At 52.0% G+C, this 230,686-nt stretch carries 201 protein-coding genes, 4 tRNA genes, 2 pseudogenes and 1 other annotated feature (2 of these 208 running past the window's edge); of the genes and pseudogenes, 112 read left to right on the top strand and 95 right to left on the bottom strand.

What is annotated here, in order from left to right; genetic code table 11:
* The 3 genes from treC to treR form a co-directional block, all read right to left on the bottom strand.
* On the bottom strand, positions 1 to 1,385 hold the 5' portion of the coding sequence (gene treC, locus HVZ52_RS20210; RefSeq protein WP_049043269.1) for an alpha,alpha-phosphotrehalase. The gene continues 268 nt to the left of window position 1, outside the view; the window shows 1,385 of its 1,653 coding nt (coding positions 1-1,385); its start codon is at positions 1,383 to 1,385; its stop codon lies beyond the left edge, outside the window.
* A 49-nt stretch (positions 1,386 to 1,434) separates the two neighbouring features.
* Positions 1,435 to 2,853: a PTS trehalose transporter subunit IIBC gene (gene treB / locus HVZ52_RS20205; protein WP_049283018.1), complete on the bottom strand. Its 1,419-nt coding sequence runs from the start codon at positions 2,851 to 2,853 to the stop codon at positions 1,435 to 1,437.
* A 157-nt stretch (positions 2,854 to 3,010) separates the two neighbouring features.
* The gene (treR, locus tag HVZ52_RS20200) at positions 3,011 to 3,958 is read right to left on the bottom strand and encodes a trehalose operon repressor TreR (RefSeq protein ID WP_016155565.1); all 948 of its coding nucleotides are present in this window, start codon (positions 3,956 to 3,958) and stop codon (positions 3,011 to 3,013) included.
* Positions 3,959 to 4,347: 389 nt separating this feature from the next.
* Here treR and mgtA point away from each other — a divergent pair, with 389 nt between their 5' ends.
* A complete protein-coding gene (gene mgtA, locus HVZ52_RS20195; protein WP_019078248.1) occupies positions 4,348 to 7,056 on the top strand; it encodes a magnesium-translocating P-type ATPase in 2,709 nt (902 codons plus the stop codon).
* A gap of 558 nt (positions 7,057 to 7,614) precedes the next feature.
* Positions 7,615 to 13,875: an autotransporter domain-containing protein gene (locus tag HVZ52_RS20190; protein WP_181599314.1), complete on the top strand. Its 6,261-nt coding sequence runs from the start codon at positions 7,615 to 7,617 to the stop codon at positions 13,873 to 13,875.
* A gap of 61 nt (positions 13,876 to 13,936) precedes the next feature.
* Here the strand turns inward: HVZ52_RS20190 and ridA are convergent, their stop codons facing one another.
* From ridA to pyrL, 4 genes are all read right to left on the bottom strand, one after another.
* Positions 13,937 to 14,323, bottom strand: coding sequence for a 2-iminobutanoate/2-iminopropanoate deaminase (ridA, locus tag HVZ52_RS20185; protein WP_016151491.1), 387 nt, complete (start codon positions 14,321 to 14,323; stop codon positions 13,937 to 13,939).
* A gap of 76 nt (positions 14,324 to 14,399) precedes the next feature.
* Positions 14,400 to 14,861, bottom strand: a complete 462-nt coding sequence (gene pyrI / locus HVZ52_RS20180) for an aspartate carbamoyltransferase regulatory subunit (RefSeq protein ID WP_016151492.1) — start codon at positions 14,859 to 14,861, stop codon at positions 14,400 to 14,402.
* Positions 14,862 to 14,874: 13 nt separating this feature from the next.
* Positions 14,875 to 15,810 (bottom strand): aspartate carbamoyltransferase, encoded by a 936-nt coding sequence (gene pyrB, locus HVZ52_RS20175; protein ID WP_016151493.1) that lies wholly within the window; start codon positions 15,808 to 15,810, stop codon positions 14,875 to 14,877.
* Between the two features lie 36 nt (positions 15,811 to 15,846).
* A complete protein-coding gene (gene pyrL / locus HVZ52_RS20165) occupies positions 15,847 to 15,948 on the bottom strand; it encodes a pyr operon leader peptide (protein ID WP_003025819.1) in 102 nt (33 codons plus the stop codon).
* On the opposite strand from pyrL, the gene HVZ52_RS20160 reads away from it, so the two are divergent.
* Positions 15,928 to 16,050 (top strand): hypothetical protein, encoded by a 123-nt coding sequence (locus HVZ52_RS20160; RefSeq protein ID WP_085951096.1) that lies wholly within the window; start codon positions 15,928 to 15,930, stop codon positions 16,048 to 16,050. The two genes, pyrL and HVZ52_RS20160, sit on opposite strands and share 21 nt — an antisense overlap.
* On the opposite strand, the gene HVZ52_RS20155 is transcribed toward HVZ52_RS20160, so the two are convergent.
* The 5 genes from HVZ52_RS20155 to arcA (HVZ52_RS20135) form a co-directional block, all read right to left on the bottom strand.
* Positions 16,047 to 16,526: an arginine repressor gene (locus tag HVZ52_RS20155; RefSeq protein WP_003839609.1), complete on the bottom strand. Its 480-nt coding sequence runs from the start codon at positions 16,524 to 16,526 to the stop codon at positions 16,047 to 16,049. The two genes, HVZ52_RS20160 and HVZ52_RS20155, sit on opposite strands and share 4 nt — an antisense overlap.
* Before the next feature lie 144 nt (positions 16,527 to 16,670).
* The gene (locus tag HVZ52_RS20150) at positions 16,671 to 18,074 is read right to left on the bottom strand and encodes a YfcC family protein (RefSeq protein ID WP_047499900.1); all 1,404 of its coding nucleotides are present in this window, start codon (positions 18,072 to 18,074) and stop codon (positions 16,671 to 16,673) included.
* A gap of 55 nt (positions 18,075 to 18,129) precedes the next feature.
* Positions 18,130 to 19,134: an ornithine carbamoyltransferase gene (gene argF, locus HVZ52_RS20145; RefSeq protein WP_016155572.1), complete on the bottom strand. Its 1,005-nt coding sequence runs from the start codon at positions 19,132 to 19,134 to the stop codon at positions 18,130 to 18,132.
* 55 nt (positions 19,135 to 19,189) lie between these two features.
* A complete protein-coding gene (arcC, locus tag HVZ52_RS20140) occupies positions 19,190 to 20,122 on the bottom strand; it encodes a carbamate kinase (RefSeq protein WP_019078251.1) in 933 nt (310 codons plus the stop codon).
* A gap of 9 nt (positions 20,123 to 20,131) precedes the next feature.
* Complete coding sequence (arcA, locus tag HVZ52_RS20135; RefSeq protein WP_181599308.1) at positions 20,132 to 21,352, bottom strand: arginine deiminase; 1,221 nt, start codon at positions 21,350 to 21,352, stop codon at positions 20,132 to 20,134.
* A gap of 673 nt (positions 21,353 to 22,025) precedes the next feature.
* On the opposite strand from arcA (HVZ52_RS20135), the gene HVZ52_RS20130 reads away from it, so the two are divergent.
* Positions 22,026 to 22,478 carry a YhcH/YjgK/YiaL family protein gene (locus HVZ52_RS20130; protein WP_016151499.1) on the top strand — a complete coding sequence of 151 codons (453 nt, stop codon included), beginning with the start codon at positions 22,026 to 22,028 and terminating at the stop codon, positions 22,476 to 22,478.
* A 99-nt stretch (positions 22,479 to 22,577) separates the two neighbouring features.
* Here the strand turns inward: HVZ52_RS20130 and argF (HVZ52_RS20125) are convergent, their stop codons facing one another.
* The gene (gene argF, locus HVZ52_RS20125) at positions 22,578 to 23,585 is read right to left on the bottom strand and encodes an ornithine carbamoyltransferase (RefSeq protein ID WP_181598634.1); all 1,008 of its coding nucleotides are present in this window, start codon (positions 23,583 to 23,585) and stop codon (positions 22,578 to 22,580) included.
* Positions 23,586 to 23,748: 163 nt separating this feature from the next.
* Here argF (HVZ52_RS20125) and rraB point away from each other — a divergent pair, with 163 nt between their 5' ends.
* From rraB to HVZ52_RS20110, 3 genes are all read left to right on the top strand, one after another.
* The gene (rraB, locus tag HVZ52_RS20120) at positions 23,749 to 24,174 is read left to right on the top strand and encodes a ribonuclease E inhibitor RraB (RefSeq protein ID WP_016151501.1); all 426 of its coding nucleotides are present in this window, start codon (positions 23,749 to 23,751) and stop codon (positions 24,172 to 24,174) included.
* A 51-nt stretch (positions 24,175 to 24,225) separates the two neighbouring features.
* Positions 24,226 to 24,984, top strand: coding sequence for a tRNA isopentenyl-2-thiomethyl-A-37 hydroxylase MiaE (miaE, locus tag HVZ52_RS20115; RefSeq protein WP_019078254.1), 759 nt, complete (start codon positions 24,226 to 24,228; stop codon positions 24,982 to 24,984).
* Between the two features lie 165 nt (positions 24,985 to 25,149).
* The gene (locus HVZ52_RS20110) at positions 25,150 to 25,980 is read left to right on the top strand and encodes a hypothetical protein (protein WP_053388735.1); all 831 of its coding nucleotides are present in this window, start codon (positions 25,150 to 25,152) and stop codon (positions 25,978 to 25,980) included.
* Between the two features lie 26 nt (positions 25,981 to 26,006).
* Here the strand turns inward: HVZ52_RS20110 and HVZ52_RS20105 are convergent, their stop codons facing one another.
* Entirely contained in the window at positions 26,007 to 26,510 is a 504-nt protein-coding gene (locus HVZ52_RS20105) for a GNAT family N-acetyltransferase (protein ID WP_019078256.1), read from the bottom strand.
* Positions 26,511 to 26,703: 193 nt separating this feature from the next.
* On the opposite strand from HVZ52_RS20105, the gene HVZ52_RS20100 reads away from it, so the two are divergent.
* A complete protein-coding gene (locus tag HVZ52_RS20100) occupies positions 26,704 to 27,894 on the top strand; it encodes a DUF898 family protein (protein WP_065554565.1) in 1,191 nt (396 codons plus the stop codon).
* 56 nt (positions 27,895 to 27,950) lie between these two features.
* Here the strand turns inward: HVZ52_RS20100 and HVZ52_RS20095 are convergent, their stop codons facing one another.
* The 3 genes from HVZ52_RS20095 to pepA all read right to left on the bottom strand — a co-directional run bounded on the left by HVZ52_RS20095 (position 27,951) and on the right by pepA (position 32,871).
* A complete protein-coding gene (locus HVZ52_RS20095; RefSeq protein ID WP_016151504.1) occupies positions 27,951 to 30,806 on the bottom strand; it encodes a valine--tRNA ligase in 2,856 nt (951 codons plus the stop codon).
* On the bottom strand, positions 30,806 to 31,249 hold the full coding sequence (gene holC / locus HVZ52_RS20090; RefSeq protein WP_016151505.1) for a DNA polymerase III subunit chi: 444 nt from the start codon (positions 31,247 to 31,249) through the stop codon (positions 30,806 to 30,808). The genes HVZ52_RS20095 and holC overlap by 1 nt, the downstream gene beginning before the upstream one ends.
* A gap of 110 nt (positions 31,250 to 31,359) precedes the next feature.
* Positions 31,360 to 32,871 carry a leucyl aminopeptidase gene (gene pepA, locus HVZ52_RS20085; protein WP_003025870.1) on the bottom strand — a complete coding sequence of 504 codons (1,512 nt, stop codon included), beginning with the start codon at positions 32,869 to 32,871 and terminating at the stop codon, positions 31,360 to 31,362.
* Between the two features lie 153 nt (positions 32,872 to 33,024).
* On the opposite strand from pepA, the gene HVZ52_RS22970 reads away from it, so the two are divergent.
* The 3 genes from HVZ52_RS22970 (at position 33,025) to lptG (ending at position 35,320) form a co-directional block, all read left to right on the top strand.
* Entirely contained in the window at positions 33,025 to 33,075 is a 51-nt protein-coding gene (locus HVZ52_RS22970; protein ID WP_212723231.1) for a hypothetical protein, read from the top strand.
* Positions 33,076 to 33,137: 62 nt separating this feature from the next.
* The gene (lptF, locus tag HVZ52_RS20080; protein ID WP_016151506.1) at positions 33,138 to 34,238 is read left to right on the top strand and encodes an LPS export ABC transporter permease LptF; all 1,101 of its coding nucleotides are present in this window, start codon (positions 33,138 to 33,140) and stop codon (positions 34,236 to 34,238) included.
* Positions 34,238 to 35,320 carry an LPS export ABC transporter permease LptG gene (gene lptG, locus HVZ52_RS20075; RefSeq protein WP_008786067.1) on the top strand — a complete coding sequence of 361 codons (1,083 nt, stop codon included), beginning with the start codon at positions 34,238 to 34,240 and terminating at the stop codon, positions 35,318 to 35,320. Before lptF ends, lptG begins: the two co-directional genes overlap by 1 nt.
* A gap of 39 nt (positions 35,321 to 35,359) precedes the next feature.
* On the opposite strand, the gene HVZ52_RS20070 is transcribed toward lptG, so the two are convergent.
* From HVZ52_RS20070 to idnD, 5 genes are all read right to left on the bottom strand, one after another.
* Positions 35,360 to 36,862, bottom strand: coding sequence for a helicase HerA-like C-terminal domain-containing protein (locus tag HVZ52_RS20070; protein ID WP_016151507.1), 1,503 nt, complete (start codon positions 36,860 to 36,862; stop codon positions 35,360 to 35,362).
* 79 nt (positions 36,863 to 36,941) lie between these two features.
* Entirely contained in the window at positions 36,942 to 37,940 is a 999-nt protein-coding gene (locus tag HVZ52_RS20065) for a LacI family DNA-binding transcriptional regulator (RefSeq protein ID WP_016155580.1), read from the bottom strand.
* Between the two features lie 52 nt (positions 37,941 to 37,992).
* Positions 37,993 to 39,312 (bottom strand): gnt-II system L-idonate transporter, encoded by a 1,320-nt coding sequence (idnT, locus tag HVZ52_RS20060; RefSeq protein WP_016155581.1) that lies wholly within the window; start codon positions 39,310 to 39,312, stop codon positions 37,993 to 37,995.
* Positions 39,313 to 39,499: 187 nt separating this feature from the next.
* The gene (gene idnO / locus HVZ52_RS20055; RefSeq protein WP_016151510.1) at positions 39,500 to 40,264 is read right to left on the bottom strand and encodes a gluconate 5-dehydrogenase; all 765 of its coding nucleotides are present in this window, start codon (positions 40,262 to 40,264) and stop codon (positions 39,500 to 39,502) included.
* A gap of 11 nt (positions 40,265 to 40,275) precedes the next feature.
* Positions 40,276 to 41,319, bottom strand: a complete 1,044-nt coding sequence (gene idnD, locus HVZ52_RS20050) for an L-idonate 5-dehydrogenase (RefSeq protein WP_016155582.1) — start codon at positions 41,317 to 41,319, stop codon at positions 40,276 to 40,278.
* 217 nt (positions 41,320 to 41,536) lie between these two features.
* Here idnD and idnK point away from each other — a divergent pair, with 217 nt between their 5' ends.
* A complete protein-coding gene (gene idnK / locus HVZ52_RS20045; RefSeq protein WP_103928868.1) occupies positions 41,537 to 42,058 on the top strand; it encodes a gluconokinase in 522 nt (173 codons plus the stop codon).
* A gap of 30 nt (positions 42,059 to 42,088) precedes the next feature.
* Here the strand turns inward: idnK and HVZ52_RS20040 are convergent, their stop codons facing one another.
* Positions 42,089 to 43,108 (bottom strand): NAD(P)-dependent alcohol dehydrogenase, encoded by a 1,020-nt coding sequence (locus HVZ52_RS20040; RefSeq protein ID WP_016155584.1) that lies wholly within the window; start codon positions 43,106 to 43,108, stop codon positions 42,089 to 42,091.
* A 220-nt stretch (positions 43,109 to 43,328) separates the two neighbouring features.
* Here HVZ52_RS20040 and HVZ52_RS20035 point away from each other — a divergent pair.
* Together HVZ52_RS20035 and HVZ52_RS20030 are read left to right on the top strand one after the other, a co-directional pair.
* Positions 43,329 to 43,413 (top strand) — tRNA-Leu (locus HVZ52_RS20035).
* A 163-nt stretch (positions 43,414 to 43,576) separates the two neighbouring features.
* Entirely contained in the window at positions 43,577 to 44,836 is a 1,260-nt protein-coding gene (locus HVZ52_RS20030; protein ID WP_181598633.1) for an integrase arm-type DNA-binding domain-containing protein, read from the top strand.
* Positions 44,837 to 44,890: 54 nt separating this feature from the next.
* On the opposite strand, the gene HVZ52_RS20025 is transcribed toward HVZ52_RS20030, so the two are convergent.
* The 6 genes from HVZ52_RS20025 to HVZ52_RS20000 all read right to left on the bottom strand — a co-directional run bounded on the left by HVZ52_RS20025 (position 44,891) and on the right by HVZ52_RS20000 (position 49,670).
* A complete protein-coding gene (locus tag HVZ52_RS20025) occupies positions 44,891 to 46,606 on the bottom strand; it encodes a DUF2326 domain-containing protein (RefSeq protein WP_181241659.1) in 1,716 nt (571 codons plus the stop codon).
* Positions 46,590 to 46,832, bottom strand: a complete 243-nt coding sequence (locus HVZ52_RS20020; RefSeq protein WP_181241658.1) for an ABC-three component system middle component 6 — start codon at positions 46,830 to 46,832, stop codon at positions 46,590 to 46,592. Before HVZ52_RS20020 ends, HVZ52_RS20025 begins: the two co-directional genes overlap by 17 nt.
* Positions 46,826 to 47,785 (bottom strand): SMEK domain-containing protein, encoded by a 960-nt coding sequence (locus HVZ52_RS20015; RefSeq protein ID WP_181241657.1) that lies wholly within the window; start codon positions 47,783 to 47,785, stop codon positions 46,826 to 46,828. The genes HVZ52_RS20020 and HVZ52_RS20015 overlap by 7 nt, the downstream gene beginning before the upstream one ends.
* 316 nt (positions 47,786 to 48,101) lie before the next feature.
* Positions 48,102 to 48,668, bottom strand: coding sequence for a phage polarity suppression protein (locus HVZ52_RS20010; RefSeq protein ID WP_181598632.1), 567 nt, complete (start codon positions 48,666 to 48,668; stop codon positions 48,102 to 48,104).
* A 15-nt stretch (positions 48,669 to 48,683) separates the two neighbouring features.
* A complete protein-coding gene (locus HVZ52_RS20005) occupies positions 48,684 to 48,923 on the bottom strand; it encodes an ogr/Delta-like zinc finger family protein (protein WP_000468231.1) in 240 nt (79 codons plus the stop codon).
* A 3-nt stretch (positions 48,924 to 48,926) separates the two neighbouring features.
* Positions 48,927 to 49,670, bottom strand: a complete 744-nt coding sequence (locus HVZ52_RS20000) for a capsid protein (protein ID WP_181598631.1) — start codon at positions 49,668 to 49,670, stop codon at positions 48,927 to 48,929.
* Positions 49,671 to 50,207: 537 nt separating this feature from the next.
* On the opposite strand from HVZ52_RS20000, the gene HVZ52_RS19995 reads away from it, so the two are divergent.
* Genes HVZ52_RS19995 through HVZ52_RS19975 form a run of 5 tightly spaced genes read left to right on the top strand, consistent with a single transcriptional unit; the run spans position 50,208 to position 53,911 of the window.
* Positions 50,208 to 50,474: an AlpA family transcriptional regulator gene (locus tag HVZ52_RS19995; RefSeq protein ID WP_000556587.1), complete on the top strand. Its 267-nt coding sequence runs from the start codon at positions 50,208 to 50,210 to the stop codon at positions 50,472 to 50,474.
* A complete protein-coding gene (locus HVZ52_RS19990) occupies positions 50,471 to 51,022 on the top strand; it encodes a host cell division inhibitor Icd-like protein (RefSeq protein ID WP_181598630.1) in 552 nt (183 codons plus the stop codon). The genes HVZ52_RS19995 and HVZ52_RS19990 overlap by 4 nt, the downstream gene beginning before the upstream one ends.
* Entirely contained in the window at positions 51,019 to 51,246 is a 228-nt protein-coding gene (locus tag HVZ52_RS19985) for a hypothetical protein (RefSeq protein ID WP_001216597.1), read from the top strand. Before HVZ52_RS19990 ends, HVZ52_RS19985 begins: the two co-directional genes overlap by 4 nt.
* A complete protein-coding gene (locus HVZ52_RS19980; RefSeq protein WP_000743144.1) occupies positions 51,243 to 51,563 on the top strand; it encodes a DUF5375 domain-containing protein in 321 nt (106 codons plus the stop codon). The genes HVZ52_RS19985 and HVZ52_RS19980 overlap by 4 nt, the downstream gene beginning before the upstream one ends.
* A 14-nt stretch (positions 51,564 to 51,577) precedes the next feature.
* Positions 51,578 to 53,911, top strand: coding sequence for a primase-helicase zinc-binding domain-containing protein (locus tag HVZ52_RS19975; RefSeq protein WP_181598629.1), 2,334 nt, complete (start codon positions 51,578 to 51,580; stop codon positions 53,909 to 53,911).
* Positions 53,912 to 54,462: 551 nt separating this feature from the next.
* Here the strand turns inward: HVZ52_RS19975 and HVZ52_RS19970 are convergent.
* Entirely contained in the window at positions 54,463 to 55,335 is an 873-nt protein-coding gene (locus HVZ52_RS19970) for a phosphorothioated DNA-binding restriction endonuclease (protein WP_181598628.1), read from the bottom strand.
* Between the two features lie 258 nt (positions 55,336 to 55,593).
* On the opposite strand from HVZ52_RS19970, the gene HVZ52_RS19965 reads away from it, so the two are divergent.
* From HVZ52_RS19965 to tssD, 3 genes are read left to right on the top strand one after another with little or no spacing between them, the layout of a single operon-like run.
* Complete coding sequence (locus HVZ52_RS19965) at positions 55,594 to 56,043, top strand: STM2901 family protein (RefSeq protein ID WP_003830103.1); 450 nt, start codon at positions 55,594 to 55,596, stop codon at positions 56,041 to 56,043.
* Positions 56,037 to 56,363, top strand: coding sequence for a DUF1493 family protein (locus HVZ52_RS19960; protein WP_016155588.1), 327 nt, complete (start codon positions 56,037 to 56,039; stop codon positions 56,361 to 56,363). Before HVZ52_RS19965 ends, HVZ52_RS19960 begins: the two co-directional genes overlap by 7 nt.
* Before the next feature lie 18 nt (positions 56,364 to 56,381).
* A complete protein-coding gene (gene tssD / locus HVZ52_RS19955) occupies positions 56,382 to 56,867 on the top strand; it encodes a type VI secretion system tube protein TssD (protein WP_181598627.1) in 486 nt (161 codons plus the stop codon).
* Between the two features lie 62 nt (positions 56,868 to 56,929).
* On the opposite strand, the gene symE is transcribed toward tssD, so the two are convergent.
* Positions 56,930 to 57,292, bottom strand: coding sequence for an endoribonuclease SymE (gene symE / locus HVZ52_RS19950; protein ID WP_016155589.1), 363 nt, complete (start codon positions 57,290 to 57,292; stop codon positions 56,930 to 56,932).
* A gap of 778 nt (positions 57,293 to 58,070) precedes the next feature.
* On the opposite strand from symE, the gene HVZ52_RS19945 reads away from it, so the two are divergent.
* The 3 genes from HVZ52_RS19945 (at position 58,071) to pdxY (ending at position 61,764) form a co-directional block, all read left to right on the top strand.
* Complete coding sequence (locus tag HVZ52_RS19945) at positions 58,071 to 59,441, top strand: tyrosine phenol-lyase (protein ID WP_016155590.1); 1,371 nt, start codon at positions 58,071 to 58,073, stop codon at positions 59,439 to 59,441.
* Positions 59,442 to 59,629: 188 nt separating this feature from the next.
* The gene (locus HVZ52_RS19940; RefSeq protein ID WP_016151548.1) at positions 59,630 to 60,895 is read left to right on the top strand and encodes an aromatic amino acid transporter; all 1,266 of its coding nucleotides are present in this window, start codon (positions 59,630 to 59,632) and stop codon (positions 60,893 to 60,895) included.
* A gap of 11 nt (positions 60,896 to 60,906) precedes the next feature.
* Complete coding sequence (pdxY, locus tag HVZ52_RS19935; RefSeq protein WP_094760964.1) at positions 60,907 to 61,764, top strand: pyridoxal kinase PdxY; 858 nt, start codon at positions 60,907 to 60,909, stop codon at positions 61,762 to 61,764.
* A gap of 470 nt (positions 61,765 to 62,234) precedes the next feature.
* On the opposite strand, the gene HVZ52_RS19930 is transcribed toward pdxY, so the two are convergent.
* Positions 62,235 to 63,788: an L-lactate permease gene (locus HVZ52_RS19930; RefSeq protein ID WP_046275101.1), complete on the bottom strand. Its 1,554-nt coding sequence runs from the start codon at positions 63,786 to 63,788 to the stop codon at positions 62,235 to 62,237.
* A gap of 580 nt (positions 63,789 to 64,368) precedes the next feature.
* Here HVZ52_RS19930 and HVZ52_RS19925 point away from each other — a divergent pair.
* From HVZ52_RS19925 to HVZ52_RS19915, 3 genes are read left to right on the top strand one after another with little or no spacing between them, the layout of a single operon-like run.
* On the top strand, positions 64,369 to 65,088 hold the full coding sequence (locus HVZ52_RS19925) for a (Fe-S)-binding protein (protein WP_016155592.1): 720 nt from the start codon (positions 64,369 to 64,371) through the stop codon (positions 65,086 to 65,088).
* Positions 65,089 to 65,098: 10 nt separating this feature from the next.
* Positions 65,099 to 66,526, top strand: coding sequence for a LutB/LldF family L-lactate oxidation iron-sulfur protein (locus HVZ52_RS19920; protein ID WP_181598626.1), 1,428 nt, complete (start codon positions 65,099 to 65,101; stop codon positions 66,524 to 66,526).
* Positions 66,519 to 67,211 (top strand): lactate utilization protein C, encoded by a 693-nt coding sequence (locus tag HVZ52_RS19915; protein ID WP_016151553.1) that lies wholly within the window; start codon positions 66,519 to 66,521, stop codon positions 67,209 to 67,211. The genes HVZ52_RS19920 and HVZ52_RS19915 overlap by 8 nt, the downstream gene beginning before the upstream one ends.
* 48 nt (positions 67,212 to 67,259) lie before the next feature.
* Here the strand turns inward: HVZ52_RS19915 and gntP are convergent, their stop codons facing one another.
* Complete coding sequence (gntP, locus tag HVZ52_RS19910) at positions 67,260 to 68,603, bottom strand: gluconate permease GntP (protein ID WP_131405565.1); 1,344 nt, start codon at positions 68,601 to 68,603, stop codon at positions 67,260 to 67,262.
* A gap of 260 nt (positions 68,604 to 68,863) precedes the next feature.
* Between gntP and uxuA the strand changes: the two genes are divergently transcribed.
* The 5 genes from uxuA (at position 68,864) to HVZ52_RS19885 (ending at position 74,668) form a co-directional block, all read left to right on the top strand.
* Positions 68,864 to 70,048, top strand: coding sequence for a mannonate dehydratase (gene uxuA / locus HVZ52_RS19905; protein ID WP_016151555.1), 1,185 nt, complete (start codon positions 68,864 to 68,866; stop codon positions 70,046 to 70,048).
* 78 nt (positions 70,049 to 70,126) lie between these two features.
* Positions 70,127 to 71,602, top strand: coding sequence for a fructuronate reductase (locus HVZ52_RS19900; protein WP_181598625.1), 1,476 nt, complete (start codon positions 70,127 to 70,129; stop codon positions 71,600 to 71,602).
* 221 nt (positions 71,603 to 71,823) lie between these two features.
* Positions 71,824 to 72,597 carry a Uxu operon transcriptional regulator gene (gene uxuR / locus HVZ52_RS19895; protein ID WP_029139754.1) on the top strand — a complete coding sequence of 258 codons (774 nt, stop codon included), beginning with the start codon at positions 71,824 to 71,826 and terminating at the stop codon, positions 72,595 to 72,597.
* Between the two features lie 647 nt (positions 72,598 to 73,244).
* Positions 73,245 to 73,454 (top strand): hypothetical protein, encoded by a 210-nt coding sequence (locus tag HVZ52_RS19890; protein WP_016151558.1) that lies wholly within the window; start codon positions 73,245 to 73,247, stop codon positions 73,452 to 73,454.
* 176 nt (positions 73,455 to 73,630) lie between these two features.
* Positions 73,631 to 74,668, top strand: coding sequence for a porin (locus tag HVZ52_RS19885; protein ID WP_181598624.1), 1,038 nt, complete (start codon positions 73,631 to 73,633; stop codon positions 74,666 to 74,668).
* Between the two features lie 61 nt (positions 74,669 to 74,729).
* Here HVZ52_RS19885 and HVZ52_RS19880 read toward each other — a convergent pair whose 3' ends face one another.
* The 4 genes from HVZ52_RS19880 to HVZ52_RS19865 all read right to left on the bottom strand — a co-directional run bounded on the left by HVZ52_RS19880 (position 74,730) and on the right by HVZ52_RS19865 (position 78,888).
* The gene (locus HVZ52_RS19880; protein WP_249417944.1) at positions 74,730 to 75,014 is read right to left on the bottom strand and encodes a hypothetical protein; all 285 of its coding nucleotides are present in this window, start codon (positions 75,012 to 75,014) and stop codon (positions 74,730 to 74,732) included.
* Positions 75,015 to 75,320: 306 nt separating this feature from the next.
* Complete coding sequence (locus HVZ52_RS19875) at positions 75,321 to 76,508, bottom strand: MFS transporter (RefSeq protein ID WP_181598623.1); 1,188 nt, start codon at positions 76,506 to 76,508, stop codon at positions 75,321 to 75,323.
* Positions 76,509 to 76,605: 97 nt separating this feature from the next.
* Positions 76,606 to 77,886: a DUF445 domain-containing protein gene (locus HVZ52_RS19870; RefSeq protein WP_016151562.1), complete on the bottom strand. Its 1,281-nt coding sequence runs from the start codon at positions 77,884 to 77,886 to the stop codon at positions 76,606 to 76,608.
* A gap of 75 nt (positions 77,887 to 77,961) precedes the next feature.
* Positions 77,962 to 78,888 (bottom strand): LysR family transcriptional regulator, encoded by a 927-nt coding sequence (locus tag HVZ52_RS19865; protein WP_016151563.1) that lies wholly within the window; start codon positions 78,886 to 78,888, stop codon positions 77,962 to 77,964.
* 219 nt (positions 78,889 to 79,107) lie between these two features.
* Between HVZ52_RS19865 and HVZ52_RS19860 the strand changes: the two genes are divergently transcribed.
* Together HVZ52_RS19860 and metC are read left to right on the top strand one after the other, a co-directional pair.
* On the top strand, positions 79,108 to 80,340 hold the full coding sequence (locus HVZ52_RS19860; protein WP_003019196.1) for a dicarboxylate/amino acid:cation symporter: 1,233 nt from the start codon (positions 79,108 to 79,110) through the stop codon (positions 80,338 to 80,340).
* A gap of 30 nt (positions 80,341 to 80,370) precedes the next feature.
* Entirely contained in the window at positions 80,371 to 81,561 is a 1,191-nt protein-coding gene (metC, locus tag HVZ52_RS19855; RefSeq protein WP_016155600.1) for a cystathionine beta-lyase, read from the top strand.
* A gap of 92 nt (positions 81,562 to 81,653) precedes the next feature.
* Here the strand turns inward: metC and mdtM are convergent, their stop codons facing one another.
* From mdtM to HVZ52_RS19840, 3 genes are all read right to left on the bottom strand, one after another.
* A complete protein-coding gene (gene mdtM / locus HVZ52_RS19850) occupies positions 81,654 to 82,895 on the bottom strand; it encodes a multidrug efflux MFS transporter MdtM (RefSeq protein ID WP_019078297.1) in 1,242 nt (413 codons plus the stop codon).
* Positions 82,896 to 83,218: 323 nt separating this feature from the next.
* Positions 83,219 to 83,869 carry a LysE family translocator gene (locus HVZ52_RS19845; RefSeq protein WP_094168652.1) on the bottom strand — a complete coding sequence of 217 codons (651 nt, stop codon included), beginning with the start codon at positions 83,867 to 83,869 and terminating at the stop codon, positions 83,219 to 83,221.
* A 48-nt stretch (positions 83,870 to 83,917) separates the two neighbouring features.
* Positions 83,918 to 84,733, bottom strand: coding sequence for an AraC family transcriptional regulator (locus tag HVZ52_RS19840; RefSeq protein ID WP_181598622.1), 816 nt, complete (start codon positions 84,731 to 84,733; stop codon positions 83,918 to 83,920).
* A 230-nt stretch (positions 84,734 to 84,963) separates the two neighbouring features.
* Here HVZ52_RS19840 and HVZ52_RS19835 point away from each other — a divergent pair, with 230 nt between their 5' ends.
* Positions 84,964 to 85,455 carry an Rpn family recombination-promoting nuclease/putative transposase gene (locus HVZ52_RS19835; protein WP_181598621.1) on the top strand — a complete coding sequence of 164 codons (492 nt, stop codon included), beginning with the start codon at positions 84,964 to 84,966 and terminating at the stop codon, positions 85,453 to 85,455.
* A 51-nt stretch (positions 85,456 to 85,506) separates the two neighbouring features.
* Here HVZ52_RS19835 and HVZ52_RS19830 read toward each other — a convergent pair whose 3' ends face one another.
* Complete coding sequence (locus tag HVZ52_RS19830) at positions 85,507 to 86,919, bottom strand: PLP-dependent aminotransferase family protein (RefSeq protein ID WP_181598620.1); 1,413 nt, start codon at positions 86,917 to 86,919, stop codon at positions 85,507 to 85,509.
* A 177-nt stretch (positions 86,920 to 87,096) separates the two neighbouring features.
* Between HVZ52_RS19830 and HVZ52_RS19825 the strand changes: the two genes are divergently transcribed.
* Both HVZ52_RS19825 and HVZ52_RS19820 read left to right on the top strand, forming a co-directional pair.
* On the top strand, positions 87,097 to 87,261 hold the full coding sequence (locus HVZ52_RS19825) for a DUF1127 domain-containing protein (protein ID WP_064484482.1): 165 nt from the start codon (positions 87,097 to 87,099) through the stop codon (positions 87,259 to 87,261).
* A gap of 150 nt (positions 87,262 to 87,411) precedes the next feature.
* Positions 87,412 to 89,511 carry a DUF262 domain-containing protein gene (locus tag HVZ52_RS19820; protein ID WP_149382310.1) on the top strand — a complete coding sequence of 700 codons (2,100 nt, stop codon included), beginning with the start codon at positions 87,412 to 87,414 and terminating at the stop codon, positions 89,509 to 89,511.
* 112 nt (positions 89,512 to 89,623) lie between these two features.
* Here HVZ52_RS19820 and HVZ52_RS19815 read toward each other — a convergent pair whose 3' ends face one another.
* The 6 genes from HVZ52_RS19815 to btsT all read right to left on the bottom strand — a co-directional run bounded on the left by HVZ52_RS19815 (position 89,624) and on the right by btsT (position 99,636).
* Positions 89,624 to 92,887: a DEAD/DEAH box helicase family protein gene (locus tag HVZ52_RS19815; RefSeq protein ID WP_181598619.1), complete on the bottom strand. Its 3,264-nt coding sequence runs from the start codon at positions 92,885 to 92,887 to the stop codon at positions 89,624 to 89,626.
* Positions 92,884 to 93,606, bottom strand: coding sequence for a restriction endonuclease subunit S (locus HVZ52_RS19810; protein WP_181598618.1), 723 nt, complete (start codon positions 93,604 to 93,606; stop codon positions 92,884 to 92,886). Before HVZ52_RS19810 ends, HVZ52_RS19815 begins: the two co-directional genes overlap by 4 nt.
* The gene (locus HVZ52_RS19805) at positions 93,606 to 95,951 is read right to left on the bottom strand and encodes a class I SAM-dependent DNA methyltransferase (protein ID WP_181598617.1); all 2,346 of its coding nucleotides are present in this window, start codon (positions 95,949 to 95,951) and stop codon (positions 93,606 to 93,608) included. The genes HVZ52_RS19810 and HVZ52_RS19805 overlap by 1 nt, the downstream gene beginning before the upstream one ends.
* A gap of 321 nt (positions 95,952 to 96,272) precedes the next feature.
* Positions 96,273 to 97,229, bottom strand: coding sequence for a GTPase (yjiA, locus tag HVZ52_RS19800; protein WP_181598616.1), 957 nt, complete (start codon positions 97,227 to 97,229; stop codon positions 96,273 to 96,275).
* 12 nt (positions 97,230 to 97,241) lie between these two features.
* Entirely contained in the window at positions 97,242 to 97,436 is a 195-nt protein-coding gene (locus HVZ52_RS19795) for a YbdD/YjiX family protein (protein WP_003830038.1), read from the bottom strand.
* A gap of 49 nt (positions 97,437 to 97,485) precedes the next feature.
* Positions 97,486 to 99,636 (bottom strand): pyruvate/proton symporter BtsT, encoded by a 2,151-nt coding sequence (gene btsT, locus HVZ52_RS19790; protein ID WP_003830033.1) that lies wholly within the window; start codon positions 99,634 to 99,636, stop codon positions 97,486 to 97,488.
* 365 nt (positions 99,637 to 100,001) lie between these two features.
* On the opposite strand from btsT, the gene tsr reads away from it, so the two are divergent.
* Positions 100,002 to 101,663: a methyl-accepting chemotaxis protein gene (gene tsr / locus HVZ52_RS19785; protein ID WP_016155617.1), complete on the top strand. Its 1,662-nt coding sequence runs from the start codon at positions 100,002 to 100,004 to the stop codon at positions 101,661 to 101,663.
* 39 nt (positions 101,664 to 101,702) lie between these two features.
* On the opposite strand, the gene HVZ52_RS19780 is transcribed toward tsr, so the two are convergent.
* The 3 genes from HVZ52_RS19780 to HVZ52_RS19770 form a co-directional block, all read right to left on the bottom strand.
* Positions 101,703 to 102,218: a GNAT family N-acetyltransferase gene (locus HVZ52_RS19780; RefSeq protein ID WP_047358387.1), complete on the bottom strand. Its 516-nt coding sequence runs from the start codon at positions 102,216 to 102,218 to the stop codon at positions 101,703 to 101,705.
* 52 nt (positions 102,219 to 102,270) lie between these two features.
* Positions 102,271 to 103,632 carry an MFS transporter gene (locus HVZ52_RS19775; protein WP_016155619.1) on the bottom strand — a complete coding sequence of 454 codons (1,362 nt, stop codon included), beginning with the start codon at positions 103,630 to 103,632 and terminating at the stop codon, positions 102,271 to 102,273.
* 212 nt (positions 103,633 to 103,844) lie between these two features.
* Positions 103,845 to 104,759 carry a GntR family transcriptional regulator gene (locus tag HVZ52_RS19770; RefSeq protein WP_016151582.1) on the bottom strand — a complete coding sequence of 305 codons (915 nt, stop codon included), beginning with the start codon at positions 104,757 to 104,759 and terminating at the stop codon, positions 103,845 to 103,847.
* Between the two features lie 137 nt (positions 104,760 to 104,896).
* Between HVZ52_RS19770 and HVZ52_RS19765 the strand changes: the two genes are divergently transcribed.
* Complete coding sequence (locus tag HVZ52_RS19765; protein WP_181598615.1) at positions 104,897 to 105,919, top strand: zinc-binding alcohol dehydrogenase family protein; 1,023 nt, start codon at positions 104,897 to 104,899, stop codon at positions 105,917 to 105,919.
* A gap of 13 nt (positions 105,920 to 105,932) precedes the next feature.
* Positions 105,933 to 107,378: a tagaturonate reductase gene (locus HVZ52_RS19760; RefSeq protein WP_181598614.1), complete on the top strand. Its 1,446-nt coding sequence runs from the start codon at positions 105,933 to 105,935 to the stop codon at positions 107,376 to 107,378.
* 106 nt (positions 107,379 to 107,484) lie between these two features.
* On the opposite strand, the gene opgB is transcribed toward HVZ52_RS19760, so the two are convergent.
* The 6 genes from opgB to HVZ52_RS19730 form a co-directional block, all read right to left on the bottom strand.
* Positions 107,485 to 109,776, bottom strand: a complete 2,292-nt coding sequence (opgB, locus tag HVZ52_RS19755; protein ID WP_181598613.1) for a phosphatidylglycerol--membrane-oligosaccharide glycerophosphotransferase — start codon at positions 109,774 to 109,776, stop codon at positions 107,485 to 107,487.
* Positions 109,777 to 110,005: 229 nt separating this feature from the next.
* Positions 110,006 to 110,497 (bottom strand): DUF2501 domain-containing protein, encoded by a 492-nt coding sequence (locus HVZ52_RS19750; RefSeq protein ID WP_137352594.1) that lies wholly within the window; start codon positions 110,495 to 110,497, stop codon positions 110,006 to 110,008.
* Between the two features lie 70 nt (positions 110,498 to 110,567).
* On the bottom strand, positions 110,568 to 111,305 hold the full coding sequence (gene dnaC, locus HVZ52_RS19745; protein WP_101700348.1) for a DNA replication protein DnaC: 738 nt from the start codon (positions 111,303 to 111,305) through the stop codon (positions 110,568 to 110,570).
* 2 nt (positions 111,306 to 111,307) lie between these two features.
* The gene (dnaT, locus tag HVZ52_RS19740) at positions 111,308 to 111,847 is read right to left on the bottom strand and encodes a primosomal protein DnaT (protein ID WP_016151588.1); all 540 of its coding nucleotides are present in this window, start codon (positions 111,845 to 111,847) and stop codon (positions 111,308 to 111,310) included.
* A gap of 123 nt (positions 111,848 to 111,970) precedes the next feature.
* Positions 111,971 to 112,444, bottom strand: a complete 474-nt coding sequence (locus HVZ52_RS19735) for a threonine/serine exporter (protein WP_016151589.1) — start codon at positions 112,442 to 112,444, stop codon at positions 111,971 to 111,973.
* The gene (locus tag HVZ52_RS19730) at positions 112,435 to 113,211 is read right to left on the bottom strand and encodes a threonine/serine exporter ThrE family protein (RefSeq protein WP_016155624.1); all 777 of its coding nucleotides are present in this window, start codon (positions 113,209 to 113,211) and stop codon (positions 112,435 to 112,437) included. The genes HVZ52_RS19735 and HVZ52_RS19730 overlap by 10 nt, the downstream gene beginning before the upstream one ends.
* Before the next feature lie 458 nt (positions 113,212 to 113,669).
* On the opposite strand from HVZ52_RS19730, the gene HVZ52_RS19725 reads away from it, so the two are divergent.
* Together HVZ52_RS19725 and bglJ are read left to right on the top strand one after the other, a co-directional pair.
* Complete coding sequence (locus tag HVZ52_RS19725) at positions 113,670 to 114,395, top strand: response regulator transcription factor (RefSeq protein WP_016151591.1); 726 nt, start codon at positions 113,670 to 113,672, stop codon at positions 114,393 to 114,395.
* Entirely contained in the window at positions 114,356 to 115,033 is a 678-nt protein-coding gene (gene bglJ / locus HVZ52_RS19720; RefSeq protein WP_029139757.1) for a DNA-binding transcriptional activator BglJ, read from the top strand. Before HVZ52_RS19725 ends, bglJ begins: the two co-directional genes overlap by 40 nt.
* A gap of 54 nt (positions 115,034 to 115,087) precedes the next feature.
* On the opposite strand, the gene HVZ52_RS19715 is transcribed toward bglJ, so the two are convergent.
* The gene (locus tag HVZ52_RS19715) at positions 115,088 to 115,549 is read right to left on the bottom strand and encodes a YbaK/EbsC family protein (protein ID WP_016151593.1); all 462 of its coding nucleotides are present in this window, start codon (positions 115,547 to 115,549) and stop codon (positions 115,088 to 115,090) included.
* 365 nt (positions 115,550 to 115,914) lie between these two features.
* Between HVZ52_RS19715 and HVZ52_RS19710 the strand changes: the two genes are divergently transcribed.
* Complete coding sequence (locus tag HVZ52_RS19710; RefSeq protein WP_016151595.1) at positions 115,915 to 117,258, top strand: PTS sugar transporter subunit IIC; 1,344 nt, start codon at positions 115,915 to 115,917, stop codon at positions 117,256 to 117,258.
* Between the two features lie 29 nt (positions 117,259 to 117,287).
* Here the strand turns inward: HVZ52_RS19710 and fhuF are convergent, their stop codons facing one another.
* Positions 117,288 to 118,076, bottom strand: a complete 789-nt coding sequence (gene fhuF / locus HVZ52_RS19705) for a siderophore-iron reductase FhuF (protein ID WP_181598612.1) — start codon at positions 118,074 to 118,076, stop codon at positions 117,288 to 117,290.
* A 108-nt stretch (positions 118,077 to 118,184) separates the two neighbouring features.
* Positions 118,185 to 119,261 carry a GGDEF domain-containing protein gene (locus HVZ52_RS19700; RefSeq protein WP_181598611.1) on the bottom strand — a complete coding sequence of 359 codons (1,077 nt, stop codon included), beginning with the start codon at positions 119,259 to 119,261 and terminating at the stop codon, positions 118,185 to 118,187.
* Positions 119,262 to 119,477: 216 nt separating this feature from the next.
* Between HVZ52_RS19700 and HVZ52_RS19695 the strand changes: the two genes are divergently transcribed.
* Positions 119,478 to 119,753 (top strand): DUF1435 domain-containing protein, encoded by a 276-nt coding sequence (locus HVZ52_RS19695; RefSeq protein ID WP_047502323.1) that lies wholly within the window; start codon positions 119,478 to 119,480, stop codon positions 119,751 to 119,753.
* Positions 119,754 to 119,792: 39 nt separating this feature from the next.
* On the opposite strand, the gene HVZ52_RS19690 is transcribed toward HVZ52_RS19695, so the two are convergent.
* The 4 genes from HVZ52_RS19690 to rsmC form a co-directional block, all read right to left on the bottom strand.
* Positions 119,793 to 119,878: transfer RNA gene (locus tag HVZ52_RS19690), tRNA-Leu, on the bottom strand.
* A 31-nt stretch (positions 119,879 to 119,909) separates the two neighbouring features.
* Positions 119,910 to 119,995: transfer RNA gene (locus HVZ52_RS19685), tRNA-Leu, on the bottom strand.
* Between the two features lie 28 nt (positions 119,996 to 120,023).
* Positions 120,024 to 120,110 (bottom strand) — tRNA-Leu (locus HVZ52_RS19680).
* 209 nt (positions 120,111 to 120,319) lie between these two features.
* A complete protein-coding gene (gene rsmC, locus HVZ52_RS19675) occupies positions 120,320 to 121,348 on the bottom strand; it encodes a 16S rRNA (guanine(1207)-N(2))-methyltransferase RsmC (protein ID WP_181598610.1) in 1,029 nt (342 codons plus the stop codon).
* 103 nt (positions 121,349 to 121,451) lie between these two features.
* On the opposite strand from rsmC, the gene holD reads away from it, so the two are divergent.
* The 8 genes from holD (at position 121,452) to HVZ52_RS19635 (ending at position 127,962) form a co-directional block, all read left to right on the top strand.
* Positions 121,452 to 121,865, top strand: coding sequence for a DNA polymerase III subunit psi (holD, locus tag HVZ52_RS19670; RefSeq protein ID WP_003837254.1), 414 nt, complete (start codon positions 121,452 to 121,454; stop codon positions 121,863 to 121,865).
* Positions 121,834 to 122,280 (top strand): ribosomal protein S18-alanine N-acetyltransferase, encoded by a 447-nt coding sequence (rimI, locus tag HVZ52_RS19665; protein ID WP_005123887.1) that lies wholly within the window; start codon positions 121,834 to 121,836, stop codon positions 122,278 to 122,280. Before holD ends, rimI begins: the two co-directional genes overlap by 32 nt.
* A gap of 14 nt (positions 122,281 to 122,294) precedes the next feature.
* The gene (gene yjjG / locus HVZ52_RS19660; protein ID WP_181599307.1) at positions 122,295 to 122,975 is read left to right on the top strand and encodes a pyrimidine 5'-nucleotidase; all 681 of its coding nucleotides are present in this window, start codon (positions 122,295 to 122,297) and stop codon (positions 122,973 to 122,975) included.
* A gap of 92 nt (positions 122,976 to 123,067) precedes the next feature.
* Positions 123,068 to 124,657: a peptide chain release factor 3 gene (prfC, locus tag HVZ52_RS19655; protein ID WP_016151601.1), complete on the top strand. Its 1,590-nt coding sequence runs from the start codon at positions 123,068 to 123,070 to the stop codon at positions 124,655 to 124,657.
* 306 nt (positions 124,658 to 124,963) lie between these two features.
* Positions 124,964 to 125,581, top strand: a complete 618-nt coding sequence (osmY, locus tag HVZ52_RS19650) for a molecular chaperone OsmY (RefSeq protein WP_016151602.1) — start codon at positions 124,964 to 124,966, stop codon at positions 125,579 to 125,581.
* Positions 125,582 to 125,708: 127 nt separating this feature from the next.
* Positions 125,709 to 125,870: a DUF1328 family protein gene (locus tag HVZ52_RS19645; RefSeq protein WP_003019081.1), complete on the top strand. Its 162-nt coding sequence runs from the start codon at positions 125,709 to 125,711 to the stop codon at positions 125,868 to 125,870.
* A gap of 245 nt (positions 125,871 to 126,115) precedes the next feature.
* The gene (locus tag HVZ52_RS19640) at positions 126,116 to 127,189 is read left to right on the top strand and encodes a patatin family protein (protein WP_016151604.1); all 1,074 of its coding nucleotides are present in this window, start codon (positions 126,116 to 126,118) and stop codon (positions 127,187 to 127,189) included.
* Positions 127,186 to 127,962 (top strand): metal-dependent hydrolase, encoded by a 777-nt coding sequence (locus HVZ52_RS19635; RefSeq protein ID WP_053389011.1) that lies wholly within the window; start codon positions 127,186 to 127,188, stop codon positions 127,960 to 127,962. Before HVZ52_RS19640 ends, HVZ52_RS19635 begins: the two co-directional genes overlap by 4 nt.
* A gap of 32 nt (positions 127,963 to 127,994) precedes the next feature.
* Here the strand turns inward: HVZ52_RS19635 and HVZ52_RS19630 are convergent, their stop codons facing one another.
* Both HVZ52_RS19630 and HVZ52_RS19625 read right to left on the bottom strand, forming a co-directional pair.
* Positions 127,995 to 128,858 (bottom strand): YjjW family glycine radical enzyme activase, encoded by an 864-nt coding sequence (locus tag HVZ52_RS19630; protein WP_047358375.1) that lies wholly within the window; start codon positions 128,856 to 128,858, stop codon positions 127,995 to 127,997.
* Positions 128,830 to 130,380: a YjjI family glycine radical enzyme gene (locus HVZ52_RS19625; RefSeq protein ID WP_019078317.1), complete on the bottom strand. Its 1,551-nt coding sequence runs from the start codon at positions 130,378 to 130,380 to the stop codon at positions 128,830 to 128,832. Before HVZ52_RS19625 ends, HVZ52_RS19630 begins: the two co-directional genes overlap by 29 nt.
* Before the next feature lie 261 nt (positions 130,381 to 130,641).
* Here HVZ52_RS19625 and deoC point away from each other — a divergent pair, with 261 nt between their 5' ends.
* The 4 genes from deoC (at position 130,642) to deoD (ending at position 135,115) form a co-directional block, all read left to right on the top strand.
* Positions 130,642 to 131,421, top strand: coding sequence for a deoxyribose-phosphate aldolase (deoC, locus tag HVZ52_RS19620; protein WP_016155634.1), 780 nt, complete (start codon positions 130,642 to 130,644; stop codon positions 131,419 to 131,421).
* Between the two features lie 179 nt (positions 131,422 to 131,600).
* Positions 131,601 to 132,923 (top strand): thymidine phosphorylase, encoded by a 1,323-nt coding sequence (gene deoA / locus HVZ52_RS19615; RefSeq protein ID WP_153646620.1) that lies wholly within the window; start codon positions 131,601 to 131,603, stop codon positions 132,921 to 132,923.
* A 50-nt stretch (positions 132,924 to 132,973) separates the two neighbouring features.
* On the top strand, positions 132,974 to 134,197 hold the full coding sequence (gene deoB, locus HVZ52_RS19610) for a phosphopentomutase (RefSeq protein ID WP_016151610.1): 1,224 nt from the start codon (positions 132,974 to 132,976) through the stop codon (positions 134,195 to 134,197).
* A gap of 198 nt (positions 134,198 to 134,395) precedes the next feature.
* The gene (gene deoD / locus HVZ52_RS19605; RefSeq protein ID WP_000224864.1) at positions 134,396 to 135,115 is read left to right on the top strand and encodes a purine-nucleoside phosphorylase; all 720 of its coding nucleotides are present in this window, start codon (positions 134,396 to 134,398) and stop codon (positions 135,113 to 135,115) included.
* Between the two features lie 84 nt (positions 135,116 to 135,199).
* Here deoD and lplA read toward each other — a convergent pair whose 3' ends face one another.
* Both lplA and HVZ52_RS19595 read right to left on the bottom strand, forming a co-directional pair.
* Entirely contained in the window at positions 135,200 to 136,216 is a 1,017-nt protein-coding gene (lplA, locus tag HVZ52_RS19600; protein ID WP_016155635.1) for a lipoate--protein ligase LplA, read from the bottom strand.
* Between the two features lie 20 nt (positions 136,217 to 136,236).
* Complete coding sequence (locus HVZ52_RS19595; RefSeq protein ID WP_016151612.1) at positions 136,237 to 136,878, bottom strand: YtjB family periplasmic protein; 642 nt, start codon at positions 136,876 to 136,878, stop codon at positions 136,237 to 136,239.
* A 115-nt stretch (positions 136,879 to 136,993) separates the two neighbouring features.
* Between HVZ52_RS19595 and serB the strand changes: the two genes are divergently transcribed.
* The 3 genes from serB (at position 136,994) to nadR (ending at position 140,723) form a co-directional block, all read left to right on the top strand.
* Complete coding sequence (serB, locus tag HVZ52_RS19590) at positions 136,994 to 137,962, top strand: phosphoserine phosphatase (RefSeq protein WP_003829946.1); 969 nt, start codon at positions 136,994 to 136,996, stop codon at positions 137,960 to 137,962.
* 83 nt (positions 137,963 to 138,045) lie between these two features.
* Positions 138,046 to 139,428, top strand: a complete 1,383-nt coding sequence (gene radA / locus HVZ52_RS19585; protein WP_181598609.1) for a DNA repair protein RadA — start codon at positions 138,046 to 138,048, stop codon at positions 139,426 to 139,428.
* A gap of 65 nt (positions 139,429 to 139,493) precedes the next feature.
* On the top strand, positions 139,494 to 140,723 hold the full coding sequence (gene nadR, locus HVZ52_RS19580) for a multifunctional transcriptional regulator/nicotinamide-nucleotide adenylyltransferase/ribosylnicotinamide kinase NadR (RefSeq protein WP_016151614.1): 1,230 nt from the start codon (positions 139,494 to 139,496) through the stop codon (positions 140,721 to 140,723).
* A 99-nt stretch (positions 140,724 to 140,822) separates the two neighbouring features.
* On the opposite strand, the gene ettA is transcribed toward nadR, so the two are convergent.
* Positions 140,823 to 142,490 (bottom strand): energy-dependent translational throttle protein EttA, encoded by a 1,668-nt coding sequence (ettA, locus tag HVZ52_RS19575; RefSeq protein ID WP_003019019.1) that lies wholly within the window; start codon positions 142,488 to 142,490, stop codon positions 140,823 to 140,825.
* Positions 142,491 to 142,898: 408 nt separating this feature from the next.
* On the opposite strand from ettA, the gene sltY reads away from it, so the two are divergent.
* On the top strand, positions 142,899 to 144,836 hold the full coding sequence (sltY, locus tag HVZ52_RS19570) for a murein transglycosylase (RefSeq protein WP_047358370.1): 1,938 nt from the start codon (positions 142,899 to 142,901) through the stop codon (positions 144,834 to 144,836).
* An 89-nt stretch (positions 144,837 to 144,925) separates the two neighbouring features.
* The gene (gene trpR / locus HVZ52_RS19565) at positions 144,926 to 145,252 is read left to right on the top strand and encodes a trp operon repressor (RefSeq protein ID WP_019078321.1); all 327 of its coding nucleotides are present in this window, start codon (positions 144,926 to 144,928) and stop codon (positions 145,250 to 145,252) included.
* Positions 145,253 to 145,328: 76 nt separating this feature from the next.
* Here the strand turns inward: trpR and yjjX are convergent, their stop codons facing one another.
* On the bottom strand, positions 145,329 to 145,844 hold the full coding sequence (yjjX, locus tag HVZ52_RS19560; protein ID WP_016151618.1) for an inosine/xanthosine triphosphatase: 516 nt from the start codon (positions 145,842 to 145,844) through the stop codon (positions 145,329 to 145,331).
* A gap of 52 nt (positions 145,845 to 145,896) precedes the next feature.
* On the opposite strand from yjjX, the gene gpmB reads away from it, so the two are divergent.
* Positions 145,897 to 146,544, top strand: coding sequence for a 2,3-diphosphoglycerate-dependent phosphoglycerate mutase GpmB (gene gpmB / locus HVZ52_RS19555; RefSeq protein WP_016151619.1), 648 nt, complete (start codon positions 145,897 to 145,899; stop codon positions 146,542 to 146,544).
* Here the strand turns inward: gpmB and robA are convergent.
* Complete coding sequence (gene robA / locus HVZ52_RS19550; RefSeq protein ID WP_003837295.1) at positions 146,541 to 147,410, bottom strand: MDR efflux pump AcrAB transcriptional activator RobA; 870 nt, start codon at positions 147,408 to 147,410, stop codon at positions 146,541 to 146,543. The genes gpmB and robA overlap by 4 nt on opposite strands.
* A gap of 211 nt (positions 147,411 to 147,621) precedes the next feature.
* Here robA and creA point away from each other — a divergent pair, with 211 nt between their 5' ends.
* The 4 genes from creA to creD are packed head-to-tail and all read left to right on the top strand — an operon-like array spanning position 147,622 to position 151,646.
* Complete coding sequence (gene creA, locus HVZ52_RS19545; RefSeq protein ID WP_016151621.1) at positions 147,622 to 148,095, top strand: protein CreA; 474 nt, start codon at positions 147,622 to 147,624, stop codon at positions 148,093 to 148,095.
* 12 nt (positions 148,096 to 148,107) lie between these two features.
* Positions 148,108 to 148,797 (top strand): two-component system response regulator CreB, encoded by a 690-nt coding sequence (creB, locus tag HVZ52_RS19540; RefSeq protein ID WP_016151622.1) that lies wholly within the window; start codon positions 148,108 to 148,110, stop codon positions 148,795 to 148,797.
* Complete coding sequence (creC, locus tag HVZ52_RS19535) at positions 148,797 to 150,221, top strand: two-component system sensor histidine kinase CreC (RefSeq protein ID WP_181598608.1); 1,425 nt, start codon at positions 148,797 to 148,799, stop codon at positions 150,219 to 150,221. The genes creB and creC overlap by 1 nt, the downstream gene beginning before the upstream one ends.
* A gap of 57 nt (positions 150,222 to 150,278) precedes the next feature.
* The gene (creD, locus tag HVZ52_RS19530) at positions 150,279 to 151,646 is read left to right on the top strand and encodes a cell envelope integrity protein CreD (protein WP_181598607.1); all 1,368 of its coding nucleotides are present in this window, start codon (positions 150,279 to 150,281) and stop codon (positions 151,644 to 151,646) included.
* Positions 151,647 to 151,706: 60 nt separating this feature from the next.
* Here the strand turns inward: creD and arcA (HVZ52_RS19525) are convergent, their stop codons facing one another.
* The gene (arcA, locus tag HVZ52_RS19525) at positions 151,707 to 152,423 is read right to left on the bottom strand and encodes a two-component system response regulator ArcA (protein ID WP_001194359.1); all 717 of its coding nucleotides are present in this window, start codon (positions 152,421 to 152,423) and stop codon (positions 151,707 to 151,709) included.
* 95 nt (positions 152,424 to 152,518) lie between these two features.
* Between arcA (HVZ52_RS19525) and yjjY the strand changes: the two genes are divergently transcribed.
* The 6 genes from yjjY (at position 152,519) to thrC (ending at position 158,785) form a co-directional block, all read left to right on the top strand.
* Positions 152,519 to 152,659, top strand: a complete 141-nt coding sequence (gene yjjY, locus HVZ52_RS19520) for a protein YjjY (RefSeq protein ID WP_042998021.1) — start codon at positions 152,519 to 152,521, stop codon at positions 152,657 to 152,659.
* A 399-nt stretch (positions 152,660 to 153,058) separates the two neighbouring features.
* The gene (locus HVZ52_RS19515; protein ID WP_016155643.1) at positions 153,059 to 153,745 is read left to right on the top strand and encodes a tRNA/rRNA methyltransferase; all 687 of its coding nucleotides are present in this window, start codon (positions 153,059 to 153,061) and stop codon (positions 153,743 to 153,745) included.
* Positions 153,746 to 153,951: 206 nt separating this feature from the next.
* Positions 153,952 to 154,078, top strand: a sequence feature (Thr leader region).
* On the top strand, positions 153,957 to 154,022 hold the full coding sequence (gene thrL / locus HVZ52_RS19510; RefSeq protein ID WP_032337689.1) for a thr operon leader peptide: 66 nt from the start codon (positions 153,957 to 153,959) through the stop codon (positions 154,020 to 154,022). It overlaps the preceding feature by 66 nt.
* A 23-nt stretch (positions 154,079 to 154,101) precedes the next feature.
* The gene (gene thrA / locus HVZ52_RS19505; RefSeq protein WP_181598606.1) at positions 154,102 to 156,564 is read left to right on the top strand and encodes a bifunctional aspartate kinase/homoserine dehydrogenase I; all 2,463 of its coding nucleotides are present in this window, start codon (positions 154,102 to 154,104) and stop codon (positions 156,562 to 156,564) included.
* 1 nt (position 156,565) lies between these two features.
* Entirely contained in the window at positions 156,566 to 157,495 is a 930-nt protein-coding gene (thrB, locus tag HVZ52_RS19500; RefSeq protein ID WP_016155645.1) for a homoserine kinase, read from the top strand.
* Between the two features lie 3 nt (positions 157,496 to 157,498).
* Positions 157,499 to 158,785, top strand: a complete 1,287-nt coding sequence (gene thrC / locus HVZ52_RS19495) for a threonine synthase (RefSeq protein ID WP_075847928.1) — start codon at positions 157,499 to 157,501, stop codon at positions 158,783 to 158,785.
* An 84-nt stretch (positions 158,786 to 158,869) separates the two neighbouring features.
* On the opposite strand, the gene yaaA is transcribed toward thrC, so the two are convergent.
* Both yaaA and HVZ52_RS19485 read right to left on the bottom strand, forming a co-directional pair.
* Positions 158,870 to 159,643, bottom strand: a complete 774-nt coding sequence (gene yaaA / locus HVZ52_RS19490; RefSeq protein WP_114683388.1) for a peroxide stress protein YaaA — start codon at positions 159,641 to 159,643, stop codon at positions 158,870 to 158,872.
* 77 nt (positions 159,644 to 159,720) lie between these two features.
* Positions 159,721 to 161,151 carry a sodium:alanine symporter family protein gene (locus HVZ52_RS19485; RefSeq protein WP_016155648.1) on the bottom strand — a complete coding sequence of 477 codons (1,431 nt, stop codon included), beginning with the start codon at positions 161,149 to 161,151 and terminating at the stop codon, positions 159,721 to 159,723.
* A gap of 273 nt (positions 161,152 to 161,424) precedes the next feature.
* Between HVZ52_RS19485 and tal the strand changes: the two genes are divergently transcribed.
* From tal to HVZ52_RS19470, 3 genes are all read left to right on the top strand, one after another.
* Positions 161,425 to 162,378, top strand: a complete 954-nt coding sequence (tal, locus tag HVZ52_RS19480; RefSeq protein WP_016151631.1) for a transaldolase — start codon at positions 161,425 to 161,427, stop codon at positions 162,376 to 162,378.
* A gap of 110 nt (positions 162,379 to 162,488) precedes the next feature.
* Positions 162,489 to 163,076 carry a molybdopterin adenylyltransferase gene (gene mog / locus HVZ52_RS19475; RefSeq protein ID WP_131380590.1) on the top strand — a complete coding sequence of 196 codons (588 nt, stop codon included), beginning with the start codon at positions 162,489 to 162,491 and terminating at the stop codon, positions 163,074 to 163,076.
* A gap of 124 nt (positions 163,077 to 163,200) precedes the next feature.
* A complete protein-coding gene (locus HVZ52_RS19470; protein ID WP_094760794.1) occupies positions 163,201 to 164,508 on the top strand; it encodes an MFS transporter in 1,308 nt (435 codons plus the stop codon).
* Positions 164,509 to 164,542: 34 nt separating this feature from the next.
* Here the strand turns inward: HVZ52_RS19470 and satP are convergent, their stop codons facing one another.
* Entirely contained in the window at positions 164,543 to 165,109 is a 567-nt protein-coding gene (gene satP, locus HVZ52_RS19465; protein WP_047358362.1) for an acetate uptake transporter, read from the bottom strand.
* Positions 165,110 to 165,720: 611 nt separating this feature from the next.
* Here satP and dnaK point away from each other — a divergent pair.
* From dnaK to HVZ52_RS19440, 5 genes are all read left to right on the top strand, one after another.
* Positions 165,721 to 167,643 carry a molecular chaperone DnaK gene (gene dnaK, locus HVZ52_RS19460; RefSeq protein ID WP_016151634.1) on the top strand — a complete coding sequence of 641 codons (1,923 nt, stop codon included), beginning with the start codon at positions 165,721 to 165,723 and terminating at the stop codon, positions 167,641 to 167,643.
* Positions 167,644 to 167,728: 85 nt separating this feature from the next.
* Positions 167,729 to 168,862 carry a molecular chaperone DnaJ gene (gene dnaJ, locus HVZ52_RS19455; RefSeq protein WP_008786151.1) on the top strand — a complete coding sequence of 378 codons (1,134 nt, stop codon included), beginning with the start codon at positions 167,729 to 167,731 and terminating at the stop codon, positions 168,860 to 168,862.
* A 190-nt stretch (positions 168,863 to 169,052) separates the two neighbouring features.
* Complete coding sequence (locus tag HVZ52_RS19450; protein WP_181598605.1) at positions 169,053 to 170,006, top strand: LysR family transcriptional regulator; 954 nt, start codon at positions 169,053 to 169,055, stop codon at positions 170,004 to 170,006.
* Positions 169,997 to 170,320, top strand: coding sequence for a phage holin family protein (locus HVZ52_RS19445; RefSeq protein WP_046275510.1), 324 nt, complete (start codon positions 169,997 to 169,999; stop codon positions 170,318 to 170,320). The genes HVZ52_RS19450 and HVZ52_RS19445 overlap by 10 nt, the downstream gene beginning before the upstream one ends.
* 904 nt (positions 170,321 to 171,224) lie before the next feature.
* Entirely contained in the window at positions 171,225 to 172,937 is a 1,713-nt protein-coding gene (locus HVZ52_RS19440; RefSeq protein WP_149382274.1) for an aryl-sulfate sulfotransferase, read from the top strand.
* 64 nt (positions 172,938 to 173,001) lie between these two features.
* Here HVZ52_RS19440 and HVZ52_RS19435 read toward each other — a convergent pair whose 3' ends face one another.
* Together HVZ52_RS19435 and HVZ52_RS19430 are read right to left on the bottom strand one after the other, a co-directional pair.
* Positions 173,002 to 174,573, bottom strand: coding sequence for a bifunctional UDP-sugar hydrolase/5'-nucleotidase (locus HVZ52_RS19435; RefSeq protein ID WP_103928890.1), 1,572 nt, complete (start codon positions 174,571 to 174,573; stop codon positions 173,002 to 173,004).
* 110 nt (positions 174,574 to 174,683) lie between these two features.
* On the bottom strand, positions 174,684 to 175,442 hold the full coding sequence (locus HVZ52_RS19430) for an outer membrane protein OmpK (RefSeq protein ID WP_047414475.1): 759 nt from the start codon (positions 175,440 to 175,442) through the stop codon (positions 174,684 to 174,686).
* Between the two features lie 573 nt (positions 175,443 to 176,015).
* Between HVZ52_RS19430 and HVZ52_RS19425 the strand changes: the two genes are divergently transcribed.
* The 8 genes from HVZ52_RS19425 to HVZ52_RS19390 all read left to right on the top strand — a co-directional run bounded on the left by HVZ52_RS19425 (position 176,016) and on the right by HVZ52_RS19390 (position 186,996).
* Positions 176,016 to 177,509 carry a sulfatase-like hydrolase/transferase gene (locus tag HVZ52_RS19425; RefSeq protein ID WP_080859392.1) on the top strand — a complete coding sequence of 498 codons (1,494 nt, stop codon included), beginning with the start codon at positions 176,016 to 176,018 and terminating at the stop codon, positions 177,507 to 177,509.
* A gap of 98 nt (positions 177,510 to 177,607) precedes the next feature.
* Positions 177,608 to 178,807 (top strand): anaerobic sulfatase maturase, encoded by a 1,200-nt coding sequence (locus tag HVZ52_RS19420; protein ID WP_100250040.1) that lies wholly within the window; start codon positions 177,608 to 177,610, stop codon positions 178,805 to 178,807.
* 24 nt (positions 178,808 to 178,831) lie between these two features.
* Complete coding sequence (locus tag HVZ52_RS19415; protein WP_151222964.1) at positions 178,832 to 180,082, top strand: IS1 family transposase; 1,251 nt, start codon at positions 178,832 to 178,834, stop codon at positions 180,080 to 180,082.
* Positions 180,083 to 180,200: 118 nt separating this feature from the next.
* Complete coding sequence (locus tag HVZ52_RS19410) at positions 180,201 to 181,916, top strand: aryl-sulfate sulfotransferase (protein ID WP_046274470.1); 1,716 nt, start codon at positions 180,201 to 180,203, stop codon at positions 181,914 to 181,916.
* 156 nt (positions 181,917 to 182,072) lie between these two features.
* On the top strand, positions 182,073 to 183,239 hold the full coding sequence (gene nhaA / locus HVZ52_RS19405; RefSeq protein ID WP_149381339.1) for a Na+/H+ antiporter NhaA: 1,167 nt from the start codon (positions 182,073 to 182,075) through the stop codon (positions 183,237 to 183,239).
* A gap of 38 nt (positions 183,240 to 183,277) precedes the next feature.
* Entirely contained in the window at positions 183,278 to 184,177 is a 900-nt protein-coding gene (gene nhaR, locus HVZ52_RS19400; protein ID WP_016155652.1) for a transcriptional activator NhaR, read from the top strand.
* 353 nt (positions 184,178 to 184,530) lie between these two features.
* Positions 184,531 to 186,012: a glycosyl hydrolase family 18 protein gene (locus HVZ52_RS19395; RefSeq protein ID WP_019078334.1), complete on the top strand. Its 1,482-nt coding sequence runs from the start codon at positions 184,531 to 184,533 to the stop codon at positions 186,010 to 186,012.
* A gap of 258 nt (positions 186,013 to 186,270) precedes the next feature.
* A complete protein-coding gene (locus HVZ52_RS19390) occupies positions 186,271 to 186,996 on the top strand; it encodes a winged helix-turn-helix domain-containing protein (protein ID WP_016155655.1) in 726 nt (241 codons plus the stop codon).
* A gap of 183 nt (positions 186,997 to 187,179) precedes the next feature.
* Here HVZ52_RS19390 and HVZ52_RS23095 read toward each other — a convergent pair.
* Together HVZ52_RS23095 and rpsT are read right to left on the bottom strand one after the other, a co-directional pair.
* Positions 187,180 to 187,457 (bottom strand): annotated as a pseudogene (locus HVZ52_RS23095) (transposase domain-containing protein); the annotation flags it as partial.
* A gap of 68 nt (positions 187,458 to 187,525) precedes the next feature.
* Complete coding sequence (gene rpsT, locus HVZ52_RS19385; RefSeq protein WP_003018940.1) at positions 187,526 to 187,789, bottom strand: 30S ribosomal protein S20; 264 nt, start codon at positions 187,787 to 187,789, stop codon at positions 187,526 to 187,528.
* A gap of 105 nt (positions 187,790 to 187,894) precedes the next feature.
* On the opposite strand from rpsT, the pseudogene HVZ52_RS23090 reads away from it, so the two are divergent.
* The 9 genes and pseudogenes from HVZ52_RS23090 (at position 187,895) to HVZ52_RS19345 (ending at position 196,342) form a co-directional block, all read left to right on the top strand.
* Positions 187,895 to 188,110 (top strand): annotated as a pseudogene (locus HVZ52_RS23090) (DUF2575 domain-containing protein).
* A 7-nt stretch (positions 188,111 to 188,117) separates the two neighbouring features.
* On the top strand, positions 188,118 to 189,056 hold the full coding sequence (gene ribF, locus HVZ52_RS19380; protein WP_016155656.1) for a bifunctional riboflavin kinase/FAD synthetase: 939 nt from the start codon (positions 188,118 to 188,120) through the stop codon (positions 189,054 to 189,056).
* A 37-nt stretch (positions 189,057 to 189,093) separates the two neighbouring features.
* Positions 189,094 to 191,910 carry an isoleucine--tRNA ligase gene (ileS, locus tag HVZ52_RS19375; protein WP_181598604.1) on the top strand — a complete coding sequence of 939 codons (2,817 nt, stop codon included), beginning with the start codon at positions 189,094 to 189,096 and terminating at the stop codon, positions 191,908 to 191,910.
* Positions 191,910 to 192,407 (top strand): signal peptidase II, encoded by a 498-nt coding sequence (gene lspA, locus HVZ52_RS19370; RefSeq protein WP_003018932.1) that lies wholly within the window; start codon positions 191,910 to 191,912, stop codon positions 192,405 to 192,407. The genes ileS and lspA overlap by 1 nt, the downstream gene beginning before the upstream one ends.
* Positions 192,408 to 192,523: 116 nt before the next feature.
* The gene (fkpB, locus tag HVZ52_RS19365; RefSeq protein ID WP_181598603.1) at positions 192,524 to 192,973 is read left to right on the top strand and encodes an FKBP-type peptidyl-prolyl cis-trans isomerase; all 450 of its coding nucleotides are present in this window, start codon (positions 192,524 to 192,526) and stop codon (positions 192,971 to 192,973) included.
* 1 nt (position 192,974) lies between these two features.
* Positions 192,975 to 193,925: a 4-hydroxy-3-methylbut-2-enyl diphosphate reductase gene (ispH, locus tag HVZ52_RS19360; RefSeq protein ID WP_016155658.1), complete on the top strand. Its 951-nt coding sequence runs from the start codon at positions 192,975 to 192,977 to the stop codon at positions 193,923 to 193,925.
* Between the two features lie 66 nt (positions 193,926 to 193,991).
* A complete protein-coding gene (gene rihC / locus HVZ52_RS19355; protein WP_181598602.1) occupies positions 193,992 to 194,906 on the top strand; it encodes a ribonucleoside hydrolase RihC in 915 nt (304 codons plus the stop codon).
* Between the two features lie 97 nt (positions 194,907 to 195,003).
* Positions 195,004 to 195,567: a glucose-6-phosphate isomerase family protein gene (locus HVZ52_RS19350; RefSeq protein WP_181598601.1), complete on the top strand. Its 564-nt coding sequence runs from the start codon at positions 195,004 to 195,006 to the stop codon at positions 195,565 to 195,567.
* On the top strand, positions 195,560 to 196,342 hold the full coding sequence (locus HVZ52_RS19345; RefSeq protein ID WP_047414458.1) for a glucose-6-phosphate isomerase family protein: 783 nt from the start codon (positions 195,560 to 195,562) through the stop codon (positions 196,340 to 196,342). The genes HVZ52_RS19350 and HVZ52_RS19345 overlap by 8 nt, the downstream gene beginning before the upstream one ends.
* Positions 196,343 to 196,383: 41 nt before the next feature.
* Here HVZ52_RS19345 and HVZ52_RS19340 read toward each other — a convergent pair whose 3' ends face one another.
* From HVZ52_RS19340 to HVZ52_RS19320, 5 genes are read right to left on the bottom strand one after another with little or no spacing between them, the layout of a single operon-like run.
* Positions 196,384 to 197,202 (bottom strand): PTS system mannose/fructose/sorbose family transporter subunit IID, encoded by an 819-nt coding sequence (locus tag HVZ52_RS19340; RefSeq protein WP_016151643.1) that lies wholly within the window; start codon positions 197,200 to 197,202, stop codon positions 196,384 to 196,386.
* Complete coding sequence (locus tag HVZ52_RS19335) at positions 197,202 to 198,002, bottom strand: PTS sugar transporter subunit IIC (RefSeq protein WP_016151644.1); 801 nt, start codon at positions 198,000 to 198,002, stop codon at positions 197,202 to 197,204. The genes HVZ52_RS19340 and HVZ52_RS19335 overlap by 1 nt, the downstream gene beginning before the upstream one ends.
* A gap of 10 nt (positions 198,003 to 198,012) precedes the next feature.
* Positions 198,013 to 198,507 carry a PTS sugar transporter subunit IIB gene (locus HVZ52_RS19330; protein WP_003837349.1) on the bottom strand — a complete coding sequence of 165 codons (495 nt, stop codon included), beginning with the start codon at positions 198,505 to 198,507 and terminating at the stop codon, positions 198,013 to 198,015.
* Between the two features lie 11 nt (positions 198,508 to 198,518).
* Positions 198,519 to 198,947 (bottom strand): PTS fructose transporter subunit IIA, encoded by a 429-nt coding sequence (locus tag HVZ52_RS19325; protein WP_103766845.1) that lies wholly within the window; start codon positions 198,945 to 198,947, stop codon positions 198,519 to 198,521.
* Between the two features lie 4 nt (positions 198,948 to 198,951).
* Positions 198,952 to 200,697: a class I mannose-6-phosphate isomerase gene (locus HVZ52_RS19320; protein ID WP_047358349.1), complete on the bottom strand. Its 1,746-nt coding sequence runs from the start codon at positions 200,695 to 200,697 to the stop codon at positions 198,952 to 198,954.
* Positions 200,698 to 200,884: 187 nt separating this feature from the next.
* Between HVZ52_RS19320 and HVZ52_RS19315 the strand changes: the two genes are divergently transcribed.
* The 5 genes from HVZ52_RS19315 to caiF all read left to right on the top strand — a co-directional run bounded on the left by HVZ52_RS19315 (position 200,885) and on the right by caiF (position 208,364).
* On the top strand, positions 200,885 to 201,892 hold the full coding sequence (locus HVZ52_RS19315) for a LacI family DNA-binding transcriptional regulator (RefSeq protein WP_016151647.1): 1,008 nt from the start codon (positions 200,885 to 200,887) through the stop codon (positions 201,890 to 201,892).
* Between the two features lie 133 nt (positions 201,893 to 202,025).
* Positions 202,026 to 202,847, top strand: a complete 822-nt coding sequence (gene dapB, locus HVZ52_RS19310; protein ID WP_047358348.1) for a 4-hydroxy-tetrahydrodipicolinate reductase — start codon at positions 202,026 to 202,028, stop codon at positions 202,845 to 202,847.
* Positions 202,848 to 203,302: 455 nt separating this feature from the next.
* Complete coding sequence (gene carA / locus HVZ52_RS19305; protein ID WP_003018918.1) at positions 203,303 to 204,451, top strand: glutamine-hydrolyzing carbamoyl-phosphate synthase small subunit; 1,149 nt, start codon at positions 203,303 to 203,305, stop codon at positions 204,449 to 204,451.
* Positions 204,452 to 204,468: 17 nt separating this feature from the next.
* Complete coding sequence (gene carB / locus HVZ52_RS19300) at positions 204,469 to 207,696, top strand: carbamoyl-phosphate synthase large subunit (RefSeq protein ID WP_016151650.1); 3,228 nt, start codon at positions 204,469 to 204,471, stop codon at positions 207,694 to 207,696.
* Positions 207,697 to 207,968: 272 nt separating this feature from the next.
* The gene (caiF, locus tag HVZ52_RS19295) at positions 207,969 to 208,364 is read left to right on the top strand and encodes a carnitine metabolism transcriptional regulator CaiF (RefSeq protein WP_016151651.1); all 396 of its coding nucleotides are present in this window, start codon (positions 207,969 to 207,971) and stop codon (positions 208,362 to 208,364) included.
* 42 nt (positions 208,365 to 208,406) lie between these two features.
* Here caiF and caiE read toward each other — a convergent pair whose 3' ends face one another.
* The 6 genes from caiE to caiT form a co-directional block, all read right to left on the bottom strand.
* A complete protein-coding gene (gene caiE / locus HVZ52_RS19290) occupies positions 208,407 to 209,003 on the bottom strand; it encodes a carnitine operon protein CaiE (RefSeq protein WP_181598600.1) in 597 nt (198 codons plus the stop codon).
* Positions 209,004 to 209,063: 60 nt separating this feature from the next.
* Positions 209,064 to 209,849 (bottom strand): crotonobetainyl-CoA hydratase, encoded by a 786-nt coding sequence (caiD, locus tag HVZ52_RS19285; protein WP_000004376.1) that lies wholly within the window; start codon positions 209,847 to 209,849, stop codon positions 209,064 to 209,066.
* 54 nt (positions 209,850 to 209,903) lie between these two features.
* Positions 209,904 to 211,457, bottom strand: coding sequence for a crotonobetaine/carnitine-CoA ligase (gene caiC / locus HVZ52_RS19280; protein ID WP_181598599.1), 1,554 nt, complete (start codon positions 211,455 to 211,457; stop codon positions 209,904 to 209,906).
* Positions 211,458 to 211,519: 62 nt separating this feature from the next.
* Positions 211,520 to 212,737 (bottom strand): L-carnitine CoA-transferase, encoded by a 1,218-nt coding sequence (gene caiB / locus HVZ52_RS19275; RefSeq protein ID WP_019078349.1) that lies wholly within the window; start codon positions 212,735 to 212,737, stop codon positions 211,520 to 211,522.
* 105 nt (positions 212,738 to 212,842) lie between these two features.
* On the bottom strand, positions 212,843 to 213,985 hold the full coding sequence (gene caiA, locus HVZ52_RS19270) for a crotonobetainyl-CoA dehydrogenase (protein ID WP_003018898.1): 1,143 nt from the start codon (positions 213,983 to 213,985) through the stop codon (positions 212,843 to 212,845).
* Positions 213,986 to 214,019: 34 nt separating this feature from the next.
* On the bottom strand, positions 214,020 to 215,537 hold the full coding sequence (caiT, locus tag HVZ52_RS19265) for an L-carnitine/gamma-butyrobetaine antiporter (protein WP_047498325.1): 1,518 nt from the start codon (positions 215,535 to 215,537) through the stop codon (positions 214,020 to 214,022).
* 481 nt (positions 215,538 to 216,018) lie between these two features.
* Here caiT and HVZ52_RS19260 point away from each other — a divergent pair, with 481 nt between their 5' ends.
* The 9 genes from HVZ52_RS19260 (at position 216,019) to folA (ending at position 224,310) form a co-directional block, all read left to right on the top strand.
* Positions 216,019 to 216,789 (top strand): electron transfer flavoprotein FixA, encoded by a 771-nt coding sequence (locus tag HVZ52_RS19260; protein ID WP_047498327.1) that lies wholly within the window; start codon positions 216,019 to 216,021, stop codon positions 216,787 to 216,789.
* Positions 216,790 to 216,804: 15 nt separating this feature from the next.
* The gene (locus HVZ52_RS19255; RefSeq protein ID WP_016155671.1) at positions 216,805 to 217,746 is read left to right on the top strand and encodes an electron transfer flavoprotein subunit alpha/FixB family protein; all 942 of its coding nucleotides are present in this window, start codon (positions 216,805 to 216,807) and stop codon (positions 217,744 to 217,746) included.
* A 49-nt stretch (positions 217,747 to 217,795) separates the two neighbouring features.
* On the top strand, positions 217,796 to 219,082 hold the full coding sequence (locus HVZ52_RS19250; RefSeq protein WP_016151658.1) for an FAD-dependent oxidoreductase: 1,287 nt from the start codon (positions 217,796 to 217,798) through the stop codon (positions 219,080 to 219,082).
* Positions 219,079 to 219,366 (top strand): ferredoxin-like protein FixX, encoded by a 288-nt coding sequence (gene fixX, locus HVZ52_RS19245; RefSeq protein ID WP_000203736.1) that lies wholly within the window; start codon positions 219,079 to 219,081, stop codon positions 219,364 to 219,366. The genes HVZ52_RS19250 and fixX overlap by 4 nt, the downstream gene beginning before the upstream one ends.
* A 109-nt stretch (positions 219,367 to 219,475) precedes the next feature.
* Positions 219,476 to 220,819 (top strand): MFS transporter, encoded by a 1,344-nt coding sequence (locus HVZ52_RS19240; RefSeq protein WP_104651540.1) that lies wholly within the window; start codon positions 219,476 to 219,478, stop codon positions 220,817 to 220,819.
* Positions 220,820 to 220,909: 90 nt separating this feature from the next.
* Positions 220,910 to 221,143 (top strand): YgdI/YgdR family lipoprotein, encoded by a 234-nt coding sequence (locus HVZ52_RS19235; RefSeq protein WP_003018880.1) that lies wholly within the window; start codon positions 220,910 to 220,912, stop codon positions 221,141 to 221,143.
* 103 nt (positions 221,144 to 221,246) lie between these two features.
* Complete coding sequence (gene kefF, locus HVZ52_RS19230; protein WP_016151660.1) at positions 221,247 to 221,777, top strand: glutathione-regulated potassium-efflux system oxidoreductase KefF; 531 nt, start codon at positions 221,247 to 221,249, stop codon at positions 221,775 to 221,777.
* Complete coding sequence (gene kefC / locus HVZ52_RS19225; RefSeq protein ID WP_016151661.1) at positions 221,770 to 223,632, top strand: glutathione-regulated potassium-efflux system protein KefC; 1,863 nt, start codon at positions 221,770 to 221,772, stop codon at positions 223,630 to 223,632. The genes kefF and kefC overlap by 8 nt, the downstream gene beginning before the upstream one ends.
* A gap of 198 nt (positions 223,633 to 223,830) precedes the next feature.
* Positions 223,831 to 224,310 carry a type 3 dihydrofolate reductase gene (folA, locus tag HVZ52_RS19220; protein WP_016151662.1) on the top strand — a complete coding sequence of 160 codons (480 nt, stop codon included), beginning with the start codon at positions 223,831 to 223,833 and terminating at the stop codon, positions 224,308 to 224,310.
* Positions 224,311 to 224,404: 94 nt separating this feature from the next.
* Here folA and apaH read toward each other — a convergent pair whose 3' ends face one another.
* The 6 genes in view from apaH to lptD are tightly spaced (at most 53 nt apart) and all read right to left on the bottom strand, a layout consistent with a single transcriptional unit that may run on beyond the window.
* The gene (gene apaH / locus HVZ52_RS19215; RefSeq protein ID WP_181598598.1) at positions 224,405 to 225,253 is read right to left on the bottom strand and encodes a bis(5'-nucleosyl)-tetraphosphatase (symmetrical) ApaH; all 849 of its coding nucleotides are present in this window, start codon (positions 225,251 to 225,253) and stop codon (positions 224,405 to 224,407) included.
* A 10-nt stretch (positions 225,254 to 225,263) separates the two neighbouring features.
* On the bottom strand, positions 225,264 to 225,641 hold the full coding sequence (apaG, locus tag HVZ52_RS19210) for a Co2+/Mg2+ efflux protein ApaG (RefSeq protein ID WP_003018867.1): 378 nt from the start codon (positions 225,639 to 225,641) through the stop codon (positions 225,264 to 225,266).
* Positions 225,642 to 225,643: 2 nt separating this feature from the next.
* Positions 225,644 to 226,465 (bottom strand): 16S rRNA (adenine(1518)-N(6)/adenine(1519)-N(6))-dimethyltransferase RsmA, encoded by an 822-nt coding sequence (gene rsmA / locus HVZ52_RS19205; RefSeq protein ID WP_003018865.1) that lies wholly within the window; start codon positions 226,463 to 226,465, stop codon positions 225,644 to 225,646.
* Entirely contained in the window at positions 226,458 to 227,450 is a 993-nt protein-coding gene (gene pdxA / locus HVZ52_RS19200) for a 4-hydroxythreonine-4-phosphate dehydrogenase PdxA (RefSeq protein ID WP_181598597.1), read from the bottom strand. Before pdxA ends, rsmA begins: the two co-directional genes overlap by 8 nt.
* Positions 227,450 to 228,736, bottom strand: a complete 1,287-nt coding sequence (gene surA, locus HVZ52_RS19195; RefSeq protein ID WP_131380614.1) for a peptidylprolyl isomerase SurA — start codon at positions 228,734 to 228,736, stop codon at positions 227,450 to 227,452. Before surA ends, pdxA begins: the two co-directional genes overlap by 1 nt.
* 53 nt (positions 228,737 to 228,789) lie before the next feature.
* Positions 228,790 to 230,686, bottom strand: partial view of an LPS assembly protein LptD gene (lptD, locus tag HVZ52_RS19190; RefSeq protein WP_181598596.1) — the 3' portion only. It continues 464 nt past the right edge of the window; only the last 1,897 of its 2,361 coding nucleotides appear in the window; its start codon lies beyond the right edge, outside the window; the stop codon is at positions 228,790 to 228,792.

Here is a 230,686-nt window from a genome sequence, read left to right as displayed (position 1 = left end):
ATCAGCTTCTGATAGGTATAGAACACCGAGTCGGTATCGCGCAGCGCTGCCGCCACGTTGATATCCGCAGCGTTGTCGCACAGATTGATCCACGGCTCACCCTGGGTGAAGCCCGCGTGTTTGCTGGCATCCCACTGCATCGGCGTGCGGCTGTTATCGCGCGATTTACTGGCGAGGATCGCCAGCAGCTCTTGCGCATCGCGCCCCTGGCCGTTCAGGGCGGCAAACATGTTATGGCTTTCCACATCGCGATAATCGGTAATCTGGCGGAAGTGCGGATTGGTCATGCCGATCTCTTCACCCTGGTAGATGTAGGGCGTGCCCTGCATACCGTGCAGCACCATCGCCAGCATTTTTGCGGCCGGAACGCGGTATTTACCTTCATCGCCAAAACGCGACACGATGCGTGGCTGGTCGTGGTTACACCAGAACAGCGCGTTCCAGGCCTGATTGTGCATGCCTTGTTGCCAGTGGCGAAACAGGGTTTTGAGCGCCACATAGTCGGGTTTGGCTAACGTCCACTTCTCACCGTTGGGGTAATCCACCTTCAGGTGGTGGAAGTTGAAGGTCATCGACAGTTCGCTGCCATCGAGTGCGGCGTACTGCTGGCAGTTTTCCAGCGTGGTGGAGGACATTTCTCCGACCGTCATCAGGCCGCGGGGCGTGAAGACGTCGCGATTCATTTCACGTAAAAACGCATGCGCGCGCGGGCCGTCGGTATAAAAACGCCGCCCATCGCCGTCGGGATCGCTCGGGAAGTCCTGATCTTTAGAGATAAGATTCACCACGTCGAGACGCAGCCCGTCCACGCCGCGATCGGCCCAGAACTCGCACACTTTTTTTAGCTCGGCGCGGACCGCCGGATTCTCCCAGTTCAGGTCTGCCTGCTCCGGAGCAAAGAGGTGCAGATAGTACTGCTCGCTTTCGGCGTGCCAGCCCCAGGCGCTGCCGCCAAATTTGGAGCGCCAGTTATTCGGGAGACTGTCTGGCGTGCCGTCGCGCCAGAGGTAAAACTGACGATACGGGCTGTCTTTATCCAGCGCCTCGCGAAACCAGGGGTGCTGGGTTGAAGTGTGGTTAAACACCATATCGAGAATAATACGGATACCGCGCGCTTTCGCCTGCGCCACCAGTTCGTCAAAGTCTGCAAGCGTTCCGTAGGCCGGATCGACAGACATGTAATCCGCGACGTCGTAGCCGTTATCAACCTGCGGCGAAATATAGAACGGCGTTAGCCAGATGGCATCAACCCCCAACGTTTGCAGATAGCCGAGACGCTGCGTCACGCCGCGTAAATCGCCGGTGCCGCTGCCGGTGGTGTCCTGAAAACTCTTGGGGTAAACCTGATAGATGACGCCGTTTTGCCACCAGTGGGGAATATTCATGGTTGTTTCCTGGAAATACGATGGGGCGCAACTGCGCCCCGAAGAAAAGTTAGACAATTTGTAATGTGCCCATACGGTGTTTACGCTGATAAACGAATGAGGTCAGTACCATGGGGATAACAATCGCAATGACCATTGCCATGCCAAATACCTGCCAGTAAGTCGGCTGGATGGAGAGGATGCCCGGCAAACCGCCGACGCCAATTCCGTTCGCCAACACACCGTTCAGGCCGCACAGCAGTCCGGCGAGACCGGAACCGATCATCGCGCACAGCATTGGGAAGCGGTATTTCAGGTTGATCCCGTACATGGCCGGTTCAGTGACCCCGAGATAGGCGGAAATCGCGGCAGGAACGGAGATTTCACGTTCATTGTGTTTGCGACTGGAGATGATGATCCCGACTACCGCAGAAGCCTGAGCGATATTCGACAATGCGATCAGCGGCCATACCGGCGTACCGCCCATGCTCTGAATCATCTGCATGTCGATAGCCAGCGTGGTCTGATGCACGCCGGTTATCACCAGCGGGGCATACAGGAAGCCGAACAGCGCCGCGCCAATCGGGGCAAAGCTGCCGGTCAGCAGGTGACGGACCGCAAACGCGACACCGTCGCCGATCATGCGGCCAAACGGACCGATAAAGGCGTGCGCGAGGAACACCGCGAGGATCAACGAGCACACCGGGACGATCACCAGATACAGATAATCCGGGACGATGCGTTTCATGCGTGTTTCAATAAACCCGAGCGCCAGACCGGCCAGCAGTGCCGGAATAACCTGCGCCTGATAGCCCACTTTCTCAATGCTGAACAGGCCGAAGTTCCACACTTCCGGTACCTGTTGACCGAGTAGATAGGCGTTCATTAGCTGCGGTGAAACCAGGGTCACGCCCAGCACAATACCGAGGATCGGCGTACCGCCCATTTTCTTCACTGCTGACCAGCAGATCCCGACCGGCAGATAGAAGAAGATCGCTTCGCCAATTAGCCACAGGAAGTCGTAAAGGGTTTTCAGCGAAGGGTACATCTGCGCCAGCGTCTGCCCGTTGCTCATGGGGAGATCGCCAATCACATTACGGAACCCCAAGATCAAGCCGCCGCTAATCAGCGCTGGCAGCAGCGGGAAGAAGATCTCCGCAAAATGAGAAATCAGCTGTTCGTGCCATTTCATATTCTGCCGCGCGGCTTTTTTCGCCTGCTCTTTGTCGGCGCTGGCCTGACCGGTTGTCGCCAGCAGCGCTTTGTAGTAATCGCCCACTTCGGTGCCAATCACCACCTGAAACTGCCCGGCGTTGGTGAAGCAGCCTTTGACCATCGGCAACTGTTCGATCTCTTTTGGCCTGGCATTCGCAGGCTGATTCAGCACAAAACGCAGGCGAGTAATGCAGTGACTTACCGTGGCGATATTGTCGCGCCCGCCTACCAGCTCAATCAGCCGGTCGATGTCTGCTTGTTTTATTTTGCTCATGATGATGTGTGTTCCCCGTAGGCCGGATAAGACGTTTTAGCATCGCCATCTGGCAACTCTCTCGTTGCTGTGGCCAGAGTATATCGTCGATGATTTTTTAAAAATGGGAACGTTCCCGAAACGCAGCGAAGATCACAAATTAACGCTCAGAAAGCGATCAGGAGAGGGTGGAAGGAATAACGATTTGTCGTAGTTCGCTACGGCCATTGATCTGCTCGATCAGCTGCGAGGCCGCTTGTCGTCCGGCTTCGGCATATCCTGGATCGACGGTGATAATTTCCGGATGGAGGAATTTCATCAGCGGCGTACTGCCCACGCTCGCCAGCTGTAGATTCTCAATTCGCTGCTCTTGCAGATATTTGCTGACACCAAGGGCGAGGGTATCCGTCGCGCAGACTAAGGCAGTGGTTTCCGGGGTGATGACGTTGGCGGCCTGCTCATAACCCTGCTTCATGGCAAGACCCGGTAGTGCGGCTACAGGATGCAGTTTGTGTTTCTTACAGAACGCCAGGTAGGCTTCATGGCGGCGCTTACCGGTGGTCACGTCGCTATGGGGAACGCCAAGAAAGCTGATATGGCGATGCTCGCGATCGTATAAACGCTGCATCAGGGTGCGAATGGCGCCTTCATCGTCATAGCAGACGGAGGCAAAGCCTTTGGCATCTCTTGCCAGCAGCACCAGCGAATCCTGCCAGGAGGCGAGCATGGATTCACTTATGCCGGTAAAACCAAACAGCACCACGCCGTCAATATTGCGGCGTCTGAGCATGCCGAGATGCTCTTCAACCAGCTCGGGCGAGAACTGGCTTTCCATCATGATCGGGTCGTAACCCTGCTCATAAAAGGCGGGCAGCATGGTTTGCACGGCGAGATTTTCCGAAAGCGAGTCCAGACGCGTGACGATGATCGCCACCACCTTGTCACTTTGTCCACGCATGGCGCGAGCGGAGCGGGAAGGGGAAAAACCGTGCTGATTCATCACCGCTTCAACGCGTTCGCGGGTGCGTTCGCTCACACCGCTTTCATTGTTAAGCACACGGGAAACGGTTGATTTTCCCACACCGCTTAAGCGGGCGATGTCTTTAATTGTCAGCCGGTTTTGCATCCTGTTTTCCCGTGTTGCGTGTGAAGTTATGCCAAATAGAGAATAACTTTACTCAAGCGCAGCGCAATGGGCAAAGTCTGGTATACGTTTGGTTTAGTTTCCATGGTTTATCATACTGCCATAATTGCCACAAACCTTATGGTTTTCTGCGTATAATCCGCAGCGCAAATCATTCACTTACCGGAGGCTATATGGATCCCGATCCCACCCCTCTCCCGAGATGGAGAAACCCCCCTTTCCGGTAAGCCTGTCTTTCACTGTCTTACCGGAGCAGTAAGACAGTGACGTTCTGACGTCCCTGTTGTGATTTTAATATTGCCATCAGGTAAGGCTTTGCCACGCCTGAAGGATTTACTGCGCCTGTTGAGACTGGCGCAGAGGGACTGCCTATGTTCAAAAATATTACTCGCCAGCTATTTGCCCGGCTAAACCGCCATTTACCACATCGTTTGGTGCATCGCGATCCGTTGCCTAATGCCCAGACCGTTGCCAGCACGCCGATCCCACCATCGCTGAGCGAACATTGTCTGAAAATGGCGCTGATGGACGAAGCCGCGCTGTGGAAAACGTTTGGCGCGCACCCGGAAGGATTAAACGCCGCAGAAGTGGAAAACGCTCGCGAATTACATGGTGAGAACCAACTGCCGGCGCAGAAGCCGTCGCCGTGGTGGGTGCATCTGTGGGTCTGCTACCGTAACCCGTTTAATATTTTGTTGACCATCCTCGGTGCGATTTCCTATGCCACCGAAGATCTGTTTGCCGCTGGCGTCATTGCTCTGATGGTCGTCATCTCTACGTTACTGAATTTTGTGCAGGAGGCGCGTTCCACCAAAGCGGCAGATGCGCTGAAGGCGATGGTCAGTAACACCGCTACGGTGCTACGCGTTATCAACGAGAAAGGAGAGAACGGCTGGGTTGAACTGCCGATCGACCAGTTAGTTCCCGGCGATATCATTAAGCTGGCGGCAGGGGATATGATCCCGGCCGATCTGCGTGTGGTGCAGGCTCGTGACCTGTTCGTGGCCCAGGCTTCGCTGACCGGTGAATCGCTGCCGGTGGAGAAAGTCGCAACCAGCCGCGACCCGCAGCAAAGCAACCCGCTCGAATGCGATACCCTGTGCTTTATGGGCACCAACGTGGTGAGCGGCACGGCGCAGGCCATCGTGATTGCGACCGGAGCCAATACCTGGTTCGGGCAACTGGCGGGCCGCGTCAGCGAGCAGGAAAGCGAGCAGAATGCTTTTCAGAAAGGGATCAGTCGCGTCAGCATGCTGCTGATCCGTTTTATGCTGGTGATGGCGCCGATTGTGCTCATCATCAACGGCTATACCAAAGGCGACTGGTGGGAAGCGGCGCTGTTTGCCCTGTCTGTCGCGGTGGGGCTGACCCCGGAAATGTTGCCGATGATCGTCACCTCGACGCTGGCGCGCGGGGCGGTGAAGCTGTCAAAACAAAAGGTCATCGTCAAACACCTCGACGCTATTCAGAATTTTGGCGCGATGGATATCCTGTGTACCGATAAAACGGGCACCCTGACACAAGACAAAATTGTACTTGAGAATCATACAGATATATCTGGTAAGCCCAGCGAGCACGTCCTGCATTCTGCGTGGCTGAACAGCCATTACCAGACCGGGTTGAAGAATCTGCTGGATACGGCAGTGCTGGAAGGTGTGGACGAAGAATCAGCCCGCCAGCTCTCTACCCGCTGGCAGAAAATTGATGAGATCCCGTTTGACTTCGAACGCCGCCGCATGTCAGTGGTGGTCGCTGAAGAAACCGATGTGCATCAACTGGTGTGCAAAGGCGCGCTGCAGGAGATCCTCAGCGTCTGCACCCAGGTGCGCTACAGCGGTGAGGTTGTCCCGTTAGATGACAACATGCTGCGTCGGGTGAAGCGCGTCACGGATACGCTGAATCGCCAGGGGCTGCGCGTGGTGGCAGTGGCGACGAAATACCTGCCAGCGCGTGAGGGCGATTACCAGCGTATTGATGAATCAGATCTGATCCTCGAAGGCTATATTGCGTTCCTCGATCCGCCGAAAGAGACCACCGCGCCAGCGCTCAAAGCGCTGAAAGCCAGCGGTATTACGGTGAAAATCCTGACTGGCGATAGCGAGCTGGTGGCGGCGAAAGTGTGTCACGAAGTGGGGCTGGATGCGGGCGATGTGGTTATCGGTAGCAACATTGAAGGGTTAAGCGACGATGAGCTGGCAACGCTGGCCCAGCGCACCACGCTGTTTGCTCGTCTGACGCCGATGCACAAAGAGCGCATTGTCACGCTGCTCAAGCGCGAAGGTCATGTGGTTGGCTTTATGGGGGATGGCATTAACGATGCCCCGGCGCTGCGCGCGGCGGACATTGGTATCTCCGTTGACGGCGCGGTTGATATTGCGCGTGAAGCGGCTGATATCATCCTGCTGGAAAAGAGTCTGATGGTGCTGGAAGAAGGGGTGATCGAAGGACGCCGTACTTTTTCTAACATGCTGAAGTATATCAAAATGACGGCCAGTTCTAACTTCGGTAATGTGTTTAGCGTGCTGGTGGCGAGCGCCTTCTTACCGTTCCTGCCGATGTTGCCGCTGCACTTACTGATTCAGAACCTGCTGTACGATGTATCCCAGGTGGCGATTCCGTTTGATAACGTCGACGAAGAGCAGATCAAAAAGCCGCAGCGCTGGAATCCCAGCGAGTTGGGGCGCTTTATGATCTTCTTTGGACCAATCAGCTCGATCTTCGACATTCTGACATTTTGCCTGATGTGGTTCGTCTTCCATGCGAATACGCCAGAACATCAGACGTTGTTCCAGTCTGGCTGGTTCGTGGTAGGCCTGCTGTCGCAAACGCTGATTGTGCATATGATCCGTACCCGCCGCGTGCCGTTCATCCAAAGCCGCGCCGCATGGCCGCTGATGCTGATGACGCTGGTAGTCATGGTGGTAGGCATTGCATTACCGTTCTCGCCGCTGGCCAACTATCTGCAATTGCAGGCGCTGCCGCTGAGCTACTTCCCGTGGCTGATTGCGATTCTGGCGGGCTACATGACATTAACCCAGCTCGTGAAAGGTTTTTATAGCCGCCGCTACGGCTGGCAGTAAGCACAAGATATCGGCTGCGTTGGCCCCTTAAAAAGCCAACGCAGCTGTAACCTGGCGCAGGAGGAATATCGGTATCGCCCGATGATTCGTGCCGCAGAAAATTCATGCGTATTATTATTTCTGTTAAAAGATAATTAATTCGATAAATGTGAATGATAAGTGAATAAATTCACGTAGAATATTGTTTTTTAATATTCATACATTAAAAATTATAATTTATAAGATATGCCTTAGCACTCCCCCTCCATTCATTCCGCAAAATATCGAGAATTAAAAAATTTACATAAAAATCTATGATTGCAACATGTTGTATTTTATGTTTTTTTTAATGATTCCTTTATTCTTATTTTTATCAATCCCAATAAAAACAATGCGTTGAGATATATATTCATGGCGGTGATTCGTTGTTATGAAATATGTCTTTGGATATACTTGCTTCTATATAAATTTATTTATATGGTGCCGCTGCATTACAGATTCGGAGAATCTGCGGCGGCGTGTTTCGTCGCTATGTCGTTTTATCTATATCATTTCGCTCACATCAGAGAGAGTAACATTATGCAAAGGAAAGCTATTTCATTTTGTATTGCCCTGGCATTAAGCGGTAATACATTTGCCGCCGATCTTAACAACAACGAAGACAAAAAAAAGCAGTGTCCCGAAAATATCAGCAGCCTTTCTCAGGCTGAGCTGGCCAAACTGTCGCCGGAGTGCCAGAAAGCCACGGAAAGCGTTTTAGAGCAGGGCTGGGCATGGGCGGTGGGCGGTATCGCTGCTGTGGCCGCCACGGTGGGTATCGCGGCGAGTGGCGGCGGCGGCGGCAGCCATTCGTCCTCCGGGTTGCCTGTTGATCCAGTAACGCCTGTGGACCCGGTAACACCTGTCGATCCGGTGGACCCCGTTACACCTGATACCCCCCCCTCCGTTTATGACAATGGCGTTACCCTTGACCGGGGCGCGAAAACCCTGACCTTTGCCTCGCTGGTGGTGAACGGCGTCACTTATACCAATGCCACCTTCGCCATTACCAAGCAGGGCGACGGCTACCTGCTGACCGCGCCGGACGGCAAAACCCTGACCGTGACCAGCCTGAACGTGATGGGCAATGCGCTGGTGATGCAGGGAACGTACGGCAGTAACAACCTGTTCTGGTCGTACAACCGCGCAGGAGAGCTTACCCTGGCGAGCGCAGACACCACGGTTATCGACGGCGACGGGCAGCAGAAAACCGTTGATGGCGGCTCCACCGCAGGCGGCCCGGGCGATACCGGGACGATTATCAACGGTGATGATAACGATGTTAATGTGAATGGCGATACCGGCGCTACTGGCGGCGGCACCGGCACCGACGTGAACGGCAACGACAACACTATCAACAACGGCGGCAAAAATACCGCAGACGGTGAAGGCTCCACCGGTACAGACGTGACCGGTGACGGCAACGACATCAACAACACCGGTGATAACAGTGGCACCAACGGCGGCACCGGCACTGGCGTGGACGGTAATGACAACACCATCGACAATAAGGGTAAAAATACCGCAGACGGTGAAGGCTCCACCGGTACAAAAGCTGACGGTAACGGCAACACCATCAATAACGGTGGTGAGAACAGCGGTGCCAACGGCGGTACGGGCACCGACGTGACCGGTGACAACAACGACATCAACAACAACGGTAATAACTCAGCGCAGGGTGAAGGCTCTACCGGTACCCAGGCTGACGGTAACGGTAACACCATCGACAACAAAGGTAACAACACGGCTGATGGTGCAGGCGCTACGGGTACAGACGTAAATGGTGACGGCAACAAAATCAATAACGAAGGTGATACTGGTGCCACTAATGGTGGTACGGGCACGGACGTAACCGGTGACAACAACACCATCGACAATAAGGGTAAAAATACCGCAGACGGCGAAGGCTCCACCGGTACAAAAGCTGACGGTAACGGCAATACCATCAATAACGGTGGCGAGAACAGCGGTGCCAACGGCGGCACGGGCACCGACGTGACCGGTGACAACAACGACATCAACAACAGCGGTAATAACTCAGCGCAGGGTGAAGGCTCTACCGGTACCCAGGCTGACGGTAACGGTAACACCATCGACAACAAAGGTAACAACACGGCTGATGGTGCAGGCGCTACGGGTACAGACGTAAATGGTGACGGCAACAAAATCAATAACGAAGGTGATACTGGTGCCACTAATGGTGGTAAGGGCACGGACGTAACCGGTGACAACAACACCATCGACAATAAGGGTAAAAATACCGCAGACGGCGAAGGCTCCACCGGTACAAAAGCTGACGGTAACGGCAACACCATCAATAACGAAGGTGATACTGGCGCCACCAATGGTGGTACCGGCACGGACGTTGACGGCAACAACAACACCATCGACAACAAGGGTAAAACCACTGCAGATGGCGCTGGCTCAACGGGTACCGACGTAACCGGCGACGGCAACAAAATCAACAACGAAGGCGACACCAACGCCACCAACGGCGCGACCGGTACGGATGTGGACGGCAACGGCAACACCATCGACAACAAAGGCAGCACCACCGCGGAGGGCGCAGGTTCTGCCGGTACTGATGTCGCGGGTAATAACAATACCATCAATAACAATGGTGCCAGCAAAGCCATTGACGGCGCGACGGGGGCAAAAGTCAGCGGCGACGGCAACACCCTGAACAACGCAGGGGAAATGACCGCCGGCAGTACCGATAGTACCAAACCGAGCACCGGGGTGGATGTCGCCGGTAATAACAACACCGTCAACCAGAACGGTAAAATGGTGGTGGGTGATTTCTCCACCGGTCTGAACGTGGTGGGTAAATCGAACACCATTAACCTGACGTCTGAAGAGATGAGCATCACCGGTCAGCAGGCGACCGGTGTCAACGTTTCCGGTGAAGCCAACAAGGTGACGCTGACCGGCAATATGGTGGTGGATAAAGACCAGACCTCCCCGCTGGCGGCAGATAATTTCTTTACCCCATCGACTGGGATTAATGTCAGCGGCACGAACAACACTGTGAGTCTGGACGGGCATTTGCAGGTGATTGCTGATACTGAAGTGGTTGGCAATGGATATGCGGTTTCACACGGAACCCAGGAAAAAATTCAGGGTCTGGTGGTAACCGGGGATAATAACCGGGTTGACTTGCTGGGCGGAGTTACGCTGACCGGTGAGCGTGACCAGATTGCAGACACCGCTGCCGGAGACGCCCTTGCTAATCAGCGTAAAGGTGCTAGTACAACATCCCTGATTAAAGTCGATGGGAATTCGAAGGTGTATGTAAGCGGTAACTCTAAAGTTGAAGGTGAGTTCGGGGCAGGGATCGCTCCATTATTCTCCTTATCTGGTGGTGCCTACCTGGAACTGACCGAAGGGGCGACCTTTGAGAACAAAAATGCCGTCGTAGACGACTATAAATCCACAATGGAGGCTTCATATCTGATTGACGTGAAATCAGGGGCTTCCTTCGCCAACAAAGGGACGATTTCTGTCAATGACATATCTCTGGTACAAGTAGCAGGGATGGGCTCTTCCGCCGTCAATGAAAATACGATTGAACTCAACAGAACCAGTGCCGCAAGAACAGCTCAAAGCGGCTCTCTTCACGCCATGGATGCACGTGAGGGAGCCATTGTGGTTAATAATGGCACCATTACCGGTGAAATCCTTAATCAGGACAGTATCGTTAACCTTGATGACAAAAGTTTGGGTAGTGAGTTTACGACGAACAACAGTGTCATATCACAGGAGTTAATGGTTGCTATTGGTGAAAATTCCCGCGCTACGAACAGTACCCAGGGCAATCTTGAAGTTTACGGACGCGGGACGGCTATGGTTGCAAGTAGGTCAGGAAACGCAGATAACTTCGGGAAAATAACGACAGATGGGCTGTGGAAAGATGCTGCAGACACGACTGTTATGGGAGCAACTGTTCCTTCAGCCGCCAGCCCAAGAGATTACGCCGTTGGCATGAGCGTTGGAATCAATACTTATTTTGATGTGATAGATAAAGGTGGCACCGCCACCAACCACCAAGGCGGTACTATCACTGTGTATAACGCTGGTGCCGGTATGGTGGCCAGAGGGGCGACCAACCAGGTGATCAACCAGGGCACGATCAATCTCGAGAAAAATGAGAATTACACTGGCAATGAACCGCTGGTCGGTATGGCGGTGTATAGCGGTGGTACAGCCATTAACGACACTACCGGCATAATTAATATCAATGCTGAGAATGGTAAGGCGTTTTATTCTGATGGTAATGCCAACAACCGTATTATCAACCGCGGACAGATTATTCTGGGGGCGAATGCGTCAGCCGATGCGGATAACAGTGCCACGGCAACGACACCGGAACTGGCGGACGGCTCGATTCTGACGGGCACCACCACCCTGAGCAAAGCGACGAGCGTGATGTCCGGCAGTACAGTCAGCAATACCGGCACGGTTGATGGCACCTCAACGTTGACAGTCGAGGGTATCTATAACAACCAGACTGGTGCGGTGACCAGTGCGCCGTTGACCGTTAACGCCAGCGGCGTGGTGAATAACAGCGGTACCCTTAGCGGCAAGACCACAGTCTCCGGTAAGATGGTTAACACTGGCACGATGACCCGTGGTGCGGAAATGAACGGCTCAGGCAAAGTCAGCAACAGCGGTACCGCCACCCTGGGCAGCAGCGCCGACGCCACCAACGCCAGCAAACTGGACCTGAAAAACAACAGCGTGTTTGATAACCTGTCGGGCGGAACCATTACCCTTGATAACAACAAAAACGCCGTCCATCTGAATAATGACAGTACCTTGAAGAACGAGAAGGGCGGCACCATTACGGTGACCAATAGTTCAACGGGTGCAGGTATCAACATATGGGGCGGCACCGCGGACTTTATCAACGACGGCACTGCAACGGCCACGGGTAAAACGCTGGTCGGCTCTTCCTCAGACGCTGCGGCAGGTAAAGCCTTTGCCTGGAACCAGGATGACGGGGTGATTAACTTCACCGCCACAGCATCCGGCCAGAGCGCGGTCAGCCTGACCAACAGTAACTATGTGGGTATCAACGACGGCACCATGAATCTCAGCGGCAGCGGCGCCATTGGTATGAAAGGCAGCAAGAATGCCCAACTGGTCAACAACGGCACCATCAATCTGGGGACAACCGGTACGGATGAAACCGGCATGATTGCCATGCAGATGGACGCTGGTGCCACGGCTGATGCGGTGATTGAGAACAACGGCGCGATTAATATTTACGCCAAAGACTCTTACGCCTTCAGCCGCCTGGGTGCAAACGGTCGCATCATCAACAACGGCACGGTCCTGCTGGAAGGTACCGGCAGCGGGCTGGTGAAAGAGTTTGATGTGACGGTGGAAGGTAACGGCACCGGCGGCAACGGCACGGAAACCCATGCGGCTTCTTATACCCTGCCGACCGACCCGACTGTGGCTCCTGTGCAGAGTAAAGGCCTGCGCTCCAGCGTCAGCCAGTACACCATCGGCACCAGCGCCAGCGGCACCGCCGGTACGCTGACCGCCGATTATGTTGACCTGGGCGATGTGGATGTGGATACCGGCTTCACCGCAGGTACGGCTGCCACTACTCAGACCTTCAACGACGTATTTGTCGGCGAAGATATCCAGGGTGAGCAGAACATTAAATCCGCCAGCGTGGTGTGGAGCGCGCAGGGTCAGAAGGATGCCAGCGGCAACGTTGACGTCACCATGACCAAAAACGCCTACACCGACGTGGTGACCGACAGCAGCGTCAGCGGTGTTGCCGGCGCGCTGGATGCCGCGTACACCAACAACGAGCTGTTCAGCAGCCTGAACCTGAAAACCTCTGCCGACGTGACGAAGGCGATGAAGCAAATCAGCGGCAACAAGGCTGTGAACGTCTCCCGCGACGCCCGCAGACTCAGCAACCGCTTCGATATGCTGGCGGATGCCGCGCCGGAACTGGGTAACGGTCTGTCGTTTAACCTGGTGGCGAAAGGTGACCAGCGTGCCGAACTGGGTAAAGACACTCAGTACGACATGATGGCTCTGCGTCAGAAACTGGGCTTTGGCGATAATCAGTCGCTGACCATGGAGTACGGTATTGCCCGTCTGGACGGTAAAGGCAATGTCTCTTCCGGCAGCGACGGTATCACCGGCGGTTACAGCCAGTTCCTGGGTCTGGAGCACGCCATGCCGCTCGGCGAGGAAGGTCTCTCCTGGAACAACGCCCTGCGTTACGACGTACATCAGCTCGACAGCAAACGCGGCATTAACTACGGTGATGTCAACAAACAGGCGCTGGCGGACAGCCGTCAGCAGTACCTGGAGCTGCGTACCGAGGGTCGTAAAACCTTCGCCGTCAGCGAAGGGCTGGATGTTGTGCCATATGCTGGTCTGAAACTGCGTCACACCATGGAAGACGGTTATCAGGAGCGCGGTGCTGGCGACTTTAACCTGAACATGAACAGCAGCACGGAAACGGCGGTTGATTCAGTGGTGGGTATGAAGCTGAGCTATGCCGGTAAGGATGGCTGGGCAGCAACGGCGACGCTGGAAGGCGGCCCGAACCTGAGCTACGTCAGCACTGGCAAAAAAGCGTCCCTGCAGGGGGCGGCAGGTCAGAGCTTCAACGTTGACGACGGTCAGAAAGGTGGCAGCATCAACAGCATGGCACAGGTGGGTGTGAAGTATAACGCCGGTAACACCAGCGCCGGGCTGGACGCTTTCCACTGGAAAGAGGACAACATCAGCGACAAGGGCTTTATGCTGAATATTAAACACAATTTCTGATAACAGCCTGAGTGAGTAAAAACAGAACCGCCGGAGTGATTTCCGGCGGTTTTTTTTACGCTTAGCGACGAACGGCGATCGCTTCAATCTCGATTTTCACGTCTTTCGGCAGACGGGCAACTTCCACGCAAGAACGCGCCGGGAAGGTGGCGTTGTGCTCGGTGAAGAACGCTTCGTAGGTCGCGTTTACGGTTGCGAAATCGTTCAGGTCTTTAACGAAGACGGTAGTTTTTACGATGTCGCCCACTTTCAGGCCTGCTGCTTCAACGATAGCTTGTACGTTTTCCAGCGACTGACGCGCCTGAGCGGACACGTCTTCCGATACGGCACCGGTTTTCGGATCGACCGGGATCTGACCGGAAGTGATTACCATGCTACCCAGGTCAACGCCCTGAACGTATGGGCCGATTGCTGCTGGTGCATTTTCCGTCGCGATAGTCTTGCTCATGATTTCTCCTGAATTACAGCGGTAATAGAATGTTCCCGGCCATTATAGGGAGCCGGGAAATCATTACCAACACCAATTAGTTGGCCAGCACCACATAATGCGAAAACTCTTTTTCACAGTATTTGCATTTGAGTGCGATGTCGTCAGCGCGCTTTTTCACTGAAAAACTGGACGATACTGGTTCAGCATGGCTGATGCAGTTGCTGTTCGGGCAAACCAGCACGTTATCGATACGTTCAGGCAGGCTCGGACGTGATTTACCCACCACGTCATAATCGTCAATGCGGTTTACCGTTGCCTGCGGAGCGTACAGGGAGAGCTGGTTTACCTGCTCGTCGGTCAGGAACGTATTTTCGATTTTAATCAGGTCTTTACGGCCCATCTCGCCAGACGGCAGGTTCAGGCCGATGGTGATACGCTGGTCGGTTTCAGTCAGTTTGAACAACGTCAGCAGCTTAAAACCAACCTGTGCGGGAATGTGGTCAATTACGGTGCCACGTTTGATGGCTTCAACCTGCAGTTTGTTATCGTGTGTCATCTCTTTTTCTCCCTTACAGTGCCAGTTCGCTATTCAGTACCAGTGCCAGTAACGCCTGGCGGGCGAAGATGCCGTTGCCAGCCTGCTGGAAATACCAGGCGTGCGGCGTCTTGTCGACGTCGGTGGTGATTTCATCGATGCGCGGCAGCGGATGCAGCACCTTCATGTTCGCTCTGGCACCGTTCAGATCGCTGGCACGCAGAACAAACTGTGCTTTCACATTGGCGTATTCGGACGGGTCCAGACGCTCTTTTTGTACGCGGGTCATGTAGAGGATATCGACCTCCGCCATTACCTCTTCGATAGTGCCATGCAGGCTCCAGGCGATACCTTTTTCATTCAGCATATCCAGAATGTATTGCGGCATGGCCAGCGCGTCCGGGGCGATGAAGTAGAAGCGGTTACCTTCGAACTTTGCCAGCGCCTGGGTCAGGGAGTGGACGGTGCGGCCATATTTCAGGTCACCCACCATGGCGATTTGCAGATTGTCCAGGCGGCCCTGCGTTTCCTGAATGGTAAACAGATCCAGCAGCGTTTGGGTGGGATGCTGGTTGGAACCGTCGCCGGCGTTAAGTACCGGCACGTTACCGGAGAACTCGGTTGCCAGACGCGCGGCACCTTCCTGCGGATGACGCATCACGATGGCGTCGACATAGGTGCTGATGACGGAAATGGTGTCGGCCAGAGTTTCGCCTTTTTTGCCAAGCGACGTGTTGCTGCTGTCAGAGAAACCCACCACGCTGGCGCCCAGACGGTGCATGGAGGTTTCAAAAGATAAACGGGTGCGGGTTGACGCTTCAAAGAAGCAACTGGCGATGACCTTATGTTTTAACAGCTCTGGCTGCGGGTTAGCTTTTAATTTCGCCGCCGTCGCGAGGACCAGATTAAGGTCATCGCGGCTGAGGTCGTTTATGGAAATGATGTGTTTTTGATAGAGCGGGTTAGCCATGTTTATCTCCTGACGCCTGGGCAAAAAAAAAGCCCCTCAATTGAGGGGCTCGGAATGGGTGATCAACGGAAAGAAAAACGGCAGGCCAGCGTCCTTTTTCAGACGCGGTAAGACAAAATGTCGTACACACTGAACCATACATCCTCCCGGCAAATTGTCCGCGATTATACTCAGCTCCGTTATGGGATCAAGCGAAAAATGCACTATTTATTCATCGCAAACGGTTCTTATGAATTTTAATTCATTTTGAATAGATAATTAATCTGTTTATGGACCAGGCCCGTTCGCTGTACCACCCGCGGCGCGACCCAGACAATACTGCTACCGGCAATGACGCCGAGAATTTCTGGCAACGCGTGATAATCGAGGATTCTGGCTACGGCGCGACCATAGCCAGCCGCCGTGTGGATGAGGATAAACTCGCTATTGTGTTCCACGCTGACCACCATTTCAGCAATCGATCGGGCAGCATCAGGCGCGGGTCGTGATTGCGGATTTACAGAATAAATTTTTTGCCCTTTTGTATTTCTTATTTTTATAGCACCGAGCAGTTTCAGCAGACGAGATACCGTTGACTGGCTAATCCCGGTGAAACCATGGTGTTGTAGATCGCGGCGAAGCGCTTCCTGAGACAGGTAGCTTTTTTCGCTAATCAGGCGCTGACAAATCGCCAACTGTTTCTGCTCTTTGGTCGAGTAATCATCGAATTCCTTCATAAAAACACCCTAAATTTATCATTTGTATCAATGCGATGGCGAAATTCACCACATTTGCAGTATCAATAACGGCTCAAACGGGCGGTTGTGCAGAAAAACGAGAGCGCGCTCAAAAAAGCCGTCGGGATCCGACGGCCAACAGGACTACAGCATCGCGCCGATACTCAGAACAACCATGTTCAGCACCGTCAGAATTAGCAGCAGTGGTGCGACCCATTTCAGGTAGCGCACATAAGGAACACGAGCGATGGCCAACCCACCCATCACAACCGCTGAGGTGGGGGTAATCAGATTCACAATGCCGGAAGCGGATTGATACGCGGTGACGACCAGATCCCTTTGCACATGGGCGAAGTCAGCCAGCGGGGCCATAATGGGCATCGTGAGCACCGCCAGGCCAGACGAGGAAGGGACCAGGAAGGAGAGCAAGACTTCCAGCCAGTAAGTCACATTGATGAAAATGGTGGTGGACAGACCGGAGACTAAATTTTCGGCGCTGTGCAAAATGGTGTGGGTGATCATGCCGTTGTCCATCACCACGACGATACCGCGCGCAATGCCGATAATCAGCGCCACACCGAGCAGATCCCGTGCCCCGTCAATGAAGGTACTGGTGAATGCTTCTTCACTCATGCGGGCAATCACGCCGACGATAATCGCAGATGCCAGAAAAACCCCAGATATTTCAGCCATCCACCAGCCGAGCACCGCGACGCCATAAATCATCACTGCAAAGGCGGCGGCGAATATCAGCAGGATCCACTTACGCGTAGCCGTGAATTCAAGATTGGTATTGGCGCGACTACCGAGAAAATGGGCACGGTTTTCCTCCATTTTATCGGCCACGATGGAAAGCTCAGGATGGCTGCGAACTTTCCGTGCATAGCGCATGACCCATACCACACAGATAACATAGCCGACGACCAGCAGCAGAATGCGCATCAGCATTCCCTGGGTGAAGGGGATCCCGGCGGCGTTAGCGGCGATAACCGTTGCGAAAGGGTTGATTGTTGAACCGAGGGTGCCGATGCCTGCGCCAAGCAAAACGGTTGCAGCAGCAACCAGTGGATCAAAGCGCGCAGCCATCATGACCGGAACCAATAAGGTGTAGAAAGGGAGTGATTCTTCCGCCATGCCGTAAATCGTGCCTCCGGCGGCGAAAAGTCCCATCAGGATGGGGATCATCCACTCTTCTTTGCCGTTCAGCCTGACCGTCACGCGTTCGATGCCGGCGTCGATGGCGCCCGTTTTGTTTACCACGCCGAGAAACCCGCCAATAATCAGGACAAACAACGCCACATCAATCGCGCCTGCGGTGTAGGTTTCGTGGTTATAAAGCCCGTCAATCGGAGCCAGCAGTACAGCCGTTAAACCTTGTGGATGCGCCTCTGTTGGGGCATAGGTACCGGCAACCGGCACTTCTTTGCCCAGGGTAGCATTCATCGCCATCTGGTATTTCCCGGCAGGGACAATCCAGGTCATAACGGCGACGAGCGCTATAAGAATAAACAGGATGGTATACGCGCTGGGAAATTTGAATTTGCCCATGATGTTCTCCGGATAGCTTGGGCATATGCCGCCAGGCGACACATGCCCGCTGGGGTTAGTCGCCGAGTGTCGCTACCATGACCGCTTTAATGGTATGCATCCGGTTTTCTGCTTCGTCGAAGACGATGGAATGCGCTGACTCAAATACCTCCTCCGTGACTTCAAGCCCTTTCAGGCCGTAAGCCGCTTCGATTTCACGGCCCACTTTGGTGTGCTCGTTATGGAAGGCGGGCAGGCAGTGCATGAATTTCACATTGGGATTGCCGGTCGCATCGATGACCTGCTGGTTAATTTGATAAGGCGTCATCAGGCTGACGCGTTCTGCCCACGCCTCTTTGGGTTCCCCCATCGAAACCCAGACATCGGTGTAGAGAAAGTCCACGTCGTAAACGCCTTCCTCAACATCCTCTGTGAGCGTAATGCGCGCGCCCGTCACGCTGGCGATTTCACGGCATTCGGCAACCAGCGCCTCGTCCGGCCAGAAGGATTTCGGTGCGACCAGACGAATATCCATCCCCATTTTCGCCGCGCCGACCATCAGCGAATTGCCCATGTTATTGCGGGCGTCACCGAGGTAAGCGAAGCTCAGTTCGGGTAAGGTTTTACCCGGGGCGTGTTCCAGCATGGTCATCAGATCCGCGAGGATCTGCGTAGGGTGGAATTCATTCGTCAGCCCGTTCCAGACCGGCACACCAGCGAACTGCCCCAGTTCTTCCACTATCTCCTGGCCGTAGCCGCGGTATTCAATACCGTCATACATGCGACCTAACACGCGGGCGGTATCTTTCATCGACTCTTTATGACCAATCTGCGAGCCGCTTGGGCCAAGGTAGGTCACCTGTGCGCCCTGATCGAAAGCGCCGACTTCAAAGGCGCAGCGGGTGCGAGTTGACGTTTTTTCGAAGATTAGCGCGATATTTTTACCGACCAGCGTTTGCCTTTCGCGTCCGGCTTTTTTTGCCGTTTTTAACTCGATAGCCAGATCGATCAGGTACTGGATTTCCGTTGGGGTGTAGTCCAGCAATTTGAGAAAATTGCGATTTTTCAGGTTAACAGTCATGAAAATATCCTTATGTAGGCTGGATAAGGCTTCGCTTTACCCAGCAAAAAAAGCCTTAAGCGTTAACATCAGTGGCTTCGCGCCGAATTAGCGTGCCTTTGTCACCGGCGAGAATGGCCGAACCATCAGCCAATGAGCCGATGCCAGCAATCCCGTGACAGTGAGAGACAAATTCCGCGCAGGCGGTGACTTTGGGGCCCATTGAACCGGCGTCGAATTGCATTTCGCTGAGCCTTTCCGGCGTAACCTGGGCCAGCGGGCGCTGGGTAGGTTTGCCCCAGTCGAGATACACCGCATCGGCATCGGTCAGGATCAGCAGCGCATCGGCGTGGATTTGTTTGGCGAGCAGGGCGGCGGAGAGATCTTTGTCGATCACCGCTTCAATACCGTGGTAGCCATCGGCTTTTTCCACTACCGGTACGCCGCCACCGCCGTTGCAGATAACCAGATGATCGCGGGCGATCAGTGTGCGAATGGCGTCACTTTCCACGATACGTTTGGGTTGTGGAGAGGGCACAACACGGCGGAACGCTTTACCATCGGCTTTGAAAACCCAGCCTTTTTCCGCCTGTAACGCGTGGGCCTGGGGTTCGTCATAAATCGGCCCGATATATTTGGTGGGATTGCTGAAGGCCGGATCGTGGGCATCGACTTCAACCTGAGTCAGCAGGACACTAATTTCACGCTGTGGGAGCTGGTTTTTCAGGGCCTGTTGCAGCATATAGCCAATCATTCCCTGACTTTCCGCGCCGAGAATATCGAGCGGATAGGGGGTGACGTTGGCATAAGCACTGTTTTGTAACGCCAAAAGTCCAACCTGCGGGCCATTGCCGTGTACCAGAATTACACGCCACTGCTGCGTGAGTTGAGCGAGAGTTCTTGCCGCCAGCTCAATATTCTTGCGTTGGATGTCGGCTTCCAGCGGTTCGCCGCGTTTGAGTAGCGCATTGCCGCCCAGCGCCACAACCAGGGTAGGTTTGTTTTCCATAACGTCTCCTTAAATACCGTCGCGTTCCAGCGGGCAACTCATGCAGCGCGCTCCGCCGCGCCCACGTCCCAGTTCGTCGCCAGGAATGGGTAAAACAGTGATGCCAGCTTTGTCGTATTTTTCGTTGGTCCAGATGTTGCGTTCGTAGCCCACCACAACCCCGGGGCGCAGCGTCAGAACATTGTTCGCGTCATTCCACTGTTCGCGTTCAGCTTCGAAGGCGTCGCCACCGGTGGTGATCAGATTGATCTGGTCGAGGCCAAGTGCTTTTTCGAGGGCATGTACCAGCGTACTTTCCTGGGTGCGTTTCAGGCCGCCGCGCCCGTCTGGTGTCAGGGTCCAGCACTGGACATCCGGGCGCACTACTTCCGGGTAGACGGAGAAGGTATCGATATCGATGTGGGTCATGACGGTATCGAGGTGCATACAGGAGCGATTTTTCGGCAGTTCGACTGCGATGACGCGTTCTGCCTGGCGATGCTTAAATAGCGACTGGGCAAGGAACTCAATGCCCTGCGGCGTGGTACGTTCCGACATACCGATGAGAACTGCGCCGCGACCAATGACCAGCACATCTCCACCTTCTAATGTGGCGTGGTCGTAATTAATATTTTCATCGCCGAAATATTTAATAAAATCACCATCGGCAAATTGTGGATGCCAACGGTAAATCGCCCGCAAGTTATTAGTTTCTCGTTGACGTGCAGTTTTTGCCATCGGATTAATGGATACGCCGTTATATATCCAGCATGAGGTGTCGCGGGTAAATAAGTGGTTTGGTAATGGCTTCATAATAAAGTCATTAATATCGTGAGTATCGACCACCATATTTTTGATTGAGGCAGGAATTTCTCCGTATGTCAGCCCACCGCTTAAATGTCGGGCGAGCTCCCGGTGCTGCATATCTGCAAGCCAGGCGCGAATATCCGTGGCGAAAGCGGGGCCAAGCCGATAATCAGAAATTTGTGTATCCAGTAGCCAGCTTTTGGCATCGGGGATATCCAGAGTTTGTGTCAATAAATCAGTGAGTAACAGAACCTCAATTCCCTGTTGACGTAACGTGTTGGCGAAAATGTCATGCTCTTCTCCTGCACGTTCTACCGAAAGAACATCATCAAAAAGCAGTTCCTGGCAATTTGACGGCGTCAGCCTTTTTAGGCTGAGGTTAGGGCGATGTAGCATTACGCTACGTAATTGACCGATTTCAGACCCGACATAATGCTTTTCCATCATTATTCCTTTAATACGATTTTAAAAAATAAAGAGGAGGTGCCTGCAAATAATGTTTATTGCAGTCATGATTTTTCAGCTGATTTCAGAATCTATATTTAGATCTTATCTGATATAGAAACGTGATTCATTTCACAGTCAGGTCGATGTTTGGCATTTGTTGTTTAATTTATGAGATGGCTCTGAGAATTTAAAAAATAAAAACATGAATAATTGAATTACTACGCAGGAATATGTCTTGTTATTTAACTGTGTTAATTTTATGTACATGTCTAAATATTTAATAAATTAAATAGTGCGTTGATTTTTATATGTTTTTCTATATTTAATGAATTTTTATGCGAATCTATTATTTTATTATTTGTGCTGTAAGGTTTATTTCAAAATAAATATGACGATGAAGAAAGATAACGAAGGAGACGTAAACTGTGATCGATAGCTGGTTTTTCTAATAAAGCTTTATATAACAGTGAGTTAGTGACTGAGTTGAAAAGTATGAGACGAAAGTTATGCAGAGTTTATGCATAACCTGTTGCTGGCTATTAGCAATTATTTAACATCATCAGCGATAAACATGCGTTGACGCAAAATATCGGTAAATAGCAGTGGTATGGCAGACCGTTTTTTCGTATAACAACCAAAATGAAACGATGTTTTAATTAAGGGGTTTGAAATGATTGTCGGCAATATTCACAACCTGGATGCCTGGCTGCCGGAAGAGCTGCGTCAGGCGATTGAGCACATTAAAGCGCACGTGACGGATGCGACGGAAAAGGGTAAGCACGACATCGACGGCGAACGTCTGTTCTATCTGATTGCTGAAGATATGACGGAGCCGTTTGCGCAGCGCCGCGCCGAATATCACGCTCGCTATCTGGATATTCAGATCCTGCTCAAAGGTCAGGAAGGCATGACTTTCAGCACGCAGCCTGCGGGCGCACCGGAAACTGACTGGCTGGCGGATAAAGATATCGCCTTCCTGCCGGAAGGCGAACAGGAGAAAACGGTTGTGCTGAACGAAGGTGACTTCGTCGTCTTTTATCCGGGTGAAGTGCATAAACCGCTGTGCGCGGTCGGCGCTCCGGCGCTGGTACGCAAAGCCGTGGTGAAAATGCGGGTAGCATAAACCGGTTTGCCGGGTGCGACTTACCCGGCCTAAGGAAGTACGATGGTAGGCCGGATAGGGTGCGTCAGCATCGCCATCCGGCAATTCAATCACGCAATGCTATGATTTGGAAAGCGTCGCGACCATCACCGCTTTGATGGTGTGCATCCGGTTTTCTGCCTGATCAAATACGATACTGGCGGGTGACTCAAACACCTCGTCGGTCACTTCCATGCCGCCGTGCAGACCATATTCCTGCGCCATTTGTTTGCCAAGCGTGGTTTGATCGTCATGGAACGCAGGCAGGCAGTGCAGGAATTTCACCTTCGGATTGCCGGTCAACGCCATCATCGCGCTATTAACCTGGTACTTACGCAACTGCGCAATACGTTCGGCCCATTTCTCTTTCGCTTCGCCCATCGATACCCAGACGTCGGTATAGATGAAGTCCGCGCCTTTCACGCCCGTGGCGACATCTTCGGTTAGCGTTATATTGCCGCCGTTTTTCTGTGCCAGCGCTTTACACTCCGCAACGAGGCTTTCCTCCGGCCAGCAGGCCTGGGGCGCGACCAGGCGCAGATCCAGTCCGGTTAACGCAGCGGCTTCCAGCATGGAATTGCCCATATTGTTGCGGGCATCGCCGGTGTAGACCAGCACCATCTCATTAAACGCTTTACCCGGCAGGTGTTCCTGCATCGTGAGTAAATCCGCCAGCAGTTGGGTAGGGTGAAATTCGTTGGTTAATCCGTTCCAAACCGGAACTCCGGCATATTCCGCCAGCGTCTCGACAATTTCCTGACCGTGGCCCCGATACTGAATACCGTCGTACATACGACCGAGTACGCGGGCGGTGTCTTTGATCGACTCTTTATGACCAATCTGGCTGCCGCTCGGCCCGAGATACGTCACGCGCGCGCCCTGATCGTATGCGGCAACTTCGAAAGAGCAACGGGTGCGGGTTGAGTCTTTTTCGAAGATGAGCGCGATGTTTTTACCGGTGAGTTTAGCGACCTCGGTACCGTTTTTCTTATCCGTTTTGAGCTGCGCGGCGAGCTGGAGCAGTGACGTGAGTTCAGCAGAGGTGAAATCAAGCAGTTTCAAAAAATGTTTCTGATAAAACGCAGACATAGTTCCCTCACATGGCTTAGGCCATTTATTGAATTAAAATTCAATTTATATGGATGTTTATTCATTTGCAACCTTGTTTAACAAATCTTTCCTGGAAAGGTGGAGGCAATGACAGCGGTATGTGACAATAAGAGTATCGGCAGGACATTATGAGGAATGAGCCATGGCAAACCCGGAACTACTGGAAGAACAGCGTGAAGAAACGCGCTTGATTATTGAAGAGTTACTCGAAGATGGCAGCGATCCAGACGCGCTGTACACCATCGAGCATCACCTTTCCGCGGACGACTTTGAGACCCTGGAAAAAGCGGCAGTAGAAGCCTTCAAGCTGGGTTATGAAGTGACCGAGCCGGAAGAGCTGGAGGTGGAAGAGGGCGACACGGTTATTTGCTGTGACATCCTGAGCGAATGTGCTCTGAATGCCGAGTTGATCGACGCTCAGGTTGAGCAACTGATGAACCTGGCTGAAAAATTTGATGTGGAATACGACGGTTGGGGCACCTATTTTGAAGACCCGAACGGCGAAGAAGGTGAAGACGGCGACGATGAAGACCTCGTCGACGAAGATGATGACGGCGTGCGTCACTAAGTCATCTGCTGACCTACGGTAGCGTCTGCTGCCGTAGGCCAAGGATAACGTATGGATTACCTGCAAATACTCTCCCCGATCCACAACTTCCTGCACTGTAAAACGCCCCAGGCCTGGCTTGATAAAGCTCGAGCCCCGGCGAATCTCCCTCTGTTACTGACGGATCATCTCGTCTGCGAGCTGAAAGCGGCGCAAACGGCCATGCTGCTGGTGCGTAAGTATGTTGCAGATAAACAGGGATCGCAGGCGCTACTGGACTGGCTGAAACCCTATGAAGCGTATGCTTTCAGAGAAGGGGATGAACCGGATTTTATCGCGCTGAATAAACAGATAAGTAAAAGCGTAATGCCGCAAACTGACGACCCGTGGGGGCGCAAGCTAATCGACAGCATGGTTTTGCTGATCAAAGAAGAGCTGCACCACTTCTGGCAGGTGCGTGAAGCGATGATGAGCCGCAACATTCCCTACGTCAAAATTACCGCCAGCCGTTATGCCAAAGGCATGCTCAAAGAGGTGCGAACCCACGAGCCATTAACGCTAATCGACAAACTGATTTGCGGGGCCTACATTGAGGCGCGTTCTTGTGAACGGTTTGCCGCGCTGGCGCCGTATTTGGATGACGATTTACAGGCATTTTATCTTTCGCTGCTGCGATCCGAGGCGCGGCACTATCAGGACTATCTGGCGCTGGCACAGCAGGTTTCTGCCGACGATATCAGTAGTCGGGTGCGGTTCTTTGGCGAAGTAGAAGCTGCATTGATTACTTCTCCCGACGATGAATTCCGCTTCCACAGCGGCGTGCCAGCCTGACTCTCTTCTCTGACGCGCGGCGCTAATCGTCGCGCGGTTTTACCTTTCCTGTTTCCATTAGCAAAATCTGGTGGCTGGAAATCGCTCGCTGCTGCCGTAATAATCAAAACACACGAAGGGGAAATATATCCCCGCAACAGAGACTGTTTTGCATAAGGATGGTTAATGAACTGGGCACACGTATTGTTGGCGGGTTATATCGGGGCGGTGATTGCTATCGTCGTTGGCATGTTTCGCAAAAAAGGCTGGCTGGGAAAGATCTCCGGCGCGGTGGTTTTTGTGGTAGCGATTGTCGCGTGGAATCTGTTTGATGTGCACTACCTGATCCCGCGCGAAAGCCCTGATTATGGGCTGACGGACGCGCAGAAATTTGAAAATGCGATGCTGGCAATGCCTGTTTATCAGGTACTTAAAGAGCAAGAACCCGCGTTATGGCAGAATATCCTCAACCAGGCAACGCAACTGAAAGAAGCTGGGAAAAGCGAACAACAGATTATCGACGCTATTCAGCCGCAAATCCTGCAGGTACAGATGGCGCGTTTGCAGCAGGCACCCGATGCCAATGTGATTGAGTATATGAAAATTAACCTCGAGCAGATTGCTGCGGTGGCAAAAGTGGGCGATGACGAGTGTTTTCGCTTTCTGTTCCCGGCGGTGAAAGGCGGGATTAACCCGGTGCGTATTATTCCGCGGGAGCTGATGAATCGTCGTATGGCCAGCGACATGAGTATGATGCACGCGGCTTATGGCCCGAACAAACATACGGTTACGGCGCAAGAGAAACAGCTGGCGCTTCAGGATCTGCAATCCATCGGCCCGGGATTGGTACAGCGCTTTGGACCGGATATCCAGATTATGGCTGATCCGAGTAAAGGTGTGGGCAAAGAGAAAGTCGCTTGTGAAATGGTGCAGGATTTATGGTCACAGGTGCTGAAGCTGCCAACCGCTCGCGCGGCTGGCGTCATTCGGCTGATGCTCTCCGCCGAAATGCAGTAACACAACCATTGCCCCTCCGGCTGAAGTCAGAGGGGTTTTAACATCCGCACTTCGCAATCCACGTGCCCGGTACAGCCCAGCGCTTCGCTGATATGCTCAAACCCTAAATGTTCATACAGGCGGATAGCCTCGGTCAGAAACGCCGTGGTCTCCAGATAGCACTGTTTGAAACCCTGCTCACGGGCATGTTCGAGGGCCATCAGCGCCAGCTTTTTCGCCAGCCCCTGACCGCGTGCGCTCGACAGGAAGTACATTTTTTGCAGTTCGCAAATGTCCGGTTCGCTACATCCTAACGGCGCAACGCCGCCGCCGCCCACGACTTCACCGTTTTGCTCAACCACCCAGTAGGCCGCGCCCGGCTGGCTGTAAACCTGGAATAGTTCATCCAGATTAGGGTCGGCAACGGTATAGCCTTTATCGGCAGTAAGCCCGTATTCAGCGGAAACTTTGCGGATCACCGCAGCGATAGCGGCATTATCTGCTGCGGTGATTCGGCGCAGCGTAAGCGTGGTGGGTAGCACAACATTCATAATATGGCTCAATTCTAAAAATACACTTATATATTTATTTAATACCACTCTCTTCTGTCGGGTGCAAGACGTTCCTGAATCAGAAAAAATTAAAACACATTGGCTAATTAAAAATAGTATTGTAAACGAACCAGTAAATAAACACTGGTTTTTATTTTTTATCTTAATGGAATTTATATTAGGGATATTGTTCATGAATGATTTTGTTGGTGGTCGGGAAAATCAACGACACACATTTATTTTTATCGGTAAAGGATGGCAGTACTTTATTATTTGCATTGTCAATTTTTTGCTGTGTTGTATTACTCTGGGTATTTATACACCGTGGGCGATAGTGAAATGTCGGCGTTATATTTACGAAAATATGACTCTCAATGGCCAACCCTTTACCTATAAGGCGACTGGTGGCGCGATATTCGTAAGCTTCTTGTCGATTATGGTGGTTTATGGTGCCAGCATGAGTTCTATTGCTAACGGCAGTCCTCTCGTTGGTTTTACTTTGATTGGTTTACTGGTAGCTGTCCTTCCATTAATGACCATAAAAAGCCTGCAGTATCAGGCGATGATGACGTCGCTTAACGGTGTGCGTTTTGGTTTTGACTGCTCACAATTACATGCATGGCTTTTTTTACTGGTTGTGCCAGTGGTGCTTGCTGTGGTGAACTGGGGAGTGATTTATCTTCTGATACTTGCCACCGACTGGATTGAGGGCAGTACTGGAATGCTTATCAGAATAGCATTTATTGCGTTGGTGGGAATTGTGGGCATGGGTATCACCTACGGTATTACCTATGCAAAATGGATGCAGTTAGTGGGTAATGGCGGTAATTTTGGTATTCACCGCTTTACTATTAACGTCAATATGAAAGCAAGCATAGTGGGGTGTATTAAAGCCGTGCTGGTACTGCTGCCATTTGTTGTTGTGATTGTCTGGCTAATTGCCCCTATTTTTCTGCAAATGGTGATGTTGGCTGTGTTAGGCGTGGCCGACGACGAATTTATCCGGGAGAATCAGAGCAGAATAATGGCGAGCTATTTTCTCTATTTCGCCGGAATTATTGTGGTTGGAAGCTATTTATACACCACGCTACGTAATCTGTTCATGAATAACCTGGCGCTGGCCGAGGGCAAAATCCGCTTTCATTCTTCCGTCACTGCACATGGCCTGATCTGGCGTTTTGTACTGGTGTTGTTTATTTCAGGCATCACGTTTGGGCTAGCTTATCCGTGGATGAAAATGTGGCTGGTCAGTTGGCTGGCCAGTAACTCCCATGTACAAGGGGATTTGGATGCGCTGGAACTGACTGACCATACAGAGGCATTGGAAACAGGTCCGGCGATGTGGGTATCACGTGGTGTGATGACCTACTTCCCGTTCATCTGATACAACAAGGCCGGAGCATGCTCCGGCCTTTAATACGTGTATAACGTCAACGGCAATTACAGCGCGGCGATGACCGCCTGCTGCTCAATCAGCTTCGCTTTCGCTTCCGCATAACCGTCCAGCTTCTCACGCTCTTTGGCGATAACTGCTTCCGGTGCGCGAGCAACGAAACCTTCGTTGGAAAGTTTGCCTTCGATACGGGCAATCTCACCTTCGATTTTCGCCACTTCTTTCGCCAGACGCGCCAGCTCATCTTCTTTATTGATGAGGCCAGCCATCGGGATCAGCAGCTCGGCGCCGTCGATGATTTTGGTCACGGAGACTGGACCTTTGTCATCGGCTGGCAGCACGGTGATGCTTTCCAGACGCGCCAGGTTCAGCAGGAAGCTGCGGTTATCGTTCACACGGCGCATCGCATCAGCGCTGCAACCACGCAGCAGCAGTTCGAGCGGTTTGCCTGGGGCGATGTTCATTTCCGCACGGATGTTACGTACGGCAACGATCGCCTGCTTCAGCCATTCGGTATCAGCCAGTGCGGCTTCATCAACCTGTGCGGCGTTATATTCCGGGAACGGTTGCAGCATGATGGTGTCGGCAGTAATACCGGAAATCACCTTCACGCGCTGCCAGATGGTCTCGGTGATGAACGGGATGATCGGATGCGCCAGGCGCAGCAGACCTTCCAGAACGGTGACCAGCGTATTGCGGGTGCCGCGCAGTTCAGACTCGGAACCGCCGTTCATTACCGGCTTGGTCAGCTCCAGATACCAGTCGCAGAACTGGTTCCAGGTGAATTCGTACAGAATGCCCGCGGCGATGTCGAAGCGGAAGTTGTCCAGCGCTTCGCGGTACGCTTTGATGGTCTGGTTGAATTCAGCAAGGATCCAGCGATCCGCCAGCGACAGGGTCATTTCGCCGCCGTTGAAGCCGCAATCCTGGTCTTCGGTGTTCATCAGCACGAAGCGGCTGGCGTTCCACAGCTTGTTACAGAAGTTACGGTAACCTTCCAGACGCTTCATATCCCAGTTGATGTCGCGACCGGTAGAGGCCAGCGCCGCCAGGGTGAAGCGCAGTGCGTCGGTGCCGTGCGGCTCGATGCCGTCCGGGAACTGCTTCTCGGTACGCTTGGCTATCTTCTCGGCCAGCTGCGGCTGCATCATGTTGCCGGTACGTTTCTCCAGCAGTTCTGCCAGGGAGATACCGTCGACCATATCCAACGGGTCAATGACGTTGCCCTTGGATTTGGACATCTTCTGGCCTTCGTCGTCGCGGATCAGACCGGTCATGTAGACGGTCTTAAACGGCACCTGCGGCTTGCCGTTTTCATCTTTGATGAAATGCATGGTCATCATGATCATGCGGGCAATCCAGAAGAAGATGATGTCGAAACCGGAAACCATCACGCTGGTTGGGTGGAACTGACGCAGCGCGTCGGTGTTTTCCGGCCAGCCCAGGGTAGAGAAGGTCCACAGTGCGGAGGAGAACCAGGTATCGAGAACGTCTTCGTCCTGGCGAAGCTGAACGTCGGCACCGAGGTTGTTTTCCTGACGCACTTCGTCTTCGGTACGGCCAACGTAGACGTTGCCGTCGTTGTCATACCATGCCGGGATACGGTGACCCCACCACAGCTGACGGGAAATACACCAGTCCTGAATATCGCGCATCCAGGAGAAGTACATGTTTTCGTACTGCTTCGGTACGAACTGAATGTCGCCGTTCTCAACCGCTTCAACCGCCGGTTTCGCCAGCACGTCGGCACGGACGTACCACTGGTCGGTCAGCATCGGTTCAATAACCACGCCGCCACGGTCGCCGTAAGGTACGGTCAGGTCGTGCGGTTTAATTTCTTCCAGCAGGCCCAGCGCATCAACAGCGGCAACCACCGCTTTACGCGCGGCAAAGCGTTCCAGCTTCTGGAACTCGGCCGGGATTTCATTGGAATAAACGTCGGACTCTTCGCCTTTGGTGTCGTACACTTCCGCGGTTTCACGGATGTCGCCGTCAAAGGTCAGAATATTGATCATCGGCAGGCCGTGACGTTTCCCGACTTCGTAGTCGTTAAAGTCGTGCGCCGGGGTGATCTTCACGCAGCCGGTGCCTTTTTCCATATCAGCGTGTTCATCGCCGACGATGGGAATGCGGCGGTTAACCAGCGGCAGAACAACAAATTTGCCAATCAGATCTTTATAACGCGGATCTTCCGGGTTGACGGCCACGCCGGTATCGCCCAGCACGGTTTCCGGACGGGTGGTGGCGACGACCAGGTAATCTTTACCATCAGCGGTTTTCGCGCCGTCAGCCAGCGGATAGCGGATGTGCCACATTGAGCCTTTCGACTCGCGGTTTTCCACTTCCAGGTCGGAAATCGCGGTGCGCAGTTTCGGGTCCCAGTTCACCAGGCGCTTGCCACGATAAATCAGGTCTTCTTTGTACAGGCGAACGAAGACTTCTTTCACGGCATTGGAAAGACCTTCGTCCATAGTGAAGCGCTCGCGCTCCCAGTCAACGGAGTTGCCGAGACGGCGCATCTGGCGGGTGATGGTGCCGCCGGATTCCGCTTTCCACTGCCAGATTTTGTCGATAAACGCTTCGCGACCGTAGTCGTGGCGGGTTTTACCTTCTTCAGCGGCAATCTTACGTTCAACCACCATCTGGGTTGCGATACCCGCGTGATCGGTACCGGCCTGCCACAGGGTGTTTTTACCCTGCATGCGCTGGTAGCGGATCATGGTATCCATGATGGTTTGCTGGAAAGCATGACCCATATGCAAACTGCCGGTGACGTTCGGCGGCGGGATCATGATGCAGAAGGACTCTTTGCTTTCATCGCCGTTAGGTTTGAAATAGCCCTGCTTTTCCCAGTGCTCGTAAAGCGGCTGTTCGATATCTTGTGGGTTGTATGTCTTTTCCATTATTTCCAGGTTGCCGTATTCAGGTTAAAACCGGCCACGCGGTAAGCTTTGTAGCGATCGCGTGCCGATTGTTTCAAAGAATCTTCGTAAGGAACGAAGTCTATCACTTCTGTGAAAGCGGTGGCAAAATCTGCAAAGCCAACGCGCAAACTGATAAGCAGGTCGCGCGGGCTGCTGTTGCGTTTCTCCGGCCAGGCAATTTCTACCGGTGCGCCGCCTCTGGGGCCTTCACCTGCCAGATTATGCGGAACAAAGCTTTCTGCCGGTCTTGCCCACAGGGCTTCATCCAGTCGAAGAGCCTGCTTTTCGTTTTCGCAGGCGATCAGCACGCGCTTGCCAGCACGCCAACGTTCTGCGGCAATTTCACACACCAACTGCTCGACGGCGCTTAAGCCATCGTGTTGCGTGTCATTGTCCAGAAGATAGAAAGTTGCGTTTCTCATATATGGGGCTTCTTCTGGTGAATTTAAATGCGTTGCCATGATGCACAGTCGTAGGCCGGATGGCGTTGCGCTTATCCGGCCTACGGGTCTTATTGCTTGTGCTTACCGCCTTACTCTTCGCCGTTAAAACCGGCACGATTGAGCAGGAACTGCGACAGCAGCGCCACCGGACGACCGGTTGCGCCTTTGGCTTTCCCTGAGCGCCATGCGGTACCGGCGATATCGAGGTGCGCCCAGTTGTACTTACGGGTAAAGCGTGACAGGAAGCAGCCCGCGGTAATGGCACCGCCAGGACGTCCGCCGATGTTCGCCATATCCGCAAAGTTGGACTCTAGCTGCTCCTGGTATTCATCACCCAGCGGTAAACGCCACGCGCGGTCGCCAGCCTGTTCGGACGCACCGATCAGCTCATGCGCCAGCGGGTTGTGGTTCGACATCAGGCCAGTGATGTGATGGCCCAGCGCAATCACGCACGCGCCGGTCAGGGTTGCGACGTCAATCACCGCTTCTGGCTCAAAGCGCTCGACGTAGGTTAATACGTCGCACAGGACCAGACGGCCTTCGGCATCGGTATTGAGAACTTCAACGGTCTGACCAGACATGGTGGTCAGCACGTCGCCTGGACGATACGCACGGCCACCCGGCATGTTTTCGCAGCCTGCCAGCACGCCGACGACATTGATTGGCAGCTGGAGCTCGGCCACCATGCGCATCACGCCATATACCGCTGCCGCGCCGCACATGTCGTATTTCATCTCATCCATGCCTTCGGCTGGTTTGATGGAGATACCGCCAGAGTCAAAGGTTAACCCTTTACCGACCAGCACGATCGGACGCGCGTCTTCGGATGGATTGCCTTTGTACTCGATGACCGACATCAGCGACTCATTCTGCGAGCCGTGACCGACGGCCAGATAAGAGTGCATGCCCAGCTCTTTCATCTGCTGCTCGCCGATCACGCGGGTTACAACATTTTTGCTGTAGCTGTCTGCCAACTGGCGCGCCTGAGAGGCAAGGTAGGCGGCGTTACAGATGTTCGGCGGCATGTTGCCGAGATCTTTTGCTGCTTTAATGCCGGCGGCGATCGCCAGACCGTGCTGGATCGCACGCTCACCGCTGGTCAGTTCCCGGCGGGTCGGTACGTTGAAGACCATTTTACGCAGCGGTCGACGCGGCTCGCTTTTGTTGGTCTTCAGTTGATCAAAGCTGTACAGCGTTTCCTGTGCCGTCTCAACGGCCTGACGCACTTTCCAGTAGTTATTGCGCCCTTTGACGTGCAGCTCAGTCAGGAAGCAGACGGCTTCCATTGAGCCAGTATCATTCAGCGTATTGATGGTTTTCTGAATGACCTGCTTGTACTGGCGCTCATCAAGCTCGCGCTCTTTGCCACAACCAATGAGGAGAATTCGCTCAGACAGAACGTTAGGAACATGGTGCAGCAACAGGGTTTGACCTGGTTTGCCTTCCAGTTCGCCACGACGCAGCAGTGCGCTGATGTACCCGTCGCTGATCTTGTCGAGCTGCTCTGCAATCGGAGAGAGACGGCGTGGTTCAAAGACACCCACGACGATGCACGCACTCCGCTGTTTCTCCGGGCTACCGCTTTTTACACTGAACTCCATGCACTACGCTCCTGAATCTTAAAGACAACGGCGGTGGCTACGGATAGAATTGCAAGCTTTCGTAACTCATACCCGCTGTTGCGGTGACTTCGTGTTAATCTTAACGTTATTACGGCATTGGCACGTCAGAACAATTTCTGAGAGGTGGATCCGTTGAGTATAATGATCTTAGCGACGATTTCGACGACTCAAGAGAATAAATGACGTTTAAGCCATGAAACAAGCTAAATTCCGGCAAAAGACGGGTTTTTACGGGCGTATTTAAAGTGATAATCATAAGATATCTGGTTCGGGAAACGCTCAAAAGCCAACTTGCGATCCTATTCATCCTGCTTTTGATCTTCTTTTGTCAAAAGTTAGTCAGGATCCTTGGTGCGGCGGTTGACGGTGATATCCCGGCGAATCTGGTGCTCTCGCTGCTGGGGCTGGGCGTGCCAGAAATGGCGCAACTTATCTTGCCATTAAGCCTGTTCCTCGGGCTGCTGATGACGCTGGGCAAACTGTATACCGAAAGTGAAATTACGGTCATGCACGCCTGCGGGCTGAGCAAGGCTGTCTTAGTAAAAGCGGCGATGGTGCTGGCGCTGTTTACCAGTATTATTGCGGCGGTCAACGTGATGTGGGCCGGACCGTGGTCCTCCAGACATCAGGACGAAGTCCTGGCGGAGGCGAAAGCGAATCCCGGTATGGCGGCGCTTGCTCAGGGGCAATTCCAGCAGGCGACTAACGGCGGCTCGGTGCTGTTTATCGAAAGCGTTGACGGCAGTAACTTCAATGATGTGTTCCTCGCGCAAATCCGCCCGAAAGGTAACGCCCGGCCTTCGGTGGTGGTAGCGGACTCCGGTCATCTTACCCAATTGCGCGATGGCTCTCAGGTCGTGACGCTGAACCAGGGGACGCGTTTTGAAGGGACCGCGCTGCTGCGCGATTTCCGCATTACCGACTTCCAGAATTATCAGGCGATTATCGGTCATCAGGCCGTGGCGCTGGATCCAAACGATACCGACCAGATGACCATGCGTACGCTATGGACGACCGACACCGATCGCGCCCGTGCGGAGCTGACCTGGCGTATCACGTTAGTATTCACCGTATTTATGATGGCGCTGATGGTTGTACCGCTGAGCGTGGTTAACCCGCGTCAGGGTCGCGTACTGTCCATGCTGCCAGCAATGCTGCTTTATTTGCTGTTCTTCCTGGTTCAGACATCGCTGAAGTCGAACGGCGGCAAAGGTAAGCTGGATCCGGTGTTCTGGATGTGGACGGTTAACCTGGCGTATCTGGCGCTGGCGATTGTGCTTAACCTCTGGGATACGGTGCCGATGCGCCGCTTACGTGCCCGTTTTATGCGTAAAGGAGCGGTATAATGCAGCCTTTTGGTGTACTTGACCGCTATATCGGTAAAACCATTTTCACCACCATCATGATGACGTTGTTCATGCTGGTGTCGCTCTCCGGGATCATCAAGTTTGTCGACCAGTTGAAAAAAGCCGGGCAGGGGAGCTACGATGCGATGGGCGCCGGGCTGTATACCCTGCTCAGCGCGCCGAAAGATATCCAGATCTTCTTCCCGATGGCGGCGCTGCTGGGTGCTTTGTTGGGGCTGGGTATGCTGGCGCAGCGCAGTGAACTGGTGGTCATGCAGGCTTCTGGCTTTACCCGTATGCAGGTGGCGTTGTCGGTGATGAAAACCGCGATTCCGCTGGTGCTGCTGACGATGGCCATCGGCGAATGGGTGGCGCCGCAGGGCGAACAAATGGCGCGTAACTACCGTGCGCAGCAGATGTACGGCGGCTCGCTGCTCTCTACCCAGCAAGGTTTGTGGGCGAAAGATGGCGACAGCTTTGTCTACATCGAGCGGGTGAAAGGTGACGCCGAGTTAGGCGGAATTAGCATCTACTCCTTTAACGACAAGCGCCGTTTGCAGTCCGTCCGCTATGCCGCAAGTGCGACGTTTGACCCGGAGCAGAAGGTCTGGCGTTTGTCGCAGGTGGATGAATCCAACCTGACCGATCCGAAGCAAATCACCGGCTCGCAGACGGTGAGCGGCACCTGGAAAACCAACCTTACACCCGACAAGCTCGGCGTCGTGGCGTTGGATCCTGATGCGCTCTCGATTAGTGGTCTGCATAACTACGTGAAGTACCTGAAGTCGAGCGGCCAGGACGCCGGCCGCTACCAGCTCAATATGTGGAGCAAAGTCTTCCAGCCGCTGTCTGTGGCGGTAATGATGCTGATGGCGCTGTCGTTTATCTTTGGTCCGCTGCGTAGCGTCCCGATGGGCGTGCGCGTGGTGACAGGGATTAGCTTCGGCTTTGTGTTCTATGTGCTGGACCAAATCTTTGGCCCGCTGACGCTGGTGTACGGCATTCCGCCGATTATCGGCGCGTTGCTGCCAAGCGCCAGCTTCTTCCTGATAAGCCTGTGGCTGATGCTGCGTAAGTCCTGATATTCGCCCCTCCCGCTGTGCGGGAGGGGCGCCTTCCTGCTAGCGTTTTCTCCCGCCCATCAAACTCCCCAACATGCCGCGGATTATCTGATTGGTGACCTGTCGCGCCGCGCTCTTCGCCACGCTCTGTACCACGCCATCGCGCTTGCCGCCGCGCGGTCCGGTGCTGCCAAACAGAATATCCTTCAATCCACCGAGAATACCGCCGTCCACATCGATCGCTTTACCGTTGGCGGGAGGTGTATTTTGCTGCTCGGTGCTGGCCTGCACGCCTTGCTGTAAACGCTCATAGGCGGACTCGCGGTCTATCTGTTCTTCATATTTACCGTACAGCGAGGAGTGATTAATCAGCCCGTTGCGCTCGTCATCCGTCACCGGTCCCATCCGCGAGCACGGCGCAATCACCATTGCTCGTTCAACCACAGACGGGCTGCCTTTAGCGTCCAGAAACGACACCAGCGCCTCGCCGGTTCCCAGTTCCTGAATGGCTTTTTCGGTATCAAATGCCGGGTTGGCGCGCATGGTTTGCGCGGCGGTTTTCACCGCTTTCTGATCCTTCGGTGTAAACGCGCGCAGGGCGTGCTGCACGCGGTTCCCCAACTGACCGAGCACGTTGTCCGGAATATCTGACGGGTTTTGCGAGACGAACCACACGCCGACCCCTTTCGAGCGGATCAGGCGGATCACCTGTTCGATTTTATCCAGCAGCACCTGCGGGGCGTCGTTGAACAGCAGGTGAGCTTCATCGAAGAAGAACACCAGTTTTGGCTTCTCCAGATCGCCTGCTTCCGGCAGCTGTTCGTACAGTTCGGAGAGCATCCACAGCAGGCTGGCGGCGTACAGTTTGGGCATCTGGTAGAGCTTCTCTGCGCTGAGGATGTTGATCATCCCTTTGCCGCTGGCGTCAGTTCGCATCCAGTCTTTGATGTCCAGCATCGGTTCGCCAAAGAAGTGCGCCGCCCCCTGTTGCTCCAGCGACAGCAGTCCACGCTGAATTGCCCCGACCGAGGCGCTGCTGATATTGCCATACTGATTCTGGAAGGATTTGGCGTTATCGCCGATGTACTGGGTAATGGCTCGCAGGTCTTTGAAATCGAGCAGCAGCAGGCCCTGGTCATCGGCAATGCGGAAGATAATATCCAGCACGCCGGACTGTACGTCGTTGAGGTTCAGCAAACGGGCCAGCAGCAGCGGGCCGAGGTCAGATACCGTGGCCCGCACGGGGTGACCTTTTTCGCCGAAGATATCCCACACCGTGACCGGATTAGCATGCGGTTGCCAGTCGGTAATGCCGATATTTTTCAGGCGGGCGAGCAGCTTTTCAGAGGCCTGCCCTTCCTCGGCCACGCCGGTTAAGTCGCCTTTCACATCGGCCATAAATACCGGTACGCCAATTTCAGACAGCGATTCGGCCAGCTTCTGTAGCGTGACGGTTTTACCGGTCCCGGTCGCGCCGGTAATCAGTCCGTGACGGTTGGCCATGCCTGGCAGTAAAAACAGTTCGGTGTCCGGCGTGCGGGCAATTAGCAGGGGTGCGCTCATTGAGATTTCCTCCATTTATCTTGCCTGGAGTATAGGCAATGTCCATCAAAGAGAGTATGCAATGGCCAGAGAAAATGACTTAAAGCGTATTGCCGTGATAAATCTGGTACCCCAAATCCACGGTGTTGTGGTTATGGTCGTTGTTCTTGATTTTGCTCAGCAACATCTGCGCTGCCATGCGGCCAATGTCAAAACGCGGGGTGATCACGCTGGCGAGGCTTGGGATCATCTGCCTGCCCATTTCCAGCCCGTGAAAACCGGCAATCGAGATCTGTTCCGGAACGGCCAGATCGCGCTCGCGGCACAGCAGCAGCGCGCCCATCGCAATATCGTCGTTGGTGCAAAAAACGCCGTCTAAATCCGGATGCGCGGCGAGCGCGTCCCGCATCATCTGGGTGCCGAGATGGATGGACGAAATAGAACGCGGATTGACGCGCAGCGGCACCAGATCCCGGCGCGTCATGGCATCGCAATAGCCGCGATAGCGCTGTTCATCGCGGACGTCGTCTTTCGAACCGAGATAGAGGATTTTGCTCCGCTGGCGTTTATCCAGCATGGTGCTGACCATATCAAACGCCGCCTGACGGTTATCGAACCCTACTTCCATGTCCAGACGATCGCCCTGAATATCCATCAGCTCCACCACCGGAATGTTGGCTGAACGCAGAAACTTCACCGTGCGCAGGGTGTGATATTTCTCGGACAGGATAATGCCGTCGATATTATACGACAGCAGGTTGATCACCGACTCTTCCTCGGATTCCCGGTCGTAATTGTAGTTGGCGATCAGCGTCTGATAGTTATGGTCCGAGGTGACCGACTCAATGCCGGCCAGAATGTCAGCGAACAGCTGGTTTTGAAACGAGGGGATCAGCACACCAAGCGTATAGCTTTGCGCATTCAGCAGCATCGCGGGCGCGCGGTTGGGGATGTAATTAATCTCCTCCATAATCTGCGCGATGCGTTCGCCGGTTTCTTTTGCGACCTTTTTTGGCGAGCGAATGTAGCGGCTCACCGTCATTTTGGTCACGCCCGCCAGCGTGGCGATGTCTTGCAAAGAAATTCTGTGGTTCCTCATTTTCTCTCCAGTGCCGGGGAGCGCGGATCTGTGCTCCCCGGTGATGACCGTCTTAATGCAGAATGGCGTTCAGCGCCAGAACCCCCAGCAGCCCCATAATGGAAATCAGCGTCTCCATTACCGTCCAGGTACGCAACGTTTCCCCGACGCTGAGATTAAAATAGCCTTTAAACAGCCAGAATCCCGGATCGTTAACGTGGGAGGCAATCACGCTGCCCGCGCCGGTAGCCAGCACCATCAGCGCCGGGTCGGCGTGGGTGACGTTAATAATCGGCAGTACCACGCCTGCGGTGGTGATCGCCGCCACGGTGGCTGAACCGAGCGCGATACGCAGCAAGGCGGCGACCGTCCAGCACATCAGCAACGGAGAAAGCGACGTGCCGGTCATCAGGTGCGAGATATATTGCCCGACGCCGCTGTCGACCAGAACCTGCTTAAACGCGCCGCCCCCGGCGATGATAAACACAATCATCGCAATCGCACCGATAGAGTCGCCAATGATATCCATAATTTGCTCGATCGTACGTCCGTTACGTCGACCAAGGGTAAAAATGGCGAGCACGATAGCGATAAACAACGCGACGGCAGGGTTACCGATAAACTCAAAGAACACCCGTACGCTGTTGGTTTTCGGCAGCGTGATTTCGCACACTGCGGCGACCGCCATCAGTATCACCGGGATTACTGCGGCAAAGATACTATTCCAGAATGACGGCATCTCTTCTTCGGTGAACAGATGCGGGTTGAATAACCCTTCCGGCGGCGCTTTCTCAAAGCGGGTCAGCAACTTAGAAAACAGCGGCCCGGCAACAATCACCGTCGGGATAGTAATAATAAAGCCGTACAGCAGGGTGGTGCCGAGATTAGCCTCGAAAATGGTGGCAATCGCGGTCGGCCCCGGATGCGGCGGCAGAAAACAGTGGGTCACGGACAGCGCAGCTACCATCGGGACGCCAACATATAGCAGCGGCAGGCCGGAAGAGGCCACCACCGTAAACACCAGCGGCAGCAGCAGAACAAAGCCGACTTCGAAAAACATCGCCAGACCCACCACCAGACCGGTGATCACCAGCGCCCACTGCACGCGTTTCTTACCAAACGTGCCAATCAGCGTGGTGGCGATGCGCTGAGCCGCGCCGGTATCGGAAATCAGCTTACCGAGCATTGCGCCGAAGCCAAGGATCATCGCCAGACCGCCGAGCGTCCCGCCGATCCCATTTTGTATTGAGTGCAAAACGGCCTGGGCATCCATCCCTTCGGCAAAACCGACGACCGCCGCCACCAGGACCAGAGCAATAAAGCCGTTAACTTTAAAACCAATCATCAGGACCAGGAGCAGCGCGACGCCTGCCGCAATTATTATTAATGGCATAATCGTTTCTCTTATATCCCCGTCATACTTCAAGTTGCAGGTGTGTTGGCTGCGCTCACTCACCCGAATCACTTACTCAAGTAAGCTCATCGGGTTCATTCACTTGCCGCCGTCCTGCAACTCGAATTATTTAGGGGTGGCCAAAAATGCAGCGCCTGGGCGCTGCGTGATGTTGCGTTGTGTTGTATCAGACGGCGACCAGCATGCCGCCATCGACAAACAACAGGTGCCCGTTAACAAAATCGGATGCTTTGGAAGAGAGGAAGACCGCCGCGCCAATCAGCTCCTGCGGATCGCCCCAGCGCGCGGCTGGCGTACGTTTGCACAGCCAGGCGGTGAAGGCTTCATCCTCGACCAGCGCTTTGGTCATCTCGGTTTTGAAGTAGCCCGGTGCGATACCGTTGACTTGGATATTGTGGCGCGCCAGCTCAACGCACATACCGCGGGTGAGCATTTTCACCGCGCCTTTCGAGGCGGCGTACGGCGTGATGGTGTCGCGGCCCAGCTCGCTTTGCATGGAGCAGATGTTGATGACCTTCCCGGCCTGACGTTCCACCATGCGACGCGTTACTGCCTGCGAGACCAGGAACACCGCCGTCTGGTTAACGGCAATCACATCGTTCCAGTCCTGCTCCGGGAACTCGGTAAACGGATGGCGGCGCTGAATACCGGCGTTGTTCACCAGTACATCGATTGGGCCAATGTCTTTTTCGATATGGTCGATGGCGGCATCAATGTCCTGTTTCTGCGTAACATTGAACGGTGCGGCAACGGCGCGGATCCCTTCCTGTTGCAGTTTGGCGACGGCGGCCTCCGCGCGCTCCGGCGTAATATCATTGACGATAATCTGCGCGCCATATTTACCCAGCCCGGTCGCCAGTAAATAACCAATACCCTGGGCCGAACCGGTGATCAGAATATTTTTTCCATCCAGTGAAAAAAGATCGTTCATTATGTTCTTCCTTATTTTGTTTCAGCAAAAACGAGCTGGACTTTCGCTGCCTGGGTTTTATCCCCGGCAAAGATCAGCGCCTGTTCAAGCTCGGTAAACGGATATTCGGCGCTCAGTAACGGCAGTGGATCGATAACGTTATTCGCCAGCCACGACACCGCAGTGTTGAACTCGGTGGTAAAGCGGAACGAGCCTTTGAGCGCGATCTCTTTGCCGATCAGCATCATCATCGGGAAGTCCGGCACCGCGCCGCCCATGCCGACCTGCACCATCACGCCTTTCGCGCGGGTGACCTCCAGGCAGGTGGTGATTGAGGACGGATGACCAGAGACTTCGAAGCTAACGTCGAAGTAGCCTTTTTCTTTTTTCCACTCATCGAGCGAGTCCTGCTGCGGGTTAATCAGCGTGTCAGCACCCATCTGCTGGGCAAGCGACAGCGAGCGCGGGCTGATATCAGCACAGACAATTTCTGCTGCGCCGAGCGTTTTCACTGCGCTGACGATCAGGCAGCCGATAGGCCCCACGCCGGAGATAAACACGCGTTTGCCCTGCAGGTCTCCTGCTTCATGCGCGGCGTGGATTGCGACTGCCAGCGGTTCGGCAAAGGCCATGACTTTTTCATCGGCGTGCTGGGGGTAGGGGATGCACTGCGCGGTATCGACGGTTTTAAATCGGGTAAAGCCGCCGTCAACGTGGGGAAAATACATGGCGCTGCCAAAAAAGCGCATTTCCGTGCACTGGTTTTCTTCGTGCTGCAGACAGTATTTACAGTGGCCACAGGGCTTCGACGGATTAATAGCCACCGACTGACCTTCATGTAATTCTTTTGAGTCGCTGTGCACCACTTTACCAATAACTTCATGGCCTAAAATCATCGGTGCTTTAACGGTAAAATTACCGACTTTTCCTTCCTGATAATAATGTAAGTCGGAACCACAAATTCCTCCTCGGGTAATTTGTACCAGCGTTCCTTTATTATTCCATTCAATATTTTGGTCGGTAATGGCAACAGTTTTCTTACCCGCGACAACGCAGGATTGTGTTTTGACTTGCATAAATGCCTCACTGGTCAGGTAGTAACCTCGGCAGCATTTAAACGGTTTTGATTGTTATTATTTGTGATAAAGATCACGCTGGAAAATTGTTACACTACAATGTTACGCATAACGTGATGCGCCTTGTAAATCTGCTCAGCCACGCCGAAAAAAGGTGAATTCTGCAATGTGGAAGGCGTAGTATCGCGCCATGGAATATGAATCTGGAGTTTTTTCAATGGCCGGGGAAAGTTATATTTTGATGGGCGTTTCGGGTAGCGGTAAATCTTTAATTGGCAGCAAAATTGCTGCAGTATTATCGGCTAAATTCATTGATGGTGACGATCTCCATCCGGCCAAAAATATTGATAAAATGTCTGAAGGTATTCCATTAACCGATGAAGACCGACTACCGTGGTTAGCACGATTAAATGACGCTTCATACAGTTTATATAAAAAGAATGAGACCGGGTTTATTGTCTGCTCGTCATTAAAAAAACAGTATCGCGATATATTGCGGCAGGGCAGTCCGAATGTGCATTTTTTGTGGCTGGACGGCGATTACGAGACCATTTTGGTGCGCATGCAGCGTCGGGCAGGGCATTTTATGCCGGTGGGATTACTCAAAAGCCAGTTCGACGCGCTGGAGTGCCCGCAGGAGGACGAACGTGATATTGCCCGCATCGACGTGAACCATGACATTGAGCATGTGACGGAACAGTGCCGCCAGGCGGTGCTCGCGTTTCGTAACGGGCAATAAGCCCAGCCCCTTGCGGGACTGAGCCTTGCATCAGAAGTCGGCTTTCAGCACCACGCGGTAACGGGCTTTGCCGTCACGCACGTGCTGGATAGCGTCGTTAATTTGCGACATTGGGTACAGTTCGGTGGTGGGCGACACCTTGCTGCGCCCGGCAAACTTCATCAGCTTGCGCAGTTCGAACGGCGTACCGGTTGCCGAACCGGAGATGCTGCGATCGCCGGCAATTAAGGTGAACGCTGGCACCGGCAGCGGCTTCAGCACCGCGCCGACGGTATGGAAGTTACCGCCGTAGGCCAGTGCTTCAAAATAAGGCTGCCAGTCGAGATCGACGTTAACCGTGTTAATAATGAGATCGAACTGGCCCGCCAGCGCTTTTAGCGCATCCGGATCGCGGCTGTTAACCACCTTATCCGCCCCCATCGCCAGCACTTCCTGCTCTTTCGCCGGATTGGAGCTGAACGCGGTCACTTCGCAACCCATCGCGTGTAACAGCTTAATGGCGATATGTCCCAGGCCGCCGATGCCGATCACCCCAACGCGGCTGGTGGCGGTGATATGGTGCATCAGCAGCGGTTTGAACACCGTGATACCGCCGCACAGCAAGGGACCCGCCGCCGCCAGATCGATGCTTTCCGGCAGCGGGATCACCCATTGCCAGTCGGCCCGCAGCTTCTCGGCAAAGCCACCGCGATTGAGAATAGTGGGAACGGAACCTTCCAGGCAGTTAATCTGATTGCCGCTGATACAGGCATCGCAATGCCCGCAGCTGCGCGCCGTCCAGCCAATGCCGACTCGCTGACCAACCTTCAGACCTTTATCTTGCGCCGCGCTGCCGAGCGCCGCCACGCGACCAATCACCTCATGCCCGGCAACCAGTGGATACTGAGAGAACCCCCATTCGTTGTCGATCATCGACAAATCGGAATGGCAGATACCACAGTAATCGACCTGGACTTCGACATCTTCCGGCTTAAGCTCGCCCGCATCATATTCATAGAGTTCGAGTTCGCTGCCCGCCGCTTTTGCGGCGTAGCTTTTTATCATCGACATCGTGTTTCCCTCAGTGTGGTGTTGAACTGGAAGTGTAGAGCATGGGGAAACGGGACGCTTCGCAGAAGGGGGGATTAATAAGGGGGCAAACTGTGACGATGGTTGCAGGTGAGAAAGGGAATGCTGAAATATTCGACACTTAGCGAGTCAGGCACACGCTGGTGCTTGCATGGTGGCGCATGACAGGTATAATCCACAACGTTTTCCGCATCCCTTCCGTGCCGGAGTGGCGAAATCGGTAGACGCAGTTGATTCAAAATCAACCGTAGAAATACGTGCCGGTTCGAGTCCGGCCTTCGGCACCATTAGTACTTCCAAGACCATCCGAGAAAGTCCATCAAACCCTTTAAAATCAATGCTTGCAGCGATTTTTACGTCCTGAGTTGTCCGAGGTAGTCCGTTGAAATCCGGATGTCATTGGGGGCATAATTGGGGGCATCTTAACTTCGATTAGAAATGTGCCCCCAAATGAAGCTCAATGCCAGACAGGTCGAGACCGCAAAGCCAAAAGACAAAAACTATAAAATGGCCGATGGCGGCGGTTTGTATCTTGAGGTTTCGGCCAAGGGATCCAAATACTGGCGTATGAAATACAGACGCCCCTCTGACAAAAAAGAGGATCGCCTCGCTTTTGGTGTTTGGCCTACCGTGACGCTTGCTCAGGCAAGGGCAAAGCGCGATGAAGCTAAAAAGCTGTTAGTGCAGGGCATCGACCCAAAAGCTGAACACAAAGAAGCTCAGGCCGAGAACTCGGGGGCATACACTTTCGAAACTATCGCTCGTGAATGGCACGCCAGTAACAAGCGCTGGAGTGAAGACCATCGATCGCGCGTTCTTCGCTATCTTGAGCTTTATATTTTCCCTCATATCGGTTCGTCCGACATTCGCCTGCTCAAAACCAGCCACCTGTTAGTACCAATTAAAAAAGTTGATGCCAGTGGTAAACACGACGTCGCTCAGCGCCTACAACAGCGCGTCACGGCCATTATGCGTTATGCAGTGCAGAACGATTACATCGACTTAAACCCAGCCAGTGATATGGCCGGTGCGCTATCGACAACCAAAGCGCGACATTACCCCGCTTTACCCTCCAGCCGGTTCCCTGAGTTTCTTACTCGTCTTGCTGCATATCGTGGCCGGGTAATGACACGGATCGCGGTTGAGCTTTCCTTACTGACTTTTGTGCGTTCCAGTGAGTTACGTTTCGCGCGTTGGGATGAATTCGATTTCGATAAATCTCTTTGGCGTATACCTGCAAAACGAGAAGAAATTAAAGGTGTGCGTTACTCGTATCGTGGCATGAAAATGAAAGAGGAACATATTGTTCCTCTCAGTCGGCAGGCGATGGCTTTGTTAGAGCAGCTCAAGCAAATTAGTGGCGATAAAGAGCTGCTGTTCCCTGGGGATCACGACGCAGCCAAAGTTATGAGTGAAAACACGGTCAATAGCGCATTGCGTGCTATGGGCTATGACACGAAAACCGAGGTTTGCGGGCACGGGTTTAGAACGATGGCGCGTGGTGCTATGGGCGAATCAGGGTTATGGAGTGATGATGCGATAGAGCGCCAGTTGAGCCATTCAGAACGTAATAATGTTAGGGCTGCATATATCCATACTTCCGAACATTTAGATGAGCGAAGACTAATGGTTCAATGGTGGGCTAATTATCTTGATATAAATAAAAGAGAGTATGTTACTCCTTATGATTTTGCGAAAAATAAAGAGTGATAATATTTCTATTAATTTAGGGGGGGGGAGTCCCCCCCTTCTAAATCTATACGACTACTTTTCTTGATACTGGCGACCTAAAAATCTATGCGATTTCGTAAGGGTCACACGCCTATATTCTTCAATATCTAATTTTAGTTCATCTTTTTCAATTTCTTTTAGCTTGTCTAAATTTAATGTCAAAATGTACTGAGTATCTTCTAAACAGCTTGATTTGGATGATATATAGTTCAGGCTTTTTATTAATGTATCGGTGTCGACATCAAAAATGTTATCATGAATAAGCAGTTTCGGATGTTTAATAAATGTGTCATGTGTGAGTAACAATGACATATCGTATATGAATACTTTCTCTCTTTCATTGCTGTGACTGCCATCATCAAAGATTCTCAAGTCAAAATCAACGACGTTGTTTTTATCATTTGCAGATATGCTAAATGAGCACTTCCTATTTTCCATAACATAATCGTGTATAGAGGATAGCGTGTCTTTGAACTCTGAAATAGTCGCGCTTTGGTTTGATATATCTATTTCTAAGTCAACTATTTTGGCTGCTTTTTCAGCCTTTTTAGCTTTCGTTTTAAACTCGTAGTCATCGAATTTTTTTATGAATGAAGATAATTGCGAGAGCTCTTCAAGTTTTTTCTCATAAGCTAGGAATAGTGATTTAATATTTCGCAAGTGGCCATTTTGTTTTATGATGGCTGTTTTCGAGTTTAGCTTTAAAGATATATCATTTATGGATTTTTCTATTTTGTCTATATCGAATAGAATCGAATCTTTTCGCGAATCAATGAGTACCCTTTGGAAATTGTCAATTTTCTTTTTGAATCCTAAAACATCGCTAAGCTCTTTACCTATGTTATCGCCCAGCCCGGCTTTAAGTTTGTTATATAATTCAATGACTTCATTTTCATCTATGTAATTATCACCAATCAGAGTCTGTATTTTATTTAACTCTGATTTCAATATGGCTTTTTTATTTCTCAAACTATCCAGGCTATCTTCATAACTAGCGATTTCATCGCGAACGAAATCAAAAGTTTTATCCCCCTCTAGCAAATCCATCTCTTGTTTGATAATTTTAACTTGATAATCTAGATCATTAACTTCTGACCTTGCGCTTGATATTTTCTTGCCGGATATAGTTTCTATATCAGCCTTGAGTTTTCTTTTGGCAATGCTGAGTTCTGAAATTGATTTGTTTATTTCTTTTATTTTTTTATAAAGCTCAATGTTGATTCCAAAAAGGAAAAGATGTGGGGTGTAATCTGGAGGAATGCGTTCTTTGGTATCATAACAGTCAATGATAGATTTGAACTCCGAGCGTTCATCTCGAATTAATGGACCAAGAATATTTCGAAAGGTCGGATGGGGTTTTGAATTCATATCTTCAAACATTAATATGGTTAGAAAGTGATTTACATCTTCAGTAGATGTAAAATCCTTCCTAACCCCATTAATAAATAATGTAGGTGTATTTTCTGTTGCAATACTTCTTTTTGTTATAATATGGTTTTCATTAATAAAAAAATCTAAACATACATGTATTTCTGTTGGAAAATCCTTGCTTGGGATTTTTGACAGACGACTACGTTTATAATCCTTCATTAGGCCAAAATTAATAAACTCTATAAGAAGGGATTTTCCGACACCATTGGTTTTATTTGATGAGTCGTCCTGTTCACCTAATATTAGATTGATACCTTTCTTGAACTCGATGGGCTCAAAAGAAGAAGGTTCACTGTAAAGTTTATTTATTCTTATCATTTTTTAAAACCACATAAGGTTCGTTAAAATCAATTAAATCTAGCGCGTATAAAAAAATCATTCCGTAGTATATAGAACGCACTCCGATTAATCTATTTTTTCTTAAGTTTTTTGCTAACTCAAAGATGCTTATGCAATCTTTGTCTTCAAGCAACTTTAATATGTATGAGCCTACTATCGGGGCTGATTTCTCTATGCGCTCGTCTTTTGAGAAAAGTTTTAGCATGGAGTTTTAACCTTATTTGGGAAAACATTGCACCTAATCATATTGTCTATTAAATAATATTGTATTGCAGCGTCGTCATAGTCAATCCCATTAGAACTTAGGCGAGAGGCGTAATACTCTATCATTTTGTCTAAAGCTCTTACAGGATCACCATTACATTCATCTAATGCCGAGTTGCTAGCGCGCTTTAGATATGCCGAAAGTTTGTTGGTGTTTATTGTTCCAGAGTCATTTGAATTACTGATTTCATTTAAAATACCTGCATATGTGCTAATTAAAGACATATAAATATCCATGAGATATTCCGCATATTCTGAAAATCTTTTATTTATTTTACCATGAGGATCTGGCTCTTCTACAAAACCATTTCCGTTTAGAGGATGGTCGTCAGCACTCAGAATTTTTATCATTTCCAGAATGGTTGTGACTTCTTTTGGTGCTTTTTGTGAGGGTGTGTCAAAAATTTGAGATGATAAGTAGTCACAAATCTGTTGTATTTTAGAAGGAGATAAACTCATTATGACTTTAATCAAGTCAGTATAATCTAAAACATCTTTTGAAATAGATATTACAAATTTATCTCCGTAGGTTTGGGTTTGATATCTTTTCTTTTTAGTTAAGATTAAAACCATTAGCCTGTCGATATTTTTTATATTGTCTGTCTCTATAAATCCATCCACTGTTTTTTTGATTTTAGAAAAATCAGAAGTGGATGTGACTTGGATGGCAAGTCTATTTTTTACATCGATAAGGTCTATCGATTTAGCATTGGCATCAATAGTATTTAAATTTATAAGTGATACATCATATATGATATTTAGAAGTTCACAAAAAAAATACTCTGCATGTATATTTAAGTCTGTTAGGTTCAGGCAAGTGTTTAACTCAATTTTATACGCCAAAATTGCTAATTTAGTGCTTATTTTCTCAATGTTTTCTTTTCGCTGTAGCATGTCCTTGGCCTCAGTTGCACCTGCTAAGCACAAAGTGTGCGTTATGTAGCCATATTAAATATGAGGGTTGATACATACCAGTAAAATTTGTCAGAAAAAAACAATGTTTGGCACTTGGCGCGCAATGCTCTCCCCGCCACGCCTGCCCGCTTAAGAGGTCGCTTTTAATGCAGGTGCATGAACCGGCTCAGGCCGCGCCGGTACTGGCGTGGTAGGGAAAATAAAATACGGGGATTTGCATGCAAAACCATGCACCTTATGGATGCATGGCTTTTTTCGGGAAAAATAGCGGAATTTTCGGGGATTTTTTCGCGTGCTACCGTGCGGCCAGTTCTGCACGTCGGCGGGTGTAAATCAGGTTCTGTGCCGGGGTGAATTTCTGGCGATTATCATCCCGGGAAGCCGCATCAGGCCTGAATCCGATAGCCGTTAAAATATCGCTGTCCTGCACGGAATAATTAATTTTTTCACCTGCGGCCAGCCACACCGACAGGGCTTCACGCAGATAATCAACCGAGTGCTGCATGGCGCTCTGTTTTACTGCGGGAATTTGTTCGTGATATCCCATCAGCTCAGGCGCCAGCGTGGCGGCCAGATCCGCGCCGTGCTGCTGCATAAAGTCATGGAGCCGGTTGCGGATGCTGATGTGCTGCACTTCCTCATGTGAGCGGATATAGCGACCGGCGGCCTGATTAATCTCCCATTTTTTCACGTCGATATTGTCGCGTAAATCCTGCATTCTGCGCGGGATTTGTTCGTCACCGGCAAGGAGCTGTTCACGGTATTCAAGCTCAAGGTCAGCCAGTTCGGCTTTACGTTTCAGCCAGGTGTTTTTGTTCGTCTGACAGGCCTCAAAGGCCTGCTGCAATGTCACAGTGGTCACGTGTCTCTCTCCTGATTAATGCCGGAACGGCGAGCTGTAGCAGCCCTGTACTTTACGCGGCGGCGGTGGCGTCACCGGTGCGGGGTCGGTTTTTTCCGGTGCGGCACGTATCACACCGTCAACCGACTCGATGGTGCGGAAAGTGGCCGAGCATTCGATATTGGTACACTGGTGATAACGCTGTTTGACGTTTTCCGACAGATAACGGCTGGTACGGACGTGCGCGGTCTTTTTGCAGAACGGGCAGTGAAACATGATTCAGCCCTCTGCCTGTTCGTGGTCTTTTGCGGCCAGTTCAGCGGCAAGCTTCATCCGTCTGGCCGGGCTTCTTAACAGCGCCATATCAACCCCGGTTATGACCGGGCGATTCATGCCCGTTACGGACAGGACCGGCTCCTGCTCCATATCAAAATGATACAGGGCTGACTGCAGATTCAGGGCATCACCCAGCTCGCGGGTCACGGTCGCACGCGACGAGGTTTCTCCGCTCATTTTCAGCGACCGTATACGCAACAGAAAGGCACGTAACAGTGCAGGGCTGATACCGGCTAACGCCTTCTTCCACTCGCTGTTGGCGTAGGTAGTGAACGCTTTTTCATGGGCGCTGATATAAGCCGTACCGGAGGAGCATGCGCCGAGCATGGCGAGGCTTTTGTCTTTCTCCAGCTCGGTAATCAGACCGGTGAACTCATCAGCCAGTTCGCGGCTGGCGATACGTTTACTGTGTTCAGCTTTCAGTTCAGGAGTGAGGTTGCCGCGCAGAGTTCGAAAGCGGCTGCGCCAGTCCTGTTCGGCCTGTGCGCTTTCACTGAGGGCGGTCTGTCGTTCCTGCTCACAACGCTGAATGGAAGCTTCAATGTCGCTGAGTTTACCCATGCTGGCCGAGTGTGCGTCTTTTGCTTCGTTAAGTGCGGCCAGTGCACCGGCAATACGTTGTTCCGCGCCTTCATCCTGTTTACTGATAACGGTCTGCATGGCTTTGATAATGAGTTCGGGTTTCATGTTCAGGCTCTCCGTGTGTTCAACCTGAAATGATTCTGACGCCTCCTGCACAACAACACGATTCATTGCCGTTGTCAGAGTGCTGGCACAAACAGACCTTAAAATCAGGCTGGCCAGAGAAAGGTCGCAGGAAAACCTTACTCACCGTTTGTTTTTTTACTTATAACTATTCACCACTGTTCACCTTAAATAAAAAGATAAGTAATACAGTAAGTTAAAGGGTGAACAGTTGAAGGTCTGACTGTTCACCGTCTGTTCACCACTGTTCACCCTTCAGTTTTGCTCTGGCTATATCATCTAGACTTTATTTAGATTAAAAATGAAAAATATATAACTAAAAGAAATATAAATTGCTGCATTGTAATGCAGTGATTTGCATATGTTTGCCAGCGTTTGCCTTTGTTTGCCAGAGCGAAAAGTCAATGTTTGTTTCCCCGAAAATCTCACATGACCTGAGGGAAAATATAGACATAATAAGGAGCTACCCGAAGCCGGACGGACACGACCGGCACTGTATGGACTTTGTGAGGTAGCCCGATGCACACCGCTTTTTCTTCCCCGTCTTCTGCCCCTGCCGCCCCGCTGATGCCGGTTTCTGATACCGTTCACGAGCGCTTTATCCGTCTGCCCGAAGTGATGCATCTGTGCGGTCTGTCCCGCTCGACCATTTACGACCTCATCAGCCGGGAAGCCTTCCCGAAACAAATTTCCCTCGGTGGAAAAAACGTGGCGTGGGCGCAGTCTGAAATCACTGCATGGATGGCGGATCGCATTGCCGAACGCAACCGGGGCTATGACGCATGATGATGACCGTTCAGCAAACAGCCCCTTTTTCTGGCTTGCTTCTTTTCGCCGTTTCCAGGTATAGTTTTTCCGCTGTCGCAAAATCGGCAGCCGGGATTTGCAGCCCGTGTAACTCAATGGCGACACCGGACGCGCCATGCGTCTTTTTTTACGTCGTAGCTCAGGCACACCCATTTTTCGGGCTGTGGTGTTTACACCGTGGCTCCTGTCAGATAATGGTGACCCGGGCGGGGCAGCCTTCGGGCTGGCCGGTATCCATTGAGGCCGGTACTGCAAACCCCGTCCGGGCCACCACCCATGAGATTTGCAGCTCCGGTGGTGGCGATAACCGTTACTCAATGGAGGTTGCCCTTATGGCTACGACCCTCACCCCGTCACATCCGCAGTTTGTCTTTGTGTTTGCCGCCGTTCGTCGCGCAGACCGTAAACCCCGTATCTGTATGCTCCGCACCGTTGCCGGTGATGAGCACGCCGCACGCCTTTCTCTCGTTCGCGATTACGTCCTCTCGTTTGCTGGCCGCCTGCCGGTTGCGGAGGTGCGCGCATGAGACACACCACTATTACCGCCCGTGACCTCGAATGTCTGGAGCATATGCGCAACGTCGGCCAGCTCGTCGGCGACCTGATGCAGGTGCAGGACTGCGCCACCGTTCGTCGTGACCCGGCGCAGCACTTACAGCTCACCTCCGTAATTTACCTCATGACCGCCCAGCTCGACGGTGTGGTCGAACGCTGCAATCAGCAGTGGCTGACCGGGGAGGGTAACGTATGAAAAAGCCATTACCGCCCGCATTACGCGCCGCGCTGTATCGTCGCGCCGTGGCCTGTGCATGGCTGACCCTGTGCGAACGCCAGCACCGCTACCCGCACCTCACCCTCGACGCGCTGGAAAGCGCCATTGCCGCCGAGCTGGAGGGCTTCTACCTGCGCCAGCACGGCGAGGAAAAAGGCCGCCAGATTGCCTGTGCTCTGCTGGAAGATTTAATGGAAGCCGGACCACTCAAAGCCGCCCCGTCGCTGTCCTTTCTCGGGCTGGCCGTGATGGATGAGCTTTGCGCCCGTCATATCACCGCACCAGTACTGCACTGAGGGAGAAAACAACCATGAAAATGAACGTAACAGAAACGGTAAAACAGGCGTGCGGCCACTGGCCGCGCATTCTCCCTGCGCTGGGTGTGAAGGTCATTAAAAACCGCCATCAGTCCTGCCCGGTGTGTGGCGGCTCTGACCGTTTCCGCTTTGACGATAAAGAGGGGCGCGGGACGTGGTTCTGCAATCAGTGTGGCGCAGGTGACGGGCTTAAGCTGGTAGAGAAAGTGTTTGGCGTGACCCCATCAGTGGCTGCCGGAAAGATAAACGCCGTGACCGGCAATCTGTCGCCGGTTGCCCCGGCGGTGACTGCGGCCGCAGAGGCTGAAACCGATGCCGACCGCAAAGCGGCGGCCACGCTGGCCGTCAGGCTCATGGAGAAAACCCGACCGGCCACCGGCAACGCCTACCTCACCCGCAAGGGTTTCCCCGTTCTGGAATGTCTGACGCTCACCGCCATGCATAAAACCGGCGGCGTGACGTTCCGCGCCGGGGATGTGGTTGTCCCGCTGTATGACGATACCGGCGCACTGGTTAACCTTCAGCTTATCAATGCTGACGGTCTCAAACGCACCCTGAAAGGCGGTCAGGTCAAAGGGGCATGTTATGTCATCGAAGGGAAAAAACAGGCCGGAAAACGCCTGTGGATTGCGGAGGGTTATGCGACCGCACTCACCGTGCATCACCTGACCGGGGAAACCGTCATGGTGGCGCTGTCCTCCGTGAACCTCCTTTCTCTGGCGAGCCTTGCCCGTCAGAAACACCCGGCCTGTCAGATTGTCCTCGCCGCCGACCGTGACCTGAGCGGCGACGGCCAGAACAAAGCCGCTGCGGCCGCAGACGCCTGTGAGGGTGTTGTTGCCCTGCCGCCGGTGTTCGGTGACTGGAATGATGCGTTTATACAGTACGGCGAGGAAGCCACGCGCAAAACTATTTATGACGCCATCCGGCCACCGGCACAAAGTCCGTTTGATACCATGAGCGAGGCGGAATTTACCGCCATGAGCGCCAGCGACAAGGCTTTGCGGATCCATGAGCATTACGGCGAAGCGCTGGCGGTGGATGCGAACGGCCAGCTCCTGTCCCGCTATGAAAACGGCATCTGGAAAAATATCCCTGCCGCCACTTTTTCACGGAATGTGGCTGACTTATTCCAGCGTCTGCGCGCGCCGTTCTCGTCCGGGAAAATTGCCTCGGTGGTGGAGACCCTGAAACTGATTATTCCGCAGCAGGATACACCGGCGCGTCGTCTGATTGGCTTTCGTAACGGGGTACTCGATACCCAGAGCGGCCTGTTCAGCCCGCACAGTAAATCGCACTGGCTGCGCACGCTGTGCGACGTGGATTTTACCCCACCGGTGGACGGGGAAACGCTGGAGACTCACGCGCCGAACTTCTGGCGCTGGCTCGACCGTGCAGCCGGTAAAAATCCACAAAAACGCGACGTGATTCTGGCCGCGCTGTTTATGGTGCTGGCGAACCGTTACGACTGGCAGCTCTTTCTCGAAGTGACCGGTCCCGGCGGGAGTGGCAAAAGTATTCTGGCTGAAATCGCGACCCTGCTTGCCGGGGAAGATAATGCCACGTCAGCCGATATCGACACACTGGAAGACCCGCGCAAACGTGCATCCCTGATTGGCTTCTCGCTAATCCGTCTGCCAGACCAGGAAAAATGGAGCGGTGACGGCGCAGGGCTTAAGGCCATCACCGGCGGCGATGCGGTCTCGGTTGACCCAAAATACCAGAACCCGTATTCAACACATATTCCGGCGGTGATTCTGGCCGTGAACAATAACCCGATGCGCTTCACCGACCGCAGCGGCGGCGTCTCCCGTCGCCGGGTGATTATTCATTTCCCGGAGCAGATTGCCCCGGAGGAACGAGACCCGCAGCTCAGGGATAAAATTGCGCGCGAGCTGGCCGTCATCGTGCGCCAGCTTATGCAGAAATTCAGCGACCCGATGACCGCGCGCGCACTGCTCCAGTCGCAGCAGAACTCCGACGAGGCGCTCAGCATTAAGCGCGATGCTGACCCGACATTTGATTTTTGCGGCTATCTGGAAATGCTCCCGCAGACCAGCGGGATGTTTATGGGGAATGCCAGCATCATCCCGCGGAATTATCGTAAATATCTCTATCACGCGTATCTGGCCTATATGGAGGCCAACGGATACAGAAACGTGCTCAGCCTGAAAATGTTCGGGCTCGGGCTGCCCATGATGCTGAAAGAGTACGGCCTGAATTATGAGAAGCGGCACACCAAGCAGGGGATACAGACCAATCTGTCGCTGAAAGAGGAAAGCTACGGCGACTGGCTGCCGAAGTGCGACGACCCCGCAGCAACATAACCTTACTCAGACCGGCAACAGCCGGTCTTTTCCTTTCTGGCCATAGCGACAAGGTGAACAATCCACTGTTCACCCTTCACCGTATATTCACCCTATATCATTTTGAAATTATTGATAAAAAACCAGAGGTGAACAGAGTGAACAGTAAAACCCAAAAAAACTTTTTATCCCCCCCGCGCATCACCTGACCGGACACATCCAGACGATCAAAAATCATAAAGGTGAAGAGTCGACTGTTCACTCTTCACCAACTCATCACCACCTAACAACATGATATAAAATGATAAATAACCGAGGTGAACAGTGTGAACAGTTAAATGCAAAAAAAACTTTTTTATGGCGCTCTTGTCCCGGTTAGGTTCCGAGTGACGGATCCTAACCGAAAAGAAGCTTTAACACTTATTTAGTGAGTCATATCAGATAGCTAGGGTGAAGCGGGGTGAAAAAATGGTTGGGGGCACAAATGGGGGCATATGTCATTGTTTGTGAAATTTTTTTGTTGTTTTTCATTTGGTTGAGTGATGTTTTGAGTCCGGCCTTCGCACTCACCCTCACCCTCTAAACACCTCCTTCCTGTGCCACTCTACAAACCCTTCTTTTGGATAATTCTCGCGCATCATAGGCAGCGCTATCGATTTACCGTCGAAATCCCAGAACAGTCTGCCCACCATACCGCTGCCATTCACTGCGGGTGACACCTGAACCCGCATACTCTCATCCAGCCCAATCGAACCTTTATCAAAGGCTTTATGGTGGATTGCACACAGCGCCAGGCCGTTTGAAATCTCGCACGGGCCACCATGCTGTTTCCATTTGATATGGGCCGCTTCAAGCGCAACTGAAGTGCTGTCGTGGCGCATATTGAAGCCACAAATGGCGCATTCATAGTTATAAGCACGCAGAACCTGCTGGCGGAACAACGGGTCCCGCTGTTTGCGGATTTGCAGGATATCAAACCCCAGTTCATCCGCGATTTCTTCTTGAATGCTTTCGGTGAAGTGCGCTTCGAGGATTTGCTGGGCCAGGGCGTTGATGAGGTTCTTGTTCTTTTTCAGCAGGGCAAAATGTTGTTCATCAAAGCCTCCGGCAACGTTATGCGTCACCAGTTCTCCGGCAGGGGGCTGTTTACTGCTGCCGGATGTTGAGCACTGCTCGGCGTTTTGTAGCTCCCAGAACCCATCGCCCTGTAAGCGCCAGAAGGGCATATCCGGGCGGTACTGCGCGCGCTGTGGTCCAAATCGTTCCAGCAGGCTATGCAACGGGTCGCGAACCTCCGAACCGTAGTCAAACAGGCGACCGTGACCCTGCTGATAACCCGCCAGCACATGAAGCAGCAGCAAAGGTTTGTGCGGCGCACGCTGCTCGCCTTTACGCCAGATGGTGATGTCGGCAATTGCCTGTTGCAGGGTTTTACTGGAAGTCATTGATTTCATTATCAGGTAAATAATTGCGATGATGCTCGCAAAATATCACCTGATCAAGCAAAGACGGGTTGATGCGCTATCGACGTCACTTATTGGTATCAATTTGATAAAGCACTATGCGTGGCATGTTGTCTGACATCAACGACATCACTTTTATGTTTTCTGAAAAACACATACGCCACGGCAGTTACCGTTCCCCCACCAGGGTACGCAGGAGTACGATAAGTATGCAAATTATTGCATATCGAAGGATCTCTGATGGACACAGTAGAGGAACTCAACGGAACATACTTTTATAAAGGGGTCTGTAACATTTCTGCAGGTGAGCTATTTTTCTGGATTTTTCTCGACAAAATTGATGAACAATTTGGGGGAATTAAAGATGTGGTAACAATGTCATGTATCATTCTTGGGTTACCATTGCTGAAAACACGGGGTAAACCATATGGGGCAACACAAGGCACATCAATTGCCTCCAAATATTCTCGTGAGTTTCTTAACGTAACATTGTCCGTCAGGCTTCCTACCATCACCAATGCCAGTATCAAATATTTAAAACCAATGATGACTAACAATCTGGGGGCATTCGTTGGACGAACAATTCCTGTGATTGGTTGGGCATTACTCGCAAGTGATGTCGCCCAAATTGTCTATAAAACGGTGAATACCTACAACACCATTGCCAGAGAGGAAGATCGCGTATGGTGACGGATAACGAGGTATTAGAATTTTTTCGGGGAGAGTTATCTCTCGCGGTAACGTTTACTTTCAAGCCTATCCCGATTGAACTTGATACGCCGCTGCAAGGTTACGCTGAATGGGATGAATTACCGTATGCCATTGATGATTTTGGAGAGAAATATAACGTTGATGTTTCTGTGATTGATTTCGAGGCCTATTACCCGTGGGAAAGAGAATCGGTCTATCGAAAATGGTTTACCAAAGAACCCATCAAGCAAGTGTCAAAACCGCTTACTGTGCGTATGTTCGCAGAATCAGCCAGAGCAGGCCGCTGGTTATATGATTGATTACAAGGAGTGTTGAAAATGGCTGTACCCGTTCATTTATTTTTAAAAGACGATGGTGGCGCGATGATTCGTGGAGGCTCGGATGTCCAGGGACGTGAAGGCAGTATTGAGTTACGTAGTTTAACACATAACCTTAGCATTCCAACCGATGGTGCCACTGGAAAGCTAACCGGCACACGCCAACATGGCCCATTTCTTTTTGACAAAGAGATCGATTCCTCCAGCCCATACCTTTACAAAGCAGTTGCGACAGGTCAGACACTTCAAAGTGCGGAACTAAAGTTCTATCACATAAACGACGCAGGCCAGGAAGTGGAATACTTTAATACCCTGCTTGAAGGTGTAAAAGTTGTATCAGTGACACCAATCGTGCATGACACACGTACGGTAACGGGAACCGGACATTTGGAAAGCGTACAACTGCGCTATGAAAAAATCACCTGGTGTATCGTAGATGGCAATATTCAATATACCGACGCCTGGAACGAACGCACTACGGCATAAAGCAAAAGTGGCGTAATACCCCAAAAAAGGCGCCCTTCGGCGCCTCAATTACCATCACATTCTCACCCCTTCGACCCTTTCCCCGCAATCACCCCGATAAACTCCAGCACCTGCTTTTGCTTACGCGCGGAGAGCTTTTCCACGGCGCGCAGGGATTTCATCAGTTCTGACTCTTCGGGTTCGGGCGTGCGGGCGGTTAACACAATGCAGCCTTGCATGACGCGCACATCGACGCGGGTGCCGGTGTCGAATCCGGCGGCTTTAAGCCACTGGCCCTTCATCACGATGGACGGAAACTGGACATACTTCACCGGCAAACGGCTGTAATCAGGATAACCGCTCGCATAACCCACCTTCAGGCAACGGTTATCTGCGACGTACACTTCTGGATCAAATGAAACTGCAATACAATGCGTATCAGTCATGGTCGCTATTCCTCGATAATAGTTACTGTGATTAGCGATGCGGAGGTGTTGGCGCACCTTCGCATCGCGCTAATAAAACCCCTGTAAATTACCCCAGTAATTGGCGGGAAGTCCAGATGTAAATAACATGAAATAAGCGCGATTAGCACGCTTTCGGAATAAATAGAAATCCTCTCTATCCCAATAAACATAGTATTATTCACCGTATAAATTCATTCCTGTCCCATCCTCCTGATACCTGCCATTTCCAGAAAATAACGCCCATCTGTATCAGACCAAAAATGAGATCTAACTCACTGAAGCAAATAGCAAACTCTGAAACAACACCGTTTTGTACACTTTGCTTTACACTTTTAGTGATGTGAATCACAAATATAAACCCGTGAAGTGATCCGACTCTCACAAAATGGGGTGTACTCATTCAGCAATACAGTATGAGCATAGACTGGAAAGTTAAGTTTTCAGTATTTCCCCTCTCCACGGGGGCACCATCGCAAATGGCAAATCAACACGCAAAAAAAAACTTGTTGAATATGAACGGGTAAAAAAATGACGTGTGATTTGCATCACCTACATTTACAGCTTTTTAAATTATTGCCAGTGATTAATGTTGACCAGGCTATTTCCATAATCAATTAAATCTTGCATAGTGCCTCCACATTATTTCTCCCCCTGACTCAGGAGGCGAATAGTTATATTTCATCAGACTTTATTGATGAACCAGGTATGCTTTACTTCACATTAATACGTACATGACCACTGTTACTGGAGAAACAAAATGAATTATCCGGCAGAACCCTTCCGTATTAAAAGCGTTGAAACTGTATCTATGATCCCGCGTGATGAACGCCTTAAGAAAATGCAGGAAGCGGGATACAATACTTTCCTGTTAAATTCGAAAGATATTTATATTGACCTGCTGACAGACAGTGGCACTAACGCAATGAGCGACAAGCAGTGGGCCGGAATGATGATGGGTGATGAAGCCTACGCGGGCAGCGAAAACTTCTATCATCTGGAAAGAACCGTTCAGGAACTGTTTGGCTTTAAACATATTGTTCCTACTCACCAGGGGCGCGGCGCAGAAAACCTGTTATCGCAGCTGGCAATTAAACCGGGGCAATATGTTGCCGGGAATATGTATTTTACTACCACCCGTTATCACCAGGAAAAAAATGGTGCGGTGTTTGTCGATATCGTTCGTGACGAAGCGCACGATGCCGGTCTGAATATTGCTTTTAAAGGTGATATCGATCTTAAAAAATTACAAAAACTGATTGATGAAAAAGGCGCCGAGAATATTGCCTATATTTGCCTGGCAGTCACGGTTAACCTCGCAGGCGGGCAGCCGGTCTCCATGGCTAACATGCGCGCGGTGCGTGAACTGACTGCAGCACACGGCATTAAAGTGTTCTACGACGCTACCCGCTGCGTAGAAAACGCCTACTTTATCAAAGAGCAAGAGCAGGGCTTTGAGAACAAGAGCATCGCAGAGATCGTGCATGAGATGTTCAGCTACGCCGACGGTTGTACCATGAGTGGTAAAAAAGACTGTCTGGTGAACATCGGCGGCTTCCTGTGCATGAACGATGACGAAATGTTCTCTTCTGCCAAAGAGTTAGTCGTTGTCTACGAAGGCATGCCATCCTACGGCGGCCTGGCCGGACGCGACATGGAAGCCATGGCGATTGGTCTGCGCGAAGCCATGCAGTATGAGTACATCGAGCACCGCGTGAAGCAGGTTCGCTATCTGGGCGACAAGCTGAAAGCCGCGGGTGTACCGATTGTTGAACCGGTGGGCGGTCATGCGGTATTCCTTGATGCGCGTCGCTTCTGCGAGCATCTGACGCAGGACGAGTTCCCGGCGCAAAGCCTGGCTGCCAGTATCTATGTGGAAACCGGCGTACGTAGTATGGAGCGCGGAATTATCTCTGCGGGCCGTAATAACGTGACCGGTGAACACCACAGGCCGAAACTGGAAACCGTGCGTCTGACTATTCCACGCCGCGTTTATACTTACGCGCATATGGATGTGGTGGCTGACGGTATTATTAAACTTTACCAGCACAAAGAAGATATTCGCGGGCTGAAGTTTATTTACGAGCCGAAGCAGCTCCGTTTCTTTACTGCACGCTTTGACTATATCTAAATAATAATTATGGCCCCATCTCAGGATGGGGCTTTTTTGTATTTCTTTTCCATGAACAGGAAGCCTTTGCGGTGCCCGTTACCGTGACATAACTACAAAAGTAAACCCTGACTCCGACATTTTTATTATCCGCATGATGTACAAATGACAGCTGTAATTATAACGAATAGTCTACAGGAACATTTATCATGGATATTAATGCCATTGAGCGACAGAGTAGTACCCCCGGACTGATTAGCGGAACCATGTTGGTTATCGCGACCGTAGTGGGTGGAGGGATGTTTTCCCTGCCGATTGCGATGGCTGGCGTATGGTTCCCCGGTGCGTCAGTTATTCTTCTGTTTATCGCCATCATGATGTTATTAACCGGTCTGATGCTGGTCGAAGTTAATCTGCATTATGGCGCCGGTGCCAGTTTTAATACCTTTACTCAGGATTTATTAGGTCGAAAGTGGAATATTGTGGTCGGTATCGCTTTCGGCTTTGTGCTGTATATTCTGACCTATGCCTATATCTCTGGTTCGTCGGCGGTGATGGCGCAAACCGTGTTCAAATACAGCGGCGTGCGCTTTCCGGCGAATATCTCGGTGGTGATCGTCAGTATGCTGGTCGGGGCGATTGCCTGGTACAGCTCCTTGTTGGTTGGACGTATTACTACCGTGTTGATTATCGGTAAGTTTATCGCGTTCTTTGCCACCTTCTCTGGCCTGGTGGGTCATATCGAAGTGGCGAAACTCGTCGACAGCGTGGCGGTGGCGCTGCCCAATTCGCAGTACCTGCCGTATATCCTGATGACGTTGCCGTTCTGCATTATCTCGTTTGGTTTTCACGGTAACGTGCCGAGCCTGGTTAAGCTGTATGGCACGAGCGGGATCTCAAATATTACGCGTTCGATTATCATCGGCACGCTGTTTGCCCTGCTGCTGTATATTTTCTGGCTGGGCGTCACGATGGGCAACATCAGCCGTTCCTCATTCCCACCGATTATCGCCAAAGGCGGCAATATCGACGTGTTTGTCGAGGCTATCAGCGGGCTGTTCACCAGCCGTTATATGGATCTGATCCTGACCTTCTTCGGCAACTTTGCGGTAGCCAGTTCCCTGCTGGCGGCGACGCTTGGCCTGTTCGATTACATCGCCGACCTGTTTCACTTCCCGGATGACGGCATGGGTCGCCTGAAAACCGCGCTGGTGACCTACTTCCCGCCAGCCGCCGTGTGCTTCTTCTTCCCGAACGGGTTTGTCCACGCCATTGGTTACGCCGGTCTGGCCTTTACCATCTGGAGCGTGATCCTGCCGCCGTTCCTGGTGAAAGCGGCGCGGAAACGTTTCCCTACCGCCAGCTATACCGCGCCGTGTAATAACACCGTGCTCAATCTGGTCATTGTCTGTGGGGCGGTTGTCTATCTGACGGTTGTTCTGGACGTATTTGGTCTGCTGCCAACGTTTCGCTAGACGGAGTCAAAATGAAAAACGTGTTGTCTGTTCAGTCGTCAGTCGTTTATGGCTATGCCGGAAATAAAGCCGCCGTGTTGCCGATGCAGCTCTCGGGGATCGATGTCTGGCCGTTTTACACCGTACAGTTTTCCAACCACACCCAGTACGGGATGTGGCAGGGCATGGCGATGCCGCACGGCGAGCTGAGCGCCATCATCAGCGGGCTGGATGATCTGCAAAAACTGGCGCAATGCGATGCCGTGCTGTCCGGGTATCTCGGGGACAAACGCCATTGCGAAGAGGTGAAGCTCGCGGTCACCACCATTCGCCAGCGTAATCCCCAGGCGCTCTATTTTTGTGATCCGGTGATGGGCGACCCGCAAAAAGGCTGCATCGTCGCGCAGGGCGTGGAGTCCTTTTTTGTCGATGACGCCATTCAACTGGCCGATGTGATGGGGCCGAATCTCTATGAGCTGAGCGTGCTGACGGGCAGACAACTACGTAGTTTTGACGAGGTGGTGGAAGCGGCGCAGCAGTTGGTGGCGTGGGGCGTGAAGAAGGTGCTGGTGAAACATCTCGGCGACTGCTCGCGCGACAAACAGGCGTTTGAAATGCTGCTGGTGACGGCGGAACAGACATTACACATCGCCCGGCCGCTGTATACCTTTGCCAAAATGCCGGTGGGCGTTGGGGATCTGATTTGCAGCGTGATGCTGGCTTCACTGCTCAACGGTTATGAGGACAAGCAGGCGCTGGAGCGGACCACCAGTGTCGTCGACGCGGTGATGCGGCTGACGAAAGAGCACGACTCGTATGAACTGCGGCTGATAGACGCGCGTCACCAGATAATGGAGCCGCAAATTCGCTATCAGGCAACGGTGCTGTAGCGCCGCAAGGAGGCTCTATGTTTCTGACACTGCTACGATTTCAGCATCCGCTGATCTACCGTTTTGCATGGCTTCGTCTGTGGGTCAGGGTGTTAAGAGCGTGCGGGCTGCGTAAGTGAAAGGGGAGAACATTTTCTCTGCTGCCGGATGCGGCGCTTGCGCCTTATCCGGCCTACAAATGAGCGTGAAACGTAGACCCGATAAGCGAAGCGCCATCAGGCATTAGCGCCAGGCATTACACGCGGAAGTAGCGTGGTGGGATCAACGCGGAAAAGGCGTCGAACTTCTTCACCATCTTTTTCCAGAACAACATAACAACAATCCTCGATTTGAAACATCGGCGCTATTTTAGTCAGCGCCGACAAATCGTAAAGCCAGTCGCTTCGTTTCGATCCTGAAGCGGTGTAAACCTTTTTGGTCACTAGGTCGTCAAATACGGTTGCCGTGAATTTGACGGGGTTGACAATGGATTACGCCATAAACCAGTAATAAAAGAGACCGACTTTCAGGCCGAGGATCACAATATAGGCGCAGCAGTATTTCATGGTGCCAGACATTATCTGGTTGGCCTGTCCGTCCATTTTGGTGGCTGAAACCGCAATGGCGATACTCTGCGGCGAAATCATTTTCCCCCCCGTTGCACCAGAAGTATTCGCCGCCGCGAGCCAGTTGGGATCGATATGCAGTTTACTGGCGGCAATGGTTTGCAGTTTGCCGAACAAAATATTCGAGTTGGTATCGCTGCCGGTAACAAACGTGCCCAGCGCGCCAATCACCGGGGCGAGGAAGACGTAGGAACTGCCGGTCAGATCGACAATCGACTGGGCCAGCGTGGAGATAATCCCGCTGAGATCCATTACCGTGGCCAGCGCGACAATCGCCATAATCGCCACAATGGAATTTTTAAGCTGGAAAATGGTTTTGATAAACACTTCCAGCATCCCGCGTGCGGACGCTCCCTGAATAAAACCGCCGATAAGGGTCGCAAAGATGATCAGCATCCCCGGCGTGGTCACCCATTCAACTTTCAGCGCCAGCGTGTTGCCGTTGGCGAGCGTGAAATGCAGCACCGAGGCCAGTTGGGACGCCGCGCCTTTGATCGTCGGGAACAGCGGTGAGCACAGTAGGATAAAAACAAAAATAAACAGATAGATAGAGCCTACGCGGAACAACACTTTTGCCGAGCGCGGCGTGGTTTCGCGGGTATGGCTGACCTCAATGCGCCACTCGGGATCGGTTTTCCCTTTGCGCAGGCGGCTGACCATCGCCACGGCAAACAGGCTGACCAGGCTACCGGCAAAGGCGGGCAATTCCGCGCCAAGATGAATGGCGACAAAATATTGCGGAACCAGCGTGGTGATGCCGCAAATCAGCGTGATCAGAAATACGCCACGAATGGCTTTCAGGCCGCCGCCAATAATGCAGACAATGACAAACGGCAGCAGGATATTAAACAGCGCGAGCTGCAGAATAATGGTTCCGCCTAAGGTATACACCGGCAGGTTAACCTGTTCCGCCAGAATAGAAACCGGGATCCCGACCGCGCCGAATGCGGTGGGAACGGTATTCGCCACGAGAGAAGCGATCGCCGCCTTCAGCGGGTTGAATCCCAGCGCAATAAGAATGCCGATCGGAATGGCAACCGCCGTGCCATAACCTGCCGCGGCTTCAAGGAATCCGCCGAAGCACCATGAAATCAGTAGCACCTGAATACGCTTATCTTCGCTAATGCTGGCGAGAATATCGCGCAGAATATCCAGCGCTTTGGTTGCCTGCATGACGTTATAACTGAAGATGGCGCCGAGGATCACAATCACAATCGGCCATAACCCCTTCAGGGCGCCATAGCCTATCGCGGCTTTCAGATTCTGTACGGGCATTTCCCAGAATATGGCCGACAGCGCGGCAGTGAATACCAAAGAGATCAACACGGAATAATGGATGGGCATTTTCAATTTCAATATTAAAAATACCATCAGTAGTAAAGGAGAGAGTGCCAGGGCAAACATAAAATATTCGTTCATTACTATTCCTGATTGGTTCATTAAACCTGGTTTATATTTATGGTGGGGAGGCTACATTGCTGGTTTAATAAAGTATGTAAACTGAATCGCTTCAGTGAATAAAGTAATTATGATTTGTGGTTTTGTAACTATTGTAATCTTTTAATTAAAATCCAATGCCAGGTAAATATACTTAAGAGTAAGCTGGATACCTATAAATAGTTATTTGATAACCTTTTTAATAATGCTGGTGATGAGAATAGTAAGCACCTGAAACTGTTTTTAAGGTGTTCATAACGCTGTGGTTTTAAATATAAAAATGTGAGCGAGACCGAAAGAAATAAACCTGGTTGTTGCATATGGGGGTTGATTAGGGGATTATTTGGTTTTGTCATACAAATGAAAATACAGACATATGCGACTGTCCTGACTTAAGAAGCGGAGAGTCGGCATCAAAGGAAAACGACCCGAGCATCACCATGAACCCAGGTATTAGTAAAAACAGCAAACAGAAAAACTGGGCGTGAAATACGGCTGAACCTTTGCTTGATATCGCGATATCAAGCGCAATAAACAGAAATGAAGCAATGGAGTAGTTATTGTGAATGTAAATTTCTTTGTTACCTGCATTGGTGACGCACTGAAATCACGGATGGCACGAGACTCCGTATTGCTGCTGGAAAAACTGGGTTGTCGCGTTAATTTCCCCGAGAAGCAAGGGTGTTGCGGTCAGCCAGCCATCAACAGCGGTTACATCAAAGAGGCGATCCCTGGGATGAAAAACCTGATCGCCGCCCTGGAAGACAACGACGATCCGATTATCTCGCCAGCAGGCTCCTGTACCTACGCGGTAAAAAGCTATCCGACGTATCTGGCCGATGAACCGGAATGGGCGCTGCGTGCCGAAAAAGTCGCCGCGCGTATGCAGGATCTCACCTCCTTTATCGTCAACAAGCTGGGCGTGGTGGACGTCGGCGCCAGCCTACAGGGCCGCGCTGTCTATCATCCCTCTTGTAGCCTGACTCGAAAGCTGGGGGTGAAGGAAGAGCCGCTCACGCTGCTGAAAAACGTGCGCGGGCTGGAGCTGCTGACGTTTGCCGATCAGGATACCTGCTGCGGCTTTGGCGGGACGTTCTCGGTCAAAATGGCCGAGATATCCGGCGAGATGGTGAAAGAGAAAGTCTTACATTTGATGGATGCGCAGCCGGAATATTTGATTGGCGCAGACGTCAGTTGCCTGCTGAACATTGGCGGTCGACTGCAACGGGAAGGCCAGCCGGTCAAAGTGATGCATATTGCTGAAGTGCTGATGAGCCGCTGAGGGGAAAGAGATGTCGATAAAAACCAGCGATGTAGAATTTAAACTGCGCATTCGTCAGCAGATAGAAGATCCGATCATGCGCAAAGCCGTGGCCAATGCGCAGGAACGTATTGGCGCAAATCGACAAAAAATGGTCGATGAGTTAGGCCACTGGGAAGACTGGCGCGATCGTGCCAGCCAGATCCGCGATCACGTGCTGAGCAACCTCGACGCTTATCTGTATCAACTCTCCGAGAAAGTGACGCAAAACGGCGGCCACGTCTATTTCGCCAAAACCAAAGAAGAGGCCACCGGCTACATTCTGCAGGTCGCGCGCAGCAAAAACGCGAAGAAGGTGGTGAAGTCCAAGTCGATGGTGACCGAGGAGATCGGCGTCAACCATGTCCTGCAGGATGCGGGAATCCAGGTGATCGAAACCGATCTCGGTGAATACATCCTGCAATTGGATCAGGATCCACCTTCGCACGTCGTGGTGCCGGCTATTCATAAAGATCGCTATCAGATCCGCCGCGTGCTGAACGAGCGTCTGGGGTATGACGGCCCGGAAACCCCGGAAGCCATGACCTTGTTCATTCGCCAGAAGATCCGCGAGGATTTCCTGAGTGCCGAAATCGGTATTACCGGCTGTAACTTTGCCGTGGCGGAAACCGGTTCAGTATGCCTGGTGACCAACGAAGGCAACGCGCGCATGTGCACCACGCTGCCGAAAACGCACATTGCGGTGATGGGCATGGAGCGTATCGCGCCGACCTTTGCCGATGTGGATGTGCTGATCACCATGCTGGCGCGCAGCGCCGTGGGCGCTCGTCTGACGGGCTATAACACCTGGCTGACCGGCCCGCGTGAGGCGGATAACGTGGACGGACCGGAAGAGTTCCATCTGGTGATTGTCGATAACGGTCGCTCGCAGGTGCTGGGCTCAGAGTTTCGCGATGTGCTGCGCTGCATCCGCTGCGGAGCCTGTATGAACACCTGTCCGGCGTACCGCCACATCGGCGGGCACGGCTATGGCTCTATCTATCCCGGCCCTATTGGCGCGGTGATTTCTCCACTGCTCGGCGGCTATAAAGATTTTAAAGACCTGCCGTACGCCTGTTCCTTATGCACGGCCTGCGACAGCGTCTGCCCGGTGCGTATTCCGCTGTCAAAACAGATCCTGCGTCATCGTCGGGTGATGGCCGAGGAGGGCATTACCCCGAAAGCTGAGCGACGGGCGATCAAAATGTTCGCTTATGCCAATAGTCATCCGGGGCTGTGGAAAGTGGGGATGATGGCGGGCGCGCATGCGGCAAGCTGGTTTATCAATGGCGGGAAAACCCCGCTCAAGGTTGGCGCGATTGGTGACTGGATGGAGGCGCGCGATCTGCCTGATGCTGACGGCGAGAGCTTCCGCAGCTGGTTTAAGAAACATCAGGCGCAGGAGAAAAAGAATGGATAACCGTACCGCGTTTTTAAACACCATCGCCCAGGCGCTGGGTCGCCCGCCGCGTTTCGAACCGCAAGCGGATGCCGCGCCGGTTAACAATTATGCCAACGAGCGCCTGACCGAACTTAGCCCGCAGCAGCGCTGCGATGCGTTTATCCAGTTCGCCAGCGAAGTGATGCTGGCCCGCTGTGAACTGACTCGCGAGGACCAGGCCGCAGAAGCAGCGCTACGCCTGTGTGAAGAATTGGGTCAGCCGGTAGTGCTGAGCGGCGACAGCCGACTGGTGGCGCTGGGCATCACCGAACGCTTGCAGCAGGAATGCAACGCCGTGGTCTGGGATCCGGCACGAGGCAGCGAAAATATTACCGAGGCCGAGCAGGCGAAAGTCGGCGTGGTGTATGCCGAGTATGGCCTGACTGAGTCCGGCGGCGTGGTGCTGTTTTCCGCGCCGGAGCGCGGGCGTTCTTTGAGCCTGTTGCCGGAGTCCTCGATTTTCGTGCTGCGTAAAAGCACTATCCTGCCGCGCGTGGCGCAACTGGCAGAAAAACTGCATCAGAAAGCGCAGGCCGGTGAGCGTATGCCATCGTGCATTAACATTATCAGTGGGCCCAGCTCGACGGCGGATATCGAGCTTATCAAGGTGGTTGGGGTGCATGGCCCGGTGAAGGCGGTGTATCTGATTATTGAGGATTGTTAAGGCAGGAGAAAGAACCGCTCTGGCGCTGCGGCCAGAGCGGTATCGACGTTATGCAATCAGGCTGATGATCAACACGATAATCAGACCAACCACGGAGTTCACCAGCTCCAGCAGACCCCAGGTTTTCAGCGTATCCTTCACCGACAGGTCAAAGTAGCCTTTGAACAGCCAGAACGAGGCATCGTTGATATGGGTCAGGGTGTTGGAGCCAGCCGCCGTCGCCAGTACCAGCAACGCCGGATCGACGCCCACCAGTTGACCGGTTGCCGGGTCGAGAATGGCTGCGCTGATAATCCCCGCTGCCGTCATGGCTGAGACCACGCCCTGACCGGTTGCCAGACGAATAAGCACGGTTATCAACCACGCCATGATGTACGGAGAAATATTGCCGTGCGACATCAGCATGCCGATGGTATCGCCGATGCCGGTATCGATAATGGTCTGCTTCAGTACGCCGCCCGCGCCGATGATCAGGATCACCATGGCGATGCTTTTCACCGCGTTTTCAAAGGCGTTCATCACCCACTGCATGTCGTGACCACGCGCGGTACCAAACAGCACGAAGGCGACAATCATGGCGATAAACATCGCAATTGGCGAGGAGCCTAAGAAGTTGACCACTTCCCACGCCTGCGTTCCTTTCACCAGCCAGATGTTGGCGATGGTGGTGGAGATCATGATGATCGCCGGGATCAGTGGAACCAGAATAGAGATGCCGAAAGACGGTAGATTGTTCTGGTCAACCGGTACGTCGGCCTTCATGAATGACGGCGTCGGGCGATCGAGGTTGCCGAGGAACTTCGGCAGGATAAGCCCGGCGCAGATCACGCTCGGAATAGTCACCAGAATACCGTAGATGTAGACCATACCCATGTCAGCGCCGTAGGCGTTAACCAACGCGACCGGACCTGGCTGCGGCGGGAACAGAGAGTGGGCGGTGGTGGCGGCGGCAACGGCAGGAATCGCCAGCTTGAGGAACGGGATCTTCGCTTCTGCGGCAATGACGATCACCAGCGGCGCCAGCATAATAAACGCCACTTCATAGAACATCGCCAGGCCGAAAATCAGACCAATAATGATCACCGACAGCTGCACATAGCGCAGCCCGAGTCGCGCCAGCAGCGTATGAGCAATCTGATGCGCCGCTCCGGAATCGACCATCAGCTTACCGATGACTGCCCCGAATACCACGATAATCGCCAACTCACCCAGCGTGCTGCCAAAGCCGGATTTCATGGTGTGCAGCAGCGCCATTAAGTCCATACCCGCCAGCATGCCGACCGAGAGCGCCGCCAGCAGCAGGGCGACCATCGAGTTTATTTTGAATCTTAGATTGAGCACCAGCATCAGACCGATGCCGAATACGACCCACAGAATATTGAGAACATGCATATAACGTCTACCTTTATTGGTTGAACTATTATGATTTTGGTTGAGATGTTATCCGTATTGGTTAACCATTGATGCGATGAATGTCACATTGCGTTACATGTTTACATCTTTACTGCGCTTCCTGGCCGCAAAATGGCGATCTAATCAGCAAAAATCGTGATTTGGTTAACCAATTAATTCCTTCAGGTTGACATGCCATACCAAAAGGAGGAATTTATGTGCCATATCGTCGAGTCCATAACGTAAATGAGGAATAAAAGATGGAACAGACATGGCGCTGGTATGGTCCTAACGATCCGGTCACCTTAGCGGATGTACGTCAGGCGGGTGCCACGGGCGTGGTCACCGCCTTGCACCATATCCCGAACGGGGAAGTGTGGACGGTTGATGAGATCCTAAAACGCAAAGCCATTATTGAGCAGGCGGGCCTGGTCTGGTCGGTCGTCGAAAGCGTACCGATCCACGAAGACATTAAAACCCGTTCTGGTAACTATCAGCAGTGGATCGCCAACTACCAGCAAAGCCTGCGTAACCTGGCCCAGTGCGGCATTCGTACCGTGTGCTACAACTTCATGCCGGTTCTCGACTGGACCCGTACCGACCTGGAATACGTCCTGCCGGACGGCTCCAAAGCGCTGCGTTTTGACCAGATTGAATTCGCCGCCTTTGAGCTGCACATCCTCAAACGTTCGGGCGCGGAAGCGGATTACACCGCCGAAGAGATTGCTCAGGCGAATGAACGCTTCGCCACCATGAGCGATGAAGACAAAGCGCGTCTGACCCGCAATATCATCGCCGGTCTGCCGGGCGCGGAAGAGGGCTATACGCTTGACCAGTTCCGCCAGCATCTTGCGCGTTATAAAGATATCGATAAAGCCGCACTGCGCGAGAACTTTGCCGTCTTCCTGAAAGCAATTATTCCTGTGGCGGAAGAAGCAGGCGTGCGGATGGCGGTACACCCGGACGATCCGCCGCGCCCAATCCTCGGCCTGCCGCGCATTGTTTCCACCGTGGAAGATATGCAATGGATGGTCGATACGGTCAACAGCATGGCGAACGGTTTTACCATGTGCACCGGCTCCTACGGCGTCCGGGCGGACAACGATCTGGTCGACATGATCAAACAGTTTGGCCCACGTATTTACTTCACCCACCTGCGCTCCACGCTGCGTGAAGATAACCCGAAAACCTTCCATGAAGCGGCGCATCTTAACGGCGACGTCGATATGTACGAAGTCGTGAAAGCGATCGTTGAGGAAGAGCAGCGCCGTAAAGCCGAGGGTAAAGAGGACCTGATCCCAATGCGTCCGGACCACGGCCATCAGATGCTTGACGATCTGAAAAAGAAAACCAACCCAGGCTACTCCGCGATTGGTCGTCTGAAAGGGCTGGCGGAAGTGCGTGGCGTTGAGATGGCTATCCAGCGCGCTTTCTTTAGCCGCTAAAGCGAGTTGCCGGTCACCTGTCTGGCCGGCTTTTTCTTTTCTCTTCCGTTGGTCATTCAACGGGTTCTGGAGTTCACGATGACAACGACAATTGCCAATAGCAACCTGCCGGTTGCTCGCCCTGCATGGGACAGCTCGCGCCTGCAATCCCGCATTGTTCACCTGGGATGCGGCGCATTTCACCGCGCGCATCAGGCGCTGTACACCCATCATCTGCTGGAAACCACCGACAGCGACTGGGGGATCTGTGAAGTTAACCTGATGCCGGGTAACGACCGCGTGCTGATTGAAAACCTGCGCAAACAGCAACTGCTGTATACCGTGGCGGAAAAAGGCGCGGACAACACCGTGCTGAAAGTGATTGGCTCGATGAAAGAAGCGTTGCACCCGGAGCTTGACGGCTGTGATGGTATTTTACAGGCTATGGCGCGCCCGCAGACGGCAATTGTCTCGCTGACGGTCACGGAAAAAGGCTACTGCACTGATGCTGCCAGCGGTCAGTTAGATCTCAATAACCCGCTGATTAAACACGATTTGGCGAATCCAGGCGCGCCGAAATCGGCGATTGGTTACATCGTACAGGCGCTGCATCTGCGTCGTGAGCAAGGGCTTGCGGCCTTTACCGTGATGTCCTGCGATAACGTGCGTGAAAATGGTCATGTGGCGAAAGTCGCGGTGCTGGGTCTGGCGCAGGCGCGCGACCCGCAGCTGGCGCAGTGGATTGAGGCTAACGCCACTTTCCCGTGCACCATGGTAGACCGCATTGTTCCGGCGGCGACGCCAGAAACGTTGCAAGAGATTGCCGACCAGTTGGGCGTGTACGATCCGTGTGCTATCGCCTGTGAGCCATTCCGTCAGTGGGTTATCGAAGATAACTTTGTCAACGGTCGCCCTGACTGGGACAACGTTGGTGCGCAGTTCGTTGCCGATGTGGTGCCGTTTGAAATGATGAAACTGCGTATGCTCAACGGCAGCCACTCTTTCCTCGCGTATTTGGGCTATCTCGGCGGCTATGAAACTATCGCTGATACCATGACAAATCCGGCATACCGCAAAGCGGCGTTCGCGCTGATGATGCAGGAGCAAGCGCCGACGCTGTCGATGCCGGAAGGCACCGATCTTAACGCCTATGCGACGCTGCTCATCGAGCGTTTCAGCAACCCATCACTGCGTCACCGCACCTGGCAGATTGCGATGGACGGCAGCCAGAAATTGCCGCAGCGCCTGCTGGATCCGGTGCGTCTGCATCTGCAAAACGCCAGCGACTGGCGTCACCTGGCGCTGGGCGTGGCGGGCTGGATGCGCTACACCCGTGGCGTGGATGAACAGGGGCAGGCCATTGATGTTGTCGACCCCTTGCTGGCTGAGTTCCAGCGCATTAACCAACAGTTCCAGGGGGCCGAACGCGTGACGGCGCTGCTGGGGCTGAGCGGCATTTTTGGCCATGATCTGGCGGAAAACGCTGATTTTGTTGAGACAATTATCGCGACGTATCAACAGCTGTGTGAACACGGCGCATGCGAGTGCGTTGCGGCGTTAGGCGCTGACGCATAATCCCCGAAGTATGACGGGTCAATCAAAATGCTGATTTGGTTGACCCGTTTTCTGTTTTTGGCTTCCCGCAAATGCTATAGTTCAGGCGAAAAAACGTTTTTTGTAGGCTTGATAAGATGCGTCAGCGTCGCCATCAGCCAACGGCGCAGGTGCCGGATGGCAGCGCATGTGCCTTATCCGGCCTACGGATCTGAATTGACGCATCTGACGGACATAACACGATGAAATCGAACACTTCTCAACAAAGACCCTACCAGGAAGTGGGTGCAATGATCCGCGATCTGATTGTCCAGACGCCGTACCAGCCCGGGGAGCGTTTGCCGCCGGAACGTGAAATTGCTGAGATGCTCAACGTCACTCGCACGGTGGTTCGCGAAGCGTTAATTATGCTGGAAATTAAAGGTCTGGTGGACGTGCGTCGCGGCGCCGGGATCTACGTACTCGACAATGCAGATGCGCAGACCATCGACAGTACGGATGTCAATCATTGCAATGACGCGGGCCCGTTTGAGCTGCTGCAGGCGCGACAGCTGCTGGAAAGCAATATCGCCGAATTCGCCGCGCTGCAGGCTACGCGTGAAGATATCGTTAAAATGCGCCAGGCGTTACAGCTGGAAGAGCGGGAGCTGGCCTCCAGCGAAGCGAACGGTTCTGAAAGCGGCGACATGCAGTTCCATCTCGCCATAGCCGAAGCCACGCATAACAGCATGCTGGTGGAGCTGTTTCGCCAGTCATGGCAGTGGCGTGAAAACAACCCGATGTGGATCCAGCTCCATAGCCACCTTGACGATACCCATTACCGTAAAGAGTGGATGGGCGACCACAAACAGATCCTGGCGGCATTAATCAAAAAGGATGCCCGCGCAGCCAAGCTGGCAATGTGGCAGCATCTGGAAAACGTCAAACAGCGCCTGCTGGAGTTTTCAAATGTTGATGACATCGACTTTGATGGTTATCTGTTTGATTCCTGGCCGCTGGATAAAGTTAACGCCTGATTTTCCTTCCTCTCCCATGCGGGCTGTTGCAGTCCGCGCGACACTTTTCAGCACAAAAGTTTATTGCATAACAACGCTTTTTTCTCGTCATGAACGTCACGTAAAAAAAGGTTTCCATCACCTCAGATGATGATTTTTCCTCCGTCGTTACGCGGTGAAAATTGATTTATATCAATTAAAAACAACTTATTTTTGCATGCGAAAAAATGCATTGTTTACCTTATTTTTACCTTTCCGTGCTTATTTTTAGACAAAACGGGCCTGTGTTAAGTGAGAATCAAACTGATTTCCGCGGTGGTCAGAGCGAGGCTGCCCGGAATAACAGTGCATAAAAACAGGCGCTTCACGGAAATGTAGACATTAATAACGGCACGTAACTTATTGGCTGTAATGATGTTTTGATTTGAGATCATGTTTATTGTCAATAGTTCTGGCTTTTTTAATCAAATGAATAAAAGTGAATATATGTAAAGTTAAAACTACACATTATTCTATAATCAATTTATCTTTCATTTGAAATGCTGTTCCAGTTTTTTGTCCGTTATTAACAGTTTCATTACTATTGTCACTGTATTTTGCCGTTGACATGTTTTTACACTGACTGCATATTTCATCGCCATAAGCGTGTTTGCGTTCAGGAGATGATAATGCCCTCTCGAGATTACCCCGATATTAGAAAGGCCAGGGGTACCCGTTCAAAAGATATGGTTCTTTTAAGTGCCCGTGTCGATACCTCTCTGTGGGAATATGTTCGTACGCTGGCATTTGAAACCCGTAAAAGTAAACAAGATATTATTGCCGAGGCAATAATGTTATACCGCTCTGTTAATGAGAGCGTAAACGAAGAATCCAAGTAATTACTCTCTGTTCGGGTTTTATTTAACCCAAAATGATATGTGTCTTGCCACTTTATTATTACCTTCATTGGTGTGTTAGAGGTTTTCCCCTTTTCCATAGGGGGCTTTTTTATGCGGGTATTCTGCCTTCATAACAAAGTTGATAGCAAAATTCACAATTAAAAGTGAGTAATAACATGAAAAAGTCAGCAGTGGCATTAGCTGTAATGGTATTAGGGGTAACCTCCGTTCATGCAGCGGAAATTTATAATAAAGATGGCAACAAACTGGATCTGTACGGCAAAGTAAAAGCGGTCCATTCCTGGACTGGCGGCACCGATGCCGACGGTACATACGCGCGTCTGGGTTTTCGCGGTGAGACACAAATCAACGATCAACTGACCGGTTATGGCCAATTTGAAAGTCAGTTTGATGCCTCTAAAGCAGAAGGTTCTCAGAATGGCGTCAATACACGTCTGGCGTTTGCTGGTCTGGATTATGGCCATGACGTTAGCTTTGACTACGGTCGTAACTACGGTATCGCTTACGACGTGGGAGCTTACACTGACACTCTTTCAGAGTTCGGCGGCGACTCCTTTGAAGATGCTGACCGCTTCCTTACTTCACGTACTTCTGGCGTTGCAACACTCCGCACCAAAAATCTCTTTGGAGCCGTTGATGGTCTGAACATTGGTGCGCAATACCAGGGTAAAGGTGATGCCAACTCGGAAGACCCGACAAAACCTAATTTGACTAAGCAGCACGGTAACGGCTACGGCTTCTCCCTGGGCTATGACAATATTGCGGATTCCGGCGTGTCTGCTATTGCGACCTACACAAATAGTTCAATCACAGCAGCCCAAAAGAAAGGCAATAATGACGCTAAATGGGATGGCGAAAACGCAGAGTTCTGGGGCGCGGGTCTGAAATATGATGCTAATGCCATCTACGTCGCGACCATGTACGGCGAGTCCCACAACCTGATTCAGAAGGCGGATAAAGCTGAGCACTTTGAAGCAATGGCTGCGTATGTGTTTGATTTTGGTCTGCGTCCGAACGTGGGTTACGTTCACGCGCGTGACAACAACAATAATGACCTGACCGAATACGTTGCGTTGGGCACGGATTACTACTTCAACAAAAACATCGTGGCTGATGTGGGTTACAAAATTAACCTGCTCGACGGCAAAGACGACGACAACAAGGTTGTTGCGGGTCTGACCTATCAGTTCTAGGTTTTTGTACTGATATGCAAAAGGCGTCTTAGTTAAGACGCCTTTTTTACCTCTGCCGTGTTTAAACTGGCTGACTCTCTTTCACCTGTACACCGCTAAACAGCCATTGCCAGATGCCCACTTTTACCCATGCGACCACGCAGAGAATCAGGTAAAAAAGTGGATTATGCGTAATGGTAACGTACATGACCTCCATTAAATCCACATGCAAATTTCCGGCAATTGCCATATTGATAACAAAAATTGAGGCTACCGCGCTGGCCAGTAAAATAAATACGGCCTGAACCTGGGTTATCTCTGGTAACCTGCCAGAGGCCCATTGCCATAAAAATGTTGTTGTTAACAAGAATATAAAAAAAATCCTAACGCGCCAAACAGGCCAAAGTCTTTGTAATCCTTTAGCGTGCCAATTAAACCTAGCAAAATAATTAACCCCAGTAGTATTTTTTTAAACCATGACATGTACTTTTCCCGAAGATAGTGTTGATGCTGAGTTAATATGTCCATTTTTACGCATTTTAAATTGAGTTTATAAATGAACAGCCGGGGATTATAAATTGTCTGGCGGGTAATTGCCGATTATTTGTGGTTTATTAAATGTTGACATTTGATTGCGGACTAATCCTAAGATACCTGTTTATAAGGTTGTCGATTATACCCTTTTGGGGGAGGCGAAACGCTGTTTGTATAATTGTGTGAGGCTAATCAGTGCCGCAATAAACAAGGCGACGGCACCGCATAGCGTGGCATTAACGATCGCTTGAGCGCCGCTTCCCAGCAGGCTGGTTAATAGCGGCCCGAGTATTTGACCAATGCCGTAAGTCAGGGTGACCAGGCCCAGCAGATTAATATTGCGCGGTACGCTAAGTTGACGGGCGAGCGGCATGACCAGCGAAGTGGTCCCCATAAACGTTGCGCCAAAACCCACGCTGCTTATCACCAGCAGCGGCAAGGAGTCGCTGGCGAGCGTCATGACCACGCAGGCGCTTTGGATCAGTAAATTCGCCGTCAGGCATTGCAATACCCCCCAGCGTCGGGCAGCCCACAGCCAGGCGAAACAACCCGGAATAATCGATATGCCGACCAACGACCAGAGATGGGCCGTCAGCAGCGGCGACCCGGCACTTTTCGCCATCAGTGGCAGGTATGTAGCGACAATGATGTAGCCAAATCCGGCTAATCCATACAGTAGCGCCAGCAGCCACCAGGACATAGGCTGATGCTCTGTTTTTGCCGGTGTGGCGGCGGGAAGCGCATGGTCGCGAGATGGCAAGAGCATAACGAGTAGCACAAAGAACAGCGCGGAAGCTGCCGCTGCCCCCAGCCAGAGCGTGTGCGATGACAGCGCAAAATGCAGACCGCTGATGACATATTCATTACCCAGCAAAATGCCTGCGCCAACGCCGGAGAACAATGCGGCGATCACGAAGGGATGCCGGGTATGATGCAGGACGATCATCGAACCAAAAATCATCATACCGGCACTGGCGACGCCTGCCAGAAAACGGATCAGCATCACCAGCGTGGGCTGCTTAACGCTTGCCATTGCCAGAATCAACCCTGCGGTAGCGAGCGCAGAAGTTAACAACATCGGGCGTAAACGTGAGGGAAGATGGAAGAGCCCGAAGGAGAAGAGCAGGCTTCCCGCCAGATATCCAGCGTAGTTGGCGCTGGCAATCCAGGAGAGCTGGTCAAACGTAAACTGACCTTCCGACAGCAGTACCGGGAGCATCGGCGTATACAGAAAGCGTCCAATTCCCATGCCCAGCGTTAAGACCAGCATGCCAAAGAGCGCGACGCTGATGGCATGACGATTTGAATCGGGGCTTCCCTCGGACATACGGACTCTCATTTCACGCTGTTAGTTTGATAATTGTTATATTACATGTGCAAATGATAATGAAAAGTAAAATAAAAATGGGCGTTTTACTTTCTCCTTAAAAATTCGCCAGCGTCAGCAGGGAAGGAATTTGCGACAACAGATATAACACCAGCCCAATAGAACCGCCGACCAGCGTGCCGTTGATGCGGATAAACTGTAAATCTTTGCCGATGTTTAGCTCAATTTGCTGCGACATATCGCGCGCATCCCAGCTTTTCACCGTGTCGCTGATGTGGCGCGTCAGGAAGGTGGCGAACTCCGGCGCAACTTTATACGCGGCCTGCTCCAGATGCCCATTCAGTGAGGCGCGCAGGGCGCTGTCGGCAACCAGTGTTTCGCCGAACCACTGTCCGGCGCTGGCGATGCGCTGCTTCACGCGCGAATCGTCAGCGTTAATGTCGGTTTTCACCCACTGGCGCAGGTCTGCCCACAGTTCGCCAAGATAACGGTTGAAGGCTTCGTCTTCCTTCAGATAGTTTTTCATGCTTTCGGCCCGCACGGCCATCTCCGGATCGTGTTTGAGCTTATCGATTAGCTTAAACGTGGCGCGATCGAAGGCGTGGCGGATCTGATGCGCCCGATCGTGGCTGATGTCATCCAGTAAGGAATTAACGGCATCAGACACCAGTTCGGCGCTGTGCTCGCCCAGCCATTCAGTCGGCAGGATCTTCGCTTTCAGCGGATGCTCGGTCTCCAGCCAGTGCACGATCTGTCGGGCGATAAACGCCCGCGAACTGTCGCGCTGGAGCAGGGCGATAAGTTGGGCGATCAATGTGTCGAGCAACACCTGATGGCGGTTGTTTTTGGTCATGCTTTCCAGCATCAGCGCGCTGGTACCGGAGAGATCGACCTTGTCGATGGCTTTGTGCACCGCCCGCTTGATCAGCCGCTGAATGCGGGCGTCGTCGGTGAGTTCGAGAAAACCGCTCATGATCTGCAGCAGATGCTGGCCAATTCGCTGGGCGTTTTCCGGTTGGCTGAACCAGTTACCGATCAACAACGCCGGTTCATGGCGGCGGATCAGGGCGATCAGGGACTGGGTGTCGAGAAATTTTTCCTGCACAAACTGACCGAGATTCTCCCCGATCCGATCCTTATTGCGTGGGATAATCGCTGTATGTTGCGAGATAAACGGGATTGGTACCCGACGAAAAAGCGCCACCACGGCAAACCAGTCCGCCAGCGCACCGACCATCGCCGCTTCGGCGATCGCTTTGATCCCGAGCACCCAGAAGTTAGGCGGCAGAAACAGCGTGATGACGAAGGTAGCGGCGGCAATCAGCAGCAATGAGAGCGCCAGTCGCTTGGCGCGTTTGAGTTCAGCAATTTTATTCATAGGCTTAAGGATAGAGCCAGACGGGGGGATCGCGCAAAAAATGTGGAGCGCCTCCCATTTTCAGGCGAGCAAAGCTTACTCCGGGATCCAGTTGTCCCAGGCGGGTAAGGGGCCGAGTTCCGCCACCAGAAAATCGATAAACGATCGCACCTTCGGATTGCTGTACTTACTGGGAAAATAGAGCGCATACAGGGCGTGGGTTTCGCAGGTGATGGTGCCGTCGAGCATCAGCGGCGTTATCTCTTCTTTTTGAATATGATCGCCAATCAGATAGGTGGGCAAATACGCCACTCCCTGATCTTCTAACACTGATTTCAGCAATACCAGACTGCTGTTGGCCTGGATAGGCATATGCAGTTTTAACTGATGCAGACGATCCTGTTCATCCGCCACCTTCAGCACCGGCGTAAGACCTGGGTAAACCAGGCAATCATGATTGACCAGATCGCTACGACGCTGGGGCATGCCTTTTTTGGCAAGGTAGCCGGGTGAGGCGCAGTACGCCCAGCGGACAGGCACCAGCTTGCGCATTGCGTAGTTCTGCGGTGGTGCGGTGGAGATTCGCAGGGCGATGTCGAAATCCGTTTCGTTCAGATTCACGAAGTTATCGTTGAGATCGATATACAGATTCACATCTGGGAACTGGGAACGATATTTATCCACCAGGTTCACCAGCCGGGAATAACCAAACGCAATTGAGCAGGTTATGCGTAATTCACCTTGCGGGCTGTGGTAATAACCGGAGGTGGTATTCAGCGTTTCATCGAATTCTTTCAAAAGCTTATTGGCGCGGTTAAAGAGATATTGCCCGGCATCGGTCAGGGTAATACTGCGGGTGGTACGTTTAATTAATGTCGTGCCTAACGTATCTTCCATGGCCGCCAGGCTTTTGCTGACCGCAGATGGCGAGACGTTGAGCTGCGCCGCGGCTTCTGACAATCCTCCGCAGTCGACGATTTTAATGAAAAACTCCAGATGCTTGAGTGAAATCGGCGTACTCATAGTTTCCTTTTATTCACAAGTGATTTGCAAAAACGGTACGAATAGGCCGTTACATTCGCGTTTTAAACATGCAACTATTGAATCACAGGAAACAACTTGCTGGCAAAATGAAAAAATAACAACTTAGGTGAGTTACGTCACAAAATAAAAGGAGGCGAAACGGAAACTCATCACATTGTGAATTTAATCTCATTAAATATTATTCTAAAGGTACCGATTATGTGGTCACGACTCGAACCCTACAGATCGTCGATTATTTTATTAGTTGCTCTGGTGATTGGCGGCTTATTAGGTATTTATGCCCCCTCGTTTGCAAGTAAACTCCAGCCAATCGGCCAGATATTCTTAAATCTGCTATTTATGATTATTGTGCCGCTGGTGGGGATCAGCGTCATGTCTTCGATCGCCAGTATGACCGACCTGAAAAGGCTGGGGCGCATTATGGCGATTATCTTTATTGTTTCGATCGCAATGGCCTTTATTCCGGCTGCCGGGATCGTTGCGCTGGCGCTATGGTATAACCCGGCGCAGGGCGTCACTATCGATCTTTCGCAGTCGGTGCAGGCGGGCAGCGGTAAGATGGATTTTGTCAGCATGATCACGACCAGCGACTTTATCGGACTGTTTTCTAAGTCCAATATTTTGGCGCTGATTGTGATGGCGATTATTGCTGGTGTGGCGATTGGTCAATCGGATCAGGCCGGTAAGCGCATTGCGTCGCTGCTGGAAGATGCCAATACCGTGATCATGAAGATCGTCTCAATCATTATGAAGGTCGCACCGATTGGCCTGGGCTGCTATTTCGCTGCCACTATGGCCAGTCAGGACTCTGCACTGCTGTTAACCTTTGCTCGCGCCATCGGCCTGTTCATGGTGGCCACGCTGGTCTACTTTGTTTTTGGCTCGATTCTCTATTCGTATATTGGCGGCGGTATTCCGGCGGTCAAAGCCTTCTGGCGTAATGCGATTGAACCGTCTGCGACTGCGCTGGGGACCTGCTCTTCGCTGGGGACTCTCCCGGTGACGCTGCGTGCCGGTAAGGCGATGGGGATTAACCCGGAAATCGTTGATGTCTCCATTCCGCTACTGGTTAACCTGAACAAAGGTGGCGTGGCGATGATTGCCGCGCTGAAAATTGTCTTTATCTATTCCGTGCTGGGCATGGAGTTCACCACCGAGACCTTCTTCCTGACCATGCTGATTGCGGTGCTCTCCGCCATTATCGTCGGCGGCGTACCGGGCGGGGCATTCCTCGGTGAAATCTTTATCGTCACTACGCTGGGCCTGCCAATGGAAGCGATCCCGATGTTGGTAGTGCTGGGCACGATTACCGATGCGCCTGCCACACTGATTAACGTTATCCATGATTTGAATGCGGCGCAGATTGTTGAACGGTTCGCTGGAAAAAAGCAGACCAACACTGAAATAAACTCTACTGCTGCGGTGGTATAGGTTTCACACGGATTAAGAACAGGAGATGTTATGAAAGACGCAATGAAGCTTGAGACGCAATTGGTTGTTGCGGGTCGCGACAAACGCTACACCCAGGGTGCGGTGAATCCGGTTATCCAGCGCGCCTCTTCACTGGTGTTTGATACCGTGAAAGACAAAAAATTCGCCACCGCCAATCGCGCAAATGGCGAGCTGTTTTACGGTCGTCGCGGAACCTACACCCACTTTGCCTTCCAGAAGGCAATGAGCGAACTGGAAGGCGGCGTTGGCTGCGCGCTTTACCCGTGCGGCGCTGCGGCGGTGACCAATGCGATTCTGGCGTTTGTCCAGGGTGGCGATCATATTTTGATGACGGGCGCGGCCTACGAGCCAACCCAGGATTTTTGCAATAAGATCCTGAGTAAATTCAATGTGGAAACAACGTATTACGATCCGTTGATTGGTGCTGGTATCGTTGATCTTCTACGTCCGGAAACGAAAGTTGTATTCCTCGAATCGCCAAGTTCGATCACCATGGAAGTCCAGGATGTACCGGGGATGGTGAAAGCTATCCGCGCGGTTAATCCGGAGATTGTCATTATGATCGACAACACCTGGGCGGCGGGTGTGCTGTTCAAAGCGCTGGAATATGGCGTGGATATTTCCATTCAGGCGGGAACGAAGTACACCATCGGTCATTCGGACGGCATGCTGGGCACGGCGGTGTCCAACGCTCGTTGTTGGGATCGTCTGCGCGAGAACTCCTATTTGATGGGGCAAACGCTGGATGCCGATACGGCCTACAACGGCAGCCGTGGATTGCGCACCCTGGCGGTACGTCTTAAGCAGCATCAGGAGAGCAGCATCCATATTGCCCGCTGGCTGTCGGCAAGGCCGGAAGTGGCGCGGGTGAATCATCCGGCATTACCGGAATGCCCGGGGCACGAGTATTTTCAGCGTGACTTTGCCGGAAGCTCAGGCCTGTTCTCGTTTGTGCTGAAAAAGAGACTGACCGACGAGCAGATGGCGAATTTCCTCGATAACTTCTCACTGTTCCATATGGCCTATTCGTGGGGCGGATTTGAGTCGCTTATTCTGGCGAATCAGCCGGAAGAGCTGAACAGCATTCGCCCAGCCGGAGAGGTAGATTTCAGCGGCACCCTGGTCAGGGTGCATATTGGCCTTGAGGATATTGGCGACCTGATTGCCGATCTGGAAGCAGGGTTTGCGCGCATTGCTTAAGATAATGTGATGGTTGCCGGATGCGGCGCAAGCGCCCTATCCGGCCTATCACTACGACATAGGCCGGATAAGCGTCAGTGCCATCCGGCAGGTTAGTTTTCAGTGGCTAACGTTGTTGTTTCATGCTGGCGAACCCGCTTCAGTAAGCCTGCCAGGGTAAAGACGACAGCAATACCCGCCGCAACCGCCAGCAGATGAAACGAAATCCTGCCGCCGTTAAACCACAGCCAACGTCCGATTTCGACAGAAACCGCCATCACCGTCAGGATGACCATATTCAGCGACGCCGAGACCGTACCCTTCGGTAAGTTGTTGGAAAACAGCGTAAAGCGGAACAGCGTCGGAAAGATCATACCAATGCCAAACGCATACAGGCTGGTTCCCAGCACCGACCACAGCCAGACGTGCGGCCACAGCAAATTGCCGGCAATCAGCACCGCCAGTCCGCTCAGTTGAATGGGTGCCGCCCGCCAGATAAAGCGTGGCTGGGTTGGATCCTTCACAAAACGAACAACCACCATATTGGCGACGATCACCGCGCCAAACACCGGTGCCTGCGCCCAGGCAAACTCTGATGTGCTCATACCGCCAGCGTCGATCAGGATCACCGGCGAGACCGCCACCCAGCTCATCATCGGGATATAGCTTAACGACAGCGTGGCTGCGCCAAACAAGAACACCCGGTTACGGAAAACGTCGCGGAAATCACGCAGTACGCCGCGTGCACTGAACGGCACCGCGCCGCGCTTAACGGTTTCCGGCATTGCTAACGCTAGCCCTATCAGGGCGATAAGCCCCATGGCGGCGATAATGGCGAACAGGATTTTCCAGTGTACAAAGTGCATCAGCGCTGCGCCGGAGAGCGGGCCGATAACCGGCGCAACCAGCACAATGGAGGTGATTATCGCCATTAACTTTATGGCCTTCGTTTGCCCAAACGCTTCCTGCACCGTGACATAGCCAACGGTAGCGATAAAGCAGATGCTGGTGCCCTGTACAAATCGGGCGACCAGAAATTGCGTCATTGAGGTGGTCAATAGCGTGGCAGCGCAGGCGAGCGTAAAAATTAACGCCCCCGCAATCAGCACCGGTCGACGGCCAATCCGGTCGGAGAGCGGTCCCAGCAGCCATTGCAGCGCCATGCCGCCAGCCAGATAGAGGCTCACCGCAGCGGGGGCCAGGCTGACGTCGGCGTTGAAATCACGCACCACATTGATAATGCCTGGCTGGATCAGGTCCGTCGACAGATAGGCGGCGAAGTCATATAAAATCAACGCGACAGGAAAAAATAGCGTCGTGGTGCGTTGGGAGAAAAACGCGAGAATCCGTTGCATAAAACAGCTCCTTTTCGGGAGAAAACCCTCAACGGGAATAGCGAAATTCAATACCGTCTTTGAGACGTCAGACCGATGACAGAAAAAAGCAGACTGCAAATGTACTGAATTTCATGTAATCAAAAACGCTGCCTGCGCGAGGCGCAAACAGGAGAAACGTTTTCAGACTCGAGTCAGAAAACGTAACGATTACAGGTAACAATCAGCACATCGCACCTCGGGAAGAATTGGTTGAATGGATAATAGCCACCCAAAGTGTAATGCGGATTGGATATTAATTAAACGAGTTTATCCGCTTTATTTGCAGAAAATCGTCACGCTTATCAGAAAGTGACGCTCTGCAGAAAACGCAGCGCGATCGCACTGCCGAAGACGATCAGCACGCCGCCGGCGATACGCTCGATCCACAATATCCCTCGGGTTAACCGCCGCTGGATCTGCGGTAAGCCGATGAACATCACGATCAGCAGATCCCAGAACAACACCACGCTGGTCATCCAGATCCCGCTCATGGTTTGTTGCAGCAGCGTCACCGACGGGCCGAGCAGGGCGGTCATTAGCGCCAGATAGAACAGCGCATTTTTTGGGTTGAGCAGCGACGAACCTAATCCCAGCAGCAGCTGTTTGCCAAATCCTGGACAGGTAGACTGGGCGTCTGCTCCGGTCAGGGTTTGCGGGCGGCTGCGTATCAGTAGGCTGCCAATCCACAATAAATAGAGCGCGCCCAGCAGTTCGATAACCGTAAACAGCAGGGGAAGCTGGCGCAGGATCCCCCAACCAATAATCGCCAGCAGGATATACAGCCCGTTGCCGATGGCGATCCCCACACACAGCCCGGCGCTGCCGCGCATTCGGTAACGTACGGCGTAACCGACCAGTAAAAAGAAGTCCGGCCCTGGGCTGAGTAGTGCAACAAAATGCGCCAGCGCCAACGCGGGAAAAGCAGACGGAAAAAGTTCAGCAAGCAGCGACATAGCGACCTCAGAAAATGAAACAGAGATCAGCGTACGCCTGACGCAACGCTAATTATTGTCTGATATTGATCGTCCCAATGCGTACTGGCGTGGTGTGGCTGCTGTGTAGCGAACAAAGGTGCGATGGAAATGGCTCTGGTCGGCAAACCCGCTCTGGTAGCCGACATCGACAATCTCGTCCCCGGCCCGTAGCCGCTGACGGGCATAGTCAATCCTCATGATGTTCAGATAATTTCCCGGCGTCAGCCCGGTGTCCTGCTTAAAGGTCCGAATCAGCGTTTCTTTACGCATGTGACACTCATCTGCCAGCTCATCCAGCGAGGGTGGGGAGAGCAGACTGGACTGCAACCGCTCGCGCAGATACTGGCTGGTGACGCTTAGGTTTTCAGGTGTTACCGACTGCAATGGCAGCGAGCGCAGCAATGCTTGTGCGGCATCAGTTATCTGCGTCGTTTGCCGTTGCGGCATGAGCGCCACAAGGTGCATGTAGCACTGGAATAATTGCGGATCGCGGATAACAGGAGTGCACGTGCTAAGCCGTTGATTGCTGTTCAGCGCAGGCAGATGGGTAAGACACCACCGGGCATCAAAATAAAGCATGTGATAGCTGCGAAATTTCCCGTTGACGGGATTACAGCTGTGAGGTGCCAGTGGTGGGATCACAATGAGATCGCCCACCTTCAGATGGTATTCCTTGTCATCGCACAGGCAGCAGGTTCCTCCCTCGAGAATTGCCCCAATCGAGAGCTGAGAGTGGTGATGGCGCTTATAGGCCTGCTGACTTTGCCAGGTGCTGCGAAGCTCCAGCCACGGCAGTTGCTCATCACGCCAGAACGATTGTGGAATATCTCGGGTATGCGTCACATCGTGTCCTCCATGAAAGTGATGATTTGTTATAGCACAGGCCCTGCGGTGAAAAAGCGGGAATGTGCATTGAGGTCGTGATTCTGCGTGATGCGTTCCAGACAAATGCAGACGTTACAAAGGGGCGTTTTTATCCCGGAAATCGTCTCGCAAAGAGAGAAAGTTACAGGTGAGGGTGTGGTTTACCAGCGCTACAGTAACGGCATCTTATTTCCAGGTGATGGATCGCCATGAACAAAGCACCGACTTCCACCCCGCATGATGCGGTCTTTAAAACGTTTTTGCGCCACCCTGAGACAGCTCGGGATTTTCTACAAATACATCTTCCCGCTTCGCTGCGCGAACTTATGGGGCTGGTCGAGCAAATTGTTTCCCTGCTACTTACCGGACTGACTAATGACAGCCAGATAAAGACGCTGTTTAATTATATTTTACGAACTGGCGATGCACCTCGATTCAGTGAGTTTATTCGTGAGGTTGCCGAACGTTCACCGCAGCATAAGGAGCACTTGATGACGATCGCCGACAGATTGCATGAGGCAGGGCTACAAAAAGGCAGGCTGGAAGGGTTACAGGAAGGACGACAAGAAGGGCTTATAGAAGGGCGACGTGATGAGGCGCTCCGTATTGCCCACACCATGCTGGCAGACGGTATTGATATCTGCACGGTACAAAAAATTACCCGGCTTTCCGCAGAAGATATTCAGGGTTTAAGTCATTAGATATGAGTTAAATCGCATAATCGTCTGGCCGAAATCACCGGGCGGTCCGGTTTACTCTATCGCCATCTTTACCGCCTCGCCGAGCTTTTGCATCACTTCCTGATGCTTCTCGTTTGGCGGCAACGCGCAGTTGATGCGTACGCAGTTGCGATACTTTCCGGATGCGGAGAACAGCGATCCCGGTGCGACCTGGATTTTCAGGCGACAGAGCTGCTTAGCGACGCAGACCATATCGACCTGGAGCGGCAGCTCGACCCACAGCATAAAGCCGCCTTTCGGTCGGGTGACGCAGATCCCGCAGGGAAAATATTCCCGTACCCAGCAGGTGTAGATCTCCATATTACGCTGATAAATCTGGCGCATACGCCGGATATGCCGATGGTAATGACCTTCGCGCACAAAGGAGGCTGCTGCCAGCTGCGTAGCGGGAACGTTAGTACCAATGACGGCGTACTTCATGTGTAGCAGTTTGTTGTAATAGCGACCGGGAACCACCCAACCCACGCGCAGTCCTGGGGCTACGGATTTGGTAAACGAACTGCAGAGTATTACCCGGCCGTCACTGTCCCAGGAGTGGATCGTACGCGGGCGCGGATACTCTGTGGCCAGTTCGCCATACACATCATCTTCAAAAATGACGATGTCGTGACGCTGGGCGAGGGCGAGCACCGCCCGCTTACGCGCATCCGGCATAATGAACCCGAGAGGGTTGTTGCAGTTGGGTACCAGCAGCACGCCTTTGATCGGCCACTGATCCAGCGCCAGTTCCAGCGCTTCAATGCTGATCCCGGTATCCGGATCGGTTGGGATCTCAATCACCTTGATCCCCAGGCCGCGCAGTAGCTGCATTGTGCCGTAGTAGGTGGGGGATTCAACGGCGACAATGTCCCCTGGCTGACAAACCGCCAGCAGCGCCAGCGACATTCCGCTCTGGCTCCCGTTGGTTATCACAATATCATCGGCGTTGAGGACTGAACCGCTGTCCAGCATCAGACGGGCGATCTGCTGGCGCAGATCCTGGCTGCCGGGAAGCTTGTCGTACCCCAGCACCGCCTTCAGATTATGATGCACTACGCGGCTGAGCTCGCGCCAGAGCGGTTTCAGGCTCGGTTGACTGACATCTGGCGCGCCGCTGCTGAAGGGGATCACAGATTTATCGCTATGCCCTTTTAGCATATCCAGCACCAGATCCCACTGCGTTATCTCGACCGGACGCTGCACCGGGCGTGACATCGGCGGTACGGGCGGCAGCGCTTTTTGCGGCGCGACAAAATAACCGGAACGCGGCTGCGGGGTGATCAGCTGTCGCTGTTCCAGCATCTGATACGCCTGCTGGACGGTGCTGATACTAACCCCGTGCTCCTGACTCAGGTTACGTACCGAAGGCAGTTTTTCGCCATGGCGATACAACCCCTGCTCAATGCGTTCGGCCAGCAGATTGGCCAGATGTTGATAACGCGTCATGCTGTATCCCTCATGGGTATCATACAGATTAAAAAACCAGTACAGATTGGCGTGAAAAAAGCGATGCAGAACCCTTTTTAACCAATCTGTATGTTAAATAAAAGTACTTTGTGAGTCTGTATTGCTTAGGGCCAAATCCGTGAAGATAAAGCCTCAGACAAGGCGGGGAGGCAAGGTATGGAATTTCATGAGAATAAAGCAAAGCAGCCATTTATTGGGTTTGTTCTGATCTGGCGGGCATATAAGGCGTGGCGGTTACGGGCGCAAACGCGGCGCGTATTGCAACAGATGAGTAATGAGCGGCTGCGGGACGTCGGGTTGCGACGCGATCAGATCGAATAGCTGCGGATGGTGTTTCCTGAACGGTTTTGTGGCGACCTCGTTTGTGGTGGGGCGATGGAAGAGGAAGGACTGGGAGAAATTGCTCCTGGTTCTGCCAACGAAGGGAGTATTATTGAAGCACTTTTGCTTCATGGAAGGATTATTATCAGGATGAAAGCTACAGAAGCCCGATTACTCGATTTCCTCAAACGCTCACAGCAATTTGTTATTCCCATCTATCAACGAACCTATTCATGGTCTGAGCAGCAATGTCGTCAGCTTTGGGACGATATTCTCCGTGCCGGACAACGTGACGATATTTCGGCCCACTTTATTGGCTCCGTTGTTTATATAGAGCAGGGACTGTATCAGGTTTCGGGGATTTCTCCGTTACTGGTTATTGATGGTCAACAGCGCCTGACGACGGCGATGTTACTCCTTGAGGCGTTATCCCGTCATCTTGGCGATGAAGAGTTGATTGATGGCTTCTCCGCCATGAAGTTGCGCAATTACTATTTGCTCAACCCCTACGAGTCCGGAGAGCGGGGATACAAGTTGTTGCTGACGGAGACGGATAAAGATAGCCTGCTGGCGCTGATTAAACAAAAACCGCTGCCTGAAAACGGTTCGCAGCGGATTGAGGCCAATTTTAACTTCTTCGATGAACAAATCAGCAAATTAGGCGATGACTTGATTTCGCTGTGTCGTGGGCTATCAAAGCTATTGATTGTCGATGTCGCACTGAATCGCGGGCAGGATAACCCGCAGCTAATTTTTGAAAGCATGAACTCTACGGGCAAGGCGCTCAGCCAGGCCGATTTAGTGCGTAATTATATCCTGATGGGGCTGGAGCCGGAACATCAGACGCGGCTGTATGACGACCACTGGCGACCGATGGAAATTGCTTTCGGACAGAAAGGCTATAGCGAATATTTTGACAGCTTTATGCGTCATTATCTGACGGTCAAAACGGGGGATATTCCTAGGACCGATGAAGTTTATGAAGCATTTAAGTTACATGCGCGTAGCCAGGCTATCGCCGAAGAGGGTGTGGATGCGCTGGTAGCGGATATTCAGCGCTATGCGGAATATTTCTGTGCGATGGCGCTGGGGAAAGAGAGCGATAAGCAACTTGCTATAGCGTTTCAGGATTTACGGGAGTTAAAGGTTGATGTTGCCTATCCGTTCCTGCTGGTGCTGTACCACGATTACCGGGAGGGCAATTTATCACACGATGATTTTCTGAGTGCGATACGCCTGGTTGAGTCGTATGTTTTCCGCCGCGCGGTGTGCGCTATTCCCACCAACTCGCTGAACAAGACCTTCGCCACATTTTATAGAGTACTGGATAAAGAAAACTATCTGGAAAGTATTCAGGCGCATTTACTGGAACTGCCGAGCTATCGACGTTTCCCGGACAACGATGAATTTAGCCACAAGTTAAAAGAGCGCGATCTGTATAACTTCCGTAGCCGTAGTTACTGGCTACGCCGCCTGGAAAATTACGGGCGCAAAGAGCGCGTGGCGGTGGATGAATATACGATTGAACATATTATGCCGCAGAATGAAAATCTGTCGGCAAAATGGCGTGAAGAGCTGGGCAGCGACTGGCAGCGGATACATAAAGAGCGGCTACATACGTTGGGAAACCTGACGTTAACCGGCTATAACTCCCGTTATAGCGATAAAGTCTTTACAGAAAAACGCGATATTGATGGCGGCTTTAAAGAAAGCCCTTTGCATTTAAACGCCGGATTAGGGCCGTGCGAGAAGTGGGATGAAGCGGCGATGGATGCTCGGGCTGAGCGGCTGGCGAAGCGTGCCGTTCAGGTCTGGAGTGCTCCTGAGTTGGATGAAGATGTTCTTGATGGCTATCGTCAGCAGCCTAAAAAAGCGATGAACTACAGTCTGACGGATTTCCATCAACTGGAGGTCGGCTCACATAGCCGGATGCTATTTGACCAACTGGCACCAGAGATTTTAAAGCTGGATGCGAGTATCACACAGGAAGTCCTGAAGCTGTATGTCGCCTTCAAGGCGGAGACCAATTTTGTGGATGTCGTACCGCAGAAAAGCCGGTTGCGCCTGTCGCTGAATATGCCGTTCCATGAACTGGTCGATCCGAAAGGGATGGCGAAAGACGTAACGGATCTTGGTCGCTGGGGCAATGGTGATGTAGAGGTCGGTTTCAGCGATATTGCCCAGCTACCGTATGTGATGGGGCTGATTCGCCAGGCATTTGAAAAACAGATGGATAGTGCGGTGGTATAGCCTCGTCGTAACCCCGGCAGCATGGAGGCTGCCGGGGATAACGACTCGCATAAGTCACTATTGATAAGAAATATAAATCAGGCCGGATAAGCATCCGGCAATAATCAAAACCTTAAGCAGGCAACGCGAAATGCCCCGTCGCCATATCAAACATCAGGCGGGCAAAGCCCTTAGCGCACTGCGGGTTCGATAAATACTGCAGCATAAATTCTTGTCGCGCTTCGTCACTGTCCATCACCGCGTCGTCTACCGCCTTGAAAAAACCGCCTAATATTGCCTGCTCGGGACTGTTATTCCTGATTTGTTTCATCACCGTTTCATTCTCAGTGATTTTATTAAACACGGTCATTGCGCTGCTGAGCATATCTTTATCCGTCAGATGGTCGGTGATAAACAGTTCATTCATTCGCGATAAAATATGCGACAGAAATTCCTCTTTCTTGTCTTTTGGTTTTGCCGTACCCACGTCGTTACTGGGATCAAGTGTATATTTCGCATCATCTTCTTGTAGTTTCAGATGTTGTTCGTGGATCTTTGATAAGCGATAGTGGCTCATCTCCACGTTACTGAGATCAATCTCGTCCTCTTCCAGATGTTGCTCATGCAACAGCGGGCGCAGATGGCGGGCAAACAGGCTTAGTTTCTCCAGATCTTTGTCATCGTACTCGACGATCTGCGACATAAACTCGTAGAAGCGAACAAAACTGCCAAGATCTTTCTTGAAAATCTCCAGACGATCTTTTTCCTGCTTGCAGGCGTTAAAGCTATTTTCCGCATTGGTAATTAATACCGTATCGCTTGTTTTTTTGGTGCGCTCAAACATCTCTTTTGCCATCAGGTAAGCATCGATTGCCAGGGCGTAGCGCTTTTTCCAGCGTTCGACCGCCGGTTTGCAAATATTGCTGATTGCCGCGTTGGATTTATTTTTGCTGAAGAATGCTATGCAGAATTGCTCCACTTCATTCCACTGGAAAATCTGCGTGGCACGCAGTTTTTCAAACAAATCGAACACCTGCTGCGGATCGCTGACGTCGGTCAGTTCCGCCGTCTGGTAATAAGGCTGGAACGCGCAGAGGATCTCGTCCGGCTCGTTATAAAAATCGAGCACGAAGGTGCCTGACTCCGCTTTGCCCGGATAGGTGCGGTTCAGGCGTGATAGCGTCTGTACACACTCAACGCCGCCGAGGGCTTTATCGACATACATGGCGCACAGCTTAGGCTGGTCAAAACCGGTCTGAAACTTATTGGCAACCAGCATGACCTGATAATCGTCGCTGTCGAAGGCTTTGCGCATGTCCCGGCCTTTCAGACCAGGGTTCATATTCATCTCGGTAAATTTCTGATTTAACAGCGCGAGGCTATTCTGGTCGCCTTCCTGGAATTCCACCTCCCCGGAAAATGCCACCATCGCGCTGATTTTCGGGTAATTATTCTCGCTAATGTATTTATCAAAGGCTAGCTTGTAGCGAACGGCGGCTTTACGCGAGCTGGTGACTACCATCGCTTTCGCCTGACCGCCAAGCAGGTGCATAACGTGTTTGCGAAAGTGCTCGACGATCACCTTCACCTTCTGCGAGATGTTGTAATCGTGCAGCGTGACCCACTGACTCAGCCTGACCTTGGCCCGATTGCTGTCGACTTCGCGGTCTTTATCTTCCAGCTTTTGCAGTAGCTGATACGCCACTTTGTAGTTGGTATAGTTTTTCAGCACGTCCAGGATAAAGCCTTCTTCGATCGCCTGGCGCATGGAGTAGACGTGGAAAGCCGCGGGTTTATTGGTTTTTGACGCAGGTTGTTCCGGATGCGGGCGGCGGCCAAACAGTTCGAGGGTTTTGGCCTTCGGCGTGGCGGTAAAGGCGTAGTAGTTCAGATTACTGCTGCCCTGACGCGCGGCGATGGTGACATCCAGAATATCTTCTGGCGACAGCACCACGTCGTCATCCATCTCTTCGGTCATCAGCACTTCTTTTAGCTGACGGGCGGTGGTACCGCTCTGTGAGGAGTGCGCTTCATCGGCGATCACCGCGTATTTACGCTGTTTCAGGCTGACGCTGTTTTCGATGGTTTTCAGGACGAACGGGAAGGTCTGGATGGTGACGATAATAATCGGCTGCGAGTTTTCCAGCGCGCTGGCCAGCTTTTCCGATTTAGAACCATCGCCTTCTTTATTATTGATGCGTCCGACCACGCCGTCAGCGTGTTCGAACTGCCAGATGGTGTCCTGAAGCTGGTCGTCCAGTACCGTGCGGTCCGTCACTACGATCACGGAGTGGAACTGTTTTTCTCCGTTCACGTCGTACAGACGGGAAAGCTGATGGGCGGTCCAGGCAATGGAATTCGATTTACCGGAACCGGCGCTATGCTGTATCAGGTATTTGTAGCCGGTTCCTTCCAGCGTTGCGGCTTCCAGCAGCTTGTTGACCACGTCCCACTGGTGATAGCGCGGGAAAATCAGGCTCTCTTTCTTCGATTTCAGCCCGTTCCAGTTCTCTTTTTCTTCAATCTGCAAATGCACGAAGCTGGCGAGGATTTTTAATAAGTTATCCGGCAGCAGGACTTCATTCCACAGGTAGTCCGTGGCATAGCGGGTGGTATCTTCGGGAATATTGTTGCCCGCACCACCCTCTTTGGTGCCTTTGTTAAAGGGCAGGAAGAAGGTGCTGTCCCCCGCGAGCCGGGTGGTCATAAAGACGTCGTACTGGCTGACCGCGAAATGGACCAGCGCCCCGCGCTTAAAGGTCAGCAGCGGTTCGGGTTTGTTAGTGGCCGGATCTTTCGCCAGACGGGTCTTTTTGTACTGCACAATCGCGCTATGCACCGTCTGTTTAAATTCGGATTTCAGCTCCAGCGTGGCGACCGGCAGGCCGTTGATAAACAGCACCAGATCGATACGCCACTTTTTGGCTTTCAGACCGGTTTCCGCAAAGGCGCAGTTGGAGGCATAGGGGCTATACACCAGCTCCGGTACGATGCGGCAGATATTCTGCCGATAACGTGCCAGGGTTTCCGGGTTAAGATTATGTTCCGGTTTAAACTGGCACAGGGAAAAGCGGGCGTTGCGGATTTTCAGACCGTGGCGTAATACGCCCAGCGTGCCCCAGCTGCGCGACTGGATATCCGTAGCGTTACTGTCGGCTTTTTTAAGCTGCGTAACCAGTGCGTCGAGGAAATGGCGCCCGGTATCGTTGGGATAGACGCGGGCGAATTTCTCCCATTCCTGCGGCTGGGTGGTTTGCACGAATTGTAATGTGTCCTGTACGTACAGTGCCCGTTCGCGATCGTAGCCGTCACCTTTGCCGATAATCCAGCCTTTTGCCACCATCTGCGCGATGATATCGTTTTGCAGATTGACCTCTTTGGCGATGTCGTTGCTCATGCAAAGGCCTCCGCGGGTGATTCTGCTTTGGCTTGTTCGCCCGGCGCAACCCAGTTGCGCACGTCGATTTTTCCGGTGACGGCGGCGGAGATCAGAGCGGTACGGCGTTCCTGGAGGAGTTGAATAATTTGTTGCTGTTTCTCGATCAGGTTGTCGATTTTTGCGGTTTCGTGATCAAGGAACGTCGCGATATTTAATTGTTCATGTAATGTACAGTTAGGAATTGGGATATTAACTAAATCTGATGAATTAATTGCGGGGTAACTTATTCCTACTGAGCGAGATACTACTTCTTTTATAAAACCACTTGCGCGTAAGCAATATGAGGCAAATCTGTTATCAAGATTAGAAGATGGTCTGATTACGGCAAATCCAGTGGATACAACCATATTAGCTGGCGGTTTAATGATAGGAGCGATAGCTTCTAGGTATGTTCTAACTGTCGAGATAATTATATCGCCATCTTTTACCAAGCGTCTTGCCCTTGATGGAGCCTTTGAAAACGACATGTTCTCTGTAGTTGTTATCCCCAGAGAAGAAGACACACTGCCTATGTCAACATACTCGATCTCGTAATCTTTGTCTGTTGAATCAGAAATAACTTGATCATTACAGGTGCAAAGAAATTTCAGTGGTACTGTGCTCCAGCGAGCGGGTAACGTTTGTAGCCACTCAACCCCAGAATCCTTATACTGCGGATACGCCTTATATTTAGCCATCAGGAATGTACCTCCCGCAGCAGTTGCATAATCTCAGCGCTGACCGCATCCAGATCCGCATCAATCTCCTCCAGCGGGCGCGGCGGCTGATAAATATAAAAATGACGGTTAAATGGAATTTCATAACCGATAATCCCGATATCGCCGTCTTTCGCATCACGCTTATCGGCGTTGATCCACGCATCCGCCACGTGCGGCAGGACTTCCGCTTTGAAGTAGCTCTCGATTAGCTCGCTGGTGGAAATAGCCGGATTCAGCGGCACATTCTCGTTATCGCGCAGGTCGCCATCCTGCTCAAACTCAACAACTTTCCCTTGGTACTCAAACGCGCCGTACAGCGGCTGAGCGGCCTCTTTCAGCACCTTTTTCACCACCGGTTCGGCATTCGGATTTTTGCGGGTGATGGCGTCGATAAGCTGCTTGCTCTCTTTGGCATCGAGCTTCACGCCTGCAGTGTTGAGCGCGCCCTTCAGCGTCAGCTGGAACTGGTTAAAGTCGTTGCTGATGACCTCTTTTCCCCCCGCCTGAGCGCCTACCGCTGCCTGAATACGCCGCGCTTTTTCCATTAACTCTCGCTGGAATTGCCACAGTTTGCTGTCGAACAGGTCTTTGATTTGCTTCTCTTTCAGCTCGGCAAACTCAGCTTTGATAATGGCGCGGGCTTCGGTTGCCAGTGTGGTGAAATCACCATAATTCTCATCCCGCCACTGCGAGGCAAATTCTTCGTACAGGCGTTCCATCGGCGCATTAAACGGCTTCGGCGCGAAGCGCAAAGTAGCAATGGCCTCATCGGTAATCTGTGTCGACAGGCGTAGCGGACGCTCAATGGTTAACCGGCGGTAACCAAAATCGGTGTTGTTGAAGATTTTGCTGGCGAAAGTTTTTGGCGCTTCGCTTTTCGCGGTAGCAGACTGGCGACCGCGGCTGGATTTTTGCTCTGGTGCTTTTTCCAGACCCAATGCGCCCAGCGTGGTCGCACTAACTGCCTCAATATCCCCGAAGGTGCGGGTAATCAGCCGGATATCCTCATCGCCCATTTGATGACGTTTCGACCCCAGCGATTTGCGCATCTTGTCGCACAGGTTGCTGCCGTCAATCAATTGAACCTTGCCCTTACGTTCTGCGATCTTTTTGTTGGATAAAATCCATATATAGGTGGCGATACCGGTGTTGTAGAACATGTCCGTTGGCAGGGCGATAATCCCTTCCAGCAGGTCGGCTTCAAGGATATAGCGTCGGATCTCGCTCTCACCGCTGCCTGCGCCGCCGGTAAACAGCGGCGAGCCGTTGAGGATAATGCCGATGCGTCCACCGCCGTTTTGCGCATCGCGCATTTTGCCGATCAGGTGCAGCAGGAACAGCAGTGAACCGTCGGAAACGCGCGGCAGGCCGGGGCCGAAACGACCGCTAAAGCCTTTCTGTAGATGCTCGTCGTTGATCTCCCCTTCAATCTTTTTCCAGTCCACGCCGAACGGCGGATTAGAAAGCATGTAATCAAACCGATCGGCCGGAAGCTGATCGTTAGAGAGGGTGTTGCCGAGCTTAATGCGGCTGACATCCTGACCTTTTATCAGCATATCGGCTTTACAGATGGCGTAAGACTCCGGGTTTAACTCCTGTCCGAAAGCACGCATGACCGCATTCGGGTTTAGTTCGTGCAAGTATTCCATACCCGATGAGAGAAACCCGCCAGTACCGGCGGTCGGGTCGTAAATCGTGCGGATAATACCGTCTTTGGTTAACGCATCATCGTCTTCCATAAACACCAGTGAGGTGGTCAGGCGCACGATATCGCGGGGGGTAAAGTGTTCTCCCGCTGTCTCATTTGAGCTTTCAGCAAAGCGACGGATCAACTCTTCAAACACAAAGCCCATTTCATGGTTGGAAATCGCTTCAGGGCTCAGATCGGTGGCCGCGAATTTTTGTACCACTTTATACAGTAGATTCGCGTCTTCCAGTTGCCCGACAAACTCGCTGAACTTGAAGTGATCGAAGATCTCGCGGGCATCCGTGGAGAACGATTGAACATATTTCTCCAGGTTGGCCTTGATACCGTTTTGCCCCATTTTGCTGAGGTCCATCGGTGAGGTGTTGAAGAATGTCAGATTGTCCGCCGCTCGCAGGATCATTTTCTCTTGTGCTTCTTCCGGCAGGTTCATTGACTGGATTTTTTCGACCTGAGCCAGCACGGATGGTTTGCTGCTTTCGAGTACGCACTCCAGGCGGCGCAGAAGAGTGAAAGGGAGAATGATGCGGCCATATTGTGACTGTTTGAAATCGCCGCGCAGCAGGTCTGCTACCGACCAGAGAAAGGCGGCCGTCTGGGAAAAACTTCCTGATGTCATAAATACAATCCTGGCCTCTGCTGTGAGGCTTTTTTTTCAATGGTTAGATAGTCTCCTTTTTACCAGAAATTCGTAAGTTGATCATTTATAAAGAGTTTTTATAATTTTTGGTGATTTTTGGGTATCAATGATCATCCTAATGAATGTTTTATGAGGGGGAAGAAAAAATAGCGTTCTCCGTCGGTAAGAGTGCGACAAAAGGTTGGGAATATATGCCGGATGGCGGCTGCACCTTGTCCGGCCTGTGGGCGTAGGTTTTGAGACATGGTGGGGAATTGTAGGCCCGAAAGCTGTGCGCCATCGGGCAATCCAGAATGAGGGTTACTTCTTCAATCCCGCAAACGCGGCTCTGATCTCGTCTTCCGGCAGGTTAATACCGATAAACACCAGCAGGCTGTGGGGTTGTTCGTCGTCCCACGGGCGATCCCAGTCGGCGCTGTACAGACGCTGAACGCCCTGGAACAGCAGGCGGTTCGGCTCGCCTTCAATCCACAGCATGCCTTTGTAGCGCAGCAGCTTCTCGGCGGATTCCAGCAGCAGATTTTCCATTACTCGCGACACGTCACTGATGTTTACCGGGTAATCCAGCTCGACGACGATCGAGGAGATATCATTTTGCTTGTCGGCGATAAAGTGGAAGCGTGGTTTGGCGCTGACCACGTTCTCCTCGAGCATAAAACCGTTGGTATCGAACAGCAAGGAGAGGTCGATATCACCATGCGTGACGGTATACACCGGGGCGCGGGCGTTGATGCGCGCCAGGCGCTCACGCAGTTTCTCGCTTTCACCCGCCACGTCGGTTTTGGTCAGCAGGATGCGGTCAGCGTAGCCTACCTGTGACTGGGCGATGGTGAACTGGTTCATCTGCTCGTCGGCATGTACCGCGTCAACCAGCGCAATCACACCGTCCAACAGGTAGCGTTCGCAAATCACTTCATGGGAGAAAAAGGTCTGAATAATCGGGCCGGGGTCGGCCATGCCGGTGCACTCGATCACCAAACGGTCGAAATGGATGGCGCCTTTGTCGAGGTTGTCGAGCAGATCTAACAGTGCGTCTTCCAGCTCACTGGAGCGGGTACAGCAAATGCAGCCGTTGGTCAGGGTTTTGATCTGCGTGGCGCGGTCGCCAATCAGCTGATCGTCCACCGAGACTTCGCCGAATTCGTTTTCGATAACGGCAATCTTATAGCCGTGCTGCTCGTTGAGAATATGGCGCAGCAGGGTGGTTTTACCCGCGCCAAGAAAACCGGTGAGTAGGGTAACTGCAATCGGGGTCATTCATTTCTCCTTCTAACAGCAACTGCTTCCGCCGCTACCGTAGCGGGCTTCCTGGCGCTCGCGGAAGAATTCTTCGTAGGTCATGTACGGCTTATCGGGATGGTTGGTCTTCATGTGCTCGACGTAGTTGTCGTAGTCCGGAATGCCAATCAGCATCTTTGCCGCCTGACCGAGGTATTTTTTTGCCTGACCTAAAGTACCAAACATAAACAATCCTGATAAGCGAAAAGCCCCGCCGAAGCGGGGCTGAATACGGTTAGTGATGTGAAGAGGTCTTCACGCCGCCTTCCGGCACCGGTACATACGGCGTCTCTTTATCAGAGCGACCGTTGATGGCGCGGGCTTTCTGCCAGGTACGGAACCCGTAGAAAATGATGCTGTACACCACCACCAGGAACAGAATACTCAGGCCTGCGTTGGTGTAGTTGTTGACAACGATGTGGTTCATGTTGGCAATCTGCTGAGCGGTCAGTTCGCCGCCGTTAGCAATCTTCTCTTTGTACTGATTCGCCATGAAGAAGAAGCCTTCCATCTGCGGGTTGGTGCTGAACAGTTTCAGACCCAGCGCCCAGGTGGTGCAGATAAGCAGCCATACTGCCGGAACAACGGTAACCCAGATGTATTTGGTGCGCTGCATTTTAACCAGTACCACGGTGCCCAGAACCAGCGCCACGGCAGCCAGCATCTGGTTAGAGATACCGAACAGCGGCCACAGGCTCTTAACGCCGCCCAGCGGGTCAACAACGCCTTGATACAGCAGGTAACCCCACAGGCCTACGCAGCCCGCAGTACCGATGATGCCCGCAACCAGAGAGTCGGTTTTCTTCAGGAACGGAACGAAGTTACCCAGTAAATCCTGCAGCATAAAGCGGCCAGAACGGGTACCAGCATCCAGTGCGGTCAGGATGAACAACGCTTCAAACAGAATACCGAAGTGGTACCAGAAGCCCATATCAGCCATCGGCAGCACTTTGTGGAACACGTGAGCGATACCAACAGCCAGCGTCGGCGCGCCACCTGCGCGGTTCAGAACGGACGGTTCACCGATGTCTTTCGCGGTCTGCAGGATCTGCTCAGGCGAAATGACGAAGCCCCAGGAGCTGACGGTCGCCGCCGCATGTGCGGTTACGTCTTTCAACTGCGCCATAATCAGCGGGGCGTTCTCGCCGCTCATTTCATGCAGGTTCGGCATGGTGATGCCAAGGCCTGCTGGCGGGGTGTTCATTGCGAAGTACAGACCCGGTTCGATAATGGACGCGGCAACCAGCGCCATAATCGCCACGAAGGACTCCATCAGCATGGCGCCGTAACCGATAAAGCGCGCGTCGGTTTCACAGGCCAGCAGCTTCGGTGTGGTACCAGAAGCGATCAGCGCGTGGAAGCCAGAGACCGCACCACACGCGATGGTGATGAACAGGAACGGGAACAGCGCGCCTTTCCACAGCGGGCCAGTACCATCAACGTACTGAGTCATCGCCGGCATTTTCAGTTCCGGGTTGAGGATAACAATCCCCACCGCCAGACCGACGATAACGCCGATTTTCAGGAAGGTAGCCAGATAGTCGCGCGGCGCGAGGATCAGCCATACCGGCAGCAGCGCAGAGATAAACGCGTAGCCGATCAGGGTAAAGGTAATGGTGGTGTCTTTAAAGGTCAGCGCCGGGCCCCAGTACGGGTCGTGAGCAATCACGCCGCCGAAGTAGATAGACGCAACCAGCAGCACAATACCAATCACTGACACTTCGCCCACACGACCCGGTCGCAGGAATCGCATGTAAATCCCCATGAATAGCGCGATAGGTACGGTTGAGCAGACGGTGAACACACCCCACGGGCTTTCAGCCAGCGCTTTCACCACGATCAGCGCCAGTACCGCAAGGATGATGATCATGATTAAGAAGCAGCCGAACAGCGCAATGGTTCCCGGGATCGGGCCCATCTCTTCTTTGATCATCTCACCCAGAGATGCGCCGTTACGGCGTGAAGAGATAAACAGCACCATGAAGTCCTGCACCGCACCGGCCAGCACGACACCCGCCAGCAGCCACAGCGTACCGGGCAGATAGCCCATCTGCGCGGCCAGTACCGGCCCAACCAGCGGACCTGCACCTGCGATAGCGGCAAAGTGGTGGCCAAACAATACGTTACGGTTGGTTGGAACGTAGTTCAGACCGTCATTGTTGATGACCGCCGGCGTGGCACGCGTCGGGTCAAGTTTCATCACCTTTTGGGCGATGTACAGACTGTAGTAACGATAGGCCACCAGATAAACAGAAACTGAGGCGACCACGATCCACAGGGCACTGATGTGCTCACCCCGACGTAATGCCACTACCGAGAGGCAGAATGCACCGATGATTCCGAGAATCACCCAGGGTATGTGCTTGAATATCTTTTTCGTATCCATAGTAAAACCTGGTATCTAATTAATAATTGGCCGAAGCCGCGTGGGTTTGATCTTGTGTTTGAGGAGGTAATTTGACTGCTATGTTGGGGGGATCTTGCCAGAGAAGTACGCGCGTAAAGTAAGGTAAATAAGTGAGCGGTTGTATGTCAGCTTAAGCGGTCCCAAGTGTCAGTGAGCGGTAAGCAATGGGGACTAACGGGTATATTTATGTGATTGAGATCACTAATAAACCCGCTTAGCGCTTTGGCAGACGGCGTGGATCGACGAATCGTCGATGCTGAGATCGATTCAACTAGCACAAATTTCATAAAGTTTTCCCTTTCCAGGCCGAAAATTCTGACATCTGTCTAGCGGAAAGAGAAAACATGTTAAAACGAATGAAGATTGTTACCAGCTTACTGCTGGTATTGGCGCTATTTGGCCTTTTACAGCTCGCCTCCGGCGGCTTGTTTTTTAACTCACTTAAGAATGACAAAGAGAACTTTACCGTTCTGCAAACCATTCGCCAGCAGCAGTCTGCGCTGAACGCCACCTGGGTTGAGCTGCTGCAAACGCGTAATACCCTGAACCGGGCGGGTATTCGCTACATGATGGATCAGAGCAATATCGGCAGCGGTGCGACCGTTGCTGAGCTGATGCAGGTAGCCAGCACGGCGCTGAAACTGACGGAAAAAAACTGGGCGATTTACGAGTCGCTCCCGCGCGATCCGCGTCAAAGTGAAGCCGCGTTCCAGGAGATCAACCGCACCTATGACATCTATCACGGCGCGCTGGCGGAGCTGATCCAGTTACTGGGTGACGGGAAGATCAACGCGTTCTTTGATCAACCCACGCAGAGCTATCAGGATGGTTTTGAGAAGACATACATCAACTACATGCAGCAGAACGATCGCCTGTATGACATTGCGGTAGCAGATAACAACAGCTCTTACAGTCAGGCGATGTGGGTACTGGTCTGTGTGCTGATTACCGTACTGGCGGCAATTATTGCGGTCTGGTTCGGCATCAAACTGACTCTTATCTCCCCAATGAACCGTCTGATCGACAGCATTCGTCATATCGCCAGCGGCGACCTGGTGAAGCGTATTGAGGTGGAAGGTTCCAACGAGATTGGCCAACTGGCGGAAAGTCTGCGTCACATGCAGGGTGAGCTGATGAACACCGTGGGTGATGTGCGTAACGGTGCCAACGCGATTTACAGCGGGGCCAGCGAGATTGCGATGGGCAACAACGATCTCTCCTCGCGTACCGAGCAGCAGGCTGCATCTCTGGAAGAAACCGCAGCCAGCATGGAACAGCTGACGGCGACCGTGAAGCAGAACGCCGAAAACGCGCGTCAGGCCAGCCATCTGGCCCTGAGCGCTTCTGAAACCGCGCAAAAAGGCGGCAAAGTGGTGGATAACGTGGTGCAAACCATGCGCGACATCGCTTCCAGTTCGCAGAAAATCGCCGACATTATCAGCGTCATCGATGGCATTGCCTTCCAGACCAACATTCTGGCGCTCAACGCCGCGGTAGAAGCCGCGCGTGCGGGCGAGCAGGGCCGTGGTTTTGCTGTGGTTGCGGGTGAAGTTCGTAACCTGGCCCAGCGTAGTGCGCAGGCCGCGCGCGAGATCAAGAGCCTGATTGAAGACTCGGTCAGCCGTGTGGATGTGGGTTCAACGCTGGTAGAAAGCGCTGGTGAAACCATGGATGAGATCGTCAATGCGGTAACCCGCGTGACCGATATCATGGGTGAAATTGCCTCTGCTTCTGATGAACAGAGCCGCGGTATCGACCAGGTCGGTCTGGCCGTTGCAGAGATGGATCGTGTGACGCAGCAGAACGCCTCGCTGGTGGAAGAATCCGCCGCCGCCGCTGCGGCGCTGGAAGAGCAGGCCAGCCGCCTGACCCAGGCCGTTGCCGTGTTCCGTATTCAGCATGACCAACAGCGCGCGCGTGACGTTGCTGCCGCTAAACCGGTTTCAACGGTCCAGCCGCGAAAAGCTGCGGTAACGGATGCCGGGGATAACTGGGAAACGTTCTAAGTTGGTAATGCCCGATAAGGCGTAGTCGCCCGCGGGCAATTAACGCAGCATCAGGCGCATGGCGCAGCGTAGTTCGTACGTCTGCCCGTGCGCCGCTTCGTCTTCTCTTTTCTGGCGCAGCAGTGCAGGAAGCGTCTCGTCAGCCAGCATTTCGAACCCCAGTCGAGCGTACAATGGCGCATTCCACGGCACATCACGGAAGGTGGTCAGCGTGAGCGATGTATAACCTTTCTCGCGCGCCTGTTCGGCAACATAGCCAATCAATCTGCGACCAATACCTTTTCCCTGCCACTCCAGATGCAATGAAAGTTCAGCAATAAACAGCGATGACCCCAGCGTTTCGGCAACTAAAAAACCGACCGGATGCTCGTCGACCTGCGCCAGCCAGCTCATGCCAGCAGCGGCAAATGCCCGATGCTGGTCAACCGATATAATCTGGTCGTCAGCAATCCACGCCAGTTCGGGGATGAGTAAAAAACGTTGCCCCGCAGATCGTTCGATGGCGGGAAGAGCGGCAGTTTCTGCCAGAGTGGTGGAGCGTAAGGTGATGTTCATTTGTCGAGCATAACATGCCCGATAAGCGCGGTGTTATCGGGCATCATGAGGATTAATCTTTACGCGGATCGCTGATGGGTTGGCGCACCAGGAAGATGTAGGCGAGGGCTCCCACCATGGTGACGCAGCCACAGATGATTAGCGCCAGACGGAAAGAGTTGGTGGTATCAACAATAAATCCGGTGACGATTGGTGCAAACGACGCGCAGATAAAGCTGGCAAAGTTCTGGATACTGCCCACGGAGGCGGTCATGCGTGAGGCGACGGCTACGTGGATCAGACCCCAGCACGAGGTGCCGGCGAAGTGGATACAGAACAGCGCCATACCGATCAGTAATACGGCGGCCATCGACGTTGTGGCCTGCGGCACGATGAAAGTGAAGGCCGCAGAACAGAACATCCCGGCGATAATACAAATCTTACGGCTCTTAATCGGTGCCATACCGCCTTTCACCAGCCAGTCGGTAACAAAACCGTTAATTAACATGCCGGCTGCGCCAAACAGGAATGGGATCGCCGCCATTAATCCGGTGCTTTTTAAATCCAGGTTGTAGGAGGTTTGCAGGTAGCCTGGCAGCCATGCCAGATATAACCATGCGGTGTAGTTGATGCCGCTAAAGCCCAGCATCATGCCCCACATAGTGCGGTTGCGGAACAGGCTGCGCCATTCGGCAAAGCTCAGCGGATCGCGGCGGGCATTGACGCTACCGGCGTTCAGATACGCTTGTTCAGTAGCGCTCAGCGCAATCTGCTCGCGGTTGCGATACAGCATGTACCAGCCGATGGCGAGGAAAATACCCAGCACGCCGATGGTAATAAACATCCAACGCCAGCCCATCACCAGCATCATGGCAGCCAGAATCGGCGGGCTAATGGCAACACCGATGGTGGAAGCGGCGTTGAATAACCCCATTGGGCGACCGCGCTCTTTGATGTTAAACCAGTCGTTGATGACCTTTACGCCGCACGGGTTCATGGGCGCTTCGCCGATCCCCATCCCGATACGCACGAGAACAAACTGAGTGAAGCTGTGAACCATGCCAGACATCGCCTGAAACAGCGACCAGAAGAACATCCCCAGCCCCAGCATAATGCGCGGACCTTTGCGATCCAGCAGCGGGCCGCAGGGCAACTGTGCAATACCGTAAGCGAGAGAAAACACTGACAGCAGTACGCCGATTTGCGTGGCGCTCAGCCCCAGTTCTTCACGAATCGTTAAGTTGGCGACCGACAGTGAACTGCGGTCGAGATAATTAATCACCGCAGCAAAAAATAATAAAATCATTGCTGTGGTCTGAATACGTTTTATTCGGCTACTGCGTTGCACCATGCCCTCAGGCGGAACGTTAATATCCGCAGATGACGACGTGCCAAACGAAGAACTCGGGTCGAGGGTAATATTATTTTTTTCCACGCCGGACTCCTGAACCTCAATAATTTATTTTCACACAGCCGGGCTGTGCAGTATTGAAAAAATACCAGTGATGAATCAATTTGCTCATCACCGCTCACAAAAGTTTTTAATGCAGTCGACTTAGCGTGAGCATAGGCAAGCGGTATTTTTCCGGCGTTTTTATTTTTATAAAATCGTGCTCCCGGTAATGGTTTGCTGTTTTTTATCGGTACTTAATGAGCGGCGCTATGGCTTTGGTTGATGGAGCGAATCATCGATTGTTTGGCTGAATTCAAATGGTTACAGAGCGCCAGGGTGGCATCCAGGTCGCTGCGGCAAATCAGTGCGCTGAGGATGGTCATATGCTCATCAATGGCAATGATATTGCGCTGCTTGAGGTCGCTTTCATCCCACTGATAATGAAAGTGGAAAATCACGGAGATGATTTCAAGTGATTGATTAAAAAATATATTATCTGCTGCGGAGAGGAGTAAAGCATGAAACTCACGGTCTAACTGCGAGAACATACGAAAGCTGCTGCCGATGCTGTCGCGCAGGACCCGGTGACGCTCCAGCAGTGTTTTAGCCTGCAGCCAGCGCGGGTCATCGTCGGGCAGATTGAGAAAATGCTGCAGGGAATGGGTTTCCAGCATCTCTCTGAGTTCAAACAGCTGTTCCGCATAGGCCTGATCGAACTGCTTCATGCTCCAATGGCCGCGTTTTTCGTTTTTGATCAGATTGTAACGTTCGAATTTTAAAAGATATTCTCTCACCACCACCGGGCTGACCCCTGCAGCTCTGGCAAGCTGTAGTTCGGAGAAACTCTCCCCTGCGCGTAGCTGACGCTGGTTGATCATGGTGAAAAAAGCCTGCTCAAAAATCCGGTTTTGCTCAGTCATGGAGGCGGTGGTACAGGCAAAACCGTCGTCATGGTCGGGTTTACGTACGATGACATAGTGGCTGCCGACCTGGGTCAGCACGCCGCACTCGCCTAAGTGGCTCAGCATATGGCGCACGGTGGTGCGGCTGATGTTGTACATCTCCGCCAGCGCGCTTTGCGACGGGAGGGGGGAAGGGATATGACCACGCGCCATATCATCGATTATCTGGTTAATCACATTGTGGCGTAAGTTCTGTGAACGGCTCATGGCTTCTCCTTTTTGCGTATTAAAACCCGATTTAAAACATTTTTATGCGCTGGGATTCACAGATTGTGTTTCTGCTTTCTCCGGCTTTTTTATTTTCGTTGATATCTGAGGCAACAAAAAAACAGGAGAGCAGAATCATGTCTACGATGAATACGTTGATTTGCCAGGAACCTAAAAAATTAGTCTGGAAAGAGCGTGAAATACCTATTCCGGGTGAGGGTGAAGCATTAATAAAAATTAAATCAGTCGGGATTTGCGGTACCGATATTCATGCCTGGGGTGGCAATCAGCCATTTTTCAGCTATCCACGTGTACTGGGTCATGAAATATGTGGGGAAATTGTCGGGCTGGGCAAAAATATACAGAATCTGAAAAATGGTCAGCAGGTGGCGGTTATTCCTTACGTGGCCTGCCAGCAGTGTCCGGCCTGTCTGAGCGGGCGCACTAACTGCTGCGAGAAGATTTCGGTGATTGGCGTGCATCAGGATGGCGGCTTCAGCGAATACCTGTCCGTACCGGTCACCAACCTGTTGGATGCGCAGGGAATTGATCCGCAGGCGGCGGCGCTGATTGAGCCTTATGCCATTAGCGCGCATGCGGTACACCGGGCGGCAGTGGCTCCGGGTGAGCAGGTGCTGGTGGTCGGTGCCGGTCCGATTGGTCTGGGCGCGGCGGCGATTGCCAAAGCCGATGGCGCACAGGTGGTGGTCGCCGATACCAGTCCGGCTCGCCGGGAGCATGTGGTTTCCCGGTTGGGGCTCCCGGTTATCGATCCGTCTGCTGAAGATTTTGATGCGCAACTGCGTGACCAGTTTGGTGGTTCGCTGGCGCAAAAGGTCATTGATGCCACGGGCAATCAGCATGCGATGAACAACACGGTGAATTTGATTCGCCATGGCGGCAGCATTGTTTTCGTTGGGCTATTCAAAGGCGATTTGCAGTTCTCCGATCCGGAGTTCCACAAAAAAGAGACCACCATGATGGGCAGTCGCAACGCCACACCGGAAGATTTCGCCAAGGTGGGCCGCCTGATGTCGGAAGGCAAACTGACCGCCGACATGATGCTCACGCACCGTTACGCGTTTGCCACACTGGCAGAAATCTACGAACGGGATGTGATTAACAACCGTGAGCTGATTAAAGGCGTGATCACGTTCTGAGAGGGGAAATGCGATGAAGACATTGAATCGACGTGATTTTCCGGGAACCAGTTACCCAACGCGCGTGATCCAGTTTGGTGAAGGGAATTTCCTGCGGGCGTTTGTCGACTGGCAACTGGATATCCTCAACGAGCAAACCTTTTTGAACGCTGGCGTGACCATCGTTCGCCCGATCAATAGCGATTTTCCACCGTCGCTGAATACCCAGGACGGGCTGTATACCACGCTTATTCGCGGGCTAAACGCGCAGGGCGAAGCGGTGAGCGAGGCGCGGCTGATCCGTTCGGTGAATAACGAAATCAATCCGTATCAGGACTTCGCGGCGTATCTGGCGCTGGCCCACAATGCGGATATTCGCTTTGTGTTTTCAAATACCACCGAAGCCGGAATTAGCTATCACGCGGCAGACCGGGTCGATGATGCGCCGCCGGTAAGCTTTCCGGCTAAACTGACGCGTCTGCTGCTGGAACGTTTTAATCATTTTGAGGGCGCAGTGGATAAGGGCTGGGTCATTATCCCGTGCGAGCTTATCGACTATAACGGTGAGGCGCTCAAAACGCTGGTACTGCGGTATGCACAGGAGTGGCAGCTTCCCCCGGCGTTTGCCGACTGGGTGGCGACGGCAAACACCTTCTGTTCCACGCTGGTCGACCGCATTGTCACCGGCTACCCGCGAGAAGAAGCCGCCGCGCTGGAGGCTACGCTTGGCTATCACGATGCGTTTCTCGATACCGCGGAGCATTTTTACCTGTTTGTGATTCAGGGGCCGCAGTGGCTGGCCGAGGAGCTGAATCTGGCGCGGTGCCCGCTGAACATTCGGGTAGTGAGCGATATTAAACCGTACAAAGAGCGTAAGGTCGCCATTCTCAATGGCGCGCATACGGCGTTGGTGCCGGTGGCCTGGCTGTGTGGTCTGGAGACCGTCGGCGAAGCGATGCAGGATGCCGATGTCCGTCACTTTGTCGAGCGGGCGATTAGCGAGGAAATTATACCGGTATTGGATCTCCCGGCGGATGAACTGCGTGAATTTGCCGACGCGGTGAGCGGGCGTTTTCAAAACCCCTACATTCGTCACCAGTTGCTTTCCATTGCGCTTAACGGGATGACCAAATTCCGTACCCGAATTTTGCCGCAACTGCTGGCGGGCCAGCAAAATGGGCGCTGGCCCGTGCGGTTAACGTTCGCCCTCGCGGCGCTGCTGGCGTTTTATCGCGCAGAGCGGGAGGGAGAACGCTATCCGATACAGGATGATGAGCAGTGGGTTAGCCTGTATGCCAGTCTGTGGCCGCGAGTTGGCTGTGATTTAACGCTGCGTGAACTGGTGGATACTGTGCTCGGCGATGCGGCGCACTGGGGTGAAGATTTGACGTTGCTGCCCGGGCTTGCCGGGCAGGTGACGGCAAACCTGGAAATGATTCTGGTGCAGGGTATGCGCCAGGCAGTGAAAAGTCTGGAATAAGGTTGCCATGCAGCGCCCGGTGTGGTGTTGGGCGCTGTTTTTTTTTCAGACAATAAATGCGGCTAGCTGTAAGACTGATAAGCGAAGCGCCATCAGCCATTTCATGTTACGAGCCCTGAGCGACCACTTTGATTTCAACCATCCCGATCCCCAGCTTACGCGGCGAGTGGCCGAGAATATTGCCCTCGTTGGTGGCGACCGGATCGGGTGGGACAATCACCAGCGTATCGGCATCTGCCGGGTTATCAAAATGCAAGGTAGTGGTAGTGACATCATGGCCTAACACCAGCGTCTGTTCCTCGTGGCCAACGCGCACGGGAATAGGACGATTGGCATTGTCGCCGAAGGCTTTCGCGGTGATGACCAGATCGAATTTCTTCGGCAGCGGGGCCTTGTACTCGATGGTCACCTCTTTGCTGAGCTGCGCATTGGACCAGCGCCCCCAGGATTCGGGGCGTGATATGCCGCTAAACTGTTTAACCTCTTCCGGCGCGCCCGCCACGTTGAAGACGAAGCTGTCGGCTTTGTAGCGAATGTCGTTATCGACAATTTTCAGCGTATCAACGTTACCTTTGTAGCGCTCCATGTCGATCACCGTGTCTTTAAACACGGTTTTACTTTTCCATATGGCTTTGTCGACGTGCTGCACGATTTGCTGTCCGCCTAACTGGCCTTGCGATACGCACCAGTCGGTGGAGAGCGCCAGCTCCGGGGCCCATAGCTGCGCCATTTTGTAGCAGCGATCAACCCAGACAAAGTTATCTCGCGGCGCGAAATCTGCCAGTTGGAAGCGCAGCGGGGCCGAGTATTCGCTTTCCGGCAGCGGCTCGACGCGTTTGTCCGATACGCGCAGCAACAACGGCAGGCGGAAATGGCTGCCGGAGAAAGAGATCATGTTTTTGTCCTGGTCGACGGTGAACTCTTTCATCTCTTTCGGGAAATTCCACAGGCGGATGATATCGGGCTTCCACGCCAGCATTTTTTCTTTGATGTTCAGGAACACTTCAGACACGGATTCGCTCGACAAACTGCTGCGGCCAAGACCGATAAAGTTATCGCCACCGAGAATATCCAGTACCGTTGCCCCGTTATCCATCGTGTTACGCTTCACCGCCAGCGTCTCCTGCTGTGGCTGGTCGCCGCGCAGCACGAAGAACAGGTTGTTGCGATCCTGCTTGTTCAGATACTTCCATGCGGTGTTGTTCATCGCCAGATGATCGGAAGAAACCACGATAACGGTATCTTTGAACCACGGTGAGGCTTTGATCTTATTGATAAATTCGGCAATGTTTTCCTGGCTGCAGCTGACCGCGCTGAAGGATTGGTTGGCCTTCCCGTCGATGTCATAACGTTTACGGTTGCAGCTACGTGAGATAAATCCATCTGGATGATGGGTATCCACGGTCAGCGTAAATAGTGAAAAGCGCTGGCCCGAACGTGAAAGCTCTTCGAATTTTTTCCACGCTTCATCCAGCACGGTATCGTCGTAGAAGCCCCAGTCGTTGCGATAGGCCGGGTCCGCAACCACGCTTTTTAACTCTTCCGCACCGTACAGATGATCAAAACCGTGAGATTTCAGGAACACGTCTTTGCCGGCAAAGCGCAGGTTGGCTCCCTGCACAAAGTAGTTTTGATAGCCGGAGTTTTTCAGGATATCGCCCAGACAGATATTGTTGGGGAAGAAGCTGGAGACCGACGCCGAGGCGTTGCCTTCAAACGGCGCAAACAGCGGAATACCGCACTGGGAGGCGACCATGCCAGCGATGGTGTAATCGGTACCCGGCAGTTGCATGGTATTGCTGAAATCCAGACCTTCGTTTTTCAACGCACCGAGTTCCGGGGTCAGATCCGGGAACGCGTCGTTGTTAAAATAGGTGCGCTCGAGGCTTTCGCCATAGATATAAACCAGATTCAGCTTCGGGTTGGGAATCGTTTTTGACGGCTCTTTATAATAGGTTGGGAAATCCGGATCGCCATCGCGCGACTGCGACTTTACCAGTTCGGTTATCTGGTGAAACGCCGGGCTGGCGTCTACGGAGGCCAGCGCCAGCAGCAGGGCCAGCAGACTGTAACCCACATGATGCGGATGATGGCGACGGCGGCGCAGAATCCAGCCGAGAGCGACAAAAACGGTCGTCAGGACCAGCGCAATCCCGACACCAGGTAAGATATATTTTCCAATTCCCGCGCCGGTCAGGCTGTTGGTCAGCGTGTACAGAACCGCGTCATTGATACCGTCGCCGGTGAAATAGTCACTGGCATACAGCGTGATATTCAAGACAATAAAAATCCCCAGCACCGTTAACGTGGCAGCAAACCACCAGGTATTGCGACCCGCTTTCCAGGCGTAAATCAGCACTGAAGCGAGAAACAGAGTGATGGAGATGAGTTCTGACAACGATCGATCCTCAGTAAACCGGGCAAACGCCTGGCAGGCTAATGATTTGGGGAAAGCACAATGTAATAGCGATGTTGCATTGCTGCAATTGTAGTGACATTAAATTACGTTGTTATTCAGAATTGGTTTAGATATGCGTGTTTTTTGCGGGGATTTACTGATTATTTGACGTGTGAATTTTATGGGGAGCAGGTTGATGCCGCGCAGGATATACGCGGCATGTCGTGCGTCAGGAAATGAAGTTCATACCCTGTTTTAACACCAGATCGCAGGCCTTGGTTTTTACCTGCTTCGCCAGCGAGCTGTTGCCAATTGTGTTCAGGTCCAGTTGTTGACCATCTTTGGCGTTGAGCAGCCCCTGAATGCCGTCCATATAGTTGGTGTCTTGTTTCTGCTCCGGAGCACTGAGGCCCAGTTTATCCAGCACCTGGTTTTTGACGTTTTGCGTGTCGGTGACCGAGGCCAGTTTCTGTTTCGCGCAATATTCCAGGATCCCGGCGGCGTTATTCATGCTGCTGGAGGTCAGCGACTGATTGCTGCCATTCAGTAGACTGGTCAGGGAAGAGAGTGACGAGCCGCCCTGCGAGCCGGAGCTTTGTTTGCTCAGTTCGCTGGCCGCGCTGGAGAGCGAATCCTGCCAGGAGGCGGCGAAAACGCTGGTCGAGATGAGCGTGCTGGCGGCAAGCGCACCGCACAGCAGACGTTTGGTTGTTTTCATCATTATATGCAACTCGTGTTATGCCTTTTCAGCGCAGTATAGCGCCGGCAGTCTTAGGAGTGGTCCTAATACGTTAATACTCTTTACCGGTTACCCGACTACGGTAGCTTTCCCAGTTGAAGTTTACCCATAAGCTATTGCCTAAGCGCATACGATCCATGACCCGTTCGCCGAGAAGTTTATTCATTTCATCCATGGTCAGGTTGGTCAGCATACCGGTTGGCCGTTTAGAGGACGAGCGACGATCGACGATCTGGTTGATGATCACCTTTTCATAGCGGGATTCGGTCTGCACGCCGATTTCGTCGATCACCAGCAAATCGACATTGCTGAGATCGTTCAGCAGCTGTTCTTCGCTGGTTTCACGGTTGCTGAAGGTATCTTTCATGGCTGACATGATGTCCGCAACGGTGATAATCAGCACCGACTTGCCGCGCAGCAGCAGTTCGTTGCAGATAGCGGCGGCCAGATGGTTTTTGCCGGTGCCGGGCTTGCCAGAGAAAATAAAGCTGGCGATGTTGCCGTCAAACTCTTCAACGTACTGGCGAGCTTTGCTCAGGGCGTTCATCTGACCTTCGCATTCCACCCGATAGTTATCGAACGAACAGTTCTGATGCAGTGGACGAATACCGGAACGGTTGAATGTGCGCTGCATTTTCATAGCCCGGTTTTCACGGGCCAGCGCTGCGGCGCGAATTTCACCTTGCTCTTTTTGCCATGCCAGCAGCTCCTCGCCCGTTTTAAAGGCTGGCTCGACATTAGCCGGCATCATTTTTTGCAGACGTTTCATCAGGTCGCCAACGTTTTTCATCGTTATCCTCTAAAACCCGGTGGAATATGGTTGTCAGGCTCGCTGACACTGTTCACATCGCGCTTCGGCATTCCGCCATTGCTGGCCCGGCCAATCTGGATGCTGCGTGCCAGTTTTTGCTGCCACTGAATATGGTGAAAGACTTTGCCTTCGGCCTGCCAGTAGGCGACAAATGAGGCCAGTTCCTCGGCGGTGACCGGTTCTCTTAACGCCACGCCCCACAGAGCGGCCTGGCGCTGAAAGTCGGCATCGGGCTGCCAGTCAGCGTACATCGCAAATTTCCCCATTGGCACGACAACAGGAGCGGTTTGCGGCTCTTCATAAAATTGTGCATCCAGCGTCACATCGCTTCCCGGGCGTGACAGTTTCTCTTCAAGCGCCAACAACTCGGCCAGTCGTGCAGGCGTCACCGCGTAAAATGCTGGCGCGTTATTGGCGAATACGGCTACGGCACCGCCCGCAGACCTGGCCAGCACCGTATGGTGATCGTGTAGTAAGGCGTCAATGCTAGTGACGTCCGGCGTCAAAATTTTGCTGGGCATAATGTTTCTCAATACTGAACAACAACCGAGAAGGGGACTGCTTTTATAGTAACACAGAGAAGAAGGAGAGCAGCAGATGAGGGGGCGATTCCCCTCTCTGCGAGGAGCTAACAAAGCGTGCCGCTAAACACGCGGGCGTTTGCGATACAGCCATAATCCCGGTACGGATAGCCCGATAGAGAGCGCTCCGACAATCGATGAGGCTTTCAGGAAATTGGTCAACAGCGTGATCATCAGCGCTTCGCTGTAGCCAAAATGGCCGATTTTTACCGCCGAGATCATGGCGGTATAGGCCGAGATCCCAGGGAACATGGGGATTACTGCCGCAACGGTGAAGACTTTCGGATGCGCCAGATACCAGCGTGACCACTGGATCCCAATGCAGCCCACCAGTAGCGACGCCATAAAAGTTGACCATTCGATATTAAATCCAGCGCTCATCATCACCATTCGTGAACCGTGGCCGAGTGCGCCGAGTAACGCGCACCAGGGGAGCGCCCGATGTGGTACGTTAAATACCATGGCAAAACCAAGCGCCGGAATCGCCGACAGGATCATGTCCTGCATTAGCGCCAAAATGAAATCGATCACGCCCATCCGCGCAGCCCCCATAAGGTCATCGACATGACTACGCCAATGCAGGTCGCCAGCGTCAGCAGACTGGCAATAGCCCAGCGAGCGAGCCCAGTATTAATGTGTCCCTTAAACATATCCGCGACGGAGTTGATCAACGGAAAACCCGGAACCAACAGCAGCACGCTGGCGGCCATGGCGATGGTTGGAGTGTGGTTAAACGTCGGCAACGTCAGCAGCAGACCAGAAATCGAGGTTGCCACAAACGCAGTAATGCAGAAGTTGATTTGCGGGTGCAAATGCCGGGACGCCAGAATCTGGCGAATATACATCGCCACCATACTGGCGAAAAAGGTGATCACCGCGCCATCCCATCCGCCATTATTGAGTTTACAAAAGCAGGCGCAGGACAAGCCGACCATAAAGGCGACCAACCATCTTGGATAGCGCAGCGGCTTAATCTGGCTAAAGCGTTTCTCAACGCCTTTAACATCCAGCAGTTTGTGTTCCGCCAGAATAACGATGTGCTGCACCTCCGTCACGACGTGCATGTTAATTCCGCGATCCTGATTTTTTCGCGTTGAAGTCAGGCACTGCCCGTCTTTAATGGTGGTCAGGACGATGGCGTTAGAGGAGATAGCGCTTTCTACGCTATCCATGCCAAGCGCTAGCCCGAGGCGGGTGGATAGCTCGTCAACCAGCGCACTTTCTGCCCCATGCTGAAGTAAAAAAAGACCGCATTGAATACATAACCGTGTAACCGTTCGCTGTGACGACTGCTCTGTTTGCATGACTCGCTCTGACTGAAAAGGATCTCTTTGCGTGGCGGATGTCTTCTTTTTATCATGAAGCATGATCCTGTTGGCTCTGGCTAAGATCAATCTTTGCGTCGAAAAAAGATGCAGATCGTACGTTTGATGCGTTTGCACATCTCACTTGCTTATCAATAAAGACAGCGCTTATGAAAATGTAATGTTATTTATCAGGATGGAAAATACGTAAGCAACGCTAACGATCTATTGTAGTTCTTTTAATTGTACAAAGAGTGTATTCATGAGTAATTATTGGCATGATGGTTCAATAGTTTGATGCTACTGGGATTGTAGCGGTATAACTTTGTTTATAAATAAAAGCCAAGGATAAACAATTCACCTCGTCTATTGTTTAGGGTTTCCTGTTAATTAATACTTTTAATTTATCAGGGGATTTTTAATAAGTGCGAATACGGACTGGTGAGTGTGGAGGAGATATGTTGCCAGGACGCTGCAAAAACGCAATTATTATTAGTAAATTACCGATCGTACAAACCGGACTTAAAGGTGTAATGCAGGGGCAGTTCGCTGATTATGAACTTACCTACTGCCGCTCCGTCGAAGAATTGACGTTGCTGCAGCTGCGTTGTGCCGATTTGGTGATTGCTGATTTATCCGGAGACTGTAATCATCCACGTTCAGTCTGCGAACAGTATTATTCTTTATTATCTCAATACCGCGATATTCACTGGGTATTTCTCGTTTCTCGTGTTTTTTATCCGCTGGCCATTGAATTGCTGATGTGTCCTGTCAGTTCGCTGTTATCTGATGCCGAGACGATTGAAAGTTTGGTGAATGTTATTCACGCAGGAAATAGCCGTGCCGAGAGAATTAGCAAGTCGCTGCTTTCTCCGCCCGTGATGCCAGAATTAGCAGACCATAGCGCCCGCTCAATTGTACTTACCCTCTCGGAGAGGAAAGTGCTGAGACTCCTGGGAAAAGGTTGGGGAATTAATCAGATTGCGACATTGCTGAAGAAAAGCAATAAAACGATTAGCGCCCAAAAGAACAGTGCTATGCGCCGCTTGTCGATACATAGCAATGCAGAAATGTACGCCTGGATAAACAGTTCTCAAGGATCGCGAGAATTGAATTTACCTTCAGTTTATGGAGAAACCACGGAATGGAAAGCCGAAGCATCAAAAGAAACGTTGCGCTGGTAGAGAAGTGCGCGATGAGTAGCGTCGGTATTAAGAGCCTGTTTAATACCATGCCGGATAACCAATACGAACTTCATATCTTTTCGAGCCAGCCTGCATTTAGTCAGGTGATGTTAAAAACGTCGTTTTCGGCGGTTATTTTCTCCCTCTCTGCAATCAGAACCGATCGCAGGGCCGGGTTAGCTTATCTGACGGAACTGGCTGTAAATTTTCCGCGTATTCGCCGGGTGGTGATTGCTGATGATGACGCTGAAGCGCGATTAATCGGCTCTTTGTCACCGTTGCCGTTAGATGGCGTTGTGAGCAAATCTTCTTCATTAACGGTACTGCAGGACGCGTTATTTACGGTATTGAACGGTCCCAACCGGGGAACCGAAGGTTCTAAAAACCATTGGTATATCAATCAAAGCCGTATGCTCAGTCCAACAGAACGAGAAATACTGCGCTTTATGTCGAATGGCTATTCAATGCCGCAGATCGCTGCTCAGTTAGAGCGGAATATTAAAACCATTCGGGCACATAAATTTAATGTGATGTCCAAGCTGGGCGTGAGCTCAGATGCCGGACTGCTGGATGCTGCAGATATCCTGCTGTACCTGCGTGCAGGTGAACCTGCACCTTTTCTACAGGCGGCTTCTTAGCGGGTAATGTTAGATCGTTTCGTGCCGGGTTTCGTTATCGGCACGGAACGTGAATCATCCCTGACACACATCCACCCAGGTGGCGGAAGTCAGCTCAGCCATCCTTTCTGGCGTGATACGAACGGCGCTGTGGATGGCGCCTGCGGCGGGAAGCACTTCAGCGTAATGCTTCAACGAAACGTCGCAGTATACCGAAATCGGCGTTTCCAGTCCGAAAGGGCAAACACCGCCAACGGGATGGCCCGTCGCGTTCACTACTTCATCGCTACTCAACATACGGGCTTTGGCACCGAAAGTGCTCTTTAGCTTTTTGTTATCCAGTCGGGCATCACCTTTGGCGACGACCAGAATAATGTCGTTCTTGACCTTAAGCGAAAGCGTTTTCGCGATCTGGCCTGGTTCGACGTTATGGGCTTTCGCTGCCAGATCGACGGTAGCTGTGCTCTGATCTAATTCGATAATCTCAATATCTGGTGCATATTGCGCTAAAAATTGGCGTACTGATTGCAAACTCATTCTTCTCTCCAAATCGCCTACAGGCAGCTCCATCCAGCAGAAAACCGCATGGCGTAATTTGTCATAGGGGCAAGCTCGCTGTAAATATTTTAATGTAACAACATGGCAACATTGGCAGTTTTTCGATCGTCTTCACAATCAAAGAAACCGGTTACAGTAACCGGTTGCAGAATGCTCAAATGGCGATTAATACTGAAGTTGTCACTTCCTCTGTATCACATAATAAGAGCCATCTATGAAACTGAACTCAAAATGCAGTAGCGCTGGCGTTCCTCCCGGCACGGTTGCGAAAAGTAGTAATGGGCTTTACGTGGTGGTGTTGATACCAGCACGGTTGCAGGGTTTTGCACAACGGGAGAACGGCTATGTCTACTAATCATGCTGTGTTTAATGTGATTTTCCGCTTCGTTGAAAATTACGTCAGCCCTGTTGCCGGGCGCATCTCTTCACAACGTCATGTGATGGCTATCCGTGATGGGTTTATTTCGGCGATGCCCTTTATGATCGTAGGCTCGTTTCTGCTGGTTTTCGCCTATCCGCCTTTTTCTCCGGATACCACCTGGGGGTTTGCACGTGCGTGGCTGGATATGGCGAAACAGTTTGAAGGCCAAATCCTCACACCGTTTGATATGACGATGGGGATCATGTCAGTCTACATATGTGCGGCTATCGCTTATAACCTGGGCAAGCACTATGTGAAGTCGCATCAGCTAGATCCCTTCATGTGTGCGATGCTATCGATCATGGCTTTTTTGCTGATTGCTGCACCGAAAACTAAAGGCACGATGCCGGTTGATAGCCTGGGCGGTACGGGGATTTTCACTGCCATCCTGGTGGCTATTTACTGCGTTGAAATGATGCGCTTCCTGAAGGCGCACAACATCGGCATTCGTTTACCCGATCAGGTGCCGCCGATGATCAAAAACTCCTTCGATCTGCTGATCCCTGTGCTGGTGGTGGTGCTGACGCTGTACCCGCTGAGTCTGGTGATTCAGTCGCAGTTTGACATGCTGATCCCGCAGGCCATCATGGCCATCTTTAAACCACTGGTGTCTGCAGCGGATTCTCTGCCAGCGATACTGCTGGCGGTGCTGATCGGCCATCTGCTGTGGTTTGCGGGTATTCATGGCGCGGCAATTGTGTCGGGAATGCTGCAAATGTTCTGGCTCACCAATCTCGGGATGAACCAGTCGGCGCTGGCGCAGGGCGCGCCTTTACCGCATATCTTTATGGAAGCGTTCTGGACGTTCTTTATTGTGGTTGGAGGTTCCGGCGCGACGATGGGGCTGGTGATTTGCTATCTGCGTAGCCGCTCGGCCCATCTGCGATCGATCGGGCGTTTGAGCGTTGTCCCGAGCATTTTTAATATTAACGAACCGGTGATTTTCGGTACGCCGATTGTCATGAACCCGGTGTTCTTCATTCCCTTCCTGCTGGCCCCGATGGTGAACGCGGTGCTGGCCTGGGCGGCGATGAAGCTGGATTTGATTGGGCGGGTGATTTCAGTGGTTCCCTGGACGGCCCCGGCACCGGTTGGCGCGGCATGGGCGTTAGGCTGGGATTATCGAGCGGCCATTCTGGTTGTCCTGCTGGCACTGGTGTCTGCCGTCATCTACTTCCCATTCTTTAAGGTTTACGAAAAGCAGCTATTAGCGCAGGAAAAAGAAGAAGCACAGCGTATAGAAGAAGAAAATCAGCAGGTTGCATAACTGACGGGCGAGGGGCTACGGCTCCTCGCTTACTTCAGCGTGCAGTCACCGCATTGCTGGACATCGGGCAGGCGATAGCGCTGGCAGCAGGTTCTGCGCACTAACAGTCCCTCGCGCGGAACAACGGTACGCCACAGGGGATTATCCTGACCGCAGGAGAGTTGTTTCTCAAAAAAACAGGTCTGGCGCAGTGTGGTCAGCACTTCTTCACCTAATAACGGCTTCATTTCCGTTAAATACCAGTGAATTAAATATCCGGTGTTGCTCCAGATAAGCTTCGCATTGATCTCGCCTGTCGCTTCCAGCGCCTGCACAACCGGCGTCAGCGCCGAGAGAATCAGCGTTTCCATGCGTTGCTGAGGAGACTGGGCCGTGACCTGGTGATCCTGATGCACGTCGATCCAGAAGCAGGCCGCACGGCCTGTTTCGTGGAATTCTACGTGCATGTGTTCAGGAGAGACATCGATGGCCTCTTTTTGCGTCAGCAGGGCCACCATGAGCGGAGGCATCATCAGGCCGATATACCACTGCGCCCAGAGAGAAATCAACGGCTTATTTTCGCGTGGCAGCGTGGGCTGATTGCGATAAATATGGTCTGAATAGACAGCCAGCAATGAACTTAGCGTCGTTGATTGCGTCCATTCATGTAGCGTCATCGCTCCTGGCACGGGCGTTTCGTCAAGACGAATGAAGTCCAGCAGGTGCTCACGGGTGTTGGCTATCGTTGCGCGTACGGCAGCAGCCAGCGAGGGCATCTTTGCAGGCAGAGGGCTACGCCAGATGACATCTTCAACGATCGGTGCGGAACGATAAGCCATGTCGATATAAGGATGTTAATCTTAATGATAATGATTGCTAATCCTATAATTGACATTGAGCGATGGCAAGATCTTTGTCGCCATCCCGGGAGACACCGCACAGATAGCTCAGGCAGAAGGGCAGTTTACCCGCTGGTCATCGCTAACCAGCGTACTGTTGCGCCCAAGGCTCTTGGCCTCATAAAGGGCTTTATCCGCTCGGGCAACAGCGGCATCAATATCCTGCTCGACCAGAGGCGCAATACCAATACTCACGGTTACGTTGGTTGCCACGCTCTCGTTAAACATGTGAGGAATTTTAAGGTCGTACACCTTCTGGCGAATACGTTCGGCGGCAGCCTGGGCCTGCTGGGGATCGACCGCGGTCAGCAAAACCATAAACTCTTCCCCACCAAAGCGCGCCACCACGTCCCGGGAGCGCACGGAGTCACGAATCGCGGCAGAGACGCGGATCAGCGCCTGATCTCCCATCATATGACCGTAGTGATCGTTATAGGCTTTGAAATGGTCGATATCCAGCAGCAAGACGTAGTGCTTCGCGTTGCTCAAGGCCAACAGCGTATCGAGTCGGTGTTGTAGCCCCCGACGATTGTACAAACCGGTTAGCGGGTCGAGCATGCTGAGTCCGTTCAGGGTTTCCCGTTCTTCCAGCAGTTTATACATCAGCTGCTGGGCGAAGCCATCGTAGCGCTTTTGTATCACATGCTGGATGGCGATCCCGGCCATGGGCAGCGCCATAAAATAGATAATTCGCAAACCATGCTCGCTGCCATTCAGCCATAAACAGACGGCGACGGAAGGCAATGAGTGAAGCGTAAACGCGATGATATTATTGGCAAAAGCGATAGAACCAATAAACAGCACGCTGAGAAGCGCGATTAATAGAAAATAATAATCATTATGACCCAGAGCGTTATATTTCAGGAAAATATGTAATGCCCATAGCAAACCAAAAACGATTGAAATAAAAGGAAGATTAATTCTTTTATCCACATATTTCCTATGCCATGCCAGCAACAATGTACTCATCACGAGAATCAGCAATGCCGGTACTGACAACGCTTTGACGGCAAACAGGGGAAAAAAAAGCGTAAACAGTGCGGAGACTGCGTTGAGCAGCAGAAATAATCGTAAAGAGAGTTGGTATTTTTTGGTGCGCAGAGCTCGCCAGGATTGTACTGTCATAGGTAAATATTGTTAGTTATCTGCAATGTACGAAGGTGTGTTGGTAAATAAAACAAATAACGAACGGGGTATCATTCGCAGAGGTTTTTATTGTTTTTAGTTGAAAAGCTAACCGGCGAGCAATTTATCACCTTAAATTATTCATGTCATCAATCGTTAAGTAAAACTCATATAATTGATAGTGCCTCCCAGCTGACAAATGAGAAAATTTATCATATGATATTGGTTATCATTATCAATGTCATGGGTGGTACCATGTTGCAACGTACGCTGGGCAGTGGATGGGGTGTTCTGCTGCCGGGAATACTGATTGCCGGGATGGCATTTAGCGACCTGTCGGTCTACGTATGGAAGGCGATGATTGTATTAGGATTACTGTTGACTTCACTCATGCTGTACCACAAGCGTTTGCGGCATTTTGTCCTGTTGCCTTCATGTGCGGCGCTGATCGGCGGCATTGTTCTGGTGATGATGAACGGGAATCAGGGATGAACAAAATAGGGAAGAAAATCGAGAGGGAAATAAGATAATTGGTGCGAGGGGGGGGACTCGAACCCCCACATCCTAAGGACACTAACACCTGAAGCTAGCGCGTCTACCAATTCCGCCACCTTCGCACAGTCATCTTATTTTTTGATATCGCCTCGTTGGTGCGAGGGGGGGGACTCGAACCCCCACATCCTAAGGACACTAACACCTGAAGCTAGCGCGTCTACCAATTCCGCCACCTTCGCCCAGTGCGAGCAATATCAACGTGGATTATGGTGCGAGGGGGGGGACTTGAACCCCCACGTCCGAAAGGACACTAACACCTGAAGCTAGCGCGTCTACCAATTCCGCCACCTTCGCATACCATCGACACTCAAAAAAGTATCGTTACCACGGAGGCGCATTCTAGTGGTTTTCAACTTTTCGTCAATAGTTAATTGCCCAGGACGCGCTTAATTGATGTAAAAATGGGCGCTAAACGCAGGCCGTGTAAACGAAGTGCCACCCCGCATTTCGCAAACCCTGCCGGATGGCGGTGCAGGCACCTTATCCGGCATGGGATGGCCGTTCTACTTCTTCGCCTGACGCGTCATGATGGTGCGATAGACCTTGAAGCGACCGGTCTGCGCGATAACTTCGTGGAAGCCAAACACTTCATCCAGTACCTTCGGATAAGGCAGGAAGGCGTTCGCCACGATACGCAGTTCACCGCCGCTGTTGAGGTGGCGCACTGCACTACGAATCAGCGTTTGCGCGGCATCGAGGCTGGTCTGCATCCCGTCGTGGAACGGTGGGTTGGAGATGATCATATCAAAGCGACCCGTCACGTCAGAAAAGACGTTACTGGCGATTACGTCTCCTTCAATACCGTTGGCAGCAAGCGTTGCGCGGCTGGCTTCAACGGCGGCGGCACTAACATCGCACAGGGTTAAGCGCACTTTTGGCGAGTGGCTGGCTAAGGCGACGGAGAGTACGCCTGCACCACAGCCGACATCCAAAACTTTGCCTTTGGTGTGCGGCGTCAGCGTGGAGAGCAGCAGTTGGCTGCCAACATCCAGGCCGTCACGGCTGAATACGCCCGGCAGCGTTTTGATGGTCAGATTTTCGGTCTGGTATTCATCCCAGTATTTTTCTGCATCAAAGACCGGCTGTTTTTCCAGACGACCATGGTACAGGCCACAGCGACGCGCGCTGTCGACTTTGTTCAGCGGCGCGTATTCGGCCAGCATCTGCTCTGCGCTACGAACGCCGCTGCGGTTCTCACCAACAACAAAAATATCGGTGCCCACCGGTAACAGTGACAGAATGTTCATCAACTGGAACTGGGCTTCCGGCTTATTCTTCGGCCAGTAGTAGATCAGCGTATCGCTATCGGCAACGTCATCGGTCTGGGCGACGAGGCTAAAGCGAACGTTGTCGCCCATCTGGCGGTTAAGCACCTGCCAGTGGTGAAGCTGCTGAGTGTGCGCACGGCTGGCGGCGCATTCAAAATGGGCAGGCAGGTCATCCTGCAAATCACCGGCAAACAGAATACGGCTTTGTTCGAAATCATCACTGTGGCGCAGCAAGACTTCACTTGCCGGGGTAAAAGCAGACATGGAGTGCTCCTTAAATTGTACAGCGGGGGATTATAGTTGTTTGATGGCACGGATTCGACAAATTTGCTATATTTGCGCCCCTGATAGACAGGAGTGTTTCGCTATGACATCCCGACGAGACTGGCAGTTACAGCAACTGGGCATTACTCAGTGGTCATTGCGTCGTCCCGGAGCACTGCAGGGCGAGATCGCGATTTCAATTCCTGCGCACGTCCGTTTGGTGATGGTTGCTGCACAATTACCCGCACTAACCGAACCGTTGATGAGCGATATTTTACGCGCATTAACCGTCAGCCCGGATCAGGTTTTACAACTGACGCCTGACCGCGTCGCCATGCTACCGCAGGGCAGTCGCTGTAATAGCTGGCGGCTGGGAACCGAAGAGCCGCTGCTGCTGGAGGGCGCTCAGGTCGAGAGTCCTGCGTTTAATGAATTACGGGAAAACCCCGCGGCCCGCGCCGCGTTATGGCAACAAATCTGCGCATATGAACACGATTTCTTCCCTCGAACCGACTGATTTACCTGCAGCATTTCAGATTGAAAAACGCGCTCACGCTTTTCCGTGGAGTGAAAAAACATTTGCCAGCAACCAGGGCGATCGCTACCTCAATTTTCAGTTGAGGGTTGACGACGTAATGGCCGCCTTTGCGATTACACAGGTCGTGCTGGATGAAGCTACGCTGTTCAATATTGCCGTCGATCCTGACTTTCAGCGCCGGGGCCTGGGGCGTGAGCTACTGGAATACCTGATCGATGAGCTGGAAAAGCGTGGCATTTTGACACTGTGGCTTGAAGTGCGCGCCTCAAATGCTGCCGCTATCGCGCTGTACGAAAGCCTGGGCTTTAACGAGGCGACGATCCGGCGCAATTACTATCCGACGGCCGATGGTCATGAAGACGCCATTATAATGGCATTGCCAATCAGCATGTAAGACAAGGTGTAATGATGAAGAAGTGGGACTGGATTTTCTTTGATGCCGACGAAACGCTGTTTACGTTTGACTCGTTTACCGGCTTACAGCGGATGTTTCTCGACTATAGCATTACCTTTACCGCTGAAGATTTTCAGGACTACCTGGCCGTAAATAAACCGCTGTGGGTGGATTATCAAAATGGTGCGATTACCTCATTACAACTCCAGCACGCTCGTTTTCAGAGCTGGGCTGAACGCCTGAAGGTTGAGCCAGGCCAGCTTAATGACGCCTTTATCAATGCGATGGCGGAGATCTGCTCGCCGTTGCCAGGGGCGGTTTCTCTGCTCAATGCGATTCGTGATAAAACAAAAATCGGTATTATTACTAACGGCTTTACGGCGTTGCAGCAAATCCGCCTTGAGCGGACGGGGCTGCGCGACTATTTCGACCTGCTGGTGATTTCTGAGCAGGTTGGCGTGGCAAAACCCGATCCCCGTATTTTTGACCATGCGCTGGAGCAGGCGGGCAATCCTGAGCGTTCTCGCGTACTGATGGTGGGCGACACCGCAGAGTCCGATATTCTTGGCGGCATTAACGCCGGGCTATCCACCTGCTGGCTAAATACGCACCACCGCGAGCAGCCAGCGGGCATTCAGCCGACCTGGACCGTGGCGTCATTAAGTGAACTGGAGCGGCTCCTGTGTAAACACTGATTGCCTCCCCCCCGTTGATGGGTAAAATAGCCGCAATTTTTCGTATTCAACTTGCACGGCCTGTTGCCGTGCTTACCTAAGAAGATTTGACTATGACGTTGTCTCCTTATTTGCAAGAGGTGGCCAAACGCCGCACTTTTGCCATTATTTCTCACCCGGATGCCGGTAAAACGACAATTACTGAAAAGGTACTGTTATTCGGACAGGCGATTCAGACCGCCGGTACGGTAAAAGGCCGTGGCTCCAGCCAGCATGCGAAATCTGACTGGATGGAAATGGAAAAGCAGCGTGGTATCTCCATTACCACCTCTGTGATGCAGTTTCCATATCATGACTGCCTGGTAAACCTGCTGGACACCCCAGGGCACGAAGACTTCTCTGAAGATACATACCGTACTCTGACGGCGGTGGACTGCTGCCTGATGGTCATCGACGCAGCAAAAGGTGTTGAAGACCGGACCCGTAAGCTGATGGAAGTTACCCGTCTGCGTGATACCCCGATCCTGACCTTTATGAACAAACTCGACCGTGACATCCGCGATCCGATGGAGCTGCTGGATGAAGTCGAGAATGAACTGAAAATCGGCTGTGCGCCGATCACCTGGCCGATTGGCTGCGGTAAGTTGTTCAAAGGCGTCTATCACCTATATAAAGACGAAACTTACCTGTACCAGACGGGTAAAGGCCACACCATTCAGGAAGTGCGCATTGTTAAAGGTCTGAACAACCCTGAACTCGATGCCGCCGTGGGGGAAGACCTGGCGCAGCAGCTGCGCGACGAGCTGGAGCTGGTGCAGGGCGCGTCTAACGAGTTCGACCATGAGCTGTTCCTCGCGGGCGAAATCACCCCGGTATTCTTCGGTACCGCGCTCGGTAACTTCGGCGTTGATCATATGCTGGATGGCTTAGTGGAGTGGGCGCCTGCGCCGATGCCGCGTAAAACCGACACCCGTGTCGTTGAAGCCTCAGAAGAGAAGTTCACCGGCTTCGTGTTTAAAATTCAGGCCAACATGGACCCGAAACACCGTGACCGCGTGGCGTTTATGCGCGTGGTGTCCGGCAAGTACGAGAAAGGTATGAAAATGCGCCAGGTGCGCATTGGTAAAGACGTGGTTATCTCCGATGCGCTGACTTTTATGGCCGGTGACCGTTCTCACGTGGAAGAAGCGTATCCGGGCGATATTCTGGGTCTGCACAACCACGGCACTATCCAGATTGGCGATACCTTTACCCAAGGCGAAATGATGAAGTTCACCGGTATTCCGAACTTCGCGCCGGAGCTGTTCCGTCGTATTCGTCTGAAGGATCCGTTGAAGCAGAAACAGCTGCTGAAAGGGCTGGTTCAGCTGTCCGAAGAGGGCGCAGTGCAGGTTTTCCGTCCGATCGCTAATAACGATCTGATCGTGGGCGCTGTTGGTGTGCTGCAGTTCGACGTGGTGGTTTCACGCCTGAAGAGCGAATACAACGTTGAAGCGATTTATGAGTCGGTCAACGTAGCGACAGCACGCTGGGTAGAGTGTTCTGACGTGAAGAAATTCGAAGAATTCAAGCGTAAAAACGAAATTCAGCTGGCGCTGGATGGCGGCGATAACCTCACTTATATCGCGCCGACCATGGTTAACCTGAATCTCACCCAGGAACGTTACCCTGACGTTCAGTTCCGCAAAACGCGCGAACACTAATCGACCTTCAGGGCACGGTATCCGCCGTGCCCTACAACTTTTCCTGTCTTTTAAATCCCTTGCGGAATGTTCTTAAAACCTCTCGTTTTTCTTTTGTTTGCACGTTTTTTAGTCAATCTGGACTGCGATCACGAAATCCTGAACTATATTTAACAATGTGATGACATAAATGTCGGCGTTAAATGCTTTTTAGGCTGCCTGTTGCAGCTTCTATTGCTGATATTTATTCCACTTACAAGATTAGTTGCTGGCTCAAGCCGTTTTACGGCAGAGCGCAGCTTTTAGCAAACATACAGGAATACATCGATGACAATGACAGGACTTAAGATTTCTAAAACGCTGCTGGCCGTGATGCTGACCTCCGCTGTTGCAACGGGTTCTGCTTATGCAGAAAACTCCACGACGGATAAAACGCAATCCGGCGTCGAAAGTGCGGGGCAGAAAGTCGATAGCTCCATGAACAAAGTCGGTAATTTCATGGATGACAGCACCATCACTGCGAAAGTAAAAGCCGCGCTGGTGGATCACGATAGCATTAAGAGCACCGACATTTCCGTTAAAACCGACCAGAAGGTGGTGACGCTAAGCGGGTTTGTTGAAAGCCAGGCACAGGCCGAAGAGGCAGTTAAAGTCGCCAAAGGCGTTGAGGGTGTGACCTCCGTTAGCGACAAACTGCACGTACGTGATAGCAAAGACACTTCTGTAAAAGGCTATGCGGGCGATACGGCAATCACCAGTGAGGTAAAAGCCAAGCTGCTGGCCGATGATATTGTCCCTTCCCGCAAAGTGAAAGTTGAAACCACCGATGGCGTGGTACAGCTTTCAGGAACCGTTGAATCACAGGCTCAAAGCGATCGCGCTGAGAGCATCGCCAAAGCGATTGATGGCGTGAAAAGCGTCAAAAACGATCTTAAAACTCACTAATTAGACTTAATTCGTCCTCCCGACGTTTGTCGGGAGGCGTGTTGTGCACCACACTGAAAATATCGCCGATGGGCAGCCTGAGTGCTCATATCAAGCGGTGACATTAACTATGGTAAAGGAGAAGCGCATGTTTCGATGGGGCATCATATTTCTGGTTATCGCGTTAATTGCCGCTGCACTGGGTTTTGGTGGACTGGCGGGTACCGCTGCTGGCGCAGCGAAAATTGTTTTTGTGGTGGGGATCATTCTGTTTCTGGTCAGCCTGTTTACAGGTCGTAAACGGCCCTAGCGACATCCCCTTTATTCTTCAAGTTAAAGGTGCGTGGGCTACGCGTGCTCGCCCGTATCACTTACCAGAGTAAGCTGGTCGGGATTCACGCCCTTGCCGCCTTCTTGTGACTCGAATTATTTTGGGGATTAACCGTAAAGATAACTTGCTACTAAGCCAGTCCACCGGACTGGCTTTTACGGTTTTAGCATCAGGCAATTTGCGTTACTTTGTTGTTCTATTACAAAAACAACAGGAAGGCAGAGGTGGGGCAGAGAATACCCGTCACGCTCGGTAATATTGCGCCGTTATCGTTACGTCCGTTTCAACCAGGCAGTATGGCGCTGGTGTGTGAGGGCGGCGGACAAAGAGGCATCTTCACCGCTGGCGTATTGGATGAATTCATGCGCGCGCAGTTCAATCCTTTTGATCTCTTCTACGGGACCTCCGCTGGTGCGCAAAACCTTTCAGCCTATCTTTGTAACCAGCCGGGTTACGGTCGTAAAGTCATCATGCGTTACACTACCCGACGTGAATTTTTTGACCCGGTGCGCTTTGTGCGCGGGGGAAATTTAATCGATCTCGATTGGCTAGTGGATTCGACCGCGTCCCAGATGCCGCTGGCGATGGATAACGCCGAGCGCCTGTTTGCCGCAGGGAAATCGTTTTATATGTGCGCCTGTCGGGGCGATGACTACACGCCTGGCTATTTTTCGCCGAACCGGCAAAACTGGCTCGATCTTATTCGTGCCTCCAGCGCGATTCCCGGGTTCTACCGCGCCGGGGTTGCGCTGGATGGTGTGAATTATCTCGATGGGGGAGTCAGCGACGCCATTCCCGTGCAGGAAGCGGCGAAGCAGGGGGCAAAAACGCTGGTGGTTATCCGCACCGTGCCTTCGCAAATGTATTACACCCCGCAGTGGTTCAAGCGTATGGAACGCTGGCTGGGCGAAAGCAGCCTGCAACCGCTGCTGAATCTGGTCCAGCACCATGAAGCCAGCTATCGCGCGATTCAGAGTTTTATTGAGAAACCGCCGGGCAAGCTGCGTATCTTTGAGATCTACCCGCCCAAACCGCTCCATAGCATGGCATTAGGAAGCCGTATTCCGGCGCTGCGGGAAGATTACAAGACCGGACGCCTGTGTGGTCGTTACTTCCTGGCAACCGTCGGCAAGCTGCTGGCGAAAAATGCGCCGTTGCCTCGTCAGACGCCGAAGATTGTGGTGCCGGGACCGGTCGTGGTTCCTCCCGCGCCGGTGGCTAACGATGCTCACGCGCCGGTGGTGACCAATGCGCCTCAGGCTAACGACACGACGTTTAATAATGAGGATTTGGCGTGAGTTATCGTTTTATTGATACGCATTGTCACTTTGATTTTCCGCCGTTTACGGGCGATGAATCTGCCAGTATTCAGGGCGCGACTGACGTCGGCGTGCAAAGCATTATCGTTCCGGCCACCCAGGCGGCAAATTTTTCCCGTGTACTGGCGTTAGCGGAAAATTACCCTCCATTGTTTGCCGCCCTGGGGCTGCACCCCATTGTTATTGAGCAACATAGCGATGACTGCCTGGAGCAGTTGCAGCAGGCGCTGGATAAGCGCCCGCAAAAGCTGGTGGCGGTAGGCGAGATTGGGCTGGATCTTTATCGGGACGATCCGCAATTCGATAAGCAAGAGCGGCTGCTGGAAGCGCAGCTTAAGCTGGCGAAGCGTTACGAGCTGCCGGTGATCCTGCATTCGCGGCGCACTCATGACAAGCTGGCGATGCACCTGAAACGCCATGCTTTACCGCGAACCGGCGTGGTGCATGGGTTTTCCGGGAGCGTGCAGCAGGCCGAACGTTTTGTGCAACTGGGCTACAAAATTGGCGTGGGCGGCACCATTACCTATCCGCGCGCCAGTAAAACCCGCGAGGTAATGGCGCAACTGCCGCTGGACTCACTGCTGCTGGAAACTGACGCGCCGGATATGCCGCTCAACGGCTTTCAGGGACAGCCGAATCGCCCGGAGCAGGTGGTCAGAGTCTTTGATGTCCTCTGCGAGCTGCGCCCGGAACCTGCGGATGTTATCGCTGATGCGCTGTATCGCAATACGACGGCGTTATTTGATTTTTAATTGCCGGACTACGGATACGTCGCATCCGGCAATTACAGGTACAGCGCCGGGAAGATCAAATTATCCACTCCGCGCTCGCGCAATCCTTGCGCCAGTTGCTCCACATCCTCAGGCGTGGCGCTCGGCCAGTCCTTCGCTTCGCCGTACACCCCGTGCGCATGAAAGGCATTTAGCCGCACTGGTACATCACCTGAACGTTTGATAAACGCCGCCAGTGCATCGATATGCTGTAGATAATCCACGTGGCCAGGAATAACCAGCAGGCGCAGTTCCGCAAGTTTTCCCTGCCCGGACAAAAAGGTAATGCTTTGTTTAATCAGCGTGTTATCGCGGCCAGTCAACTGTCGATGACACGCGCTATCCCAGGCTTTTAAATCGAGCATTACGCCGTCGCATACCGGCAGCAGTTTTTGCCAGCCGGTTTCGCTCAGCATGCCGTTGCTGTCTACCATGCAGGTCAGGTGTTGCAGTTGCGGATCGGTTTTGATCGCGTTAAACAGCGCCACGATAAACGGCAACTGGGTGGTCGCTTCGCCGCCGCTGACCGTAATTCCTTCAATAAACAGCACCGCCTTGCGAATATGCTGCAGCACTTCATCAACGCTCAGGGTTTGCGCCATCGGCGTGGCCTGCTGTGGGCACATGTGCAGGCAGGTATCGCACTGCTGACATACGTCGGATTGCCATCTCACTTTCCCCGCACTCAGGCTCAGCGCCTCATGCGGGCAATGCAGGACACATTCCCCGCAGTCGTTGCAGCGTCCCATCGTCCACGGATTGTGGCAATTTTTACAGCGCAGGTTACATCCTTGCAGAAACAGAGCCAGGCGACTGCCCGGCCCGTCGACGCAGGAGAAAGGAATGATCTTACTTACTGAAGCGCATCTGCTGTTCATGGCTAATCACGCGAGGTTGTCGTTCCAGAATGCGGGTATTGCGCGCGGCTTCTTCGCCCAGCCAGGTGGTGTTGGTGCGTGAACCTTCGGCGCGATATTTTTCCAGATCCGACAGGCGTACCATATAGCCGGTGACGCGGACCAGATCGTTACCACTCACGTTGGCAGTAAACTCACGCATCCCAGCTTTAAACGCCCCGAGGCACAATTGCACCAGCGCCTGAGGATTGCGCTTGATGGTTTCATCCAGCGTGAGAATGTCGCTGATCCCAGCGTGATAATACGCATGATGCGGCGCGACGGTTTGCAGGTGAGTGATCGGATCCGGCTCATCGCCGTAGGGCAGACGCGCGCCCGGCGTGGTGCCGATGTCAGAACTGATCCCTGACTGTGCGTGCAGCATTGCGCGCTGCTTCCAGCCAAATTTCACCGGGGTACTTTCTACAAACTCCGCCAGTTGGGCGCTGATGCGATAGCCGAGCTGATTGGCGACCTCGTCTTTTCCGTAGCGAGCATTCTGCCCCGCCTTATCGCACAGCAGGTTCACCGCCTCCGCCAGGCCATACATGCCGAACATAGGGACAAAACGTTCGGGATCAATCAACCCTTCCTGCACCAGGAAGCTATTCTCAAAGAAATGTGATTTTTCATAGAGGAATTCACATCGTGAATCAATGATGGCGATTTGCTGCTGGCAATAGTGCGGTAGGGTGCGCGTAAAGAAGTCATCGACAGAGGTGCTGCGCTCTGCGATGGCTTTCAGATTGAGCCTGACCAGCGTGCTTCCACCCCCGGCGAGCGGCAATGAGTTGTAACAGCTGACGACGCCATACTGACCTTTTGTGAAAATTTTATCATTTTCGGGGCCGTTGGAAATGTGCGGCTTACTGCACTCGCAGATATTTTGCGCCACGTTGAGCAGCAGGTCGTCAGGTGTAATTTGCGGATCATAAATGAACGTCAGATTAGGCGAAACCTGCTTTAACTCTGCGTCTGCGCGTAAAATTGCACGGGTGACAGGCGTATCTGCGGGGCCGATATTGGCATGCATAAATGCGTCTGGCAGGGTTCTGTCGAGATAACGCCAGAAACGTTTTATTCGAATATCGATCTCATCTTGTGTTAGAATTCTAACATACGGTTGCAACAGAACGTCGAGCTGGCCGAGATAGACCGGCATCGAGGTGACTGACGGAACGTGGTGATACAGGATGGTGAGTAAGGATAACGCGTCATCAAGATCCCTGGCTCCTTCCAGTTCCAGCCATGAGGAACCGTTGGCCAGAAAACGCGCGTAGTCGGGTAAAACATAGCGCGGTTTGAACGGGGCATGACCTTCATACATATCGCAGATCACCCCGTCATCCAGCGCCTGGCGAGCCTCAGCAGGTAGTTGCGGGTAAGGCAGCGCGTTTTCAGCCTCCAGCGCCAGGAAGTGGCGTTTCTGCTCAGGGCTGAGCACCGGACTGGTCACGATTTGTTGGCAACGCTGTTGCAGCGCGAGTTCGCTTGAAGTGGGCATCGTTGATTCCTTTTAATCCCGAAGGTGTAACGCCATTGTAGAAAGCAACGCCGCCACAACCTTTGATCCGGATGCGCCTGATGCCACCGCATCCCTTCTTGAAAGGTGATTTATTTGAAGTAGATCTCATTAGAGTAATGCAAATCTGTATGTGGTTTTCATTAACTGTGATGTATATCGAAGTGTAATAGCGAGCGGATGTTAGAATACTAACAAACTCGCAAGGTGAAATTTTATACGGCGATGCCGTTGGAGAATGTTATGACCGATTTAACAGCAAGCAGCCTGCGTGCACTGAAACTGATGGACCTGACCACCCTGAATGACGACGACACCAATGAAAAAGTGATCGCGCTGTGTCATCAGGCGAAGACCCCGGTAGGCAACACTGCCGCTATTTGCATCTATCCGCGTTTCATCCCTATCGCGCGTAAGACGCTGAAAGAGCAAGGCACTCCGGACATCCGTATTGCAACCGTGACCAACTTCCCGCACGGCAACGACGACATCGAGATTGCGCTGGCTGAAACCCGCGCGGCGATTGCCTACGGCGCGGATGAAGTTGACGTGGTGTTCCCTTACCGTGCCCTGATCGCCGGTAACGAGCAGGTTGGTTTTGATCTGGTTAAAGCATGTAAAGATGCGTGTGCGGCGGCAAACGTGCTGCTGAAAGTGATCATCGAAACCGGTGAGCTGAAAGAAGAGAGTCTTATCCGTAAAGCGTCTGAAATCTCCATCAAAGCGGGTGCTGATTTCATCAAAACCTCTACCGGTAAAGTGCCGGTAAATGCGACGCCGGAAAGCGCACGCATCATGATGGAAGTGATCCGCGACATGGGCGTTTCTAAAACTGTAGGTTTCAAACCGGCAGGCGGCGTGCGTACCGCAGAAGATGCACAGCAGTTCCTGGCGATTGCCGACGAACTGTTTGGCGCTGACTGGGCCGATTCCCGTCACTATCGTTTTGGCGCATCCAGCCTGCTGGCGAGCTTGCTGAAAGCGCTGGGTCACGGCGATGGTAAGAGCGCAAGCAGCTACTAATTACTCGTCATACTGCAAGCCGCAGGTGCGTTAGCTGCACTCCCTCACCCCAGTCACTTACTGTAGTAAGCGCCTGGGGATGAGTTTCCTTGCCGCTTCCTGCGACTCGAATTGTTTAGAGTAATCATTCATTGCAGTGGGTTTTCCGCTGCATTTAACCTGATTTATCGGGGGTTACCATGTTTCTCGCACAAGAAATTATTCGTAAAAAACGTGATGGTCATGCGCTGAGCGATGAAGAGATTCGTTTCTTTATCAATGGGATTCGCGACAACACCATCTCTGAAGGGCAAATCGCCGCCCTGGCGATGACCATTTTCTTCCACGATATGACAATGCCTGAGCGTGTTTCGCTGACCATGGCAATGCGTGATTCAGGAACCGTGCTGGACTGGAAAAGCCTGCAGCTGAACGGCCCGATTGTGGATAAACACTCTACCGGCGGCGTGGGTGACGTAACGTCACTGATGTTAGGCCCGATGGTCGCTGCATGTGGCGGCTATATTCCGATGATCTCCGGACGTGGTCTGGGTCATACCGGCGGTACGCTCGATAAACTGGAAGCCATCCCAGGGTTTGACATCTTCCCGGACGATGCGCGTTTCCGTGAAATTATTAAAGACGTGGGTGTGGCGATTATTGGGCAAACCAGCTCGCTCGCACCGGCGGATAAACGTTTTTACGCCACCCGCGATATTACCGCGACGGTGGATTCCATCCCGCTGATTACCGGCTCTATCCTGGCGAAAAAGCTGGCGGAAGGGCTGGATGCGCTGGTGATGGACGTGAAAGTAGGCAGCGGCGCCTTTATGCCGACCTATGAGCTTTCTGAAGCGCTTGCCGAAGCGATTGTCGGCGTGGCGAACGGGGCGGGTGTACGTACCACCGCGCTGTTAACCGATATGAACCAGGTACTGGCATCCAGCGCAGGTAACGCGGTAGAAGTCCGCGAAGCGGTGCAGTTCCTGACAGGTGAATACCGCAATCCACGTCTGTTAGACGTCACGATGGCGCTGTGCGTGGAAATGCTGATCTCCGGCAATCTGGCGAAAGATGATGCCGAAGCCCGTGCGAAATTGCAGGCGGTGCTGGATAACGGCAAAGCGGCAGAGATTTTTGGTCGCATGGTTGCGGCGCAGAAAGGCCCGACCGATTTCGTCGAAAATTATGCGAAGTACCTGCCGACGGCAATGCTCAGCAAAGCGGTATATGCTGATACCGAAGGTTTTGTCAGCGCTATGGATACCCGTGCGCTGGGTATGGCGGTTGTTTCCATGGGCGGCGGTCGTCGTCAGGCTTCGGACACCATTGATTACAGCGTTGGCTTTAGCGACATGGCGCGTCTGGGCGACAGCGTAGACGGACAGCGTCCGCTGGCGGTGATCCACGCCAAAGACGAAGCCAACTGGCAGGAAGCGGCGAAAGCGGTCAAAGCGGCAATTAGCCTTGACGATAAAGCGCCAGAAATTACACCGACAGTCTATCGTCGTATTACCGAATAACTGTATACTGATCTGATCGCTTTTTTGCGGCGCAGATGTTGGAGAACAAGATGAAACGTGCATTTATTATGGTGCTGGACTCCTTTGGTATTGGTGCGACTGAAGATGCGGATCGCTTTGGCGACGTAGGCTCAGACACTATGGGACACATTGCAGAAGCCTGTGCGAAAGGCGAAGCTGACAAGGGTCGCAAAGGTCCACTGAATCTGCCTAACCTGACCCGTCTGGGCCTGGTGAAAGCTCACGAAGGTTCTACCGGTAAAATTGCTGCTGGTATGGACGGTAACGCGGAAGTGATTGGTGCCTACGCCTGGGCGCATGAACTCTCTTCCGGGAAAGACACGCCGTCTGGCCACTGGGAAATCGCGGGTGTTCCGGTTCTGTTTGACTGGGGTTATTTCTCCGATCATGACAACAGCTTCCCGCAGGAACTGCTGGATAAACTGGTCAAACGTGCCAACCTGCCGGGCTACCTCGGCAACTGCCACTCTTCCGGTACCGTGATCCTGGATCAACTGGGTGAAGAGCATATGAAAACCGGCAAGCCGATTTTCTATACTTCTGCAGACTCCGTGTTCCAGATTGCCTGTCACGAAGAGACTTTTGGCCTGGATAAACTCTACGAACTGTGTGAAATCGCTCGTGAAGAACTGACCGAAGGTGGTTACAACATCGGTCGTGTTATCGCGCGTCCGTTTATCGGTGATAAAGCGGGTAATTTCCAGCGTACCGGTAACCGTCACGATCTGGCCGTTGAGCCGCCAGCACCGACTGTGCTGCAGAAACTGGTCGACGAGAAAGACGGTCACGTGGTTTCCGTCGGTAAAATCGCGGATATTTACGCTAACTGCGGCATCACCAAAAAAGTGAAAGCTACCGGCCTGGACGCGCTGTTCGACGCCACCATCAAAGAGATGAAAGAAGCGGGTGATAAGACCATCGTCTTCACTAACTTCGTTGATTTCGACTCTTCCTGGGGACATCGTCGCGATATCGCTGGTTACGCTGCAGGTCTGGAACTGTTCGACCGCCGTTTACCTGAACTGATGGAACTGGTGGGTGAAGATGACATTCTGATCCTGACCGCTGACCACGGCTGTGACCCGAGCTGGACCGGCACTGACCACACCCGTGAGCACATTCCGGTGCTGGTTTACGGCCCGAAAGTGAAACCAGGCTCTTTAGGTCACCGTGAAACTTTCGCGGATATTGGCCAGACGCTGGCGAGCTACTTTGGTACATCGCCGATGGACTACGGTAAAAACATGCTGTGATACCCGTTGTCTTTCGCGCTGTAGATGCGTTGACTTCATTCGCTCACCCCGGTCACATAGGTAATCTATGCTCCCGGGGGTACCGAATTCGTCGCCTTCCAACAACGCGAAATCCTTAGGGTATTTGAATTCGTTTTGTCGGTTGGGTAAGGCAGTGCTACCCCCCGACAAAAACAATAAATCAAAAGGGAACTGAAGATGGCAACTCCACATATTAATGCAGAAATGGGTGATTTCGCTGACGTCGTATTGATGCCGGGCGACCCGCTGCGCGCAAAGCATATTGCTGAAACTTTCCTCGAAGATGTTCGTGAAGTGAACAACGTTCGCGGCATGTTAGGTTTCACCGGTACTTACAAAGGCCGTAAGATCTCCGTTATGGGTCACGGGATGGGTATCCCGTCCTGCTCTATCTACACCAAAGAGCTGATCACCGATTTTGGCGTGAAGAAAATCATTCGCGTAGGCTCCTGCGGCGCTGTGCGTATGGACGTTAAACTGCGTGACGTGGTTATCGGTATGGGCGCCTGCACCGACTCCAAAGTAAACCGTATCCGTTTTAAAGATCATGACTTCGCAGCTATCGCTGACTTCGACATGGTGCGTAATGCAGTTGATGCGGCAAAAGCGCTGGGCGTAGACGCGCGCGTGGGCAACCTGTTCTCCGCTGACCTGTTCTACTCTCCGGACGGCGAAATGTTCGACGTAATGGAAAAATACGGCGTGCTGGGCGTGGAAATGGAAGCGGCGGGTATCTACGGCGTTGCGGCTGAGTTTGGTGCGAAAGCGCTGACCATCTGCACCGTGTCCGACCATATCCGTACTCACGAGCAGACCACTGCCGCTGAACGTCAGACGACCTTCAACGACATGATCAAAATCGCACTGGAATCCGTTCTGCTGGGCGATAAAGAGTAAGTGTTGTGATGCCCGGTAGCGCTGCGCTTACCGGGCTACAATCGATGTATGCCGGACCGCCATCCGGCATTTTCAGGCCAGCGTTTAGCTCACTGCACTGGCAATCCACGCTGACAGCTCGCGTAACTCTTTCTCCTGCCCTGGGAAATCAACCAGCAGCGCTTCGCACTCCTGTTGCAGCATATCCGCACGGTACAAACACCCCTGCAGACGACCCGCCAGCGCTTCTAACGGCGCGGGATTGAGGCTGTCGGTAAAGACCTGCGTACGGGTGATATGACCTTTTTCCACGTCGAAATGCAGCTCAACGCCGCCCCAGGTGAAACGCTCGTCCAGAAGATGCGAGAACGCGGGCGCCTGACCAAAATTCCACTCCCAACTGCTCTGACGGGCAAAGGTTTCGGCAAAGTTCGGCAGATCCGGGGTTTTGTCCGGCGAGATAATTTCCGCTTCGACACGTTCGCCGTAGTGGGCAAAAAAGGCTTCCGTGATAGCCTGACAGACCTGTTGATGGGTGATGCCCGGCAACAGCTCCGTTAGATTCGCTACGCGTGAGCGAACCGAGGTGATGCCTTTGGCGGCGAGTTTCTTTTTATCTGGATTGAGATAGTTTGCCAGGCGGCTGAGATCGGCGTTCAACAAAAGCGTGCCGTGGTGGAATCCGCGGTCTTTCGTTTCCCGATAAGCAGAGCCGGAAACTTTGCGATCGCCGTCTGGCGTTTTCACGACCAGATCGTTACGCCCGGAGGCGTCGGCGTCTACGCCCAGCGCGTTCAGGGCATGGAGGACAATAGCAGTAGAGATGGTTTTGTCGTACTCCGGTTTACCGGCCATAAAGGTAAAGCAGGTATTGCCTAAGTCATGGAACACCGCGCCGCCGCCGCTGCTGCGACGGGCGAGCCGCACGTTGTCTTCTTCCATACGGCGGGTATTACACTCTTTCCACGGGTTTTGCGCCCGGCCAATCACCACCGTATCGGCGTTACGCCACAAGAACAGGACGCGCTGCGTGGCGGGCATCTGGCGAAAAATGCACTCTTCGACCGCGAGGTTAAACCACGGATCGTAAGAGTCTGAGATAAGCAGGCGTAGTGTCGTCATGGTCGATTTCCTTTCTGTTATTACTCTTTCTTCTCGTTATCTTCTTCCTGTACCGGTTTGTTGGCGGTCAGCAGGAAAGGGGATTGCTGCCAGCGGGTGCGCTTGCCTTGCAATAAGGTACGGGTGAGCACCACGCCAATTGCCAGTGACAGAAGCAGCATTAGGCGTAAGATGTTGGTGGTGTTATCCACCTGCTTGGCTTCGGTGGCGAGCGTGTGGGTATCCAGCGTCAGGCGTAGATAGCCCAGCGGACCATTTCTTCCCTGAATGGGCTCGACAATCTGCTGGTTAAAATAGCCCCCGGCTTTTTTGCCGTCCAACGCCAGTCGGTCTCGAACGTTGACGCTCTCACCGGTGCGTGTAATCAGGTCTCCCTGTTCATCGTAGACCCCCGCATCCAGAATACGGCTACTTTCCGTGAGCTGCGAGAGTACCGCTTTAATGCGCTTTTCATCCGGCGTTTCGGTACGCATCAGCGGGGCGACGTTCAAGGAGACCTGGCGAGCCAGCGTGCGCGCCAGCTCTTCGAGCTGCGGATTACGCTGCTGTTGGTGGCTTTGACTAAACCAGGACGCGCCCTGCATCAGAGCAACGAGCAGCGCAAGGCAGGACAATACAATCACTGCACGATGAAGTCGGAATTTCAGTTTTGTGCGAGCCATATTCCACCTGCTGAAAATTTGAGACTTAATGTTGCCAGAAGCGCTGGTTACAGGGTAGCCTCATGCGTTATTTTCCCCTGATGATTCCGACCCGAACGATTTTACAGGAGCTTTAATGCCTAACATTACCTGGTGCGATCTACCTGAAGATGTTTCTCTGTGGCCAGGTCTGCCTCTCTCTTTAAGCGGTGATGAAGTCATGCCGCTGGATTACCACGCGGGCCGCAGTGGCTGGCTGCTGTACGGTCGTGGGCTGGATAAACAACGGTTAACGCAATACCAGAGCAAACTGGGTGCAGCGATGGTGATCGTGGCGGCGTGGTGCGTTGAGGATTATCAGGTGATTCGTCTGGCGGGCTCGTTAACGCCGCGTGCGGCAAAACTGGCGCATGATGCCAAACTGGATGTTGCGCCACTGGGTAAAATTCCGCATTTGCGCACGCCGGGTTTGCTGGTGATGGACATGGATTCAACGGCTATCCAGATCGAGTGTATCGATGAAATTGCCAAACTGGCGGGAACCGGCGAAATGGTTGCGGAAGTCACCGAACGCGCGATGCGCGGCGAGCTGGACTTTACCGCCAGCTTGCGCAGCCGCGTGGCGACGTTGAAGGGCGCTGATGCCAATATTTTGCACCAGGTGCGCGAAACGCTACCACTGATGCCTGGCCTGACTCAGCTGGTGTTAAAACTGGAAACGCTCGGCTGGAAAGTGGCAATTGCCTCCGGCGGTTTTACCTTCTTTGCCGATTATCTGCGTAACAAACTACGTCTGACGGCGGCTGTGGCAAACGAGCTGGAGATCATGGACGGTAAATTCACCGGCAACGTGATCGGCGATATCGTCGATGCGCAGTACAAAGCCAACACCCTGACCCGCCTGGCGCAGGAGTATGAGATCCCGATGGCGCAGACGGTGGCGATCGGCGATGGTGCCAACGATCTGCCGATGATCAAAACGGCTGGACTGGGTATAGCGTATCATGCCAAACCCAAAGTGAATGAAAAGACGGAGATTACGATCCGTCACGCTGACCTGATGGGCGTGTTCTGCATTCTCTCTGGCAGCATGAACCAGAAATGATTTAATTGCCTGATGGCAAAGTGACCGTAGGCCGGATAAGCGCCCACGCTGTCCGGTAAACGCGCTAACGAAAGAGGTAAAACGTGGCCAAAGCTCCAAAACGCGCCTTTGTTTGTAACGAATGCGGGGCCGATTACCCGCGCTGGCAAGGGCAATGCAGCGCCTGTCAGGCCTGGAACACCATTATCGAGGTACGCCTTGCTGCGTCACCAACGGTGGCGCGTAACGAGCGGCTCAGCGGCTATGCCGGGAATGCGGGCATCGCAAAAGTGCAGAAGCTGTCTGATATCAGCCTTGAAGAGTTGCCGCGTTTTTCCACCGGATTTAAAGAGTTTGACCGCGTGCTGGGCGGCGGTGTGGTGCCCGGTAGCGCCATCCTGATTGGCGGTAACCCCGGCGCAGGGAAATCAACGCTGCTGCTGCAAACGCTGTGCAAGCTCGCTGAGCAGATGAAAACCCTGTACGTCACCGGCGAAGAGTCTTTGCAACAGGTGGCGATGCGCGCGCATCGACTCGGTCTGCCGACGGCGAATCTGAACATGCTGTCGGAAACCAGTATCGAACAAATTTGCCTGATTGCCGAAGAAGAACAGCCGAGGCTGATGGTTATCGACTCCATTCAGGTGATGCACATGGCGGATATTCAGTCTTCGCCGGGCAGCGTGGCACAGGTGCGCGAAACCGCGGCTTATCTGACCCGCTTTGCCAAAACGCGCGGCGTGGCGATTGTCATGGTCGGCCACGTCACCAAAGACGGCTCGCTGGCCGGTCCAAAGGTGCTGGAGCACTGTATTGACTGCTCGGTGCTGCTCGACGGCGACGCCGATTCTCGTTTCCGTACTCTGCGTAGCCATAAAAACCGCTTTGGCGCGGTGAATGAACTGGGCGTCTTTGCCATGACCGAACAGGGGCTGCGTGAAGTTAGCAACCCTTCCGCTATCTTCTTAAGCCGTGGCGATGAAGTCACCTCCGGCAGTTCAGTGATGGTGGTCTGGGAAGGCACGCGCCCGTTGCTGGTGGAGATTCAGGCGCTGGTCGACCATTCGATGATGGCGAATCCGCGTCGTGTGGCGGTCGGTCTGGAGCAGAACCGTCTGGCGATTCTGCTGGCCGTGCTGCATCGTCACGGCGGCTTGCAGATGGCGGATCAGGACGTGTTCGTCAACGTGGTTGGCGGCGTGAAGGTTACCGAAACCAGCGCCGATCTGGCACTGCTACTGGCAATGGTTTCCAGCCTGCGCGACCGACCGCTGCCGCAGGACTTAGTGGTCTTTGGCGAAGTGGGACTGGCGGGCGAAATCCGTCCGGTACCCAGCGGCCAGGAGCGTATTTCCGAAGCGGCGAAGCACGGCTTTCGTCGGGCGATTGTTCCTGCCGCCAACGTGCCGAAAAAAGTGCCGGAAGGGATGCAGGTCTTTGGCGTTAAGAAGCTTACGGATGCTTTAAGCGTGTTTGACGACCTATAATAAAATACCCGCCGTCTTTCCGGCGGTATTGGGTATTACGTTTATTTTTACAGCAGGAGGCTCTTGTGTCATTTGATTATCTGAAAACTGCCATTAAGCAAAAGGGCTGTACCCTGCAACAGGTGGCAGATGCCAGTGGCATGACCAAGGGATATTTAAGTCAACTGCTGAATGCCAAAATTAAAAGTCCCAGCGCGCAAAAGCTGGAGGCGTTGCACCGGTTTCTCGGGCTGGAGTTTCCGCGCCAGCAGAAGAATATCGGTGTGGTATTCGGTAAGTTTTATCCGCTGCATACCGGCCATATCTATCTTATCCAGCGCGCGTGTAGTCAGGTCGATGAACTGCATATCATCATGGGGTATGACGACACGCGCGATCGCAGCCTGTTTGAAGACAGCGCTATGTCGCAACAGCCCACGGTGCCCGATCGTCTACGCTGGCTGCTGCAAACCTTTAAGTATCAGAAAAATATCCGTATTCATGCCTTCAACGAAGAGGGTATGGAGCCGTACCCACACGGTTGGGATGTGTGGAGCAACGGGATCAAAACGTTTATGCAGGAGAAAGGGATCCAGCCTAACTGGATTTACACCTCTGAAGAGTCAGATGCCCCGCAGTATCTGGAACATCTGGGGATCGAAACCGTGCTGGTAGATCCCAAACGAACGTTTATGAACATCAGCGGCGGGCAAATCCGTGAGAACCCGTTTCGCTACTGGGAGTATATTCCTACAGAAGTGAAGCCGTTTTTCGTGCGCACCGTGGCGATCCTCGGCGGAGAGTCGAGCGGAAAATCGACGCTGGTGAACAAGCTCGCCAATATCTTTAACACTACCAGTGCGTGGGAATATGGGCGTGATTACGTCTTCTCCCATTTGGGTGGTGATGAGATGGCGTTGCAGTATTCCGACTACGATAAAATCGCCCTGGGACAAGCCCAATACATTGATTTTGCTGTCAAGTATGCCAATAAAGTGGCGTTTATTGACACCGATTTCGTTACCACTCAGGCCTTCTGCAAAAAGTATGAAGGGCGTGAACACCCGTTTGTGCAGGCCCTGATTGACGAGTACCGCTTTGACCTGGTGATCCTGCTGGAGAACAATACTCCATGGGTGGCGGATGGCTTACGCAGTCTCGGCAGTTCGGTTGACAGAAAAGCGTTTCAGTCGCTGCTGGTCGAGATGCTGCAGGAAAACAATATCAATTTTGTGCACGTTCAGGAGCCCGACTATGACGGTCGATTTCTGCGCTGCGTGGAGTTGGTGAAAGAGTTGATGGGCGAGCAGAGATAGCGTAAATGCCGGATGGCGTTGCGCTTATCCGGCCTACAAGTCGCACTAACCTCGTAGGCCGGATGAGGCGTAACGCCGCCATCCGGCGCTTAACGGTAATTACTTCGAAATACGCTTGTACTTAATACGCTTCGGCTCCAGCGCATCTGCGCCCAGCGTGCGTTTCTTGTACTCTTCGTATTCGGTAAAGTTACCTTCGAAGAACTCAACCTTACCTTCATCCTGGTAATCCAGAATGTGGGTCGCGATACGGTCGAGGAACCAACGGTCGTGCGAGATGACCATCGCGCAGCCCGGGAACTCCAGCAGGGCGTTTTCCAGCGCGCGAAGGGTTTCGATATCCAGGTCGTTGGTTGGTTCATCAAGCAGCAGCATGTTGCCGCCAACCTGCAGCAGCTTCGCCAGGTGCAGACGACCGCGCTCACCGCCGGAGAGTTCGCCTACGCGTTTACCCTGATCAACACCTTTAAAGTTGAAGCGGCCTACGTAGGCGCGGCTTGGCATCTCGGTGTTGCCGATCTTCATGATATCCAGCCCGCCGGAAACTTCTTCCCACACGGTTTTGCTGTTGTCCATGGCGTCACGGAACTGGTCAACGGAAGCCAGCTTGACGGTTTCACCGAGTGTGATGGTGCCGCTGTCTGGCTGTTCCTGACCGGACATCATACGGAACAGGGTAGATTTACCCGCGCCGTTCGGACCGATGATGCCGACGATGGCGCCTTTCGGTACGGAGAAGCTCAGGTCGTCAATCAGAACGCGATCGCCGTAGGATTTACGCAGATTGGTGACTTCAACGACTTTATCACCCAGACGTGCTCCAGGTGGGATAAACAGTTCGTTGGTTTCGTTACGCTTCTGGTATTCGGTGTTGTTCAGCTCTTCAAAACGTGCCAGACGGGCTTTACCCTTAGACTGACGGCCTTTAGCGCCCTGACGCACCCACTCCAGCTCTTTCTCAATGGATTTACGGCGAGCCGCTTCCTGAGACGCTTCCTGCGCCAGACGCTGATCTTTCTGCTCCAGCCAGGAGGAGTAGTTGCCTTCCCATGGAATACCTTCACCGCGGTCAAGCTCCAGAATCCAGCCCGCAACGTTGTCGAGGAAGTAACGGTCGTGGGTAATCGCCACCACGGTGCCTTCGAAGTCGTGCAGGAAGCGTTCCAGCCACGCAACGGATTCGGCGTCCAGGTGGTTAGTCGGTTCGTCGAGCAGCAGCATGTCTGGTTTTTCCAGCAGCAGGCGGCACAGCGCGACGCGGCGGCGTTCACCACCGGAGAGGTTCTCAATTTTAGCGTCCCAGTCCGGCAGACGCAGGGCGTCAGCGGCACGCTCAAGCTGCACGTTCAGGTTATGACCGTCGTGCGCCTGAATGATCTCTTCAAACTTGCCCTGTTGCGCAGCGAGTTTATCGAAGTCGGCGTCCGGCTCGGCGTACTTTGCGTACACTTCATCCAGACCTTTCAGCGCGTTAACCACTTCGGCAACCGCTTCTTCCACGGATTCACGAACGGTATGTTCCGGGTTTAGTTTCGGTTCCTGCGGCAGGTAACCGATTTTAATGCCAGGCTGTGGGCGAGCTTCACCTTCGATATCGGTATCAATGCCGGCCATGATGCGCAGCAGGGTCGATTTACCCGCGCCGTTCAGACCAAGTACACCGATTTTGGCGCCAGGGAAGAAGCTCAGTGAGATGTTTTTAAGAATATGACGTTTCGGCGGAACGACTTTGCCGACACGATGCATGGTATAAACAAATTGGGCCACGTTGGACTCGCCTCTTTATTTATCCCGTCATACTTCAAGCCGCAGATGCGTTGGCTGTGAGTTACTCGGCTCATCCATGAGCCTCGCCCTTGCGGGCCGCTGCTCCGCAGCGTTCAAATCTGTTCCTGACAGATTTGTCGTTCCCCCCAGTCACGCACTATGTACGCTCAGGGGATTTACTCCCTCGCCGCCTTGCTGCAACTTGAATTATTTAGGGCTAATTATTGGTAAATAGTTATCAAAGGCGAAGTGTAGCCTTTTTCATTGCCCAATCCCAGCCAGCAGATCTCACTCGCAACAAAAGTAAAAAAGTGTCCGTGACGTGGCGCATTCTGCAATGTCTGGTTAGCATGAACTAATTAAGCGGCATGATGCTGCACAGACGTAACATGAGAAGAGGAAGAGCTTGTGGACAAAGCCAATCAATTTACCTGGCGCCTGCTGGCGGCCAGCGTATGTCTGCTGACGGTCAGTCAAGTGGCGCGAGCCGATTCCCTGGATGAGCAGCGCAGTCGCTATGCGCAAATTAAACAGGCCTGGGATAACCGACAGATGGATGTCGTAGAGCAGATGATGCCCGGCCTGAAGAATTATCCTCTGTATCCTTATCTGGAATATCGTCAGATTACTGACGATCTGATGAATCAGCCTACCATTACCGTTACCAATTTTGTGCGCGCCAACCCGACGCTGCCCCCCGCGCGTACTCTGCAATCACGTTTCGTGAATGAACTGGCGCGACGGGAGGACTGGCGTGGACTACTGGCGTTCAGCCCAGAAAAACCGGGTACCACGGAAGCGCAATGCAACTATTACTTTGCGAAATGGAGCACCGGGCAAACCGAAGAGGCCTGGCAGGGCGCGAAAGAACTGTGGTTGAGCGGGAAAAGCCAGCCGAACGCCTGTGACAAATTATTCGGCGTATGGCGCGCCTCAGGAACTCAGGATCCGCTGGCGTATCTGGAGCGTATTCGTCTGGCGATGAAAGCAGGGAATACCGGTCTGGTCACGGCGTTAGCTGGGCAAATGCCCGCGCAATACCAAACTATCGCTTCGGCGATCATCGCGCTGGCCAACGATCCGAATTCGGTGATGACCTTTGCACGCACCACTGGCGCGACGGATTTCACCCGACAGATGGCGGCGGTGGCTTTTTCCAGCGTGGCGCGTCAGGATGCGGAAAACGCCCGCCTGATGATCCCGTCTCTGGCGCAGGCGCAACAGCTGAATGACGAGCAAACCCAGGAGCTGCGCGACATCGTCGCCTGGCGTCTGATGGGTAATGACGTTACCGATGAGCAGGCCAAATGGCGCGATGACGCCATTATGCGCTCGAATTCCACCTCGCTTGTGGAGCGCCGTGTGCGCATGGCGCTGGGAACCGGCGATCGTCGTGGTCTGAATACCTGGCTGGCGCGTCTGCCAATGGAAGCAAAAGAGAAAGATGAGTGGCGTTACTGGCAGGCGGATCTGCTGCTTGAGCGCGGGCGCGAGGCGGAAGCCAAAGAGATCCTGCACCAGCTCATGCAGCAGCGCGGTTTCTATCCGATGGTGGCGGCACAGCGTCTGGGTGAAGAGTACGAGCTGAAAGTGGATAAAGCCCCGGCAAACGTTGACTCTGCGCTGACTCAGGGACCGGAAATGGCACGTGTGCGCGAGCTAATGTACTGGAACCTGGACAATACCGCGCGCAGTGAATGGGCGAATCTGGTCACCAGTCGCACGAAGTCTGAGCAGGCTCAACTGGCGCGTTATGCGTTCAACAATCACTGGTGGGATCTGAGCGTACAAGCGACGATCGCCGGTAAGCTGTGGGATCATCTGGAAGAGCGTTTCCCACTGGCCTACAAGGATCTGTTTACACGCTACACCAGCGGTAAGGATATTCCGCCAAGCTATGCGATGGCGATAGCGCGTCAGGAAAGCGCCTGGAACCCGAAAGTAAAATCGCCGGTTGGTGCCAGCGGGCTGATGCAGATTATGCCGGGCACGGCGACGCATACGGTGAAAATGTTCTCGATTCCAGGTTACAGCAGCCCGAGCCAACTACTGGATCCTGATACCAACATCAACATTGGTACCAGCTATTTACAGTATGTCTATCAGCAATTCGGTAATAACCGCATTTTCGCGTCGGCGGCCTATAACGCCGGACCGGGGCGCGTTCGCACCTGGCTTGGCAATAGCGCGGGTCGTATCGATGCTGTCGCGTTTGTCGAAAGCATTCCATTCTCTGAGACGCGTGGCTACGTGAAGAACGTGCTGGCTTACGATGCGTACTATCGCTATTTCCTCGGTGACAAACCGGAGTTGATGAGCGACGCAGAATGGCAACGTCGTTACTGATCGTGTCGGTTGTGTTATGCTATCGTACTCGTTAAAGAGTACAAAAGGGGGAGGCAAGCACGCTTCCCCCGCAACGATGGCGATAACTTATGACTCAGCAATCACCCTATTCGGCAGAGATGGCAGAACAGCGTCACCAGGAGTGGTTACGTTTTGTCGATCTGCTTAAACACGCCTATGAACAAGACTTACACCTGCCCCTGCTCAATTTGATGTTAACGCCGGATGAGCGCGAAGCGCTGGGCACGCGCGTGCGTATCATTGAAGAGCTGCTGCGCGGCGAGATGAGTCAGCGCGAGCTTAAAAACGAGCTCGGGGCGGGGATCGCCACCATTACTCGGGGGTCGAACAGCCTCAAATCTGCACCGGTGGATCTGCGTCATTGGCTGGAGCAGGTGCTGCTAAAAAATGCCTGATGGCACTTCGCTTATCAGGCCTAAGGATGTGGCGCGGTTGTGGCCGGATAAGGCGAAGCCGCCATCCGGCACAACGCTATAAATACACTGCGTTATGAAATGGGCTGAGCGCCAGAATCACCGCCTGGTGGTATACGCTTGAGCGCGTCAGCTTGCCCGCGGTAAAGACGCCGATTGCGCCCTCTTTACGGCCAATCTCATCAATACCCGTGTAGTCCGACATCACCGGACCGAGCGCTTCGCCCTGACGGACTCTGTCGAGAATGACAGCTGGCAATGGCAGCGTGGCTGAACGGGCTTCGCCGCGCTGGACGCCATTATCAATCACTACCCAACTGAAGGTCGCATCGTCGTCAATTCCCGCTTCAATAGCGACCCAGAAATCAGCCTGCGGGTGCAGACGGCGCGCATTATCAACGCGATTTCGTGCGCCAGTGCGCGTTTCCTGGTTTCCGAAAGGTTGTTCCGGCACGCCACTCTCGACGGCGACGGGTTCAATATGGCAGGATCCTTCCCCGAAAATCTCTTCAAATGCCCGCAGAATTGCCTGAATTTTGGCAGGATTGGTGGTCGCAGAGATAACCTTGTGCATAATTAAGCTCAGTTTGAAAATTCATCGCATCGCAGTATAACGGAAAAAAAGCATGTTACAGGTATACCTTGTTCGCCATGGCGAAACGCAGTGGAACGCCGAGCGACGTATTCAAGGCCAGTCAGACAGCCCACTGACCGCTAAAGGTGAACAGCAAGCCATGCAGGTGGGCGAACGCGCCCGCACGTTTGGTATTACGCATGTCATCAGTAGCGATTTAGGTCGTACACGACGCACCGCAGAAATCATCGCCCAGGCCTGTGGCTGTGATATCACCTATGACTCACGTTTGCGCGAGCTGAATATGGGCGTGCTGGAGCAACGCCATATCGATACGCTGACGTCGGAAGAAGAGGGCTGGCGTCGCCAGTTGGTGAACGGTACGGTGGAGGGGCGTATTCCGGAAGGGGAATCGATGCAGGAACTGAGCGATCGCGTCCACGCGGCGCTGGCATCCTGTCTGGAGTTGCCGCCGGGGAGTCGTCCGCTGCTGGTCAGTCACGGTATTGCACTGGGTTGCCTGGTGAGTACGATTCTGGGATTACCGGCATGGGCTGAACGTCGCCTGCGTTTGCGCAACTGTTCTATTTCTCGCGTCGATTACCAGGAAAGTTTGTGGCTTGCGCCGGGATGGGTAGTTGAAACGGCAGGGGACATCTCACATCTGGACGCCCCTGCGTTAGACGAACTGCAGCGCTAGCGGCGAATCGGAATCAGGAATTCGCAGCGCAGGTTGATCGGGCGATCTCCCGCTTTGGCATCTTCTGCCGGGTAGTATCGCTCGATATCCTGCCCTTTACGGCGCGTCAGGTTCAGCATTGGCATGCATGTGCCGTAAACCGTCAGGATAAACTCCTGTACACCGGTCCCCAGCCCTTCATAGGTAAACATCACATACTCGCCGCCCTGTAGCAGGATAGGCTGTGCCGACGGCACATAACCATTGGCCTGTTCCGGCGTCAGTGCTGTGGTGTAAAACACTTCCTGCTCGTCATCTTTTTCAATGCTCGGACGCGTTTCGTTCAGCCCGTACAGCACCGGTGGGATCGCAGGAGCCTGGCTAAGGAAGTCGCGCCAGAACTGAATTCGCATTTCATGACGGAAATCTGAAATCTGCTCCAGCGAGCAGGAATAGCTTTGCGTGGTGCCAAGCAGTTGCGTATCTTCCAGCGTGACAAACTCGTGCGCAGGCATGGCAAATTCACCCAGTCGCATAGGCGGGCGAATACCAAACGCGCTCCATTCCGGCGAACGGCGATACAGCGCAGGCGTCTGGGAAAACTGTTTCTTGAACGCGCGGGTAAAGGTTTGTTGAGAGTCAAAGCGATATTGCAGCGCAATATCCAGAATTGGGCGTGCAGTCAGGCGCAGCGCCACTGCGGATTTCGATAAACGACGGGCGCGGATATAGGCGCCAATAGCATGGCCCGTCACGTCCTTAAACATTCTCTGCAGGTGCCACTTGGAATAGCCTGCTTTTGCCGCCACATTATCAAGCGACAAAGGCTGATCCAGATGACCTTCCAGCCAGATTAATAGGTCGCGAATAATGCCAGCCTGATCCATAAAATATCCTCATCCTTTCAACAACGAGTACCTGACGTCAGGTATGAGGATAATAGCATTTTTTGCTGTTTTAGCATTCAGTGTTTTTTTTGCTCATAAATGCTTTTTTCGATCATTCGAAAGCGTGATTATTGTAATCCTGTGATCTGTATACGTTTTATCTTAAAATGTCGAATAATTACACAGAGTAACTTTTAAAAATGGTAACAATATGAAATATAAGAGCTTAATCATTTCCTCAATTCTGCTGATGTTAGCACAGGTCGCCCATGCGGAGCAGATTGGATCTGTCGATACGGTGTTCAAAATGTTTGGGCCGGATCATAAAATTGTGGTCGAAGCGTTTGACGATCCAGATGTTACCAACGTGACCTGCTACGTGAGCCGGGCGAAGACCGGCGGCATCAAAGGTGGGCTGGGGCTGGCGGAAGATACCTCCGATGCCGCCATTTCCTGTCAGCAGGTGGGGCCGGTAGAACTGAGCGACAGAATCAAGAACGGCAAAGCGCAGGGCGAAGTGGTATTTAAAAAACGTACCTCGCTGGTGTTTAAATCCTTACAGGTCGTGCGTTTTTACGACGCGAAACGTAATGCACTGGCCTATCTGGCCTATTCAGATAAAGTGGTCGATGGATCGCCCAAAAATGCCATCAGTGCGGTGCCCATCATGCCGTGGCGGGAATAACAAGGAAGCAAAATGCAACAACCGTTGATCTGGTTGGTTGAGGATGAGCAGGGCATTGCCGATACGCTCATCTACATGCTGCAGCAGGAAGGTTTTAGCGTGGAAGCGTTTGAGCGCGGGTTACCTGCGCTGGAGAAATCTCGCCAGCGTTGTCCTGATGCGATCATTCTGGATGTCGGACTACCGGATATCAGCGGTTTTGAACTGTGTCGACGCCTGCTGGAGCGGCATCCAGCGTTGCCGATCCTGTTTCTGACCGCGCGTAGCGATGAGGTGGATCGCCTGCTGGGGCTGGAAATTGGCGCGGATGACTATGTTGCCAAGCCTTTCTCACCGCGCGAGGTGTGCGCCCGCGTGCGTACGCTGCTGCGGCGGGTGCAGAAATTCTCTGCTCCTTCATCGACGACGCGTTGCGGCGATTTTGAACTTAATGAGCTGGCCGCGCAGATTACCTGGTTCGGCAAGCCGTTAAACCTGACGCGCTATGAATTTCTGTTGCTGAAAACGTTGCTATTGTCGCCGGGGCGCATTTACTCACGCCAGCAGTTGATGGATTTAGTCTGGGCCGATGCACAGGACACCTTTGACAGAACGGTCGATACTCACATTAAAACGCTGCGCGCCAAGCTGCGGGCTATCAACCCTGAGCTTTCCCCCATCAATACGCATCGCGGTATGGGATATAGCCTGAGGAGCGTCTGATGCGCATTGGCATGCGTTTGTTGCTCGGCTATTTTCTGATTGTTGCCGTCGCCGCCTGGTTCGTTTTGTCGATCTTTGTACAGGAAATTAAACCAGGCGTCCGCCGGGCAACCGAAGGCACTTTGATTGATACCGCCACGCTGCTGGCCGCGCTGGCGCGCGATGACTTGCTCTCTGACTCTCCAGCCAACGGCAAGCTGGCGCAGGCATTTTCGCAACTGCATAACCGCCCATTCAGCGCCAATATCAGCGGCATTAACAAAGTCCGTAATGAATACCATGTCTACATGACGGACGCCCAGGGTAAGGTGTTGTTTGATTCCGCAAACCAGGCTGTCGGTCAGGACTATTCTCGCTGGAACGACGTGTGGTTAACCCTGCGTGGGCAATATGGCGCCCGCAGTACGCCGCAAAACCCGAACGATCCGGAAAGTTCAGTGATGTACGTGGCCGCGCCGATCGTAGACGGCGGACGTATTATCGGAGTGCTTAGCGTCGGTAAACCGAATGCGGCGATGGCGCCGGTGATTAAACGCAGTGAACGGCGGATGCTGTGGGCCAGCGCCGTATTGCTGGGCATTGCCTTAGTGATTGGCATCGGGATGGTATGGTGGATAAACCGCTCCATCGCCCGGCTGGCGCGCTATGCCGACTCCGTTACCGAGAATCGCCCCGTCCCACTGCCTGATTTAGGTAGCAGCGAGCTACGTAAACTGGCGCAGGCGCTGGAAAGTATGCGACTGAAGCTGGAGGGCAAAAACTACATTGAGCAGTATGTTTATGCGTTAACGCATGAACTGAAAAGTCCGCTGGCGGCCATTCGCGGCGCGGCTGAGATTTTGCGCGAAGGTCCGCCGCCGAACGTGGTTGCGCGCTTTACCGATAATATCCTGACGCAAAATGCGCGCATGCAGGCGCTGGTCGAAACCCTGTTACGCCAGGCGCGGCTGGAGAATCGACAGGACATTACGTTGACGCCAGTGGCGGTAGATGCGCTGTTTGCTCAGCTCAAAGAGGCGCGTAGCGTGCAACTGGCGGCAAAAAACATCACGCTTACCATTATGCCTTCATCGCTTAGCGTCGCCGCCGATCCTGCGTTACTGGAGCAGGCATTGGGGAATTTGCTCGACAACGCTATCGACTTCACGCCACAGGACGGGACGATTACGCTGAGCGCGCATCAGCAGGATGAACTGGTCACGTTGCAGATAATCGACAGCGGCAGCGGGATCCCCGACTTCGCGTTGCCGCGTATTTTTGAGCGTTTCTATTCGCTGCCCCGTGAAAATGGGCATAAGAGCAGCGGTTTAGGGCTGGCGTTTGTCAGTGAGGTTGCGCGACTGCACGAGGGGACGGTGACATTGTGCAACCGACCACAAGGCGGCACACAGGCCTCGTTTACGCTTCACGCTCACTTCACATAACTTCAAATTCTCCGCACATAGCTGTTCTACCTTGCTGATATTGCAAAGGAGAACGCTATGTTTAAATCACCCCTGTTTTGGAAAATAGTCACCTTAGGTGGCGCAATACTGCTGCTGTTAATTCCGCTGACGATGGTCAGGCAGATCATCGTGGAGCGATCGGATTACCGCGATGAAGTCGAAGATGCTATCCGACAGAGCACCAGCGGGCCGCAAAAGATGGTAGGACCGCTGATAGCCATTCCGCTAACGGAAATTTACACCTCACTGGAGGATGGCAAAGAAATCCAGCGTAAGCGTAGCTATATCCATTTCTGGCTGCCGGAGTCGTTGGTAGTTGAGGGGAATCAGAACGTTGAAGCACGTAAAATCGGTATTTATGAGGGCCAGGTCTGGCACAATGATGTTTCGGTGAAGGCTGAGTTTAACGCCGAACGGTTAAGTGATTTAAATCATCCAAATATCAGCATCGGCAAACCGTTTATTGTGGTTGGCGTGGGGGACGCGCGTGGGATTGGTGTGGTAAAAGCGCCGCAGGTCAATGGAACGTCGCTGGCCGTTGAGCCTGGGACGGGGCTGGATGGACGTGCGCAGGGGATCCACATTCCGCTACCCGATGCGAGCTGGGCTGAGCAAAATCTGAGCATGGCGTTGTCGCTTAATTTGAGCGGAACCGGCGATTTCTCCGTCGTTCCGGTTGGGCGTAACAGTGAAATGACCTTAACCAGCAACTGGCCGCATCCCAACTTTCTTGGGGACTTTCTCCCGGCTAAGCGCGAAATTAGCGAATCAGGATTCAAGGCTCAGTGGCAAAGCAGCTGGTTTGCGAACAACCTCGGCGAGCGCTTTAACGACGAAAAGATTGGTTGGCTGGGCATGCCAGCGTTTAGCGTCGCCGTCGCCACGCCTGCAGATCAGTATCAGTTAACGGACAGGGCAACAAAGTATGCCATCCTGCTGATTGTGCTGACCTTTATGTCTTTCTTCGTCCTTGAAAGTATGACCAATCTGCGCTTGCACCCGATGCAGTATCTGCTGGTGGGGCTATCGCTGGTAATGTTTTATCTGCTGCTGCTGGCACTGTCGGAACACATCGGTTTTACGGCGGCGTGGATAACGGCAAGTCTGGTGGGGGCGTTGATGAACGGTGTGTATCTGCAGGCGATATTGCAGGGCTGGCGGAACAGTATTTTGTTCACCGTGGCGCTGCTGGGGCTGGATGGTGTGATGTGGGTGCTGCTACGTTCACAGGATAGCTCTTTACTGCTGGGAACCGGCGTGCTGTTGTTCGCGCTGTGTGGGGTCATGTTCCTGACGCGTCATCTTGACTGGCACTCGCTGGCACAGCCAAAAACAAAGCCAAAATCTACAGAACTTCCAGAGCTTCAGCCTGCGCAGAGCGACGAATTTCGATTGTGGAAATAGAGCGGTAGGGAAATGAAAAACGGCGCATAAAGCGCCGTTTTTATACCAGTGAGGATTGAATTAATCCTGCAGGTCGCCGCAGAAACGGTAGCCTTCACCGTGAATGGTGGCGATGATTTCTGGCGTATCCGGCGTTGATTCGAAATGCTTACGAATGCGGCGGATCGTCACGTCAACGGTACGGTCATGAGGCTTCAGTTCGCGACCGGTCATTTTTTTCAACAGTTCTGCGCGAGACTGGATTTTGCCCGGATTCTCACAGAAGTGAAGCATGGCGCGGAATTCGCTGCGTGGCAGTTTATACTGCTCACCGTCAGGACCAATCAGAGAGCGGCTGTTGATGTCCAGCTCCCAGCCATTGAACTTGTAGCTTTCGACGCTACGGCGTTCTTCGCTGACAGTACCCAGGTTCATGGTACGGGACAGCAGATTACGAGCACGGATAGTCAGTTCGCGCGGGTTAAACGGCTTGGTGATGTAATCGTCTGCGCCGATTTCGAGGCCGAGAATTTTATCGACTTCGTTATCACGGCCCGTCAGGAACATCAGCGCAACGTTAGCTTGTTCGCGAAGTTCGCGCGCTAACAGCAGGCCATTTTTCCCAGGCAGATTGATATCCATAATCACAAGGTTGATATCATATTCAGAGAGAATCTGATGCATTTCCGCGCCATCTGTCGCTTCGAATACATCATAGCCTTCTGCTTCGAAAATGCTTTTCAACGTGTTGCGTGTTACTAACTCGTCTTCAACGATAAGAATGTGCGGGGTCTGCATGTTTGCTACCTAAATTGCCAACTAAATCGAAACAGGAAGTACAAAAGTCCCTGACCTGCCTGATGCATGCCGTAAATTAACATGATCGGCGTAACATGACTAAAGTACGTAATTGCGTTCTTGATGCACTTTCCATCAACGTCAACAACATCATTAGCTTGGTCGTGGGTAGTTTCCCTCTGGACCCGACAGTGTCAAAAACGGCTGTCATCCTAACCATTTTAACAGCAACATAACAGGCTAAGACATGCCGGACACCCAATAAAACTACGCTTCGTTGACATATATCAAGTTCAATTGTAGCACGTTAACAGTTTGATGAAATCAACGTATCCAAATGTTTGCTTTCATCACAAAATTGCAATATTACAACTAGTTGCACGAGCAAATTAATAAATGTAATGAATCCAACCGGTGCTATCCATTTTAAATTAAATTATCATGGATAAACAGAGGGATATGCAACTTTTGTTAACATAAAAAGCAATAGTACACCCGGGAAATAGTTTAGCATTTTTTAATGGATGCGAAATGCTTTTTCAGTGATTTCTGTTAAAAATATGTAAATTCGCACTGCGTAATATGTTGAAGCACGTCACATTTTTCCTTGCAGACTGGCCAAAAAGAGTATCGAAATGCGTTTAACAATTATTCTGGTTGCCCCCGCCAGAGCGGAAAATATTGGTGCGGCTGCCCGCGCTATGAAGACCATGGGGTTCACCCAATTACGCATCGTTGACAGCGAAGCCCACCTGGAACCCGCCACGCGATGGGTCGCGCATGGTTCTGGCGATATTATTGATAATATTAGTGTTTTTTCAACGTTGGCGGAGGCGCTGCATGACGTAGATTTTACCGTCGCGACCACTGCGCGTAGTCGGGCGAAGTTCCATTACTACGCTACGCCGGTCGAACTGGTTCCTCTGCTGCAGGAAAAATCAACGTGGATGGATCACGCCGCGCTGGTTTTTGGTCGTGAAGATTCAGGGCTGACCAACGAAGAATTGGCCCTGGCGGATGTACTCACCGGTGTACCTATGGTGGCTGACTATCCTTCACTCAATTTGGGGCAGGCGGTGATGGTGTATTGCTATCAATTAGCAGGTTTAATACAACAACCCGTCAAAAACATTGAGGTGACGGATGAGCTTCAGCTACAGGCATTGCGCGCGCGCGTTTTGCGTTTATTAGCCACGCTGAACGTTTCTGACGACATCAAGTTGACGGACTGGCTGCAACAGCGAATGGGTCTGTTAGGGCAGCGAGATACGGCAATGTTGCACCGTTTTTTACATGATATAGAAAAAAGCATCACGAAATAAAATATCGACCTGCATTTGTTGTGTGGTGTTTTGCTCTGGATTCAAGTAGGGGTGACATACTGTATTGGTCGAAACTAAAAGGGCAAGCAGTCGCTCGTGAACAAGTTTCGGAATGTGACCAATTTAAAAATTTATTGACTTAGGTCAGCAGATACTTTAACCCTAAAAGAATACAGGACAGATAATAAATAATTACAGAGCACACAACATCATGAAACGCATCAGCATCACCATTACCACAACCATCACCATTACCACAGGTAACGGTGCGGGCTGACGCGTACAGGAAACACAAGAAAAAGCCCGCACCTAAACAGTGCGGGCTTTTTTTTCGACCAAAGGCAATGAGGTAAACCATGCGAGTGTTGAAGTTCGGCGGTACATCAGTGGCAAATGCAGAGCGCTTTCTGCGGGTTGCCGATATTCTGGAAAGCAATGCCAGACAGGGGCAGGTCGCGACCGTTCTCTCTGCCCCCGCAAAAATTACCAACCATCTGGTGGCGATGATTGAGAAGACCATCGGTGGTCAGGATGCTTTAGCCAATATCAGCGACGCCGAACGCATTTTCTCTGAGCTGTTGGTGGGTCTTGCCGCCGCGCAACCGGGTTTCCCGCAGGCTCCGCTCAAAGCCTTTGTTGAACAAGAGTTTGCACAGATTAAGCACGTCCTGCACGGTATCAGCCTGCTGGGTCAGTGCCCGGACAGCATCAATGCTGCGCTTATTTGCCGTGGTGAAAAAATGTCGATCGCCATCATGGCTGGCCTGCTGGAAGCGCGCGGGCACAACGTGACGGTCATCGACCCGGTAGAGAAATTGCTGGCGGTAGGTCATTACCTCGAATCTACCGTTGATATCGCCGAATCTACGCGCCGCATTGCCGCCAGCCGTATTCCTGCGGACCATATGGTTCTGATGGCAGGATTTACCGCCGGGAATGAGAAAGGAGAGTTAGTGGTGCTGGGGCGTAATGGCTCTGACTACTCTGCCGCCGTACTGGCCGCCTGTTTGCGCGCCGATTGTTGTGAGATCTGGACCGATGTCGATGGCGTATATACCTGCGATCCGCGCCAGGTACCCGACGCCCGACTGCTGAAGTCGATGTCTTATCAGGAAGCGATGGAGCTTTCTTACTTCGGTGCTAAAGTGCTGCACCCGCGCACCATTACCCCTATTGCCCAGTTCCAGATCCCGTGCCTGATTAAAAATACCGGCAATCCACAAGCGCCCGGCACGCTTATCGGTGCCAGCAGTGATGATGACGATTTGCCGGTAAAAGGGATTTCTAACCTCAATAACATGGCGATGTTTAGCGTCTCCGGCCCTGGGATGAAAGGCATGGTGGGGATGGCGGCGCGTGTTTTTGCCGTGATGTCGCGTGCAGGCATCTCGGTGGTGCTGATCACCCAATCCTCTTCTGAATACAGCATCAGCTTCTGCGTCCCGCAGGGCGACTGCGTGCGTGCGCAACGCGCCATGCAGGATGAATTCTATCTCGAGCTGAAAGAAGGCTTGCTGGAGCCGCTGGCGGTGACTGAGCGTCTGGCGATCATCTCGGTCGTTGGCGATGGTATGCGCACGTTGCGTGGCATCTCGGCGAAATTTTTTGCCGCGCTGGCTCGCGCGAACATTAATATCGTGGCAATCGCCCAGGGCTCGTCTGAGCGTTCCATTTCGGTAGTGGTGAATAACGACGACGCGACCACTGGCGTGCGTGTGACCCATCAGATGCTGTTCAACACCGATCAGGTGATTGAAGTATTTGTCATTGGCGTTGGCGGCGTGGGCGGTGCGCTGCTGGAGCAGCTTAAACGTCAGCAAACCTGGCTTAAAAAGAAGCATATCGATTTGCGCGTGTGCGGTGTGGCGAACTCGAAGGCCCTGCTGACCAACGTCCATGGTCTGAATCTGGAAAACTGGCAGTCGGAGCTGGAAAGCGCGAAAGAGCCTTTCAACCTGGGGCGCTTAATTCGTCTGGTGAAAGAATATCATCTGCTCAATCCGGTGATTGTCGACTGTACGTCAAGTCAGGCGGTCGCGGATCAGTATGCGGATTTCCTGCGCGAAGGCTTCCATGTGGTTACGCCGAATAAAAAGGCCAACACGTCGTCGATGGATTACTACCATCAGCTGCGTTTTGCTGCGGCGAAGTCTCGTCGTAAATTCCTGTACGACACCAACGTAGGTGCGGGCTTGCCGGTAATTGAGAACCTGCAAAATCTGCTCAGCGCGGGCGATGAACTGCAACGTTTCTCCGGTATTCTTTCTGGTTCGCTGTCGTTTATTTTCGGCAAGCTGGATGAAGGCATGAGCTTCTCCGAGGCCACCACCATGGCGCGTGAGCTGGGCTATACCGAACCCGATCCGCGTGACGATCTATCCGGTACGGACGTGGCGCGTAAGCTGTTGATCCTGGCCCGTGAAACCGGTCGTGAGCTGGAGCTTTCTGACATTGTCATTGAGCCGGTCCTGCCAAAAGAGTTTGATGATTCCGGTGATGTTTCCGCGTTTATGGCGAAATTGCCGCAGTTGGATGACGCCTTTGCCGCGCGTGTGGCGAAAGCCCGTGATGAGGGGAAAGTATTACGCTATGTTGGCAATATTGAAGAGGATGGCGTCTGTCGCGTAAAAATAGAAGCAGTAGACGGCAACGATCCGCTGTTCAAAGTGAAAAACGGTGAAAACGCGTTGGCGTTTTACAGCCATTATTATCAGCCGCTACCGTTGGTTCTGCGCGGATACGGCGCGGGTAACGACGTGACGGCGGCGGGCGTATTTGCCGACCTGCTACGCACCCTTTCATGGAAGTTAGGAGTCTGACATGGTGAGAGTTTATGCCCCGGCTTCCAGCGCCAATATGAGCGTCGGGTTTGATGTGCTCGGAGCGGCGGTAACCCCGGTGGACGGTTCGCTGTTAGGCGATGTGGTATCCGTTGAGGCGGCTGACCATTTCAGCCTCAACAACCTCGGTCGCTTTGCCAATAAGCTGCCGCCTGAGCCGCGAGAAAATATTGTCTACCAGTGCTGGGAGCGATTCTGTCAGGAGCTGGGTAAAAGCGTTCCGGTGGCGATGACGCTGGAAAAAAATATGCCGATTGGTTCCGGGTTAGGCTCCAGCGCGTGTTCCGTTGTGGCGGCGCTGGTCGCCATGAACGAGCATTGCGGTAAACCGCTCAACGATACGCGCCTGTTGGCGATAATGGGTGAGCTGGAAGGGCGTATCTCCGGCAGTATTCATTACGATAACGTCGCCCCGTGCTTTTTGGGCGGCATGCAGTTAATGATCGAAGAAAACGGCATTATCAGCCAGCAGGTGCCAGGCTTTGATGAGTGGCTGTGGGTCCTCGCGTATCCGGGGATTAAAGTGTCGACGGCAGAAGCGCGGGCGATTTTACCTGCGCAGTATCGCCGCCAGGACTGTATCGCCCACGGGCGGCATCTGGCTGGGTTTATCCATGCCTGCTATTCCCGTCAGCCAGGGCTTGCCGCGAAGCTGATGAAAGATGTCATTGCTGAGCCGTACCGTACCCGCCTGCTGCCAGGCTTTAGCCAGGCGCGTCAGGCGGTAGCGGAAATCGGGGCGCTGGCCAGCGGTATCTCCGGTTCGGGGCCGACGCTGTTCGCTTTGTGCGACAAGCCGGATACGGCGCAGCGTGTAGCAGACTGGCTGGGTAAAAATTATCTGCAAAATCAGGAAGGCTTTGTTCATATTTGCCGGTTGGACACGGCGGGCGCACGGGTACTGGGATAATCAATGAAACTGTATAATCTGAAAGATCATAACGAACAGGTCAGCTTTGCACAGGCCGTCACGCAAGGGCTTGGCAAGAATCAGGGATTGTTTTTTCCGCACGATTTGCCGGAATTCAATCTGTCAGAAGTCGATGAGATGTTGAACCAGGATTTCGTTAGCCGCAGCGCGAAGATCCTTTCCGCATTTATCGGTGATGAAATCCCACAGGAGATTCTGGAACAGCGCGTGCGTGCGGCGTTTGCCTTCCCGGCACCGGTTGCTCAGGTTGCCGCGGATATCGGCTGTCTGGAGCTGTTCCACGGCCCAACGCTTGCATTTAAAGACTTTGGCGGGCGCTTTATGGCGCAGATGCTGACGCATATCAGCGGCGACAAACCGGTCACCATTCTGACGGCGACCTCTGGAGACACTGGTGCGGCAGTCGCACATGCCTTTTATGGTCTGAAAAATGTGCGCGTGGTGATCCTTTATCCGAACGGCAAGATTAGCCCATTACAGGAAAAACTGTTCTGTACACTGGGTGGCAATATTGAAACCGTGGCGATTGATGGCGATTTTGATGCCTGTCAGGCGCTGGTGAAACAGGCGTTTGATGACGAAGAGCTGAAGGTCGCTTTGGGGCTGAATTCGGCTAACTCAATCAACATCAGCCGTCTGCTGGCGCAAATCTGTTACTACTTTGAGGCCGTGGCTCAACTGCCGCAAGAGGCGCGTAATCAACTGGTTATTTCCGTTCCCAGCGGCAACTTTGGCGATCTGACTGCCGGGCTGCTGGCAAAATCACTGGGCTTGCCGGTGAAGCGTTTTATCGCGGCGACCAACGTCAACGATACGGTTCCACGCTTTCTTGCACAAGGTGAGTGGGCGCCGAAAGCGACTCAGGCGACGTTGTCGAATGCGATGGATGTCAGCCAGCCAAATAACTGGCCGCGGGTGGAAGAACTTTTCCGCCGTAAAATCTGGCGTCTGAATGAGCTGGGTTATGCCGCTGTTGACGATGCCACTACTCAGGACACGATGCGTGAGCTGCATGAGATGGGGTACACCTCAGAACCGCATGCGGCGGTGGCTTACCGTGCGCTGCGTGACCAACTGAACCCTGGCGAGTACGGCCTGTTCCTCGGTACTGCGCATCCGGCCAAGTTTAAAGAAAGCGTTGAAGAGATTCTTGACCTGACGCTGGCTCTGCCAAAAGCGCTGGCGGAACGCGCGGACCTGCCGCTGCTTTCTCATCACCTGCCTGCTGATTTTGCTGAACTGCGCAAGCTGATGATGGCCCGCGGTTAACGGTTGTGCCCGCTGGCGCTTTGCTTAGCGGGCCTACAAAACCTATCGGCCGGATCGGGCGTTCGCCGCCATCCGGCCTTTTTACTACTGCTCCTGGCGCTTAAACACCAGTTCGCCATTTCCTGACGCTTCTTCATCAAAGAAATAGCCTTCGCTGTTAAAGGCGGTCAGCTGTTCTGGCTGCGTTAAGCGGTTCTCAATAATGTAGCGACTCATCAGGCCGCGCGCTTTTTTGGCATAGAAGCTGATGACTTTGAACTTACCGTTCTTCTCGTCGAGGAAGACCGGTTTGATAAGCTCCGCATTGAGCTTTTTCGGCTTCACGGATTTAAAATACTCATCCGAGGCGAGGTTAATCACTACGTTGTCGCCTTGCGCTTCCAGCGCTTCGTTAAGTTTATCGGTGATGGTATCTCCCCAGAACTGGTAGAGATCTTTACCTTTCGCATTGGCCAGACGAATACCCATCTCCAGACGGTAAGGCTGCATCAAATCCAGCGGACGCAAAACGCCGTACAGCCCGGACAACATCCGTAAGTGTTGCTGAGCGAAGTCGAAATCCGCTTCGCTGAAGGTTTCAGCCTGCAGTCCGGTATACACGTCGCCTTTAAACGCCAGAATGGCCTGGCGCGCGTTTTCCGGCGTGAAATCAGGCTGCCAGTCATGGAAACGCGTGGCGTTCAGATCCGCCAGCTTGTCGCTAATTCCCATCAGCTTGCCAATTTGCGGAGCAGAGAGTTGGCGCGCCACGTGAATAAGCTGCTGAGAGTGATCCAGCAGTTCGGGCAATGTATGACGTGTCGTTGCCAGCGGACTTTGGTAGTCGAGCGTTTTTGCAGGTGAAATCAGAATCAGCATATCCAGTCCTTGCAGGAAATTTACTGCGACTTTAGCAAAAAAAACGACAGAATTGATCGATGGTTGCGATTGCCGCGCTATCCGCGCGGCGTCTCATCCCAGCTTTCGGGCGCAAGTTGTTGTCTGATATCAGGATAACGGCGCGGATCGAATTCTGGGCGCACCCCGAGTTTGCGTTGGCGTAGATAGTCGCAGGCGATCGTCTGCACAACCGGTGAAAGCAGCAGAATCGCCGTCAGGTTAGTGATGGCCATACACGCCATAATGATGTCCGCCAACTGCCAGATCAGCGGAACGCTGACTAACGTTCCTCCGATAACGGTGCTAACGGTGGCGATCCGTAATAGCCAGATGACGCGGATATTGTCCAGCTTCAGGAAAACGAGGTTGTTTTCCGCATAGATATAGTTGGCCACGATAGAGCTAAAGGCAAACAGAATCACAATTAACGCCACGAATCCGGCACCCCATTCTCCCGTCACTGAAACCATCGCTTTCTGGAGTAACTGGATGCCTTCCATCGGTACATAGCTGGCGTCATTACCAGCCAACAGAACAATCATCGCGCTGGCCGTACAGAGAATCAGCGTATCAACTAATACTCCGATCATTTGCACAATGCCTTGTGCCGCAGGATGCGGAGGCCAGGATGCTGCTGACGCGGCCGCGTTCGGAGTTGATCCCATTCCGGCCTCATTAGAAAACATACCGCGTTGAAAGCCGCTGGCAATGGCCTGGCTTAGTGTATACCCGGCGGCACCGGCTGCGGCTTCCTGCCAGCCAAAGGCACTTTTTATAATGGTCATGATAATGCCGGGGAGCTGTCCGAAATGCCACAGACAGATGACGATGCTGCAACCGACCCACAACAGCGCCATCATCGGAACGAACCATTGCATCAGGCGGGCAACGCCTTTAATGCCGCCAATGATTGCCAATAATGACACTATTGCCAGTGCGATACCGGTAAAGAGGGGAGGGATATCAAAAGCAAAGGTCAGCGCATGAGAGACCGAATTTGCCTGAACGCTGTTAAAAATCAGACCATAAGCAATGAGTAAAAAGATGGCAAAAAGAACGCCCATCCAGCGCATGCCCAGCCCACGCTCCATATACCACGCAGGACCGCCGCGAAACTGTCCCTTGCTGTCGCGCTCTTTATACAGTTGGGCAAGAGAGCTCTCGGCAAATGACGTCGCCATACCAATGATCGCCGAGACCCACATCCAGAACACGGCTCCCGCGCCGCCAGCGGCAATCGCCAACGCCACGCCCGCCAGATTTCCGCTACCGATACGTGCGGCAAGACTGGTGCATAAAGCCTGAAAGGAAGTTAAACCGCCCGGCTGCGGGCTGATGCTGTTTTTAAGACTTTTGCCAAACTGACGAATATAGCGAAACTGAATAAACCCTGTACGCCAGGTGAACCAACATCCTGCGCCAAGCAGGAGGTAGATCATCACCGATCCCCAGAGTATTTCATTAATAAATGAGAAAAAATCAGGCATTAACATCCCTCTTGTTGATGCCGGTAAGCGCGAATATTCCCGTGTAAGCGCTACCAATAATCGACCAGTATATACCTTATAAGGTGATTGATTGCGGGAGTTTATCATAACAATCGTTATATCCCTTAATTGCGCATCACAGGCTTGGCGATGCGTAATCAGGGCTGAGCGGCTGGTCGGACAATCCAGGCGGTTGCGCTGAGGGTGCGTCGTGCTATCATCAGGGAAGATCGGTTACATCCCCCTAACAGCTGTTTAAAGAGAATCGCTATCATGACGGACAAATTGACCTCCCTTCGTCAGTTCACCACAGTAGTGGCCGACACCGGAGACATCGCGGCAATGAAGCTGTATCAGCCTCAGGATGCCACAACTAACCCTTCTCTCATTCTTAACGCAGCGCAGATCCCGGAATACCGCAAGCTGATTGATGACGCTGTAGCCTGGGCTAAGCAGCAGAGCAACGACCGTGCGCAGCAGGTCGTCGACGCGACCGACAAGCTGGCAGTAAATATCGGTCTGGAGATCCTGAAACTGGTCCCAGGTCGTATCTCCACTGAAGTTGACGCTCGTCTGTCCTACGACACCGACGCGTCCATCGCTAAAGCAAAACGCCTGATCAAAATGTACAACGATGCTGGCATCAGCAACGATCGCATCCTGATTAAACTGGCTTCAACCTGGCAGGGCATCCGTGCCGCTGAGCAGCTGGAAAAAGAAGGCATCAACTGTAACCTGACTCTGCTGTTCTCCTTCGCGCAGGCGCGTGCATGTGCAGAAGCTGGCGTATATCTGATTTCTCCGTTCGTTGGCCGTATTCTTGACTGGTACAAAGCCAATACCGACAAGAAAGAGTATGCACCGGCAGAAGATCCGGGTGTGGTTTCCGTAACGGAAATCTACGAGTACTACAAACAGCACGGTTACGAAACCGTAGTTATGGGTGCGAGCTTCCGTAACATCGGCGAAATCATTGAGCTGGCAGGCTGCGATCGTCTGACGATTGCTCCGGCACTGCTGAAAGAACTGGCGGAAAGCGAAGGTGCTATCGAACGTAAACTGTCTTTCTCCGGCGAAGTGAAAGCGCGCCCTGCACGCATCACCGAAGCTGAGTTCCTGTGGCAGCATAACCAGGATCCGATGGCTGTAGACAAACTGGCGGACGGTATCCGTAAGTTTGCTGTAGACCAGGGTAAACTGGAAAAAATGATCGGCGATCTGCTGTAATCATTAGTGCGTGGCCCTGATATGGGTCACGCTACCTCTTCTGAAACCTGTCTGTCCTTCCCTTCGCAGTGTATCATTCTGTTTAACGAGACTGTTTAAACGGAATAATCATGAATACTTTACGCATTGGCCTGGTTTCCATTTCTGACCGTGCTTCCAGCGGCGTTTACCAGGATAAAGGTATCCCGGCCCTTGAAGAGTGGCTGGCGTCAGCCCTTACCACCCCTTTTGAGCTGCAAACGCGATTGATCCCGGATGAACAGGCGATCATCGAACAGACCTTATGCGAGCTGGTAGACGAAATGAGTTGTCATCTGGTGCTGACTACCGGCGGAACGGGTCCGGCCCGTCGTGACGTAACGCCTGATGCGACGCTTGCCGTAGCCGACCGTCAGATGCCGGGCTTTGGTGAGCAGATGCGCCAGATAAGCCTGCACTTTGTGCCAACGGCGATTCTTTCCCGTCAGGTTGGCGTGATTCGCAAGCAGGCGTTGATCTTGAATCTGCCTGGTCAGCCAAAATCGATCAAAGAGACGCTGGAAGGCGTGAAAGATGCCGACGGTAAGGTTATCGTGCCGGGTATTTTTGCAAGTGTACCGTATTGTATACAGCTATTAGATGGGCCGTATGTGGAAACCGCACCGACTGTTGTAGCATCTTTTCGTCCTAAAAGCGCAATACGCGATACAAATGCCTGAAAGTAGCCCGATCGTGACATAAGTGCCAATGACAGTGGAGTATTGAATTGTTTACGATATAGTAATTTTTGCTTTACATATATCGACGAACAGATTCAATTACTTCACTGACTCATGGTTTGCTATGTCACAACACACTCGACCGCTGAATCGCCAGGATTATAAAACCCTTACGCTTGCTGCCCTTGGTGGTGCGCTTGAGTTTTATGATTTCATTATCTTTGTCTTCTTTGCCGCTGTTGTTGGCGAGCTCTTCTTCCCCGCAGATATCCCTGAATGGCTACGTCAGGTGCAAACCTTCGGCATTTTTGCCGCCGGCTATCTGGCGCGTCCGCTGGGGGGCATCATCATGGCGCACTTTGGCGATCTGGTCGGGCGCAAGAAAATGTTCACCCTGAGCATTTTGCTGATGGCAATACCGACGCTGGCGATTGGCCTGTTGCCTACTTACGCCTCAATGGGGATCCTCGCGCCGCTGCTGTTACTGCTGATGCGTATTTTGCAAGGCGCTGCCATCGGCGGAGAAGTTCCGGGCGCGTGGGTGTTCGTGGCGGAGCATGTACCGGAGCGTCGCATCGGCATTGCCTGCGGAACGCTGACTGCCGGCCTGACGGTGGGAATTCTTCTGGGGTCAGTGGTTGCGACGCTGGTGAACACCAGCCTGACGCAGCAGGCGGTGCATGATTACGGCTGGCGTATTCCTTTCTTGCTGGGGGGCGTGTTTGGGCTGGTGGCGATGTACCTGCGTCGCTGGCTGCAGGAGACGCCCATATTTCTCGAAATGCAGCAGCGTAAAGCGTTGGCGCAAGAGCTACCGGTGAAGTCAGTGGTGAGCAAACATAAAAAAGCGGTGGTTATTTCAATGCTGCTGACCTGGCTGCTTTCCGCCGGGATTGTGGTGGTGATCCTGATGTCACCAGTCTGGTTGCAGAAGCAGTATGGCTTTGCGCCGGCGCTAACGTTGCAAGCCAACAGTGTCGCTACCATTATGCTGTGCGTCGGTTGTCTGCTGGCCGGGTTTATTGTCGACCGGGTCGGCGCCAGCAAAACCTTTATTGTCGGCAGCCTGCTGCTGGCCTGTTCAAGCTGGTTTTTCTATCACCTGACCGGCAGCTATCCCCAGCATTTGTTCCTGTTATACGGGCTGGTAGGGTTATGCGTTGGCGTGGTGGGTGCTGTGCCTTATGTGATGGTGCGGGCGTTTCCGGCGGAAGTCCGCTTTACCGGAATATCCTTTTCTTACAACGTGTCGTACGCCATTTTTGGTGGTCTGACGCCAATCGCCGTCACGATGTTAATGAGCGTGTCGCCAATGGCTCCGGCCTGGTATGTGCTGGCGTTATCGCTGGTAGGGCTAGGTTTGGGGATTTGGCTGCGACAGGATCTTTATCATCGCGATTCGAGCGTACAGGCAGAGTTACAGCGCTTGTAAGGAATATCCCCCCGTCAGGGGGGATAGCGTCAGATTAGTGCGCTTCACCAATCGGCAGGATGGTACGGCCAAATTGTTCGTTCAGCACTTCACCCATCGCCAGGTAAATGGCGCTTGCGCCACACACTAAGCCTACCCAGCCAGCAACGTGAATGATCGCTTCGTTACCCGCAATGTTGCCCACGGCCAGCAGGGCGAACAGCACTGTCAGGCTCAGGAACACGAACTGCAGCATGCGCGCCGCTTTCAGCGTACCGAAGAACATGAATAGAGTGAACACGCCCCACAGACCGAGGTAAGCGCCCAGGAACTGACTATTGGTTGCATCCGCCAGGCCCATTTTCGGCATCAGCAGGATCGCAACCAGCGTCAGCCAGAACGAACCGTAGGAGGTAAAGGCGGTTAAACCGAAGGTGTTGCCTTTTTTATATTCCAGCAGTCCAGCAAAAATTTGCGCGATACCGCCGTAGAAAATGCCCATCGCCAGAATAATAACGTCCAGAGCGAAGAAACCCGCGTTGTGCAGGTTAAGCAGAATGGTGGTCATGCCAAAGCCCATCAGGCCCAGCGGTGCCGGATTAGCCAACTTAGTGTTGCCCATAATTCCTCAAAATCATCATTGATTGAATGGTGAAATAGTTTCCCCGAATAACGATCGCTGTCTTCGGGGCGCGGCATGATAATCAGGGGAGAGGGCACTGTCTATGATCTAACGAAGGGAAAATGAATTATTTTCCCTGTGATGGGCATCACGCTTGCCAGTTACGGCGGTGCTGCTCAGCAGAAGGCCCATAAGCAGGCTGGCGGAAAGGGTTAACACAGATTTCATGGAGTTTCTCTTTGACGGCTGCAAAAGTGTGTGACTTCAGACCATATTACCGTCGTCATAAAAACGATTCATGCTCGTAATCTTTTATTTTTATTGCAATTTTTATGTGAATGGTTTTCCTGATTTAATTGGTTGTATGAATTAATTCTGGTTGGCGACTATTCATTTTTATCTCTTTTTGCCTTTTTTCTGCGAATTTATTGCCACAAGGCTAAAAAAATTTTTCATGCCCCCCTTGATGACGTGGGTTACGACCCCATCTTGTAGACAACCGCAGTGGTGAGTCTGAAAAAAAACGATTCAGGGTAGTTGAAACCGCACGTTTCGCCCTTATTACAGATTCACAACCACATGATGACCGAATTTTTAGTGGAGACGTTTAGATGGGTAAAATTATTGGTATCGACCTGGGTACTACCAACTCTTGTGTAGCGATTATGGATGGCACTACTGCACGTGTGCTGGAGAACGCCGAGGGCGATCGCACCACGCCTTCTATCATTGCTTATACCCAGGATGGTGAAACTCTGGTTGGTCAGCCGGCTAAACGTCAGGCAGTGACAAACCCGCAAAACACCCTGTTTGCGATTAAACGCCTGATTGGCCGCCGCTTCCAGGACGAAGAAGTGCAGCGTGATGAAGCCATCATGCCGTACAAAATCATCGGTGCTGACAACGGTGATGCATGGATTGACGTAAAAGGTCAGAAAATGGCACCGCCGCAGATTTCTGCTGAAGTGCTGAAAAAAATGAAGAAAACGGCTGAAGATTACCTGGGTGAACCGGTAACTGAAGCAGTTATCACCGTACCTGCATATTTTAACGATGCTCAGCGTCAGGCAACCAAAGACGCCGGCCGTATCGCAGGTCTGGAAGTAAAACGTATCATCAACGAACCAACCGCAGCTGCACTGGCTTACGGTCTGGATAAAGAAGTCGGCAACCGTACTATCGCGGTTTATGACCTGGGTGGTGGTACTTTCGATATCTCTATTATCGAAATCGACGAAGTTGACGGTGAAAAAACCTTCGAAGTTCTGGCAACCAACGGTGATACCCACCTGGGTGGTGAAGACTTCGATAGCCGTATGATCAACTACCTGGTTGACGAATTTAAGAAAGATCAGGGTATCGACCTGCGTAACGACCCGCTGGCGATGCAGCGTCTGAAAGAAGCCGCTGAGAAAGCGAAGATCGAACTGTCTTCCGCTCAGCAGACCGACGTGAACCTGCCGTACATCACTGCAGACGCGACTGGTCCGAAACACATGAACATCAAGGTGACCCGTGCGAAACTGGAAAGCCTGGTTGAAGACCTGGTTAACCGTTCTATCGAGCCGCTGAAAGTTGCTCTGCAGGATGCTGGTCTGTCTGTTTCCGACGTTCAGGACGTTATCCTGGTCGGTGGTCAGACTCGTATGCCGATGGTACAGAAGAAAGTAGCTGAGTTCTTCGGTAAAGAGCCGCGTAAAGACGTTAACCCGGACGAAGCTGTGGCAATCGGTGCTGCCGTTCAGGGTGGTGTATTGACCGGTGATGTGAAAGACGTGCTGCTGCTGGACGTTACCCCGCTGTCTCTGGGTATCGAAACCATGGGTGGCGTGATGACTGCACTGATCGCGAAAAACACCACTATCCCGACCAAGCACAGCCAGGTGTTCTCTACTGCTGAAGACAACCAGTCTGCGGTAACCATCCACGTGCTGCAGGGTGAACGTAAACGTGCCGCTGATAACAAAGATCTGGGTCAATTTAACTTGGATGGCATCAGCCCGGCTCCGCGCGGTATGCCGCAGATCGAAGTTACTTTTGACATCGATGCCGACGGTATCCTGCACGTTTCCGCGAAAGACAAAAATAGCGGTAAAGAGCAGAAGATCACCATCAAGGCTTCTTCTGGTCTGAACGAAGAAGAAATTCAGAAAATGGTTCGTGAAGCAGAAGCGAACGCAGAATCTGACCGTAAGTTTGAAGAGCTGGTTCAGACCCGTAACCAGGGTGACCATCTGCTGCACAGTACTCGCAAGCAGGTTGAAGAAGCTGGCGACAAACTGCCGGCTGATGACAAAACTGCCATCGAGTCTGCACTGACCGCGCTGGAAACCTCTCTGAAAGGCGAAGACAAAGCGGATATCGAAGCGAAAATGCAGGCGTTGGCACAGGTTTCCCAGAAACTGATGGAAATCGCTCAGCAGCAGCACGCACAGCAGCAGGCTGGCGCAGCAGGCGCTGATGCTTCTGCAAACAACGCGAAAGATGACGACGTTGTCGACGCTGAGTTTGAAGAAGTGAAAGACAAAAAATAATCGCCCTTTGAACGGGTAATTACTGGCACGGGCGAAGAGGTTTCCTCTCCGCCCGTGCACGCATGTTAGGGGCAGATAAAAAGAGATGGCTAAGCAAGACTATTACGAGATTTTAGGCGTTTCCAAATCAGCGGAAGAGCGTGAAATCAAAAAGGCCTACAAGCGCCTGGCCATGAAATATCACCCGGACCGCAACCAGGGTGATAAAGAGGCCGAAGCCAAGTTTAAAGAGATCAAAGAAGCGTACGAGATCCTCACCGATGCGCAAAAACGTGCGGCTTATGATCAGTACGGCCATGCAGCGTTTGAGCAAGGTGGTATGGGCGGCGGTGGCGGTTTTGGCGGCGGGGCCGACTTCAGCGATATCTTTGGTGACGTGTTTGGCGATATCTTTGGCGGCGGTCGCGGTCGTCAGCGCGCCTCACGTGGTGCTGATTTACGTTACAACATGGATCTCACTCTGGAAGAAGCCGTGCGTGGCGTCACCAAAGAGATCCGTATTCCGACGCTGGAAGAGTGTGATGTTTGCCACGGCAGTGGTGCGAAGGCGGGCACGCAACCCCAGACCTGTCCAACCTGTCACGGTTCTGGTCAGGTGCAGATGCGTCAGGGCTTTTTTGCCGTACAGCAGACCTGTCCACACTGTCAGGGCCGCGGTACGTTGATTAAAGACCCGTGCAACAAATGCCATGGTCATGGTCGCGTTGAGAAGAGCAAAACGCTGTCCGTTAAGATCCCGGCAGGGGTTGATACTGGCGACCGTATTCGTTTAGCGGGTGAAGGTGAAGCCGGTGAACATGGCGCGCCAGCAGGCGATTTGTACGTTCAGGTGCAGGTAAAACAGCACCCAATTTTCGAACGTGAAGGCAATAACCTGTACTGCGAAGTGCCGATTAACTTTGCGATGGCAGCGCTGGGCGGCGAGATTGAAGTGCCGACGCTGGATGGTCGCGTGAAGTTAAAAATCCCGGGCGAAACGCAGACCGGCAAACTGTTCCGCATGCGTGGTAAAGGCGTTAAGTCAGTACGCGGCGGCGCACAGGGCGATCTGCTGTGCCGTGTGGTGGTTGAAACCCCGGTAGGCCTCAACGACAAGCAGAAGCAGTTGCTGAAAGATCTGCAGGACAGCTTTGGCGGCCCGACCGGCGAGCAAAACAGTCCGCGCTCTAAAAGCTTCTTCGACGGTGTGAAGAAATTTTTTGACGATTTGACGCGCTAATTTACAGCTGTCTTATTAATTAAAAGGCCTTGGATTGAAGAATCCTGGGCTTTTTATTTTTGTATCGAATACAAAAATAATTAGTTAGATATCAAGAATAAATCTTCAGGAAAAATGATGAGAAATGATTTTTTAAAATAAAGATTTTCTTCTATTTTTTGCTCAGTTAATAGAAGAAAAGGCGAGTGAAATGCTTGTGCGCGAAAATGATTTTGACTTCAATTTAATTAAGATATTTAATGCCGTTGTGGAATCCGGAAACGCTTCTCGAGCTTCCGAGAGATTATCCATAACACCAGCTGCTGTTTCTCAGGCGTTAAGTCGATTACAGAATATTTATTCATTTAAGCTCTTTGAACGAACCCGAAAAGGGTTGACGCCTACGAAAAAAGGATTGGAACTCCATAAGGCCTATAGCCATGTTGTGAATGTAATCAACGCTACATATTCACTTTCAAAGAATAACTACGATCCTCCAGCAATAACTTTATTAGGGAGTGATATTGTAGAGAATTATTATCTCCATCATTTTATTAGGAATGATGAATTAATTGAAAAGTATGAAATAAATCATTATGCAGTAAATAAAAATAGCGAAGATACTTTGGCTGAAATGTTACTTTCTGGAGTGGGTGATATTTTAATTAATCTTTCACCACCAAAAAACTTTGATATTGAAGTCCATCTTATTGACGTTTTTAGGCAATATGTTTGTATTTGTGGCAACGACAATCCACTATCAATCTTAGAGCAAATCTCACTACACCATTTTTATACTTTTTCACATGCGGTATATCAATCTGATATGTTCTCTCCGGAAGTAATGGTTTATACCAATAGCGTTGATCATAGAACAGAACGTAAAATAGGTTATCGCAGCGATTCTATGTTAGGGGTAGTCAATATAGTAGAAACAACAAATATGATCTGCATTGTACCTCTTGAGTTGGCTTCATTTTTTAAATATACCAGAGGGTATAACATTAAAATATTATCACTGCCTGATGAATTATTTTTTAAAACAATCCCTGTTTATGCTTCTTTATATAAAAAAAGCAAATATTATGTTGTGCTTAGAGAGTGGATAGTGATACTGCAATCTAAATATTCATCTATAAATGATCGGGATAATTTATGTCAGTGATAATAAGTTCAGAACCTGCCTTAAAGTATATTATAGAGCTAGAGACTATTCTTGCGATTATTATCGTGAGTGCTTGGGGGGGAGTCGTTAGCTATCTCATGAGAGAAGCCCGGGGACGAAAGAAAAAAAATATAGCAGGATGTTTAAAACAAGTCATTATTTCATGTTTTACAGGTTTTTTACTCTCTGGTATTGCTCTTGATAAAGGTGCTGGTATAAATATGATACTCATATTGTCAGGGCTGGGAGGGGTTTTTGCTGGGCCCGTACTGAAAATGTTGAAAGATAAACTGGCACAGGTTTTTGCTAAGTAAACTGTATTGCCCGTCCATGGGCATTACCATACTTAAAGTAAGTAAAATCTTAGTGTGATATATAGAATTATTGTAATAAATAAAATCATTGCATAATAATACAGAAACGGTTTCTGCAGGAAATGATGTTTGCTATTTAAGCATTTTATTTCTATGTTTTCATTAATCTGTACTCCTTGACGTGGAATTGTAATGAACAAATTGTCAATGCCAAAAATTCTCAGGTCTTTTCTGACCAGATAGAGTAGTTGAGTCAGATTAGCATCGCTTATAAATGTACTCCTGTCCTCCCATAATGCTTCCGCAATATGATTTTTCCTTATCACCAGTTCTTGCGCATGAGTTAGGATGAAATTTAAACATTTAGAACGCATATGAGTAAGTTTTATTGTTCGTTTTCCATCTTTACTTTTTAATTCATGGCTGGCGTTATCATACATACAACTATTTTTAATAATGTAAATGGTCATTTATATACCATGGTTAGTTTAATGTGGTCAGAAATATTAAATACAAATTTTCTGTTATTCAATACATATGCATATCTGTTGCATCGTAAAAACGATACGTGTCACATAAGTTATGATATTTTTAGTTTGTATTAATTTTAAATTAAATAGGAGTTATTTATTTAATTGGCCATTAGGGGGATAGGGTGGCATTATTGAGTTTTTTGACATAGGCTGAATGGCAATTTATAGACTTTTATTTGGGGATATATGGCATAGCATATTAATAGATGATTTTATAGTCACATAATTTTTTTTGTTTCTTCATAAAGATGTTTTTTTAGATTGTTTTATTACTAGTTATTTGTACGAATACTACGGTTCTGTTTATCTTACCAGCTATCGGGATTATATAGCCGATTGGAAACGAAAACTTTTAGTTAAAGGATAGAGATATGCAAATTAATAAATTACAAATTAGTCAACCAGAACCTCGTACGCCAGTTAACCAGAAAATTGATGTTGATAACGCAACGGTGCTTTCGCATAATGCAATCTATCAAACACTCCTCTCTGCAGTGATGGAAACTAATGATTATGATAATGCCATAGTTACGTTAGATCCTTATAGTACGGCACCTTTAAGCCTGTATCTGGGTATTTGGGGGAAATTGAATGAAGATATCAAAATTAATGTGCAGGATAGCAAGGGGATAACGGTAGCTGTATCCTGGACTTACAGCATGCAGACCGGTGCAAACCTGATTCCAGTTTCGGGTCTGGTTGCCGGGGAGGATAACGTCGTTACCTTAATCTCAGGTGCGCAGATTGTTGGGCAATACACGGTTACTCCATCAGCATTACCGCCATCGGATTCTGCTGATATCAGTCTTGGCTTCCCTGTCATCACTGTGACAAAGTCAGTTGATGATTCCTCATTAGTTGCAGATGGCCTTTATTTTTCAACATATTTTGATCGCTATAATCTTGCCTTTGATCAAAATGGCATCGTTCGTTGGTATGTCTCTCAGGCAATTCCTTCTTATAACTTTGTCCGAACAGACAGCGGGCATTTCCTGGCTACGTCACAAGGAATTAATCACTGCCTGGATATGTACGAATTTGACGTAATGGGCAGAGTATATGCAGTCTATCTCCTTGATAATGAGTTTCATCACTCCATTCTGCCATTAGAGAACAATCTGGCTATTGCCCCCTCGGAATATACTAATGGACGTCCAGATGATTACTCAACAGGTAAAGATGGTGTTTCCATTATCGATCTCACTTCAGGGCTTGAGGTTGCTTATTATGACATGTTAAAAGTGATGGACTATTCTCGTTCGCCACGTCCATCAGGAAGTGCACCGGGTCAATCGGCTACGATGGATGACTGGCTGCATATCAACCAGAGCTATATTAATACAACCAATAATGTGCTGGTTTCATCAGGGCGTCACCAAAGTGCCATCTTCGGTGTTGATGTCGACTCGGGCCAACTGCGTTTTATTATGGCTGATCATGAAGACTGGGCCTCCGACTTTGAGGAATACTTGCTGACACCTGTCGATGAGTCAGGTAATCCGCTGTTTGATTTTTCTACTCAAGATGGAATTGATTTAGCGAACAGTAATTTCTGGACATGGGGGCAGCATAATATCGTAGAGATTCCTAATGCCGAGATCGGTATTCTGGAGTTTTTAGTTTTTGACAATGGAAATTATCGTTCTCGAGACGATGCAAGGAGCTTGTTGCCAAAGGATAACTTTAGCCGGGTAGTTCAGTTTAGAATAGATCTAAACACGATGACGGTAACACGCTCGTATGAATATGGGAAAGATGAGGTTGGTAGCAGGGGCTACAGCAGCTTCGTAAGTGCCAAGCATTTATTGAGCAATGGTAATCTGGTCATCCATTTTGGTGCAAGCACCATGGATGAAAATGGTCGTCCTCTATCTGCCCAACCGGGATACAGTGATATTGTGGATCCGCAAGATGGAAGTCAGGCGCTGGGGATGTTGGTATTACAAGAGATCAATAAGCAGACGAAACAGCTTCTTTTTGAGGCGACGGTAACGTCAGGTTATTATAAAAATGCTGAAGTAAATGGTGATGATTATCGTTATGATATTTCTGCTTTCAGAGTTTATAAACTGCCATTATTTTGATAAGTAAAAATGAATGCGGCCATGATTGTGGCCGCATTATGTATTAAATGATCTTACTAAAAAATCATTTGCTAATATCGTCAACACGCATTGTGTGATCAGGAACAATGTTCTTCACATGCTCCATGTAATCGATTATTGCCTGAGCGGTTTGTAATCCCTTAATGTATTTAACATTTTTACTATTGGTGAAACTAAATCCACCACCGCCTTTCCCGATAAAAGAATCCAGAGCAATAGTATAAAATTGACTGTCTTCTACCGGTTTTCCTTTAATATTAAACGAAACAATACGCTGCCCCAACGGTTTTGTGCTGTCGTATTTAAACTGTACTGTTTTTGACGCGTGTAGCGTACCATTTTTCAAATCTGCGGCATGAGACATAATTGACCTGAGATCTTTACCGCTGATCTCCACACTCATTACATCATTAGTGAATGGATACATGCTCAATACATCACCATATGTAATGTTGCCTTTGGGTAATTCGGAACGAATACCGCCAGCATTATAGAATGAGGCATCGGCGTAAGGTACCTTATACATCAAAGCATCAGTAATTAAATTACCTGTAGTAGCAGATTCACCATAAGAACGGGTCAAAATCTCAGGTGAGTAGGCGACGACTCTGTCGGTAATTTTCTTAACTTTATTGTTCCACTCATCGATTTTTGCCTGTGTTTGCGGATCAGGCTTATAGGTATCTGCGTACATCGTGATTAGCTTACCATTGTAGCTATCCACTTTTTTGGTTTCAGGGTTCCAGTCGAGGACTAACTTGCCTAACTCAATCGTGTAGGCATTAGTTGAAACCACCAACGTATCGCCGACTTTAATGGGTTCTGGAGTACCTTTATGGGCATGGCCGGTGATCAGTACGTTCAACCCGTAGCCTTCAAGCGTTTTAGCCATTTCAACGTCAGCTTTCAGCGCACGGGCAACGTCTTCATCACCACCGCTGGATTGACGACCCGGCACACCTTCATGCGCGAGCAGTACTGTCAGGTCAACTTTCCCTTTCAATTCTTCCAGTTGTTTTTTCACATACGGTACGGGATCCTGGCAGTCAACACCTTCACGGACGCCTGCGGCAATTGCTTCATAAAATGCCGAAACGCCGTGCATCCCAATAACACCAATTTTCAAACCATTTTTTTCGACGATGGTATAAGGTGTTTTAATTAATGGTTTATCACTATTGCTGTAAAACACGTTGTTGAGCAGTACCGGAAATTTAAGTTTACTCAGTTGTGTGACTAGATTTTCATGTCCATGGTCAAACTCATGATTTCCTACCGAAACGGCATCATAGGGCATGGTATTCAAAATATCGATAATGGCTTCACCTTTGGTTAAGGTGCTGATATAAGGGCCAGTAAAATAGTCACCTGCATCAAAGAAAAAAACATCTTTATCTTTTTCTTTGGCATCCTTAACTATTTTAGAGATAGGAGCAAATCCTCCTACCTCACGTGTCTTCGACACAGAAGGAATAATCCCTGGTGTAACGTGAGCATGCAAATCATTTGTGTAGTAAATGGTAATGTCTCTGGCATCTGCAGTAAAGGTTATAGCAGATGATAAACCAATACATAAAGACAAGAGGGACAGCGAGAATTTATTCTTCACATTCATATTCATATTCCATTTATTCGATATATTGACAATTACACCTCACCGCATCTGATATATCGGATGCAGAGTTTCAAACTGGGTTATTACTTTTTTATTTATTTTGATAGTAATCAGAACTCGAAGCCAATCATATAATTCATACGGTCACCATAATCTTTATAACCTAATTTATTATTAAAGTAACGATAGGATACCGATGCAGTCCAGCTAGGTATAAATTTCCATGTGAAAGTCACTGCGCCATTCAGACCAGTATGTCCACCTTGTTGCTCTGCATAGGCATCATTACGATCCATTTCAATTTCATTCCAGTTGGAAACAGCAAATTTTTCGTTAAACATTTCAAAATTATATGCCGCAACCCAACCAAGTACATATCCGTTAAGGCCAGTAGCCTGACCGTATTTTTTTGACGTATAGTCGTTGGATAAATTGTGTATAGCCACATAGGGTTTAATGAACCATGATTTTTCTACCAGACCAAGGTAGCCGACCCCATACATCATATTCAATTCATCACCAAACGTGTTCTCCATCGACATATAGAGTTTGGTCATCAACGTAAAATCAGAACCTTCTATCGGACGATAATGTCCGAGAAACTGAGTAACGTGGTTCCGTCCTTCGACTGGATGGTTGAGAACGTTCATTTCGTAAAATGAAGCAAATTCACCTCTGTCGAAAACGGCGCCAAAATCAGCCACCGCTTTCCACACTTCACCACGATCGACGTTTACGAAACCTTTATTCCAGTCACCATACCCGAGACTAATTTTCCCATATACGCGTTTTAGTTCAGCTGAATGACCATTAAAACAGGCTAAGATAAGGCATGCACCAAGTAGACTATTAATGTATTTTTTGTTCATGCTCAGCTCCGTGAGGTAAAGAAAATAATAAAGTGTAATGCTTTTGAAAAAAAGGAAGTCTATTGGTTGATGTTTTGTTTGTGAGTGATAGGTGTCGCAAAAATACCAGTGTTCGAATATTAATTTGAGAAAGTGTCGGGAGGTGTTGTTTTTTTTATGCTAACTTTATGTTTTTTTGAATATAAGGCGTGTTACCGGAGTAACGCGAATATTTTTTATCGATGCTTTTGATATTCTTTTTGTATGACTTATTCGCTATTAGCAACTTAGTGCCGAGAAAACAACATATGCTGACATTAACGAGATATAGAGAGGGTGAGGGAGGTGTTTGGGATCTTCGTCACTTGTTATTGTGCAGTTTTTTAATAGAATTTTCTGGTAAGTTTATATAAATGAAAATGATACTTTAATTATTAATATAGCGTCTGCGAATGTATTTGTTTCTTTATTTTTTTTCAATCACTCTTTATTGCATGCTGATGTAATAGTGAGTGCCAGAAATCAACCGAAAATATTAAGCCTTTTGGCAAGTTTATTGCGTAATTGGTGATGTGATAATTCAAAGGAGTTGAAATGAAAAGAACTGTTGTTGCCAGTATGATCGGACTGGCCTTATGTGCCGGAAGCGTATCGTCAACCGCGCAGGCTGCTACGGATAAACGTCCTAACTTAGTCATCATTCTTGCTGACGATTTAGGCTATGGCGATCTCGCGACTTATGGCCATCAAATCGTCAAAACCCCTAATATCGACAAGCTGGCGCAGGAAGGGGTGAAATTTACCGACTACTATGCACCTGCGCCGCTGTGTTCTCCTTCTCGTGCTGGTTTATTAACGGGGCGTATGCCGTTTCGTACCGGGATACGCTCATGGATCCCTGAAGGGAAAGACGTCGCATTAGGACGCAATGAATTGACGATTGCCAATCTGCTGAAAGAGCAGGGCTACGACACGGCGATAATGGGCAAATTACACCTGAATGCCGGAGGAGATCGCACCGATCAGCCGCAAGCGAACGATATGGGATTCGATTACACCCTGGTGAATGCTGCCGGGTTCGTAACGGACTCAACTTTAGATACCGCAACAGAGCGCCCGCGTCATGGCATGGTACATCCAACCGGTTTTGTGCGTAATGGCAAGCCGATTGGTAGAGCAGAGACCTTCAGTGGAGAATTAGTAAGCTCTGAAGTTGTGAACTGGTTGGACAATAAGAAAGATGATAAGCCGTTTTTCTTATACGTCGCCTTCACAGAAGTTCATAGCCCACTGGCATCGCCGAAAAAGTATCTCGATATGTATTCACAAAACATGAGCGACTACCAGAAACAGCATCCGGATCTGTTCTACGGAGATTGGGCTGATAAACCGTGGCGCGGCACGGGAGAATATTACGCCAATATCAGCTATATGGATGCCCAGGTCGGTAAAGTAATGGATAAGATTAAGGCAATGGGTGAAGAAGATAACACCATTGTCATTTTTACCAGCGATAACGGACCGGTCACACGCGAGGCTCGTAAAGTGTATGAACTGAACCTGGCGGGCGAAACGGATGGGCTTCGCGGTCGTAAAGACAATTTGTGGGAAGGCGGCATCCGTGTTCCGGCAATCATCAAGTATGGTAAACATATTCCGCAGGGGATGGTAACGGATACGCCGGTTTATGGTCTCGACTGGATGCCGACGCTGGCAAATATGATGGATTTTAAACTGCCAACAGATCGTACCTACGATGGGCAGTCTCTGGTGCCATTACTGGAACAGAAAACATTAGCGCGTCAGAAGCCACTCATTTTTGGTATTGATATGCCATTCCAGGATGATCCAACGGATGAGTGGGCTATTCGCGATGGTGACTGGAAAATGATCATCAATCGCGAAAATAAACCTAAATACCTCTACAACCTGAAAAAAGATCGTTTTGAAACCCTTAATCAGATTGGCAAGCAGCCTGATATCGAAAAACAACTGTACGGTAAGTTCCTGAAGTACAAAAAGGATATTGATAACGATTCCTTAATGAAAGCCCGAGGTGAAAAACCGACGCCAGTAACCTGGGGTTAATCGGATAACAACAAAAAAATAGAGTATGCCACTTAGGGCTATGCCCGCCTGGCTCAGTATTTTTATGCTGAGCCGGGTTCTTTTATTTATGGACCTCCGTGATGCAAAGGAAAAGTTGTCAGGTAATGGTTAAGCCGACAGGATCAGTATGCAATCTGGACTGCAAATACTGTTTTTACCTGGAAAAAGAGAAGCTCTATCCAGACAGAAAAGCAAATTTCAAAATGTCAGATGAAATGCTTGAATTATTCATCAAGCAACACATTGCCGCACAGGATGTGGATGACGTCATTTTTGCATGGCAAGGTGGAGAACCGACTCTGATGGGGCGCGCGTTTTACCAGCGGGCGATTGAACTTCAGCAGCGTTACGCTGAGGGGAGAACCATAGTAAATACCTTTCAGACTAATGGCGTTTTGATCGACGAAGAATGGGCTGAGTTTTTCAAGAAGAATGATTTTCTGGTGGGGATTTCTGTTGACGGTGACGCCGCGCTACATGATGAATGGCGTGTTACTCGTTCGGGTAAACCAACACATGAGAAAGTGGAGCAGGCCATTAAACGCCTGGTACGTCACGGGGTTGAGTTTAATACGCTGACGGTGGTTAACCACACTAATATGTCTCATCCACTGCAGGTTTACCAATATCTGAAAAGCATTGGTAGCCAGTATATGCAGTTTATTCCATTAGTAGAGAGGCGTAGTGACAACAGCGATGCCGAGTTGGCTGCACCCTGTGATAAACAAACGAAAATGATGCCGTGGTCCGTTGACTCACTTGAATTCGGCCATTTTCTCAATGCTATTTTTGATATCTGGATCCGTGAGGATATTGGTAATATTGGCATACAGATATTTGAGCAGACGCTGGCTGCCTGGTGCGGATTACCTCCGCATGTGTGCGTGTTTTCTCCAACGTGCGGCAGTGCATTCGCAATGGAAATGAATGGTGATGTTTATAACTGCGATCACTTTGTCTATCCGCAGTACAAACTAGGGAATATTCAGCATACAACGGTGCGTGCGATGAACAATAGTGAGCAAAATCGGCAATTCGGCAATGATAAAAGCCGTACCATGGCGCAAGAATGTTACTCCTGTCAGTGGCGGTTTGCTTGCAATGGGGGATGTCCTAAACACCGATTTCTCCCCTCAGTCTCAGGAGTATCGAATCAGAACTTTTTATGTGCTGGTTATCAGTTGTTTTTTTCCCATACTGCACTAGCGATGGGGGCGATGAAAACGCTCTATGAAAATAATATTTCGCCAGCAGAGATAAAAACAATATTTGTGTGATAGTAATATTCGCAGGGAGTGAATATGTTTTCTCGAATCAATGTTGATGCCTGTAAAACACCTACTTGTAAAAATATGGGTATATTAAATAGTCCGGATTATTTAACCCAAGGGAAGGAGATTCTGTGTAGAGAATGTGGATTTTTGTTCCCCATCATTTCTGAGTACTCGCTCAATCTCTTCCGTCAGTCGGCAAACCAGGCCTGGAAGGGATTGATTAAAGCTTGTCCTGGCTGCGGTAGTTCATCACTGAAAAAATATGGATTTTCCGCTCAAAGAGAGGCGCGACTATACTGCCTTGAGTGCCACAAAACGTTCGTTTCCCCAGGAGAACATAAGGCAGATATCCGTCAGGAAAACCTTGCCAGACTTATCCAGGAAGGCGCTTCGTTGTCTGATATTAGAGCGACACTTTCATTAGACAGCACGGGTCTAAACCGTGCGCTACAAAAATTATCCCGCAAGGTAAATGAGGCTGAACGAGAGTTCGTTTTTCCTGCGTTTGATCTGGCGATGAGTACGTGCGCTTTTCGGGTTAAATTTAATGGCGGCGACAACAGTTTGTATGCTCTGGTTACGGCAGAAGAGAGCAGTGGCAGGGTTATCGCTGTGACAACTAATTATTCCACGCAGCCTGTCGAAAACGAATATCAGTACATTTCTGAATACGAGGAACGTCTGCCGCCTGGGACGTTAGCGCACCTTGTCCAACGCAAAGAACTCATGACGATGCGGCGAAATACCCTATTTGATATCGACTATGGTCCCGCCACGCTTTACAAAAACGATCCCGGGATGTTGGTAAAACCGGTTCTTCCCGCGTACCGGCATTTTGAGCTGGTCAAAGAGCTTACGGATGAGCACTCCCTCAATGTTCAGCACGACATCGATCATGAGTGTTTTATATTAGGAGGATGTATGATGGCTAATCTGCAATCTGTGCGGCAAGGTCGTTGTCATATATCATTTGTAAGAGAAATGGGGGTTTCACCTCCGGATAAAGACTTTCCTTATCGAGTGTTCTTTAGTGGCGGAATACGCAATAATGTCTGGCGAGCCTTCTCAACACGCGGTTACTCTAAAGCCGTATGTAACCTCACAGGAAATAAAAAAACGAGTATGCTACGCTACGCTACCTTAACGGGCAGCACTAAATTTATTCAGTTTTTGCATACGCATCCGTTTTTCTTTCAGCTTAGTCGCCTGTCTCCTGCCAATGTTACGGTCGTACTGAATTATTTAAAATTTGAATATAATAAAAATATAATGCGATAACGGAATATTTTTATTGATATTAATTGATGTTTTTTGATTGCCTAATTGATATATCCCCAGTGTATTTATTTTGTTGTTCCGCTGTGGAACGATGAAATGAATACATTGGACACGCATAATGAAAAAGATTATTTCCCCCGATATTAAGTTGCCTACACCTCGTCCCGCTGTTAATCAGGAGATTGACAGCAATAATGAGATGGTTCTCAGTCATACAGCTGTTTATCAAGATTGTCTGGCTCGGATCACTGATGAGAATACGTTGGAAAATGCGGTCATTGTTCTAAACCCTTATGGTACAGCCCCTTTAAGTGCATATGCCGGTGTTTGGAGTGCTGAAGAACGTACTGTAACGCTGAAAATTCAGGATCTGGCGCAAAGCGCGATACAAGTCGTGCAAGATTTTACGTTGAATGTGGGGGCGAATCTGCTGCCTGTACTTGGCCTAGTGGCAGATGTCGATAACCAACTGGCTATTTTGGTTGATGAAGTCGTTATCGCCACTTATACGATAGCAACCCAACCTTTACCTGCAACGGATTCTGCAGATGTGCAGTTAGGGTTTCCTGTTATCAATGTGACTCAACCAGTGACTGACGCCGACCTGATTGCGCCGGGCTGCTATTTCATTACGCATTTCGACCGCTATAACTACGCTCTGGATCAGGATGGTGTGGTGCGTTGGTACGTGACACAGGACTTCCCGTCATTCAATTTGGTGCGCATTGATAACGGTCATTTCCTGGCTACATCAGAAGCTAAAAACACCTACCTTGAGATGTATGAGTTCGACATGATGGGACGGCTGTATACTTTTTATATTCTGGATAACCAATTCCACCACTCAATTTGGCAATGGGACAGTAATACCATCGTCGCGCCTTCCGAATATACCTCGGGCAGACCAGATTCACTGAAGACTAATGAAGATGGCGTCTCAGTTGTGGATTTATCTACCGGGCTGGAAATTGCCTATTACGACATGGCCGCTATTCTTGATACCTCACGTACAGCGAGACCAACGGGGACGGCACCTGGTGAAGATCCGACCGCTCAGGACTGGCTGCATATCAACCAAAGCTATGTTAATGAAACGAATAGTTTGCTGATCGCTTCAGGGCGTCATCAGAGCGCTGTTTTTGGCATCAGCCTCGAGACTGAATCGCTGCAGTTTATTATGTCCACGCATGAAGATTGGAGCGAGGAGTATAAGCCTTACCTTCTGACTCCGGTCGACAGTGATGGTGTCCCTCTTTATGACTTCAGCAATCAGGATGATGTGGATGCGGCAAACCGTGATTTTTGGTCGTGGGGACAACACAATGTGACTGAAGTGGCTAATGACGAACCAGGAATGGTCGAATTTATGGTATTCGACAATGGTAACTATCGCTCTCGTGTTGATAGTAAAAGCCTGCTTCCACCAGATAATTACAGCCGGGTTGTACACTTTATCGTTGATTTGAACGCAATGACGGTAATGCGCCCTTTTGAATACGGTAAGGAGTTGGGAGCTCGCGGTTATAGTAGTTGTGTAAGCGCCAAAGAGGTGTTGCAGAATGGCAACATCGTTGTGCATTTCGGCGATTGCACATTTGACGAAAATGGCCGAGCTATCTCTTGCCAGCCGGGGGATAGCGACATTATTGACCCGCAGGAAGGAAATGAAGCATTGGGGAATTTGCTTCTGCAAGAAATTGAACCGGTAACCAAGTCGGTGCTTTTTGAGGCGACAATGACCTCTGGTTACTATAAAAACGAGGAAGTGAATGGCGTAGGCTATCGCTATGACATCACCAGTTTCCGCGTTTATAAAATGGGACTGTATGCCTGATTAGGTCTCAGTGTTTTGCGCTCTATGCCCGACATCTGTTCGGGCTTTTTTGTTCGTAAAAACCGATCTATTCATCATGAATAATCTAATTTTAACGAGCTTTCTGAAGGTGTAAGATAGTATTTACGAAGTATTCACCCAATAGAGAGAATAAAAGTGAAACATCTGCATCGTTTTTTTAGTAGTGACGCCTCGGGGGGCATCATTCTGATCATCGCTGCCGTGGTTGCTATGCTGATGGCAAATATCGGGGTTACCAGTGGATGGTACCACGCCTTTCTGGAAACGCCCGTTCAACTGCGGGTTGGCGCGCTTGAGATCAACAAAAATATGCTGCTGTGGATCAATGACGCGTTGATGGCGGTGTTCTTCCTGTTGATCGGTTTGGAAGTGAAGCGTGAGTTAATGCAAGGTTCGCTGGCCAGTCTGCGCCAGGCGGCGTTTCCGATCATTGCCGCTATCGGGGGCATGATTGTCCCGGCGCTGCTGTATCTGGCATTCAACTATGCTGACCCTATCACCCGTGAGGGTTGGGCGATCCCAGCGGCAACGGATATCGCTTTTGCATTAGGCGTGCTGGCGCTGTTGGGCAGCCGTGTCCCACTGGCGTTGAAAATCTTCCTGATGGCGCTGGCGATAATCGATGACCTCGGCGCTATTGTGATCATCGCGTTGTTCTACACCAGCGATCTCTCGCTGCTGTCGCTGGGCGTTGCCGCGTGCGCGATCCTTATCCTGGCAGCATTGAATCTGTGCGGTGTAAGACGCACCGGTATTTATATTCTGGTTGGCGTAGTGCTGTGGACGGCCGTACTGAAGTCTGGCGTGCATGCAACTCTGGCGGGCGTGATCGTCGGTTTCTTCATTCCGCTGAAGGAAAAACACGGGCGTTCACCGGCGAAGCGTCTGGAGCATGTTCTGCACCCGTGGGTGGCATACCTGATCCTACCGTTGTTTGCCTTCGCTAACGCGGGTGTCTCACTGCAGGGCGTCACCATTGATGGGCTGACCTCGGTGTTACCGCTGGGGATCATTGCTGGCCTGTTAATCGGGAAACCACTGGGTATCAGCCTCTTTTGCTGGCTGGCGTTACACTTCAGGATGGCGCAATTGCCGGAGGGAACGAATTTCCAGCAAATTATGGCGGTCGGTATTCTGTGCGGCATTGGCTTTACGATGTCGATTTTCATCGCCAGCCTGGCGTTTGGGACCGTCGATCCTGAGCTGATTAACTGGGCGAAACTGGGGATCCTGATCGGTTCTTTGCTGTCGGCGGTAATAGGTTACTGCTGGTTACGCACCCGGTTGAACGCAGCAGCCTGACGGGATAACCCTTTCGTGACAATTTTCAGGGAGAGTGTATGTCTCATATAAACTACAACCACCTGTACTACTTTTGGCATGTATATAAAGAAGGATCGGTGGTTGGTGCAGCAGAGGCGCTTTATCTGACACCGCAGACCATTACCGGGCAGATTAAAGCGCTTGAGGAACGCTTACAGGGAAAGTTGTTCAAGCGGAAGGGGCGTGGACTGGAGCCCAGCGAATTAGGCGAATTGGTTTTTCGTTATGCGGATAAGATGTTCACGTTAAGCCAGGAAATGCTGGATATCGTGAACTATCGCAAAGAGTCGAATTTACTGTTCGATGTCGGCGTGGCGGATGCGTTGTCCAAACAGCTGGTCAGCAGCGTGCTGAATGCTGCAGTCGTTGAAGATGAACAAATCCATCTGCGTTGTTTTGAATCAACGCACGAGATGCTGCTTGATCAGCTCAGCCAGCATAAACTGGATATGATTATCTCCGACTGCCCGATCGATTCTACGCAGCAGGAAGGGTTGTTCTCAGTGCGGATTGGCGAATGCAGCGTGAGCTTTTGGTGCACCCAGCCATTGCCTGAGAAACCATTTCCGGCCTGCCTCGAAGAGCGTCGATTGCTGATCCCTGGGCGCCGTTCGATGCTCGGGCGTAAGCTGCTGAACTGGATTAACTCCCAAGGGCTGAACGTTGAAATCCTTGGCGAGTTTGATGACGCCGCGCTGATGAAAGCGTTTGGCGCAACGCATAACGCTATTTTTGTTGCGCCTACGCTTTATTCCCACAATTTCTATGCCGATGATTCTATTGTTGAAATTGGACGCGTAGAGAATGTGATGGAGGAGTATCACGCCATATTTGCGGAAAGAATGATCCAGCATCCAGCGGTGCAGCGTATTTGCAATACTGATTACTCGGCACTATTTATTTCTGCGGGTAAATAATCAAGGCGCACTCGTCATACTTCATATTGTGGGGGGGTTACTCGGCCAGTCGGTACACTGCACCCTGCCACCTTGTGGCAGGGTCACTGGTGAGTGCTGAGCAAAGTGGATGCACCGACGCAAAAGATGTAGCAAATCAAACAGAAAGAGATTTTCTGAGACCCTCCAGCTCGCTTCTTACCCTATCTCATAACCTGTTTTATACAGAAAATGAGATCTCATCAAATCGATATCTCATGGTTTCAAAGCGTTTGTGATTAGCACCCCTCGCATAATGGGAGCATTACATAGGTGTCCCACCGGACGGATGGGACAAACTATTTCTTCTATGACTCATTAACGAGGTAAGCATTATGACTAACAGCAAACTGGTACAAAATGATTCGCTCAGTACAAAAGAGTACGAGCAGAACGGATTTGTGGCGGCCACGGAAACCAATGAGTTTAGCTATACATCGGCGCGTGTTGCGAAGGTAGCCTATAACGAGTACAAGCCCAACGAGTTTAAAGTGTCCGGTTACTGGACTGACTGGTCGCAATATGACGGCCGTCTCGATGGTGATTTCGCGCCTTCCAGCTGTGGGCGCGGCGTTGACCTGGCGTTATTAGACCCCTTTGCTTACGATAAAATTACGCTGGGTTTCTGCGGGATTGTCGGCGATACCGGCGAGAAAGCGACGACCATCAACAATGCCGCAGTCGACTTCCAGCGTACGCAATGGCAACCCACTTTTGTCGATGCGTGGGGAGATGTTGCCTCCTATCGCAACTGCGGCTTTGCGGGCTGGGTAAGCAATGATTACATGGCGCTTTTCCATCAGTACGATGCACAGGGCGTTCTGGGGGGGTTACGCGATGTACAGAAAAAGAACCCGAATCTCCATCTTTCAATGAGTATCGGCGGCTGGACCATGAGCCAGGCGTTCCACTTTATGGCTAAAGATCCACATAAACGCGCGCTATTCTGCGACGGCCTGACCGATCTGTTCACCCGATTCCCGATGTTTAGCGAAATCGATCTGGATTGGGAATATCCGGGGGCACCGGGAAATACCGGTAATACCTACGATGATACTGACGCACCAAATTTTGCTGCCTTGATTAAGGATGTGAAAGCCGCGCTGAATAAAATCAATCGCAGTGATGTGAAAATTAGCGTTGCCGCGGCTGGTGACATCGAGAAACTGAAAAAAGCCAATATTCCAGCGCTCATTGATGCGGGGGTCTGGGGCATTAATTTAATGACCTACGACTTCTTTGGTACGCCGTGGGCTACCGAGCTGGCGCATCATACCAATCTCTACCCGAATGGCAGCGCGAATAACTGGAGCGTAGAGACCGCCGTTAATTATCTGGAGTCGATTGGGGTGCCGCTTAAACAGGTCTTTATCGGTTATGCCGGTTATAGCCGTAATGCTCATGATGCGACGATCCAGAGCGTATCTCCGCTGAAAGGAACTTACACGCCAGGATACGGCACGACGGTCGGAACATTTGAATCCGGCTCAACGGAATGGTACGACCATATCGCAAATTATCTTGATCTGGAAAACCAGACCGGTCGCAATAATTTTATTGTTTACACCGATGAAGTGGCGGATGCGGATTTCCTGTATAACCCACAGTCTAAAGTCTTTATGTCGCTGGATACCCCGCGCACCGTGAAGGCCAAAGCCGAGTACGTAAAATCCCGCGGCCTGGGTGGCCTGTTTACCTGGACGGCGGATTTGGATCGCGGTCCGCTGGTGAATGCGGCTCGCGAAGGGCTGGGCTGCGAAATGACGCGGCAAACTGTTGATATGAGACCGTTCTATTTTAAAGGTATTACGAAGTAAGCGCTCATGTCCCCCTGTAAAGGGGGACATTTTCGGCTGTCTCAATCGTGTAAAAAACATAGATAAGTAAATAAATATTGTGTATCAGGTGAATTATTATTTTGGATTGAATAAGTAAATTTATATTACATTTTATGACATTGCCTTCTTATTTTTAGATTTTTTTATGGTTTTTTACATCAGGTTTGACAATTCTCTCAGTTAGATGATTATTTTTGGTACTAAAATAACGCATCTCAATAGTTAATGGATTTTCAAATGGTTACATCATTCATGATTGGAAATGATTTATTGTTTGATACAAGTGAAATGGTTCTTCATCATCTTAAGGATGGGGAAAGTATTCATTTATCCGGCGTGAAAGGTCGCTGTTTGAAGTGTCTCATCTCACATACCCAACAAGATATAACGACAAAAAAGCAAATTTGCGATGAGGTATGGGGACAATTTGGTTTATTCGCCAGCGATAGTACGTTATTGCAGACGATTTATGCCTTGCGGCGGGATTTGCGGGATATAGAGATGACGGATTTAATCGTTACCCATCCCCGACTGGGCTACCAGATCAATCCGGCCTATAGCGTTACACCGGTTGCTGAATTAGGCGCTGAAAAAAATGAACCTGCTGCCACTGAGGTATTTTCCTGTCCTTCTGACACTGATATTCTCAGTGCCCATTATGAAATTCAGAAAAAAACCGAAGGCAAAAAAACAGACGTTGCCGTTAATCTCTCCCTGCATAAGGCGAGGGTTATTTTAGCGTTCCTGACATTTGTATTGACTACAGTATTAGTACTCCTGACAGTGTTTTTCTACAGGGAAGAGTTACGTCTTCATAATGGCGGAAAAAATTTGTATTTAAATCCTGAAACGGGAAAAGATAGTCATGGACAAAAAGGATTTATCCTGTGCCAGTGCAATAAGTACGATACAAGCGAAAATTGCAAAAATCATGAATATATATGTAAAAAAGTGACTTCATGATATTTTTCGTTACGTAATGCAACTTAAGTTTATTATGCGTTTGGTGGATAAGGCGAGAGCGTCATCTTGCCACCGAAAAGCTCGGTTAACCGTCGTTCGGCAAGATGATGCGTCCAGTGATGAGCCGGTTAGATGAAATAATGCCTCAGGTGGTTCATCACGGAATTTCCAGCAGGTCTGATTAATAGAGCTGGCAGCCAGAGAGCCATCCAGAACAAGCTCGAGTTTTGTCACCGCATCGGTGATGTAGAGATCATAATGAAGCCCATTCCGATAATTAACCAGATAACCAGATAACGAGTTCCGCGGAGAGTTTATGCTTTCTGATACTGGCTTTATCTGTGGAGCGAAGGACCTGAGAGACATTCAGGAGGTATTGAGTGCCGAAAAGAGGAAAGAGATTCGGGTTCAGCCCAGGTTGTATCGCATAGCGACAGGTTGAAAGTATGAAAAAGCCCCATCAAAAATGATGGGGCTTATTGTGCTACGCTTGCGCGGGTTTTTTCACAAAGCGACAACAAGCAGGCGATTAAGCCAGTTTGTTGATCTGTGCAGTCAGGTTTGCTTTATGACGTGCAGCTTTGTTTTTGTGGATCAGACCTTTAGCAGCCTGACGGTCCACGATCGGTTGCATTTCGTTAAATGCTTTCAGTGCAGTAGCTTTGTCGCCAGCTTCGATAGCTGCGTATACTTTCTTGATGAAAGTACGCATCATAGAGCGACGGCTAGCGTTGTGCTTGCGGGCCTTTTCAGACTGAACGGCGCGCTTCTTAGCTGATTTGATATTAGCCAAGGTCCAACTCCCAAATGTGTTCTATATGGACAATTCAAAGGCCGAGGAATATGCCCTTTTAGCCTTCTTTTGTCAATGGATTTGTGCAAATAAGCGCCGTTTAAATTGCAGCACTCGTTGCGTAGTGATGGCGCAGGATTCTACCAGCTTGCGGGGCGTGAATACAGCCTTTCCACGAGAAAAATTGCATTGGTGTGCCCGTGAAGGGCGTCAATTTGTTTCATAACGATGAAAACCATCCTCTTTCTGTTTCGTAGAAACAATCGCCGGTTAACGTTGAACGCGGTACAGGGTATACTTTCACGATTTTCACTGTTTTGAGCCAGACATGAAGCTGATACGAGGCATACATAATCTCAGTCAGGCCCCGCATGGGTGTGTGCTGACTATTGGTAATTTCGACGGCGTGCACCGTGGCCATCGTGCGTTGCTGCAAGGCTTACGGGAAGAAGGGCGCAAACGCAATTTACCGGTGATGGTGATGATTTTCGAGCCGCAGCCGCTGGAGCTGTTTGCGACGGACAAGTCACCTGCGCGCCTCACCCGCCTGCGGGAAAAACTGCGTTATCTGGCGGAGTGCGGCGTTGATTACGTGCTGTGCGTGCGTTTTGACAGGCGCTTCGCGGCATTAACGGCGCAGACCTTTATCAGCGATCTGCTGGTGAAGCGCCTTGGTGTACAATTTCTTGCCGTTGGTGATGATTTCCGCTTTGGCGCTAGCCGTGCGGGCGATTTCTTGTTATTACAGGAAGCGGGCGCTGAGTATGGTTTTGATATCACCAGCACCCAAACCTTCTGTGAAGGCGGTGTGCGCATCAGCAGCACCGCGGTACGTCAGGCGCTGGCGGAAGATAACCTGCAACTGGCTGAAAGCCTGCTTGGGCATCCTTTTACTATCTCAGGACGCGTAGTTCACGGTGACGAGTTAGGGCGCACTATCGGTTTTCCGACGGCAAACTTACCGCTTCGTCGCCAGGTTTCTCCGGTGAAAGGGGTTTATGCGGTTGAAGTAATGGGGCTGGGTGACAAACCTTTCCCCGGCGTCGCCAACATCGGCACACGCCCGACGGTAGCAGGCGTACGCCAACAGTTGGAAGTGCATCTATTGGACGTTGTAATGGACCTGTATGGTCGCCATATAGATGTAGTACTGCGTAAAAAAATACGCAGCGAACAGCGATTTGCCTCGCTGGATGAACTAAAAGCGCAGATTGCGCGTGATGAGTTGACTGCCCGTGAATTTTTTGGGCTAACAAAACCGGCTTAATGCCTATACGAGTTTTAAATACGGAACCGAGAATCTGATGAGTGACTATAAATCAACCCTGAATTTGCCGGAAACAGGGTTCCCGATGCGCGGCGATCTCGCCAAGCGTGAACCGGGAATGCTGGCGCGTTGGACTGATGATGACCTGTACGGCATCATTCGTGCGGCCAAAAAAGGCAAAAAAACCTTCATTCTGCATGATGGCCCTCCTTATGCGAATGGCAGCATTCATATTGGTCACTCGGTTAACAAGATTCTGAAAGACATTATCGTGAAGTCCAAAGGACTCACGGGATTCGACTCGCCTTACGTTCCGGGCTGGGACTGTCACGGTCTGCCTATCGAGTTGAAAGTAGAGCAGGAATACGGCAAGCCGGGCGAGAAGTTCACCGCCGCTGAGTTCCGCGCCAAATGCCGTGAATACGCAGCGACGCAGGTTGACGGTCAGCGTAAAGACTTTATCCGTCTTGGCGTGCTGGGCGACTGGTCGCATCCGTACCTGACCATGGACTTCAAAACTGAAGCCAACATCATTCGTGCGCTGGGTAAAATCATCGGCAACGGTCACCTGCTCAAAGGTGCGAAGCCGGTGCACTGGTGCGTTGATTGCCGTTCCGCGCTGGCGGAAGCGGAAGTTGAGTATTATGACAAAACCTCCCCGTCCATCGACGTTGCGTTCCACGCCGCCGATCAGGACGCGGTAAAAGCGAAATTTGGCGTTTCTGACGTCAATGGCCCGATCTCACTGGTTATCTGGACTACCACCCCGTGGACGTTACCGGCGAACCGTGCAATCTCTCTGGCGCCTGATTTTGACTATGCGCTGGTGCAGATTGACGGGCAGGCTGTGATTCTGGCGAAGGATCTGGTTGAAAGCGTCATGCAGCGTATTGGTGCGGCTGAATACACTATTCTGGGCACAGTAAAAGGCGCCGAGCTGGAACTGCTGCGCTTTACCCATCCGTTTATGGGCTTTGACGTGCCGGCTATTCTTGGCGATCACGTTACGCTGGATGCGGGTACCGGTGCGGTCCATACCGCCGGCGGCCACGGTCCGGATGACTACGTCATTAGCCAGAAATACGGTCTGGAAATCGCTAACCCGGTTGGCCCGGACGGCGCATATCTGGCGGGTACCTATCCGGATCTGGACGGTGTGAACGTCTTTAAAGCCAACGACAAAATCGTTGCGCTGCTGAGCGATAAAGGCGCTCTGCTGCACGTTGAGAAGATGCAGCACAGCTACCCGTGCTGCTGGCGCCACAAATCGCCGATCATCTTCCGTGCGACTCCGCAGTGGTTCGTCAGCATGGATCAGAAAGGTCTGCGCGCGCAGTCGCTAAAAGAGATCAAAGGCGTGCAATGGATCCCGGATTGGGGTCAGGCACGTATTGAATCGATGGTTGCCAACCGTCCTGACTGGTGTATCTCCCGTCAGCGTACGTGGGGTGTGCCGATGTCTCTGTTTGTTCACAAAGACACCGAAGAGCTGCATCCGCGTGCTATCGAACTGATGGAAGAAGTGGCCAAACGCGTTGAAGTTGACGGCATCCAGGCGTGGTGGGATCTCGACCCGAAAGATATCCTTGGCGATGAAGCTGACCAGTATGTCAAAGTCCCGGATACGCTGGACGTGTGGTTCGACTCCGGTTCAACCCACTCATCCGTTGTGGACGTGCGTCCTGAGTTTGCAGGCCATGCGGCAGATATGTATCTGGAAGGTTCTGACCAGCACCGCGGCTGGTTCATGTCTTCTCTGATGATCTCCACTGCAATGAAGGGCAAAGCGCCATACCGTCAGGTACTGACCCACGGTTTCACCGTTGATGGTCAGGGTCGTAAAATGTCCAAGTCTATCGGTAACACCGTAAGCCCGCAGGACGTAATGAACAAACTGGGCGCGGATATTCTGCGTCTGTGGGTCGCTTCTACCGACTATACCGGCGAAATGGCTGTTTCTGACGAAATCCTGAAACGTGCTGCCGACAGCTATCGTCGTATCCGTAACACCGCACGCTTCCTGCTGGCGAACCTGAACGGGTTCGATCCGGTAAAAGATATGGTGAAACCGGAAGAGATGGTGGTGCTGGATCGCTGGGCGGTAGGTTGTGCGCAAGCGGCGCAGGAAGAGATCCTGAAAGCTTATGAAGCCTATGACTTCCACGAAGTAGTACAGCGCCTGATGCGCTTCTGCTCTGTAGAAATGGGTTCGTTCTACCTCGACATCATCAAAGACCGTCAGTACACCGCGAAAGCGGACAGCGTGGCGCGTCGTAGTTGCCAGACTGCGCTGTTCCATATTGCAGAAGCGCTGGTACGCTGGATGGCGCCGATCATGTCCTTCACCGCTGATGAAATCTGGGGTTACCTGCCGGGCGATCGTGAGAAGTACGTCTTTACCGGTGAATGGTACGAAGGTCTGTTTGGCTTAGGCGAAACCGAAGCGATGAACGATGCCTACTGGGACGAGTTGCTGAAAGTGCGCGGCGAAGTGAACAAGGTCATCGAGCAGGCGCGTGCGGATAAGAAAGTCGGTGGTTCGCTGGAAGCGGCGGTTACTCTGTACGCTGAACCAGAGCTGGCGGCGAAACTGACCGCGCTGGGCGAAGAGTTGCGCTTTGTTTTGCTGACCTCCGGTGCGACGGTTGCGGATTATGCAGCGGCTCCTGCTGATGCTCAGCAGAGCGAACTGCTCAAAGGTCTGAAAATCGTACAGAGCAAAGCCGAAGGTGAGAAATGTCCGCGCTGCTGGCATTACACTACCGATGTCGGCCAGGTGGCGGAACATGCAGATATCTGCGGACGCTGTGTCAGCAACATCGCCGGTGATGGCGAACAACGTAAGTTTGCCTGATGAGTAAGCCTCTTTGTTCAACAGGACTACGCTGGCTGTGGCTGGTGGTAGTCGTGCTGATTATCGATTTAGGCAGCAAATACCTGATCCTCCAGAACTTTGCTCTGGGGGATACGGTGTCGCTGTTCCCGTCGCTTAATCTGCACTACGCGCGTAACTATGGTGCGGCGTTTAGCTTCTTAGCCGACAGCGGTGGCTGGCAACGTTGGTTCTTTGCCGGTATCGCCATTGGTATCTGCGTTATCCTGATGGTGATGATGTATCGCTCGAAGGCGACGCAGAAGCTAAACAACATCGCGTATGCGTTAATCATTGGCGGTGCGCTGGGCAACCTGTTCGACCGCCTGTGGCACGGCTTCGTGGTTGATATGATTGACTTTTACGTCGGTGACTGGCATTTCGCGACATTCAACCTTGCCGATACGGCGATCTGTATCGGTGCGGCATTGATTGTCCTCGAAGGCTTCTTACCGTCGAAAGAGAAAAAAGCCGCATAAAAAATGCCGGATGGCGCTATGCTAATCCGGCCTACAATATACTGCGATCCTTGTAGGCCCGGTAAGTGTAGCGCTATCGGGCAAACAGGCGGCAGTAATTTTAAAGAGCAACCTGCATGTCTAAATCAGTACAGAGTAACAGTGCGGTGCTGGTGCACTTCACCCTTAAGCTCGATGATGGCTCCACCGCAGAGTCAACTCGCAATAACGGCAAGCCTGCGCTGTTTCGCCTGGGCGACGGTTCTCTGTCTGAAGGACTGGAACAACACCTGCTGGGGTTAAAAGAAGGTGATAAAACCACTTTTTCTCTGGAGCCGGATGCCGCCTTCGGCGTGTCCAGCCCGGACTTAATTCAGTATTTCTCGCGTCGGGAATTTATGGACGCGGGCGAGCCAGAAATTGGCGCTATCATGCTCTTTACCGCAATGGACGGCAGTGAGATGCCTGGTGTGATCCGCGAAATCAACGGTGACTCGATCACGGTTGATTTCAACCATCCGCTGGCCGGGCATACCGTTCATTTTGATATTGAAGTGCTGGAAGTCGAACCGGCACTGGAGGCGTAAAATGCAGATCCTGTTGGCCAACCCGCGCGGTTTTTGCGCTGGCGTAGACCGCGCTATCAGCATTGTGGAAAACGCGCTGGCTATTTACGGCGCACCGATTTATGTCCGTCATGAAGTGGTGCATAACCGCTATGTGGTGGATAGCCTGCGCGAGCGCGGCGCTATTTTTATTGAGCAAATCAGCGAAGTACCGGATGGCGCGATCCTGATTTTCTCCGCTCATGGCGTGTCTCAGGCGGTGCGTAACGAAGCCAAAGGCCGCGACCTCACGGTTTTTGATGCGACCTGCCCGCTGGTAACGAAAGTGCATATGGAAGTTGCCCGCGCCAGCCGTCGCGGTGAAGAGTCAATTTTAATTGGTCACGCCGGGCATCCGGAAGTTGAAGGCACGATGGGCCAGTACAGTAACCCGCAGGGGGGAATGTATCTGGTCGAATCACCTGAAGATGTGCTGAAACTGAATGTAAAAAATGAAGGCAAATTGTCCTTCATGACGCAGACTACTCTCTCCGTTGATGACACCTCTGACGTCATTGACGCGTTGCGAAGCCGTTTCCCGAAAATTGTCGGGCCGCGCAAAGACGATATCTGTTATGCCACGACCAACCGCCAGGAAGCGGTCCGTGCGCTGGCAGAGCAGGCCGATGTTGTGCTGGTGGTCGGCTCGAAAAACTCTTCTAACTCCAACCGTCTGGCTGAACTGGCCCAACGAATGGGGAAAGCGGCGTATCTGATTGACGATGCGACCGATATCCAGGAAGCGTGGGTGAAAGAAGCCAGGTGCGTGGGCGTGACGGCCGGTGCCTCGGCGCCTGATATCCTGGTGCAAAACGTGATTGCTCGCCTGCAGGAGCTTGGCGGTGGGGAAGCTATTCCGCTGGCAGGGCGTGAAGAAAACATCGTTTTCGAAGTACCGAAAGAGCTGCGTGTGGATGTTCGTGAAGTAGAGTAAGTCTTTCCGGTTACGATTATGAGAAGATGCCAGACTTAACGTCTGGCATTTTTTTATGGAGAAACCATGCGCTTACCGATCATTCTTGATACCGATCCCGGCATTGATGATGCAGCCGCTATTGCCGCCGCGCTGTTTGCCCCTGAGCTGGATCTGCAACTGATGACCACGGTAGCAGGTAATGTGTCGGTGGAAAAAACCACCCGTAATGCCTTGCAACTGCTGCACTTCTGGAATGCCGATATTCCGCTGGCGCAGGGGGCATCGATGCCGCTGGTGAGACCGCTGCGAGATGCCGCTTCCGTACACGGTGAATCAGGTATGGAAGGGTATGAATTTGTCGAACATGACCGCCAGGTGATGGCAAAACCTGCCTTCCAGGCCATTCGCGATGCGTTGATGCATGCCCCGCAGCCTGTGACGCTGGTGGCAATTGGCCCCCTGACCAACATTGCGCTGCTGCTGACTCATTATCCTGAATGCATATTCAACATTCACCGTCTGGTGATTATGGGCGGTTCTGCCGGGCGCGGGAACTTCACGCCAAACGCCGAGTTTAATATTGCTATTGATCCCGAGGCCGCCGCAAAAGTCTTCCAGAGCGGGCTGGAGATTGTGATGTGCGGGCTGGATGTCACTAATCAGGCCATGCTCACCCCTGACTACCTGGCGACGTTGCCGCAGCTTAACCAGACGGGAAAAATGCTGCACGCGCTGTTTAGCCATTACCGTAGCGGCAGTATGAATACGGGGCTACGAATGCACGACCTGTGCGCTATTGCCTGGCTGGTGCGCCCGGAACTGTTTACCCTGAAGCCGTGCTTCGTGGCGGTTGAAACCCAGGGGGAATATACCTCGGGTACGACGGTGGTGGACATTGAAGGACGTTTAGGGCATCCGGCAAATGCCCAGGTCGCGCTGGGGCTGGACGTTGAGGGGTTCCAGCAGTGGGTGGCAGAGGTACTGACGCTGGCACCTTGAGGCTGTGATCCGGCCCGCAATATGCAGATAGCGATAGCAGGTTAATCGATTAATCTGCTAATCTGATCCTGTTGTTCTCCTCGGGCCGGAGACACATATGAACCTTTCTTTTTTCCAGCCACCGCAGGTGGCGTGGGCAAGCGGCGCTTTAGCTGATGGCCTGTTATTGCGTAAATCCACCCGTATTGAGGATCTTCCAGACGTTTTTGCCGATGAACACGCCCGTCAACAGCTGGCTGGCGAGCAGGTCGTGTATGACGTCGAGATGCTGGATACCTCTCCCGCTGAAGGTGAACTCTACACCGGTGTTACCCATCTTTACCCTGGCCGGGTCGGCTGTGAGTATTTTATGACCCGCGGGCATTTCCATGCGCGCCGCGAACAGGGGGAAGTCTATTTTGGTCTGCGTGGCACCGGTTTGCTGCTGTTGCAAACTGAGCAGGGCGACGCGAGGCTGGAAAAAGTATTCGCGGGATCTGTCCACATTATCCCCGGCTTTACCGCGCATCGGTTAATCAACACCGGGGAAGAGGTTCTGTCGGCGCTCGCCGTATGGCCAGGGATTGCGGGTCATGATTATGCAGCGCTCGCCAGCGGCTTCAGAATAAGGGTCTTTGAGGAAAATAAGACGGTTCAGGCGAAGGAGGTACAGAATGGGTGACTTAGCGCATTCTTACGGCCTGGATATGACGGTCCATCATCACCCGCTTGGTTTTAGCTATGGGGATGAGGTTACCGGGCCGATGCCGGAGATTCGTCAACTCGACCAGATTCGCGCCTCGCTGCGCGATCCGCACTGTGAAGGGCCGCAAGAGGTGTATGCCATAGCGATGGATGTGGCGCGAATGCAGGATCGCGAAGAGTTGAAAAAGCGGATGCTGTTGTTTGGTGTGGTGACCTATGCGGCGGGACGGCTGGGAGAAGAGCCGGTGCGTAGTCAGGGACATATTCATCGTATTAGTCAGCACAGCGGCTGGTCTCCGCCGGAGCTTTATGAAATCTGGCAGGGAAAAGCGATCATTTATATGCAGGAATATGTTGAGGACGACCCAGGCCGCTGTTTTGCTGTAATTGCCGGACCCGGTGAGAAAGTGTTGGTACCACCCGGTTGGGGGCATGCGACTATATCCGCAGACCCGGATGTACCGTTAACCTTTGGCGCGTGGTGCGATCGTGAATATGGTTTTGAGTACGACGCCGTGCGTGCGCATAAAGGACTGGCATGGTATCCGCTGCTGCAGGGCAACAACGTTATCTGGCAGCATAATCCGCGTTACATCCCTGGACGACTGCAGGCCGTTACGCCCAGACAATATACGGAATTCTCGATTACCTCCGCACCTGTTTATCAGCAATTCATCGAGGACCCGGCGCGTTTCCAATTTATCTCACGCCCGGACAAGCACCCCGAGCTATGGCAAAACTTTCATCCATAAAAAAACCGGGGCATAGCCCCGGCTGTACCGTTTTCTTTGTGTTATCCCGCAAACAGGCCCGTGGCGACGCCGAGGGCGGCCAGTATCAACAGTAAAATCATCGCTTTCACTGGTGATACACCGCGCTTGGCCATCAGATACCAGGTACCAAGCACCACAATCAGCGGCAGTAACTGCGGGAAGATACCGTCCAGCATCTGTTGAACATGGATATTCACCCCATCTTTGGTAATAAACTCCAGTCCGGTGCCAAGTTTAACGTAGCTTGCCGCCACGCCCCCCATGACAAACACACCCAGTAGCGATAACGCTTCACGCAGACGGGCAGACTTGCTGCTCACCAGCATTTCCACCGAGCCAGAACCCATTTTGTAGCCTTTCAGGAACAAGAACCACGAACCGGGAATGATGATGGCCAGCCAGGCAACGGTATAAAACAGCGGCCCCAGAATGTTACCGCCGGCCGCCAGGGCCATGCCGATGCTGAGCAGGATAGGGATCAGCATGCCTGGGATCATTGAATCGCCGATCCCGGCAATAGGGCCCATCAGGCCAACCTTCAGGGTATTGATGGTCTCCCCATCGATCGGCTCACCGTTCGCTTTTTTCTCCTCCAGCCCCAGCACCATGCCGTTTACGATCGCGCCTATCTGGGGTTCCGTATTATAGAATGAGGCATGACGGCGCAGCATTTCAGTACGTTGGGCTGCGTCGGGATAGAGCTTTTTCGCCACCGGAAGCATACTCAGACAAAAGCCAAAAGATTCCAGACGTTCAAAACTCATCGATGACAAGTTGTGCATCATCCATGCGCGCCAGCAGCGGCGAAGATCTTTACGCGTAAGTGTACGTTCTTCCATCAGAATTCATCCTCATCATCATCGGCTACCGACTTTGCATTCGCGGCCTGCGGCGGTTCCGGTTTGTAGTTGTAATGGATCAACGCCAACAGCGAACCGACGATCACCAGCGCGACCATGTTGAGTTTTAAAAATACGATGCAGACAAAACCGACGAGGAAGTAGATCAGCATGGTGTAGTTTTTGATGATCTGCTTCAGCAAAATCGCGATCCCGACGGCGGGTAAAATGCCGCCCAGTACGTTCATCGTTGACAGAACTATTTTCGGCAAGCTGTCCATAAAACCGCTGATGTATTGCGCGCCGAAGTAAACCGCAATAAAAGTTGGCACAAAACGCAGGACAAAGTTTGTCACCTGTGGCCAGATGGCGCTGTTCAGGTAAATACCGCGTTCGTCACCCCGTTCCAGCGCCACATCTGCCCGGTGATTCCAGAAAGAGTTCAGTACCATCATCGCGTTAAACAAAATGGTTCCGGCGATACCGATGGTCGCAGCCAGCGCGACCGCGACCTCGGGGCCTTTTCCTGAAAGGATCCCTAGGGCGATTGCGGGGTAAGCAACAAAGTTGAGATCGGCTGGCATCGAACCGCCAGGCGTTACCATCGCGATATACACCGCCTGAACCGCGACGCCAATCATGATCCCGGTTTTAATGTCGCCGAGAATAATCCCGACCAGCATTCCAGAAATCAGCGGGCGGGTGATCAGATACCAGCCGCCGGTCAGCCCCAGAAGCCAGGGACTGCTGAGGGCGCCGAGATAGCAAAGTATGCCAATCAACGTAGCTTCGATAATCATCGTGCGCTCCTTATTTCAGCTTCTGACGTGCGTCCTGCCAGCTGTAGCAACTGGCATCAGGAACCAGGCGAAACTCAACCAGGTGCCCATGTTGCGTCAGCCAGTCAAAGGCGGCAATTTCATCCCCGTTGACCGACTGATTCGGGCCGATGGTGGTGGTATCAGCACGCGCGCTCATCGGACCTACATTAATCTTGCCGTTGGCATTTTTCAGGCTGATACCTGCTTCTTCAATGCGTTTGAGCGTGACGGGTGATTTGCCAATGACGAAATAACGTTTCTCGCTGGCAATGACTTTTGGCAATTTTTCAATCGCGGTGGCCGTATCAAACAACCAAACTTTGGTGTCCTGTACGGCGCCTTTCATCACCGAAGAGAGCAAAGGGTCGGCCGCGACGGCGTCGTCTATAGCGACGATCCCATCACAGGGCAGCTCTTTGGCCCAACGTGTCACGAGCTGCCCATGGATTACGCGGTCATCGATACGTACAAAAGAAATACTCATAGTGTTTTCCTTTAAAAATCGTCGGACTGAACGGATAAAACCGGGGCGGCTTTAATCAGCGTGGGTATCGTCAGCGCCAACAGCTCGACGGCTGCGGCGTGAACATCCGTTAAATGGCAAATCTCCTCGCTTTGTAACAGCATCGGGAAATTGACCCCCGCTACGACGGCAACGGGAGGAACCGTTTGTGAAGAAAAAGCATGATGGCAGGCGACATTCCACGGCGTACCGCTTTGCATGTCACACAGCACCAGTACGCCGTCAGCGTCTTTTCCGGCACTGGTGAGAACCTGAGAGAACGTCTCTTTAAACCCTTCGATACCTGTCTGTTCACTCAGCGTGACGGGGTAAACATGCGGTAATTCTCCATAAACCATACGACCGCTGGCGAGAAGCGCGTCCGCCAGGGGACCATGGGTGGCAACAATTACGTTAATCATGCGCTTATCCTCTAACCCAGGCTTTAATCGTGGCGAGCTGTTGACCGACGCCTTTGCCAAACGGCGAAATACGATATTCTCCGACGGCGGCAGGGATGATAAAGGTCTCTGCATAGTTGACGACAAACGGGGGAAACGCGCCGCTCGGGCTTTCAACAACGGCCTGCGCACCTTCGACCAGGTTCAGGACGTTGACGCCGCCATGGGTATGGTGAGTGACCGGTGCCGTAAACCAATGGCGACGCGTTTCGATAAATTCGCGTTCGTGCATTCCGGTTCTTTCTTCCCGCCAACCCTCTCCTTCAGCCAGGGGTTCAATACGGTTGACGAGGTTGTCGTGCACCCATTGCGTGTCGCGCTGCCAGTCAATAACCTGCTGACCGTGATCCAGATGCACCGGACGCGGTAAGCCGTCTAACCCTAAGCGGCCCCAATCCCACAGCTTGAAGGTGAAGATATAGGGCGTTGCACTGATCTCCAGCACCATGGTTCCTGCACCCGAGCAGTGTACGGTTCCGGCGGGGATCAGGAAGTGATCGTGTTTATGTGCGGGGATCTGGTTAACGAATCGTTCATCATCAAAGGTTTTTTCGCCACGACCCGCGGCCCGGAGGTCGTCGAGCATATCCTGCGGTGCGATCCCGGTTTTGGTCCCGAGATACACCACGGCGTCCGGCTCGGCTTCGAGAATGTAATAGCTCTCATCCTGGGTATAGTGCATACCAAACTGCTGTTGAATGTACTCAGTGAGCGGATGAACCTGAAAGCTCAAATTCTGGCCGCCAATAGTGTCGAGGAAGTCAAAACGGATCGGGAATTCCGCGCCAAAGCGTGCGTGAACTTTTTCACCCAGCAGGGGGCGGGGACAGGTCAGCACCAGATCCTGAGAGGGGATCTCGATCCGCACGTTGCCAAAACGCAGTAACAGGCTGTTTTCCTCGGGCACGCAATCAAAACACCACGCGTAATTGGGGGCTGAGGGATCGAGATCGAAGCGTTGTTTCATCCATTGCCCGCCCCAGACGCCTGGGTCAAAGAAAGGGGCAACGCGAAACGGTTGTTCGGTGGTTTGTTGCAGACCGGCGCGTAACGCGTCGCCGCTGACCATCGTGGGACTATTTTCTACCGTGGTATCGAGCAAATAATCGGCGCGTTTGAGTAACGGCGTTTTGTGTTTGTCGAATACCCGCCATTCAATGAAAAAAGCACGTTTGTAACGACGAAGAATATCTTCATCCTGGTTTTCTGCACCCCAGTTACCCAGCCCGTTATGACGCATACGCTGTTGAATTTCCCAGCGCGGAAGATCGGCATAAACCAGTACGTCACCAGGGTGTGCCAGCGCAGCGCCCGAGCCGTACACCACAACCAGCCCTGAGGTAACGGCATCAATCTGTTGGCGGAGTTGGCTGAGTTTGTCGCTATCAAAAAATTCATCCAGGTGATGACAGGAGAGAACGCCGAATACGCGATCGTCGGTAAGGTTACGCGCCAGTAAATCATGCAGGGCCTGCTCATCGCGGCGGGCGGATTCAATATTTAGCACCAGTGCGGTATCTAATGTCGTAACAAGCTGTTGCTCCAGCTCGTCAAGCCGCACGCCCGGATAGCAATCCACGATCAATACGGTTTTGGCGGCGGTAGAAACCCTGGTGTTAAGCACTGAATGAATTGACGACCAACCCTGCCAGGCGTGGTTGTCATAGCCCTGAACGTTAACCTCAGGGAATTTATTATAGGTTGTACGCATATTCTGTCTCCGTGTTGGCTTATTTAAGATTAATCGATTAACCTTATTTTCATAGTGTGGTTAACGCGATTAACCCGCCAGAATCAGAATCCAGTGCGGTGAAATGCACGTTAGCGTGATGTGAATCACACGTAAAAAGGCAATATTTCGGTTATTCGATTAACCTTCGAAATAAACAGGAGAGGTCATGACTACAGTCACGCTGGCGCAGGTTGCTGAACGCGCGGGAGTCTCCACGGCAACCGTTTCAATGGTGTTGCGTAACCGGGGGCGCATTTCTCAGGCCACACGTGACAGGGTGCTCAAAGCGCTGGACGATGCCGGCTACGTTTATAATCAAACCGCCGCCAACCTGCGTAACCGGAGCAGTAATCAGGTCGGATTGTTGTTACACGATATCACTAACCCTTTTTACGGTGAGATGACTGCAGGGCTAAGCCATGAGATGGAGCGGCATGACCTGCTTCTGTTTCTGGCAAACAGTGAAGAGTCAGGAGAAAGGCAGCAAAAATTTGTCGACTCGTTGATGCGCAATAATGCCTGCGGCATGGTGCTCTGCGCGGCGCGCGAAACACCGACCTCCTTCTTCGAGGCGCTGAAAAGGCGCAATATTCCCGCCATCATGGTGGTTCGCCCTCTTAGCGATCCTGATTTTGATTTTGTGGGAACCGATAACTTTCTCGGTACGCAAATGGCCACCACCCATTTAGTCAAAATGGGGCATAAGAATATTGCGTTTATCGGTGGTAGCCCAAGTTCCGGGAGCCGGGCACAGCGTATCGGTGGATTCACCAGCACGTTGCTGGAGCAGGGAATATCGCCGAATCCGCAATGGATAGTGGCGACGCAGGCCAGCCAGATTGACGGCGCAAAAGTGGCAGAGTCGCTTCTTATGCGGTTCCCGGAAATTACCGCCGCCGTTTGTTATCAGGATATTGTGGCGCTTGGGGTTATGCAGGCATTACGCAAAATGGGGCGTGAACCAGGGCGCGATTTTGCGCTGGTGGGGTTCGATGACATCACCGAAGCGGCGCTGGTACAACCTGCGCTCACCACCGTGTCGGTGGCCGCAAAAGAGATAGGTCGCAAGGCTGGGGAGCTACTTTATAGTCGCATTCAGGGAAATGACGAACCTCCGAAACGCATTATTCTGCCACCTGCGCTGGTGGTCAGAGAATCATGTGGTTTTCGCTGATCGTCATGCCTTTTACTGATATCTCTGCCTGTTTATCATTAAATTCTAATTATCGACGTTTTCGGCTGGCGGCGCAGCGATGTGCTGGTTAATCTGAAAACGATTTACGTAAAATTAACAAAAGAGAATAGCTATGCATGATGCACAAATCCGCGTTGCCATCGCGGGAGCCGGAGGGCGCATGGGGCGTCAGTTGATTCAGGCCACTCTTGGCATGGATGGCGTACAGCTCGGCGCGGCGCTGGAGCGCGAAGGTTCTTCTTTGCTGGGAAGCGATGCCGGAGAATTAGCGGGAGCCGGTAAAACGGGCGTTACCGTGCAAAGTAGTCTTGAGGCGGTGAAAGATGATTTTGATGTTTTCATCGATTTTACTCGCCCGGAAGGCACGCTGGCGCATCTGGCGTTTTGCCGCCAGCACGGTAAAGGGATGGTGATTGGCACCACTGGCTTTGATGACGCGGGCAAACAGGCTATTCGTGATGCTGCGCAGGACATTGCTATCGTTTTCGCCGCGAACTTTAGCGTTGGCGTTAACGTCATGCTTAAGCTGCTGGAGAAGGCGGCGAAAGTGATGGGTGATTACACCGATATTGAGATTATTGAAGCCCATCACCGTCATAAAGTGGATGCGCCGTCAGGCACTGCGCTGGCGATGGGGGAGGCGATTGCCGGGGCGCTGGATAAAGATTTAAAAGAGTGTGCCGTCTATTCGCGTGAAGGTTACACCGGTGAGCGCGTACCCGGTACGATCGGTTTTGCCACGGTGCGGGCGGGAGATATCGTTGGTGAGCATACCGCGATGTTTGCCGATATTGGCGAGCGCATTGAGATCACGCATAAAGCCTCCAGCCGCATGACCTTTGCCAATGGTGCAGTACGATCGGCAATTTGGCTGAAATCAAAGTCAAACGGTCTTTTTGATATGAAAGATGTGCTTGATTTACGCAATTTATAACTTTTATTACCCTTCGTGATGTGGTTATTGTAATCATAACTATTTGATTACATAGGGCAATATTTTATTGCCCTTTTATTTTTCGCTTTTTAATTTGATTTTTTATTTAATGACCTATTTGTTGATGTTTTGCGGGGTTATTTTGTTATTTCAATGTAAATTTTGACCAAATGGTCCACTTTTATCTATCGCGCTTCCTGTTTTTACACTCTTTATCTTCCGCAAGCGTTTTCCACCCCAAGTTAGCTGATCTTTTTGCCTGTTAAATCGTGTGTTTTATCTCAGTGGCGTAAAATAATAATAAAAAATGCCCTTTTGGGTAGACTTTTACGTGGGCTATCTCTAGAATGCCGCCGTTTGCCAGAAATCCATAGGTAAGCAAATTTGCATTGATTCATGAGGTGTTAATGAATTAATATGCAAATAAAGTGAGTGAATATTCTCTGGAGGGTGTTTTGATTAAGTCAGCGCTATTGGTTCTGGAAGACGGAACCCAGTTTCACGGTCGGGCCATAGGGGCAACAGGTTCGGCGGTTGGGGAAGTCGTTTTCAATACTTCAATGACCGGTTATCAAGAAATCCTCACTGATCCTTCCTATTCCCGCCAAATCGTCACTCTTACTTATCCTCATATCGGTAATGTCGGCACCAATGAAGCCGATGCAGAATCTTCTCAAGTACATGCGCAAGGCCTGGTCATCCGCGACCTGCCGCTGATTGCCAGCAACTTCCGCGATACCGAAGACCTCTCTTCTTACCTCAAACGCCATAATATTGTGGCAATTGCCGATATCGATACCCGTAAGCTGACGCGTTTGCTGCGTGAAAAGGGCGCACAGAACGGCTGCATTATCGCGGGTGATAACCCGGATGCGGCGCTGGCGCTGGAAAAAGCGAAAGCCTTCCCGGGTCTGAACGGTATGGATCTGGCGAAAGAAGTGACCACCGCGGAGCCTTATAGCTGGACGCAAGGTAGCTGGACGCTGGCCGGTGACCTGCCGGAAGCTAAATCCGCCGATGAACTGCCGTTCCACGTAGTGGCCTACGATTTCGGCGCTAAACGTAACATTCTGCGTATGTTAGCGGATCGCGGCTGCCGCCTGACGGTTGTGCCGGCGAAAACCTCTGCTGAAGATGTGCTGAAGATGAATCCGGACGGTATCTTCCTGTCCAACGGCCCTGGCGATCCGGCGCCGTGCGACTACGCGATTACCGCGATTCAGAAATTCCTCGAAACCGATATTCCGGTATTTGGCATCTGCCTCGGCCATCAACTGCTGGCGCTGGCAAGCGGTGCGAAGACCATTAAGATGAAGTTTGGCCACCACGGCGGCAACCATCCGGTAAAAGATATTGATAACAACACCGTGATGATCACCGCTCAGAACCACGGTTTTGCGGTCGATGAGGCCTCCATGCCTGCCAACCTGCGCGTGACCCACAAGTCGCTGTTCGACGGCACCCTGCAGGGGATTCATCGTACCGACAAACCGGCGTTCAGCTTCCAGGGGCACCCTGAAGCAAGCCCGGGTCCACACGACGCTGCGCCGCTGTTCGACCACTTTATCGAGTTAATTGAGCAATACCGTCAGTCCGCGAAATAATCAGGAGTAAAAGAGCCATGCCAAAACGTACAGACATAAAAAGTATCCTGATTCTGGGCGCGGGTCCGATCGTTATCGGTCAGGCGTGTGAGTTTGACTATTCCGGCGCGCAGGCGTGTAAAGCCCTGCGTGAAGAGGGGTACCGCGTTATTCTGGTGAACTCCAACCCGGCGACCATCATGACCGACCCGGAAATGGCCGATGCCACCTACATCGAGCCGATTCACTGGGAAGTGGTACGCAAAATCATTGAGAAAGAGCGCCCCGATGCGGTGCTGCCAACCATGGGCGGTCAGACGGCGCTGAACTGTGCGCTGGAGCTGGAACGCCAGGGCGTACTGGCTGAGTTCGGCGTGACCATGATTGGCGCGACGGCGGATGCCATTGATAAAGCGGAAGACCGTCGTCGCTTCGACATCGCGATGAAAAAAATCGGTCTCGATACCGCACGTTCAGGCATCGCTCACACCATGGAAGAAGCGCTGGCGGTTGCCGCTGACGTCGGCTTCCCGTGCATTATCCGTCCGTCTTTCACCATGGGTGGCACCGGCGGCGGTATCGCCTACAACCGCGAAGAGTTTGAAGAAATTTGCGAACGCGGTCTGGATCTTTCCCCAACCAACGAACTGCTGATTGATGAATCGCTGATTGGCTGGAAAGAGTACGAGATGGAAGTGGTACGTGATAAAAACGACAACTGCATCATCGTCTGCTCCATCGAAAACTTCGACGCGATGGGCATCCATACCGGTGACTCCATCACCGTTGCGCCAGCCCAGACGCTGACCGACAAAGAATATCAAATCATGCGTAACGCCTCGATGGCGGTACTGCGTGAAATCGGCGTTGAAACCGGTGGTTCTAACGTCCAGTTTGCGGTAAACCCGAAAAACGGTCGTCTGATTGTTATCGAGATGAACCCGCGCGTCTCACGCTCCTCGGCTCTGGCGTCCAAAGCAACCGGCTTCCCGATTGCTAAAGTCGCAGCCAAGCTGGCGGTAGGTTACACCCTCGACGAACTGATGAATGACATCACCGGCGGGCGGACTCCGGCTTCGTTTGAGCCGTCCATCGACTACGTTGTGACGAAAATTCCACGCTTCAACTTCGAGAAATTTGTTGGCGCTAACGACCGTCTGACCACCCAGATGAAATCTGTCGGTGAAGTGATGGCGATTGGCCGCACCCAGCAAGAGTCTCTGCAAAAAGCGCTGCGCGGTCTGGAAGTGGGCGCGACCGGCTTCGACCCGAAAGTAAGTCTGGATGACCCGGAAGCGCTGACCAAAATCCGCCGCGAGCTGAAAGACGCGGGCGCCGAGCGTATCTGGTACATCGCCGATGCTTTCCGTGCTGGCCTGTCCGTCGATGGCGTGTTCAACCTGACCAACATCGACCGCTGGTTCCTGGTGCAGATTGAAGAACTGGTGCGCCTGGAAGAAAAAGTCACAGACCTTGGCATCAACGGCCTCGACGCTGACTTCTTGCGCGTACTGAAGCGCAAAGGTTTCGCCGATGCGCGTCTGGCGAAACTGGCCGGCGTACGCGAAGCGGAAATCCGCAAGCTGCGTGACCAATATAACCTGCACCCGGTCTACAAGCGCGTGGATACCTGCGCGGCAGAATTTGCCACCGATACCGCTTACATGTACTCCACTTATGAAGACGAGTGCGAAGCGAATCCAACTCAGGATCGTGACAAGATTATGGTGCTGGGCGGTGGTCCAAACCGTATCGGTCAGGGCATTGAATTCGACTACTGCTGCGTACACGCCTCGCTGGCGCTGCGCGAAGACGGTTACGAGACCATCATGGTCAACTGTAACCCAGAAACCGTTTCTACCGACTACGATACCTCCGACCGTCTGTACTTCGAGCCGGTAACGCTGGAAGACGTGCTGGAAATCGTGCGCATCGAGAAGCCGAAAGGCGTTATCGTGCAGTACGGCGGCCAGACTCCGCTGAAGCTGGCGCGCGCGCTGGAAGCGGCAGGCGTGCCGGTTATCGGCACCAGCCCGGATGCTATCGACCGTGCGGAAGACCGTGAACGCTTCCAGCAGGCGGTTGACCGTCTGAAGCTGAAACAACCGGCGAACGCCACCGTGACCGCCATTGAAATGGCGGTTGAGAAGGCGAAAGAGATTGGTTACCCGCTGGTGGTGCGTCCGTCCTACGTTCTCGGCGGCCGCGCGATGGAAATCGTCTACGACGAAGCCGACCTGCGTCGCTACTTCCAGACCGCGGTCAGCGTTTCTAACGATGCGCCGGTACTGCTGGACCGTTTCCTTGATGACGCGGTGGAAGTGGACGTGGATGCCATCTGCGACGGCGAAATGGTGCTGATTGGCGGTATTATGGAGCACATCGAACAGGCGGGCGTGCACTCCGGTGACTCCGCATGTTCTCTGCCTGCGTATACCCTGAGCCAGGAAATTCAGGATGTGATGCGCCAGCAGGTGCAGAAACTGGCCTTCGAACTGCAGGTTCGCGGTCTGATGAACGTCCAGTTTGCGGTGAAGAATAACGAAGTTTACCTGATTGAAGTGAACCCGCGTGCGGCGCGTACCGTTCCGTTCGTCTCCAAGGCAACGGGCGTACCGTTGGCGAAAGTTGCAGCGCGCGTGATGGTCGGGAAAACGCTGGCACAGCAGGGCGTCACCAAAGAAGTTATCCCGCCGTACTACTCGGTAAAAGAAGTGGTGCTGCCGTTCAACAAGTTCCCGGGCGTTGATCCGCTGTTAGGGCCAGAAATGCGCTCTACTGGTGAGGTGATGGGCGTGGGCCGTACCTTCGCGGAAGCGTTCGCCAAGGCACAGCTCGGCAGCAGCTCCACCATGAAAAAACAGGGTCGTGCGCTGCTCTCCGTTCGCGAAGGCGATAAAGAGCGCGTGGTTGACCTGGCGGCGAAGCTGCTGAAGTTTGGTTTCGAGTTGGATGCGACGCACGGCACCGCGATTGTGCTGGGCGAAGCCGGTATCAATCCACGTCTGGTGAACAAGGTGCATGAAGGCCGTCCGCACATTCAGGACCGTATCAAGAATGGCGAGTACACTTACATCATCAACACTACCGAAGGCCGTCAGGCGATTGAAGACTCCAAGCTGATTCGCCGCAGCGCACTGCAGTACAAAGTGCATTATGACACCACCCTGAACGGCGGTTTCGCAACGGCGATGGCGCTGAATGCCGATGCTACCGAGAAGGTGACCTCGGTTCAGGAAATGCACGCGCAGATCAAAAAGTCATAAAAAAAGGGTCCGGTGATAATTGCGCTAACCGGGCCTGCAATATAATTTGGAAAGGGTTTCTGTAAAGAAACCCTTTTTTATCTCTCATAAGGTCATTCCTGGCCAACCGTGCTTTCATAACCACATTTTCAATGTAATAAGCACGATGTTGCTCACACTAATCAACATTCAAGTCGCATACTATCCATTATATCCACAATTTTAATATGGCTTAGTTTTTATTAATTTGGACAGGCCGTAGCCAGATTTTTAATTTGTGAAATGGTGTGCTTATGTGTGAAAAATATGTTGAAAGACCGCTTTATTTGTTAATTGCTGACTGGATGATGGCTGAAGATCGTTGGATCACAGCAAAGGAAATTTCCCGCCATTTTGATATTGAACACTGCAAAGCAATTAATACGCTCTCTTATATTCTGTCGGAAGTGGGAGAAATTGTTTGTGAAGTTAAGATGATCCCTAATCAAATTGCAGGCCGCGGCTGCCAGTGCCAGCGTTTGGTGAAAGTCATCAGTATTGATTCTCATCTCTACAGACGCTTGAATCACAATTTGCAGGAAAAAAAGGTGAGTGTGGCGAAAACGCCGCGACTGCCAGCGGTTCCCCCAACAGAGCTTAACCGTGAGCAGAAATGGCAGATGATGCTCTCCAAGAGCATGCGTCGATAATGGTGATTTGCCGGATCGGCGTGAGCGCTTCTCCGGCATAAATTACCGTGCTGATTTTGGCTTTACGTCCGTCGTGCCTTTCAGGCGCGGTCGGTTTTTTTCGACCTGCGTTAATGGCAAGGTTTCGTGTAGTCCTGTTTGGCAGCGGATTGCAAGGTCCTGATACTCTTTGGTGTTCAGCCGTTTCCAGTACAGCTCCTGGTCCGTGACTTCACGCAGTACGCGAACCGGTGAACCAACCAGCATCTGCCTTGCCTCTCCCTGAAATCCGGCTTTGACAAAGCTCATGGCAGCGACAATGCTCTCTTCGCCAATCACCGCACCGTCCATAATCACGCTGTTCATGCCAATCAGTGCATCTCTGCCCACCACGCAGCCGTGCAGGATTGCGCCATGGCCGATGTGTCCATTCTCATGCACGATAGTGTCGGTGTCGCAGTAGCCGTGCATAATGCAGCCATCCTGCAGGTTAGAACCGGCTTCCAGAATCAGGCGACCATAGTCACCGCGCAATGAGGCGTGTGGACCAATATAAACCCCGGCCCCCACAATGACATCGCCAATCAGCACAGCGCTGGGATGGACATAGGCATCCGGATGTACCACCGGAATCAGGCCCTCAAAGGCGTAATAGCTCATTGTCTTATCTCGGTTTTATTGCCGGATTGCGGCGTAAATACCTTATCCGGCATAGGCACATTAACGACCTTTCCATACCGGATCGCGTTTTTCCGCAAATGCCTGTGGTCCTTCGAGCGCATCTTCCGAGTGCAGTACTGATGGATAGTGCTTCAGCACACCGCTGCGGATGTACCGGTAGCCTTCTTCCACCGGCATTTCGCTGGTCGCACGGTAAATCTCTTTCAGCGCGGCGATAGCCAGCGGGGCGCTATTTACCAGCTGCTGTGCCAGTTCGCGCGCGCTATCCATCAGTTCACTCTGGCTGACAACGCGGTTGACGATGCCCCAGCGCAGTGCTTCTTCGGCGCTCATTCGTCTGCCGGTCATCACCATTTCGTTGACGATTGCCGGTGGCAGCAGTTTAGGTAAACGCAGTACGCCGCCGCTGTCAGGCACGATCCCGAGTTTTGCTTCCGGCAGCGCGAAGCTGGCATTTTCCGCACAGACGATAAAATCCGCCGCCAGCGCCAGCTCAAAACCGCCGCCAAACGCGTAGCCGTTTACCGCGGCGATGACCGGCTTATCGAGGTCGAAAATTTCGGTTAAACCGGCGAAGCCGCCTGGGCCAAAATCGGCATCTGGCGCTTCACCTTCGGCCGCCGCTTTTAAGTCCCAGCCCGCAGAAAAGAATTTCTCTCCGCCGCCGGTGATAATTGCTACGCGTAATTCCGGGTCATCACGAAAATTAAGAAAAGCTTCCCCCATTGCAAAGCTGGTTTTAGCGTCAATGGCATTGGCTTTAGGCCGGTCAAGGGTAATTTCCAGGATCGGGCCGTTACGGGTCAGATGTAATGATTCACTCATAGTTCATCTCCAGATAATTAGGTTTCCCGGCCGGAGGAATTCCGACCGGAAGGGTTATTTCAGATTTTTTTTGATTATTTTTCCTGAACAATTGCGCGGCAGGTCGGTTCTTATCTCCATAAAAGAAGGAACCTTGAATTTCGCCATATTGTTTTCGCAGAAGCTGAAGAACTCAGCTTCGCTTAATGTTTCGCCCTCATTAAGGACGACAAAAGCTTTAATGGCTTCATCACGGATCGAGTCTTTAATACCGACAACCACAATGTCCTGAATTTTCGGATGCGCAGAAATAATATTTTCCAGCTCGACGCAGGAGACATTTTCCCCACCGCGTTTAATCATGTTGCAGCGTCTGTCGACGAAATAAAAAAAACCGTCCGCATCCTGGTAACCCGAATCACCGGTATGTAACCACCCTTCAGGTTCCAGCGCTTTGGCAGTAGCGTCGGGTTGCGCGTAGTACTCTTTGAAGATTGTTTTTCCCGGCACGCCTTTAATGCAGATTTCGCCAATTTCTCCGGCGGGCAGGGGACGGTTGTGATCGTCACGGATTTCGGCTTCATAGCTAAAACCCACGCGACCAATAGAGGGCCAGCGCCGTTTGTCTCCGGGGCGATCGCCAATAATGCCTACGATGGTTTCGGTCATACCGTAGGAGGTCAGTAGTCTGACGCCAAAGCGGTCGATAAAGGCATCTTTTTCCTGTTCGGATAAATTGAGATAGAACATCACTTCGCGCAGGTGATGCTGTCTGTCCGTTGGGGCTGCGGGTTGGACCATCAGCGTTCTGATCATCATCGGGATGCATTCGGTGACCGTCGCCTGATATCTACGCACCTGCTCCCAGAACGCCCTGGCGCTGTACTTCTCCACCAGCACAAAGGTGCTGCCTGCGGAGAATGCGGCCATGGCAGCCGTACACTGACAGTCGATATGAAAAGCGGGCATCACCGTCATATAGACGTCATCATCGCGCAGAGCGATTTGCCAGGAGGTGTAGTAGCCCGCAAAGCGCAGGTTGTAGTGGGTAATCACCACCCCTTTAGGCCGCGAGGTGGTGCCTGAGGTAAACAGAATTTCCGCCGTATCGTCAGTGGATAACGCAGGCGTATAGCACAGATTAGTCGACTGGTGGGCTTGCAGTTGGGTAAAGTGGCTCACGCCGTCGTCAACCGGAAGCTGCTCGCCAATCAGACAGATATGATTTAGCGGAGTGGTATTTTCCAGCCGTATCTGGCGGTACATAGGATAAAACTCGGCACTGGTGACCAGCAGGCTCACCTGGCTGTTTTGCAGGATCCAGGCGCTCTCTTCGCCCAGCAAGCGGGCATTAATCGGCACCATAATGGCGCCAATTTTTGCCAGTCCAAACCAGCAAAAGATAAATTCCGGACAGTTATCCAGATGCAATGCGACCTTGTCGCCCTTGCGGATCCCTAAGGAATGGAAAAGGTTCGCCGTGCGGTTTATCTCTTCATTGAGCGAGGCATAGCTATACTGCCGAACGATTCCTTCGCAGGATTCGAAAATTAACGCCGTTTTATCTCCGTACACCCCGGCCAGGTCGTCCCACATCTGACGTAAGTTTTGTCCGCCAACGATATCCATAATGCTTTATCCACTGAAATCAGGCGTGAGCGCTAACCAACCAGCAGGTCAGCGCGTCGCGTTTATTCCTCAACTCTGGCCAGGCCTTTGCCGACCAGCTCATTTATGTCTGCTTCGCTATAACCAATGTTTTTCAGAATGGCGGCGGTATCCATGCCGTGTGACGGCATGCCACGCCAGATTTTCCCCGGGTTGTTTTTAAATTTCGGCATGATGTTCGGCCCTTTGCAGGTGCGGCCGTCCATCGTTTGCCACTGAGTAATGGATTCACGGGCAACGTACTGCGGGTTGCCTTCCAGTTCAGGAATGGTTAGTACCTTCGCGCAGGCGATATTCAGCTCAGCAAAGCGCGCCTGGACTTCGGCGATGGTGTGCGTTGCCAGCCAGGCGTCCAGTTTCTCTTCCACGAGCGGGCCGTAAGGGCATTCCACGCGATGGATAAGCTGGGTGCCTTCCGGAACTTCCGGTGTGCCAAGAATGTGGGCGAGACCAATATCCTTGAAGCACTCGTTGATTTGCGTGATGCCGACCAGCTCCATGACGATATAGCCATCGGCGCATTTATAGAGACCGCAGCCAGCGTAATACGGGTCTTTGCCTTTGGTCATGCGTGGACAAATTTCGCCACCGTTGAAGTAGTCCATCATGAAGTACTGACCCATGCGCAGCATCACTTCGTACATGGCGATATCAATGCTTTCACCCTTACCCGTTTCGCGTACTTTGTGCAGGGCTGCCAGCGCTGCTGTCGTTGCGGTCATCCCGGAGAAGTAATCGGCGGTGTACGGGAAGGCCGGCATCGGCTGATCAACATCACCGTTTTGGATCAGATAGCCGCTGAACGCCTGTGCGATGGTGTTATATGCCGGAAGATTGGTGTACTCCTCGGTACCAAACTGGCCGAAGCCGGAAAGGTGGGCGATAACCAGTTTTGGGTTATGTTCCCACAGTACGTCATCGGTAATGCCGCGGCGAGCAAAGGCCGGGCCTTTACTGGCTTCAATGAAAATATCGGTGGTTTCCATGAGCTTCAGAAACGCTTCCCGGCCTTCATCTTTGAAAATATTCAGCGACAGGGCGTGCAGGTTGCGGCGTGAGAGCTGTGGATAGTTAGGTTGCACGCGGATGGTATCGGCCCATGCGACGTTTTCAATCCAGATAACCTCAGCACCCCATTCGGCGAACATCTGTCCGGCGAACGGGCCGGCAATTTCGATCCCTGAAAAAACCACGCGTACCCCGGCAAGTGGGCCAAAGGTTGGCATTGGTAAATGATTCATAATTTTGCTCCTGGCATTTTTTGTAGGCCCGGTAGGCGCAGCGCCACCGGGCATGTTGCCGGATGGCGGCGTAAACGCCTTATCCGGCCTACGAATCGTGCTGAATTAGCGGTATTGCTTGAGTACCGCACGACCCAACGTCAGGATCTGCATTTCATCAGAGCCACCAGAAACACGGTCAACGCGCAGATCGCGCCAGAAACGCGTGATGCGATGGTTACCCGCGATACCTACACCGCCCAGCACCTGCATGGCGGTATCGACCACTTCAAACGCAGCGTTGGCGCAGAAGTATTTGCACATTGCCGCATCGCCCGAAGTAATGGTGCCGTTATCCGCTTTCCATGCCGCTTCAAGCAGCATGTTTTTCATGGAATTCAGTTTGATCGCCATATGCGCGAACTTCTCCTGAATCAGCTGGAAGCGGCCGATCGTTTCGCCAAACTGCACGCGCTGATTGGCGTAGCGCGCGGCGTCTTCAAAAGCGCACATTGCCGTACCGTAGTTGGTCAGCGCGACGAGGAAACGTTCATGATCGAACTCTTCTTTCACGCGGTTGAAACCATTACCTTCCCGACCGAACATGTCTTTCTCGTCCAGTTCAACGTCGTCAAAGGTGATTTCACAGCAGCTATCCATGCGCAGACCGAGTTTCTCCAGCTTGTTGACCTTGATACCCGCTTTGCTCATGTCAACGAACCACTCGGTGTAAACAGGTTTATCCGGCGATGCACCATCTCTCGCCATAACCACGATGTACGGGGTATAGGCGCTACTGGTGATAAAGCACTTACTGCCATTAAGATAAACCTTACCATTTTTACGTGTATAAGTGGTTTTCAGGCTGCCAACATCCGATCCCGCTCCCGGTTCGGTGATGGCAGAGTTCCACATCTGCTTACCGGTGCCCTGGAACGCCATGATTTTATCGATTTGTTCCTGAGTCCCTTCACGCAGGAACGTGTTAAAACCGCCCGGTAACTGGTACAGCACATAGGTTGGTGCGCCCAGGCGTCCGAGTTCCATCCAGACTGCAGCGACGGTAACAAAACCTGCTTCCAGTCCACCGTGTTCTTCCGGGATCAACAGACTATCAATGCCCATATCCGCCAGCGCTTTTACAAAACGCTCAGGGTAGACGCTGTCACGATCGCACTCGGCAAAATAAGCTTCCCAGTTCTCACTGGCCATCAATTCACGAATACCGGCGACAAACAGCTCCTGCTCGTCATTTAAGTTGAAATCCATCTTTCAGCCTCTTGATCAATTGGGTTAATAAGAATTACTTGTCTTTCCAGTGCACTTTGGCGTCTTTAATAAAGGACAGCGTCACCATGATGTTGACGAAGAACAGCGGACATCCTCCGGCGATAATCGCGGTCTGAATCGGCTTCAGCCCACCCAGCGCCAGCAGAACGATACCGATGATGCCGACCAGAACGGACCAGCCGATACGCACTAACAGCGGCGGTTCTTCACCATCGCGGACTTCACGACAGGTGGACATCGCCAGGGTGTAAGAGCAGGCGTTAATCAGCGTCACGGTGGCAATAAAGCAGAGGATGAAGAATCCCCACATGGTGGCGGTGCTGAGCGGTAGAGCAGCCCAGGTTTCGATAATGGCGCGCGCCACACCGTGTTGTTCAATCAGTTGCGGGATATTGAGAACGTTTTTATCCATCAGCAGCAGCGTGTTGCTGCCAAGGACTGTCCACAGGATCCAGGTCGACGCGGTCAGGCCCAGCACCATCCCGAAGCACAGTTCACGGACGGTACGACCACGAGAAATACGGGCCAGGAAGATACTCATCTGGATGGCGTAAATGACCCACCACGCCCAGTAGAAGACGGTCCAGCCCTGTGGGAAGCCGCCTTTACCGATGGCATCGGTATAGAACAGCATCCGCGGCAGATACATCAACAGCATGCCGACGGAGTCGGTGAAGTAGTTCATGATGAAGCTGGCGCCGCTGACGATAAACACCCAGCCCAGCATCAGGAAGCTCAGATAGCTACGCACGTCGCTGGCGATCTTGACCCCTTTTTGCAGGCCGCAGGCCACGCAAATGGCGTTCAATATGATCCAGCAGGTAATGATGATTGCGTCGAGTTGCAACGTATGCGGAATACCGAACAGATACTGCATGCACTCGGTTACCAGCGGAGTGGCCAGACCGAGGCTGGTACCCATCGCAAAGATCAGCGCCACCAGATAGAAGTTATCGACGATGGTGCCGAACAGCCCTTTCGCATGCTTCTCGCCCACTAACGGTACCAGCGTGGAGCTTGGACGGATGACGTCCATCTTGCGCACAAAGAAGAAGTATGCGAAAGCCACAGAAAGGAAACTGTAGGTTGCCCACGGCAACGGTCCCCAGTGGAACAGGCTGTACGCCAGGCCCAGCTCTTTCGCAGCCGTAGAGTTAGGCGCGAGAGCAAACGGCGGGGTGGAAATGTAGTAGTAGATCTCGATGGAACCCCAGAACAGCACCGCGGCGGATGTACAGGAAGCGAACATCATAAAAATCCAGCTGGTGGTACTAAACTCTGGTTTTTCGTCGCCTAATTTCTTTTTGGCATACGGGCCAAAGACCAACCAGAACCAGCCGAAGAGCATGACGACCATATACCATTCAAATGCCCAGCCCCAGACATTGGTGACATAACTGAATACCGCATTAATAACGACGTTAGCGGCATCGAGATCTCTTACAGTTAGCCAACAAAGTATCCCAACTATTATTAATGGCGGAAAAAAAACCTTCGGTTCAATTCCCGATTTTCTCTTTTCATTTTTCATAAGTGAATTCCAGTGTGAAAACGAAACTTATTTAGCGTGCCCGTGCATGATCGTTTGTTTATTTATTATTAATGATTTGTTGATAACTTTTTAACCTCTGGGAGCGCCTCAGTGAGTAACCCATAATGAGTATTCATATCGGGTGGTTCTGTTATCTTCGTCACACTTTTTTATGCTGAGTAATTCGCTTAAAAATTTGATATTTTTTGTTTTTAATCAATTAGTTGGTTGTGGTTTTTTAACTTTTTTAAGTGACTGGCGTTCAATATTGTTGAACCCGCAGACAATATTGAAAATTTTCATATTTGACGTGATTCTTTCAATATTGGTGAGGTGCATAACACTATTGAAAGTTACGAATTTCAATGTGTGACATTTTCAATATTGGTGATTAAGGTTTTATTTCCGAATTAAAGAGCGTGATATCTGTATTTAACACTGCCGATATAAATACGTTTCCTTCATGATTTCTGGAGATGCAATGAAGATAATTACTTGCTACAAATGCGTACCTGATGAACAGGATATTGCGATTAATAATGCTGATGGTTCACTCGATTTCAGCAAAGCGGATGGCAAAATAAGCCAGTATGATCTGAATGCGATCGAAGCGGCTTGTCAGTTGAAACAACAGTCAGGAGAGGCCCAGGTTGTGGCCATGAGCGTCGGCGGCAAAGCGCTGACCAATGCAAAAGGGCGAAAAGATGTGCTTTCCCGTGGCCCAGATGAACTGATTGTTGTTATTGACGATCAATTTGAGCAGGCGCTGCCGCAACAAACTGCCAGCGCGCTGGCTGCCGCCGCGCAAAAAGCAGGTTTCGATCTGCTTATTTGCGGTGACGGTTCTTCCGATCTTTATGCTCAGCAGGTTGGTCTGCTGGTGGGCGAAGCGCTGAACATTCCGGCGATTAACGGCGTGAGTAAAATCCTCTCTCTTACCGACAGCACTCTGACGGTAGAGCGTGAACTGGAAGATGAAGTCGAAACTCTGAGCATTCCGCTTCCGGCGGTGATCGCGGTCTCAACGGACATCAACACCCCACAAATCCCTTCCATGAAAGCCATTCTTGGCGCGGCGAAAAAACCGGTTCAGGTCTGGTCGCCGGCAGACATTGGCCTGAACAGCGCGCAGGCATATTCCGAACAACACGTTGCTGCACCGAAGCAGCGCGAGCGTCAGCGCGTTGTAATTGAAGGTGACGGTGAAGAACAGATTGCCGCGTTTGTCGAGAATCTTCGCAAAATCATTTAATTATCAGGGGATGTTATGAACAAATTTTCCAGTATCTGGGTATTCAGCGATACCCCTTCTCGTCTGCCGGAACTGATGAATGGTGCGCAGGCTTTAGGTGAAAAAGTTAACACGTTTGTGCTGAGTGAAGCGGACTGCGCTACGGCATGCCATTTAGGCGCAGATGATGTCTGGTTACTCAGCGGTAAACCAGAAGACCGCATGGTCGAAGACTACGCTGATGTGATGGCCGAAACTATTCGTCAGCACAGCGAGGGCGGGGCGGTGCTGCTGCCAAATACGCGTCGCGGCAAGCTGTTAGCGGCAAAACTGGGTTTTCGCTTGTCGGCAGCGGTCTCAAATGACGCCAGTGCAGTCGCCGTGCAGGACGGAAAAGCGGCGGTAAAACATATGGTCTACGGCGGCCTGGCGATGGGGGCAGAAACAATCGCTTCACCGTTCGCCGTGATAACGCTCAGCAGTGGAACGTTTGACGCGCAGCAACCGGATACCGCCCGCAGCGGCGAGGTGCACAGTGTGTCATGGCAGGCTCCGGCTGTAGCCGTTACTCGTACGGCAACTCAGGCACGTCAGAGCAACAGCGTCGACCTCGACAAAGCCCGTCTGGTGGTTAGCGTGGGACGCGGGATCGGCAGCAAAGAAAATATCTCGCTGGCGGAGGCGCTGTGCCAGACGATTGGTGCCGAGCTGGCGTGCTCCCGTCCGGTGGCGGAAAACGAGAAGTGGATGGAGCACGAACGCTACGTCGGCATCTCCAACCTGATGCTCAAGCCGGAACTGTATCTGGCCGTGGGGATCTCCGGGCAGATCCAACATATGGTCGGCGCCAACGGCGCGCAGACGATTTTCGCCATCAACAAAGATAAAAATGCGCCGATCTTCCAGTATGCGGATTTTGGCATCGTTGGCGATGCGCTGAAGATCCTGCCTGCGCTGACGGCTGCTTTAGCGCGTTAAACCATTTCGGGCAGGATGCGAAGGTGTCCTGCCGCTGACAGGAGTACGTATGTCCGAAGATATCTTTGATGCCATCATCGTGGGTGCAGGTCTGGCGGGTTCGGTTGCGGCGCTGGTGCTGGCTCGGGAGGGCGCACAGGTGCTGGTTATCGAGCGCGGCAATTCTGCTGGCGCGAAGAATGTCACCGGTGGGCGCATGTATGCGCATAGCCTGGAGAATATCATTCCCGGTTTTGCTGAGCAGGCCCCCATTGAACGCATCATCACCCACGAAAAACTCGCCTTTATGACCGACAAAGGGGCGATGACCATCGACTATTGCAACGGCGAAGACGCCAAATCGTCGCAGGTTTCTTACTCTGTCTTACGCAGTAAATTTGACGCCTGGCTGATGGAACAGGCCGAAGAGGCGGGCGCTCAGCTCATCACCGGTATCCGCGTGGATAACGTTGTGCAGCGCGAGGGCAAAGTCGTGGGCGTGGAAGCCGATGGCGATATTCTGGAAGCCAAAGTGGTGATCCTTGCCGACGGAGTGAATTCTCTGTTGGCTGAAAAGCTGGGTATGGCAAAGCGCGTCGAGGCATCGCATGTTGCCGTCGGCGTAAAAGAGCTGATCGAGTTGCCGAAATCGGTAATTGAAGATCGTTTCCAGTTACAAGGGAACGAAGGGGCTGCCTGTCTGTTTGCCGGATCGCCCACCGATGGGTTGATGGGCGGTGGCTTTCTCTATACGAATGAAACGACCCTTTCTCTGGGACTGGTCTGCGGCCTTCATCATCTGAAAGATGCGAAAAAATCGGTTCCGCAAATGCTGGAAGATTTCAAACAGCATCCGGCGGTTGCCCCGCTTATCGCCGGTGGCAAGCTGGTGGAATATGCCGCGCACGTAGTACCGGAAGCCGGTATAAACATGCAGCCAGAACTGGTGGGGGACGGCGTATTGATTGCTGGTGACGCTGCCGGAATGTGTATGAACCTCGGCTTTACCATTCGCGGTATGGATCTCGCCATATCCGCAGGTGAAGCGGCGGCGAAAACGGTGCTTTCCGCAATGAAGCGCGACGATTTTAGCAAGCAGTCGCTGGAGGAATACCGTCAGCATCTGGACGAAGGCCCAATGCGCGATATGCGCATGTATCAAAAGCTACCCGCTTTTCTTGATAACCCACGCATGTTTACCGCTTATCCGGAAATGGCGGTCAGCATTGCGCGCGACCTGTTCACCGTGGATGGTTCGGCACCGGTGCCAATGCGTAAAAAAATCCTGCGCCATGCGAAGAAAGTGGGCTTCATCAACCTGATGAAAGATGGCCTGAAAGGAGTGACCGTATTATGACATCTCCCGTCAACGTGGACGTCAAACTGGGCGTCAATAAGTTCAATGTGGATGAAGACAGTCCGCATATCATTCTCAAAACCGATCCTGATAAACAGGCGCTGGAGGTGCTGATTAAGGCCTGTCCGGCTGGCCTGTATAAAAAGCAGGATGACGGTAGCGTACGTTTTGATTATGCCGGATGCCTGGAATGCGGAACGTGCCGCATTCTCGGACTGGATACAGCGCTGGAAAAATGGGAATACCCGCGTGGGACGTTTGGCGTGGAGTTCCGCTACGGCTAAACCTGGTGCCGGATGGCGACTTCGCCTTATCCGGCCTACAGGAACAATGCGTAGGCCTGATAAGCGTAACGTCATCAGGCATTAAGTTAAAATAAAACAGGACATAACCATGCAGCAGCCCAGGAACTTTGATGACATCAAATTCACCTCTATTCACCGCCGGATAATGCTGTGGGGAAGCGGTGGGCCGTTTCTGGATGGTTATGTGCTGGTGATGATTGGCGTGGCACTGGAACAGCTCACGCCAGCATTGAAACTGGATGCGCAGTGGATTGGTCTGCTGGGCGCCGGTACGCTCGCGGGTCTGTTTGTGGGGACGTCGCTGTTTGGCTACATTTCCGACAAGGTCGGGCGGCGCAAAATGTTCATTATCGATATTATCGCCATTGGCGTGATATCGGCGGCAACCATGTTTGTCTCCTCGCCCGTTGAGCTGTTGGTAATGCGCGTGCTGATCGGCATTGTGATTGGTGCCGACTACCCGATCGCCACCTCGATGATCACCGAGTTCTCCAATACCCGCCAGCGCGCTTTCTCCATCGGTTTTATCGCCGCTATGTGGTATGTCGGCGCCACCTGTGCCGATCTGGTCGGCTACTGGTTGTATGATGTTGAGGGCGGATGGCGCTGGATGTTGGGCAGCGCGGTGATCCCCTGCATTTTGATCCTGATTGGGCGTTTCGATCTTCCTGAATCGCCGCGCTGGCTGCTGCGTAAAGGTCGGGTGAAAGAGTGTGAGGAGATGATGATCAAACTGTTCGGCGAACCGGTGGTGTTTGACGAAGAAGCGCCGCAGGAGACGCGCTTTCTTCAGCTATTTAATCGCCGTCATTTCCCGTTTGTACTGTTTGTCGCCGCTATCTGGACTTGTCAGGTGATCCCGATGTTTGCCATTTATACCTTTGGTCCGCAGATTGTGGGGCTACTGGGGCTTGGTGCCGGGAAAAACGCCGCGTTGGGAAATGTGGTAATCAGCTTGTGCTTTATGTTGGGGTGCATTCCTCCCATGTTCTGGCTCAATAGCGCGGGCCGACGGCCGCTGTTAATTGGCAGCTTCATTATGATGACGCTGGCGCTGGCCGTGCTGGGGTTAATCCCTGATATGGGCGCGTGGCTGGTGGTGCTGGCGTTTGCCGTATACGCGTTTTTCTCCGGGGGACCCGGAAACCTGCAATGGCTATACCCTAACGAACTGTTTCCCACCGATATTCGTGCGTCTGCCGTCGGGGTGATTATGTCCTTAAGCCGTATCGGCACCATTGTTTCAACCTGGGCGCTGCCGGTGTTCATCACCAAATACGGGATCAGTAATGTCATGCTGATGGGGGCGGGCATTTCGCTGATTGGCCTGCTCGTGTCCATCGCTTTCGCCCCGGAAACGCGAGGTCTGACGCTGGCGCAAACCAGCCAAATGACGATCCGCAGTAAACCCGTGACCAGGGCGGGTTATTAGGAGTGTTCTGTATTTTCCCTGCAACTCAGTCAGTTAGCCTACAGTTAACGGGTATATCACTGAAAACGACTGAAAAGCAGGGAGAACACCATGCAAAAACATATTCTGATCACCTCTATTTTTACCGCAGCAGCACTGTTCACCGTAGCCGGTTGCTCCTCGAACCAGGCGGTTAAAACGACCGATGGCAAAACAATCGTGACCGACGGCAAACCGCAAGTTGATGATGATACAGGCCTGGTGTCGTACAAAAATGCGCAAACGGGTAAGACGGAACAAATTAACCGCGATCAGGTTAAAGATATGAGCGAACTGGATAACTAGTTCAGTTTTCTCCATTCAACCACTCAATAATATTGACTGTTAGCCTGCGGATTAACTGACTAAACTCACTGTTATTACAATAATGCAGTGAAACAGGCTAATCATGATCCTCATCATTTATGCGCATCCCTATCCGCAGCACTCGCATGCGAATAAGCGGATGCTTGAACAGGCAAGGATGCTGGAGGGCGTGGAGATCCGCTCGCTCTACCAGCTCTACCCCGACTTCAATATCGATATTGCCGCTGAACAGGATGCGCTGGCGCGCGCTGATTTGATTATCTGGCAGCATCCTATGCAATGGTATAGCACTCCTCCCTTACTCAAGCTGTGGATGGATAAGGTCCTTTCGCACGGTTGGGCATATGGCCACGGCGGGACAGCGCTCCACGGTAAACATCTGCTGTGGGCAGTGACGACCGGCGGCGGCGAAAACCACTTTGATATTGGCTCCCATCCCGGATTTGATGTGCTTTCCCAGCCCTTACAGGCAACAGCGCTCTACTGTGGTCTCAAATGGCTGCCGCCGTTTGCGATGCACTGTACGTTTATCTGTGATGATGAAACTCTGCAGGCGCAGGCGCGTCATTACAAACAGCGTCTGTTGGAGTGGCAGGAGGTTCATCATGGATAACCATACGCTAATACAGGCGCTGATTTATCTCGGATCGGCGGCGCTGATTGTCCCCATTGCCGTGCGACTGGGGCTAGGGTCAGTGCTGGGGTATCTCATCGCAGGGTGCATTATTGGACCATGGGGTCTGAGGATGGTGACCGACGCTGAATCAATCCTGCATTTTGCCGAGATCGGCGTGGTGCTGATGCTGTTTGTCATCGGTCTGGAGCTGGATCCGCAACGTTTGTGGAAACTGCGGGCCTCGGTGTTCGGTGGTGGTGCGCTGCAGATGGTGGTATGCGGCGGTCTGATTGGTTTGTTCTGTATGTTCCTCGGCCTGCGCTGGCAGGTAGCGGAACTGATCGGCATGACGCTGGCGCTTTCCTCCACGGCTATTGCTATGCAGGCGATGAATGAGCGAAACCTGATGGTTTCGCAAATGGGACGCAGCGCGTTTGCCGTGCTGTTGTTCCAGGATATCGCCGCTATTCCTCTGGTGGCGATGATCCCATTACTTGCGGCGAGCGGAGCATCGACAACGCTTGGGGCGTTTGCGCTCTCCGCCCTTAAAGTGGCGAGCGCCCTGGTGCTGGTGGTGTTGCTGGGGCGTTATGTGACGCGTCCGGCCTTGCGTTTTGTCGCTCGTTCTGGCCTGCGGGAAGTATTCAGTGCCGTTGCGCTGTTCCTCGTTTTTGGCTTCGGTCTGCTGTTGGAAGAGGTTGGACTGTCGATGGCGATGGGCGCGTTCCTGGCCGGTGTGCTGCTGGCAAGCTCTGAGTATCGTCACGCGCTGGAAAGCGATATCGAGCCATTTAAAGGGCTGCTGCTGGGACTGTTTTTCATCGGCGTCGGGATGTCTATCGACTTTGGTACGCTGATTGATAATCCCTTGCGCATTATCATTCTGTTGGTCGGTTTTCTGGTTATCAAAACCGTCATGCTGTGGCTGATAGCGAAACCCTTACAGGTGCCGAACAAGCAGCGCAGATGGTTTGCCGTGTTATTAGGGCAGGGCAGTGAGTTTGCCTTCGTGGTGTTTGGCGCGGCGCAAATGGCAAACGTGCTTGATCCTGATTGGGCGAAATCTCTGACGCTGGCGGTGGCGCTGTCGATGGCGGCGACGCCGATTTTACTGGTAATTCTGACGCGTCTGGAAAAATCGGCGACCGGTGAAGAGCGGGAAGCAGATGAAATCGACGAGGAACAACCTCGGGTGATCATCGCCGGGTTTGGGCGATTTGGTCAGATAACCGGTCGTCTGTTGTTGTCGAGCGGGGTCAAAATGGTGGTTCTTGATCATGACCCCGACCATATCGAAACGCTGCGTAAATTCGGCATGAAGGTTTTCTATGGCGATGCGACGCGGATGGATCTGCTGGAGTCTGCCGGGGCGGCTAAAGCTGAAGTTATTATTAACGCCATTGACGATCCGCAAACCAGCCTGCAACTGACCGAAATGGTGAAACAGTATTTCCCGCATCTGCAAATTATTGCCCGTGCGCGCGATGTGGATCATTACATCCGCCTGCGCCAGGCTGGCGTGGAGATGCCGGAACGTGAAACCTTTGAGGGCGCGCTGAAAACCGGACGTCTGGCACTGGAAGGTCTTGGGCTTGGACGCTATGAAGCGCGTGAGCGGGCCGATGTATTCCGCCGCTTCAACACGCTGATGGTTGAGGAGATGGTGAAAGGGGAAAATGACGCAACGTCCCGCGCGGCGGTATATAAACGCACCAGCGAAATGCTGAGTGAAATTATTGCGGAAGATCGTCAGCACTTATCATTAATTCAACGCCATGGCTGGCAAGGCACGGATGAAGGTAAGCATACGGGCGACGTCGCCGATGAGCCGGAAGTGAAACCGTCAGCATAGGGTAAAAAATGTGATGTTCTGCAAACTTTACTGCTAATTGGCTGTTTTTGAACTACTGTAATGCTGGCGTACCACCTTAAATAGGTCGGTTCGCCAGCAGAACGGAAAATTTTCATGCTCATCCTCTTTCCGCCAGTCGACGAAAGATTGCGCTTTCCGTATAGTGGCGACAATTTTTTTGTATCCGGGAAACATTCAATGATCAGTCTGATTGCGGCGTTAGCGGTAGATCGCGTCATCGGTATGGAAAATGCCATGCCATGGAACCTACCTGCCGATCTCGCCTGGTTTAAACGTAATACCTTAAACAAGCCGGTTGTCATGGGACGCCACACGTGGGAATCCATCGGGCGACCGTTGCCAGGGCGTAAAAATATCGTCATCAGCAGCAAGCCTGGCACCGACGATCGCGTGCAGTGGGTGAAGTCTGTTGAGGAAGCGATCGCGGCCTGTGGCGATGAACCTGAAATTATGGTTATTGGCGGTGGGCGTGTGTATGAGCAGTTCCTGCCGAAAGCGCAGAAACTGTATCTGACACACATTGATGCGGAAGTTGAAGGGGATACGCACTTCCCGGACTACGAACCGGATGACTGGGAATCGGTGTTCAGTGAATTCCACGATGCTGACGCGCAAAACTCCCACAGCTACTGCTTCGAGATTTTGGAACGTCGTTAATGTGGATGCCTGATGGCGTTGCGCTAATCAGGCCTACAGATTGCACATTCGTCTGCCGGATCAGGTGTAAGCACCGCCATCCGGCAGACGGCTATCAGGCGCTGACGGCCTCGCCGGGATCCAGATTCAGATGGCGATTTGATGGCTGTACAAAGTACTGTTTGTCTTCCCAGCGCAGACAGGTGAGATCCCCGCCCCAGCAACACCCCGTATCTAACGCGTAAATACCTTCTGGCGTGCCTTTGCCCTCCAGCGATGCCCAGTGCCCGAATGCAATGCTATAGGCTTCACTGACAGGTCCAGGAATGGCAAACCACGGCTTCAGCGGGGCAGGCGCATCTTCTGGCGACTCTTTGCTGTACATGTCCAACTGACCGTTGGGGAAGCAGTAACGCATGCGGGTAAACGCGTTGGTAATAAAACGCAGGCGCGCCAGCCCCGTCAGTTCCGGGGTCCAGTTATTTGGCATGTCGCCGTACATGGCATCAAGGAAGAATGGATAAGAGTCGCTCGACAGCACGGCTTCAACATCGCGAGCACAGTCCTTCGCCGTCTGCAGATCCCACTGTGGGGTAATCCCTGCATGCGCCATGACCAGTTTCTTCTCTTCATCAACCTGCAACAGCGGCTGACGACGTAGCCAGTTAAGCAGCGTGTCAGCATCCGGTGCCTCAAGCAGCGGCGTGAGCCGGTCTTTCGGTTTATTACGGCTGATGCCAGCAAACACGGCCAGCAGGTGTAAATCGTGATTACCGAGGACTAACCGTACGCTGTCGCCCAGCGATTTAACGTAGCGCAAAACGTCTAACGACCCTGGCCCACGCGCGACCAGATCGCCGGTGAGCCATAAGGTGTCTTGTTCTGGATTAAAGTCAACCTGGTGCAGCAAGGCTACCAGTTCATCGTAACAACCGTGAACGTCGCCAATGAGGTATGTTGCCATAGCTATTGTTTTAATGAATGAGTGTAGGAACGGCGAGTCGGAACACGGGAATGTCGATGGTAAAGGCGATCCCTTGCTCATCGATCATTTCGTAATGACCCTGCATGGTGCCCAGCGGTGTTTCAATCACCGCACCGCTGGTGTACTGGTACTCTTCGCCAGGTTCGATGTGGGGCTGAACGCCAACCACGCCTTCGCCCTGAACTTCGGTTTCACGGCCATGACCATTGGTGATCAACCAATAACGCCCCAACAGCTGCACAGGCGCTCGCCCCAAATTGCGGATAGTCACGGTATAAGCAAAAACGTAACGTTCATCATCAGGTGAGGATTGCGCCTCAATGTAGACGCTTTGTACCTGAATGCACACTCGGGGCGAATTGATCATGTTTAACTCTCCTTCGATGGCGCGTTTTCTGACAGATAGTTAGCCATCCGGCAGTATTGCGCGACAGAGATATTTTCCGCTCGCATCGCCGGATCAACGCCCAGCTCTGTCAGTACTTCAACGCTAAACAGGTTGCCGAGACTATTACGTACCGTTTTGCGACGCTGATTAAACGCTTCAGTGGTAATACGGCTCAGCACACGAACATCTTTAACGGGGTACGGCATTGTCGCGTGAGGGACCAGACGCACCACGGCGGAATCGACTTTAGGCGCAGGCGTAAATGCGGATGGCGGCACTTCAAGTACCGGGATCACATTGCAGTAATACTGCGCCATGACGCTTAATCGACCATACGCTTTACTGTTTGGCCCTGCAACCAGACGGTTAACCACCTCTTTTTGCAACATGAAATGCATGTCGGCGATGGCATCAGTATAGGAAAAAAGATGGAACATGAGCGGCGTGGAGATGTTGTACGGCAGGTTGCCGAATACGCGCAGCGGCTGACCCATCGTTTGTGCGAGTTCGCCGAAGTTCATGGTCATGGCATCTTGCTGATAAATAGTCAGCTTCGGCCCTAAAAACGGGTGTGTTTGCAGGCGGGCGGCGAGATCGCGGTCCAGCTCAATGACCGTGAGCTTGTCCAGGCGTTCGCCTACAGGTTCGGTCAACGCTGCCAGGCCCGGGCCGATTTCGACCATAGCCTGACCTTTCTGCGGGTTGATAGCAGAGACAATACTTTCGATCACAAACTGATCGTTGAGGAAGTTTTGCCCGAAACGTTTACGGGCTAAGTGGCCCTGATGGACTCGATTATTCATTGGTATTAACAATCATTTTGATGGCGAGATTAAGCGCCGTAATAAAACTGCCGACATCTGCTTGCCCACGACCCGCAAGTTCAAGCGCGGTGCCGTGATCGACGGATGTGCGAATAAAGGGCAGGCCCAGCGTGATATTCACACCGCGACCAAATCCCTGGTATTTTAGCACGGGGAGACCCTGATCGTGGTACATTGCCAGCACGGCATCCGCGTGGTCGAGATATTTGGGCTGAAACAGCGTATCTGCGGGCAGCGGGCCGTTTAATTTCATCCCCTGCGCACGCAGTTCATCAAGGACCGGAATGAGGGTGTCTATCTCTTCCGTTCCCATATGACCACCTTCACCGGCATGCGGGTTAAGACCGCACACCAGAATATGCGGATCGGCAATGCCAAACTTGGTGCGCAAATCATGATGCAAAATACCGATCACTTCCTTAAGCAGAGCAGGCGTAATGGCATCGGCAACGGCTCTGAGCGGCAAATGAGTGGTTGCCAGGGCAACGCGCAGCGTTTCAGTCGCCAGCATCATGACGACTTTCTTCGCCTGTGAGCGCTCTTCAAAAAACTCGGTATGTCCAGTAAACGGGACGCCTGCGTCATTGATTACGCCCTTGTGCACCGGACCGGTAATCAGCGCCGCAAACTCACCTTGCAGACAACCATCGCAGGCGCGAGCCAGCGTATCCACCACATATTGTCCGTTCTCTACCGCCAACTGACCCGCGAGAACAGGCGCCCGCAGAGCAATCGGCAACAGCGTCAACGTACCTGCTGATTGCGGTCTGGCTGGGGTATCTGGAGAGTATGGGAGGAGTGAAAGCGGTAAACCGAGCATTGCTGCCCGGTCACTGAGGAGTGCGGCATCCGCACAGACAACGAGTTCTACAGGCCACTCACGCTGGGCGAGCTGAACCACCAGGTCCGGGCCAATCCCGGCGGGTTCGCCGGGAGTGATCACAACGCGTTGAATACGAGTCATTAGTTGCTCAGAACTTTAACGTAGGCGCTGGCGCGCTGTTCCTGCATCCAGGTCGCAGCTTCTTCCGAGAATTTACGGTTCATCAGCATACGATAAGCTCTGTCTTTCTGCGCCGCATCAGTTTTATCAACGTTACGCGTGTCCAGCAGCTCGATCAGATGCCACCCGAAAGAGGAGTGCACCGGGGTACTCATCTGGCCTTTGTGAAGTTTGGTCAGCGCATCGCGGAAAGCGGGATCGAAAATATCCGCTGCAGCCCAGCCCAGATCGCCGCCCTGGTTGGCAGAACCCGGATCCTGAGAAAACTCTTTAGCCGCTGCCGCGAAGGTTGTTTTACCGCTCTTAATATCAGCAGCGATTTGTTCCAGCTTCAGACGCGCCTGTTGATCGGTCATGATCGGCGATGGCTTGAGCAGAATATGGCGGGCATGAACTTCAGTCACGGAGATGCTCTGGCTTTGACCACGCATATCGTTAACTTTCAGGATGTGGAAGCCGACACCAGAACGAATTGGGCCAATGATATCGCCTTTTTTCGCGGTGCTTAGCGCCTGGGCAAAGATGCCCGGCAGCTCCTGAATACGTCCCCAACCCATCTGGCCGCCTTTCAGCGCCTGCTGGTCAGCGGAATAGGTGATAGCCAGTTTGCCGAAATCGCTACCGTTACGCGCTTCATCAACAACAGAGCGCGCCTGACTTTCAGCCGCGTTAACCTGGTCAGAAGTTGGGTTTTCCGGTAATGGGATCAGAATGTGGCTCAGGTTCAGCTCGGTGCTGGCATCGTTTTGGTTGCCGACCTGCTGCGCCAGAGCATCCACTTCCTGAGGCAGGATAGTAACGCGACGGCGAACTTCGCTGTTACGCACTTCAGAGATAGTCATCTCTTTGCGGATCTGGTTACGATAGGTCGAATAGCTTAAGCCATCCTGTGCCAGACGGCTGCGCATCTGATCCAGCGTCATGTTGTTTTGCTTGGCGATGTTGGCAATCGCCTGATCCAGTTGCTCGTCAGAGATTTTAACACCCATCTTCTGACCCATCTGCAGGAGGATTTGATCCATGATCAAACGTTCCAGGATCTGATGACGCAGCGTGGCGTCGTCCGGTAATTGTTGACCAGCCTGACCCGCATTAAGTTTTACTGACTGCATTAAGCCATCGACGTCGCTTTCCAGAACGACGCCGTTATTGACGACGGCTGCGACTTTATCGACTACCTGCGGGGCAGCGAAACTGGTATTCGCGATCATGGCGATACCGAGAAGCAGCGTTTTCCAGTTCTTCATACTTTTTCCATTTCAATTAACCGCAAAGCGGATTACGTTGTAAATCAATCAGATCATAAAGAGCTTTGATACGGCAAAATGTTAGAACGCAACATTTGGTTGGTGCCGAGACCGTAGTTAGAACTCAGGCCGCGTAGTTCGATATTAAAGCCGATCGTGTTGTCATAAACTGCATGTTTCTGAGTGTCATCCCAGCCGTTCAGCTTACGTTCGTAGCCGAAGCGAATGGCGTAACAGCAGGAGTTGTACTGCAGACCCAGCATGGAATCCGCTTCTTTGTTCACGTTGGTATCAAAGTAGTAAGCCCCGACAATCGACCAGCGGTCGGCGATCGGGAAGCTTGCTACCGCACCCACCTGTGAAATCCCGTTTTTATACTGCTCTGCTGTAGAGTAGTAAGACGGCAGGGTTGCCTGGATATATTCAGAGCTGGCATAACGGTAGTTCAACTGCAGCATACGGTTTTCGTCGCGGCGGTATTCGATACTGCTGCTGCTGGTTGCAACGCTGTCCAGACGCGTGTCGTACTGGATCCCACTGCGTAAACCCCAGCGATCGGAGATGCGCCAGTAGGTGTCGCCAGCCCATACCAGTGAGCCCGTTTTGTCGTCATTCTCCCATTTAATGTTGTCATCGCCAGTGCGAGACTCGGTGAAATAGTAGATTTGACCCACAGAAATATTAAAACGTTCAACGGCCGCGTCATCATAAACGCGAGATGTGACCCCGGTCGTTACCTGGTTGGCAGACGCGATGCGGTCCAGACCGCCATAGGTGCGATCGCGGAACAGGCCGCTGTAGTCAGATTGCAGCAGGGACGAGTCATAGTTATAGATATGACTTTGGTCGCGATACGGTAAATACAGGTACTGAGCACGGGGCTCCAGCGTTTGGGTATAGCCCGGCGCTAACATGTTCATGTCGCGCTCGAAGATCATCTTGCCGTCAACTTTAAACTGCGGCATGACGCGGTTGGCGGAATCATCGAGCTTGTTAACGTTACTCGGGTTGTTGTTGTACCAATCCAGGTTAGTTTGCTGATAGTGCGTTGCCAGCAGCTTCGCTTCGGTATTGATACTTCCCCAGTTATTCGACAATGGCAGGTTGATGGTCGGTTCGAGGTGAACACGCGTTGCTTCCGGCATGTTGTCGTTGGTATTAACGAAATGGACTGCCTGACCATAGATACGGGTATCAAACGGACCGACATCATTCTGGTAGTAGTTGACGTCTAACTGCGGCTGAGCGGAATAGCTACTGTTGTTCTGATCGTCAAAGACCTGGAACTGCTTGGTCGAAACTGTCGCATCAAAGTTTTGTACCGCATAGCCGACGCTGAATTTTTGCGTGGCGTAGCCGTCAGTACTGGAACCGTATTTATTATCAAAATCGTTAAAGTAGCTGGAATCGCTGACCTTGGTGTAGTCGACGTTGAAACGCCACACCTGATCCATCACACCAGAGTGTTGCCAGTAGAACAGCCAGCGGCGGGAATTGTCATCCTTCGGATGTTCATCCTCGTACACTTTATCGGAATTCAGATAGTCGAACTCCATCAGACCTGCGCCCGCCTGGGTGAGGTAGCGGAATTCGTTCTCCCACATGATACCGCCACGACGGTGTATATAATGCGGCGTGATGGTGGCGTCCATATTGGGCGCAATGTTCCAATAATACGGGAGATAGAACTCAAAATAGTTATTGGTAGAGTATTTTGCGTTCGGGATCAGGAAACCAGAGCGACGCTTATCGCCGACGGGTAACTGTAAATAAGGACTGTAAAAGACCGGAACCGGACCCAGTTTAAAACGGGCGTTCCAGATCTCTGCGACCTGTTCTTCACGGTCGTGAATGACTTCGCTGCCGACGACGCTCCAGGTATTGGAACCTGGCAGACAGGAGGTGAAGCTACCGTTTTCCAGAATGGTATAGCGGTTTTCCCCACGCTGC

It is taken from the genome of Citrobacter sp. RHB36-C18, assembly GCF_013814485.1.
Taxonomy (GTDB): domain Bacteria; phylum Pseudomonadota; class Gammaproteobacteria; order Enterobacterales; family Enterobacteriaceae; genus Citrobacter; species Citrobacter braakii.
The sequence above is the reverse complement of the archived record's forward strand: the minus strand, read 5'-3'. Positions and strand labels throughout refer to the sequence as shown.

Excerpts from the sequence above, each read along its gene's own strand:
- treB (WP_049283018.1), bottom strand. The coding sequence starts at position 2,853 with ATGAGCAAAATAAAACAAGCAGACATCGACCGGCTGATTGAGCTGGTA.
- treR (WP_016155565.1), bottom strand. The coding sequence starts at position 3,958 with ATGCAAAACCGGCTGACAATTAAAGACATCGCCCGCTTAAGCGGTGTG.
- mgtA (WP_019078248.1), top strand. The coding sequence starts at position 4,348 with ATGTTCAAAAATATTACTCGCCAGCTATTTGCCCGGCTAAACCGCCAT.
- HVZ52_RS20190 (WP_181599314.1), top strand. The coding sequence starts at position 7,615 with ATGCAAAGGAAAGCTATTTCATTTTGTATTGCCCTGGCATTAAGCGGT.
- ridA (WP_016151491.1), bottom strand. The coding sequence starts at position 14,323 with ATGAGCAAGACTATCGCGACGGAAAATGCACCAGCAGCAATCGGCCCA.
- pyrI (WP_016151492.1), bottom strand. The coding sequence starts at position 14,861 with ATGACACACGATAACAAACTGCAGGTTGAAGCCATCAAACGTGGCACC.
- pyrB (WP_016151493.1), bottom strand. The coding sequence starts at position 15,810 with ATGGCTAACCCGCTCTATCAAAAACACATCATTTCCATAAACGACCTC.
- HVZ52_RS20160 (WP_085951096.1), top strand. The coding sequence starts at position 15,928 with ATGTCGTACACACTGAACCATACATCCTCCCGGCAAATTGTCCGCGAT.
- pyrL (WP_003025819.1), bottom strand. The coding sequence starts at position 15,948 with ATGGTTCAGTGTGTACGACATTTTGTCTTACCGCGTCTGAAAAAGGAC.
- HVZ52_RS20155 (WP_003839609.1), bottom strand. The coding sequence starts at position 16,526 with ATGAAGGAATTCGATGATTACTCGACCAAAGAGCAGAAACAGTTGGCG.
- HVZ52_RS20150 (WP_047499900.1), bottom strand. The coding sequence starts at position 18,074 with ATGGGCAAATTCAAATTTCCCAGCGCGTATACCATCCTGTTTATTCTT.
- argF (WP_016155572.1), bottom strand. The coding sequence starts at position 19,134 with ATGACTGTTAACCTGAAAAATCGCAATTTTCTCAAATTGCTGGACTAC.
- arcC (WP_019078251.1), bottom strand. The coding sequence starts at position 20,122 with ATGGAAAACAAACCTACCCTGGTTGTGGCGCTGGGCGGCAATGCGCTA.
- arcA (WP_181599308.1), bottom strand. The coding sequence starts at position 21,352 with ATGGAAAAGCATTATGTCGGGTCTGAAATCGGTCAATTACGTAGCGTA.
- HVZ52_RS20130 (WP_016151499.1), top strand. The coding sequence starts at position 22,026 with ATGATTGTCGGCAATATTCACAACCTGGATGCCTGGCTGCCGGAAGAG.
- argF (WP_181598634.1), bottom strand. The coding sequence starts at position 23,585 with ATGTCTGCGTTTTATCAGAAACATTTTTTGAAACTGCTTGATTTCACC.
- rraB (WP_016151501.1), top strand. The coding sequence starts at position 23,749 with ATGGCAAACCCGGAACTACTGGAAGAACAGCGTGAAGAAACGCGCTTG.
- miaE (WP_019078254.1), top strand. The coding sequence starts at position 24,226 with ATGGATTACCTGCAAATACTCTCCCCGATCCACAACTTCCTGCACTGT.
- HVZ52_RS20110 (WP_053388735.1), top strand. The coding sequence starts at position 25,150 with ATGAACTGGGCACACGTATTGTTGGCGGGTTATATCGGGGCGGTGATT.
- HVZ52_RS20105 (WP_019078256.1), bottom strand. The coding sequence starts at position 26,510 with ATGAATGTTGTGCTACCCACCACGCTTACGCTGCGCCGAATCACCGCA.
- HVZ52_RS20100 (WP_065554565.1), top strand. The coding sequence starts at position 26,704 with ATGAATGATTTTGTTGGTGGTCGGGAAAATCAACGACACACATTTATT.
- HVZ52_RS20095 (WP_016151504.1), bottom strand. The coding sequence starts at position 30,806 with ATGGAAAAGACATACAACCCACAAGATATCGAACAGCCGCTTTACGAG.
- holC (WP_016151505.1), bottom strand. The coding sequence starts at position 31,249 with ATGAGAAACGCAACTTTCTATCTTCTGGACAATGACACGCAACACGAT.
- pepA (WP_003025870.1), bottom strand. The coding sequence starts at position 32,871 with ATGGAGTTCAGTGTAAAAAGCGGTAGCCCGGAGAAACAGCGGAGTGCG.
- lptG (WP_008786067.1), top strand. The coding sequence starts at position 34,238 with ATGCAGCCTTTTGGTGTACTTGACCGCTATATCGGTAAAACCATTTTC.
- HVZ52_RS20070 (WP_016151507.1), bottom strand. The coding sequence starts at position 36,862 with ATGAGCGCACCCCTGCTAATTGCCCGCACGCCGGACACCGAACTGTTT.
- HVZ52_RS20065 (WP_016155580.1), bottom strand. The coding sequence starts at position 37,940 with ATGAGGAACCACAGAATTTCTTTGCAAGACATCGCCACGCTGGCGGGC.
- idnT (WP_016155581.1), bottom strand. The coding sequence starts at position 39,312 with ATGCCATTAATAATAATTGCGGCAGGCGTCGCGCTGCTCCTGGTCCTG.
- idnO (WP_016151510.1), bottom strand. The coding sequence starts at position 40,264 with ATGAACGATCTTTTTTCACTGGATGGAAAAAATATTCTGATCACCGGT.
- idnD (WP_016155582.1), bottom strand. The coding sequence starts at position 41,319 with ATGCAAGTCAAAACACAATCCTGCGTTGTCGCGGGTAAGAAAACTGTT.
- idnK (WP_103928868.1), top strand. The coding sequence starts at position 41,537 with ATGGCCGGGGAAAGTTATATTTTGATGGGCGTTTCGGGTAGCGGTAAA.
- HVZ52_RS20040 (WP_016155584.1), bottom strand. The coding sequence starts at position 43,108 with ATGTCGATGATAAAAAGCTACGCCGCAAAAGCGGCGGGCAGCGAACTC.
- HVZ52_RS20030 (WP_181598633.1), top strand. The coding sequence starts at position 43,577 with ATGAAGCTCAATGCCAGACAGGTCGAGACCGCAAAGCCAAAAGACAAA.
- HVZ52_RS20025 (WP_181241659.1), bottom strand. The coding sequence starts at position 46,606 with ATGATAAGAATAAATAAACTTTACAGTGAACCTTCTTCTTTTGAGCCC.
- HVZ52_RS20020 (WP_181241658.1), bottom strand. The coding sequence starts at position 46,832 with ATGCTAAAACTTTTCTCAAAAGACGAGCGCATAGAGAAATCAGCCCCG.
- HVZ52_RS20015 (WP_181241657.1), bottom strand. The coding sequence starts at position 47,785 with ATGCTACAGCGAAAAGAAAACATTGAGAAAATAAGCACTAAATTAGCA.
- HVZ52_RS20005 (WP_000468231.1), bottom strand. The coding sequence starts at position 48,923 with ATGTTTCACTGCCCGTTCTGCAAAAAGACCGCGCACGTCCGTACCAGC.
- HVZ52_RS20000 (WP_181598631.1), bottom strand. The coding sequence starts at position 49,670 with ATGAAACCCGAACTCATTATCAAAGCCATGCAGACCGTTATCAGTAAA.
- HVZ52_RS19995 (WP_000556587.1), top strand. The coding sequence starts at position 50,208 with ATGCACACCGCTTTTTCTTCCCCGTCTTCTGCCCCTGCCGCCCCGCTG.
- HVZ52_RS19990 (WP_181598630.1), top strand. The coding sequence starts at position 50,471 with ATGATGATGACCGTTCAGCAAACAGCCCCTTTTTCTGGCTTGCTTCTT.
- HVZ52_RS19985 (WP_001216597.1), top strand. The coding sequence starts at position 51,019 with ATGAGACACACCACTATTACCGCCCGTGACCTCGAATGTCTGGAGCAT.
- HVZ52_RS19980 (WP_000743144.1), top strand. The coding sequence starts at position 51,243 with ATGAAAAAGCCATTACCGCCCGCATTACGCGCCGCGCTGTATCGTCGC.
- HVZ52_RS19975 (WP_181598629.1), top strand. The coding sequence starts at position 51,578 with ATGAAAATGAACGTAACAGAAACGGTAAAACAGGCGTGCGGCCACTGG.
- HVZ52_RS19970 (WP_181598628.1), bottom strand. The coding sequence starts at position 55,335 with ATGACTTCCAGTAAAACCCTGCAACAGGCAATTGCCGACATCACCATC.
- HVZ52_RS19965 (WP_003830103.1), top strand. The coding sequence starts at position 55,594 with ATGGACACAGTAGAGGAACTCAACGGAACATACTTTTATAAAGGGGTC.
- HVZ52_RS19960 (WP_016155588.1), top strand. The coding sequence starts at position 56,037 with ATGGTGACGGATAACGAGGTATTAGAATTTTTTCGGGGAGAGTTATCT.
- tssD (WP_181598627.1), top strand. The coding sequence starts at position 56,382 with ATGGCTGTACCCGTTCATTTATTTTTAAAAGACGATGGTGGCGCGATG.
- symE (WP_016155589.1), bottom strand. The coding sequence starts at position 57,292 with ATGACTGATACGCATTGTATTGCAGTTTCATTTGATCCAGAAGTGTAC.
- HVZ52_RS19945 (WP_016155590.1), top strand. The coding sequence starts at position 58,071 with ATGAATTATCCGGCAGAACCCTTCCGTATTAAAAGCGTTGAAACTGTA.
- HVZ52_RS19940 (WP_016151548.1), top strand. The coding sequence starts at position 59,630 with ATGGATATTAATGCCATTGAGCGACAGAGTAGTACCCCCGGACTGATT.
- pdxY (WP_094760964.1), top strand. The coding sequence starts at position 60,907 with ATGAAAAACGTGTTGTCTGTTCAGTCGTCAGTCGTTTATGGCTATGCC.
- HVZ52_RS19930 (WP_046275101.1), bottom strand. The coding sequence starts at position 63,788 with ATGAACGAATATTTTATGTTTGCCCTGGCACTCTCTCCTTTACTACTG.
- HVZ52_RS19920 (WP_181598626.1), top strand. The coding sequence starts at position 65,099 with ATGTCGATAAAAACCAGCGATGTAGAATTTAAACTGCGCATTCGTCAG.
- HVZ52_RS19915 (WP_016151553.1), top strand. The coding sequence starts at position 66,519 with ATGGATAACCGTACCGCGTTTTTAAACACCATCGCCCAGGCGCTGGGT.
- gntP (WP_131405565.1), bottom strand. The coding sequence starts at position 68,603 with ATGCATGTTCTCAATATTCTGTGGGTCGTATTCGGCATCGGTCTGATG.
- uxuA (WP_016151555.1), top strand. The coding sequence starts at position 68,864 with ATGGAACAGACATGGCGCTGGTATGGTCCTAACGATCCGGTCACCTTA.
- HVZ52_RS19900 (WP_181598625.1), top strand. The coding sequence starts at position 70,127 with ATGACAACGACAATTGCCAATAGCAACCTGCCGGTTGCTCGCCCTGCA.
- uxuR (WP_029139754.1), top strand. The coding sequence starts at position 71,824 with ATGAAATCGAACACTTCTCAACAAAGACCCTACCAGGAAGTGGGTGCA.
- HVZ52_RS19890 (WP_016151558.1), top strand. The coding sequence starts at position 73,245 with ATGCCCTCTCGAGATTACCCCGATATTAGAAAGGCCAGGGGTACCCGT.
- HVZ52_RS19885 (WP_181598624.1), top strand. The coding sequence starts at position 73,631 with ATGAAAAAGTCAGCAGTGGCATTAGCTGTAATGGTATTAGGGGTAACC.
- HVZ52_RS19875 (WP_181598623.1), bottom strand. The coding sequence starts at position 76,508 with ATGTCCGAGGGAAGCCCCGATTCAAATCGTCATGCCATCAGCGTCGCG.
- HVZ52_RS19870 (WP_016151562.1), bottom strand. The coding sequence starts at position 77,886 with ATGAATAAAATTGCTGAACTCAAACGCGCCAAGCGACTGGCGCTCTCA.
- HVZ52_RS19865 (WP_016151563.1), bottom strand. The coding sequence starts at position 78,888 with ATGAGTACGCCGATTTCACTCAAGCATCTGGAGTTTTTCATTAAAATC.
- HVZ52_RS19860 (WP_003019196.1), top strand. The coding sequence starts at position 79,108 with ATGTGGTCACGACTCGAACCCTACAGATCGTCGATTATTTTATTAGTT.
- metC (WP_016155600.1), top strand. The coding sequence starts at position 80,371 with ATGAAAGACGCAATGAAGCTTGAGACGCAATTGGTTGTTGCGGGTCGC.
- mdtM (WP_019078297.1), bottom strand. The coding sequence starts at position 82,895 with ATGCAACGGATTCTCGCGTTTTTCTCCCAACGCACCACGACGCTATTT.
- HVZ52_RS19845 (WP_094168652.1), bottom strand. The coding sequence starts at position 83,869 with ATGTCGCTGCTTGCTGAACTTTTTCCGTCTGCTTTTCCCGCGTTGGCG.
- HVZ52_RS19835 (WP_181598621.1), top strand. The coding sequence starts at position 84,964 with ATGAACAAAGCACCGACTTCCACCCCGCATGATGCGGTCTTTAAAACG.
- HVZ52_RS19830 (WP_181598620.1), bottom strand. The coding sequence starts at position 86,919 with ATGACGCGTTATCAACATCTGGCCAATCTGCTGGCCGAACGCATTGAG.
- HVZ52_RS19825 (WP_064484482.1), top strand. The coding sequence starts at position 87,097 with ATGGAATTTCATGAGAATAAAGCAAAGCAGCCATTTATTGGGTTTGTT.
- HVZ52_RS19820 (WP_149382310.1), top strand. The coding sequence starts at position 87,412 with ATGAAAGCTACAGAAGCCCGATTACTCGATTTCCTCAAACGCTCACAG.
- HVZ52_RS19815 (WP_181598619.1), bottom strand. The coding sequence starts at position 92,887 with ATGAGCAACGACATCGCCAAAGAGGTCAATCTGCAAAACGATATCATC.
- HVZ52_RS19810 (WP_181598618.1), bottom strand. The coding sequence starts at position 93,606 with ATGGCTAAATATAAGGCGTATCCGCAGTATAAGGATTCTGGGGTTGAG.
- HVZ52_RS19805 (WP_181598617.1), bottom strand. The coding sequence starts at position 95,951 with ATGACATCAGGAAGTTTTTCCCAGACGGCCGCCTTTCTCTGGTCGGTA.
- yjiA (WP_181598616.1), bottom strand. The coding sequence starts at position 97,229 with ATGACCCCGATTGCAGTTACCCTACTCACCGGTTTTCTTGGCGCGGGT.
- HVZ52_RS19795 (WP_003830038.1), bottom strand. The coding sequence starts at position 97,436 with ATGTTTGGTACTTTAGGTCAGGCAAAAAAATACCTCGGTCAGGCGGCA.
- btsT (WP_003830033.1), bottom strand. The coding sequence starts at position 99,636 with ATGGATACGAAAAAGATATTCAAGCACATACCCTGGGTGATTCTCGGA.
- tsr (WP_016155617.1), top strand. The coding sequence starts at position 100,002 with ATGTTAAAACGAATGAAGATTGTTACCAGCTTACTGCTGGTATTGGCG.
- HVZ52_RS19780 (WP_047358387.1), bottom strand. The coding sequence starts at position 102,218 with ATGAACATCACCTTACGCTCCACCACTCTGGCAGAAACTGCCGCTCTT.
- HVZ52_RS19770 (WP_016151582.1), bottom strand. The coding sequence starts at position 104,759 with ATGAGCCGTTCACAGAACTTACGCCACAATGTGATTAACCAGATAATC.
- HVZ52_RS19765 (WP_181598615.1), top strand. The coding sequence starts at position 104,897 with ATGTCTACGATGAATACGTTGATTTGCCAGGAACCTAAAAAATTAGTC.
- HVZ52_RS19760 (WP_181598614.1), top strand. The coding sequence starts at position 105,933 with ATGAAGACATTGAATCGACGTGATTTTCCGGGAACCAGTTACCCAACG.
- HVZ52_RS19750 (WP_137352594.1), bottom strand. The coding sequence starts at position 110,497 with ATGATGAAAACAACCAAACGTCTGCTGTGCGGTGCGCTTGCCGCCAGC.
- dnaC (WP_101700348.1), bottom strand. The coding sequence starts at position 111,305 with ATGAAAAACGTTGGCGACCTGATGAAACGTCTGCAAAAAATGATGCCG.
- dnaT (WP_016151588.1), bottom strand. The coding sequence starts at position 111,847 with ATGCCCAGCAAAATTTTGACGCCGGACGTCACTAGCATTGACGCCTTA.
- HVZ52_RS19735 (WP_016151589.1), bottom strand. The coding sequence starts at position 112,444 with ATGGGCGTGATCGATTTCATTTTGGCGCTAATGCAGGACATGATCCTG.
- HVZ52_RS19730 (WP_016155624.1), bottom strand. The coding sequence starts at position 113,211 with ATGCAAACAGAGCAGTCGTCACAGCGAACGGTTACACGGTTATGTATT.
- HVZ52_RS19725 (WP_016151591.1), top strand. The coding sequence starts at position 113,670 with ATGTTGCCAGGACGCTGCAAAAACGCAATTATTATTAGTAAATTACCG.
- bglJ (WP_029139757.1), top strand. The coding sequence starts at position 114,356 with ATGGAAAGCCGAAGCATCAAAAGAAACGTTGCGCTGGTAGAGAAGTGC.
- HVZ52_RS19715 (WP_016151593.1), bottom strand. The coding sequence starts at position 115,549 with ATGAGTTTGCAATCAGTACGCCAATTTTTAGCGCAATATGCACCAGAT.
- HVZ52_RS19710 (WP_016151595.1), top strand. The coding sequence starts at position 115,915 with ATGTCTACTAATCATGCTGTGTTTAATGTGATTTTCCGCTTCGTTGAA.
- fhuF (WP_181598612.1), bottom strand. The coding sequence starts at position 118,076 with ATGGCTTATCGTTCCGCACCGATCGTTGAAGATGTCATCTGGCGTAGC.
- HVZ52_RS19700 (WP_181598611.1), bottom strand. The coding sequence starts at position 119,261 with ATGACAGTACAATCCTGGCGAGCTCTGCGCACCAAAAAATACCAACTC.
- HVZ52_RS19695 (WP_047502323.1), top strand. The coding sequence starts at position 119,478 with ATGATATTGGTTATCATTATCAATGTCATGGGTGGTACCATGTTGCAA.
- rsmC (WP_181598610.1), bottom strand. The coding sequence starts at position 121,348 with ATGTCTGCTTTTACCCCGGCAAGTGAAGTCTTGCTGCGCCACAGTGAT.
- holD (WP_003837254.1), top strand. The coding sequence starts at position 121,452 with ATGACATCCCGACGAGACTGGCAGTTACAGCAACTGGGCATTACTCAG.
- rimI (WP_005123887.1), top strand. The coding sequence starts at position 121,834 with ATGAACACGATTTCTTCCCTCGAACCGACTGATTTACCTGCAGCATTT.
- yjjG (WP_181599307.1), top strand. The coding sequence starts at position 122,295 with ATGAAGAAGTGGGACTGGATTTTCTTTGATGCCGACGAAACGCTGTTT.
- prfC (WP_016151601.1), top strand. The coding sequence starts at position 123,068 with ATGACGTTGTCTCCTTATTTGCAAGAGGTGGCCAAACGCCGCACTTTT.
- osmY (WP_016151602.1), top strand. The coding sequence starts at position 124,964 with ATGACAATGACAGGACTTAAGATTTCTAAAACGCTGCTGGCCGTGATG.
- HVZ52_RS19645 (WP_003019081.1), top strand. The coding sequence starts at position 125,709 with ATGTTTCGATGGGGCATCATATTTCTGGTTATCGCGTTAATTGCCGCT.
- HVZ52_RS19630 (WP_047358375.1), bottom strand. The coding sequence starts at position 128,858 with ATGAACAGCAGATGCGCTTCAGTAAGTAAGATCATTCCTTTCTCCTGC.
- HVZ52_RS19625 (WP_019078317.1), bottom strand. The coding sequence starts at position 130,380 with ATGCCCACTTCAAGCGAACTCGCGCTGCAACAGCGTTGCCAACAAATC.
- deoC (WP_016155634.1), top strand. The coding sequence starts at position 130,642 with ATGACCGATTTAACAGCAAGCAGCCTGCGTGCACTGAAACTGATGGAC.
- deoA (WP_153646620.1), top strand. The coding sequence starts at position 131,601 with ATGTTTCTCGCACAAGAAATTATTCGTAAAAAACGTGATGGTCATGCG.
- deoB (WP_016151610.1), top strand. The coding sequence starts at position 132,974 with ATGAAACGTGCATTTATTATGGTGCTGGACTCCTTTGGTATTGGTGCG.
- deoD (WP_000224864.1), top strand. The coding sequence starts at position 134,396 with ATGGCAACTCCACATATTAATGCAGAAATGGGTGATTTCGCTGACGTC.
- lplA (WP_016155635.1), bottom strand. The coding sequence starts at position 136,216 with ATGACGACACTACGCCTGCTTATCTCAGACTCTTACGATCCGTGGTTT.
- HVZ52_RS19595 (WP_016151612.1), bottom strand. The coding sequence starts at position 136,878 with ATGGCTCGCACAAAACTGAAATTCCGACTTCATCGTGCAGTGATTGTA.
- serB (WP_003829946.1), top strand. The coding sequence starts at position 136,994 with ATGCCTAACATTACCTGGTGCGATCTACCTGAAGATGTTTCTCTGTGG.
- trpR (WP_019078321.1), top strand. The coding sequence starts at position 144,926 with ATGACTCAGCAATCACCCTATTCGGCAGAGATGGCAGAACAGCGTCAC.
- yjjX (WP_016151618.1), bottom strand. The coding sequence starts at position 145,844 with ATGCACAAGGTTATCTCTGCGACCACCAATCCTGCCAAAATTCAGGCA.
- gpmB (WP_016151619.1), top strand. The coding sequence starts at position 145,897 with ATGTTACAGGTATACCTTGTTCGCCATGGCGAAACGCAGTGGAACGCC.
- robA (WP_003837295.1), bottom strand. The coding sequence starts at position 147,410 with ATGGATCAGGCTGGCATTATTCGCGACCTATTAATCTGGCTGGAAGGT.
- creA (WP_016151621.1), top strand. The coding sequence starts at position 147,622 with ATGAAATATAAGAGCTTAATCATTTCCTCAATTCTGCTGATGTTAGCA.
- creB (WP_016151622.1), top strand. The coding sequence starts at position 148,108 with ATGCAACAACCGTTGATCTGGTTGGTTGAGGATGAGCAGGGCATTGCC.
- creC (WP_181598608.1), top strand. The coding sequence starts at position 148,797 with ATGCGCATTGGCATGCGTTTGTTGCTCGGCTATTTTCTGATTGTTGCC.
- creD (WP_181598607.1), top strand. The coding sequence starts at position 150,279 with ATGTTTAAATCACCCCTGTTTTGGAAAATAGTCACCTTAGGTGGCGCA.
- arcA (WP_001194359.1), bottom strand. The coding sequence starts at position 152,423 with ATGCAGACCCCGCACATTCTTATCGTTGAAGACGAGTTAGTAACACGC.
- yjjY (WP_042998021.1), top strand. The coding sequence starts at position 152,519 with ATGACTAAAGTACGTAATTGCGTTCTTGATGCACTTTCCATCAACGTC.
- HVZ52_RS19515 (WP_016155643.1), top strand. The coding sequence starts at position 153,059 with ATGCGTTTAACAATTATTCTGGTTGCCCCCGCCAGAGCGGAAAATATT.
- thrA (WP_181598606.1), top strand. The coding sequence starts at position 154,102 with ATGCGAGTGTTGAAGTTCGGCGGTACATCAGTGGCAAATGCAGAGCGC.
- thrB (WP_016155645.1), top strand. The coding sequence starts at position 156,566 with ATGGTGAGAGTTTATGCCCCGGCTTCCAGCGCCAATATGAGCGTCGGG.
- thrC (WP_075847928.1), top strand. The coding sequence starts at position 157,499 with ATGAAACTGTATAATCTGAAAGATCATAACGAACAGGTCAGCTTTGCA.
- yaaA (WP_114683388.1), bottom strand. The coding sequence starts at position 159,643 with ATGCTGATTCTGATTTCACCTGCAAAAACGCTCGACTACCAAAGTCCG.
- HVZ52_RS19485 (WP_016155648.1), bottom strand. The coding sequence starts at position 161,151 with ATGCCTGATTTTTTCTCATTTATTAATGAAATACTCTGGGGATCGGTG.
- tal (WP_016151631.1), top strand. The coding sequence starts at position 161,425 with ATGACGGACAAATTGACCTCCCTTCGTCAGTTCACCACAGTAGTGGCC.
- mog (WP_131380590.1), top strand. The coding sequence starts at position 162,489 with ATGAATACTTTACGCATTGGCCTGGTTTCCATTTCTGACCGTGCTTCC.
- HVZ52_RS19470 (WP_094760794.1), top strand. The coding sequence starts at position 163,201 with ATGTCACAACACACTCGACCGCTGAATCGCCAGGATTATAAAACCCTT.
- satP (WP_047358362.1), bottom strand. The coding sequence starts at position 165,109 with ATGGGCAACACTAAGTTGGCTAATCCGGCACCGCTGGGCCTGATGGGC.
- dnaK (WP_016151634.1), top strand. The coding sequence starts at position 165,721 with ATGGGTAAAATTATTGGTATCGACCTGGGTACTACCAACTCTTGTGTA.
- dnaJ (WP_008786151.1), top strand. The coding sequence starts at position 167,729 with ATGGCTAAGCAAGACTATTACGAGATTTTAGGCGTTTCCAAATCAGCG.
- HVZ52_RS19450 (WP_181598605.1), top strand. The coding sequence starts at position 169,053 with ATGCTTGTGCGCGAAAATGATTTTGACTTCAATTTAATTAAGATATTT.
- HVZ52_RS19445 (WP_046275510.1), top strand. The coding sequence starts at position 169,997 with ATGTCAGTGATAATAAGTTCAGAACCTGCCTTAAAGTATATTATAGAG.
- HVZ52_RS19440 (WP_149382274.1), top strand. The coding sequence starts at position 171,225 with ATGCAAATTAATAAATTACAAATTAGTCAACCAGAACCTCGTACGCCA.
- HVZ52_RS19435 (WP_103928890.1), bottom strand. The coding sequence starts at position 174,573 with ATGAATGTGAAGAATAAATTCTCGCTGTCCCTCTTGTCTTTATGTATT.
- HVZ52_RS19430 (WP_047414475.1), bottom strand. The coding sequence starts at position 175,442 with ATGAACAAAAAATACATTAATAGTCTACTTGGTGCATGCCTTATCTTA.
- HVZ52_RS19425 (WP_080859392.1), top strand. The coding sequence starts at position 176,016 with ATGAAAAGAACTGTTGTTGCCAGTATGATCGGACTGGCCTTATGTGCC.
- HVZ52_RS19415 (WP_151222964.1), top strand. The coding sequence starts at position 178,832 with ATGTTTTCTCGAATCAATGTTGATGCCTGTAAAACACCTACTTGTAAA.
- HVZ52_RS19410 (WP_046274470.1), top strand. The coding sequence starts at position 180,201 with ATGAAAAAGATTATTTCCCCCGATATTAAGTTGCCTACACCTCGTCCC.
- nhaR (WP_016155652.1), top strand. The coding sequence starts at position 183,278 with ATGTCTCATATAAACTACAACCACCTGTACTACTTTTGGCATGTATAT.
- HVZ52_RS19395 (WP_019078334.1), top strand. The coding sequence starts at position 184,531 with ATGACTAACAGCAAACTGGTACAAAATGATTCGCTCAGTACAAAAGAG.
- HVZ52_RS19390 (WP_016155655.1), top strand. The coding sequence starts at position 186,271 with ATGGTTACATCATTCATGATTGGAAATGATTTATTGTTTGATACAAGT.
- ribF (WP_016155656.1), top strand. The coding sequence starts at position 188,118 with ATGAAGCTGATACGAGGCATACATAATCTCAGTCAGGCCCCGCATGGG.
- ileS (WP_181598604.1), top strand. The coding sequence starts at position 189,094 with ATGAGTGACTATAAATCAACCCTGAATTTGCCGGAAACAGGGTTCCCG.
- lspA (WP_003018932.1), top strand. The coding sequence starts at position 191,910 with ATGAGTAAGCCTCTTTGTTCAACAGGACTACGCTGGCTGTGGCTGGTG.
- fkpB (WP_181598603.1), top strand. The coding sequence starts at position 192,524 with ATGTCTAAATCAGTACAGAGTAACAGTGCGGTGCTGGTGCACTTCACC.
- ispH (WP_016155658.1), top strand. The coding sequence starts at position 192,975 with ATGCAGATCCTGTTGGCCAACCCGCGCGGTTTTTGCGCTGGCGTAGAC.
- rihC (WP_181598602.1), top strand. The coding sequence starts at position 193,992 with ATGCGCTTACCGATCATTCTTGATACCGATCCCGGCATTGATGATGCA.
- HVZ52_RS19350 (WP_181598601.1), top strand. The coding sequence starts at position 195,004 with ATGAACCTTTCTTTTTTCCAGCCACCGCAGGTGGCGTGGGCAAGCGGC.
- HVZ52_RS19345 (WP_047414458.1), top strand. The coding sequence starts at position 195,560 with ATGGGTGACTTAGCGCATTCTTACGGCCTGGATATGACGGTCCATCAT.
- HVZ52_RS19340 (WP_016151643.1), bottom strand. The coding sequence starts at position 197,202 with ATGGAAGAACGTACACTTACGCGTAAAGATCTTCGCCGCTGCTGGCGC.
- HVZ52_RS19335 (WP_016151644.1), bottom strand. The coding sequence starts at position 198,002 with ATGATTATCGAAGCTACGTTGATTGGCATACTTTGCTATCTCGGCGCC.
- HVZ52_RS19330 (WP_003837349.1), bottom strand. The coding sequence starts at position 198,507 with ATGAGTATTTCTTTTGTACGTATCGATGACCGCGTAATCCATGGGCAG.
- HVZ52_RS19325 (WP_103766845.1), bottom strand. The coding sequence starts at position 198,947 with ATGATTAACGTAATTGTTGCCACCCATGGTCCCCTGGCGGACGCGCTT.
- HVZ52_RS19320 (WP_047358349.1), bottom strand. The coding sequence starts at position 200,697 with ATGCGTACAACCTATAATAAATTCCCTGAGGTTAACGTTCAGGGCTAT.
- HVZ52_RS19315 (WP_016151647.1), top strand. The coding sequence starts at position 200,885 with ATGACTACAGTCACGCTGGCGCAGGTTGCTGAACGCGCGGGAGTCTCC.
- dapB (WP_047358348.1), top strand. The coding sequence starts at position 202,026 with ATGCATGATGCACAAATCCGCGTTGCCATCGCGGGAGCCGGAGGGCGC.
- carB (WP_016151650.1), top strand. The coding sequence starts at position 204,469 with ATGCCAAAACGTACAGACATAAAAAGTATCCTGATTCTGGGCGCGGGT.
- caiF (WP_016151651.1), top strand. The coding sequence starts at position 207,969 with ATGTGTGAAAAATATGTTGAAAGACCGCTTTATTTGTTAATTGCTGAC.
- caiE (WP_181598600.1), bottom strand. The coding sequence starts at position 209,003 with ATGAGCTATTACGCCTTTGAGGGCCTGATTCCGGTGGTACATCCGGAT.
- caiD (WP_000004376.1), bottom strand. The coding sequence starts at position 209,849 with ATGAGTGAATCATTACATCTGACCCGTAACGGCCCGATCCTGGAAATT.
- caiC (WP_181598599.1), bottom strand. The coding sequence starts at position 211,457 with ATGGATATCGTTGGCGGACAAAACTTACGTCAGATGTGGGACGACCTG.
- caiB (WP_019078349.1), bottom strand. The coding sequence starts at position 212,737 with ATGAATCATTTACCAATGCCAACCTTTGGCCCACTTGCCGGGGTACGC.
- caiA (WP_003018898.1), bottom strand. The coding sequence starts at position 213,985 with ATGGATTTCAACTTAAATGACGAGCAGGAGCTGTTTGTCGCCGGTATT.
- caiT (WP_047498325.1), bottom strand. The coding sequence starts at position 215,537 with ATGAAAAATGAAAAGAGAAAATCGGGAATTGAACCGAAGGTTTTTTTT.
- HVZ52_RS19260 (WP_047498327.1), top strand. The coding sequence starts at position 216,019 with ATGAAGATAATTACTTGCTACAAATGCGTACCTGATGAACAGGATATT.
- HVZ52_RS19255 (WP_016155671.1), top strand. The coding sequence starts at position 216,805 with ATGAACAAATTTTCCAGTATCTGGGTATTCAGCGATACCCCTTCTCGT.
- HVZ52_RS19250 (WP_016151658.1), top strand. The coding sequence starts at position 217,796 with ATGTCCGAAGATATCTTTGATGCCATCATCGTGGGTGCAGGTCTGGCG.
- fixX (WP_000203736.1), top strand. The coding sequence starts at position 219,079 with ATGACATCTCCCGTCAACGTGGACGTCAAACTGGGCGTCAATAAGTTC.
- HVZ52_RS19240 (WP_104651540.1), top strand. The coding sequence starts at position 219,476 with ATGCAGCAGCCCAGGAACTTTGATGACATCAAATTCACCTCTATTCAC.
- HVZ52_RS19235 (WP_003018880.1), top strand. The coding sequence starts at position 220,910 with ATGCAAAAACATATTCTGATCACCTCTATTTTTACCGCAGCAGCACTG.
- kefF (WP_016151660.1), top strand. The coding sequence starts at position 221,247 with ATGATCCTCATCATTTATGCGCATCCCTATCCGCAGCACTCGCATGCG.
- kefC (WP_016151661.1), top strand. The coding sequence starts at position 221,770 with ATGGATAACCATACGCTAATACAGGCGCTGATTTATCTCGGATCGGCG.
- folA (WP_016151662.1), top strand. The coding sequence starts at position 223,831 with ATGATCAGTCTGATTGCGGCGTTAGCGGTAGATCGCGTCATCGGTATG.
- apaH (WP_181598598.1), bottom strand. The coding sequence starts at position 225,253 with ATGGCAACATACCTCATTGGCGACGTTCACGGTTGTTACGATGAACTG.
- apaG (WP_003018867.1), bottom strand. The coding sequence starts at position 225,641 with ATGATCAATTCGCCCCGAGTGTGCATTCAGGTACAAAGCGTCTACATT.
- rsmA (WP_003018865.1), bottom strand. The coding sequence starts at position 226,465 with ATGAATAATCGAGTCCATCAGGGCCACTTAGCCCGTAAACGTTTCGGG.
- pdxA (WP_181598597.1), bottom strand. The coding sequence starts at position 227,450 with ATGACTCGTATTCAACGCGTTGTGATCACTCCCGGCGAACCCGCCGGG.
- surA (WP_131380614.1), bottom strand. The coding sequence starts at position 228,736 with ATGAAGAACTGGAAAACGCTGCTTCTCGGTATCGCCATGATCGCGAAT.